Consider the following 206,745-nt stretch of genomic DNA (forward strand, 5'->3'; position numbering starts at 1 on the left):
TTTGTAATCAGACTCCATAAAAAAGGCTGCCATGTGGCAGCCTTCGTGTTTCAAGTATGTACCTTAGAAACGATTAATAAACTCCGTGCTGCGGATAAGTTCTACCGCATACGCTGCCACTGCGTCATTGTACGCTTCGCCACTGAGTCCGGAAACACGCGTTTCGAAATCGTTCACAGCTACTGTATTCGCTTTGTTTCGCAACAGTGCTAGGTGCAATACAGAAAGCGTGTCACTGTTTAAGTGGGTGTCAACACTCGCCGGCGACTCACTTAAGTTAAATGCATAGTTAGCACGAGGGAGCCCATTATCCAGTAACCCAACCCAGTACGCTTTACTATTCTCTGAGATTGTTCCACCAAAGATATTGCTGTAGATAGTCTCTACAAACTCAGAGTTACTCAAATTCGCCCCAAAGCGATTACTAAAGGCTGGGCTCGCTATTAAGCGTGCTGCCACTTGCGGCTCTCTTAAGTCACCCTCAAGTAGTTTCCCTAAATAGACTTGAAAAGCACTACTATGCATGTCACTGCCTAAGACCGCTTTGAATAAGCGCACCAATGATTTACGTTGCGCAAAGCCTTCCGTCTCTAACAGAGAAATCACGTGGTCTTTTAACGTACCGTCAGTGCCATCCTCGTCAATTTGTGTAGCAAGAGTATTTGTGTCGTGGATAGACCATAACTCATCGTTCAGCTCCCGTGAAACTTGGCGTACCAGCTCAGCAGTACTCGTGTTTACAGGGCTATCCATAGTGGTTATATCAAATCCATCTGTGAACTCTACACGCAACGGCAAACTATCTGCGTCTGCATCCAGCAGTGCACTACTTGTTTGTGGAGACATCGCTTTGAAGAAGTTAAAAGCCATTAAGTTATCACGCATTACGCTCTCAACTGGGTAGCTATCATCCCCAAATATGACGTCTTGACGCGCAAGTCTTGTTGAATCAATGACATCATTGGTCATGACGAGATACAAGTTCTTTAACGTCTGCAATGTAGACTGCTTAGTCATGTACTCAGGACTATTGATAAACGTTAACATCAAGTGCGCCCGTGTATAGCCAGGTTTGGCCAGGTTGTTTGTCCACACCTCAAGCCCATTTTCCGTAGGTGGACGCCCAAATACATTCATGTAAGACTGCTCTACAAACTCACTGTCAGTTAATTCACCATACTTATTGACGAACTCTGATGAAGCAACGAAGCGTGATACAACCTGAAGCTCTGTAAAACCTGCATTCATGTTTGAACGCCACGCAACAAGGCCTTTATACGTCGCGGCACGGTCAAAGGCTGCTTTATAAGCACGGCCGATGAAACTCAAGTTTAATAGATCGCCCGGTGACGCTACTTTGGCATATATGTCATACGCTGGAGTTGCTGATGTAATACCCAAGTCACTTTGTAAACTTGCCAATGCACTGTCACTTATTTGCAGTGTTCCACGCACATGAGCCAGTGCCATACGAGTTAGCATATCTGTATAGGTTTGATCACCTAAGTATAAATAAGCCTCGTTGTCCTTCTGGTTTTCATTCGTCTGCAGGACTTTTTCGATTGCTAATGGCAAACCGTCACCGTCTGCATCTGCCCATAATTGGTGCACTGTTAGCCCCTCGACACCCAGATAGATTTCGTAATCGTCTGGAAGGGCGTCTCGGTCTTTGTCTACATTACTATTGGGGTTGGTTCCAATGCCATACATACCCGCTTCGTCAACATCTGATACACCGTCACCATCTGTATCTCCGGTGTTAACAACTAAAGGATCAAAACCAAAGTTAACCTCAACTCCATCGGCGATTCCATCGCTATCAGTATCTTGGTTAAGAGGGTTTGAGCCATAAATATTGATTTCAGCGACATCTAGTAGACCGTCACTATCGCTATCGACACCGATATTACTCTCTGTTGGGTTCAGGCCATAATCAATCTCAACATTATCATTTAGGCCATCTCCATCTGTATCTTTTTCGAGAGGGTTTGTGTTGAAAACGTTTACCTCATCGAAATCACTTATACCATCGCCATCAGTGTCGCCGTTGTTTGCAACAAGGGGGTTAAGCCCTGCATCTAACTCAGCCTTATCACTGATTCCATCGCCGTCAGTGTCTGAATTAGTAGGATCTGTTCCATGGATTAACAATTCATTGCTATCACTAATACCATCACTATCAGAGTCGCTAGAGTTCGGATTAGTGCCCAGCGCATATTCTTGCTGATTAGTCAGGCCATCACTGTCTGGGTCACCATCAAAGTTGTTGCTACCACTGATGATTGAACGGTATGAAAATGGAATTCCGTCTTTGTCTCTCACCATAGGAATCGTAATTGAGTCGATGAACACCTTATTGCCACATGAAGAGGAACAATTTGGGCTCTTTAACAACCAAGTAAGTTGATAGTAGTTATTTATATTGCTCTGAACAGTCGTCCTTACCCAACCATCGGTTGCTGCATCAGTTGACCATAGAGGCAGGGTTGGCAAACCACTACCCTCGTATGGAATCGCAATTAGCTCCAAGCTGTCTACACCATCTTCAAAGGCAGAACTTGTTTTATATGCAAACGTGATATTTCCAGGTGTTAACTTACGAACATAAGAACCCCAGTCATCACCAAACATGCGATTCAGCGTAATGGCAAACCGACTGTCACCAAGCCCAGCTGAGGCGCTGCCATCATATGATTCGGCCTCCGATGCGACGCTCTCATAGCCCACAGTTCCTGCCTTTATGCCTGTTAAAACATGGTTATTAATATCATCTGCTAATTCATTCAAGTTCGCTGTATCTAGTTGTAGCCAGTTAGGCAAAGCAGCAACATTGAATGGGCTGTTTTCGAAAGACACAAAAAATTTATTCAATGCAGTAGCATCAAAATATGTACTCACGTCAGGCAATATAAGTTTACTTGAGTCGCTAGGGTCAACGACCGGAGCGTAGCCTTTATAAATTACGTTATTGGCATATAGTGCATGATGAGCTTCTGGTGTCGACAAACCGATATCACATAATGCATCGTGACCAAACTCACAGGTGCCGTTAGCGTATTCTGTTTTCGCATCAATACCGTCTTGATCTAAATCTACTTCCGAATCGTTGGGGTTATTTGGATCGAGCCCTAGCCTTTCCTCAACGTCGTCATCGAGGCCATCGTTATCGTTATCTGTGTCGATTTCATCTGGAACGCCATCACCATCATAATCGCCAGTATAGCGGCCATCTTGGGGGTAAGGATCTAAGTAATCTGGAGTGCCATCTCCATCGTAGTCATACGTTTTGATAGCAGTTGGCGCTGTTTCATACATTGCATAGCTGGGTGTTTCTACACCTAGTTGGCCAGATGCATTGCTGCCCCATGTGAAAATTTGACCAAACTGGGTAATCGCTACTACATGGTTATTACCCGCTGAGACTTGTCTCCAGTGTTGGTCACTGTTAACAATTTCGGGCATGGTCTTATAGTATGACAGTGAGCCAATGCCTAACTCACCATAGTCACCACTACCCCAACCCCATAACTGGTCTTGAGAATCTATGGCAAAAGACGCAAAAGCACCTGACTCAACATTGCTGAAAGGCGCAGCTGCATTAATATCTTCAACACCTTGTACTACAGGGAACTTCACTGGGGAGCTGGCATCAGTGATAGTGTAGGAGTCCTCAGCTGCATTGTAATTCGTTGCAGCCTCTAAGCCCCAAACGTACAAGTCAGAACTAGTTAAACCGATTGTCTTTTTAGTGTTGCTGCTAACAACCTTGGTCCAAGGGTTATTGGAGCTCACAAGAGTCGGTACAGTAACTCGGGTATCCGTGCTAACACCATTTCCTAACGCACCTGAAGATTCATTACCCCACGCATAGCGATCCCCGTTAGATTTAACTGCAGTTGAATGTGTTAATCCTGCTTCTACTGATTCCCAGTCTGTATCCGTGCTAATTTGCACCGGGTACAGATAAGCTTGGTTATCGCCAGTTCCCAGCTTAAAGTGCGCACCGTTACCCCATGCCCACAACGTGCCGTCTTCTGCGATTGCTAAACTGTGATTAGCATTGGTTGATACCGAACGCCACTTTGTTTGCGCGCCTGATTCATCGGTAATTTTTGTAAAGGTTGAGCGTGAGTTTGTATCACCCGTACCTAACTGACCGCTGGCGTTATCGCCCCACGCATACAGGTCTCCGCTAATATCAATAGCAAAGCTGTGATTATAGTTTGACTCAACGCTCACCCAGTCACTTTTAATGGAGCGGTCGCTAGCGTTCAAAAGTGGAGACAGTTTATCAATGTATGGTGTGTCTTGATCTGGATCGGCTATAACTGCTGTTAGTTGCTGTTTGGTATTGTTACCTGCCCCCCAAAGCTGACCGAAATAAATTGGTTTAGCTAAGTTTTCAGGGCACAACTCATTGTTACTTAGCCCATGAAAATTCGCTAAATCTGCGGCCGGATAACATGTTTCCAATGCTCGGAGAGCTAACGTATGTTGGCTACCAGTCGCTACGTCTACCCAATGAAACCCATTTATTGGATTCGTCACTGTTGAATTATTAGTAAGAAATGATGTATCTGTGCCAAGTTGGCCATAGCGGTTATAACCATGGGTTTTCGTATTACCAAGACTATCAGTAATAACTAAATAACCATCGCCTAATTCGAGACGAGTCGCTATAAGGGCAGTGCCATCGGCACTCTCAACTCTGGTGGGTTCCTTAATTGTCAGGTCGTTGGAATCTGCGACAAAGTCATTATTGTTCTCACCCCAGATATACACATGGCCATCGCTATTGATAACACCTGAATTTGACTCAGAGGTTGCCAAACGAGATTTAATCTGGTCATAATCGCCTGATACATCGATGATTATGTCTGAACCATCTGTGTAAGTCACTTTGTTCGGCGTAATAAATTTATTGGTATAGAGTAAGTTACCCCATCCCCACAATACACCGTTTTCATCAACTGCTAACACACCATATTCGGTCGCCGAGATCGCCTTCCAAAGCAAGCCATCAGGGTGCGGCACGACTTCTGGATCGTAATATCGTTGTTCATAGTTGGGCAGTCCTAGAACAAAGTCCTTATTCTCACCCCAAGTGTATATTTTACCACTAGTTGTTAATGCTATTGCCGTTTGTTGTGAAGCCTGAGCATCTAACCAAGTCTCTCCTGTCACATCATCAAACAGAAAAGGGGAATCGTAATAAGTTATAGGGTTCTCACCCTCATGCTTATTAATAATCTGCTTTATGTTATTGCCAAAGCCATACAATTCACCATTGCTGGTAATAGCAAATGTTGCATAGTAGTTCGATGAGACACGTTGCCATTGTAAGTCTATGTTTTGATCATTACCGTCTTTAGCTTGAATTTTTTCTATTTCTTCTGGGTTATCAAGCTCGCGCACAACTCGGAACAATTCGCCAGAGTCATTGATCATCAAGGTTTCCTGACGCCCTGCTTCCACTAATCGCCAGTTTCCTGCATCGCTGAGTAACCATGGTGTATCTACCTTATCAGACAAGGCTTTACTCAGTGATTTGTAAGTATTATCGCCCCACACATACAGATTACCTTGTGGATCAATCGCCGCCACATGGCGACGCCCAGCGTCAACATCTCCCCACTTATGCACTTGGCCAGCATAGGCAAGACTTGAAATGGTGAGTGTTGAGAAAATGGAATAGGAAAGAAACCGCGCCTTCATAAATTACCTCTGGCATAACTACTACTGTGAGCAAAATTCGCCCAACGTCAGCTTACATGATTCAAAAATAAATTGATAGCCTTACCCACTTTTGGATCTGAGGCAGTATTGAATAAAAAGTTAGCAAATACAACCTGAATGTGAAATTAAGAAATTAAGAAATTAAGAAATTAAGAAATTAAGAAATTAAGAAATTAAGAAATTAAGAAATTAAGAAAAAATAATAAGCAAAAAAAAAGGCACCTTGAAGGTGCCTTTTTTAACTATTTCAACGAACGATTACTGCCACTGACGGCCATCGTTGTCGTTGTTAGTTTTGTATAGTACTGGGCTGTCAGCACGGCCGTCTGGGCTTGTGTTCTGAGCAGCTGCGTGTACGTAGTTCTGTGGAGCATTCACTAGGAATGTCGCTTCGATGTGCCAGTTAGCTGACTCATCGAGTGAACCTGGGTACTTAGCGTTGATCGCTTTGATTAGGTCCATACCAGAGAACGTGTACTGACCTTCGCCTGGAATCATCTCAGGAAGATCAACACCGATGAACGTGTTACCAGCGTCTGTCTTAGCGCCTAGGCCGATTGGAGCAACAATGATGTCTGCTTCAATACCAGCTGGAGTTACGAACTCATTAGTTACTTTGATAGTTGAAGACCAACCTGCAGCACCTGGGATTGAGTATACGTATGGTACTTTGAATTGTGCACCATCGATATCCCAAACGTGAGTTACACCGTCTACAGCTACAGATTCAGCATCATCACGGTTAACTAGTGTACCGTTGATAGTAGTCTGAGTCTCACCGTATACTACTGGAACGTTTACAGAACCAGTTAGTGTACCACCACTGATCTCTACGCTTGAAAGAACCCAGTCAGCTGCGTCTTGTGCGTTAGGGAATAGTGGGTCGATACCGTTAACTTCGATGTCAAGGTTAGCTTCACGACGAACGTTAGTTGCGTCTAGAAGACCAGTACCAAGAAGTGTACCTGTACCAACGTATTGGTTAGCTGCGTTCTTAGTAGCAGTTACTGTACCGAATGATACTGTGTCAACACCTGACACTGACTCACCGTCTTGACGCTCAAGAACGTAAGAAACTGTGTTCGCACCGTTGATATCAAGACCAACATCTGAAGTGCTTGCGAACATTAGTTTCGCGCGAGAAACAACGCCGCTGCCAGTAGTACCACATGTGTAGTCCGCTGAAGCGTTAGTTTCTAGAACTTCGTCCCACGTTTCACAATCAGCGAAAGTAGTACGGTCAGTTTCAACTTCGATAGTTGAAGTAGCTTGGTCAACAACCTGAAGCTCGAAACCATCTGAGATAGTTACAAGAGTAGTGTTACCAGTAGCTAGCTGAGTAAGCTGTAGACCAGCAGTGTTTGTTACAGTTGGGAAAGAAAGGTTGATCATGTCACCTTTAGTCGCAACTGAAGTAAGTTCTACACTTACTGGGTTGTATACGCCTGCAGCGTCACGAGTAGCTAGGAAAAGCTGTGCGTTTGCTTCGATAGCGTCACCTTGAACCTGAGGAGCAAGACCTGAACCATCTACAGAGCTAACGTATACGTCACCATCAACATCAGCGATGTTAGTGTCGATCTGGATTAGCGCGCGAACGATTACACCGTTAACGATAGTTACGTCGATTGCACCACCAACTTCTTGGAAGATGTCTGAACCAGACTCTTGAGCAACTAGTACTAAGTCACCAGCTAGAGAGGCAGCTAGACCACCAGGGTTGTTTGCAGCAAAAGCAGTAGCATCAAAACCAGCACCTACACCGTAGTTGTTGATTACTAGTTCAAACGTTGCTTCGTTCGGGATAGTTACGTTAGTTGTGTAACCTACTGATACGTCAGTACGGTTAGAACCAATGAAAGGACCATTTGTAGCAGGAGTACCGTCTGCATCTAGATCGATTACTTGACCAGCAAGGATTTGATCGATTGTTAGATCGTCAGCTACAACCGGGTTAATACCGTTCATGTAGAAGTTCATTTGACCTGCAACACCAGCCTGAGGACCCATTTGGCTTGTGTTTACGTTTGAAGGTGTAGTGTCTTGACCACCGAATGCACGGATATCGCCGGCATTAGCGAATGGAGTAGCTAAAGCACCTGTGATTGCTAGCGCTACTAGACCTTTTTTATAGTTCATTAAGTTTCTCCTTTAGAACTTATTTCTATTGGTATACCAAATAAAGGTTGTATTAAAGCACAGGCGATTAAGATGTCAATGTATAAAATTGCCAACTACTACCTGTTTTTAGTTATCGCGATTTGCTAACACAACAATCGGCCTCTAATTTATAAGGTGCCCTGACTGCGATGTCAATCAAATCCTGATCCAATTAGAGCAAAATACCCACGTGTGTGCAACGCTTGATCGCTTTGTTTTAACAATAATTTAATTTATTTATTGCAAAATTACAGGCTCATTGCTTCACTTTGGTACTGTGCGCCTTTAAAACTGCAACGTGAGGTTTTCATACTCTTTCGAAAACGCCCCTATTGCTTCATTTATATCCTGTTCGCTGGTTATAATTCTCGGCGTGATCATGACCACTAGCTCTACACGTCGTTCTTCTTCCGATTTACTACCAAAGAACAAATTACCAATCACCGGAAGCTTGGATAAGCCGGGCACTGCAGTGTCAGCCTTACTGTTATTTTGGCTTATCAAACCACCTAAAATCACTGTTTTTCCATCTAAAGCAAGTAGTTCAGTGTTAAATGAACGATTCAAAATCGGGGGAGATGTAATCCCCTCTATTTTGTCGCTTCCTACTTCCGACACTGTTTGCGACAGTGTCATAGATACTACGCCACGGGCATTAATCGTGGGAGTCACATTCAATGTTACACCCGTTGAGCGATACTGCACGGTTTGTAAAACTTGGTCTGTGTTATCTAAATCGTTCACCGCTTGGGTGATTACAGGAACCTCTGTACCCACATTCATAGTAGCTGTGCGCCCGTCTCTAACCAACATACGCGGGCGAGACACTATCTTTATGTCACTGTTAGATTCAAGAAAGCTGATCGATGCATTAAAATCGACACCTTGAATTGCATATGATAGTCCCTCACCGATACTGAACGTTGATTGCTTATTCTGTGCTTCAAACCCATTGGTGCTCGACCAGTTAATACCGCGACTAAAGGCGTTATCTAAGGTTACTTCAACCACGGCGGCTTCAATGAGTACTTGCCCTGGCATAACGTCTAAACGCTCAATCAAATCCAATGTTTCATGATACTTTGACGGCGTAGCATAGAAAATCAAGGCATTCTGGATATCGTCCACAGTCATCGCCAAATCAACAGTATTCGTTGTACCTGCGCCACCACCAACCTTATCTTCAGCTGAGGGATCATTCGACACCCTTGATTGCGACTTACCTGTCAGGCTGAAGAGCTTGCTTAGGCTTTTACCCATATCAACTGCACTAACATTTTTGGGAAAGTAAGTGTAATACTTACGTCCATCGGATGAGCTAGGTACATCGAATCGCTCTGCCCAGTATAACACTCTCTCAAACACATTCTCAGATGCGGAATGAATTAATGCTGAACGCATTCTGCGCATTGGTGTTACTGAAACCACCCCCTCTTGAGAGCCATCGGTAAGCTTTACACCCTCGATCGAAAGGACCTCTTCTAACTGTTCTCTGAATTCTTCAGGACTTATGTATACAAGTTCAACTATACCTATATGGCGCCCTTTGGCTGATGGACGATCAAATGCATTAATGATCTTTAATACTTGTGCAATTTCCTGCCTGACACCGGTTATAAGAATTGCATTACGCTCGGGTAAATAACTCAGCTGAGCATTGGTCAAAGAGGTCGCTATACGATTCATCGATCGCCAATCTGCGTAGTAAAGTGGGGTTACATGCAAAATTTGGCCTGTAACTTCTGGGATATCAGAGATATTACGACCAACCCCCAAATTAAAGCCTGATTTTGTATTGGAATTTACCTGAGCGAAGAAATAAACACCGTTCTTCTGCTCATAAGAAACACTGTTATTCGCAAGCACATCTCTTGCCATTAAAAACAACTGCTGCTTGGAAATGGGCTTTTGGATGCTTAAAGTCGCCTTTGATTGACTAGTTCTTACTGCATTACCCAACGCATAATCCAATCCTAATTGCTCGCTATATACAAGCTGAATAAAGTCAGCTAGGCGAAGATTGTTTGCACTTAATGTGACTTTTTTGTTATCAAATTTTGGCAATGCCTCTGCTTGCGAATTTGGAGGTGTAACACCCACACCATCGATTGAACTCAACGGCGTCATTGTCAACTCACCAATTTCCTCGTCCGTTAACTTACTTCTATCGGGTGTGCCCTCTTGCGAATTAGTTTTCTGCAGCACTGAAGGAGTAACAACATGTGGAGAAGTTGTTTGACACCCTGCAGTAAATACAGACACTGCAATTACTGCACTTAAAAAACGTAGCTTCATTAAGACTGACCTTTAAACATTTTAATGCGTGTGGTGCTTCCATTTACTTCAAATACGACTTCTTCTTTCTCGATAGACGTTAATTTGAAGCCGTTCACTTCATCACCCACTTTCATTCTCTTTGCTTGCGTATCTTTGCTGTTAACAAAGCTTATATATGCAAAGGGTGTGGGGGTTGTGTATATGGCTAAAACGGTTGCCTGGATTGGTTTTTGTTTTGGTTTGGGCTTGTCCTTAGATTGCTCATTGACTTTAGCAACATTCGTCAACTGCCCAAACAGCTCTGGGTTAAACTCAGGTTTATCTGGCGCATTAAGTACTACTGCGCTGACACTCTGAGACTGAGCATCTATGCTTTTTGCGTCATGACTTGAGACGCTGACTCGATTAAAGAAATCCATCAAGCAAACGGCGATGAAACACAAAAATATAGCTTTTTTAATCATGGAGCAAGCTCCACTAGTTGGTGAATTCTCAGAACTAAATCTGCATTCGGTGTGCGTGCTATAGAGTTGAAGCGTACAGTCCTAACGAGCAACTTAGGCTCTTGTGTTTCAATCCAATACAAAAATTCTTGCAATGGTTCGGATGTACCACGTAACGAGATATTATACTCGAAAGTGGTGATGTCATCGACTGTTTGTAGTTGACGACTATTTCGGCTGGATACCCTTAACCCTAACTCGTTAGCTTTCGCTGATATAGCTTCGTTCAAATGTATTTGAACGCTAGTTTTATCCCCTTCAAAATAAAGCTTACTGAACTTCTTCATCTCGCTTTGAGCAACTGCTCTGCGCTGAACCAACTCTTCAGTTGCTAGGGCGATACTCTCTTTATCACGGAGTTGTAGTTGATAAAACTCGATCTCTTCGAGCAGCTCATTTTGCCACTCAACAACAGGTAAAAGCACAAACTTAGCACACAGCAAAACGATACAAAGCAATAGTAGCTTCATTTGCTTAGGTGGCACACCCGCTTTGCCACCGAGGTCGAAAACCGATGTATCTAAATTCATATACTTTCCATTTTAAAGCCAATACTGAAAGAGTCGCGCTTACCCGCTTTGCGAACAGGCATAATATATCTTAAATCCTTAACCTGCTCACTTTGTGATAGCGTTTTAAATACTGCATCAGCATCATCTGAGATTCCTGATACTTGCACTTCACCATCAACGACTGCTAACCCTTGAACCTCGTAATATGTGTCGATACTTTTAAGTACCGCAAACAATGGATAAATGTATTCATGCTCTTCAAACGGTTGATTTTTCGCAACCAGCATTGCTTCCATGTCTTCAACATCACGTTGATTACTTTTTAGTTCTTGTAGCAAGCCTTTGTTGCTCTCATAGCTTGCTATAGTGCTATGATGTTGCCAGTATACGAACGCAGAGCTGAATGCAAAATAACCAAAGACTAATGCTGTTGCGAGCAATACCTGCTTAACAGTGAGCTTTCGATTATTTTCTGCGCCCCAATGCCAATGGCTTAACCAAGGCATAAACTTTTTGACAGACAGCGAATCAAGTAACTGTTGTTGATGAGACGTTTGCGAGATGCCATCATCTTCCATGCGCCAAAACTCTGCTAGAGTACCTGTTCGCGAAAACGTACTAACGTAATTGCTATCGGGAATATAATTACCGACTTGCTCAATACTCACCCTTTCACTACCGCGCAGGGCTCGATACATAATAGTTTCAGGGATAATAACCCCGCCCTGAGGCTGAGCCTGTTGCGCCATGTGGTATAGTTCAAGATCAACATAAGCGATATTGACGAAATATCCTTTGTCAGCTTTTGTCGCATCGAACCAGAATTTGAACTGTTTGAACGGAGTGTTTTGCGCAGCGAATAATGTCACTGCCTTTTCCAATTCACGCTTTTTGGTAATAGAAAAAAATCGACGCTGCTCTAATACAGATTTAGGGTCTAGAACAATAATATAAGGATAGTGTTCTCTTTTGTTCTTTAATTGAGAATCAGACTCAAAGAAGGCGACGCTTTCCTTAAGCTTGTTCTTTATCCACAAGTTAATACTTCCCATACTGAACACTACTTCTCTGACCAATGCCAAAACTGTACCAAAGGTCTCGGGTTATACCGCATACTATGGCTAAATACAACCTCTCTGCGGGCTTGGGCCCGCCCTACATTGACTTCTAGTTTTAGTAAAAGGTTATTGCTTAATTGCAAACTAATGGGATTGGTCACTGAGGTCGATGATCCTACTAATTGATTAAGTTTGTCCTGCTGCCCCGCTCTAGCCAAATGATACAAAGACTCCTTTCTATCTTTTGGTAAATCACTCACAGAGATAAGTTCTCGCGATGCTAATGCAGGATTAAATGAGCCACGATGATAAAGCACCACATTATTCAAAAGCTTATCAATACTTGCTTGATCCTGAGGGAAGCCGCACATAAGTTCAAACTCAGCATAGGACTGCATGGGCGCGTTGCGAGGCTCGGGTAAGCCTTGCTCTAAGTACCAGAGGCTCTCACCACCATTCAGGCGCTTTAGATCATCTTGGTCTTGCCAATCGTCATAGCAATCAATAAATCGGCTCAGATTTGAAGGAGAACTTCTATCTACAACAGCAAGCTTACTTGCCAGAGCTGTGTTTAGATTCATGATAGCCAACCTTCCGGAGGTATCACTTAGTTCAAACCACTTCGGTTGTTGCTTTGAGGATGAGACATCAACGCGTTTACCGTAGTAATTGCCGCCCTCTTTATTGAGAATTTTACTTGCATAATGCCAATACATCACCTCTTCTATCATAGAGTCAGCTTCTATTTCGGCCAAGATTCTATCGCGTTCATACTCGACCAAATCCAAATTATTGCGACCTTGGGCAATAAAGTATGAGATCACCCATGCGAGGATAGATATCACTATCAAAACAGTGATTAGAGCAACACCAGCTTGTTTTTGACTAGGCACTAATATGTCCCCCATCATTCTGATAAAACTTCCTGATATTCTCTACCCTGCTGAAGAAAGTCCAAATATGTTCTTTGCCTTCCTTTACAAAGCGCACTTGAATTTCTTCAGGTAGCAAGTGTGCTGTAAGCTGCTTTTCTAATTCAAAGCCAGGAATATTGAACTGTGGGGTTGAGCTTTTACCTGCCGGCTCAACAGTGAAGAATTCTATTTGCCCATCGAATGCTACGAAAGAAACTGTTCTACATGCTTGGTGACGCGCTAAAGGTTGCTCAGGCTGTGTATAAAACAGCACACTCTTTAAAGGACACTCTGTTACCTCTAAACCTAATTGCTCATCAATGGTTTTTATCTGTAATGAGGCTAAGACTTCTTGGCTTTGCTTAAAAACCATAGGAGAGCTGGAGACGTACTGAATGGTTTGATTATCTGCATAAAAAAAGGGTCTATTGAGCCCCGCTTGGTTACGTACATAATAATCCAACATCCCTGCGATGGAAGAACGAAGCATCAACCGAGTGTAAACCTCATTTTGAGTTCTGCTCAACTCGCTTTTCGAATTGCTAGCCGCGTTTAAGAACACAGATAACGACTGAAAGCTAAGTACTAGCACCAACGACAGAATTGTTAGCGTTATGAGCACTTCGACGAGCGTAAATCCGTTTCTCTTCATCATTACCCTATAATCTGCTGTTGCGCGCCCGTATCAACATCGAGGACTTTGAAAGACAATTTCGGTAATAACTTTTTACCATTCTCACAACTTAGCTCAACAGTACTTAAGATAAATGAGGCGCCACTTTGAGTAATCGCACCAGTATTAAAGTCAAATGCGGCTTGTTTAGAGCTCTCTTCATTAATCACCGACCAATTACAATTGGTATTGTTAATGGTTACAGAGCCCTCTTGTTGACCTGTGCGCTTCAGTTCTTTGCGAACTCTGTCCGTTGCTTCGAGAAGGTCAGAGTAAGCATCAGCTGTTTGCGCAAAACGTATGTCATTGCGCACATAGTTCGAATAAACCAAGTTCACGATGGCAATGGTCGATGTGATCAAAGTAATGGCCACTAACAATTCAATCAGTGTGAAGCCTAGTTGCTTTCGCGCGGACATAAGTCAGTTTTCAACTCTAGTGATTGTTTTTGCTCAAGTTCCAATGAACAGGTTGGCAAATACCCTGATGAAGAGATAGCTAACTTGCTTTGCTTGAATTGGAGATGCTCAAAGCTCTTACTCATGTAGGGTTTATTTCCTTGCAACACTCGCATCGAACCTTTATTTAGGGTTAATTCAAAACCTTGATTTGCCCACTGCGCTTTGCGCTGCAGTGAGGCTATGAGCGAATTGACTTCTTGCTGCTCAAGGTTTCTCTTTCTTTTGTCCATCATGGAAACAGTAACTGGCGATACTAAAGCGACCGCCATACCTATGATTGCCATCACGACTAAAAGTTCGGTCAGTGACATACCTTGTTGTTTAAAAACCAACATCTTGAGCGCTCATTATGCTCAGCATCATAATAATGACGACAGCTCCAACAATCACCCCCATAAGCAGAATCAACAGCGGTTCTAGCATTTTTAGCGTGCTTGCTAAACGAGTATCAAATTCCTGGCCTTTGCGCTCCTGCATTTCAGAGAATGCTTTGGTTAAATCGCCAGTTTCCTCACCCACCTCGATAAAGCCTAATTCCATAGTGCTGAATAGCCCAGTTTCATCGAGCGCTTCAGTAAGAGATGTACCACTTTGAATTTTTTGCTTCACATCTGTGAATTTAATGCGAGCATCTTCATTGGTAAGTGTGTTTGCGGATAGGCCTAAGGCATCGGTTATCGATAGTCCTGAGTTCAATGTGGTTCTCATTGCAGCTGAAAATCGCAATTGCTGAGATAACTCAACCATAGAACTGATCAAAGGCAGCTTTTGACAGCCTTGCCAAATTTTTGCCCTAGCACCTCTCATTTGTGCGCTATTGGAAAATACTAGTAGGCCAATGCCTGAGGCAATAGCGACCAAGGTGACGATACCCGCGCTGCTACGCACAAAGTCAGATGCCGACATCAATGCTACCGTGTAACCAGGTAACTCTTTGACCTGCTCCAACATGCCTGATAACTGCGGGACGACACTATAGAGGATGAATAAAACCGACAGAATACAAACAAATACGATAATTAACGGGTATATACCCGCTTGTTTGACTTGTTTGTTTACGTGCTCTTGAAATTTTAGTTGTAAGCTTAAATCAGTGAGAACCTGTGCCAACAAGCCAGTACTTTCACCAATTCTGACTAGGTTGATCACTAACGCATCAAAATGTTCGCTGTTTTCTTCCATAGCACTGGCAAAAGACTGACCACCTCGTACTCTATTTTGAAGATCTTCAACAAGCTCTCGCTGCGCTTCGTTTTCTGCGGATTTCGCTACCAGAGTCAAAGCCCTGTCCAAGGTGATACCGCTATTGAGTAGACTCGCCAAGTTGGTAATGATTAACTCTACCATCTGTGACGTTACTTTTGTCCCAAATAAGCTTTCGGCTAACCCTTGCTCGACGGGTTTAACTTCAATGGCGGTGGCATTGATATCATTTAACTCAGAATACAGCGCAGGCTCATTTTCTACAGAAAACACCTTGCGGCTTTTAATACCGTTGCCATCAACAAACGTTACTCTGAATTTCTTCATTAGCCAGCTACCCTTACAACCTCGTCAATGGTTGTTTCTCCTTTGAGCACCTTGACCACGCCGTCTTGATAGAGAGTGCGCATGCCTTGAGTGCGCATGTACTCACTTGCTTTTAAGGTAAATGCAGAATCTTTATCCAATGCCTTAATATCGTTGTTGTTTGGCAAGTATTCAATTAATGCAAGACGCCCCTTATAACCACTCATGCCACAAGCAGAGCAACCTACCGCTTTTCTTACATTCGCAGAGGCGACTAGTTGAGGGTCTAAAATCTGCTCTTCTTTAAGCAACTTATCTATTATTAGCTGCCCTTGTTCGTCTGGTTCAGAACAATGACTACATAGTTTACGTGCTAAACGTTGGGCGATAATGGAAATAACAGAAGCATTAAGTAAAAACTCATCGACACCTAAATCGATCATTCGCACGTAAGCGCTCGGCGCATCGTTGGTATGCACTGTACTAAATACAAGGTGACCAGTCAGAGAGGACTGCATCGCAATACGTGCAGTTTCTGCATCACGGATTTCCCCCACCATGATTACATCCGGATCCTGACGGACGATACTGCGCAAACCTGCAGCAAAATCAAAACCAATATCACTATTAACTTGAATCTGATTTACGCCTTCAAGTTCATATTCCACAGGATCTTCCAGTGTAATGATTTTCTCATGACTGGAGTTGAGCTGCTGTAGGAATGAGTACAAAGTGGTCGTCTTACCGGAGCCAGTTGGGCCGGTCATCAGAATCACACCCGCCGTTTTGGTCAAGTCTTTATTGAGCTTTTCAATGGTATCAGGCTCAAAGCCGAGGTCGGTCATATCTAAGCGCAGCGAGCCCTTTTCAAGGAAACGCATCACCACACTCTCACCATTGTTCAAAGGCAGAATAGAGGTACGAATATCAATATTTCGACCAGACAGCGCTATCTTACCATCTTGGGGTCTACGCTTTTCGGCAATATCTAGGCTCGCTAATATTTTGATACGTGACACCACAGGCATTACAAGGTTCTGCGGAATATCATCGAGCTGCTGCAATACACCATCCACACGGATTCTTACTCGCCCACCACGCTCCACGGGCTCGATATGCATATCTGACGCTTTTGCATCAAGGGCACGATTTATCAGTGAATTCACCAAATTAATAATAGGCGCTTCAGATGCCATAGCACGCAAGCGCTCTACTTCAACAATCGCAGACGTTTGCGTTTGCTTTGTCTGCTCAAAGACGGTTGCTACTTTTTGCACAAGAGACTCTGATGTGAGCACCAAATCAAAGTTGATGCCATTAAAGTCTAGAAAGTTTGCAGCCTCCACACACAACGGACGATTAGTGATGATAGTCACTTTTTCATCGTTCACCTTTAGAGGGTACCACGCATACTTTTCGAGCCAATGCCAATCAATTTGCTGTTCATAGGCTGAGCGAATTTCATCATCGTTGATGTAGTCTTTAACATTTTCAAATGTTACCAATGGTAGGCTGAACTTATTGCTGAATAGCTCGAGAAAATCCTCCTCTGATGCACCAGACAAAGAAATGATTGTGCGCTCATAGTTAGAATTATGGCCTTTTTGATACGCCTCAAACTCTTCAATGTCTATCGGTTTATCAGCGCGTAGCTCGTTAATTAAGTTCAGCAACATATTCATTGGTAAGTAATATCCGCATCGAGTTCTTCACCACCTTGCTTACCGTCACGACCTAAGCTCTGTAACGTGTAACTAGAACCATTGCGCTCATAAAAATACGGGTTATCCCAAGGGTCATTTGGAATTGCCTTTGGTAAATATGGGCCATCCCAATGACGACCTGTACTGTTAAGCAAATCATCTAACTTAGTAGGGAAGTCGCCCACATCAAGGCGATATGTATCAATCGCTGTTCCAAGTAACTGCATTTGTGCCTCAGCGGTTTTGACTTTTGAAGAGTCAACTTTACCAAACATCGCTGGACCAACTAGCGAAGCAATAAGGCCGATTATGACCATTACAATCAAGAGCTCAACTAAAGAGAAACCTTTGGATGAAGCGCGGGTGGTATGTGTTATAGATTTCATATTTACACCATTACAAATTTTATTTTGCCAGTTTAAAGGTATGGCCATGCAGCTTGATAAACGGTTGATAGTCACCAAAACTCACAGCTCTAATTCTCTTCTCAACTTCTTGTTGAGTCATATCAGAAGTAATTTCAAACAGCGCGTTAAACTCTTCACGAGTGTATGGTTTGCGAGACCATACTCGATCACTCACAGGAAACTCTCCCTGCTGTACAAAAGTGTTAATCACTTCACTAAATAGCGAACGTTGAGCATCATATGTCCTACGCAACGTAGATTCAACATTATCAGATGGAGAGAGCGGGAACTCACTCACGGCAATGATGGCCCCAGTATCGACTGTTGCTTCCATATGGTGGCAGGTTACACCATAGCTTGATTCACCATTATACAAAGCAAAGTTATTACACCCAATTCCAGGATACTCAGGAGGAGCGGGGTGAAAATTAATTGCGGCGACTTGTGCTTGGTCCAAGAGATACTGTGGTACTACCCAACGACTCAAATAGGAAATAATAATATCTCCAGTCCATTGCTTGGCGGCTTCAGGGAGCGGCTCCCCCCACTGACCATAATAATCAGCCACGTCAAACCCTTGCTCTCTGAGTTCAGAGGCTGCAGACAAAGACGCTTCATCGCCTTTTTTGGCTAGGAATAGAATTTTCATATTATTTGGTTCACACTTGGAAGGTTGTATTAACTCTTGGCGGAAATGGCAACATGGTGTTGAACACAAACGGCTCATCTAACGCAGGAGATTGCTGTTGTTTCAACTCAAGCCATTGCTGAGACCAAACTTGAAGGTGAAGGTTCAATTCAATCGCAACATCCTGTTCTATACCCTGCAGTAAGTGCCCATATTCCAAAATTAGGTGGCTAAGCTCCACATTAACTGCGTACAAAGCGTTCGCATAAACAAACTTTTTCTCATTGCTTAGATACGTCTGATATGTCTGATTTGCGCTTCTGAGTAAGTATTGAATGCGCTTCCTTAACTCAACATTATTCACTCATCATTTCCTTTAAAAAAGCGGGTTGTTGCTTGCCCATCCGCTGTTATCCCCTCTTTCTTGAGGACTTTAGCAAATGTTTTGAATAAGATTTTGATATCTAGCCAAAAGCTTTGATTCTCAACATACCACACATCACATTCAAACTTTTGTTGCCAACTCATGTTGTTACGACCATTAATTTGCGCCCATCCAGTTAAACCTGGTCTGACATTATGACGCTTCTTCTGCCTATCGTTATATAGCGGTAGATACTCCATGAGCAGAGGACGAGGACCAACAAAACTCATATCCCCTTTGATAATATTGATTAGCTCTGGCAATTCATCCAAAGAGCTAGAGCGCAGCTTTTTGCCAAAACCCGTTAAACGCAACTCATCACTCAACAAACTCCCATCAGCGGCTTTTGCATCCGTCATAGAACGGAATTTGTACATATAAAAAGGTTGACCGTTTAACCCAGGGCGCTGTTGCTTAAACAAAATGGGTGACCCCAATTTGAACGCTACCAGTACGGAAAGTATTAAGAAAATGGGCCAGAAAACTAGTATCAGCAAAGAAGCCAGCACTATATCAAATAGTCGTTTCATAAAATCAAAGGAGCCTAATTGATTGGTTTCACACAGGCGAGGGAATATAGCACAAACGCAGCTGTACCTATATTCCCTTAGGTTACTAAATTTGTGCGTCGCGGATAACGCTTTCAAGCACAGCGCAGGTTTTCGAGATCTCTGCTGGAGTTAACGTCGGGTGAACCAAAAGCATCAGACTAATCTCGCCCAGTTTCTTCGCAACCGGCAATCGAGGTTGTGTGAATCCTGCATTGGTAAATGCCTTTTCAAGATAGATCTCACTGCAAGAGCCTTGATAGCAAGGAACACCTTGCGACACAACCGCCTCTACGATGCGATCCCTTGACCACCCATCTTTAAGTCGACTTTCATCCACATAAAAATAAAGCTTGTAGTAAGCATGTGACGACTCTTCTGCCGGTGTATAATCCTTCAGTAATTCACAATTACTAACAACAGCTCTAATTTGCTCTGCATTTTCCCTGCGGGCTTCACTCCACTGAGGCATGCGAGTAAGTTGGATTCTACCAATTGCAGCTTGCATTTCAGTCATTCGATAATTGGTACCAAAGGAATCGTGTAACCACCTAAAGCCGGGAGGATGCGATTTGTTGTACACCGAATCATAACTTTTGCCATGGTCTTTATAAGCCCACATCTTTTGCCATAACGCTTTCTCGTTGGTAGTAACCATGCCACCTTCGCCGCCAGTGGTCATAATTTTATCTTGGCAAAAAGACCAACAGCCAATATCACCAATACTACCAACAGATTTACCTTTATAAGTTGCCCCATGTGCTTGCGCGCAATCTTCAATAACATATAAATCATGCTTCTTTGCTAGGGCCATTATTTTATCCATATCACATGGCCACCCCGCTAAATGTACACAGATGATTGCTTTAGTTTTGTCTGTGATAGCGGCCTCGATAGAGGCAGGATCAATATTGCCGCTTTCTAACTCGACATCGGCAAACACTGGTGTGCCACCTTGAGTGACCACAGCACTAGCAGTAGCTAAAAACGTTCTGGGTGGAACTATCACCTCATCTTCGTGACCTACACCTATCGCGTTAAGCGCCAACTCTAGGGCTGTCGTACCATTACTAACAGCGATGGCAAATGCACTGTGAGCGAACTGAGCAAATTCTTGTTCAAACTTTCGACACTCTTCACCTGTCCAATAATTAACTTTATTACTAAGAAGTACACGCTTTGCAGCTTCAGCTTCTTCTTCTGTATATGACGGCCAAGGTGAAAACTCAGTATTTAACATTTACTCTCCAATAAATATTTATTTTGCGGCCAACTCAATCCAAGTCGGGGATATTTACAGCAATTAAACAATTTAATTCAGCAAACCCTGAGGTGTAAAACTCTGGCATGCTCACAAGCGGATGTGCAGCTCTTGCTGGTCCGAGTCCTTGGTAGAGGTTAATAAGGGGTTCTTCAAAAGGAAAGTTACCACACTGCCTACGATACTGCTCCTTCAAATAACTATTTTCCATAAGCGGATAGAAGCCAGTATAAAGGGTGCCTGAAAGATTAAAGGGCTCATAACCAAGTTTAATCGCTGTTGTCGATGTTTCATGATAACGGTATCTATAGATGCCGTTATTTCCATCAAAAAAATTAGTCATACGCATTCCAGAAAATTCTGAATCAGGCGCCACGTACACTACATTAATAAATTGATTGGCAAATTGAGTTCTTAAATAACGGTAATAAACCGCTTCATCTGAGGAGTCATTATATGCATTCTCTAATGAACGCAACCACACGGGAAAGCGGTGTGCGTGGGAACTGTCAAGTGCTATTCCAGGTACAGGATATGGGTCTAAATCATCACTTAACTCGGTGTGGCCCGCAAAAAGATAATCTTCGTTGTCCCACCATTGCCCCGGCTGATACAGCCAGCCATCAGCAGTAAATTCAACCTCTGCTTTAAAGACTGAAAGAGCTGTCGTAAGAATATCTTCTAAAGCAGCCATACCTTCGGAATTTGAGGAGCGACCTATACGTACAAAATCTGCAGCGATCGCAAATGAGAAAAACTCTTCATCAAACGTAGCTCTTTTGTACATAGGTTCATAATCTGGATTTTCTAATTTCCAAACAACACGCTCTTTCAAACCGACTGTATGAATTCCGTATACATGAACAGGCCGGTCAAACCAAAGTTCTCTTAAATATTCGGTAACATAATCAAGTAGAAACTGCTTATTTTCATCCCAATTCCCTTGCTTATCGCTGTAAACCAGATACTGCGACATAAGATACCAAAACTGTAATTGTCTCAGCCTATTGGTATCGATGTTGTCATCAATTGCAGCTATATAATCAATATAAAAGCGATCAAAGTCTGCCATCTTCTCTTTATCACCTGTTGAAAAAGCGTAGTGAAGAGATGGCATCAAAATTTGTCCGGAATCATAATTGAAGTCGGACTGCCACAGTGGAGACTTTAAATATTCAACGACAGTCTCTGACCACAGTACATCTATCCTTTGCGGTTCCACTTTACTTTCGTTATCACTTTTTATATCACAGCCACCTAAACATAAGACCGTAGTCGCTGCTATAAGGAAGTTTACAATTTTCATTTTACAAATCTCTAATACCGATTGCATCTTCATACGCTTTACGCATGCGTTCGTAAAATCTATTTTTACCAAACTTAGTCACTATAATTTCTTTGATTAGCCTGCTATCTTTAGGGTTTTCGATCAAATCGATTATTGCTCCTGCTACTTCTCCCTCGTCTGCTTGACACAAATACCCCAACTGCTCAGAGCTCACAATATCTGAAGTTCCCCCCACATTAGTCGTAACAACGGGAGTTCCTACCGACAAAGATTCTACCAATACTACACCAAATGTCTCATAATCACTTGTTAACACTGTCGCTAAAGCGTCTTTCATTCGAGCTTTAATAAATTCTTTATTACATTCACCATGAAAAATTATATTGTCTGCGATATCCAATTTTGAGGCCAAAGTTTGTAGCTTTGATAGCTCAGGCCCAGCGCCAATAATTTCCAGCTTTAACTCAGGCTTTTCGCTATGCGCTAATTTAAAGGACCTTAGTAATAATTCATGGTTCTTTATTGGAACTAGCCTTGCGACATTGAGTATGAAGAATTCCTTGGGAGGAGTCTCTGCAACTTTTTCATTCTCAAAGTTCGGATCGATTAAATTGCCAATGACTTCAAAAGGTTCTTGAAAAGAGTTCTCAAGGGATAATTTAAATGGTGAACTTACTGCAATTCTTTTACTTGCCTGCTGATAGACCTTCTTTGCCAACTTTAATCGCCAAGCTTCTGAATTACTTTGATAAAAATGCGAATAGTGCTCAGTGATAACATAGGGTATACCGAGTTTTTTTTTAGCCCAAATAGCCACTTCACCAGCCATGTAAGCATGTACGTGAATTACTTCAGGCTTACCGAAACATTTTATATATCTTTTAATTAGATACTTCGATATTTGGAATCTCACCCAACTTGTTAAAGCTGATAACTTTGGAATAGCAGGGAAAAGCAGCTGAATGTGTTGTGGTTGCTTCACTAGTCCAGCCCTTAGCCAGTTCTTGAACTGTAAAGGTACAATAGAGAGTACACCTACGTCGTGCCCTCTTTGTAATAGCAAGTCCACTTGATCCCTGAAAAAAGGCGCTGCATTTGGTTGGGCGGCATTTGGGTAATTAGAGGGTACAACTAAGATGTGCATATCCGCAGCTAACGTTCTTTAAACAGTAGTGCATAATACCAAGTTAACTGAGCACCGACAATAAATGCACCCGTTATGGAAAAAGCCAATAAAGCTCTTTCAGGCAAGGCATTAGTTGCAGCATAGACAACGAGGACAAGCATACTTAAGCAACCATATACGATTTCGAACAAAAACGCTGTCCCCTGTCTTTGCTTCAAAATACTCGCAAATGCAAAGACGCCAGCTACTGTTCTGAATGCAATCCAAGGCATCAATACTAAAACATATATGTAAACTTCACTCCATTGACTCCCCAAAACAACCTCGACTATGGTTTCACCAAACAACCAAAACAACAGGGAGAAAAGTAGATATATTACGGCAAAAGCGAGAGAGACTATTACAAAAAATATTTTCTTTTTATTGTCAGACTGCTCTTTTGAAAATTCATTAAAACTTATTTTATTCAAAGCACCTGTGAGCACGGACATCGGTATAGAAACGAGCCGATTTGCCATATTGAACAGCCCAACAGTAGAGGCAGTATAAAACGCAGTCAATATATATGTCGGCGCATGCAGAATCAACGCTCCGTAGAAAGAATGCGGGGTATAAAACAAAACATTTTTCTTCTCTTTGAATAGCGCCCTTTTGAGTCTAGGAAAAGAGGATGCTTTGGTACCAAAAATTGCCTTGCGGAAAAACACCAAATCACACACCACATAGGACATTAGAAACGCGTAAACCATACCCTCTTTAGTCATTGAAGATAAAATTACTGACAAAGCTGTAAACAAAGTAACTCTGCTGACCAGTGCATATTTTAGTTTGCTAACTTCTCCATTGCGTATAAAAAGGTTTTGGCCTACATTAAATGCTGCAATAACAACAGAAGTAGTTGACGACATAAAGACCACATAGAAATAATCACTAAAAGCAAGCAAGGCTACCGTAGAAACACCTACTAGAAAAACGGCTGAAATGAGAATTAATGACTTTATCACTCCTACCAACTGATAGGCCTGATAGCTAGTTTTTGCTTTAAGCAGTAACACTTCAAACCTAAGTGTTAGAAAAATACTTAATAGAGTAGAGGTCGCTGCGACTAAAGCATATATAGCAAAATCACCTGGTTTATAAAGCCTAGATAGCAAAGGAAGAGATAATATCGCTATTAGCTGCGCTAAAATTGTTCCGCTAATTAGATGTGATGCGTTAGTTAGGGTTTTTTTGAACATAGTAACGTTGGTGATAAAAAGCTAAAAACAAAGGAACCCATAAAGCAGGCATCTTAATTATTGAGGAGGGTATATTTGACAATATAATGAAAAATACAATAAGAATTACAGGGTATGAATTTGGCACCGCCATACTATAATAAGTAAAAAATGCCATCAGAAGACACAGTAGCAACAACCCCGCATAACCAAAAGAAAGCGTTGACTCAATAAAAAATGAATGAGGGTTGTAGCGAATTAAATTCTTATCAAAGTCAGCTCGATTGTAAAAGCTCTCATAATTATCAGTCCCTCTTGGCTCAGCAAATTCATCAATATTTTCAAAAAAATACCTGTATGAATTCACCCTTATACCACTACTATCATTACTCTTACTACTAAGCATTCTGTCAATTGACGCTATACGATTGAGATTTCTCTGAACCAGCCCGCTGTCATCACCTTTCACTTTGAATGAACTTGCAAATGTTATTAGTATAGCTAATGAAGCTATCGCAAATAAGGTTAATGCTAGTAACTTTAAGTATTGCTTTTTGTACAATGATAGTAAGATAAAATAGACAGCAAACAGCACAATAGACGCACGAGATAGGGTTACCAAAATCACAAACGCTGTGCATGCTATCAGAAACAACTTTAAAGGGAATCTGTTTAGTTTGTCAGCCAACCAATACACATAACAAAATAACATCAGCTCTACTACAGCTAAATCATTTGGGTTTGCAAACGGACCAGTGACAAGCTTGTCAAAGCCTTCAGGACGCCCCTCAGGGGCCCAAATTAAAGGAATAATTCCCAAAATACCAAGTATTTGTAGCGCTGCAGATAACGCAAGTAATGCGACGATAGCGCTAAAAAAATACAATAAAAAGCGTTCAGAGAATAACTTCCATTTAATAATAAAGTAGACAGCGTTGAAGGCTAAAAATAAGTGAACAAGATAGAATAGATCTTCAACCTGAGAGGACTCACCATAAAAAAGCGTAGTTACTAAAGCTAACAGTAAAAACATGAGAAACACAGATGCTGGATATATGTAATCCTTTCGGTGCTCAAACTTGAAAGCGATAATGATGAATACAAAAAAAGCTGCAGGCATTAAGATATTCATTGCTGAAAATGAGCTAGTAACTACATGCAATCTACTCGCAAAGAAGAGCGCCCCTATATAAGCAATACAGAGTACAGCTAGTAACTTAAACAGCCTCGCACTAAAAATCATTTCATTTTTCTAAATGACGCAATAATTGCACCGATAACGAAGCCCATAATGGCAAACGCAATGCAAATTAGAGCTCTTTTCGGGCTATTTTTAAACTGTGGAAGTGTTGCTGGGTCAAGAGTTTTAAAGGCAAAGCTATCTCCAAGTTGGTAAAGCAATTTACTCTTGTATTCTTCTGTTAATAGCTCATAGAAAACAGCATTAAGCTCAGCAATATTGTTGAGCTTGATTTGACCTTTAAGATGTTCGATTCGCCTGTTTGTTTCCGCATCGACTCTTTGACCTACCCAAACATTTAACTCTTTAACTAAGTTCTGCAAGTACTCTTGCGCAAGGATAGGTGAATAATAACTAAAGCCGACACTAACAAACCCAGTTTCTTCATCTTGATACACTGACATTCGTTCACGAAAAACCTCATATAATTCCGCTTCTGATGGCTCGATGGTATATGGGTAACTGACGTCACGTATCCACTTCTTACTTTCGGGGTTATAGATCTCAGTATCGTAAATCAGCTTATTTTCTTTACTGTCCCACTTTTCAACTCCCATTAAAGGAACAGCTAGTTCATACTTGTCAATGAAGTATGCAATGAAGGCACGGGATTCCAATGTTTTCAGGGCGATAGTAGTAGTATTTGACTCTTGAGACCCCAAACTAATGCCAGCTAAACTGGCTACACCACCAAACTTCGAAGCCAAAGAAGAAAGACTCCCACCGCTATCAGATTCAGTAGGAACTAAAACTATGTCCGAGCGATACTCGTTTGGAATTGACAAAGAATAGATAACTCCGATAACTGAAAATATAATGACAGGCAGTAGTATAAGTATCTTATTCTGATACAAATGGATTAAATACCTACCCAATGTAATTTCATCAAGAGATGCAGTTGGTTGAAGTTTTGATTTTACCATTACTTTACGTACCTATTATTAGTTCTTAGAGCTATGCCGAATACGTTATTTGTACGGCTTATCGAACCGGAATCCATTTCGCCAAGTTTCAAGTTAGCATTCCTTTTGAACTCAATTTGCTATCTTGGTAAGGCCTCATGAAGTAAGCACAAGTAACTAGATGTCTGTGCCACCTGAAATTCAAAAAACTTAAATTTGCCCTTTTAAATACTTATTTTAAGAGCTCTCAGCTAAAAGACATTTTAGGAGTTAGGGGAGTATCAATTTTTGACGTTCCCCTACCGAGCCCACTGACTTTTTCTAGTCAAATCTATACATCAGCTTACAGTGAACCAACCGCAGCCACAGCTACACCCAGCTGATAAATAATTTGTGTAACTTGAGTCCACAGAGTCAGGTTGTCTTTGTATGTACTATCGAGCGGTACAACGATGGTATCACCCGGCTCAATATTCGACCGCTGAGTGTTAACAGCAAACCATGATGAGCTTGCCTCGGGCACAATGACCTTACCATTAGCTTTGATAACATAGACCTTCTCCATCGCAGCTTTGTCTTTGTAGCCACCGCTAAGATTTATATAATCACTAATATCTAGGTCATTCTTGAACAAGTGAGAGGTTGCAACATAGACTTCACCTATCACGTTAACCGACTGCCTTTGTGTGGGTATATACAGCTTATCCTTGTTTTCGAGCACTAAGTTTGAACTACCTGCAATCACTTCATCCAGATCGATGATCAAACGGCCCACAGCTTCTGTTTCGGAGAGTTGGTCAATTAACTCGCCAATTCCATCCGCACCATTAGAAAGAATGCTATCACTGGAATTTAGATTGTTTGTTAAAATTTCCTGTTTCAATGACTCTGAGAGATCTTTGAGATACTTCTCTTCTTGCTCCTTAAGTGACTCTCTCGTAAACACCGCAGCAGAAGGGTCAGCTTGTTCTGTAAAGCCACCAGCACGCTCAATCACACTTTTAAGTGTTTCGCCTCGCTTGATTGTGTAGCGGCCAGGCAGTAATACTTCACCAATTAGCTCCACAACCTGATTTTCTTTCCAGTTGGGGGATTTAAACACGTTAATGTAATCACGCCCCCTGAGATTTATATTATCCTCTTTTGTGCCCTGCAACGCCCCGGCCAAAGAAAAGCTGATATTCTCAACATCCACACCTTGCGCCTCAACTAAACGCGTCACTTCGGCATGTGTCATATAGGTTCCTTCAAGAATCCCACCCGCAGCGTAGATTATGTCTTTCACCTGTGTATCTGCAGAAATAGGGTATAGTCCCGGGTATTTGACATTCCCCGACACTTCAACAATCTGCGCTACATTACCAAAGTGGTGTTGCTTGGCTAGTAGCTTAAGAATTGGAGATAACATCCTGCTTCTACTAAAAGTAGAAACATTTTTATTTATTTTAGCTTCCACTTCTTCTTTAGAAAGCTCTTCAGTTTCTGCAACTAAACTTGTTAGGTATATTGGAAATTCATTTGACACGCTAAACTGAAATGATTCTTTTGCACGTTTCTTTGCTTGCTGCGCTTTAGCCAAGTCATCTTCAAATGTTCCTTCATCAGCTATGTACTGTTCGAACCGTTTTTGCTGAAAACTTGCCCAGTCTAATCTATTTATCTCTTCAATAAGCTCTTGCTCGGTATAAGCATAACGGCGTAGCTGCTCTTGTTCCTGACTTCTGAGTTCATAACGACTGAAGAAGACAACTTGATCCCCTTTTGCAAGCTCTACATCTTTGTTGTAAATCTCTGTAGGTATAAACTGCTTTACAGTTATTTGTGCTTTGTCGTTCTCTGAAATGATAAGTGCATAGCTCAAATCAGTTATCGGCAACAAATCGATATCTAAATTAGCCACCACCTCAGAGAGCTTGAGCCCCTTATACCATTGATATTCGCCAGGGCGATTCACTGCACCAAGGAGGTAAACAGTGTCTTTCGCTTCAGAGGGCTTTTTAGGTATAAAAACCTTATCGCCATCACTAAGTGAAATGGCTTGTTTATCTTTTAGATTAATCCCCAATACTTGCTTCGACTGCGAAGCAGAAAATGTTTCTAGGGATACTCGTTCAACATACGCCTCAGTGTTTACTCCGCCAGCCAGCTTCACTAAATGAGTCAATGTTTCGTTTGGAGCAAGTTCATAAATTCCAGGACGTCTTACAGCACCGTCTATTGAGACTACTTTGTTAGCGGTAGGGACGAGCACTACATCCCCTGTTTTTAGAGTGGCATCACCAACGCTTGAGCCTTCAACCAGTAAATCATACAAATCAAACGTTGCTATAGCGTTACCGCTTCGTTTTACTTGGATATTACGGTAACCACCTACCTCACTGATACCACCAGCAAAACTGATTGCTGTCGTGGCAGTAGAAAGTGGAGGTAAAACATACGGGCCAGGCTTAATAACTTCCCCAGTAACAAAGACCTTAATTGGCTGCAAGTTAGATATGGAAACCAAAGCGTTTTGACCAATAACTTCTTTACCAACCACGTCAGAAACAAGTTGCTTTACTTCCTGTAGGGATAAGCCAACTACACTTAGCGGAGACAACCCTGGGACAATGATAAGACCGTCAGAGTTTACAGTTACTTCAAACTGCTCCGTTTCATTCCCATACAAAGTTACTTGTAAAGTATCACCTACACTTACTACATAGTCCAAAGGAGCAGATTGAGCGGACGGGTTAGCATAATTGAAGCTGTCCGTTTCAAAAAAGTTCTCACCGAAACGTGCTAATTGATTGTCTTCTGGCTGGAAGAATTCATCTTCAGGAAAAGGGGAAACCGTTTCTTCTTCTTCAAGTTGGTATGGTTGATATTCATTTGTTGTTGATTGGCTAGCATTATCCGCTTGCTGATTGTTTAGCATATTTAAATCAATGCCATACCTTTTGGCCAATGCTTCTTGTTGGGCTTTAGGGAGCTTTTTAAACATTTCTAACTGCGAAGGTGAAATATTAGGCGCAGCTTCCACATTCATTGCTGTTAAGCTAAAAATAAAAGTTATTAATATTAAAATGTTCCGAAGCAAAACTATCTCCTTTGATGCCCATAAAGACGACGGTCGATTGTATCGGATGTTGATACTATAGTGAAACAATTTGTGGTTAGCTTTGCACCTCACTTGGGCTACTCGTATAATGCGGTTGCTAAAAAAAATGGAAATATGCATGCATCTGATATACCTACATCAATACTTCGCAACCCCCAAATGTAATGGTGGTACACGCTCTTATGAAATGGCCAAAAGGCTTGTTGCAAAGGGGCACCGGGTGACACTGATCACTTCATCTGCATTTCTCGAACAATTTGATACTTTCGAAGCGGGTTGGAACGAACGCGAAATAGATGGCATCGAACTTCACATTTATCACCTTCCTTACTCAAATAACGATAGCTTTGCGAAACGAATTCAAAAATTCCTCAGTTTTTCGTGGGCTTCTACTCGTAAGGCAATGAAAATAGGGGCAGATCTCGTATTTGCAACAAGCACTCCTTTAACTATCGCTATCCCAGCTCTCATTTACAAAAAGTTTAAAAAAGTGCCGTTTGTGTTCGAAGTGAGGGACTTATGGCCAGAAGTACCCATCGCCATGGGTGTTATCAAAAATAAACTCCTGATTAAAGCGTTAAATACATTTGAAAAATGGACCTATAAGAACGCTTCACAGGTGATTGCTTTGTCGGATGATATGGGCAAAGGCGTCGCGAAATACGGATATGATACAACCAAAATCCATGTCATCCCCAACTCCTGCGATACCGAGTTGTTCTCAAATGTTCCTGCAGCTGATACAGACAGTGATGCTATGCTTAGCTTTCTCAATGACAGAAAGCTCATCCTTTACGCTGGCACGTTTGGCCTTGTAAACCGAGTTGACTACTTTGCTCATTTAGCACATGCAGCCAAAAATTATCCAGAGCTCTGTTTTGTGGCAATAGGCTCCGGAATGTGTAAGCCAGACGTCATAAAGTTAGCGAAAGAGCTCGACGTTTATAAGAAAAACTTCTTCATTCTCGACCCCGTATCTAAAGACAAAGTTGTGCACTTATATCAGCGCGCAGATCTATGTTTTAGTTTAGTTGGAGGGATACAAGAAACTTGGAAAAATTCGGCGAATAAACTGTTCGATGCTATGGCAGCCGGTAAGCCAATAGCTGTAAATCACGGTGGTTGGCAAGCTGAACTCATTAACCAAGAGCAATGTGGGGTGGTAACAAGTGACAATTACCAAGAGTCAGCGAAGGTAATATTTGAGTTTTTACATAATGCGGAGACTGTTCGTAAGGCTAAGCAAAGCTCTTCTGACTTAGCTCACAAGCGCTATTCACGCGACCTGTTATTTGCAAAATTTGAAAAAGCCTTATTGCTTGCCGAAAAAGATAAAAGCCTCTAAAAGAGGCTTTTTAAAATCGTTTGGTTAGAAGTTATAAACCAAGGTCAGCGCAGTCTCTGTATCGGTGTTGTCTTTGTCATCAGCAACGTCAGAGTTGTGCGTAACATTGAAACCTACCTTCATCTGCAAAGAGCCGTTGATTTTGGTTAGCAATGCAGTTTCTGAGCGCGTTTTAGTGTTAGTATCGCCGTATTCAACCGCTAGCAGTTGAGTAAACTTGGCACCTTCTGAAATTTGCCAAGTATAATCTGCTTTAGCGAGTGCAATAACTTCACCTTCCCACTCACCAGCGAGTGACTCTCCATCCTCACCCATCTCAGTGCTATCGTTTGGATACTTGAAGTACTTGTAACCAGGACCGATTTCCGCATTTAGCACCATAGTTTCGGTATCGATAAAGCGTAGACCGTAACCAGCAGAAGCAACTGCTTCGTCTCGGTATGCGCCAAAGTAGTCACTCAGGTATGAGCCATACACGAATAGGTGAGCATTTTTCTCGTTAAGCTTGTAGTTCCCTTGAGCAGAACCGAAGTACCTTTCGTTGGTGCGTTCAGTGGTTTTTACACCATTATCCTGCTCAACTTCGTCTTCTTTGTACAGGCCACTTAGCTTGTACTCGTTATTCCACTTTTCAAGGTTGTGCTTCACAGTAACAGCCCCTTTGAAGGTGGTTGTTTCTGTATTACCACTGGTAATAATGGCACCTAGCTCCGCATTCGCTTCCCAGGTCTTTTTCTCTTCTGCTACCACATTAGTTGCAGCAAGTGCTGCAACTAACATAGCCAAGGACTTCAATTTCATATTAACGATTAACCCCTGATTATTCGTCTGCTTTGTGCAAATGCACGTCCATTTGAGGATAAGGAATGCCCACATCGTTTTCGTCTAGAGCGATCTTAATGTTTTCCATTAGATCGAAATACGTAGGCCAGTAGTCCTCAGTCTTAACCCATGGGCGCACCACAAAGTTAACACTTGAGTCAGCTAGCTCACTTACAGCTACTGTATATGCAGGATCCTTTAAAAGACGACTTTCAGCGTCTAGTACAGACTTAAGCACGCGTTTAGCCTTCTTCAAATCTGCGTCATAGCTTACACCAATTACCAGATCGATTCGACGGGTCTTTTCGCGTGAATAATTAACAATAGCGCCAGACATAATAGCCGAGTTTGGCATAACGATGATTTTGTTATCCGGCGTGTTCATTTCCGTTGAGAAGATCTCAATTTTACGCACAGAGCCTGCTTTGCCACCTGCTTCTATGTAGTCGCCTGATTTGAATGGACGAAGAATGATTATTAGTACACCAGAAGCAAAGTTTGATAATGAGCCCTGAAGTGCTAAGCCTACGGCTAAACCAGCCGCACCTAAAATTGCAATAAATGAGGTGGTTTCAACGCCGACTTGCGACAGCGCCATCAATAACGTGCCAATGAAAACCAAGGCATAAATGATGTTACCGCAAAACGAACCAACCGCTTTATCGACTTTGCGTTTAGCAAATGCTTTTTCAGTTAAGTTGCTACACCACTTTGCGATGCGCAAGCCCACAAAAAAGACGACTATCGCTAGCACGACTTGCACAGCATAATGAGTTAATAGCTCAGAATTATCCGAGATCCAGTTTGTTATTGTTTCCATTAGCACTCCTACGATTTGCTATATAATGTGGCAACTAATGCAATCATTCCCATGCATTGCTGTACCCAATATAATATTCTCTCAGTTTTTTGATAAATCGCAACTGAATAAGCTGACTAAGTTCCAGCACTGACCTTATTCAGCTAGTAAAGTTAGCAGAATCTAGAGATGGTTTGCACAAAGTCAGCACAAAAAGGCCTAATTTAGAGCAATTGCAAAAAAACTATGTAATTTTCTCTTCACAACGCAAATGAAACTATGTATTATGCGCGCCACACATTAAGCGATGTGCACTTCTTTATGGCGGCTGTAGCTCAGTTGGTAGAGCCCTGGATTGTGATTCCGGTTGTCGCGAGTTCAAGTCTCGTCAGTCGCCCCATTTTTTATTCCGCTACTCTTTCAAAACCTCATCTTAAATTGAATAAGCTGCTAAATAATGGTTATTCAGCTCTTATTCTATACGTACTCCCAATACACAGTTGCGACTCAACCGAATTTAAGCTATCAAAATTTCCCTTACCTAACTGATGTACGCTCCTTACTTTCTATTCTTAGAATCATCTAGTGCATTTAGCAGTGAGTCTGTTATCTTTGTGCTCTATACCAATCAGCAATAATACTTAGTCAATTTAAGGGATAAACATAACGAAAGTTTTGTTAAAAGATTCTTATTTAGAGCAAATAAGTAACGATATTTTCCATTGCTATCGATAAGGTTTTCTTGCCTCAAAATAAATCAACTAATCAAGCTAATTGGTATTAATCAGTTGCCAAAACCCAATTATCTGTCGGATAAATAGCTGTACCTAGCTCTTTTCATCATATGTTTGGTAGCTGATTAAGCACTATTTTTATCAACACTTATCAGGAATAAACAAGTGAAAATCGTCGTCATTGGAAACTGCCAAGCCATGCTCCTTGCTGATGTATTGTCATTGAAGTTAAAGGAAGGCACTGTAACAAAACTACATGTTCAAGAATTGAAGGATCAACAATTACGTGCGAACCACTTAAAACTAATAGATGAATCAAACCACACATTTTCTATGCCTCTGGAAGATTCTGTCTATGGTGAATTGGGTCGCACACAGTTATCAAAAAAATGCAATGTGACATTATTCCCTAGTATCAACTTCACAGGCTATCATCCTGATTGCATATATTTAGATAAAGGAAAGATTAAATCTCCTATCGGCGACTACCACTCTGCAATAATTGCATTAGCATTTAAACTCTCTTTTACGGTAGAAGACACTTGTAAGTTATTTACCAAAGCTGTATTCAGTGGCTTAGGGTATTTCGATTTCTTTTACAGGGAGCTTAATAACTTAGAAAAAAGCTAAATGACTTTGGCGTCACAATGAATGGTTCACTAGAAAGTGTATTTTCTAAAAGTAAGATGATGCATACTATAAACCACCCTGACATTGAGCTTATCGATAGTATCGCTGAAAAACTGCTTCATGATACTAGCCTTGAATATAATACTTTTTCTGCTTCTGACTACATGCTTGACCCATTTAAAGACAGCGCAATATTTCCTGTCTACCCTGCAATAGCGGAACAATTAAGTCAATCCGGTAGTTATATATTCAAAGCAAACAAGGCACTAGCTGCAAAAACGGGAGAGCTAATGTTTGACCTGCAGAGTTTCGTGGAAGCCTCATTCAAACTCTACGAACAAATAGGTCCGGAAAGACTAACTGGCCCCAGATTTACCGAAAGCTATGTAAAAAACACCTATGAACTATTTAACTCTCATTTAGCAAATGCAAATAAACATTCAGAGCATCCATACAAGGCGAAAGAGGCATATAGTTTTTGGAAAAGGTCAATTCCAAACATTCCAATAGAAAATATTGATCCTGTAGTCAAGGCTCCAGTCACTTTACAGGCAAGTGATAAAATCGCTACTGCCGGAAGTTGTTTTGCACAACATATTGCAAAACGCCTCGCCAATAGCGGGTTTAACTACTTCGTGACAGAGACTCCCCCAAAGGAAATGTCAGAACTTGATATTAAAAACGAAAACTATGGGGTCTTTTCTGCTCGCTACGGCAACATATATACAACTAAACAGCTACTGCAACTATTCGATAGAGCGTTTGGATATTTTAAACCGACCTTAAAGGCATGGCTTAGAAGTGATGGTCAGTATGTAGACCCATTTAGACCACAAATTAGCTTCGATGCTTATACAGACATAGAAACACTTCTCATTGATCAGCGTCACCATTTAGATGCTGTGAGAACTATGTTCGAAAACACTGATGTATTCATTTTTACTCTTGGCCTCACAGAGGCTTGGGAACATATTGAAGATGGTGCTGTGATACCTCTCGCTCCAGGTGTGGTTGCCGGGGACTTTGATAAATCGCAATATCGCTTTGTCAACTATACATCAACACAAGTAAGCAGTGCCTTAAAGGATTTTGTCGCTAAATTAAAGCGTGTTAACCCCACAGCAAGGGTATTGTTAACAGTCTCACCGGTTCCTCTAATGGCAACTTATGAGGATCGGCATGTCTTGGTCTCGAATACCTACAGTAAATCAGTGCTTAGAGCTTCGGCGGAAGAAGTTTGTAGAGAGCTTGATGATGTTAGCTACTTTCCATCATATGAAATCATTACCGGAAGCTTCAATAAGGGTGCTTACTTTAAAGAGGATTTACGTGAGGTAACACCTGAGGGGGTCGACCATGTAATGAAGTTATTCTTAAAGCATTGCACTGATACAACCGTTGACGATAACGCTGAATCGAAATAGCTAGATGAAATAATTTGTGATGAAGAGGCGCTTGACGCATAGCGTCAAGCGGTGTTCGACAATCACCCAAAAAAAAGCAGTAGCAAATAACTAAATGTGAGATTAAGGTGAGCAAGTAAAGTTTAACCGCACAACCTCCCTCATATTTATTTACATTGCAGGGGAGCGAATTACATATATGGATGCATCGGTAAACTAAAGACAGTCTTCGCAAGTTTTTCTGCAACAGGAAAGTCACCTTCTTTGTAGCCTAGGTAACTAAACGCGGTTTGTTGGTGCATACATGTACCATAGTAAATCATTGTTGGAACACCCTGACTCTTATACTCAGCCATCACTTCATCACGATTTTCAGATCGCAGCGTGTATTGCGCCCAAGAGCTCAAGTAACCTTCAGGTACTCTTGGAGTTATAAACCTATCCGCTAGCTCAGTTTCATATTGGTCTGCTATCTTATTACGTTTTTGTAACTCAGAAGGAAACTCAGCGAGCTTTTCAAGCAATATGGCTGCTTGTATTGTATCTAAGCGGCTATTCATACCGATACGGACATTGTCGTATTTATCGACCCCTTTACCATGAACTCGATATGATCTAAGTAATTCAGCATATTCATCATTATCGGTAAAGATTGCCCCGCCATCGCCATAGCACCCCAGCGGTTTCGCTGGGAAAAAGCTTGTAGTTGCCAAGTCCCCAAAACTGCCTGCTCGTTGACTTTCTATCTCACCGCCAAACCCTTGTGCAGCATCTTCTATTAATTTCAGGTCATATTTTTTAGCAATTTTTTGGAGCTCAGGGTAATTAGCTGGTAACCCGAACAAATCAACTGAGATGATGGCTTTTGGAGTTAACCTACCTTCCTCTCTAACTTTTTGTATCTGTTTCTCTAAATCTAGCGGGCAAATATTAAATGTGCTTTCATTAGACTCTACGAAGACAGGGGTTGCTCCCGCGAATGCAATGACTTCGGCAGTTGCAAAGAATGTAAATGTCGGGCAGAAAACCGCATCACCTTCTTGAACATCAAGAACCATTAAAGCTAGAGTTAGAGCATCTGTGCCATTTGCACATGTTACCGCATGTTTTACACCAACATAAGCAGCTAATTCCCGTTCAAGTTCAGCTACTTCGGGACCCATAATGTATTGACCGTGTTCCAACACATCTGAAATTCGTTTGTCTATCTTACTCTTTAGGTGTTGATACTGTGCTTGTAAATCAATGAACTGCATATGTTTATTCTTCAATTAAAACTAATTGGGAAGCGGATAACTGATATAGGTCGCCCGTATGAGGGCATCGCACTTCGGCGTTTCCTTCTATTGGTAAATCTAGTTGTTCACCGTATTTACTAATCCAACCGATTTGCTTAGCAGGTACCCCAACCATTAGAGCAAAAGCTTTGACATCTCGATTAATAACTGCACCTGCACCAACAAGCGCAAATTCACCAATAGTTACCCCACACACTATCGTGCAGTTTGCTCCTAGCGTTGCCCCCCTCTTTACGATGGTATCTCGGTACTCAGTTTTTCTTTCAATAAATGAGCGAGGGTTATATACATTAGTGAAGACTGCACTGGGTCCGCAAAAAACATCGTCTTCTAGATGGACATTATCATAGACCGACACATTATTTTGGACCTTTACATTGTTGCCTATAGTGACTTTATTCCCCACAAAGACATTTTGTCCCAAGGAACAACCTGAGCCAATTCTGGCTCCGCCACATATATGGACAAAATGCCAAACGCGGGTACCGGAACCAATTTGCGCTCCGTCATCTACGATCGCGCTTTCATGAACCTGATAATCTGCAGCCATTTTATAGTACCTTATGCAGCAACCGGTGTGCTTTATTACCCGCTTCAGAAATTGGCATTACACGAATTTTTTCAACGGTATCTATAGCAACACGATTCTCGTCAATACCAAAGCCATTGCCGGCAAGAATGTGCTGGTAACTTTGCGTATGTAAATCGGTAAAGCCCCCTGAAAACTCAAGCTCTTCATCACCAATCGTGATACTACGGTAAGTCAGTTTTTCACCTTGAACGGCATTTTCTGGCAAATTATTAGCATCTATCGACAGGAACCAGCTTACACGCGCACGCTTATATTGAAGATAACCACTAGCGGTTTTTTCATCACGATAATGCACTTCATTATGTTGAAGTTCACCGAATACAAAGTGCAGCATATCGTAAAAATGCACACCTATGTTGGTAGCCACACCACCTGATTTATGGTCAAAGCCCTTCCAAGACTTCATATACCACTTACCACGAGAAGTCATATAGGTGAGTTCAACATCAAAAATATGATCTGCCGGCGCTGACTCAACCTTCTCTTTTAGCGCGATTATGGAAGGATGGAGACGTAGCTGCAAAATTGAATTTACTTTTGCACCGTACTTTTCTTCATATCCTTTTAAAACATCCATATCACTTGATTCAAGCACTAGCGGCTTTTCGCAGATAACATTAATGCCATTTTTTAGAGCATATTTCATGTGTGGCGTATGGAGGTAATTTGGGCTGCATATTGCGATATAATCAAGCTTATTGCCTTGCATTTCTTGGTCTTCAACAAATGCAGTGAAGTCTTCAAACTCCGTGAAAAATTCAGCATCGGGAAAATGACTATCCATGATCCCGACAGAGTCATTAATATCCATCGCTACTACAAGGTCATTGTTAGTATCTTTAATAGCTCGTAAGTGACGAGGAGCTATATAGCCCGCCGCCCCTATCAGTGCAAACTTTTTCAAATTAACCTCTTATGCCTTGATAACTTTGTCGTTAACTGCACGATATTTTCCGCGGGTGTCAACAATTAAGGCAGCGTTTTCTAAGATCAATTGATAGTCAAACTTATCGTGATCAGTAGTGAGTACTACTGCGTCGAAATCTTTCAAAGATTCAGCACTAAGCTCAACTGAATCCAACTCAAATTGGTGCTCTCTCATTTTTGGGAAAGTCGGTACGTGAGGATCGCTGTATGAAACAATAGCGCCTTTAGACTCCAACATTTCCATGATCTCAACAGATGGTGACTCCCGCATATCATCAACGTTTTTCTTATACGCAATACCTAAAACGAGCACTCGACTATTTTTCAAAGCCTTGCCTTGATCGTTCAGAGCATCCATGAGCTTTCCTAACACATATTCAGGCATTGCTTGATTCACCTCACCAGATAATTCGATGAAGCGAGTATGGAGGCCATACTCTCGCGCTTTCCAAGTAAGATAAAATGGGTCTATTGGAATACAATGGCCACCGAGGCCAGGGCCAGGATAATACGGCGTAAAACCAAAAGGTTTGGTAGCAGCTGCATCAACTACTTCAAAAATGTCGATATCCATTCGATCGGCAACTATTTTCATTTCATTTACTAGGCCGATGTTCACAGCTCGATGAATATTCTCCAAGAGTTTAGTCATTTCTGCAGCGCGCGTTGAACTAACAGCCACAACCTTGTCTATAGCCTGAGAATATAGTGCGACACCGACTTCAGTACAGGCTGAGGTATATCCACCACACACTTTAGGAATTGTTCGAGTCTCAAAGTTAGGGTTACCTGGATCTTCCCTTTCTGGCGAGTAAATTAAAAAGAAGTTAGTACCAACTTCAAATCCTCTTTGTTGAACACGAGGTAATAATTCCTCTTCAGTGGTTCCTGGGTAGGTTGTACTCTCTAGTGATAAAACTTGTCCTTCTCTGAAGTAGGGTTGTAAAGCTTCAGTTGTGTTAATAACATAACTAAGATCTGGTTCTCTATATTTGTTCAGAGGTGTTGGCACACAAAGTATAAGTGCATCACATTCACTAGCTTTTGAGAAGTCTGTAGTTGCAATACAACCTTTAGCTACGGCCTTTTCGATTGCGTTAGAAGGAATATGCTCAATATAACTTTGCCCATTATTGAGCTTATCGACCTTTCCTTGGTCTACATCAATACCGATTAACTTAAAACCGATGTCTGAGTAACGAAGCAGCAGAGGTAACCCAACGTAACCTAACCCAACAATTCCTATTGTTACCTCTTTGTTCTTAATATCATTAAGCAACTTGTTTAAAGTTGTCATTCTTTATTCCCTAGCTCAATATCTTTAAAAATCGATTTATAAAACATTATAAGTTTTTTAGCTTCACCATCCCAGCTAAAATATTTTGCTACATTAACTGGGCCAGACTTTTGCATACTTCGTAGCGCACCCGAATCATTTGCTAAATCATCAATCGCTCTCGCTATCTCTAGTGGATTTTGAGGGTTTACACACACTCCCCCTTTAGCCTTGTCGACCAACTCCTCCCATAATGGGAACTTAGACGCAATAACCGCATTTCCACTTGCGAGGTATTCAAATAATTTTACCGGATAGGCTTTTTCGTAGTCGCCCGTTGGTTGCAATACTACCAACCCGATATCCGTAGTTGACAGAAGCTCACTGATTTCTTCCCGCCCCTGCCAGCCATAGAATTTCACGGCCTTCCAATTGGGATGGCTCTTAGCTGATAACTCAAGGTCTTTACTTATAAATGGGCCTACCAAGTGGAATTCAAAATCACTTTCTATATGAGACAACGCGTCAAGCATCTCAATGATTCCTCGCTCTTTTGAGATCGCACCAACGTATACTATTTTGATTGGTGACCCTGGCAGCTTGTCTTTGCGGTTTGCAGTTGAAAACTCCTCTAACTTTGGGAAATTACAAATCTCAACGACATTACGTTTGGAAAAACGCGCTACTAATGTTGGAGTCACAGTCACAACACCATCAAAAAACTTAGTTGCAAATCTTTCGACACATGAGAAAACAAAAGATAGTGGGTATGCGACTACCTTGGGAATCCAATATTTTCTAAGAATTTGTTGAGGGACATCCTCATGCACATCATAAATAACTATGTGCCCCTTTAACTTAAGTAGAAGCCCTACCCATATTAATTCTGGGTCATGAAAATGATATATATCAGCGTTCATTTCTACCGCTTTTTTATATACGCGGAATGCGCTCAATGACGCCCTTTTCAATCTGCTGCTGTCTTTACATACATCCTTTATAACAACACCATTTCGCACATCGTCGCCTTTTCCGTCAGCTAAAATCAGAGTTACGCTATTACCAGAGTCAAATAACGTTGAACACTCTTTTACAAAAATGCGAGTGTCATATCTGGGATGAACTGTTGATAGATGCACGATCTCCATGAAATACCCTTACTGTATAAGTAACTTACTGCTAATCTCTCTAAGCCAACTAAGTTCTATAATTTGGTTTAACTAAAATTCAGGCCCATTTTACGGTGTTTTGGACACAAAGAATAAGCCTACAAGTGAAAATTTGTAATCGTCATTACTCACTGAGTAGTTTATGTGTGGAGCCTATTGATAAGTTCACTTGTACTTCAAAAGCAATATCAGATTGCAGTAAATTACAAAAACTATCTAGCCCATTTAAATATAAGTTTTTACAACACACATGTTTACGCTCTTTCCACATCAAAACTCAGCACTTCTTTAATGTGTGACTTCTCGCAGGCTAACATCACCAAGCGGTCAATACCCAGCGCTACCCCTGCGCAATCAGGTAAACCCGCATCGAGTGCGGCCAGGAAGTGTTCATCTAACTCTACAGGGGCTACCCCCTTAAGCGCACGCTTTTCGTTATCAGCTTCAAATCGCGCCCGTTGTTCCTTAGCATCAGTCAACTCGTTAAAGCCGTTCGCAAGTTCTTTGCCTTTGAAGTACAACTCGAAACGCCCAGCAACACGTGAGTCCTCTTGATTTAATTTAGCGAGTGCAGCCTGTGATGCAGGAAAGTTATAAACGAAACAAGGGACTGTTTGGCCTATTTTTGGCTCTATGACCATGCAGAACAACAATTGCAGTAATACATCTCGATCTGTTTCAGACTGCGCTATATCCGCAAAACCTTCAGCGCTAGCGAGCTCTTTAAGCTCCTCCAGCGTTACCTGCAACGGGTCAATATTAAGATGTTGGATAAACGCTTGCTGATACGTCAAACGCTCTGCGGGTTCTGTCCCCAAAACAAGTTGAATCAGTTCATCCATTTCATCCATTAAGTCATGCTCATTAAAGCCGACTCGGTACCACTCCAACATAGTAAATTCGGGGTTATGGTGGCGACCATTTTCTTCGTTACGAAATGCTCGGCCAATTTGATAAATACAACCACTTCCTGCGGCTAAAAGGCGCTTCATGGCATATTCTGGCGACGTTTGCAGATAAAGCGGCAAACCTTGGGCATACCCTTGCCCTACAAACTGAGTAGAAAAGCAATGTAGGTGCTCATCAGTCACACTCGCTTGTGATAGACACGGAGTTTCTACCTCCATCACCGAGCGTGCGAAGAAGAACTCACGAATAGTACGTATGATTGCAGAGCGCTGTTTAAGCGTTTCAATGCTTGCACTGGGCTGCCATAACACGTCTGAATGATTCATTATTCTTTCCTTTCACAGGGTCGCCAAATAAAAAATCCCAGCGCGTAACCCGAGCTGGGATCATTACAAAGTAATTGTATCGCTTTGAGCGATTATTTTACACGGCTAACGTAGTCGCCAGATCGTGTATCAACTTTGATTACTTCACCGATTTGGATGAACAATGGCACACGAACAACGGCACCTGTGCTCAAAGTAGCAGGCTTACCGCCTGTACCCGCAGTGTCACCTTTTAGGCCAGGATCTGTTTCAGTCACTTCTAGCTCAACAAAGTTAGGTGGAGTAACTGCAATAGGGTTACCGTTCCACAATGTGATTGTGCACGAGTCGTTCTCTACCAACCACTTAACGTTGTCGCCCACTGCTTTTTCGTCAGCTGCGATTTGCTCAAACGTTTCATTGTTCATGAAATGCCAGAACTCACCGTCTGTATAAAGGTAAGCTAAATCTGTGTCCATTACGTCAGCGCCTTCAACAGTGTCGCCTGACTTGAACGTCTTTTCTAATACCTTACCTGAGATCAGCTTACGTACTTTAACGCGGTTAAACGCTTGACCTTTACCAGGCTTAACAACCTCATTTTCAAGGATGCTACAAGGCTCGCCGTCCATCATAAATTTAAGGCCACCCTTAAACTCGTTGGTGCTATAATTCGCCATCTTGTCCTCTAATCAACAATTTCGAGTAATTAACCTGTCAATGATACAAAGAATCGAAGTAAATTTGCATAAAAACTGGCAAAAAGAATTAGCAAATGTTGTCACTCGTCCAGAAGAGTTACTTACTTTACTCGAGTTGCCAGTGCAAGAATTCATTCCCGACAGCGAAGCTCGAACCCTTTTTAACCTGCGAGTGCCCCGCCCTTTCATTGCCAAGATGGAGAAAGGAAACGCACGTGACCCTTTGTTATTGCAGGTTTTACCTAGAAGACACGAGTTTGAAAAAGCCATAGGTTTTAGTGAAGATCCTTTGCTAGAACAAGATAACGAGCAGCCTGGGTTACTACATAAATACCGCTCTCGCGTGCTCTTAGTTTTTAAATCTGCGTGCGCCATAAATTGCCGTTACTGCTTTAGACGACACTTCCCCTACGGCGATAACCAGTTAAATAAAAAGGCACTGGCAGACAAACTCGCCTACATCGCATCGAAGCCAGAAGTAAACGAAGTCATTTTAAGTGGTGGCGACCCGCTGATGGCCAATGACGATCACATCGCATGGTTTGTTGAGCAGTTAGAAGCACTACCTAATATCAAGCGCTTGCGCATTCACACGCGTCTACCGGTTACGATTCCAGCGCGCATTACCCCTCAACTGTGCACAATATTAAATAATACACGCCTGCAAGTAGTTGTTGTGCATCACATTAACCATGGCAATGAGATTGATGAGGCATTCGCTAAGGCAACTGCGATGCTTAAAAGTGCAGATGTCACTCAATTAAATCAAGCGGTATTACTTCGCGATGTGAATGACGGCGCAGAGGCGCAGATCACGCTCAATGAAAAGCTTTTCGAAGTTGGTATTTTACCTTACTACTTACATCTGTTAGACAAAGTACAAGGTGCGGCTCATTTCGAAGTAAATGAAGACGAAGCTAAAGATATCATGGCGCAAATCATAAAAGCACTTCCCGGCTTTTTAGTACCAAAACTCGTGCGTGAAATTGGTGGCGAGCACAGCAAAACGCCGATTGATTTACACCTAGCCCCATAAGCAAAAAAAGCCCGCAACGAGTGCGGACTTTTATTGGTTCATTACGGCGTAACTGCTACTAAACGTGGATATTAATGTTGTTACCCAACGTTGATGTAACACCTGCGCTTGGACTTTGCGCCGCGCGGGTTACGTTTGCAGCAGATTCAATCAGCGCAATAGCGGCCTGTCCATCAGCTTGCTGACGTTTCTTGGCGAGCGCTGCGCTATAGATTTCTGCGCCTTGACCACTGCCACTCATGGCAGGGAGAGTGCCTCCAGATATATTCATAACGCTTACCTGACTTTTTAAATGAATCCACGTACCATATCGGCCAACTTCTCAAAAGCTTTAGAAGAAAATGAACTCAATTATCGAAAAACTTAACGACAATTTAAAACTGGCTTATCGACAAGCGCTTGATGCGGACCAAAAGTTAGATCAATTGCAAAAAGATGGTCATGGTAAATTTCAGGCTCTTTTCAATGAAGATGCGGGATTTAGTTTTGAAGCCAAGCGTTTCAAACCTTACGTATTAGATGTAGCCGCTGATGTTGATACCTTGAGTCAAAATGATGAACTTGACCCTGAATTACTGAAAACGACTGTTCTCAAACTTCAGAACTTACTGGCTTTATTAGCAACGTTTAAAACCAATTAGTGCGCGCTTAAACGTCGGCTGCGCAGCACACTGAATACCACCAAAATGGTAAGCCCTAATAATAGGGCTTTCATTTGCACTGCAAAATCAATAAGTAACAAGGTAGAGAGTACTTCCACCATAATTAATAGATAAATAAAACGTAGTACAACCCGTTCATGTACTTTACCTAATGCATAGGCTCCTAATGGCGCACCAATAGCCACAATAGGGGCTGCAAAAAACCATGCGTCGAATATAGGATTAGAAACAGAAAAGCGCCCAAGCAAAGTGAGGCTTACAATCCCGGCTATTGATACCAATGCCATCAAACATACTGTTGTGGGAATGAGCGCCTTTGCACTTACGCGCTGCCTGAGAACTAAATAGAAGAACAGTAAGGTGTCAGCACCGGCCCCAACAAAAGCACTCAATACACCACCGAGCAACGCCACCATAAAGAGTCCGGCGCCGGAGCGCCAAAGTCCATCTTGCTCGTTAATACTTTTAACAAGCAAGTAGCCACAGCCTAACAGCAAAAAAGTGTACAACACTTTGAGATGCGTATTGGCCACATTGAAATGCAAGCCAATTGCCAATCCTAACAATGCCAACGGCAGCACACTAACAAGCAGCGACCAATAAATTTTAACCTTTCGAGATACAAAAAAGAGAGTAGCAAAGCTCATTCCAACCGCTTGAATAGCCAGAGCAAAGGTTTTAGCATCAACCGCAGAGTAATCTAGGAGCTTTGTAAAAACGGGAAAAGCAACAGCACCACCACCTAAAGGTGTAGAGCCGGCAACAAATGAACCAAAAGCCATCGTCACTGAAGAACGCCAATTCGCAACCAAATCAGCGAAACTGAAGTAATTAAAAAAAACAATGCACCATAGGCTAAACAGCACGATAAGCATTACAGGGTAAAGGTGGGCTCTGGCCATCAAACTTAAAGCAATAAACTAGGCAAAATTCAGAGAAACAGATTACCACTTGTTAATCGTGAACGCAGCCGCCAATAACTAAAATGGCGCCTCAGTGGCGCCATGTAAACTTAGAATTTATCGGTATGTTTTAGTTGGTTCAATGCCCAACTCTGGATACAAGGTGTCTTGGAACCAAGAGCTGATCAAGCGAAAGTCATAGTAAAACTCTTTATCCGCATGGATTGAGCGCATGCGATCCATGAAGCCCATATCTTTGATTTTCACATCACCTTCGCTCAACACTTTCCCATCTTTGTCAGTCAATTGGTAACTAAACTCAATGCGCGGGATATACAAAGACTCAATAACACGAAATTCATTCATGCCGTAGCGAACGTCACCGGCTAAATCCAAATCTTTGATCTCAGCGCTAAACACATACCCCTCGGGAAGATTATTTTGCGCTTCAAAGTTAAAGTGCTTATCAAAGCGTTTAACTAGACGCTCTTGGAACCCCTTTCTTGTTTCATTTGCAGGACGAGCATCGGTGTAATCCTTTAAATCGCCCCATTTGATCTTTGCTTCGCCTGCATAAGAGCTCACAGACGTAACAAGTGCGGCTGCGGTAAGTAATAATGTGGCTGCTTTCATAACATTCTCCAAATGTAGTCTGCTTTAATATAGACCCTTCTGTTACCGTTTAGATTACAAAATGCCCAATAAATTCGTTAATAAGTGTAATCTATTATGCTTATTTGTACCGAGCGCAATCACTTGAGTCAAATATGAAAAACCCAGCCGAAGCTGGGTTTTTTGGAAGCTAAATAGCTAGGGGATGATTACATCATGCCGCCCATGCCACCCATGCCGCCCATGCCGCCCATATCTGGAGCAGCTTCTTCTTTAGGAATTTCAGCAACCATTGCTTCTGTGGTGATCATAAGACCAGCAACTGATGCAGCGAACTGAAGAGCAGAACGCGTTACTTTAGTTGGATCTAGGATACCCATTTCGATCATGTCGTTGTATTCGCCGTTTGCAGCGTTGTAACCATAGTTACCGTCGCCCGCTTTAACTGCGTTAACAACAACAGATGCTTCATCACCTGCATTAGAAACGATTTGACGAAGAGGCGCTTCCATCGCACGTAGTGCAACGGTAATACCGTGGTTCTGGTCTTCGTTGTCAGCAGTTAGTGATGCAATCTTAGAAGCAACACGTACTAGCGCAACACCACCGCCAGGTACTACACCTTCTTCAACCGCAGCACGAGTTGCATGTAGTGCATCTTCTACGCGGTCTTTCTTCTCTTTCATTTCAACTTCAGTAGCTGCGCCAACTTTGATTACTGCAACACCGCCAGCTAGTTTAGCCATACGCTCTTGTAGTTTCTCTTTGTCGTAGTCTGAAGTTGCTTCTTCGATTTGTGCTTTGATTTGTGAAACACGGCCGTCGATTGCAGCTTGGTCACCCGCACCACCGATGATTGTTGTGTCGTCTTTCGTGATCACTACACGTTTAGCAGTACCTAGGTCTTCAACAGAAGCTTTCTCAAGCTCTAGACCGATTTCTTCTGAAATCACAGTACCGCCTGATAGGATTGCGATGTCTTGTAGCATTGCTTTACGACGGTCACCGAAACCAGGCGCTTTTACAGCTGCTACTTTCACGATACCGCGCATGTTGTTTACTACCAACGTTGCAAGAGCCTCACCTTCTAGGTCTTCAGCGATGATTAGTAGCGGCTTGCTTGTTTTTGCAACACTTTCAAGCGTAGGTAGTAGCTCACGAATGTTTGAGATTTTCTTATCAACAAGAAGAATGTGTGGGTTATCTAGCTCAACCGCACCTTTTTCTGGGTTGTTGATGAAGTAAGGAGATAGGTAACCACGGTCAAACTGCATACCTTCAACAACGTCTAGTTCGTTTTGAAGTGATTGACCTTCTTCAACAGTGATAACACCTGATTCACGGCCTACTTTCTCCATTGCTTCTGCAATGATGTCACCGATTTCTGAGTCAGAGTTTGCTGAGATAGTACCAACCTGAGCGATTGCTTTAGTGTCTGAACATGGTACAGAAAGTGCTTTTAGCTCTTCAACAGCAGCGATCACTGCTTTGTCGATACCGCGCTTAAGATCCATTGGGTTCATGCCCGCAGCTACTGCTTTTAGGCCTTCGTTTACGATAGCTTGAGCTAGCACTGTTGCAGTAGTCGTACCGTCACCGGCTGCGTCGTTGGCTTTAGAAGCAACTTCCTTGACCATCTGCGCGCCCATGTTTTCAAACTTGTCTTCAAGCTCGATTTCTTTCGCTACAGAAACACCATCTTTAGTGATTGTAGGTGCGCCGAAAGATTTGTCTAAAACAACGTTACGGCCTTTAGGACCTAAAGTCACTTTTACTGCATCAGCTAATACATTCACGCCTTTAAGCATTTTAGCGCGAGCATCATTTGCAAAACGAACTTCTTTTGCTGCCATTATTCTTTCCTCTAAATTCTGTTTAATTCGGGTCTTGAGTCAACATCAGGGAGGCGTATTAGCCTACGATACCTAGGATGTTGTCTTCACGCATGATTAAGTATTCTTGACCTTCGATCTTTTCAGTCTTCTCAACGTAAGAACCGAAAAGTACGGTGTCACCTGCTTTAACTTCTAACGCGCGTACTTCGCCGTTATCCAATACACGGCCATTGCCCACTGCAACTACTTCACCACGCGAAGATTTCTCTGCGGCAGAACCGGTAAGCACGATGCCGCCAGCAGACTTGGTTTCTTCTTCTAGACGCTTAACGATCACGCGATCATGTAAAGGACGAATGTTCATTTGTTTAGTTCTCCTAACAGTTTCTGAACAACTACAGAAAAGTCTTTAAATTTGGTTGTCTTCTCTTATGGGGGTGAGCGATTTAAAACCCAAGAGTAAAGAGTAAAAATTTTTTACTCTTTACGCTCAAACTCCCCTTCAATTGTGGTGTTTGATTTGCTGTGCTCGGTGTGCACAGAATGCTGCTGTGCACTGTGTTGATGCGTATGTGAACTGTGATAATGGGCACTGAAACCACCGCTTTGAGTCATATGTACCTGAGCTTGTGAAGCAAAAGCCGAGGACATACGCTTACGCACCGCTGGTGTTAACAATAAAAAGCCGAACACGTCAGTTACAATTCCGGGTGTGAGTAATAAAACACCCGCGATAATGACACAAATTCCGGTAAACATTTGCTCAGCAGGCATTTGCCCTTGCGCCATTTGCAATTGCGCATCGCGCATCGCGCTTACACCTTGTTGCTTAACTAACTTAGCGCCGATAATCGCTGTAATGATGATAAGTGCAATCGTCGCAAAGCCGCCAATAACTTCACTGACTTGAATTAGTAATGCGATTTCAATGATTGGAACGATGATAAAAAGTAGAAATAATGCTCTAAACATAGGGGCTCTCGTTTAAGTCGATGAAATAAATGTGCGGCTGACAAGGTCACTTTTCAAGTCTTCTGTCGACACTCTATAGGTTTTAACTTTGCTATCCGCTAGTATGGGGGTTAGAAAAAGGACACATTAAAAGGTTCATTATGACAACTCACTATCGATTGATATTCACGACATGCGGTAATAAAGAAGAAGCTAGAACAATGGCAGAACAGCTGGTGCAGCTGAAACTGGCTGCGTGCGTGAACATCCTTCCAGAAGTAGAGTCTATCTACGTATGGCAAGGTGAAGTAACCAACGCAACAGAAACCAAGTTGCTGATTAAAACTAAATCCGAAAAAATGAACCAAGTGATCCAAACAATCAAGAAACTTCATAGTTATGAAGTTCCAGAGATTCAGGTGATTGACGTTACAACTGGAAACTTGGCTTACTTTAATTGGATGGACGAGGTATTAAATTAATGCGATTACTAATGCGCGTGCAGCTATTATTGCTCGCTTTGGTATTCAGCTCTGTGAGCTTTGCCAACAACTCAGTATTGAATAGTTTACTAGAGCCTACTCAACAGACATTTTTACCTGTAGAAGAGGCATTTAAGCTGGACTTCGATCAACAAAACAGCACCCTGTTTGTAGGCTGGGATATTGCCCCTGGTTATTATCTTTACAAACATAAACTTGAGTTTATCGCCAAAGGCGCGCAGATAGAGCCGCCAAAAGACATGCCCAAAGGCGAGATGATTGAAGATGAGTTTTTTGGCCGCACCGAAGTTTATTTTGAGTCCTTAAGCACGGTTTCTAAGTTATCTAACATCACTGAAGGCGCAGTGGTAAAAATTCGCTATCAAGGCTGCGCAGAAGCAGGACTTTGTTACCCGCCTGAGGTTGTAGAAATTCCTCTGACGGTACTTGCTGATACTTCAGAGACTAACCAAGCAACAGTTGCGGATACATCTAACAATACACGCCAAGATGATGAAGACTTATCTCTAACAGATAAGTTGGCAAGTCAAAGCTTGGTTACAAACCTCGCGTTCTTCTTCATTGTCGGTATCGGTTTAGCATTCACGCCATGCGTGTTTCCCATGTTCCCTATTTTATCGAGCCTTATTGCCGGTCAAAAGAATTTATCAACCAGCAAAGCATTTAGCCTATCGTTTGTGTATGTTCAAGGCATGGCCATTACTTACGCTATTTTAGGCTTAGTTGTCGCATATTTTGGTGGCCATATTCAGGGCTACTTACAACATCCTTATGTGCTCATCAGCTTTAGCTTACTGTTTGTGTTGCTCGCATTATCTATGTTCGGCTTTTATGAAATCCGCCTGCCCGCTGGCATGATGGAAAAACTAACGAACGTCAGTAATAAACAAAAAGGCGGCAATTACGCAGGCGTGTTCTTTATGGGTGTACTTTCTGGCCTTATAGCCTCACCTTGTACTACGGCTCCTTTGTCTGCGGCCCTTCTTTATGTAGCGCAGAGCGGCGACTTTGTAGTCGGCGGTTTAACACTATACGCCTTGAGTTTAGGTATGGGCCTGCCGCTACTATTGCTTGGTACATCTGGCGGCAAACTGCTACCAAAAGCAGGTGGTTGGATGGAGCAAGTCAAAACCCTATTTGGCTTCTTGATGTTGTTCGTACCACTGATCCTGCTAGAACGCATTTTAGCGTTTGAAGTTATTATGCTTATGGCTGGCCTACTCGCTATTGCGACAGCAACCTACCTGCATTATTGGCAAAGCGGCCAATCACAGGGGGCGGGTAAAACAACCTTATGGAGCATGGCGATGGTGTTGTTTGTAGGAGGCTTGTTGCTAGTACAGAATTACCTGTGGCCTAAGCCTTCTTTAGAGCAAGCCAACAGTGCTGCCCAAGAGATTGCCACAAAAGTATCGCAGTCCACTGCCAACAAGCTCATTAAAGACAATCTCAACTCGCTAAATCTAGACGTTGACTCAGCCGCTGTTAGCAACATAGACGAAACAAGCTCGCAATTCATTCGTGTCGCTGATTTAAATGAACTAAATGCACTTCTAGCGACAACTGACGGTCTTGTAATGGTCGACTTATATGCTGACTGGTGCGTTGCATGTAAAGAGTTTGAACACTACACCTTCCCCAAAGAACAAGTTCAAGAGCAGTTTAAACACTTCACGCTAGTACAGATTGATTTAACCAAAACCAACGACACGACTATTGAACTAATGGAAGAGTTTACCGTTTTTGGCTTACCAAGTATTTTGTTCTTCAATAGTGAAGACCAAGAACTGTCATCGCTACGAGTAACTGGCTTCCTCGGCGCTGATGAATTCGCGGCTCACTTACAAAAAGTACGAGATAAAAGCGAATAAACAGCGTAAATAATAAGAAAAGCGCCTACTTGGGCGCTTTTTTTTTATTTCATGTTGTCCAAACCTTTACCAACTCTTGAAATGACAAAAATGCTCTGAATATCTGGCAAATCGCGCTTTTTTTAAACTTTTAATCCTTGTTCATGTCTACTGAAAAGGCGTTTTTAAGCCTTTTGTCGTTCTTTTGGGCGACACCCCAAATTATAAGGTCGAGGTGATTAGACCAGTATTTTGCTGCTATTTACCGCGAACTCACTATAATAGTTCGCTAAAGTGAGAAAAGTTTGCTATTCGCAGCTTTTGCCCTTAAGTTTATAACAGATATTCGTACGAATACTTATAACTCACAAGATAAAGGATTTTAGTCGCATTATGACTGCAAAGTTTAAGATTTTAGTCATCAATGGCCCCAACTTGAATATGTTGGGCCGTCGAGAGCCAGATAAATATGGCTCGAAGACACTAATACAAATTACCGATGAACTAAATGATGCAGCTGCGGCGCTCAATGTTGAACTTGAGCATTTTCAAAGTAACAGCGAAGCCGCACTGATTGAGCGTATTCACGATGCTTGGCAGCAAGTTGATAGCATTATTATCAACCCTGCCGCATTCACGCACACCAGTGTTGCATTACGTGACGCCCTATTGAGCGTTGCCATTCCATTCTTTGAAGTGCATCTGAGCAACATTCATCAACGGGAGGCCTTCCGTCACCACTCTTATTTTTCAGATGTGGCGCAAGGTGTTATCTGTGGTTTTGGTGCAATGGGCTATCAATTCGCGCTACAAGCAGCGGTGAGCCGGTTGCAAGATTCGAATTAAAAACTAACTAACAGGCGGGTTTTTCATGGACATTCGCAAAATTAAAAAATTAATCGAACTTGTTGAAGAAACAGGTATTGCTGAACTAGAAATCACTGAAGGTGAAGAGTCGGTACGTATCAATCGTCATAGCCCTGCTCCGGTAGCTATGCCACAACAGTATTCTGTGCCTGCACCAGTTGCTGCACCAGCTCCTGCAGCAGCACCCGCTGCTGAAGCACCAGCTGCGGCACCTGCACAACCTACTGGTCACCAAGTTAAATCTCCAATGGTAGGTACTTTCTACACTGCATCTTCTCCGGAAGCTCCTGCATACGTAGAAGTGGGTTCAAAAGTAAATGTTGGCGACACGCTTTGTATCGTTGAAGCGATGAAAATGATGAACCAAATTGAAGCTGATAAAGCAGGTACTGTTAAAGCTATCTTGGTTGAAAATGGCGAGCCAGTTGAGTTCGATCAACCACTTTTCATCATCGAATAATCGCGCAACCCAAACAAGGCATCAACTATGTTAGATAAAGTTGTAATCGCAAACCGAGGTGAAATTGCACTTCGCGTGCTGCGCGCCTGTAAAGAGCTCGGTATTAAAACGGTTGCGGTACACTCTACCGCCGACCGTGATTTAAAACACGTGCTTCTTGCAGATGAGACTATTTGTATTGGTAAACCAGCAGCTTCTGAAAGCTACCTCGATATTCCTCGTATTATCGCAGCAGCTGAAGTAACTGACGCAGTCGCTATCCACCCTGGCTATGGTTTCCTTTCAGAAAACGCTGACTTTGCCGACCAAGTTGAGCAAAGTGGCTTTATCTTTATCGGCCCTAAAGGCGACACGATTCGTGTGATGGGCGATAAAGTAATGGCTATCGAAGCGATGCGTAAAGCTGGCGTACCTTGTGTACCTGGTTCTGATGGTCCGCTTACTGAAGACAACGAGCGCAACATGCAAATCGCTAAGCGCATCGGTTATCCAGTAATCATCAAGGCTGCTGGCGGCGGCGGTGGTCGTGGTATGCGTGTTGTTCGCAGCGAAAAGGAACTTGTAAACTCGATTGCTCTTACACAACAAGAAGCAAAGCAGTTCTTCGGTAATGGCATGGTTTACATGGAAAAATTCCTAGAAAACCCTCGTCACATCGAAGTTCAAGTACTTGCTGATGGTCAAGGCAATGCAATCCACCTAGGTGAGCGTGACTGTTCAATGCAGCGTCGTCACCAGAAGGTTGTAGAAGAAGCGCCAGCACCAGGTATTACAGCAGAAATGCGTAAGTACATTGGTGAGCGTTGTACGCGAGCATGTCTCGAAATCGGTTATCGCGGTGCGGGTACGTTCGAATTCCTATATGAGAATGGCGAATTCTACTTCATCGAAATGAATACACGTATTCAGGTAGAGCACCCAGTAACTGAAATGGTTACCGGTATCGACCTTATCAAAGAGCAGCTGAAAATTGCTGCGGGTCAACCTCTATCAATCACTCAGAACGATGTTGTGATCCGTGGTCACGCGATTGAGTGTCGTATCAATGCGGAAGATCCTAAAACGTTTATCCCTTCACCGGGTAAAATTACTCGCTTCCACCCTGCAGGTGGTTTGGGAATTCGTTGGGATAGCCACATCTATGCAGACTACACTGTTCCGCCACACTACGACTCAATGATCGGTAAGCTGATCTGTTACGGTGAAAACCGTGACGTAGCGATCGCTCGTTCACGCAACGCATTGAACGAACTTGTGATCGACGGTATTAAAACCAATACTGAGTTACACAAAATTATTTTGTCGGACGAGAACTTCCAAAATGGTGGCACAAACATACACTATCTTGAGAAGAAACTTGGCCTATAAATAAAATGTTAAGCAAAGCCAAAAGCCGACGTTAGTCGGCTTTTTTTATTTTTAGGTGTAAATTTTCCAGTTTTGAGTAGATCGGCTAATAAGTAAGCGATTGATTTCTACAAACATAAATAATCGCCAGCTAGCTAGTGACAAGGCCTAGAAAACTTTTTATACTGCTCGGCGCTTACTTGAGGATATCTCCTATCCTTAAAAATCACAGTGAGCATCAAAGATACAAAATGGCCCTATAGCTCAGTTGGTTAGAGCGCACGACTCATAATCGTTAGGTCCCTGGTTCGAGTCCAGGTGGGGCCACCATTTACTAAATCCTCATGTACCTCAGAATTCATTCGCGCCTATATACCTAACGTTGTTAATACCCTTCCAACAAATTTAGCGCACCTTACTTTCAATAAATTCCTCGACTTGCGAGTCCAGTTTCGTTTTCCACTGTGTAGGTAGTTCACGTTCAACTTCAGCTAAAAACTGTGTTGCTTGTGCTGTTGGGTTTACATGATGCGCAGCTTTTGCCCATAGGTAGCTTTTTGCCAACAGGGCTGAGCCATCAGTGGCGCTAGATTGCAGCTTTTTCCAATACATCTTCGCTGTTGGTTCATAGGCTTTTTCCATAAAACGAGATGAAGCTAATTCCATCAAGAAAAGCGCTCTATTGGCTGTGTCTTCCCCTCCTTGCTGCTGGCCAATAAGCCGCAGATAGATCTTTGCGAGCTTATATGCGGCTTCTCCTGAGTCATTATTTATTGCTTGGGTATACCAAAACTCTGCCTGCTCTATATTGAATACTTCGCTGTAGTTTGCGTATATGTCGCCCAATGTCACTTGCGCTTTAAGTGCACTTCGTTGCGCCGCTTGTTTGCACCAATTTATGGCTAATGGTAGATTTCGCTGTTGCCACTGAGTACCTAAGTATAAACGGCCTATGTCACAAGCAGCTTCGTATACGCCATCGTTATACGCTTTTTTAAACCATTCTTGAGGCTTGTCACTGATATCAACACCATGGTTATGCACAATACAATAACCATATTCCTGTTGTGCAACTGGGATGCCATTTTTTGCGGCATACGAAAATAACTCACACGCTCTTTTCGGGTTTGACTCTACTTGCCCCCAACCGTTCTTATAAAATAGAGCTAATGAAAAATGAGCTTCTGTGGAGCCTTGATTTACTAGCGCTGAAAAGATTTCAAAAGACTGTTCATAGTTTTCTGCAGCAAGCGCCTCATACCCACTTGCAAGAGAGCCATTTGAACTCTCAGCATAACTTGAAGATAGGGGCATTAAGCTAGAAATGAGCAATAAGCACGCTAAATGACCCCTTGTTGATTGCCACAGCATCGAGTTAGTTTCTCGAAGGGTAAATGCCTTGAATTGCAATAGCCCAAGTTACCGCAACATATGGCATCCGATTCTCATGAGATAACCCACCTCCCGTATCAGCGACAGCCGTCAAGGCCGTAAGGTTATTCTGTGCAACCAAACTAAATGAAATTGAGTCGGTATTCATCATGACATCCGGAGCATCGGACGCGTATCTCAACCCTCCCAGAGAGTTGCCCGCGGGACTTTTCGAATCTGCTTTACCGCTGAAGGCATATAGATCAACAACACCATCTATGTCTATATCACCTGAGATATCAGTTAGTGCGATATGAGAGTGCGCCGGCATCTGCGCTGGTGACAGGGTAACTTGCTCTACCCCACCTCTAGCACCGAGTTGATAATTATTTAAACCCGGGCCATTTCCCCAACCAATTAGAGCGCGACCACGGGTGTCTGGTAAAGCGAAAGTTGTACGTCCATCACCACCATATGTGGTGCCTACAATAGAAAACAAAGCTGTATTCTGAGCAATAGATAATATCTGGCCATGAGCCAAGGCATATCCTCGTGGTGCGAAGTTTCCGGCAAATGCACACATACTTCCGAGGAGCTGTGTACCGTCTCCAGCGCAGGCAAACGCGTTAGTACCAAACATGATTGTAGGTATCATGCTCGCTGTCACTAGCAATTTTTTAGTGAATTTTTTCATATTCTAACTCCTTTACTAGATAAGTTAAGGAAGCAAAATTGTTGGCTTTACCGCTAGTGCCATGAATAACTTAGAGTTAGTCTTCAACAATGCATTTGTTAATTAATAATTAACTTTGAGAGTATAGGTTAGTTTTGAGAAGGTAAGTCGCAGTGTTTAACAACGATTAATTTGATCAAGATGTGCCGCAGGGTTCACCATGCTAAAAGTGACACGTCGTGAGGGTATTATTAGTCTATGATTCAGCCCTAACGCTTTATGCGATGTCCAGCACAAACGCTAGACATCGAAATACATTTAAAATGCAATTAATCAAACCGAGATAACGCACTTGCAAGTGTACCTTCTGGCTTTTCAATAACACGAGCGACCTCTTTGTCGCCGTCTAAAACGATGAAAGTGGGTGTGTACTTAAGGCCGAATTTCTTGGCTATGCCGTTATCATCCTCTTTTGCGTAATCCACTGCGACGAGTTTCAATTCGGCAAGCTCAACATCGGCCTGAGCAAGTAACTTTAACAGGCGTGGAACCTCTCGATGACTGTCATGACACCATGTGCCAAACAGGACCACGATAGATTTACCTTGCAGTTTCTGCATTAGGACAAGGTCTTCATCAGTGGTTTCAAATTTTTCATATTCTTTTGAAAAATCGTCATATTTTTCAAGTAACGTATGTGAATCAAGCTGACCAACAAATGGCTCTGAGGCCCAAGACGGAACAGCCAATGTTAGTGAAAAAATCACCATAAGAGTTTGAATAAGTGTGTGCATAGCAGAATTAGCTTTGGTATGTTGAGGAACTTATTTTAGACGGTACCGCTGTTCGGGGCGTCTGTCTAATTAAAAACTACTTAATAGTTTTCATGAGTTTACTGATGCGCGTTTACATTATTAGGCTAAACTTAGCTTACTAACTCGGGGGAGACATGCAACGCATTGATGAACAGCTGCTTTCACAGCTAGAGGCGGGGTTTAAGCTACCGGTAAAACCAACCGCATTACATCTGTTACAAGAAGAATTGAACCGCCCTGAGCCTTGCCTTGATACGGTGAGCGAGTTGGTTGCGGCAGATGTTGCTATGTCCGCAGCAATACTGCGCGTTGTGAACTCTCCTGGTTTCGGTCAAAACCAAGAAATCGCTGATATTAAGTACGCGGTTATCTTGCTTGGTTTAAACACTATTAGCCATATTGCATCACGCTATTTAATCAAGCAGGTGTTTCGTCAAGAAGCATGCTGTATTTCACTCGCACGTTTTTGGGACACGGCTACGGAAATATCTCGCCTGTGTTCATACCTCGGCCAAGGCGTTCGCAATAAAAACATTCAGGTCGACAATTTACAAACACTAGGTCTGTTCCACGATATCGGCATTCCAATGATGGCGATGAACTTTCCAGATTATGTTCACGTGCTGAATGAAGCGAACGACAACATCAATGTGTCGCTCACAGAAATTGAAGACAAACGCTACCCTTGCAACCACGCCATTTTAGGCTTTTATATGGCGCATTCGTGGCATTTACCCAATATTCTTTGCAATACCGTACTCAGACACCATGACACTGAATTCCTTGACGAACAGCGTACTGAAGAAGAGCGGATTTACTACAGTGTGTTAAAGGTCGCTGAAAACATCGCTCACTACCACAAACGCTTTCGCAACATAAACTACTGGAGCAGCCTGCAACCTAAAGTGCTAGAAACACTGGGCTGGGAAGAAAACCAATATCAAAATTATCTTGAAGCGGGCGAATCCTTACTTATTTATGGCTCCAGCTAAGTGGCGGTTAAATTCACATCACACCACTAAAATCTGTAATGAGACATGGTACACTGCTTCGCATTATTGAATGTCGATAAGTGATAGTCAGCAGCATGCAAAATAAGCGAATAACCCTTGTTGTTGGGTCTAAAAACCCCGTTAAAGTTAACGCCGCAAAAACTACCTTAGCCACCTACTTTCCTGAATGTGAAATTGACTGCAGAGGCGTTGATGCCCCATCAGGCGTTGCCGATCAGCCTTTAGGTGAGAATGACACCCTGATTGGTGCACAAAATCGCGTGAGTCATTGTCAGGCTCATTATGACGCTGATTTTTATATGGCGATGGAAGGGGGAGCGGCAAGTTTTGAATACGGCGCTGCCACTTTTGCCTATGTGGTGATTAGCCACAAGGGCAGCCAAAGTGTGGGCCGCAGCTGCAATTTACCACTGCCACAATCACTTTATGCCAAACTAGAGCAAGGCGAAGAACTCGGTGATGTCATGGATGCCGCATTCAATACCACAAATATTAAACAACAAGGGGGTGCCATCGGCCTGCTCACACAGGGTCATGCCACACGACAAAGTACCTATCAGCAAGCGCTGACGCTGGCGATGGCTCCTTTCATTCACCCTGATTTATTTAAGAGCTAACAATGCGTTATCCATGGATTTTATTCGACGCTGACGAAACGCTGTTCCACTTTGATGCGTTTGCAGGGCTACAGCTACTTTTTTCTAAGCTCAATATCGAATTCACAAAAGAAGATTACCAGGAGTTTGACCGGGTAAATAAACCACTGTGGGTGCAGTATCAGAACAATGAAATCACGGCAAAGCAGCTGCAAGAAAGGCGCTTTTCTAGCTGGGCTGAGCGCGTCGATATTGCACCAAGCCAACTCAATTTATTGTTTATGGAAGCCATGGCCAGCATCTGCGAGCCTTTACCTGGGGCGATAGAGTTACTGAATGCCCTCAGGGGCAAAGCCCGATTGGGCATTATTACCAATGGCTTCACTGAGCTGCAAAGTGCACGACTTGAGAAAACAGGCCTACGAGGCACGTTTGACTGGTTAGTGATCTCTGAGCAAGTAGGCTATGCCAAGCCACATATGGCGGTGTTCGAGCACGCCTTTGAATTAATGGGTAACCCACCAAAACATGAAATTCTCATGGTCGGTGACACGTTAGAGTCTGACATCCAAGGTGGCATCAATGCAGGAATCGACACCTGTTGGTTAAATCGACTAGAGAAAACCGCACCGGAACACCTACGCCCTACGATTGAAGTGAAGTCTCTTTGTCAGTTACGTTCATTGTTGATGGAATGATAGACATAAAAATGCCAGCAGATGCTGGCATTTACACGGGATGATTTCGAAAAATCTAGAAATAAGTTCGTTTTGGAATTACTTCCAAGAGGTCATTTTATGACCTTTCAAAGCATAGAAGAGGATGAACAGATAACAAGGCAACATCACAAGATAAGCACCTTGTTGACCTTGCGCAGTGCCTTCTGAACCACTCGCTAAGCCCCAGAATACTGGACCAAACGCACCACCAGCGATACCCATAATTAATAAGCCTGAACCTACACTCGTTAACTTGCCTAAACCAGATAAAGCCAGTGGCCAAACAGCTGGCCAAACAATGGCGTTGGCAAAACCAAGTACGGCAATCAGTACCAGTGGATCAGGCAGAGCGACACCACCGAATGGCACTAAGATAGCATTTGCAATCAGGGTTGATTGCGCATCGCCAGAGACGATTGCTAGGGTAAGTAAACAACCCAAAACCGCGGAAACAGTCAGTGCCGTTTGTTGTGAGATAACGCGTGGAATAAGCACAATGCCTAGCGCATAACCGATCACCATACACACCATAGTGTAGGAGGTCATCACACTGTATTTTTCAACACCTAACGCCAGTGCAAATGTACCAATGGTATCACCAGCGATAACTTCTACCGCTACATACACAAACAAAGCGACAACACCTAACGCAAGGCTTGGACGCGCCAGCGCAGCTTTAACTTGGCCTTGCTCTTGGCTTTGCTCTTCATCATCAACCAACTCAGGTAATGGCGAGAATTTCACTGCCAATGCAAGAATACCGATGAACAACGCCATACCGATGTAAGGCATGATCAAGCTATTGGCCATGTCATTGATCTCGGATTGCGACAGTTCTTTGCCCACAGAACCGGTGAAGTTACTTAAAATAAGCGCTGTAAATACCATAGGTGCCAATACACCTGCACCTTTATTAAGAATGCCCATTACACTCACGCGTGCTGCTGCTGACTCTTCAGGCCCTATGCGAACAACATACGGGTTTACCGCTGTTTGCAGTAACGTTTGGCCAATACCCATGACTAGCTGAGCGAAAAGAAACATTGCGAATACTTGTGTTTTAGCTGCTGGCACATACAAGAAACCAGCTAGCATCATCACCGCCATACCCAGCGCCATACCATTTTTATAGCCAATTTTGCGGATAATCATCGCAGAAGGGACTGCGGTGAAGGTCACGGCGATGTAGAAAGAGAACAAAATTAATGACGCTTGAAAAGGCGTCAAATCGAGAATTTGCTTGAGGTATGGCATCAATGAGCCGTTTAACCACGTCGCAAAACCGAGGATAAAAAACAGGGTGGCAACAATGGCCATTGGCACAAAGTTGCTTTGTTTGTTAGTAGTAGACACTGTTGCTTCCATAAAATCTTCTCGTTGTCGATTTATATACCATCAAAACGGCGGTATTCATAATCATGAACGCCTCGCTTTGATGAGCACGGCTGAGTTGAGTTGCTGTGCACCAGACGCTCGCTGGTTAGCTATTATTGTTGTAGTCGCACCACATTCACCCTCTGTTAGATTAAAACCAACAGATGATTTACAAAAATGACAGCGCTGCCATAAACTTTACGTCAAAAGCGATTACTTTACCAGCAGGAATTCAGCGACTGAATTAAAAGTATAATAAACAGATAGTTAGCTTACTTTAAATGCTTTAAAACGCGAGGTTTATAAGGCTGTGAGCCAACTTAATGATGATCACAGCCCAATTTGATTACTCGGCAACTACACTAGTTGTGCGACTTACTTGGCTATTCACGCGAGTTCGCAACATGATTTTCGCCACGTTATTAACCGCCCTTGGGGATGAATATGCCTGCCATGATTGGCCGCCATCAGTACTGAACTCTATTGGTAATCCAGCAAACGCACTGTTGGCATACAGCTTACCATCTTGAATTTTGGCTCCTGGTACAGGTAAGTGGAGGTCAATGCCATCACGGTCTAACTTCTGCAATTCTTTGTAAGCTAAGGCAGCAGCAAACCCCTGCCAATCCAGTGCTTTTTGCTTCTCATTGACCGTATCACCTTCCCATGGCGCTTTATTCCAAGCCCGCTCAGCAACGGCGAGAATACGTGGAAACACCATTTCTAGCATTTGCTCTTCAGTACGAATTGTTTCTGACCACACCTGCCCTTGCATCCCGAGGATATTTTCTGGCTTTTCCAATTTAGGCATAGGTCGACCAACTAACGCCTCTAAGTTGTCGATTTTTTCGCGTGTACGTGTGTAATCAGCGTTGGCATACACATTATCTGGCATGTATCCAAATACCTTTTGGGTATCGGTATAACGTGTCGCCCAGTAGTAACCACGCTCAGCAGGATGCGCCTCATATGGGTGGTCAAAGTATAAGTGCGTGCCGTGCGAAAGCACCACTTGGTAACCATCATTGGCTAAACGATATGCCCTGTCTGCGACACCCCACTCCCAGATATTATCCCAAGCATTAGTGAAGAAAGTTTTGTTGGCATATTCATTACGATTAAAAGAGTTCACCTTATCGTACATGATGCCATCTTCCCAGATACCCGGCGCAATACCACGTTTGTGCAGAAGGTCAGCCACGCGCTTGGTGAAATACGGTTTTAAGTCAGCGACACCTGCTACACCATTGTTCGGCTCAGCAAATAGCGCCTGACAAGCTGGCGAGCCCACCCAAGAGCCCGCACCCACCTCATCACCGCCAATGTGTAAATAATCCAGTTTAGTGCCCGCTTCACGGTACATCTGCTGTAACTCATAGGTGACTTTGTCGATGAAGGCATACGTTGAGTCCATACACACATTCATGGAGTTATCGGTGTAGTTCTGTACGGTGATATAACTCGAGGTGTCTTTTGGATCAGTGAGTAAGTACTGAGTCGCTTTAGATAAATCCGCTGTGGTTACCTCCTGCGAACCCAACTGCTGATTAGTAAGCGAGTTACGCGCCATACTTTCAGCATCAGCCTTAAGCTTACGGTAACGCGCTTCCATTGCTTTAATAGAAGCCCGGGCGTGTCCCGGACCCTCAATTTCTGGGATAATCTGCACATGGCGCTCAGTGGCAAATTTTAATAATTCAATAAAATCAGCACGGCTCATATAGCCATTGCCCGACCCTGATTTAAATGGGCCTGTGCCAAGCTGAGTCAACAAACACTCATTTTCTTCTAAATCAAAACAGCGATAGGCCCCCACTTCGGTGAGTTCAGGTAACCCGGGTATTTCAAGGCGCCAGCCTTCATCTTCAGAAAAGTGCCAGTGTAAACGGTTCATCTTGTAGCGCGCCATTTGCTCTACTAGCTTGAACATCGCCTCTTTACCGTGGAAATTACGACCACTGTCATAATGCATACCGCGCCATGGATAACGAGGTGCATCTTTGATCTCTAAATTTGCGAGCGTTGGGCTGCCGCTAGCCGGCAATAGCGCCAGCAGACTCTGCATACCGTAAAACGCACCGGCGTTGTCCGCACCGATGATACGAATGTGCTCACCGTCAATCTCTAACTGGTACCCTTCGGCTTGGTTTATACCAGTGTCGACTGAGACCTTGATGACCTTGGTTTTAGGCGCGTTGATATGATTTGGCTGGGCATCGAGCTTAAGTTGATACTTGTTCTGAAGGCTCTGTTGGAACAACGTCACTTCTGACTTGAGTTGGCCAGCGAAGCGGATCTGCCAGGTATTATCTAACGTCGTGGTCCCTCGGCTGAAGTCCACACTTTGTGGCTTGGGAATAATACGTTTGAGTGCTTCATCTTCATTGACTGCTGCATTGGTTTGATTGCGTTCAAAGCGCACATTAGCATCAATCAATACCGTCTTATCGAGCGGCTGATTGTAACGGCGTAACTGCTGCTCAGTGGTAAAAGGCACAACAAAGTCACTAAAATCCTCCGAGTCCGTATTGGCAAAAATCGCCGGCTTGGTGTCATTTGCCACCACGAAAGCACGTGGCATGAAATCGCTGTAAGCGACAATCCACACGGCAGCTTCAAACCCAATAGTTAACTGCTCTCCGCTTGCTAACCCCGGGAAATCGGCTGTTGGCGTTAAACGGTGTAGGTCACCATTGACGTGTTCAATACGTAGCCCTTGGCTGACACCTTCTGTCATTTTACGCACATTGTGCAAATAGATTTGCCAGTCTTGCTTGCCCGCTGGTAAATCAACATCGGAACGATTGGTCAGAGTAATCTCACCCAAGAAGCTTTTATCTTGGTTATGGAAGTTACTTTTCACTGAATACATCAGCTCAGTATTGGCAGCAAATGCATCCACTTGCTGTTGTGTTAACTGCGCATTTGCAGCCAATGGCATCATCAAGGCCGCAATTAAACTGGGTTTAAACATATTCACTCCTACCCTCGGACAATCGTTATAATTTTGGTGCGATTGTTTACATCATATAAAATAAAAAATGACAGCGCTATCATTTGCGCTAAATTATGAACAATTGTCGACCTAAGTCCTATAAATAAGGCGGCTAAAAGCCGCCTTATTTATAAACTTATATGCGTTAATAACCCGCAGCTTGTCCATCTTTACGTGACTCTGATGCGCCGTAATAGACTCCATTTTGAGGATCTTTTAAGATAGCTTGATAACCACCGTAAGGTCCTACTGCTTCTTGCAGTGTATGGCCTTTCTTCATCAGTTCACGTCGCGTTTCCATACTAAAACCACTCTCTAGAGACACGTAACCGCCATCGGTCATGATCTCATCCGTTGGCTGAGTTGAACCTGTGTGCAGGATACGCGGCGCATCGCCGGCTTCTTGTAGGTTCATGCCAAAATCAATCATGTTAATGAGTATTTGTGCATGCATTTGCGGCTGTGTCGCTCCACCCATCACACCGTAGCTCATGTACGGCTTGTTATCTTTAGTCACAAACGCAGGAATGATAGTGTGGAATGGACGCTTACCCGGCTCATACTGATTGAAATGACCTTCAGTTAACGAGAAAAGCTCACCACGGTTTTGCAATACAAACCCTAATTTTTCAGGAGTCATGCCCGAGCCCATACCACGGTAGTTACTTTGGATTAACGAAACCATATTACCGTGCTTATCAGCAGTTGTGAGGTAAATAGTGTCACCTTCAATCGGTCCTGCATGGTCGCGTTTCGCCGCTTTATTCGGGTCAATTAGCTTGCGACGCTCATTCGCGTAGTCTTTGGAAATCAAACGCTCGACGGGGATATCGTTGAAAGCAGGGTCGGCGTAATATTTTGCGCGATCAGCAAAAGCGAGTTTTTTCGCTTCAACAAAGGTGTGAATATATTCTGGGCTATCAAATCCCATCCCCGCAATATCATACTCTTCAAGAATATTGAGAATTTGCTGTGCGGCGATGCCTTGGCCATTTGGTGGCAATTCCCATAGCGTGTAGCCACGATACGTAGTTGCCACTGGCTCCACCCACTCACCGGTATGGTTAGCTAAATCTTCATAAGTGATATAGCCGCCATTTTCTTTCATGTAGCGGTCAATTTCTTCGGCAATTTTGCCTTTGTAAAAGGCATCACGGCCACCCATAGCGAGCTGCTTGTAGGTATTTGCCAGCGCTGGGTTTTTGAAAATTTCGCCTTTTTTAGGCATTTCGCCATCTGGCATAAACACTTCTTGAAAACCGGGATACTGACCACGCGCTGAGACACTGCGCTGCATGTAGTAAGCTATCAGCTCACTCACGGGAAAGCCCTTCTCTGCGTATTCAATACTTGGCTTTAAGATCTGCGCCATGGGCATGGAGCCGAACTTTTTATGTAACTCAAACCAACCATCTACGGCACCAGGAACCGACACGGGGAGTGGACCATAACTGGGGATCTTACCTTCTTCTTTGGTGATTTTTTTTAGTTCATTAAAACTTAAACCTTGAGGTGAACGGCCAGAGGCGTTTAAGCCATGGAGTTTGCCGTCTTCAGCAGAGTAAACAATCGCAAAGAGGTCTCCACCAATACCACAACCAGTAGGCTCAACAAGACCCAACATAGCATTCGCTGCAATGGCTGCATCAATGGCATTACCACCTTGGCGCAGAATATTCAGTGCTACTTGAGTGGCTAACGGTTGAGAAGTTGCCGCCATGGCTTCAGTGGCAATCACTTCTGAGCGAGTGGCGAACTCTTTGCCAGTGATACGGTCTTGTGCAAACGTCATTCCTGACGACAATAAGCTCAGCGAAATCCCTGCTAGGCATAATCCTTGTTTAAGTCGCTTCATTATTATTCTCTACCTAGGGTAAACAGTTACGTTAAACATCTAACTTAGTAGATAAATAGGCTTGGACGCAATGGGGTTGCGTTAATAAGAGCGGGGAATGAGACAAAATTGTTATAAAACAAAGGCGCGGGCCTTTAGTTAGGGTACACACCCGAGACTAAAAACCACGCGCCTTTACATCGTTAGATGTAATCAATTACCAGATTTTTACACGTGCTTCTGGCTTGATGTACATCTCATCGCCTTCTTTCACATCAAATGCTTGATAGAATTCTGGCATATTTGGCAGTACGCCGATTACACGGTAGTGACTAGGCGAGTGTGAATCAGTCATGAGACGGTTACGAAGCTCTTCATCACGATACTTACGACGCCAAATTTGCGCCCAACCCATGAAGAAACGTTGATCACCCGTGTAACCATCGATCACTGGTGCATCTGTGTCGCCAAGTGACAACTGATACGCTTTATAAGCAACAGTCAGACCACCAAGGTCACCGATGTTTTCACCTAGGGTCAGCTGACCATTTACGTTTGCATCTTCAAACGGAGCGTACTCATTGTATTGAGACACTAACTTCTGTCCACGCTCTTGGAACTGCGCTAAGTCTTGCTCGCTCCACCAGTTACGTAGGTTTCCGTCGCCATCGTACTTCGCACCTTGGTCATCAAAGCCATGACCTAATTCGTGTCCGATAACCGCACCAATCGCACCATAGTTTACTGCATCATCCGCTTCCAGATTGAAAAACGGCGGCTGAAGAATCGCAGCTGGGAATACGATTTCATTGTTTACTGGGTTGTAGTATGCATTCACAGTTTGCGGTGTCATGAACCACTCGCTGCGATCAACAGGCTTACCAAGTTTGTTACGCATTTCATCGTAAGACCACTCGCTGTGGCGAATAAAGTTGCCTGCTAAGTCATCTGCTTTGATTTCAAGCGCAGAGTAATCTTTCCACTTATCTGGGTAGCCGATTTTCGGTGTGAACTTATTAAGCTTTTCCTTCGCAGCCACTTTGGTTTCAGCACTCATCCACTCTAGGCCATCGATAGCTTGGTCGAAACCTTTGATAAGGTTGGCAACCAACTCTTCCATACGTGCTTTGGCTTCAGGTGGGAAGTTATCTTTCACGTATACCTTACCTAGTAGCTCACCTAGTACAGCATTTGCTGAATCTACCGCTTTTTTCCAACGTGGTTGCTGCTCTTCAACGCCACGTAATGTAGTGCTGTAAAAAGCGAATTTACGGTCAACAAACTCTTTGCTGAGTTCATCTGCATAGTTACTAACAAAGTGGAAAGTTAGGTAATTCTTCCACGTTTCCATGTCTGTTTTCGCGTAGATTTCACCTAGCTTTTCAAAGTATGAAGGTTGGCGAACAACCAGTTCTTCAGCATTCACTTTTGATTGTTTTAGGTATTGAGCGAAATCGAATTCACCCATTAATTCATTAATTTGTGCAACCGTCATCTTGTTGTATGCTTTAGTTGCATCACGACTTTCAACACGGCTCCACTGTGCTGTTGCTAGCTCAGTTTCAAGCGCTAAGATGCTAGCTGCAACTTTATCTGCATTCTCAACACCCGCTTTCGTTAAGATGTCGGTGATATACGTCACATACTCTGCGCGAATTTTCGTAAATTTCTCATCGTCTTTTAGGTAGTAATCACGATCTGGAAGACCTAGACCTGACTGCGACACATACAAAGCATACTGGCTCGAGTTTTTCGCATCGTTGTTCACCCACCATGAAAATGGCGTTGTACCACCTTGGATACGAATGCCAGCCATCAAGTTAACTAACGCACCTTTGTCAGCAACATTAGCGATGCTTTCAAGGTAAGGTTTTAACGGTGAAATACCTTTCTCTTCTAGCGCTTCAAGATCCATAAAGCTGGTGTAGAAAGCACCTAGCTTTTGCTCATCGCTACCCGCAGGCGCTGCAGTGTTTTTAGCTGCCGCTTCGATTACTTCTTTCAGCGCAGCTTGTGACTGGTCATAAAGCGCGGTGAATGAACCATAGTTTGATTTATCACCCGGAATTTCAGTACGCTCTAACCATTTACCATTAATGTGATAGTAGAAATCATCTTGCGCGCGTACCGAGTTATCGATATTCGCTAGCTCAATACCTGAACTCAGTTGTTGCACTGTTTTTGTTTCTTTTTCTGCAACTGTTTGTGCTGGTTCAGCTTGTGTATTCGCGCTTTGCGGTTGATCATTACAACCAGCAAGGCCCAAGGCAATGGCTGTTGCAGCCGCTGCTAATGTTACTTTATACATTTTATTATCCCGATTTTGTTTATGAAGGTGTGTTTCCTAGCATCCCCATATTAAACCCAAGGTGAAGATGCGAGAAACGCAGTTTGTAACAAATTATGAACATAATTTTTCTAGGATAGCCTTGTTCGCTTCTGGAAAAGCATACTGCGTAAGTTCAGTAAGCGCGACCCATTGTCCTTGCTGGCCTTCTGCTCCTTTTGGCTCCCCAGTGAAGTCACTGACTTTGTGGATATCCAAACACACTTTTTTATCGCCGTAATCGTGTTCAATCAGCATAAATGGCTCACTACTGTGCACATCTATCGCAATTTCTTCGGACAGCTCGCGCGCCAGTGCTTGAGTGGTAGTTTCGCCAGATTCAATTTTGCCACCAGGAAACTCCCATAAACCACCTTGGTGTTTGTCGTCAGGACGCTTACAAATAAAGCTCTGCTGACCACGCAGAATAATCCCCACCGCAACATTGACTACTTTTTGACTCATTTTTAACTCCATAAAAAAAGCGGCCACAGCCGCTTTTTATATCACTCGAATGTTATTAGCTTAACTTGCCACAACATTGCTTATACTTTTGACCAGAACCACATGGACACGGAGAGTTACGACCCACTTTAGGTTCAGCGCGCGCTGACACTGGAGCAGGTGCGTCACCGCCAACATGCTCAGCTTCGGCATGCTGATATTGGCGAGGAGCCTCTTCCGACTTACGATGTTGCTCTTCAACTTTCTCAACGTCTTCTTCAGCGCGTACTTGTACTTTGCTAAGAATATTTACCACGTCGATTTTTAGGTTCTCAAGCATGGCAGAGAATAGCTCGAATGACTCGCGCTTGTACTCTTGCTTTGGATTCTTCTGTGCGTAACCACGTAAATGAATACCTTGGCGCAGGTGATCCATTGCCGCAAGGTGATCTTTCCAATGCTGATCCAAGCTCTGTAGCATAACCGCTTTCTCGAATTGGCGAAGAACCTGAGGCCCCACCATTTCTTCTTTCGCTTTGTATGCATTCATTGCTTCTTCTACGATACGGTCACGCAGCTTTTCTTCAAACAGTTTATTGTCGTCTGCTAACCATTGCTGGATTGGTAGCTCAAGCAAGTAATCGGCTTTCAAACGATCTTCAAGTGCCGGCACATCCCACATTTCTGCCAAAGATTGTGGCGGAATATACTGGTCGATAACACCATTGATAACATCGCTGCGAATTGCATCGATAGTTTCTGAGATATCGCCTTCTTCAAGCAACTCGTTACGCTGTGCGTACACAACGCGACGCTGGTCGTTTGCTACGTCATCATACTCAAGCAGCTGCTTACGAATATCAAAGTTACGCGCTTCCACTTTACGCTGCGCGTTTTCAATTGCTCGGTTAACCCAAGGGTGCTCGATTGCTTCACCACGTTGCATACCCAGTTTACGCATCATGTTGGTCATACGCTCACCAGCGAAGATACGCATGAGCGCGTCTTCCATCGATAGATAGAAGCGGCTTGAACCAGCATCACCCTGACGACCTGAACGACCACGTAGCTGATTATCGATACGACGTGATTCATGACGCTCAGTACCAATGATGTGAAGGCCGCCAGCAGCGATTACATCATCATGGCGCTTCTGCCATTGCTCTTTAATTTTGGCAATTTGCTCGTCGGTTGGGTTTTCTAGCTTTTCAACTTCGCTTTGCCAGTTACCACCTAGCATGATATCGGTACCACGACCGGCCATGTTAGTTGCAATGGTTACTTTGCCTGGAAGACCAGCATCAGCAACGATGTCAGCTTCTTGGGCATGGAACTTAGCGTTTAGTACGTTGTGCTGAATCTTTTCTTTACGTAAGAACTGAGAAAGATACTCAGAACTTTCAATTGAAATTGTACCCACAAGCACAGGTTGACCACGTTCTTGGCAATCTTTGATGTCTGCCAAAATCGCTTCGTATTTTTCTTCTTGAGTCAGGTATACCAAATCCGCACGATCGTCACGGATCATTGGCTTATTGGTAGGAATAACAACAGTGTCTAGACCATAAATTGATTGGAACTCGAACGCTTCAGTATCCGCAGTACCAGTCATACCCGCCAGTTTGTCGTAAATACGGAAGTAGTTCTGGAAAGTGATTGAAGCCAGTGTTTGGTTCTCATTTTGAATGCGTACACCTTCTTTCGCTTCAACCGCTTGGTGTAGGCCTTCAGACCAACGACGACCTTCCATCGTACGACCTGTGTGCTCATCAACGATGATAATTTCGTTGTCTTTAACAACGTAATCTACGTCTTTTTGATATAGCTTGTGCGCACGAAGTGCCGCATATACATGGCTTAGTAATGTAATGTTACCCGCTGAATATAAAGAGTCACCCTCTTCTATCAAACCACGAGCGGTGAGGAGTTCTTCAACTTTAACTTGGCCACGTTCTGTTAGGTGAACCTGCTTACCTTTTTCGTCGATAGTGAAATCACCATCACCTTCAACACCTTCTTCGTCTTCTTTTTCCTGCAACTCTAGTTCAGGAACTATGGTGTTGATTTGTGCATATAATTGTGATGAATCTTCAGCAGGACCCGAGATAATAAGTGGCGTACGTGCTTCATCGATAAGGATTGAGTCAACCTCATCCACGACTGCGAAGTTGAGTGGACGCTGAACACGCTCATCAACACTAAAGGCCATGTTGTCACGCAGGTAGTCGAAACCAAATTCATTGTTAGTACCGTAGGTAATATCCGCTGCGTATGCGTCTTTCTTCTGCATAGGCATCATACCAGGCACGTTACAGCCGACGGTTAAACCAAGGAATTCAAATAGTGGACGGTTTGTTTCAGCATCACGCTTAGCCAGGTAGTCGTTCACTGTGATTACGTGAACACCTTTTCCTGAAATACCATTTAGGTATGCTGGCAATGTAGCTGTTAGCGTTTTACCTTCACCGGTACGCATCTCTGCGATACGACCTTGGTGCAACACCATACCACCGATCAGCTGTACGTCGAAGTGACGCATGCCGTATACACGTTTTGATGCTTCACGCACCACGGCGAATGCTTCAGGTAAAAGGTCATCTAAGCTTGTGCCGTTGTTATAACGCTCACGAAACTCAGCTGTTTTTGCTTTTAGTTCTTCGTCGCTGAGAGACTCTAGCTGACCTTCCAATGCATTTATTAATGCGACCGTTTTGCGTAAATTTTTAATTGTGCGGTCGTTGCGACTACCAAATAATTTGGTAAATATTTTCGTGATCATGATTTAACCGTTACATTCTCATCTGCGTTAAGCGCTCTGGGTTCTTCACTAGAAGCCCCTGACTCACTTGCGAACTATCTAATCCATTTTTACCGCGCTCAAATGACATAAGGGCGTTGGCTGTGGACAAATTGAGTGTGACTGCTTGAGCGGTGTACTTTTGAGCGACATCATAACAAACTCAATGAATTGCAGCACCTAATAATACCAATTACATTAGCCTTATCGGCTACCCCATTGGTAACCTGCGTTTACAGTGTCTACCCGACAAAAACTAATGGCATTGGTATTATCGCTGGCCTATCATAACGTTCAGAGAAATCTTTGCAAACTTCGAAATGGTAAGCGGATACAAAGTACGCGTATTTGGCTCAAGCATTGCAAATAGAAGTGGTGACGATTTGGACAAATTCAAGAGGTAAATGCTGTTTATGGCAAAAGATCGTTATGCGCCAAAACAAATAAACGAGGTCTTAGGTAAACTAAACCCCAAGATTGGCTCTCGCATAGCAGGCTACAGCGCTAAATCTGAATCATTAGCAGCTCAACAAACAATCCTACATAACGCTGTTGGTGAAAACCTTGCCAAAAAATGTAACGTTGCCAATATCCGCGAGGGCACGCTCATTATTGAAGCCGCGACTGCCACCGTGGCACTCAAACTCAACTACATCAAAATGGATATACTTTCTGCGTTTAGGCAAAGCGGCATGGTCGATTTGTGCCAAGTGAAAATCAATACCTCACCAAATGCTGCGCAGCGTATGCCTAAGGCCCCTGACCTTCGCGTTCAAGAACCGAATCAAACGAGTAAACGAGCTATGAGTGAGCAAACGGCCGAGTATTTAGAACACATTGCAGAATCTGCACCACCGTCGTTACAAGAAAAGTTAAAACGATTAGCACAACACGGTAGGCAAAAAAAATGACGCTCTGAGGCGTCATTTTTCATCTAATTTGTGTCGCATTAAGCTGTGTGTAGCTCAAGTGCTGGAGCAGGCATAGACACAGTGTCTTCAAATGTAGCCCATTCCCACGCCGATTCAGTTGCCATAATCTTACGAAGCAACTTATTGTTCAGATCGTGACCTGACTTGTAAGCAGTTAACTTACCAAGGATGTTGTGACCAGTCATAAACATGTCACCAACACAGTCTAGGATTTTGTGCTTTACGAACTCATCCGCGTAACGAAGACCATTAGGGTTCAATACTTTGAACTCGTCCAGTACAACCGCGTTGTCCATGCTGCCACCTAGTGCAAGGTTATTCGCATGCATGTATTCGATGTCCTTCATGAAGCCAAACGTACGCGCACGGCTGATCTCTTCAATGAAGTTTTGCGGAGTAATATCCAAACCAATACGTTGGCGGCTTTCGTTAATTGCCGGGTGATTAAACGCAATTTCAAAGTCAATGTGGAAACCATCGTAAGGCTCGATTTCAGCCCACTTATCGCCTTCTTCAACACGTACTTTTTCTTTTATGCGAATAAAACGCTTAGCAACGTTTTGCTCTTCAATACCGCCTTTTTGAAGTAGATAAATGAATGGTAGCGCACTACCATCCATAATCGGAACTTCACCGCTATCAAGCTCAACAATTAGGTTATCAATACCTAACGCAGCAACTGCAGCAATCAAGTGCTCAGTTGTTGATAGGCGAACGCCGTCTTTATTAGTTAAACAGGTACACAATTGCGTATCGCCCACCGCTTCCGGGGTCGTTTCGAAATCCACAACCGGATCAAGGTCCACGCGACGAAATACTATCCCAGTATTCGCGCTCGCTGGTCGGAGAGTTAAGGAAACCTTCTCACCCTTGTGGAGACCAACACCCGTGGCTTTGACTACTTCTGCAATCGTACGCTGTTTGATCATAGGCTTTCGCTCACTTAATAACTAAAAAATAGACGGCGGATATTATCACACATCGCACCAGTTAACAAATTAGTTTGTTTTTTGCACTAATCTGCTTGCTTTCTCAGAAATGCTGGGATGTCGAAATAGTCACCACCATCATCCTGTTTCTTGCTGCTTGGAGCCGGCTTGCTCTCTTTGCTTGCCGCATGGCTCGATGTCGTTGTCGCAGTTTGCGCTACAGAACCTGAAGCTGAGCTTACTGACTCTTGTGCAGGCTTGGACTCTTCAAAACTTGAAGAAGTTCCTTGCGTTGCAAAACTTGGCACGAACATAGACGTATTGTGCGAACTTTGTGTGCTCTGCGTGCTTTGTGCGTTTACATCAGAACCTGCTGCGCGTTTGAAGCCGTTATCAACAACACCAAACTGAGGACGACGATCGCCACCTAGACCTGTAGCAACAACGGTTACACGAAGCTCATCACTCATTTCCATATCGATAGCAGTACCAACAACAACCGTTGCGTTTTCTGACGCAAGTGCTTTAACGTGGTTACCAACAATTTCGAATTCTTCGATTGATAAGTCCATACCCGCAGTAATATTTACAAGGATACCTTTTGCACCAGTTAGATCGACATCTTCAAGCAGTGGGCTTGAAATTGCAGCTTCTGCTGCTTCTTGAGCACGATCAGGACCTGACGCTGCTGCTGAGCCCATCATCGCCGTACCCATCGCTGACATAACTGTACGTACGTCGGCGAAGTCCACGTTGATCAAACCTGCGCGCGTAATTAGCTCTGCAATACCTTGCACCGCACCGTAAAGTACGTCGTTCGCTTTCGCAAACGCATCTAGAAGTGTTGTGCCTTTACCCAATACTTTTAATAACTTGTTATTTGGGATAGTGATCAGTGAGTCAACTATTTCAGCTAATTCACTGATACCCTGATCTGCCGCCGCTGCACGCTTTTTACCTTCGAAGTCAAAAGGACGCGTTACGACTGCAACCGTCAAGATACCCATTTCTTTCGCGATACGTGCAACAACAGGTGCTGCACCTGTGCCAGTACCGCCGCCCATACCCGCTGCAATAAAGACCATATCTGCGCCTTCAAGTGCGCTCTTAATGGTTTCTGCATCTTCCTCGGCACTCTTTTTACCGATTTCTGGGTTGGCGCCCGCACCTAAACCAGATGTGATTTGGGTACCAAGCTGCACTGTCACATCAGCAGATGATTTACGCAGTGCCTGCGCATCGGTATTAGCAGTGATAAATTTCACGCCTTCGATGTGCTGTTGCACCATGTGTTCAACGGCGTTACCGCCACCACCACCTACACCTATTACTTTGATAACAGCTTCTTCGCTGTGTTCTTCCATCATATCAAACATTTTTTACTCTCCGACTTGAGTACTAAAATTCGCCTTGGAACCATTTAGTAATGCGGTTCCACCAGTTACCCTCGTCCGCTTTTGATTTTGTTGCGTTGATCGACTGCATGGTCCGACCATATTGTAACAAACCTACAGCGGTTGCAAACGAAGGATCGCTAACATAATCAGTTAATCCTGTTATCCCTAACGGACTACCGATTCGTACCGGCATTTGGAAAATGTCTTCAGCCACTTCCAAAGCACCAGTCATTTTTGAACTACCGCCAGTTACAACTAAACCAGCAGCAATTTGATCTTCAAAACCAGAACGGCGTATTTCCTCTAACGCCAATTCAAATAATTCTCTAAAACGAGGCTCTACAACCTCTGACAGGGTGTGACGAGACATAATGCGCGAAGGACGTCCGCCTACACTTGGCACTTCAATTTGGTCTTCGTTACTCGCCATTTGGCTACTTGCACACGCATGCTGGACTTTAATTGCTTCAGCGTGCGAAATAGGTGTGCGGAAAATTTTGGCGATATCACCCGTTACTTGGTTACCGGCAACAGGAATAACCGCAGAGTGGCGCAACGCACCATTGATATAGATTGTGATATCCATGGTGCCACCACCGATATCAAGCACTGCCACGCCCAACTCTTTTTCGTCTTCGGTTAACACGGAGTAACACGATGCAAGAGCGTTAAAGATAAGCTGATCGACTTGCAAACCACAGCGCTCTACACATTTTTCGATGTTTTTCGCCATGTCGTTAGAGCAGGTAATAATATGGGCCTTTGCTTCCATACGCACACCACTCATACCTAGAGGGTTCTTAATGCCCTCTTGCATATCGATGCTGTATTCTTGAGGCAGTGCGTGTAGCATTTTACGTTCTGCAGAAATAGGCACGGAGCGCGCAATGTGAATAACATTGTCGATGTCTTCGTCGGTGACTTCGGTATTATTAATAGCCACAACGCCCGTTTCATTTTGGCATTGGATGTGTTTGCCCGAAATGCCCAGATACACTGAACTAATACGGCAATCAGCCATCAATTCCGCTTCATCAATTGCCCGACGAATAGACTCTGAGACCAAGTTCAGATCATTGACACCGCCTTTATCCATACCATGGGATACTTGGCGGCCAACACCAACGATGCTGAGCTTATTGTCATCGGTGATCTCACCTACTGTCGCCACTACTTTAGAAGTGCCGACATCTAAGCCGATAACAAGATTACGTTCTACTGACTTGGTCATACCTTACTCTTTTGTTCTTCTTCCGTTACTTCTAGCGGCTTAAACTGTACCGCTAGCCCGGTATCATATCGCAAATCAACAACATCTACCTGCACATCTTGACGTTTTTTCAAGTGCGGATAGACATCAATAAATCTCTGCACACGCTGTGCTTTATCATCACGCCCTAAATTCAAGCGGATGCCATTGTCTAACCAAAGCTGCCAAGCAAATCGCTCGGACAGTGCCAGGCTTTTAAGCTGTAAGCCATTGACTGCAAACAACTCATGGAAGCGTGAAAATGTTTGCCACGCTTCGATTTCACTGCCTTCAGGACCAAATAGTGCAGGTAATTCTGCACCTAGTTGATCTTGCGGTGCGGAAAATACCTCACCTTTGCGGTTAAGCAACTGATCATCATTCCAAAATGCCACCGCTTCGTGCTCGACCACGTACACTTGCAAGGTATCTGGCCACTGCTTGCGCACAGACGCACTTGCTACCCAAGGTAAGTCCGTCACTAGCTTTTGCACTTGCTTCACATCGAGGTCAAAAAAGCTGTCTAAATCCGCTTGTTTAATCGCGCCGATGATAGCTTGCTCTTGGGTGTATTTAGGCTCGCCCAATACTTGCAATTGTCTGAGCTGAGCGTCCTTATCTCGTACCAACCAATCTGAAAAATTCAGAGTGAGTTTGACTACAAAGAACAATACAACGAGAAAAAAACTTACGCCGAACAGCAAAGACCAATTGGTTTGCTCTTTCATACCACTAAGTTTTTCCCTTATATCAGCCATTTACAGAGTTTGCTCCAAAATTCTGACCACTAGCTGTGCAAAGCTAACACCCGTTGCTTTTGCTGCCATTGGCACCAACGATTTTTCCGTCATCCCAGGAACTGTGTTTACTTCAAGTAGATAGAATTCACCATCCGCGCCTTGCATTGCATCAACACGTCCCCAACCTTGGGCACCCACTAAGTTGAATGCTTTTTCCGCCATGTCTTGCAGTTGGCTCGTTTGCTCAGCGGTTAAATCAGCGGGGCAGTAATATTCAGTAGTACTTGACTGATATTTAGCTTGGTAATCGTAAAAACCCGTTGGCGTGCGCATTTCAATAACAGGCAATGCCTTGTCTGCCAGAATCGAGACGGTAAATTCACGCCCACTTATCCACTGCTCAACCAGCACTTGATCATCAAATTTGAAAGCAGCTTGCAACGCGGCTTCAAGCTCTTGAGCATTGTTTGCCTCGGCCATACCAATGCTTGAACCCTCATGAGATGGCTTGACCATTACGTGACCCAGTTCCGCCATAATCGCTTCACAGTCATAGCCTGCGTTCTTATCGACCACCGCATAAGGAGCTGTTCGTAACCCCGCTACTTGGAAAAGGTGCTTACAGCGAATTTTATCCATCGCTAATGCCGAGCCCAGTACGCTTGAGCCTGTATAAGGCAAGCCCATAAACTCGAGTGCGCCTTGCAGCGTGCCATCCTCACCACCACGACCATGCAGTGCGATAAATACGCGGTCGAAGTTACCTTGCAGTAACTCATGCAATGGTCGACTTGCAGGATCAAACAGATGCGCATCAATGCCAGATTCAACAAGTGCATTGTGCACAGCTGTGCCTGATTTAAGTGACACTTCACGTTCTGCTGACGAGCCACCCAATAAAACTGCTACTTTGCCAAACTGCTGACTCATGATGACACCTGCTCTAATTTTTCTATTTGTAGTTCTGTTGCTGCCAGCTTTTTAACTAACTGACCGATGTTACCGGCCCCTTGGGTGATGACCAGATCATCGGTGCCTAATGTTGTTGCCAACACACTTGCTAACTCATCATGATCAGCGACATGAATCGGCTCGACGCCTCTTTGGCGCAAGCTTCGACACAAGCTCTTAGAGTCTGCACCGACAATAGGTTCCTCACCTGCGGCATAGACATCCAATAAAATTAACTGGTCAACTTCCGCTAATACTTTGACGAAATCTTCGTAAAGGTCGCGAGTACGGCTGTAACGGTGCGGTTGATAAATCATGATCAAACGCTTTTGTGGCCAACCATCGCGAGCCGCTTTAATAGTGACAGCGACTTCACTTGGGTGGTGACCATAATCATCCACTAGCATGGCTTTGCCGCGTTCATTGGTGAACTCACCGTAATGCTGGAAGCGACGGCCAATGCCTTCAAATTTGAGTAGCGCACTTAAAATAGCGCTATCGCTAATGCCTTCATCTTTCGCAACAGCAACCGCTGCAGTTGCGTTGAGCGCGTTATGCTTACCTGGCATGTTGAGCTTCACATCCAAGCGCTCACCTTGTTTTGAGATCACGCTGAACGTACAGGTACTTGCATCTTGGCTGAAGTTTTCAAGGCGATAATCAGCATCGGCGCTTTCTCCATAGGTTGTCACCTGACGAGAAAAACGCGGCACCAACTCTCGCGCCACAGGCGAGTCAATGCACACCACCGCAAGACCATAGAAAGGCAAGTTGTGGATAAACTCCACGTAAGTGTCTTTCATTTTTTCTAGGCTACCTTCGTAGGTATCCATATGATCTTCTTCGACATTGGTGATCACTGAAACCATCGGCTGAAGGTGCAAAAACGATGCATCGCTCTCATCCGCTTCAGCAATCAAGAATCGACTCGAGCCTACACGGGCATTACTACCTGCACTGTTAAGCAAACCACCGATGATAAAAGTCGGATCTAAGTTCGCCTCAGCAAAAATACTGGCAACTAAACTTGTAGTGGTTGTTTTGCCATGGGTGCCGGCAATCGCAATTCCGTGGCGAAAACGCATAAGCTCGGCCAACATTTCAGCCCGACGCACAATTGGTATGCGCGCTTGACGTGCTGCAATGATCTCTGGATTTTGCTCATTAATTGCCGTTGATACCACCACAACCGATGCGTCTTTCACGTTGTTTTGGTCATGGCCAATAAACACTTCAGCACCCGCTTTAATGAGGCGCTCTGTCATCGCACTTTGAGCAATGTCTGAGCCTGTGATGCGATAACCTTCATAGGCCAATACCTCAGCGATACCGCCCATTCCCGCACCACCGATACCGATGAAGTGAATTGTTTCAACGCGGCGCATCGCTGGGCGTTGATTGTCATCTCGTTGTTTGCCCTGATTTGGGGCTGTATTTGTTGTTAAAGTCATTAACTGTACTGCTCACATTCTTTTGCAACTTGCTCTGTTGCATCGAGCTTGGCCAGCGCTTTCGCACGCTTGCCCATCTCGCTCATTAATTCTGTTTGTTGAAAATACGGCGCCAACAATTCGGTTACAGACACGACATTAAAATCACTTTGCTGCATGCATAAAGCAGCATCGTTGTCTGTTAAATAGCGCGCATTCGCTGTTTGGTGATCGTCAACCGCATGCGGGAAAGGCACAAACAATGCCATTCTTCCTGCAGCCGCAATTTCACTCACTGTTAGTGCACCTGCACGGCAGATAACAAGGTCTGCCCAGCGATACGCAGCGTCCATATCATCAATAAATTCAGTCACTTTAGCTTCTAGCGCTAAGGCCTGATACTGTTCGCTCACAACATTTGAGCGACCTTTACCCGTTTGATGCCATACAGATAACGGATATTGTTTTCCTAATTCTGCAAAGGTCTCGGGCAGCGTGTCATTGAGCACCTGAGCCCCCAGCGAACCGCCGACCACCAGGATATTGATTGGAGAACTAACCTGTGCAGGCTCGATATCCATCAGCGATTTCCGTACTGGATTACCCACCACGGAGAAATCTTTTTGCGGTAACGCTCCTGGGAAGGCGCCTAAACAACTGCTAGCAATTTTGGCTAGTAGCTTGTTGCTCATGCCTGCAACTGCATTCTGTTCATGGATCACCAGAGGGATCCCTAAGCTTTTAGCCGCTAAACCAACCGGCCCAGTGACATACCCCCCCATTGCTAACACAGCACTTGGACGGCGTTGTTTCAAAATACGACGCGCTTCTATAAAGGCCTTGCTGACCATAAAAGGCGCTTTAATTAGGCGTTTTACGCCATTACCACGGACACCTTGAGCGCGAATAAAATCAATTTCGATGCCATGCTTTGGCACAACATCGGCTTCCATACGGTCATCGGTCCCCACCCATGACACCTGCCAATCTTTGGCTTGTAAATATTGAGCCACAGCGATGCCTGGGAAAATATGTCCACCAGTGCCACCTGCTACCACGACTAAACGTTTACTCATGCAGCCTCCTGAACTACTGCTGCAGAATTATGTGTGCTGCGACGCGATGAACGCGCATGACCACGCGAAGTTGCCTGTTTCGTTGCCATTTTGGTTTCAAAATCAATGCGCAGTAATACGCCAGCAGCGATTGCCATCACCAATAAGCTCGAGCCACCATAAGAGATAAATGGCAACGTCAGACCTTTGGTTGGCAAAATGCCGGCACTCGCCCCCACATTTACCATGCTCTGAAACGCAAACCAGATACCAATACCCAGTGCTAAATAGCCCTCGTATTCTTTGTTGGCTTTCAACGCGCGTTGCCCGATTAACAGTGCTCTAAAGACCAAGGTTCCCAGTAAAACCAGAACAGTAAATACACCGACAAAACCGAGCTCTTCTGCAACTACAGCGAAAATGAAGTCGTTGTGCGCGTGCGGCATGTATTGCAGTTTCTGGACACTATTGCCTAAACCTTGCCCAAACCAACCACCCTGGCCGTAAGCCATCAGTGACTGCACTAATTGATAACCTTTACCGAATGGATCATCCCAAGGCTCTAAAAAGCCCACTACACGAGCCCAGCGGTAAGGCTCAAATACAATCAGCGCAACAACAAGACCGATGCCCGAAAGCATCAAGGCAAAGAACTGCCACAATTTTGCGCCTGCTAAGAACAGTAAACCAACTGTGGTCACAAACATCACTACCACAGTGCCTAAGTCAGGCTGTAGGAGGATCAGACCCGCATACACAACAAAAACACTAATCGGTTTCACGAAGCCCTTGAAGTTCTCTTGCACTTCATCACGCTTACGCACCAAGTAACCCGCTAAGTAACTGAAAAAGAATAACTTAGCGACTTCCGACGCTTGAATATTAATAGGACCAAGTGGGATCCAACGCTTTGAACCATTGATTTCACTACCGACCACAAGCACAGCGACGAGTAAACCAAACCCCATAAACAACAAATATGGATTGGCCACCTTCCACCACTGCATTTTCACGCTAATGGCAATGGTGAAGAGGATAGCTCCTAAAACAATAAAGGCCGCTTGGCGAAACATGATGTGGTAAGGGTTATCGAATAAACGCTCCCCTTCAGGCATAGAAGCGCTTGTCACCATGACAAAGCCCACACCAATCAAGCAAATTAAGCTGTAAAGCAACGGTACATCGTACAATTGGCCAGATGGCTTTAATTGGAAAAGATCTTTTATTCTATCCCATGTCATAGCTCACCCTCCTGTACATTGTGTGCAAAGTCGTTACCGCGCACCATGTAGTTGGCATACATATCTAGGCTTGCGCACGCGGGTGCCAGCAACACGATATCTTGTGGCTGGGCTAAAGATTTAGCTAAACGTACGGCTTGCGCCATATCAGCAACTGTGTGGCTGCCCGCTTTAAGTGCGGCAATAGCACCACCATCTTTGCCTAGGCAAATTAACTCATCAACATATTGCGCAAGTGGTTCACGCAGAGGTGACAAATCGGCACCTTTGGCATCGCCGCCTGCAATCAATAATAAACGCCCAGGCTCATCGGCAAGGCCATTGATAGCGGCTATTGTCGCGCCCACATTCGTAGCTTTGGAGTCATTGAAATAACGCACACCTTTGATGGTATCAACGTACTGACAACGATGGTCTAAGCCTTTAAATTCCGACAGTGCACGTTCAAATACACCCGCATCAAATTCACAACTGTGACACATGGCCATCACAGCAAGCACGTTCAAGCGGTTATGACTGCCGGGTAATACGGTTTTGCTACACGGCAAAATCGGCTTACCTTGGAACGCAAAATAGGCTTCACCATCGTGCTGCGTAATGTGATAGTCAGCATTGTCTAATGCAAAACTCAGTGCTTCAGCGCCATTTGCTGGCACAGTATCTTTGTCGCTGGCGTTAAAAATTGCTAACTCGCAGCCTTGGTAGATACGTTGTTTGGCGTCAATATAACCCGCCATATCGTCGTATCTGTCCATGTGGTCTTCACACAGATTTAAAATACAGGCCGCTTTAGCCTTGAGGCTGCTGGTTGTTTCCAATTGAAAACTTGAAAGCTCTAAAACGTAGGCATCCGCATCTTGGGCAAGCAAATCAAGTACCGCAGTACCAATATTGCCGCCTAGCCCGACATGCAGACCGCCGCATTCAAGCACATTAGCAAGCAAGGAGACGACCGTGGATTTACCATTGGAACCAGTCACCGCTAACACGGGCTTGGTATTGATGCGGGCAAATAACTCTACGTCACCAATGACCTCCACCCCTGCTGACATCGCTTGCTGTACTTCAGGTGTGGCCAGCGCGAGACCGGGACCAATTAAAATGACATCAAACGACGGCAAATCAGCGTTCGCCAGAGGACCAAAACGCTGTTCAAGGTGCGGAACATGTGAGTCTAACCATATCTGGGTAGGCACTTGCTCACGGGAATCGACCAACACAGGTTGTAAATTATGGGCATGCAAAAAGCGTACAGTGCCCAGACCGGAAATACCCAGCCCAAGCACAGCAATACGTTTGTCTTTTAGCGTGTCTAAATAGCCCATTTATCTAATCTTCAACGTTGCTAATCCAGCAAGAACCAAAACAATTGAGATGATCCAAAAACGCACGATTACGCGAGGCTCTGGCCATCCTTTTAATTCATAGTGGTGGTGAATAGGCGCCATTCTAAAAATGCGTTCGCCACGCAATTTATAGGACCCGACCTGTAAAATCACTGACAGTGCCTCCATGACGAACACACCGCCCATGATCACTAGTACCAATTCTTGACGCACCAATACCGCGATAATGCCCAGCGCACCGCCCAATGCTAGTGAACCTACATCGCCCATAAATACTTGCGCCGGATACGTGTTAAACCACAAGAAACCAAGACCCGCACCAACAATGGCCGTACATACAACCACCAGTTCACTGGTCAGTGGCAAGTGGGGTAGGTGTAAATAGCTTGAGAAATTAGCGTGGCCCGTTACATAGGCCATGATTGCCAGAGCCGACGCGACCAAGATGGTCGGTACAATCGCCAAACCATCGAGACCATCAGTCAGGTTTACGGCATTTGACGTACCCACGATAACGAAATACGTCATCACGATGTAGAACAAACCAAGTTGTGGCATCACATCTTTGAAAAACGGCACAATTAACGCTGTTTCTGACGCCTGCTGTGAGCTTGCGTACAGAGCAAAAGCCACCACCAACGCAATGACTGACTGCCAAAAGTATTTCCACTTAGCAATCAAACCCTTAGGATCTTTACGGATCACTTTGCGGTAGTCATCAATGAAACCCACGATGCCCAATGAGCCGATTACGAACAGGGTTGCCCACACGTATTTGTTGCTCAAGTCTGCCCACAACAAGGTGCTGGTAAAAATTGAGCCCAAGATCAGTAAGCCACCCATAGTAGGTGTACCCGATTTACTTAGATGCGACTGTGGACCATCATCTCGAACAGTTTGACCAATCTGCATGCGTTGCAGTGCCGCAATCAGTTTTGGACCAAAATATAAAGACAACATCAACGCCGTCAGAATGCCTAAAATAGCCCTGAGCGTTAAATATGAAAAAACATGAAACCCACTGTAAAACTGGGTCAGGTATTCAGCTAGCCAAACTAACATTACTTCTCTCCCTCGCTGGCTAACTTTTTGCCATGCACAACTAAATCTTCTACTAAGAGCTCCATGCGAGAACTGCGCGATCCCTTCACGACTACCGTAATTTTTTGTTGTGTCTGACCAAAGTCCTCTAGCATCTGCTCAAGGAGTTGTTCACGCCCCGAAAAGTGGCGTTCGGCTTGTTCGTAGACATCACTGGCGTAACGGCTCAATACGCCCAGAGAATAAACGGCTTCAATGCCACGCTGTTTGGCATACTCACCGACTTGCTGATGATACTCACGCGCACCTTCACCAAGCTCGTTCATATCACCCAATGCCAACACCCGATATCCAGGTACTTTGGCGAGTAAATCAATCGCGGCTTGTACCGATCTCACGTTGGCATTGTAAGTGTCATCAATGACTGTAAGCTGACTTGAAACCTCGATAAGGTTTACGCGCCCTTTGGCTTGCACCATGTTAGCAAGTCCCTTAGCTACATCTTCTAATGAGCAACCAAGACTGCTGGTTAAGGCAGCGGCAATCATCACATTCGTGACATTATGCTCACCCGGCATAGGTAAGCGCACCTGCACTCGCTCGTTTGCAGTACACAAGGTAAAAGTGGGTCTTGCAAACGCGTCAAGTGTCACGTCTTCAGCCCAGACGTCAAGGTGGGCCTTGTTAGAAAACTGTTTAACTGTTCGCGTTCCTAGGCTATCCAACCATTGCTGCTTAAATTCACTGTCGGCATTGATCACCGCCACACCATCATCAGGCAGGCCCTGGAAAATTTCGCCCTTGGCAGTAGCAACACCTTGCAGCGAGCCAAAGCCCTCTAGATGGGCCTCAGCTACATTACAGACCACTGCCACATCTGGCTTAGCCAACGAAGTGGTATAGGCAATTTCGCCTATGTGATTAGCACCAAGCTCAATCACCGCGTATTCATGCTGCTCTTCTAAACGCAACAAGGTAAGCGGCACGCCGATGTCATTATTAAAGTTACCTTTTGTTGCAAGCACTGAGCCCTTGGTCGCCAAAATAGCAGCGCACATCTCTTTAACAGTGGTTTTGCCTACACTACCGGTAATAGCAATGGTTTTTGGCGCAACGTGTTGCTTCACCGCGGCGCCAATCTGACCCAGCGCGAGACGGGTATCTGGAACGATAAATTGCGGTAATTGAGTCTCTACTTTATGGTCAACAATCACGGCGACAGCACCTTGGCGCTGTGCCACCTCAATAAACTTATGTCCATCAAAGTTAGGACCTTTAAGCGCTAAGAACACTTCACCGCTACACAAGGTACGGGTATCCGTATTAATATTGCTGACGCTTACGTTTTCGCCCTCAAAACTAACGTTCAGCGCGCTTGCTAGCCAGTTTAAATCCATCTTAATCATGCGTTTTCTCCTTGCGCTAGTACCTGTTGCACAAGGGTGCGGTCGCAAAATGCGATGGTTTCACTACCAATAATTTGGTAATCCTCGTGGCCTTTGCCTGCAATCAAGACAATGTCGCCGTGTTGTGCTTCATTAATCGCGACGGTAATAGCTTTCGCTCTGTCCACTTCGTAGTGCACATCTACGTTGGCACTAAAGCCCGCTTTGATGTCGTCTAGAATGGCTTGAGGGTCTTCGCTACGAGGGTTGTCACTAGTGACGACAATACGGCTGGCATATTTCTGTGCTGCTTTGGCCATCATCGGGCGCTTACCTTTATCTCGGTCACCACCACAGCCAAACACGCAGGTTACTTTACCCTTAGCGTGCTTATGTAATGCATCCAATGCCAGCTCAAGTGCATCCGGCGTGTGCGCGTAATCGACCACACAGGTTGGTTTTCCTTCTGCGCTGTACGCTTGCATACGCCCCGCAATCGGCTGTAAGTTTTTTGCACCTTCAAGCAGTGGTGCCAATGGGTAGCCCAAACCAAGCAAGGTTGCTATTGCACCGCAAGCATTGTAAAGGTTGAACTCACCGAACAAGGGTAACTCTATGTCCCCTTCGCCCCAGCTACTAGTGATATGCGCTTTTAAGCCATGAGGTAGGTATTCAACTTCCCCGAAATAGACGTATTTACCGTACTGAGGAGGCAGGGTTTCGCGGCCATAGCAAATTAGGTTTTCGAAGGCATAGCGGTCAATCCAGCCTTGTGCGACGCTGTCATCTTGGTTTAGCACCACCATCTGCGCGTCACAATCGCGCATCAAAATCAGCTTGGCATCAGCATAGCTTTGCATATCACCATGATAATCAAGGTGGTCGCGCGACAAATTGGTAAACACAGCCGCTTTGAATTGACTGTTAGACACTCGACCTTGAATCAGCCCGTGTGATGACACTTCCATCGCCACTAAATCTTTTTGTTGTTGTTTTAATTGGGCGAAGATTTGCTGTAGTTCAACACTTGAAGGCGTTGTGTTGGCTAATTCGTTTAGGTTATCTGGTTCACCCCAGCCCAGAGTGCCAATTATTGCGCTGCTTTTGTGGCAGTGCTTGGCCAAATTGGCAATCATCGCTGTAGTTGATGACTTACCGTTGGTGCCAGTAACACCCACTAAATCAAAGCTATGGCTAGGCTGACCGTAAAACTGTGCAGCGAGTTCGCTTAAACGTAAACTCAAACGTTCTACAACGATCACCCGATCGTCTTGATAATTAAGCTCGCAACGACTGTCCGCGATAACCGCACTGGCCCCGCTTTCTATCGCTTGCTGAACAAATTGGCCACCATCGAGTTGATGACCTTTAATTGCCACAAATACGTCGCCGCTTTGTACGCGACGACTATCTAGTTGTAACTCATTAACCAAGCCTATCTCGGTATCAATTCCCCAAGGGGCGAGTACTTCGCGAAGATTACGCATCTCCACCTCCTTTCTTTGCTAGGTTGGCAACGGGTTCTAAATCAGGCGCTACGTTGAGAATGCGCAGCGCATTAGACATAATTTCGGCAAATACAGGTCCTGCAGTGGCACCGCCGTAGTAAACGTCACCACCGGGTTCATTGACCATCACGACAACCGCTAAGCGAGGGTCTGATACTGGGCCAACACCTGCAAAATAACCGACGTATTCATCACCGTAGCCACCCGCTACGGCTTTCTTAGATGTTCCTGTTTTACCTGCAACACGGTAACCATCGACTTTCACTTTTGATGCCGTACCGCCTTTTTCAAAGACACTTTCCATCATCTCAACAACCGATTTAACGTGCTGCTCTTGAAACACACGCTCACCTTGCATCGGTTGTTCTTGTTTGAGGATGGTTAACGGCCGCGAAATACCGCCTGAGCCCAACGTTGCGTAGAAACGCGCTAGTTGCGCAGTGCTTACAGAAATAGCGTAACCAAATGATAGTGTTGCGATTTCAAAATCGTACCAACGTCTATCCGGAGAAAATAGGCCACTGCTTTCACCGACCATGCCAGTGCCTGTGTCACTACCAAAGCCAACGCGCTCGAACAGGCCAACAAAGTAATCTTTCGGTAAGTCTTGGGTTATTTTCGCCACACCCATGTTGCTCGAAACTTTTAAAATCTCACGTAGCGTCATTTCCCCATGGTTACGCGGATCCTGAACCAAACTGCCACCTACACGCATCCATCCAGGATAAGTATCTATGGTGTCTGAAGCTTTAATATTGCCATAATCAAGACCTGCTAAAACCGATAGCGGTTTAATCGTTGAGCCTGGCTCAAATAAATCCGTGATAGCACGGTTACGGCGCTTATAAGGAGCCGCATTTTCTAGGTTATTGGGGTTGAACGACGGACTGTTCACCATCGCTAAAATCTCACCTGTTTTAACGTCCACTACCATGGCCGAACCCGATGTGGCTTTATAGGTTAAAACCGCTGATTTAAGCGCTTTATAAGCGATAACTTGAATACGCTGGTCAATAGATAATTGAATGTCTTCTGGTTCAACCCGCTGGCGCTCATCAAGCACAGCCACTTCACGACCACGCGCATCTTTGCGAATTGTACGGCGACCTTCGGTGCCTGTTAGCGCCTCATCATAGAGTTTTTCAATGCCTTCGATGCCATGGCCATCGATATTCGTAAAGCCCAACACGTGCGCCGTCACTTCACCGGCAGGGTAGTAACGTTTAGATTCATCAAGCAAGTGCACACCAGGCAGATTCAGTTCGTCGATATAGTTAGCCACCGCTGGGGTAACTTGTCGCTTCAAGTAAACAAAGCGACGGTCTTTGTCGCCCACTAAGCGAGTATCAACATTACTGCGCTCTAAACGCAATACGTCGGCCAGTTCACGCCAACGCATATCTTGTTTGTAGAAGGCTTCTTTAAGCTCGGCGAGTTGTTCGGGCCTGTCTAATATATCTTGGGGGTCTTGGCCTTGTTTCTTGGCTCGGGCCGTGACTTTCTTTTGCAGATATTTATCGATAGCTTTAGGGTCTGCATATACGCTCACTACGGGCACACTGACCGCTAATTCTTTGCCTTGACGGTCAAAGATCATTCCGCGCTGTACGTGAAGTTTCTCAACACGCACAGTACGCTTGGCGTTTTCACTGCGCGCTTTATCCGGTTCGATCACCTGCAAATACGCAGCACGCGCCACCAAGGTTACAAACACCATAAGCACAGCACTGCACACAAGTACAAAGCGCCATGTAATTAAGTTGTTTGATGCCTTTTTGCGTTTAGCTGCATTCATTGCACTATCACCACTTCTTCGTCTTCACTCGTAGGGCGTTTCATTTTTAATTGCTCGGTTGCAATTTCTTCGATACGCGCATGCTGCGAGTAAAATTCCTCTTCTACTAATAGGTAACGCCAGTTCAAATCGAGCTCATCACGCTCTTGCAGTAACTTGTCCTGCGCGATTAACTCAGCACGCGATAAATGCGTTACTTGCACTATGGCTAACGCAGTTATCAAGATAGAAAAAAGCAGCCCCAACGTGATTTTATTGTCAAACAATCCCCGTATAATCTCGACGAAGAGATTTGGATGGCGTCTTGCTTGTTGTTGGCTCATCCCAATCTCTCGGCTACACGAAGGACGGAGCTGCGCGCACGGCTATTGCGAGCGATTTCTTCATCGCTCGGCTTAATGGCTTTGCCTACTGCCTTTAGCGTCAACTGTTGTTTTAGTTGTGCATCGGTTAACGGCAGACCTCTAGGCACAGCCTCTCCCTTGCTCTGCTTCTTAATAAACTGTTTTACGATTCTGTCTTCCAATGAATGGAAGGAAATAACCACTAGTCGACCACCGGGTTTAAGCACTTCTAGCGATGCTTGCAAAGCAGTCTGAATTTCTTCTAATTCACTATTGATATAAATACGGATCGCTTGGAATGTGCGCGTTGCCGGATGCTTATGTTTGTCTTTCACCGGTACGGCTTCATCAATCAATTGCGCCAATTGCGCCGTTGATGTAATAGCCGTGTGCTCACGTGTTTCAATAATTTTGGTGGCTATACGACGGGCAAACTTCTCCTCGCCATACTTTTTGAACACAAACACCATGTCTTCCAATTCAGCTTCTTCAAGCCATTGCGCGGCGCTGCGCCCTTGCTCTGGATTCATACGCATATCCAGCGGGCCATCTTTCATAAAACTAAAACCGCGCCCAGCGTCATCCAATTGTGGTGACGAAACACCGATATCAAGCAAAATACCGTCAACTTTGCCTGTTAAACCTTGTTCACGTGCGACTTCATCAAGTAGTGAAAAGCGACTATGAGCAATACTGAAACGCGCATCACCTGCGAAGCGTTCAGCCGCTTTAATCGCTGTTGGATCTTGGTCAATCGCCTGTAAGCGGCCGTTGTCGCCAAGACGTGCGAGAATCTCTGCTGAGTGGCCACCACGGCCAAAAGTACCATCGATGTATATGCCGTCTGGCTTAATCGCTAGTGCATCGATAGTTTCCGTCATCAGTACGGAGATATGTTGAAATTCTTCGCTCATGCGTACCCTTTAGGTATACCTATGGTTTGACCAATCGGTTTAGAATGAAAAATCGAGTAGATCATCATCCTGTTCAAATTCTTGTCCTAATTCGAGCGCGATGTCGTCCTGCATTTGTTTTTGCCACAGCGCTTCATCCCAAATTTCAAACTTGTTTAACTGACCCACCAGCACAACCTTCTTACCCAATTGGGCATAATCGCGAAGATTCGGTGCTAACAGCACGCGACCGTTTTTGTCTAGTTGGTAGTCCATAGCGTTACCAAGAACAAGACGTTGCATACGCTTTGCTCTGGGTTTCATATTGGGTAGAGACGCGAGGCGTTGTTCAACAATCTGCCATTCGCTCAAGGGGTACAGCAATAAACACGGATCGCTGATATTGATTGTGCATATAATTTCGCCGCCATTGTCCGCAAGCAGCTGATTACGATACTTGGTTGGTATCGCAAACCTGCCCTTGTCATCAAGGCTAAGTGTGCTCGTGCCGCGAAACATGCGTTAGTTGCCATCCGTTTTGTTGCTGTTATTTTTTGTGAGAAGTAGATCCACAATGATCCACTTATACCCACAATTTCCCACTGAACTACAGTCTAGGGCTTGACAAGGCTTTTTGTCAAGCAATGAAAATATCTAAAACAGTGTGAAACCCCAGATATAATGCGGCCTTAAAGGAAGTTGCTGAATTAGGTGGGAAAAAGTGGATCAGATTCTTACTGAGTGTGCAAATGTTCACTTTTTATTCAGATGATGAATGAATTCAACTATTTTCTTGTAAAACAATAAGGAACAAACTCCATTATTTTGTACTAGGCTTTAATGAGGAGAATTATCAATTTGTAACTTACTGTTTTTAAGGAAGTTGCATTATTATGAGAAATGTTGAGTTTGAATACAGATGATTAAAAGGAAAAAGTCGTGAGTACAAAACAAAGCACCACTAAAGATACTGAGTCCCATGCTCCCACCACCGAACAGGCCGCAAAAGTGGCACACGAAACCATTGATAAAGTGGCGCACAAGGCTGCCGATGCGGAACAATACGTCAGAACCCATGCGCAGCAGTCCAAAGAGTCGATAAGTCAACAAAAAGAGCAACTTGAACAAAGTTTGCAAGACTCCATCGACCGCACCAAAGCTTTCGCCAAAGAAAATCCGCTGCTATGCGCAGGATTAGCCTTTGTGGCAGGAATGATTTTCACCGCATTAATGAGACGCCGATAATGAGTGCTGAACAAGCCACCAGTGAACAGCATGCAACTCACAGCGATGCATCGCTAACTGGCGCGGCTGCAATTTTTCAACGCTTGTTCTGTGATTACTTGTCACAAGCGAGCTGTGTGGGTGAATTGGCCAAAACAGAAGCGCAACTCAGTGCCAAAGCACTGTTGCTTACCGTTGGGCTGATTGTCGCTATCGCCATGAGTGCCATTGTTGTTTGGCTGAGCTTATTAGGAGCAAGTGCTTACTTACTCTATCTGATATGGGACTCGGTGCTTGTTAGTGCAGCTGTCATTATCATTCTACAAGGCCTACTCATTCGCTGGTTATTAGGGCAACTTGGTCAAGCAATCGAGCGCATCGGCTTTTCCCGCACGCTCAATGTTATTTCTTCAGCCAAAGAGCAGGAGCAAAACGATGCTAGCCAAGCGACTTCTTAACTCACAAGAGCGCTATGCGCAGCTACTTGAAGAACAAGCACTGATACGTAAGCAACTGATTGCTATTCAAAAGCAAGAATTGCATGAACAAGGTGGAGAGTTGATGACACAACCTAAGGGAGTGCTCACAGCCTTTTGCGCTGGTGCACTGACCGGGTGGCTAAAAGGCACAATGTCATTTGATATTATCCGTATCGCACGGCTGTTCTTATAATACCTCAAGCGCCAACAAACTTTGCTGGCGCTCGGTGATTACATTATTTCATAAACACTCGATTATGCGGCCGAGTGAAGTCGAGTTTAGGCCCCGCTGGTACAACTTGAGTGGGGTTTATCATCGTATGGCTAAAGTAATAATGACGCTTAATGTGCTCAAAATTGACTGTTTGCGCAACACCTGGAACTTGATATAAATCGCGTACGTACTGCGAAATATTTTCATAACTTTCCAACATACGCTGGTTACACTTAAAGTGCCCAAAATACACAGCATCAAAGCGGATCAAAGTAGTGAACAAACGCCAATCGGCTTCGGTGAGCTGCTCGCCGACGAGGTAACGCTGTTTGCTCAATCGCACTTCCAATTCATCCAATGCCGCAAATAAGCTGTGATATGCCTGTTCGTATGCTTTCTGCGTAGTGGCAAAGCCCGCTTTGTACACGCCATTATTGATTTTGTCGTACACAAACTCGTTAACGTCATCAATTTGGGAGCGTAAAGCTTGAGGGTAAAAGTTAAGCTGATTGTCCGTTAGGTGATTAAACGCGTCGTTAAACATGCGGATAATTTCCGCTGATTCGTTACTAACTATTCGTTGCTGCTGCTTGTCCCACAGCACTGGAACCGTCACGCGTCCGCTATATTGAGGATTGTTACGGGTATAAATTTGGTGCATAAACTCACTGTGATACAAATCATCACCCGAACTCCCAGAAGCTTTATCGAAAGTCCAACCTTGCTCCAACATATCCGGGCTGACCACAGAAACGCTGATGTAATCCTGCAGACCTTTTAACGCACGAAAAATCAACGTACGGTGTGCCCATGGGCACGCCAACGAAACATATAAATGATAGCGATCTTTCTCTGCAGCAAAGCCGCCCTCTCCACTTGGGCCTGGGCGACCATCGCTGGTCACCCAATTGCGCAACTGCGCGCCTTCTCGCTTAAACTGACCATTGCTGCTTTCGGTGTCATACCATTTGTCGTGCCATTTACCTTCAATGAGTAATCCCATAGTGTGTGCTCCTTATGCTATCGTGCCAAAGCGGCCTTGGCGATAATCTTCAACGGCTTGATGAAGCTGCTCTTGAGTGTTCATTACAAAAGGACCCCAATGGGCAATGGGCTGTCGTAACGGCTGTCCTTTTAACATCAAAAATCCTGCTTGTTCATCGGCCTGAGCTTTAATCGGCTCTCGCGGGTCAACAATAAGTAAGGTGCCGCTGGTGTACTCCTTACCTTGCACAATTAGAGAACCTGAGTGTATGTATAATAGTGCGGTCTCACTTTGCATTGCTGGTAAATCTACCTGTGAGCCTGAATCAACAGACACATCGGCTATCGCCGCGCTTGCTGAAAGTCGCGTTAATGGCGATGCCACTGTTTTATCGCCTATCTGCCAGCTTCCCGCTAAGGCTTTGAGTGCAAGACCGTGACCGTTATCCTCAACTGGCAATCCTGACTCACTCGAATCTTGGTAAAGCGGTGGATTCATTTTGTCGGCGCTGTCCATGTTGATCCAAATTTGGAAGCCATGGAGCCCTTCGCTATCAGCCAACGGCATTTCACTGTGTATAACACCTCGGCCAGTACTCATCCATTGCACATCACCACTGCGCACTGCCTTTTTGTTACCCATATGGTCGCGGTGCTCAAAGCCACCTTTAATAATATAGGTAAACGTTTCTATACCGCGGTGAGGGTGAGCAGGAAAACCACCGATAAAATCTTGGCGATCGTCTGACTTTAATTCATCTATCATCAAAAACGGATCGAGAAAGCGACCATCGAAGCCAGGAATACGCTGAATATTCACGCCATCCCCATCTTGGGTTGGTTGCGCTTTAAATACATGTAGGATGTTCATACACACCTCCAAATAGTTGATGACTCAGTGTAGTGTGCATTTTTGTGTAAAGTAATGGCAGGATTTAGCATTGTGGATGCTAAAAATTAGCATCCACTGTAAATAGCTACCTTGTTACTCACTATTTTGGCCAAGCAATAGATTGCTATCGAAGGCATTAAAACGAAATTGTTTCCCCTAAAATGGGAATATGGGCATTTATGTTGTGTTCCACTGCTAGCTTGTTTGCCAGCGCGTCTAAAGCATCTAATTCACCGTGAACTAATACAACCTGAGGAGCCGTTTTAAAGTGAGTGATCCATTCAATGAGTGCTGCTTGAGCAGCATGCGCAGAGAAGCCCCCAAGAGTTTCAATATCTGCTTTTACGATAATATCATCGCCGAAAAGTTTAACGTGTTGAGCACCATCGACTAAAGTTCGACCTAATGTGCCATTAGCCTGATATCCAACGAAAATTAACGTATTACGACTGTCCCATATACGGTGTTTAAAATGATGTGTTATTCGTCCTCCTGTACACATGCCGCTGCCCGCAATAATGAGCGCTCCTTTACTTATTTTATTTATCGCCATGGAGTCTTCCGCTGCAACCATCAAATGCAGGGTCGATAAAAAGTCTTTTAACAGTGATTGTTCCCCTGTGCACAGTGTTTTCACACCTTCACAATCTAACGTTGGCAACCACTGGTCATACACACTGGTCACTTCAATGGCCATCGGACTATCCAAGAATACTTGCCAATTATCCAATTCACCCGCTAGCTGTAATTTGCCTAGATAAAGCAGCAACTCTTGTGTGCGCCCAACTGCAAATGCAGGAATCATCACATTTCCGCCCTTTTCAAAAGCAGTATGTAAGATATCTCTAAATTGAGTTTGCGTATCTCCTAGTGATTTATGCTCACGATCACCGTAGGTACCTTCCATAAGCACAATGTCGGCCTCTTCGAGCATCGTAGGGTCATTCATCAATAAGGTGTCTTTGTTGCCGAGATCGCCGGAGAAAACGAGTGTTTTTGATGTGCCATTGTCTTCAAATGTTAGCTCCACAATAGCAGAGCCGAGAATATGCCCAGCGTCAAAAAAGGTGAGCGTTGCCCCCATGGGCAACTGTATTTTTTCCTTGTAGGCAAATGGCTTGACGCTCTCCAACACATTTAAAACATCGTCTTTGCAATACTGTGCTGTGAGTTCGGACTTACCTTTTCTTGCCCGCTTACGATTTTCTCTACGCAAATCACTTTCATACAAGCTAAGCGCATCAAACAACATGATAGGCAGTAGCTGCGCCGTTGCCTGAGTACAATATATTGGCCCTGCAAAACCATCATGGACCAGCGAAGGAAGTCGGCCCGAGTGGTCTAAATGGGCATGAGAAAGAATCACAGCGTCAATCGCTGTTGGGTTGAAAGCGAATTGCTCTCTGGAGACTAAATTTTTAGCTCGAGTACCTTGATGCATTCCACAATCAAGTAGCACATCGCCAAGCGATGGTGCATTAACGAGGTGGCAAGACCCTGTAACTTCTTGAGCTGCACCAAAAAATGTAATTGTTGCCATAATGGTCAACCAACAATATTAAGTGGAAGAGACTGTTTTATAAGTCTAGTGGCTATAGGACGTAAGGTAAGTAGTCGCGCCTAAATATTTCGTTGAGTTCGATATCGCTAGTGATACGCCATACCAATGAAGTGCGTGATGGTCGTCTTTGAGGGTTTCCAAAACCGCCTGAGATTCAGGCGGCCAAGGAAATATGTGAGTCAGCCTGTAAGTTAACTGAATCGCCCAATCACAATCTGGAATGACTGCAACTCATATGGTTTCAAGTGGTTGGGAATTTTAGTGGTGTGTACCAAACCATGTACCACTGATACACGGATTTCAATGAAGATGTATGAAATTTTAGAAAACTGTTTGAAAGATCAATCGGTTAATAAAATTTTTGAGACAGCTTATATGATTAATAGATATCCAACTTAACGGTTAAATAAACTTATAGCACTGCAACTTCAAATTTGATCTGCGCTAAGTAACTCACCTAGTTTCAATCTATCGGCGCAATCCTTTACAATAGCAACTACGTCTAACATAATACTGTATATAAAAACAGTTTAGAGAAGAAGAATGGCTACTGGGATTAATAAAAATGAGCAGCACAGCGAAGATGCTTTACTCGCAGGTTCGGTTAAAACGGAGCCCTTCCCATTGCCAAGTTGCAACGATCAAATTGTACTAAGTTACCCTAACAAAGTATCTGAAGCAGAAGTATTGCAGTGTGTTGAGCATGATTACGTTCAGCTCACCCAAGATGGTAATGCTGAAGGCATTGAAGCGGTTCCTCTCAACTCTCTTGTATTAGCTGACAATTTTTTTGGCTTAAAGAGGTTGCTTGAAGACTACAAAGGTAAGGTGAGGCTAATATACCTCGATCCTCCCTATGGAACCGGAATGGAGTTCCATTCAAGGAAGCTAGAACATGCATATCAAGATATTTTAGGAACCGCTTCATGGGTAGAAATGATGCGCAGAAGACTAATCTTAATGAGGGAGTTACTTGCGGAAGACGGGACCATTTATGTTCATATTGGACATCAAATGTTGTTTCATCTTAAGGTCATCATGGATGAAGTATTTGGTATTGAGAACTTTAGAAACGTAATCAGCCGCAGAAAGTGTAGTTCCAAAAACTCAACCAAAAAGCAATACCCTAACCTGCATGATTATGTTTTGTTCTATAGCAAATCAAAAAAGTGGATTTTCAACCAACCTGGAGTTCCAGCTCCTAAAGACTGGATTGAAAAGGAATATAATAAAGTCGATTCAAAAGGTCGATACAAATTAGTGCCTATTCATGCACCTGGAACGAGGAATGGTGAGACGGGTAAGGAATGGAAAGGCATGATGCCCCCTCCAGGTAAACATTGGCAGTATAAACCCTCTAAATTAGATGAACTTGATGCCAATGGAGAGATACACTGGTCGAAGACTGGGAATCCAAGACGTAAGGTCTATTTACCTAAAGACAAACAAGTACCTATCACCGACTTATGGGATTTGTACCGGGATGCACATCATCAAAGTAAAATGATAACTGGTTATCCGACAGAAAAAAATTTGGATATGTTAAAGATGATTGTTGAGGCTTCTTCAAATCCGAATGATATAGTTTTGGACCCCTTCTGTGGTTCAGGAACAACGCTTCAAGCCGCTGAAGAGCTAGGTAGGAAGTGGATAGGCATTGATCAATCTTTCACTGCAATTAAAGCCACTCTAACCAGAATGAGACACGGCCTGCAAAAGATGGGGGACTATGTGAACACTGAGAAAGCTACACACCCAAAACCATCAGAAGCACCACATATCTACACAAGTAACTTCATTGTTGACCGAGATGTATTGAGGGCTCATCAAGAGGAAATTGAAGAACTCAATTCGATATAACAAAGTGTACAGACGAGAGTGCTCTCTCGTCTTTATTTAACTGGCTAACCTCAGCTGTACAACCAATCTAAAGTTAATCGATGTGGGGCTGTTAATAAAGTAGTCACGCGAACTTGATCACCCCACTGCCCATCAAGATAACAGGCTTCTTGCCATGTATCATTGTGCGTCAGACCTGGACCATCCGACAAGAATATTAGTTTAAATGCTTCACCTGACTGCTCACAGAATGCAACGGCTTTAGCTACTTTATCACTATTACCACCCGTACGATCATCTGACTGGGAGCCACCTCTCGTACTGTCATACCTTGCAAATCCAACAGCTAAGACCCTTCCAGACTCACTACATCGCAAGACAAAATCACAAGGGTAATCCCCAACAAACTGAGGAAATACACTTGATAGTTGTATATCTTTTCCTGCACCTCTCGGGCCTTCTATTGCAATTGCACCACCAAAGTTCGTCTCTACCCAGTCAAAAAAATTATCGGTAAGTATATAACCTTGCTCACCTCGACTATCGTATTCACCCAGCAGAGCAGCTAGAGAAAGTGCATGCTCATAAGAAAGATTAGCGAACTGACTCTGTAGAAGACCAATATCCTTGAATGTTGATCCGTAATTATCAACAAAAACCTGTGTAGGTATCTTCATAATTTTTTTTGTAGCTTCGGTATCACACACAGTACTTACACAGCGCCTAAACAATTTTAAAAGTGACATTCTGACATCGGCATTAAATGCTCTAGGAGTTCGGATTCGGTCAAGCAATTGAGCACTAGAGTGACTAGCTAGAACTAGCTCCCTGAATAATCCAATTTCATTCTCATAGTTTTGCATTCTGGGTCCCAAAAACTCAGGAAAGGTAACACCAGATTCAATAGCTGTAATAATAGAGTGAGGATTTGATATAGTTGAAAAGTAAGACTGATTTCCGTTCACGTGAGGCTTCCTGTAAATGACTGAACACATTAAAAGGTATATTCAAAAGCAATACCCTAACCTCATAGAGCTTACCGAAGAATGTTCGTCAGTGGAAGCTATCATACCAAGTGAATTCAATACGATAACAGCAGTTACAAAGATTATTGTTGGGCAGATGCTCTCTAGGAAGGCGGCCGAAACAATTTACTCAAGGGTACAAAGTGGGCTTGATAAATCTAAAAAGGATTTACATGAAATCACCATTTCTGAGCTTAGGGAGGCTGGTGTGTCACAAAGGAAAGCTCAGGCTATTACTAATTTCTTCAAACTATACAAAACCGACCCTGCAAAGTTTAATAACTGGCAACACCTAGACTATCAAGAGCTATATGAGCAAGTGTCAACCATATGGGGGATCTCATCCTGGACCGCTTCGATGTTAGCCATATTTCACTACGCGAATGAAGACGTTTTTCCGTATTCAGATGGAACTATCAAGAGAGCCCTTGAGCGTTTGCAGCACAGGGGAATCAACATTGATCCCTCTCTTGCAAAACCATACAGGTCATATCTTGCACTTTACTTATGGAAATTTATAGATGAGCAAATTATTTAACTTAATCATTGATACAAAGTCTAAACCGCATAGTTTAAGTACACTCGAAAATTACGGCTTTGTTTAACTTCAGCTAAGCCGTAAGCAACAAGTACAAAATCATAATCAGTCGTCAAAAATGGATAGAGAAATTTTACTGGTTAGATCATCAGTGTTCATTTTAAGTGTACTCAAAATAGCCGTTCAGTTTCTTGCCTAAGACTGTCTGTTTTAAGCCCTGTTGGATTTTATAGTAGCCAGATATCATCAACGTCATAGACTTAAAACAGGCACTTCTACTATGACTAAACAAATCGGATACATTCGTGTTAGCTCAGTTGATCAAAACACAACTCGCCAATTAATCGACGTTAAGCTTGATAGGACCTTCATTGACAAGTGCAGCGGCAAAGATACTAACAGGCCAGCTCTCAAGCAGTTAATTGAATATGCTCGTGAGGGTGATGTGGTTCATTGCCATGACATAAGCCGCATGGCACGTAACACCGAAGATCTTCTGCGGTTGGTTCGTCTATTTACCGAGCAAGGTATTAGTTTGAAGTTCTATAAGGAACACCTTGATTTTGCAGGCACCAATAACCCAGCTCAAGACTTGATGCTGACGCTATTAGGCGCAATCTACCAATTCGAGCGTTCAATGATACTTGAGCGCCAGCATGAAGGCATAGCCATTGCTAAAGCTAATGGTAAGTACAAAGGCAAAGGAATTAACAAGGAACTGCACGAGCGCATAAGGCAGATGTACTCTGAAGGCATGAATAAAATGCAGATAGCAAAAGCTCTAGGCTGTGCTAGGGCTACGGTGTATAAAGCCATTAAGTAATGATCAAACACAAAGTTAAGATGCAGTTATTGTTAATTTCTCATGTATATGATTATCATAAAGAAGAGTCCACACATTAAGAGCCGCCTCTATGAACTCACAAAGTGAACCTGAATTATATAGAAATTACTGGGCTACATACTTTCCTGATTATGCCGACAACAAAAGGTTCCAAGAAATATATATTCGTTACGCGTTAATCGGCCGAGTTTGGCTCGCTGACGGTTTCGTATCGTCGGAAGAGCTAGACTGGTTCGATGATCTATTTTACGCAACATACCACACTGAAGAAGGCTCTATCGCTTTTGATGCAGGTCTCTCAGCAGGATCAAGTCCAGCCAGGGAATTATCGGATGAAACACTTTTGGCTTTATGCTCCCAATTAACTGATAGAAAGCGGAATGAAGTAACATTAAAAGCACTATTTAAAGCCGCATTTCTCGATAAACATCTTGATAAATCTGAGTATGATTTTATCCAAAAAGTTGCTACAGCATTCAAATTCCGAATCCCTTCTTTTGAAGTCATGGAGCAGAAGCTTAATAAAGATATCACCAGAGCGAAGGGGGCGAAGGTTCAAAAGGTCACTGATGTCATTAACGTGACTTCGAAGTCCTTGGCAACCTTTGGGAGTGCCTTGGTATATTTATTAGACACTATCGTAGGGAGCAGCGAAAGCTCTAGTGATTCAAATCCTAGAATGCGGACTCAGCGGTCATCCACCAAAAACAGAAAAGGCGCCTCGATTACAGGAACCAACACAAAATCTAGCAAACGGCCTAAACGTCCTTCCACCAAAAAACTTGAAGCTAATTCCATTATTGGGCGTAGCCGGAAAGTTTGCTGCACATGTGAATATTGGACAGGGGATAGAGAAGTTTCAAACCCTAATGGCACGCGAGGCGTGGCACTGAAGGGTGGTGGGAAAGTAAGAGGCGGTTGCTTAAATAAAGAAAGTGATTACAGAAATTCTAAAAACCGACTGGCTACTGTCACATGCTCTAAGTGGACTTTGTGGGAGGTCATAGGCTAGTGAATTATCATCGCCTTATTTCACCAATACAGACAGAGCATTAAAAACTCGGCTAGGTCTCATCATTGTTATATTAAGTGCCGATGAAACTGAGCTTTTAGCAAAAAACAACTGTTACCAATCAAACTCTATTTATGTGAGTAATCAAAAACATGAATTTATCTGGGTCACTTTTTAGTGCGCCCCTATAATAATCACCGCTCATGAGGAAACTGGAAGGTATAAAATGCAAGAAAACTCTTCAGAAAAAGCCAGTCTATGGTTTAAAGAAAATCCAAAGCACATAGCTCCATCACAAAAAGTTTTACACCACCTTTTAAAGTTTTATTTGGGACAACATGTAAGTTGGAGAAAGGATTCACCCGTTAAGGCGGTTTTAGGTGGAAATGGATCTAGCGGAAGAATTTCAATTACCCCCCAGAAAACTGAGAACATAAGACTCAGGTTTGTCCCGCTTGACCCCATCGAACATGTTACTAGTTTTGCAAAAGAGTTAGAGAGTGAACATAAAACTTACCTAAATTTCAATCTAGAGGACGAAGGTATAAACATCACCAGCAATTTTAATGATGAAGCTATCATTCGGTTACTGTTAGTTACAGATATTATTTTAAACAAGTTTGAGTTTACTGACTTTGTAAAACCAACCAGTATAAAGACTTCAATAGATGATGGTGAGCAAGCACAAATCATTCAGCGCAAAGTTGATACTTTCCAAAACATTTTGTTAAACGAAGCAGCCATGGAAAGAAGGTTTATTAACTGGCTAAAAACCGAGCACAATATTGATGCTACTAGTCAGGATAGTGATGGCCCATTTCGTAGAGATGTGGCATACAGACTTGATGGTTACAACACAATTGCAGAATTAAAATATACAAATTCTGTGAGAGAAAATATTGAGCAAGCTCTCGGTCAGCTTCTTCGCTATCAATTACACCCCGCGGCTAATAAACATGCTGATAGGTTATTAATTGTCTCTGGTGGAAAAGCACCTAATGAAGATGATATCGAGTGGTTTAAAAGGTTGAAGAAAGTTTTAAACTTGAATATAGGGATGCTATACGAAGACCCTACAACTAATGGTAAGTTTGAGGATATAGAGAAGTAAAGTCAATTTAGCATTAGTCGTGATTAATAGCCAAGAGCTACTGACAGCTCACCAAATAACTTTGACATCACCAACACAACTTATGTGATTCACCACCACCGAGAGATTGAAGCGCTGCTCAGTGAATCACATAACTAAGTGGTTATCCTAAAAAAGCTAAAAATTGGCCGATGAAGAGTCCCTGATTGTCCAATACAATTTATCAATCACTTAAAGCTCTGAGCAACTTTTAAAACTACCAACAGGAAATACTAAAAAGTCTCGAATCGAGACATTCTAGATACCCTATGTTTTAAAAGGCTTCGTCTTCCAATATTGGCTGATATCCACCTCATCCATTTTGGGATACATTTGAATAACTAAACCATATTTTTCAGCGTTTTTTTGACTCACTTCGACACTTCTCGCACCTCTGACTTGAGCGTTAGCCCAACATACTTCAGTTACAGTGATATAGGAAAAGTTATGTAGGCAAATAAGGGCATTACGAATTTCATCTGCACGGTATTCTATATTCAACTCTTCGGCAACAGATTGAAGTTCAACAGCAAAGTGCAGGTCATAAAACGGCTGACTATCATTTGGAGTACCATAGTAGAAGAGGTTATCCTGACCAACATATGAACCTATGTTTTCAGTGGTGTATTTGGTTTCGAGGATAAAAAAGCCACCTTCGGGGTTTTCTAGGAAAAAATCGTTTAGATATAGTGCAAGCTTAGTCTCTAATGCTGTTAGGTACGGGTTGGATATGACATTCTTGGTAAACGCGTAAGGCAACAGGTGGTTTACCTTATAGAAGTTTAAAAGTCTTCCTTTTTCATGTGGCAAGTCTACAAATTGCTCATCCAAGTTTTTTCTTTGCGTCGAGAAATCTCCAGCTGTCCTTAATAACTTTCCAGAGCTACTCGATCCTCCATGAGGCGTTAACCTTAAAGGATATTGCTCGGAACCTAAAAAAGTTTGCTCATTCATGGATTTTTGTTCCTTCTAAGAAGCGCTCCCTCTAACGCTCAAAGCCCTTATACACAAAGGCTCTAGCCAAGCTAACCTAATTTATTTTGCTAACCAGAATAACAAATCTAACTACCCAAATACCAAAAACCCTTTAATAACAATGGGTATAGCTACTATTGATCACTACAAAAAAAGTCAAAATAGAGGAGATGGTTCTCCAAAAGCCTTTAGCAATAATGGTTACTCCAAATCACTTGGTTAAACAAAATATCGGAGTAAACCTATGCCAAAGTATCCAAAATCAACTGTTCAAGTCAACGCTCAACAAGCTAAATTAACCGTGAAGCAACTTCGTTCTTCCGTGCTTAAAAAGATAAGTGATCGTAGGCCATTTACCAAGCAAGACCTAAAGTGTATCAAGGAGCTTATTGAGGAAAGTGAAAACTTCAAATTGAAGGTGATATACCAAATTAAAAAGAATAAGGTCTACAAGCAACATGGCCTTAACTTCTGCGAATTCTGCAAGGAAATGTTCAATATCTCTAGGTCTGAATCCTACAAGTATGTAAACCGAGCAATAACTGAAGCATGTTTATTCCGGTCTGACGAATTAATAGGTCAGATCAAAAACAACGACTTTTTAGATCACTGTCACGCAATAAGAGTGACTTTTGGAGAAGATAACTTAAGGAAAGTCTTTCTCGACTACAGATCCAAAAATTCAGGGTTTCATGTAGACCTACTAGCCTCTTATTTAGAAAGTAATCATCCTAATACCTTTAACTTCCTGTGCTCTAAGTCAAAAAAGCTTGCAGCTTTCAGCAAAGCCACAGACGTTTTAACTGAGCAACATAAGCAAAAGTTATCTCGACAAGCCGCAAGAAGCCAGAAATGTCAGGAAGAGCTTAGTCGACTCGATTTAATTCGTCAGCCAGATCGCCCAGAAGAAGGCCCCATAGAATTTGAAACGTTTGATTCTGATAGCTTTCCTGATGCTCCCTCTGTGGATGAGTTAAAAAAACAAGTGAAACCTAAATCCCTTTGGTTGAATCACTTAATCGAACAGCGTTCCAGAAATGCATCTGGTACCAAGGAAGCACTTGATTACCTTCTAAAGGAATACGACTACAGTCTCCTAGAAAACACCCTTCAATACCTTGATGAAGTTCGCGAGAGTATCAATGAAAGGCTACTAGCATATAATAAACGGGCCTAATCTTAGTGTTTCAGGTGCTTTTACTACCCAGTAAAAGCGCCCTCACCTTTCTCAATTCACGGTATTGCATCAACCACAGCTCCTCATGCTCTACATTTATTAGTGACTTTGCTAGATGACGCTTGAGTTGATTAACACCCGCTCGGCTTAAACGTTTCATCAGGGAGTTTAATCCATAGCTTTTTGCTGCCTTTACTATCTTTGATGTTTTCGGATCATTACGCAGCTTTTCCTCATCATAGATTTCTATATCCTCAAAAGGCCCCTGCAATTTATGAATGCTATTGATTTTTAGGCCCTTTAATCTTTTACTCCTATGCGGCCTAACCGTAACTTCCACCCTTGTAATATTTGGCTTTGACCTTAGTTTCTTTGCTTTTTTGAGATCTCCTTTCTTTTCAGCTAACTTAGCTAATTGCTCACTCTTATCGTATATACTGAGCCGATTACACCCACCCGCACCCTCACTAATTGTTAATACTTGACCATCCTCAGCACAATACCTTGCCGAAATGCTGCAACCTTTTTTGCGGGAGATAAAGTCGATTGGTTGAATTCCTTTAATGTCTACCGTGACATCTAGCCTTGTAATAGCCGCTTCCAGAATGAGAGATTTAAATTGCCGACGACAGGCTTGCTTAAACAAGGATATAGCACTTTGAAGTTGATATACATTCACCTTACTAGGATTAAAAGCAAGTTTAATCAACCTAGTGTAATTACCACTTTTTCGCTTGGTCGCATTTCTTTCTCCCGGACGATAAGGCTTGTAAAATATAGTGATACAACTTCCTTGGGAGTCCTTAATAATAAACTTTTTGCGATAGCCTACCCCCTTTGGATTCTTGATCTTACGCGACTTTACGCTAGTAGAACTACCACTCCACTCTCCGAATAACTGGATAAGCCTATCTGACTGTTTAGTGTTAAGGTCAATTGTAATCTCTAGGAAGTCGATGAATAGCTTGCAATGATGCTTAGGATCACTAAACACTCGTTCAATCACAGACCAAATTTTACGTCTACCGAACCGTTTTACAGGCTGGTTTCCTGCATCCTTGGTCACTATAAACAGGTCCTTAGGCAGGCGTTTTTTTGCTTCAATACTAAGACTATCAAATACCTCTTTTGATAGATAACCAGCTATTTCATCCCGACAGTCTACTTCTCCGGTATTAAACTGCTCCCTGCTGTATAGCGTGTACTCCGGAGTAGGACTCTTAGTATGGGTAGGCTTATATACTGGGGTATGACTATAAGAGTATAGGCTGTATAGGCTGGATAGGGAGTGATCATGTACTGTAGTGTTACCAACCACTATATCTGACTGTCCTGTTATCAATTTCTGGATTGCTGTTTTCAAAATGGTGCCCTCTGATAGAAGATTTATGGGCTTTACAGTTTTGAAATTACAAGGTTCTGATAATCATCTTTAGCGGGGCATCTCGCCTACCTGCGGCCAAGGTATACCCTACAGGCCAAAGCACAATCCTCATAAGATCTATGCAAATGCTTCAATGCACTGATTTATGGGGACTTCATGACAAGAACGTACAACAAACTACTGCCCTCAAATATGTATCAGTCGTACGCCACAGGCTATACATATCGGGCGATGACCTCAGGTTTTATCGATTCCACTGACTTAATGGCGGTCAAAGGTGCCACCATTAAAAGTATCTGTGGCACCTCCTTTAAGTTCACGGGACAAACGGAGGATTTCGACCACCTCACCCTTCACCTACAGCAGCGGCTAACTGTCACTAAGGGTTGCGTTCTAGGCCACAACTGCCGCGTCTTTGAGCACGGATTACAACTACCAGACAATAGCTGGAAAGTGATTAAGCTCATGGCGGTGTTAAAGGTAAACGGCGGCCTCTATGAATGGATACACTGCTGCCTGCCTTCGGACATTCATATCAATTCGATGTTTTCTCATATGGTTGGGATCACTGAAGAGGCACTGATTAACATCAACCTAGCCTTGGTGGAGACAGGTCTTGTCCGAGGTTCACAGTACCTTCAACTAGACCGATCGGGTATCCCTCATGCCTTGGTGGAAAAGTTAGTGGGTGAAAAGGTGGCAAGCTACACCGAGTTAATTGAGCCATTGGTACAGATGCAACCACCATCAACCTTAGGCTTAAGTGACTTTGAACACCTTGAATTGGAGGACTTAATCGCCTTCCTTGATGTGGCATTAAATCACTCGACCCAATCAGTAAATGTATTGCTTTTTGGAGCACCAGGCACAGGAAAAACTCAGCTAAGTCGCTTGTTGGCTGATACCTTAGGCGCTTCGCTTATAGCCATTAAAGCCTTTGGATCTGATGTCCACCAGCGGGAGGTGGATTATGACCAAGAGAGATTAAGCTCAAACCTAAGGCTTCAGCATCACCATTTGGTACAACGAATAGTGAGCCATGACGAAAAGTCTTTGCTTATGTTGGACGAGGCCGAGGATATACTAGTCCAGCAGGTCTTCAACCACCGAGCATCCGGCGGCAAAGATAACCTACATGCCATGCTCGAAGCCAACACGGTGCCGTGCATTTGGGTGGTTAATTCGGTAGAAGACATCCCTGCCAGTGTGCTTAGGCGGTTTAACTTTGTAAAACACGTTTTCGTGCCTGACAACCGCGTGATGGAAGGCATTATTGCCAAAACCACCAAAGGCCTGAGGCTCAGTAAGCCATTTAAAGCACAGCTTGCGACCAAGGACAATGTCACCCCTGCCAATATCGCCAATGCAGCCTTTGTATGCCAAACCATAGGCCGCCAAGGTAAACAGGCTGAGGCGTTGGTGGATAGCCTTATTACCGAAGTGCACCAAGCCTGTGGCTTTAAAACGAATGCCGCCACCTACAAACCACAAATGACGTTTTCACTTGAGAACCTAAATATCAAAGGTGGCAACAAGGCCTTGGCTGATATTGAACTTGCCATAAAGCAGCATGGCGGCGTAAGGGTTTTGCTCTCAGGAGTCAGCGGGGGAGGCAAAAGCGCATTGGCCCACCACCTTGCTAACGTCACGAACCAAGAGCTAATCACCGTCCGGTGTAGTGATGTTCTCGATAAATTCGTGGGAGGCTCAGAGCAGAACATCGCGAAGATTTTTAAACAGGCAACCGAGCAACAAGCGATCATCTTCATCGACGAGGTGGATAGCCTGTTGGCAGATAGGACCGGAGCCGCCCAGAATTTTGAAATTCAACAAGTCAACGAACTACTTACACAGATCGATTGTTTCGAATATCCACTGTTCTTTGCAACAAACTTCGAGAAGCACTTAGATTCAGCTCTAATGAGACGTACAGACTTCAAACTAGTGTTTGACTATCTGACATCACAGCAGCTCATACGGCTCTTCAGAGAAGCGTGTGGACGCTCTCAGATTACAAATTATCAGCTACAGCAGCTAGCAAATCTTAAAAACATCGCTGTCGGCGATTTTGCGATCATCAAACGCAGACAGAAGTTTTCGACAACTAAGCTATCCACCCAAGACTGCTTAGACATTCTCATTACTGAATCCAATCACAAGCAAACCACAAGGCCTATCGGCTTTGTAAAGTAATCACTAACCAAAAGGTAAATAACATGACTAAATCAATATTGAGTACGCTCAAGGCCGTTTCACGCCCAGAGAAAAGCATCACACCAGAGGCCAAACGCCGTGACAAGTTAATCAGCCGCCTCCAAGTTCAACGAGAAATGGCTACGGCACTAGTTAACGGTGAATCCTACACCTGTTACAAAGAAAAGTGGCAGAAGAACGAGGAAACAGGCCAACAGGAGAAAGTCAAAGTCGCCAAGAAGGTCAGCCCTTGGTTTTACAGCCGTAACGGCCAATATTATCTGGAAGTGAGATTCGCCAACAAACCATTGGAACTGTCCAAAGGCAACCACGCCATTGAGGTCGGTGATAAGGAAAACCTGCCAACGGTAATCCAAACCGTGATCGATGCCACCGCCAACGGTGAACTGGATAAGGCATTGGAGGCACAATCAAGGAATCTAAGTATTGTAAAATCCCGAAGCTAATCAGTAAGAAATAGGGTTAAGTGAAACCCTTAACCCTTCTAATATCCAAAATTTATTATGAGGATTTCGGATAATTTATGTTTTGTTGGTTATTCTATGCCAAATATACGCAGGCCTTTTCTTGAGTCGCTCCCGTTGTGAAACAACTGGATATGCTTCAGATAGACCAGCCGATGCAGAGGTCATTACCCCCAAAAAGAATGGCATGGAGTTCCCCATAGCTATGGCTGCGGCAATCCCACTTAAATTGATACATACCCCCTTCACTGCTGCCGAACTTATAGCGTGAGCACTGTCTCTGATTTCATCTAACTGGGGCATAATTTCTTTTTGAAATAACCGCTCAGCCTTGCTATCGAATATTTCGGGGTCAAGTCCCGTTAACTCATCGGTTAGAGACAAAAGAGACTGATTAAAACGGTCAAAAGCCAAGGAGTGCTTTTCTCTCAATTCCAGAATGGTACGGGGTGAATCTATGGCAATAAAGCTATTATTAGCCTTTAGAAATCTGGCCGGTAAAGAGCCGTGACTGCAATTGTTCTCACCTGCCATAGCCATGAATTGAGCTTCGAACTTAGATTCTGTTATGTATGTATGCCCGATCCGTTCAGCTAAACATATCTCATTGTATATATTTTTTAGCCTGCACCTCATGGCTTGATTGACTGACTGGTATGCCCATATGTCAAATTGCTGTTTTTCTAACTGACCTTTGGGATCCCAAACTTTTTGACATACATAATTACCCTCTTCATTTTTATGGCAATTCTGTAACGTTTCAAAAAGGTAAAGGTTCACTCCAGAGTGCCAAACATCATTAGCAAACTGGACTTGTAGCGCAGTTCTTCTATTTGTGTAAGCATCTTCAGATAGAATTAAAAAACTACCTTCCTCTACCCTAACTGACTTTAACGTTGCATTGTCATGAATAAAATTATGTATCTCTTTGGGTATTGATGACCTAAACGCGTCGTCCGAGATAAGAAAAGGTACATTGTTGGTTGGTCTGTTAAAAAATGAGATAGGTAAAATCTGGAGTATACCTGCTCGAACCAAATCGAAAGCCCATTCAAATAATTTAAGCCCCGAAGAGGCTCTTTCAAAGCTAATTTGCTCTGAAGAGGTCACAAGAGGATCATCTATTATAATTGAGTCATAAACCAGAGATGAAGACAAAATACTATCGTAGCTTTGGGATGTTGAACCTGAGCTAAATAAAGCGTTTAACTTGTCGCTCATGTTGATAGCTTGTAGCTCCTGATCCGTACTCTGAATTCTGGCATTGTTATAATAACTAAGTCTTTTTGACACCTCATTTTTTGGAAGGTCATCCAAGCCTATCGCCTTACCAGAGCTTGTCATAAGTCCCGATTCAATTAGCAAATCTAAGCAAAGGTTACTCATTGTCGCCCCACATACTTTTAAATTACTAGTATTGCCCAGACAGCCACAGCCCCGTGCGTCAATACAATAAAACAGGTGGTTGTAAATCTCCGCACATTAAATTTTGTCCGTAGCAAGCTCAGTCCAAACAACAGTTCCTCAAGCCACTTCAAACGCATCCACCACCTCGACCAGACTCTTAATACTGGTTGCCTTATGCGTGTAGTTGCTGGTGATACCAAAAGAACTGATTTCATGGCCCACCACCTGTTGAAGGTTGTTAACTGGCACACCGTCATTCATCAGCTTGGTAATAAAGGTGTGGCGGAAACTGTGGAATGATCGCTTATGGCCTAATTCATTGAAAGTTGGCACACCGATGGATTCCATTAGCCTAGGCATCCAACCCGTTACCCTTACCGACTTATCCAACTCATCAAATACCTCCTGCTCACATGTCGCTACGTAATCAAGAAAGCCACTAGTAATCAATTCATTATGCATCGGGATCTTACGCTTGGCATTCTCCGTCTTTAATTTCTGGTCTTTATGTTCATCGGTGATCAGTATGTAATGGCGCTGGGTTTCCTCATCATACCGAATATCCGACTTCCTTAACTGAACCAGCTCACCGAGGCGTGCCCCAGTGTATATGCCAAGCTGAATAATCCACTTCTTCCATGTTTTGCGTTCTTCCTTAGCGGCATTTAAAAACTGCTTTAGCTCTGTATCAGAGAAGGCACCTCGGATATTGGTGGTAAAGTCTCGCTTGATGGAACAAGGTGATACACTAATAAGATCCACCGTGTCTTTCTTGGCATATGCAAACACCGACTGCGTCCATTTGTAATAGCCTTGGACGGACTTAGGTGAAATCAAATCATCCTCGGGCACTTCACACTCCACCCGTTCTTGCCAGCTCATTTTATTATATGGCGCGATATTCATACGGGGTAGTTCAAAGCATTTGTCGATAAATCGCCCTATATCCTTAGGCTTATACTGCTCGATTGGCCGATCCTCCATTACAAGCCGCCATACCGTATAGACCCTTTCATAATCCTTCTGTATTTTCTCGGTCAGCTTTTCCTTCTTGATCTTAAATTCGAGGAATTCGGCATACACTTCAGAAAAAAGTGGGCCTGTAGGCTCATCATCCACCTCAACCATAGGCGCAACCACCATAGGTTCTGGGGCTTTGGTTAATAAGCCTTGGACTTCTCGCTCTCCTAGGAAGTCTTCATTGAAAATGGATGCCAATAACTCATCCCGTACGGCATTACTGGCCTTAAGCTTACTCAACAGGACTCGGTAAGGCAGGCTATTAGACTCAATAGCAAAGCCATGTTCGGCCAACAGTTCATTTGCCTGCTGTGGTATCCCCTCGCCTTCGGACGGTTCGTCCTTCATCCCAGAGAACACCTTCATAACCGAGGACATGGACTCTAGGAAGGACCACCTTTCATAATCCGACAGGCCTTTTAGCACTTCAGCGAAGCGATTAACCCGCTCTTCATTGGAGTCGCTATCCGCCATGTGGACGAACAACTCCTTGAATCGGTCATCCAGTTCCAGTATCGATTTATCGCCTAAGGCATTAATGGCATGACCACCATCACTGAAACCTTGTTCCATTTTGGCTATCATCGGGTCTATATCGGCTATGGTTAACTGCTTTTGCATGGCGGTTTTCATTTGGTCGAGCTGCTGGCTTATGGAGCTAGTGTCTAACGCCATAGACCGAATGACAAGCCCCTTTAACTTTGAAATTAATGGCTTAAGGCGCTGCATCAAAACCAAGGCCACCTCAAGTTTGTGCGTCCTAAGGCACAGCCTTATTTCCCTTACGCCAAGGCGTTTAGGTATTTTAACCCTAAGGTAGTAGGTAGCCTTACGGCGATACAAATATTGGCACCCAGCTACAGCTCGCATATACACCTCACTAACCAATGCCGATTTCAAGCACCGTGTACCAAACCATGTACCGTTGAAATCGAGCGTTAAGCTTGAAAAATCAAACTGTTAGTGAGAATACTATCAGGCAAGTAAAACTACCTAAATCAATACCTTAGGATATTTTTGAGATGCAGATGTTTCGCTGTGACTAGCGTTGTGAAGTTGAAAACCGTGTATCACTCGGTACATGGATTTGCGATGTGATGAAGAAGGATTTTAGCAAACCGCTTGATCTACATATGCAAATCAAGCGGTTACTAAAATTTTTGAGTCTGCCTGTAAGCCGGGTTCTGTCGTGGATAATCATTCGTCTAGACCTTGGATCGCTCCAAGGTTCAAGCAACCTACCCGGTTCCGATGTGGGCCACACCATAAGGAACCCTATTTGGTCTTGCTCCGGGTGGAGTTTACCTTGCAACCAACTGTTACCAGTGGCCCGGTGCGCTCTTACCGCACCCTTTCACCCTTACCAACCGAAGTTGGCGGTCTCCTCTCTGCTGCACTTGTCGTAGGCTTGCGCCCCCCAGCCGTTAGCTGGCACCCTGCCCTATGGAGCCCGGACTTTCCTCCCCCTGATCATTTTCGTCACAGGCAGCGATTATCTAGCCGACTCAGCGCGGTATTATACTTATTTAGCCGAAACTAGCTAGACGAAGTTGAACCTTGCCATGAGATAGTTTGACTTACAGCAGCTATTCTTGTTCTAACATACTCTTATAGAGCGCATTTTTCTTTAGGCCAAAATATTCAGCTGCCACACCACAGGCTTTTTTGAGTGGCATATCAGCCTTCAACAACTCAATTAGTCGCAGTGCTTCTGGGTTTATTTCACTGCTTTGATCAGGCTTGCCAGGCAACATCAAGACAATCTCACCTTTTTGACGTGCAGTGTCTTGCTCTAAAAATGCAATGAGCTCTGTCACAGTGCCATTAAAAAAGGTTTCAAAGCTCTTGGTGAGTTCTTTGGCTAGCACCACTTGCTGCTCTGCGCCAAGCGCCTCTTTTAAATCATTGAGACTCGCCATGATACGGTGAGTACTTTCGTACATGATGCTTGTCATGCCAGTCTCGTATGCTGACAGGTAGAAGTCCTGCCGCGCTTTACTTTTTGCCGGTAAAAAGCCCACAAATTGAAACTTGTCTGTTGGTAAGCCTGAGCAGCTCACCGCAGCAATAGCGGCACAAGCACCTGGGATTGGCGTTACACTAGCGCCTGTGGCGCGACATAAATTCACCAATGCGTACCCTGGGTCGCTGATAAGCGGTGTTCCAGCATCACTGACTAACGCGACATTCAGCCCTTCATTGAGCCAATCTACAACCTGTTGCGCTTTTTGCTTTTCATTGTGATCATGAAGTGCAAATGTACGCTTGCTGATCCCCAAGTGAGACAAGAGCTTGGCGGTATGGCGCGTGTCTTCAGCAGCGATTAAGTCGACCTCAGATAGGGTCTTGATTGCACGCTGGCTAATGTCGTCTAAGTTACCTATAGGCGTAGCAACGACAAACAAAGTCCCAGGGCTTGATTGTTGATGTTCGGTTGAAATATCCGCATTGGACATTGAGCTCTCCTGCATCAGTCAGTAAGATAAGCGAATCACACCATGGCCATATGGAAATTTAAGACTGTGCGACTCAAAACTATTGCTTTTATGATGTTATTGTCAGGCTTATCAGCTTGCAGCACAACACAAAAGCCTCAAGAAAATGAAATTAGCCCGATTAGCCTCAATGAACCACAAGAGGCTGAGTCATTTTCTGCACAACAAATTTACGCTCAGGCCATTGAACTAAGCGCTCAAGCTCGTGTTGATAAGCTTATCGAAGCGCAGACAGCCGCCATCGATGAGCAAGACTGGCAAACACTCGAATTGGCAAGTTCTGGTTTAATGCGAGTCGATCCCCAACGCACTACTCAGTCGCAGCTCATCATTGCCTACAGTCAGGTCCAAAGAGGGCAGTTGCAAATTGCCCTGAGTCAAGCGGCTAAATTGCAATCGCAGTTAAGTACTGCTGAAGAATTCTATTGGCACCAATTGGTTCAAGGTGCCGCTTACGCCAAAATGGGCTTATACACTCAAGCCGTACCTTTTCTGTTTCGTGCCTCGGATGCGTCAGCGGAAGTTACTTTAGGCAACCAAGAAGTGAATCCAACGTTGTGGCAAAGTCTGCAATCTTTGAGTTTGTCTCAACTAAGAGCATTGGACCAAGGTTCAGAGTTGCAAAGAGGTTGGTCACAACTGGCGCAAATCAAACAATTGTATTTAGGCTCACCTATCGAGCTACATAGCGCGACAAATAACTGGCAAAAGCAATACCCATCACATCCTGCTAACTTTGCTTTAGATGAAAAAGTTGCGCAGCTGATGCAAGTAGAGCCTTTTAGTGTCAGTAATTTAGGCGTGTTTCTTCCTCTGAGCGGAGCAAACAAGGCACTTGGAGAAGCTGTAAAAAATGGTGTATTAGCCGCGCTGGACAACCACCAATTTGAAAATGTCTATTTTATTGATGCCAATAAAACAGATGATGAACTTCGTGAACTCATATCATCTGCGAGTATCGATTTTGCCGTTGGCCCGTTACTGAAATCCAATATTAATCGCTTTGAAGAGCAAAATTTACTCGAGGGTGTGGCTGCGGTTTATTTAAATAGAAGCGATATTCCACGAACATCGACAGAGCATTTCTTTTTTGCTTTAGCACCTGAGCACGAACTCGACCAAGCACTTCAGCACTTTATGGCGCAAGGTTTTAAAAAGCCTTTGTTGCTTGCAGCCGGCGATCGTTCTGGCTCACGCTTAACACAACACTTCTCGCAGCAGTGGCTTGAATATAATGAGCAGGCTCCGCTAGTTGGCTTGTTTGCCGATAATAAAGAGATGGAAACTGCAATTACTGAACTACTGGAAGTTGGTAACAGCGCAGCGCGCATCGAAGTGATTGAATCCCTTTTTAAACAAAAAGTTGAAAGTGAAACACGCTCGCGACGCGACATCGACGTCATATACTTGTTGGCGGATGCAACGCAGACTCGCCTCTTAAAGCCTTATTTAGATGTAAATATCAGTACTTTTGTGGATCGTATTCCACTTTACGCAAGCTCGAAAAGTCATAGCTCTCAAATAGACACGTCGGATAAACGTGATCTAAATGGTCTCTACTTCACCGAATTGCCTTGGATGCTTCCACCAACAGGCATGACCAACTTAAGCAGCCGCCAGCTTAAGGAAACGGTTAAAAGCTTGTGGCCAAATAACGCCGATATTGAAATGCGACTTTTTGCCATGGGCTTTGATGCTATCTCTGTGATTCCAGAGCTTCGCCAACTGAGTATGTTACCGGGTAAAGGTATGCCAGGCTTAACAGGTACTCTCAGCGTTAACAGCGACGGTGAATTAGTAAGACAACTGGCGTGGGCTAGGTATGAATCAAGACAGATTACTCCTGTAAAATTAAATCATATAAAGCCAACCCCATTGCAGCGTGAGCAAGAGACTCAGGAGGAGTTATCAGATGTTTTGGCAACCGAAGACATGGCTCAACAGCAGGCAGAAGGGACAGCACTATGAGCAACTCGCGCAAGAGTATTTAGTTAGCCAAGGTTTAACACCGATTGGTAGCAACTATTTTTGTCGCTATGGTGAAATAGATCTCATCATGAAAGAAGGTTCAACAATCGTATTTGTTGAGGTTAAATTTCGTGAAACCGGTAAATTTGGCGGCGCAATTAATGCGCTTACATACAAAAAGCAGCAGCGTTTACAAAAAACGGTCGCTCATTATGTTCAAAAACATGACTTGTCTCACTGCATATTGCGAGTCGATTTCATCGCGATAGAAGGTAGTCAGGCGAAAAGTTTTCACTGGATTAAAAACGTACTTTAAATGCAAGAACAAATAAAAGCGCTTTTTACAGAAAGCATTCAAGCCCAAATCGCCGCAGGGGAAGTACTTCCCGCTGCGCTGGAATCAGCAGCTCTTAGAATTGCTCAAGCTCTCATCAACGGCAACAAATTGTTGTGCTGTGGCGCATCGAGTTGCCATATGCTCAGTGAGCACTTTGCAGGGCTACTCATTAATCACTATGAAACTGAGCGCCCATGTTTGCCAGCCATAGCCTTATCAGCACAAGCAATGAACCTCAGTGCACACAGTACGAGCATTAAAATTCGAGATATCTATGCTCGCCAAATCAGAGCATTAGGTGAGCAAGGAGATTTACTACTCGTGCTAGCCATTGATGGCAATGAAAAGTCTGTTATTAGTGCAGTAGAGGCTGCATTGACCAAAGACATGACCGTCATTGCGCTCGTTGGCGATGATGGCGGAGAGCTCGCAGGGCTACTCAATACCAACGACGTTGAAGTACGAATTCCAGCTAAGCGCCCAAGCCGAATTTTAGAATCTCATCTTATCAATTTACATTGTCTCAGCGAGTTAATCGATATGACGCTGTTTCCGCAGGGAGAAGACTAAATGAACAATAAACACCTAATTGGAGTCGTTGTAGCCAGCTTACTACTGCAAGGCTGCGCTGCAGCGGTAGTAGCAGGAACAGCGGGCGCCGTTACGGCCGCCAATGATAGACGCACAATTGGTAGCCAGATAGACGATAACAATATTGAAATTAAAACCACGTTGGCTATCAAAGATGCTCTTGGTGAGCGCAAAGATGCTAATGTCACGGTAGTGAGCTACAACGGCATCGTATTACTTTTGGGCCAAGTCCCCAGTGACCAACTTAAAACGCAATCTCAAAACGCTGCTGAAGGCGTAGACGGGCTTCGTCGACTCCACAACCAGCTTCGTATTGGCTCACCGACGAGTATCACAACGCAAAGCCATGACACTTGGCTGACTTCTAAAGTTAAGACTCAATTGCTTGCAGCTGAAAATGTCAGCGGTAACAACATCAAGGTCGTCACTGAAAACGGTGAAGTGTTCTTGATGGGCTTGGTAAGTAAAACAGAAGCAAATGAAGCGGTACAAATTGCCCGTAATATTTCTGGTGTTGAGCGTGTAATCAAGGTATTTGAATACTTCTAAATACGTTTGATTATCCTCCCCCCCTCCAATACTTCTGCGAAATTAGACAACAAAAAAGCCACTAAACAGTGGCTTTTTTAGTTTGTAGTTCTGTAGCTATGACTACAGTGAACTATCTACCATAATTTTAGGTGTTACGAAGATTAGCAACTCTTTCTTCTCATTACGTTCACTTGTTGAGCGGAATAATGCGCCCATGTAAGGGATATCACCTAATAATGGCACCTTACTCGCTGAGTTAATGATCTGCTGTTGATAAATACCGCCCAGTACAACCGTTTGGCCGTTTTCTACCAGCACTTGTGTTTCAATACGCTGAGTATCAATCGCTACAGCAGGACCAGTCGGAGTGTCAACTGTATCACCGCGCGTGTCTTGGGTAATTGCTAAGTCTAGAATTACCTTGTTATCTGGTGTGATATGCGGAGTTACTTCTAAGCTCAAAACAGCTTTTTTGAAAGTAACTGTAGTTGCACCACTCGAAGCTGCTTGCACATATGGAATTTCAGTACCCTGCTCTATACGTGCTTTTTTCTGATTAGCAGTAGTTATACGAGGGCTGGCAATTATCTCACCTTTATTTTCCTGTTCTAGAGCTGATAATTCTAGATCAATTAACGTACCGTCTGCTAATTTGGCCACATGCATACCAATACTTCCGGCTGGATTAGCCACCGGTAAATTTACATTTAGTCGATCTCCAATACTTGGGATGATACCATTCGCAATGTCGTTCGCTCCGGTCAAATTACCCGAAAATCCATCGTTACCCTGCTGGTCACTGAACCCCCAACGAATACCTAAATCTTCCTGGACATTATCTCTCACTGTTACCATTCGTGATTCAATAACGACTTGCTTCACCGCTACATCAAGGTTTTCGATCATACGGCGCACGTTTTCAATACTCTTAGCCGTGTCCTTTATAAGCAAGGTGTTTGTACGCGTATCTACCGAAACGCTTCCGCGCGAAGAAAGTATGCTATTAACATCTGTTTGGAGCAAATCAGCAAACTCCTGCGCCTTAGCGTAGTTTAGCTGGATGTACTCACTATACAGAGGCTCTAGATCTTCCACCTGCTGCTTAGCTTTCAGCTCTTTCGCTTCTCGTGCAGCAAGCTCTTCGGTCGGCGCAACCATTAAGATTGAACCTTCCATACGCTTATCTAAGCCTTTAACACGAAGTACGATATCCAATGCCTGGTCCCAAGGTACACCGTCCAAGCGAAGAGTGATGCTACCTGATACCGAGTCACTTACCACCAAGTTGAAGCCGTTATAGTCAGCGATAATCTGCAATACAGCCCGAATCGAAATATCTTGGAAGTTCAAAGACATTGGACGACCTTGATATTCCTTACCGTTACCAAGGAAACTTCGCTTGGATTCATCTTTCTCAAAGGTCAGGGTAAAGATGTTGTCTAATTGTTGGTAATTGTAATCAAAAGCGTCAGTTGTTTGGATTTCAATACGACTATTTGAACCCTCTTTAAAGGTTTCTACCATACTAACAACTGTTCCGAAGTCCATCACATCTAATTGATATAACAAGTCATCGATAATGTCCGTGTTGTGAAACTCAACCACAACCTTTCCGGCTTGTTCCTGAACATCAATTGCCGCCATATTTTCCTGAAGGAATACTAGCACTCGGGCCTCTCCCTTCTCGCCACGACGAAAGTCTAATGCTTGGATACGGTTGATGTAGTTTGCCCCCTCACTTTCAGCTGCAATTGTTTGCGTGGCATCCTGAGTCGGATTATCTGATACATGCAGATAGAACAAGTTTTTATCAACACGGGTCTGATAGATTTTCAGGTGGTCAAGGTAAACTGTAACTTTAAATCCGTCATTTACGAATTCACTGGTAACTTTTTCAACACCCGCCTTGTTAATGAGTACTTCTTCAAGATTCTGCTCAAAGTCAGCTTCATCGAAGAACAGCTCGATACGTGCAGGTTCACTGAATACTTGAATTTGTGGCTCGACATAGATTTCCTCGTCAAAAACAAACTCAACTTCCGTTTCACCTTCCAGGAGAGGGTTATAGCGTACGTCGTACAGCAATGGTACCGCTGTCGCAAAACTCGACATAAACAGCGTAGCTATTGCTAGTACTAAAGAATAGATACGATTCATTTTGAATGCGTTAGTTTGCATTGTACTTTTACCTTGATTTTTATGAACTGGAATCATCACCTGCCTCCAACATTTCTAGCTTGGTCAGGCGTTCTTTCCAACATCCTGCTCCATCAGGGATTAACTCTAATAATTCTATGTAGTTACTGCGTACTTGAGTTACTTTTCCGTGATACAAGCCAACATAGTTGCCCTGCGAGATTCGGTGTAACGTTTCATCCGACGCCTTCACCAGTGCCCAAGTTTGTGCACCGGAACCCAATGTACCTTTCATTGATAGGTTATCTAGTGGATAACGTTCCAAAGGCTCTTTTTTACGCTGCGGGTCCGGGTGTAGACAGTTTTGAACCTGAATCAGTTTATCCTGAATCACCTCAGGTCTTGGTGCTACAAACGGACTACGTAAATCTGATGCACTGTATGCAAAATGCTCAAACTGCGCGATTTCCGGGATCGGCTCTACTTTAGGTTGAGTACTTGCTTTAACTTGATTGATAAACTCTTTCTGCTCTGTGGTGTCATCAAAACAACCAGTCACAAGCAAAGACAAAGAAGCTACCACGAGGAGTTTTTTCATTATTCATCCCCCTCATAACGATAGGTCTTTGCGACAACACTAAACATTAGTTGGTCATCACCGGTGGCCTGAATTTCAAAATCATGAAGACTGATAATACGAGGTAATTGAGCGACCTTACCTACAAATTCACCGAATTCATGATAGCTCCCCTCAACCTCAATTTTTATCGGAAGTTCTGTATAAAACTCCTTTTTGATTTCAGGTAGCCATCCAATCTTGATAAACGTTAAACCGCTGGTTGTGCCAACGTAGGAGAGATCGTCAAGTAAGCCTGGCGTTTCATTCGAGGTGGGAAGCTTTTTCAGCAGCTGGGAGAACTTATCTTCCATCTCTGCCATCTGCTGCTTATATATTTCCAATCGACTTGCTTTGGAATATTTAACTCTATAACTGTCGCGAAGTTCTGTTTCCTTACTCAACGCAGTTTCATAACCTGTGACTTTGCCTTCCACTAAAAACTTGTAACCGAAAAACAAAACCAGAGAGGCAACAATAACGCATGCCATCCCCTTTACCAACGCAGGCCATTCACCAACATTCTCTAAAGTTAGATCATTCCAATCGACGTCAGTTAACGATTTAAAATCTAAACTCATTTTTTCACCTCGCCGATTTCGTCAAAAGGTTTAACACTAAATTGCATGTTAAAATCACTAAGTAACCTAGCGTTATCTTCACCCGCAACGATCCCCTGGAGAGAAGCTCGCTCCAAGAGGTATGACCCTTCTACTTGACGGATCATTGTCGACAATCGATTGTTTGACTCACTCTTACCGGTAATCTGGATAGCGTTGCCTCTGCGCTCCAAAGTAGTGAAATATACTCCGGAAGGAACAATCTTTGCCACTTCATCCATGATGCGCGTACCCAAATTTCGGTTACTCTGTAACTCTTCAATTAGCCTCATACGCTGCTGCAAACTGGCTTTTTTCTTGTCAAGCTCTCTAATTTCCGCTATCCGTCTGTCTAACACCTGAATTTCGCGGGCTAAAAAGTTGTTACGCACGTTTTGACCATCTATCATCGCACTGTAGAACCAGCTCAAAGCAAACATTGATCCAAACGCGAGAACTATCACCACAACTAAAATTGTGGCAAAATTTTGCTGTGCCTCCTTGCGCGCGGCTTCACGCCAAGGCAGTAGATTTATATGTGGCATTCTGAGAAGCTCCTCAATGCTAGACCCGTCGCTACTGCAAATTGAGCTTTATGCTTTTGCAGTAATTCTTGGTCAACGCGTGGACCAATATCCATACTCGCAAATGGGTCAACAACTACAGTGTGAATACCGAGTTCATCGATGAGCAAGCGATCTAGCCCTTCGATCATGGTCGTACCACCAGAAAGAACAATGTAATCAACTTGATCTTTACCACTGGTTGTTAGGAACATTTGGATTGCTCTTCGTACCTGCTGCAGTAGCGAGGTCTGAAATGGCGCTAAAACCTCGAATGTATAGTTAGGCGGCAGATCACCTGTACATTTGGCACGCTCAGCGTCATCAAAGTTCTTGTTGTAATAGGAAACAATGGTATTGGTGTATTGTTCACCACCAAATACTTGGTCCCTTGTGTAAATAGTCTCGCCCTTTTGTACGACACTAACCAAAGTCATCACTGCACCGATATCAACGAGCGCTACAACTTTGTTTTTCGCATCGTCAGGCAAAGTAGCATAAGCAACATCCAAACTACGGCTGAGCGCGTATGTTTCAACATCAACGACTTTGGTACTAAAGCCGCCAGCCTCTACAGCGCCAGAGCGAGCTTCAACACTCTCCGTTCGCGCCGCAGAAAGCAATACATTCACTTTTGATGGATCTGCCTCGTTAATATCCAGTTTCTCGAAATCGATACTAACTTCATCCAAAGGGTATGGGATGAGGCTGTCAGCTTCTATTTCGATCTGTGATTCCAATTCAGCGTCACTTAACGACACATCCATGAAAATCATCTTAGTGATAACTGTTTGTCCCGAAACGGCAACAACAGCGTGACTAATAGACTTTGGAATGCGTCGTCTAAGTTTTGCGATTACGCGGCCAATCGCTTCGATGTCTTGAATATTACGCTCGGCCATTGCCCCTTTGGGCATTGGTTCGATTGCAACCGCATCAAGGCGATATCCCTGCTCATGCTGTGTTAACAACACTGCTTTAACAGAGTGCGAGCCGATGTCTATGCCTACCATGGCAGGCAATGACTTTTTGAGAAGTCGATTTAACATAAGAGCAACGTGAAACCTTTTTTTATAATTATAATAGACTTATAAATTATTGATGAAAAAATTTTATTCACTTTCTAATCAAGATATACTAGCAACGTCTGCGCTCAATTGGGAGTCCAATTAAGGAAATATCCGTGAAAATATTCAAAAAATTTTTACAAATCCTTTGCATATGTGTCCTCCTAGGCTGTATCACCCTAGTTGCATTATACCTTTACGTGAAGCCTGACATCCCCAGCGTAGCGGTATTAAAAGATGTAAAGTTACAAACGCCAATGCAAGTGTTCACAAGGGACGGAGCACTGATCAACCAGTTTGGTGAAAAGCGAAGAATCCCTGTAAAAATCAACGATGTTCCTGAGCAAATGCGCTACGCATTTTTGGCAACCGAGGATAATCGCTTCTATGAACACTATGGTATTGACCCTATTGGTATCGTACGTAGTGCTTTAGTATTGATTTCCACTGGTGAAAAACGCCAAGGTGCCAGTACCATCACCATGCAGCTCGCAAGAAACTTTTTTTTAACACGCGAAAAAGCGTACATTCGCAAAGTTAAAGAAATATTTATCGCGTTGCACATTGAGCAATTATTAACCAAAGACGAAATTTTTGAGCTTTATCTCAATAAAATTGAGCTAGGCAACCGCGCCTTTGGTATTGGAGCTGCTGCACAGGTTTACTACGGCAAAGCTCTCAATGAATTAACTCTAGCACAAATGGCAATGATTGCAGGTTTGCCTAAAGCGCCTTCGGCGTTGAACCCAATACGCAACCCAGAACGAGCTAGAGCACGTCGAAATGTTGTGCTTGGACGCATGCTAGAAGAAGGCTACATAACGCCGGCAGAATATAGCGAAGCAACTTCAGCACCGATAACAGCCAAATTTCACGGAGCAGAAATTGATCTGTATGCACCTTATATCTCAGAAATGGTGCGCGCGGAATTGGTTGCTATGTATGGTGAAGACCAAGCATATAATTCCGGCATTAAAGTCTACACATCTGTCGAGTCCACTGTGCAAGCAGCGGCGCAACAAGCCCTACGCAAAAACTTATACGCTTATGACATGCGCCATGGCTATCGAGGTCCTGAAGCATATTTATGGCAACATGACAGTGAACCCGTTCCTGATAACGACACCATTCTCACTAAATTGAAAGCGGTCAATGAATTAGCGGACCTACACGCAGCTGTGGTAGTTGAAGTTCAAGAACAAGCAATGACCGTTGTAAATAAAGAAGGTGAACAACTTTCAATTGATTGGGAAGGCTTAAAATGGGCTCGCAGCTATATCACCTCATCGAGACAAAGTTTCGCGCCAAAAACAGCAGCTGATATCTTGTCTCCGGGAGCGCAAATTTGGTACCGCTATGATGATCAAGGCCAAATTATGTTGGCACAGATACCCGAAGCTTCAAGTGCGCTGGTTTCATTGGACCCTAAAGATGGTCGTATCAAGGCCGTCGTTGGCGGTTACAGCTTTGAACAAAGCCAATACAACAGAGCGGTTCAAGCAAAGCGTCAAGTGGGTTCAAACATCAAGCCGTTTATCTATTCCGCAGCGTTAGAACATGGTTACTCATTGGCAAGCATCATTAATGACGCGCCGATAAACCACTGGGATAAAAGCCAAGGTGTGGCTTGGCGCCCTAAAAACAGCCCTGATAAATACGTCGGTCCAATTCGCGTTAGGCGCGCTCTGGCGCAATCGAAGAATGTTGTGTCGGTGCGATTACTGCGTGGTGTGGGTGTTGAGGCGACAGCAGAGCACTTACTGAAGTTTGGCTTTACCCCTCAAGATATCCCAAAAAATGAGACGCTTGCCTTAGGTAGTGCCTCGCTAACCCCACTTGAGTTAGCAAGAGGGATGAGTACCTTTGCCAATGGCGGCAACTTGATCGAACCTTACTTCATCACCGAAATTCGCAGCAATGAAGGTGAAGTGCTATTCAAAGCTCAACCTGTTGTCGCGTGCAGCGATGAAGTGCGCAGAAAGAATGAGGTGCTCGCAGAATTTGCAGAATTCGCCAGAACAGATCAATCAATTAGCGATGATTTCGAAAAGCAAAGTGAAATTGATGAGAGCCTCTCAGAGCAGCCACCCAAATGTGCCCCTCGTGTCATTTCAGAACAAAACGCTTTCCTTATTGCTGATGCCATGACTAGCGCAATCTGGGGGGGCGGTAACTGGCAACACGGCAACGGTTGGAACGGTACAGGGTGGCGAGCAACTAAGTTAAAGCGCCGTGACTTGTCGGGTAAAACAGGGACCACCAACAGCTCTGTGGATACTTGGTTCAGTGGCTTCAACAAGAATGTGATGGCGACAGTATGGGTTGGCTTCGATAACCCGGGTAACGCACTTGGTCGTACTAGTTATAACAACAACTTGGATAAATCGCAGATCTTTGGCGCAGAATCCGGCGCGAAAACGGCTCAACCAGCTTGGATAGACTATATGGAAGTGGCGCTAGCAGATGAACCATACGCCCCCATTGAACCGCCTGAGGGGTTAGAATCGGTGCGTATCGACTTACAGACGGGGTTGCTGAGTCATAACAACGACTTCAGCAGTCGCTTTGAATACTTTATGAAAGGCACCGCTCCGACTCGTTATGCAGAGAAAAAACGAGCAACTATTTTCGAGGCGCAACCTCAAGATGATAAAAAGCAAGAAACGGATGAGTTATTTGAGAGCGAGCTTTTCTAAGTCCTCCCTCTTGTAGCAACAAAAAAAGCCAGCAATCGCTGGCTTTTTTTAATTAAGTTTGGTGATTAGCCAGTATAGATCGGAGTGTACACCAGCAGCTGTCACTTCTTTGCCCGCACCAGGGCCTTGAATAACCAAGCTATTATCTTGGTACCATTGACTATTTACTACAAAGATATTGTCACCAGGGTTTAGCCCCGCCATAGGATTATCGTTGGCTACAGCCACTAAACCAACCTGCGCTTTAATACCTGTTTCAGTAATATGTAAATCAGCGTTGTAACGTAACACTTTGTTTTGCTTCGCTGCTTCCTCAGCATGTGTAGCAACAAAATCATCTAGCGCACCTAGAAATTGTTGGCATTGCTGCCATGAACCTTCCGCCAATTGCGCTGGCATAAGCGGCTCTAGCTCGATGTCAGCTAAATCAAGAGATAAGCCCAATTCGCGCGCTAGAATTAACAACTTACGCTGCACATCCCTACCCGACAAGTCTTCGCGCGGATCAGGCTCGGTGAAACCAAGTGATTGCGCTTCTAGAAGCAACTGAGAAAACGGCACTGTGCCATCATATTTGCTGCACAGCCAAGATAAGGTACCTGAAAATACGCCTTGAACACGCGTAATAACATCGCCACTTTGCTGTAAATCAGCTAACGCAAAATTGATTGGTAAGCCAGCGCCAACACTGGTGTTATAACGCCATTGTAAATTACGCTGGGCCAGATCCTCTTTAAGGTTCTGGTACCACTTTTTCGGTGCCGTACCCGCATATTTATTGGCACTGATCAAGTGACACCCCGCTTTAACAAATCGTGGGTATAGTGCACTGAATGACTCACTCGCGGTGATATCAATCACAACTTTATGCTCGTAATCAAGCTGCTGTAGCCTATCTAGAAGCTGAGCGTCATTGTACGCTACCGCTTCAGATGACCATCTTTTATGCCAATTAGCTGGATCAACCCCACACGGATCAAAAAGCAAAGTTTCGCTGCGTAACAAGGCCACTAATTTGACGTCTATGTGTTGACCTAGCCTCTGTAACTGTTGGTTGAATTGAGATAGGAATACTTCCCCAACATTGCCTAAACCAGCTACCACAACTGCCAGTTGGCGTTTCACACCAATTAGCGCTTGGTGCAACACGGTTAAACTATCTGCATCAACTTCTTGGTCGGTAAGCTGCAATATGTAGCCTTTGTCGCGATGTTGAAATCGGCTGTTGAAGTTTAACTGAGCCAACGTATCATTAATTTGCCCCTGCGCGACGCCGAGTTCTTCCGACGGAGCGACCACCGCAAAACCAAACACATTCGATTCAATCAATTGAGCGCGTTGCGCAAAATATCCGGAAATAGAAGATGAAACTTCCTGAGGCACGACTAAATATGTTGCGCCTTGCTCAATAAACTCGATGATGTTGACCTGAAACTGCTGCTTTAAACGTGCTGTTTCGCCCGCTTCTAACTGCGCCAGTTTATACACATCATGTTGTCCCAGTGTGGTAATAAAATGCTTGTGTTTGCAGCACCCTTCTCGCACTACCTCAGTGGCACTGGCATCACTGTCATAAGAACTGCGAACAGAAAGTTTGATATCGGTGCCATGTAATGGAGAAAGTGTTTTGGCATGTAACACTGGGTTACCGAGGCAAGCTAAAAGCTGAGCTTGTGAGCGGCAAATTTTGTGATACTTCACGGCTTCAGGAACTTTACGCGGGTCAGTACTGAAAACCCCTTGCGTATCCGTCCAAATGCACACTTCTTCCGCATTAAGGTAACGTGCAAACAAGGTGGCACTGTAATCACTGCCGTTTCGTCCTAGAGTCACTGTTTTACCTTGATGATCTGAGGCAATAAAGCCAGTAATGACATTGATATGAACCTTGCTCGCCTTAGATACACAAGTCTGTTCGTTCACTTTATGTAACAACTGCCCGTGTTGAGCTACGAGCAAATCTCGGGCATCTAAACTTTGTGCGTTCGCACCAATCTGCGTTAAATAAGCAGCCAATAAGCGTGCTGACCATAGTTCACCATGCGCCAGTAAAAATGCCTCTTCAAGTTGCTTGGTTTCTAGCTGATTGCAAATATTCGCCAATTCTTGTGCCAACGTATCAGTCGCAGTGTGTGCCTGTGTGCTATCGAGCAGTTCATTTATGAGCTCTAGCTGATGTGCTTTTACAACACTCAATACGTCCGCACAGGCATGCGTATCGCCTTGTTGATATGCTTGCCAAAGCTTTACTAAGGTATCTGTTGTCTTTCCCGCGGCTGATACAACAACCACATCACCCACCTGAGCGTGCGCCAATACTATGTTTGCAACTGCATGATAACGCGCGGCACTGCTAAGGCTAGAGCCACCAAATTTATGTACTACTTGCGTCATTTCAACTCTCCAACTGCGCAAACGCGTGTTCTAGATCGGCAATTAGGTCATCTTTATCTTCAATACCTACAGAAATGCGGATCATTGTGTCTCCCACACCAGCTTCTAAACGAGCCTGCTCATCCATACCTGCATGCGTCATGGTCGCGGGGTGACAAATGAGGCTTTCGACTCCACCGAGTGATTGAGCCAAAGTAAATTGATTCACTGAGGTTAAGAATTTTGCGCTGTCTTTGAGCCCACCTTTAATATCAAAGCTCACCATACCGCCGAACCCTGCCTGTTGCTGCTTTGCAAGTTCATGCTGGGGATGCGACTCCAGACCCGGATAGTAAACGTGCTCAACACTTGGGTGCCGTGCTAAAAATTCCGCAATGGCCATCGCATTTTCCTCGTGCTGACGCAGACGCAGCTTTAACGTGCGAATGCCGCGAAGAGTTAAGAAACTATCAAACGGCGCGCCGGTAATACCAATATTATTCGCCCACCACGCGAGTTCCTCACCTAGCTCAGCAGACTTAGTGATTAAGGCGCCACCAACCACATCGGAATGGCCATTAATATATTTCGTTGTCGAATGCACAACGATGTCACATCCAAGCGCCAGCGGGTTTTGCAGTGCCGGTGATAAAAAGGTGTTATCCGCAGCAACTAATGCACCGACCTGCTTCGCGGCATCACAGACCTGACGAATATCGGTTAAGCGTAGAATAGGGTTACTCGGCGTCTCAATCCAAACGATTTTAGGCTTACTCTCTTTAATACCTTCAGAGCACTCTGGACGCGTCAAATCCAAAACGACTAATTTAAACAGTCCACGTTTTGCCAAAGACGTAAACAGGCGATAACTACCACCATAACAATCATGAGGGATTACTATTGTGTCTTGCGGGGTAAGCAGTTGCGTCACCAAATGCACTGCGGCCATGCCAGTCGCAGTGATTATTCCGCGCTCGCCACCTTCTAGCTGTGCTAATAATTGCGCCAGTGTATCCCTGTTCGGATTACCACTGCGGCCATAATCAAATTGGCGCTTAGTAGCAAAGTCAGCTAAAGAATAGGTAGTTGATAAATGAAGCGGAGGTACCACTGCACCATGATGTTGGTCAACTTCGATTCCGTGACGAACAGCAAGGGTCTCATTTTTTAATTTGGTCATAGCGCCTCCAAACTGGCGTGGATGTTTAGACGTCTAAAAGGTTAAAATAACAAACCGTGGAAGTCAAAACATTTATACGTCTAAATAGCTAAATGAGGAATATTTGACTATCCTTTCCAACACGATAAAATTTCGCCCTTATTGATGCCTAAGTGACCAAAAAATAAGACTCTAATTATGGCCAAGTGGAACGGTGAGTATATTCACCCTTATGCGGAACACGGTAAGAAAGCCCAACAGGTAAAAAAGATTACCGTTTCGATCCCGCTCAATGTTTTAAAAGTATTAACTGATGAAAGGACGCGCCGTCAGGTAAACAACCTTCGTCACGCAACAAATAGTGAGTTGTTATGTGAGGCATTTTTACATGCATTCACAGGACAACCTTTACCCGATGATGAAGATCTTCGTAAAGACAACCCGGAAAAGGTGCCGCAAGAAGTTCGCAAGATCATGGAAGAAATGGGGTTAGAAGTTCCTATCATCGGCGAGGACTAAGAACTTTTTAACACCCAAGTCATTGCAACTGGGTATCCAAATAAAAAAGCCCCAACTCATGTTGGGGCTTTTTACTGTAATAGTTTCACTGCATTGAATGCAGAACACACTCTGTGATTACTTATCGTTCATGTAATCGGGTGCTAATTCCACTTGCGCAACACCAGATGCCACCGCTGCCTGTGCTACCGCCCTCGCCACACGCGGCAATAAACGTGGATCCATTGGCTTTGGAATAATGTATTGTGGGCCAAACTCCAACTCAGTCACACCTGATGCTTTTAGCACTTCAGCTGGAACCGGCTCTTTTGCGATGCTACGAATCGCTTCCACAGCCGCAATCTTCATCTCGTCATTAATTGCTGTTGCACGTACATCTAACGCACCACGGAAAATGAATGGGAAACAAAGCACATTGTTTACTTGGTTTGGATAATCAGAACGACCTGTTGCCATGATCAAATCTTTACGAGCACTGTGCGCTAGCTCAGGCTTGATTTCAGGATCTGGGTTTGAACAAGCAAATACAACTGGCTTGTCTGCCATCAATTTTAGATCTTCAGCTGACAACAAATCTGGGCCAGATACACCCACAAATACGTCTGCATCGGCAATTACGTCTTGCAAAGTACGCTTGTCAGTGTTGTTCGCAAACAGCTGTTTATACTCATTCAAATCGTCGCGACGTGTATGAATAACGCCTTTGCGGTCCAGCATGTAAATGTGCTCACGCTGTGCACCACACTTAATTAGTAGCTCCATACATGCAACAGCCGCCGCACCAGCACCTAAACATACAATGAGTGCATCACGAATGTCTTTACCTTGAATCTCAAGTGCGTTCAACATGCCCGCAGCAGTTACAATCGCAGTACCGTGTTGGTCATCATGGAATACAGGCACGTTACAACGTTCGATCAACGCTTTTTCAATTTCAAAGCACTCAGGTGCTTTGATGTCTTCTAGATTGATACCACCAAACGTGTCAGCAATATTCTCTACAGTATTGATGAAATCTTCGGTTGTACGGTGTTTTACTTCGATGTCGATTGAGTCAAGGCCAGCAAAGCGTTTGAATAACAGCGCCTTACCTTCCATAACAGGCTTAGAAGCTAGTGGACCTAAGTTTCCCAGCCCTAAAATCGCGGTACCATTGGAAATAACCGCAACCATATTGCCTTTGGCTGTGTACTTATAAGCGTTATTTGGATCTGCCGCGATTTCGCGCACAGGCTCAGCAACACCAGGGCTGTACGCTAAGGCGAGATCGTTAACTGTTTCTGCACTTTTAGTCAGCTCAATACTGATTTTACCGGGAACGGGATTGGCGTGATAATCGAGCGCTTTTTGACGAAAGTCTGACATGAATTAAATATCCTGCTAGAAATGTTTGTGAGAGTTCAGGTATACCGCAAACCATACTGCTTTTAGTCTCATATTCCAAGCAATATCAGGTCTATCCTGTTGCGCGAATTTAAACGTAGTTAGCACCAAGTTCACGGTTAATTATTTTAATTTCCCATAACGTAGTCGATAATTTTATCTACATCACGAGGCAAGATTGATTGTAAAAGCTACATAAATGATACATAACGATATATAAAATTCAATTTATATAACCTGCAAGAATATCAATTAGACAGAAAAATTATTCCCCACACACTTCTGCAATATTGCTGCATTTAGAAGCTTTTAACTGCACAATACTCAATTACAGTGTGACTTTATGGGAGTTTAAAAGGAAGTTGGCGTGATAAATAACGAACATGGATGAAACTGATAGGCACAAAAAAAGCACCCGAAGGTGCTTTTTTCTAATAAGCAGTGAATTACTTCTTGCTGCTAAGCGCACCGAAGCGCTTGTTGAAGCGGTCAACACGACCACCTGTGTCAAGAATCTTCTGCTTACCAGTGTAGAAAGGGTGACACTCTGAACATACGTCAAGGTGAATGTCTTTACACAAAGTAGAACGAGTTTCAAACTTGTTACCACAAGAGCACGTTGCTGTGATTGCTTCGTACTTAGGGTGGATACCTTCTTTCATGGGGATAACCTCTAAATAGGCCGTATCGCTCTCCAAACCCGGAGTTTGGCACCATACGCGTTAGTTTCAATGTGCTAAGACGAGTTAAATTATGCTCAGCACCCTTAAGGCCGCGTATTTTATTTAACTAGCGGTTAATGTTCAAGCATTAATTGCTGCTATTAACTAGGCGATGAATTTAGTACATTAGAGGCACGTTATTCAATGTGAGTCGACCTTTGTCATCCCAACCTAGCACTCAGTCAGATTTAGCTTTTTTATCAAGCACCTGCACCTACGTGGAGGTGGCAATAAAAGTACCTCTTCACCGCAGTTTTGACTATTGTTTACCTGCATCTGTAAACGCAGAGGATATCGCGGTGGGTATGCGGGTTCGCGTTCCGTTTGGCAACCGCCAGCTTAGTGCACTGGTTGTAAAAATTAAAAACCAAAGTGAATTCGCCAGCAACAAAATAAAACCGATTATAGAGGTGATCGACCGCGCACCTATTTTGGATGCATCGCACATTGAATTACTCAAATTTACCGCACGTTATTACCACTATCCATTAGGTGAGACAATTTTCACCGCCTTACCCAAAGCGCTGCGGGTGGGTGAAGACATAGATAAAACCAGCATCAATTACCTGCAGTTGACTGAAAAAGGTAAAAAACTGCCCACATTACGTGCTAAGAAACAACAATCACTGCTGTCTCAGTTGGCTAAATCGGGCAAATCGCCGGTTACTGAAGTAAAAGCACTCGGGTTTACCAAGGCCACTATTGACGCCATTATCGACAAGGAGTTGGCAGAGATCACCATTGAGTTTTCGAGCCAATGGCGCAACGCTCCACTGACGGTTTCAAGCAAACCCAAGCTCAATAGCGAACAAGCTATCGCTTGCAGCAGCATCAATCAAAGTAACGGTTATGCTAGTTTCTTATTGGAAGGAGTTACTGGCAGTGGCAAAACTGAAGTCTATTTGCAGTGCCTTGAAGAAGTGATTCGAAAAGGCCAGCAGGCATTGGTATTAGTGCCAGAAATAGGCCTAACCCCGCAAACTGTTAACCGTTTTCGTCGCCGCTTTCCAGATACACCAATTATGCTTTGGCATTCGGCATTGACCGACAATGAACGTTTGCAGACTTGGCGCTTTTGCCAAAAAGGCAGTTGTGCCATCGTCATCGGTACGCGCTCAGCTATCTTTATGCCGTTTTTGAAATTAGGCATGATCATTGTTGATGAAGAACATGATAGCTCGTTCAAACAACAGGATAGCTTGCGTTATCACGCCCGCGATCTGGGCGCCTATCGCGCACAACAGCACTCAATCCCACTCGTTATGGGCACGGCCACACCCGCTTTAGAAACACTGCACCGTGCACTTGAGGGAAGATATCACTTGCTGTCGTTGACGCAACGGGCACAAACTTCCACCGACAATCACTATCAGCTGATTGATATCAAGGGCCAACACCTTGAATCAGGACTCAGTCACGCCAGCCTTGCTTACATAAAACGTGAGTTAGGCAGACAAAAGCAGGTCATGGTATTTCTCAATCGTCGCGGCTTTTCGCCGTCGCTGATTTGCCATGAGTGTGGCTGGTTAAGCAACTGCCCTCGTTGCAGCACCAGCGCCACTTATCACAAATCAATGCGCCGCTTAGTGTGCCACCACTGTGGCGAGCAGAGCGCGCCGCCAATGCAGTGCCCTGATTGTGGCAGCACGCAAATAAACCCTGTGGGTTGCGGTACAGAGCAGCTAGAAGAAGCCTTGAGTGAACAATTCCCAGAAGTTGCTATCAGCCGCATAGATCGTGATTCCACACGAAAAAAAGGCAGTTTAGAGGAAGAGCTTGAACGCATAAACCAAGGCGGGGCACGCATACTCATCGGCACACAAATGCTCGCCAAAGGCCATCACTTTGCCGATGTTAGCTTAGTGATCATTTTGGATGTAGACGCCGGTCTGCACTCGTGTGATTTTCGCGCCACCGAGCATTTGGCGCAATTGATCACTCAAGTTGCTGGTCGCGCTGGACGAAGCGGTGAGCCTGGCACGGTGTTATTACAAACGCACTTCCCTGAGCACCCTTTACTGCAAGATTTAGTGAACAACGGCTATCAACACTTTGCCCGATATGCCCTGAGTGAACGCCAAGATACAGACTTACCACCGTATACACATCTTGCCCTGTTACGTGCAGAAGCCCATGATTTATCGCTAGTTTTACGTTTTTTATCGGATTTAGTTCCCGCAACGCCCGTGCCTAAGATACAATTACTCGGGCCTATACCTGCTCCTATGGAGCGTGTGGCTGGCAAGTTTAGATATCAATTGCATATTCAGGGTGAAGACAGAGGCGCGCTACACGCATATATTGGCCAGATGGTAACTTATCTGAGTAATAATAAGTTAGCGCAAAAAGTACGCTGGAACCTGGACGTAGATCCAATCGACATGATGTAGAGAGATAACACACTCGTATGGCGCAACACGACTACATAAATCGTAAAAGACCCCAACGCGGCACAAAGAAAAAAGCGCCGCCGAAAAAGCCCTTTCCAGTTTTTTTGGTCAGTGCAGCAGTGATTTTGTGTGCTGGATTTGGCTATGGTCTGTGGTACATAAAGAATAACGCAGACCCCGAAGTCGTTGAGCAGGTCAAAAAGCAGCCTGAGCAACAAAAGACGGTGATTCAAAAACCAACTACGCCTGAGTTCATCAACGAAATCAAAGAAGCCGAGATTGAAGTTGAAGTGAAAGAAATTGAGCAGCAAGGTCCGTGGGTTATGCAGTGTGGTTCTTTTAGAACATACGGACAAGCCGAAACACTCAAAGCTAAAATTGCATTCGCGGGGCTTGTTTCTGAAATTCGTCGCACCGAAGGTAGTAATGGTGTGTGGTACAAAGTGCGCCTTGGCCCCTACCCGACAAAACGCGGCGCAGAGAGTGATAAAAACAAACTAAAACGCCAAGCCAAAATCATGGGTTGTGGCATCTGGCTATGGACTTAAGCACTTCTCTTTAAAACCCAAGTATAAAACACGGGGATTTCACTTTTCACCTTGAAATCCCCTTATCTCGCCCATATTACCCCGCTATCAGACTTAGAAAACGCCACCCATCGGGTGCAAAGGATTCTCATGACTACGATAGTTTCAGTTCGCCGTGAAGGTAAAGTCGTTATCGGCGGTGACGGCCAAGTATCGCTTGGTAACACGGTAATGAAGGGTAACGCCCGCAAAGTACGCCGTCTTTATAATGGCAAGGTGATAGCTGGGTTTGCAGGCGGTACGGCGGACGCATTCACGCTGTTTGAGCGCTTTGAAAGCAAGCTGGAAATGCACCAAGGCAATCTTACCAAAGCAGCTGTAGAAATGGCTAAAGACTGGCGCAGTGATAGAGCACTGCGACGATTAGAGGCACTCTTAGCCGTAGCAGATGAAACCGCCTCATTGATCATCACGGGCAACGGTGACGTAGTACAACCAGAGCACGACCTTATCGCAATCGGTAGCGGCGGCAATTTTGCCCAATCAGCAGCCATTGCTCTGTTAGAGAATACCGAGCTATCAGCACGAGAAATCGTTGAAAAGAGCCTTAAGATAGCGGGTGATATTTGCGTATTCACTAACAATTTCCAAACCATCGAAGAATTGTAATTAAGGAGCCACCATGTCAGCAATGACTCCTAGAGAAATCGTCCACGAGCTTGACCAACACATTATTGGGCAAGGCAAGGCTAAAAAAGCGGTGGCAATTGCCCTTAGAAACCGCTGGCGCCGAATGCAGCTTGATGAAAGCTTGCGCCAAGAAGTAACACCGAAAAATATTTTAATGATCGGCCCAACCGGTGTAGGTAAAACAGAAATCGCTCGTCGTCTTGCTAAACTAGCGAACGCGCCCTTCCTGAAGGTTGAAGCGACCAAGTTCACCGAGGTTGGTTATGTTGGTAAAGAAGTCGAAACCATCATTCGCGATTTAGTCGAAATAGCATTCAAAATGGTGCGTGAGCAACAGGCTAAAAAATACCATTTCCGCGCTGAAGAAGCTGCAGAAGAGCGCATTCTCGATGCGTTACTACCACCTGCGAAAGACGCTTGGGGCGAAGCTCAACCAAGTGAGAATTCCTCTACACGCCAAACTTTCCGTAAAAAATTACGCGAAGGTCAACTGGACGATAAAGAGATCGAGATCGACATTGCCGAGCAAGGTCCAAATGTTGAGATCATGTCTCCGCCAGGCATGGAAGAAATGACCAGCCAACTTCAGAGCATGTTCCAGAATATGTCTGGTGGCAAAACTAAAAAGCGTAAGCTGAAAATCAAAGAAGCATTCAAGCTGTTAGTTGAAGAAGAAGCGGCCAAACTGGTGAATCCAGAAGACGTAAAAGAACTCGCAATTGAAGCGGTTGAGCAAAACGGTATCGTGTTCTTAGACGAAATAGACAAGATATGTAAGCGCGGTGAAAGCAGCGGCCCAGATGTTAGCCGTGAGGGCGTACAACGCGATTTATTACCCCTTATTGAAGGCTCAACGGTCAGTACCAAACACGGTATGGTAAAAACAGATCACATTCTGTTCATTGCCTCAGGTGCATTCCAAATGGCAAAACCATCGGACCTGATTCCTGAGTTGCAAGGCCGTTTACCAATTCGCGTTGAATTAGATGCTCTTAGCGCTGACGACTTTAAGCGCATTTTAACTGAGCCTCATGCTTCATTGACGGAACAGCAAATTGCGTTACTGAAAACCGAGGAAGTAAATGTAGAATTTACTGACGATGCGATTGAGCAACTTGCACAAGCCGCGTGGCAGGTTAACGAAAAAACCGAGAACATCGGTGCTCGTCGCCTTCACACAGTCATGGAGCGTTTGATGGAAGAGATTTCGTTCGACGCCAGCGACAAAGCAGGTACACGCCTAGTCGTAGATGGAGAATATGTGAATAAACACCTTGGCATGCTTGTCCAAGATGAAGACTTAAGTCGCTTTATTCTTTAATCTCAGGGCCTTCGGGCCCTTTTTTGACTTTCGGAAGACGCATGCTAGTTAGTACCTTACACTATCATCGCCAATCAAAGCTGTTAGACATCCATTTTGACTCTGGCAGCATATCTACGCTCAGCGCCGAGTTTTTGCGTGTGCACTCGCCGTCTGCAGAAGTACAAGGGCACCATACGGGTCAACCAACCTTAGTAACCAATAAAAGGGATGTGGCTATTAGCCAAATTGAAGCTGTGGGACACTATGCGGTGCGCATATTATTCGATGATGGCCATCAAAGCGGATTGTACAGTTTTCGTTATCTTGCGCATTTGTGTCATGATGAGCAAAGTTTGTGGCAGACCTATTTAGAGCGCCTAGAACAAGCCAATGCACGGCGTGAATCGGGGATTGCTATTCGCGTCACCCCTTAACAAAAAAACGCCACAAAGGGCGTTTTTTCATGTAGGACTCGAGTGACTAAGTCTTATCTTGGTTAAACTGGGGTTTACACGCGATACTTTGCTACTGCCTCACGCAATACGCGGGCTTGCTCTGCCACTTCTTCACTGGTGTGTGCATTACTGCTTGCGTGTTGACTTGCTTGCTCGGCTATATCACGAATACGCACCACATTTTGGTTAACTTCAGAGGCCACTTGAGACTGCTGCTCAATCGCCACCGCAATTTGCGTGCTCATTTCCATAATAGTTTCAATTTCCTGCGTAATTGAGCTCAATAAATCACCAGCACGCGATGCTTGGTCAGCACTTTCACCACCTTGCTCACGACAGCGCTGCATAATGGTTACGACTTCTTGGGTACGTTGTTGTAAAGCAGAAATGATGTTTTCAATTTCTTGCGTAGAATCTTGGGTTCGTTGTGCCAATGAGCGCACTTCATCAGCGACTACCGCAAATCCGCGACCTTGTTCACCTGCGCGGGCTGCTTCAATAGCGGCATTCAGTGCCAACAGATTCGTTTGTTCAGCAATACCACGAATTACATCGAGGACCGAACCTATCGTGTCCGCATCCTTCTCCAACTGGCCAACGACGTCAGAAGCACCACCCAACGAATCTGACAACTGCGCAATACGCAGCACAGTAGAATCCACTTCCTGTCGTCCTTGCGCGGCGTTTTCATTCGTTGCTTGTGCCCGACTCGCAGCTTGCTCGGTATTACCTGAAATATCATGAATCGTTGCCTGCATTTCAGTAGCTGCTGTGGCAACCATATCCGCTTCTTGTAACTGTTCTTGCACACCAGCACTTGTCGCGGCGGTTGTCTGTGCTAGCTCTTCAGTAGCGCTATTCAGTGTTTCCAACGCATTGTTTACGTTATAGATAAGTGCTCTGAAGTCCGATGTAAGAGAGTTAATATCGTTGGTTAACTGCGCAATTTCATCCTTACCATGTGTTTCAATTTGCACACTTAAATCATTATTTTCACGAATGCGAGCAATTGCTGATACTGCACGGTCAATAGGCTGAATAATTGCGCGGCTCGTCATTATTAATAATGCCGTTACTAATACAGCAGCAGCGATCAGGATAACCATAGCAACAAGCTTAGTGGTTTCCATCTGCTGTTCGATTTTAGCTTTAGAAGTCGTTAAAACCTGTTGCGCAAACATATCACTCGTTTCAACTGACTGCACAAGCTCTCCCAAAGCTCCTGAGCTTAAATTTACTCCTAATTTTTGCTGCGCTCTCACTAATGCAGTAAATTTTTCACGGTATTGGCTTAACAAGTTCAGCAGTTGTGTTCGGTAGCCGTTATCGAATCCAGACTGTTGGATTTTGGTGGATAAACTCGTGTAGTACTCCTCAAATTTATCCAAATACTTCACATCCAGTCTGAGCATAAAATCTTTCTCAGCTCGACGCAGTTGCAGCATCTCCGACAATAACTCGAAGTTTTGCTGTTCTTTAAGCAAGGTTTCCACCTCATGGACTGCTGTTCTTAACTCACCATACAGCGCATCTTTAGGGTGTAGACCAATCACACGCTGCAACTGAACAACCTTTTCGAAGTCAGCGTTATATGCTCTAGCATGTTTTAAAAAGTCATCAATAAGCTGGATATCAGCACCTAGCTGTATAAACTGGGCTCGTAAATCCCCTACGCGCGACTCCAGTTCTTTGAACTCTTGGTCAAATTTGACTAGATCTTCTTCACTTTTGTAAAACAGGAAGTTCTTTTCGTATTTGCGCAATGAGAGCTCATGGACATTTAGCTCTTCTGCATTTTCGAGGGTGGAATTGAGGAGAGTCATCACTCGCGCTTCGTAAATTACGACAGCAAAAAGTACAAGCAACGCCAAAGCGACTACAGCACCATTTACCGCCAGCCTACGTTTAATCGTGAGCTTCTTCATAAAATTCATGGCGTTTTACCTTATTACAGCGGCGGTTGCGTTCCTAAAATTTTAGCTATCAACATCGACTCCTGGCAATAAATATTGTCGATAACTGTTTAATTTAAGTCAAAAACCGCACTAAATAATTAGCTTTTTTAATGTTAAAGCACTCCTTGCCACAGTTGTTTATTGAGACTCTGCCTTTCTTGCCACTGCCCTGCGAGCAGCCATGAAATTAACACAGTTGGATCATGAGGATAGTTAATCCGTTCCTTTTTTTCCATATTTAACCAATCATCTAATGCACCTTGATCCAAATAATGCATCACCTGTGCGCGCTGCATCTTTTGCAAAGTCAAAGCATTGGAGTGTTGCTCAAATTGGCCATTCAAAGGTTTGAGGAGTAACTTTTTTCCTAGAGTTAATGCTTCACTCGAAAGCTCGAATCCCGCATTCGCTACAACCCCACTGGCACTCGCTAAATCTTTGAGGAAGCCAACACGCGAAGGCTTTCTCAGATGAATATGTGCCATGGATTTATCCTGCGCGTGCGGGTGATAACAGTAAAACTCTTTCGCAGGGAAGTCCTTTAAATAATCAATAACTTCGCCCAAGTCTTCAAACGGCAAATACACCAGTATTTTGTTATCGACATACTCACTATCAACTGGACTACTATGTTCAATGAAAGGCGGAATAATTGATTCATCAAAGGGCTGCCAATGCACACCGAGGTAAACGTCGGCAGGTGCAAAGTAACGAATCATGGTTTTGGTAAGCATATTATCGCCGGTGACAGGCACATTATCTGACAAAAAAGCGGCTTGGTGGCTCATGCCCACAACCGGCACTTTTTGCCTTTTTGCGGCCCAGGCACTGATGGGTTCAAAATCATTAAAGACGAAATCATAGGAGCGTAAATCGAGTTCACGAATATCTTTGATAAGCTCACACACTCCGGCATTTTTGAGCGTTTTGAAGCCCTGCACTCGCCCCTTTTCAGTGACAAATGTCAACCCTTGCCGAGTTTGGTATTGCCCAAAATCCTGCATATCAAAATAGTGTTTAGGATCCCTACCTGAGAAAAAATAATCGACTTCGACGCCAGCTTGCCTAAAAGCTTTGGCCATAACACGCGCACGCGTTGTATGGCCATTTCCTGTACCTTGTACACCGTATAAAATCTTCATAAAGTACCAGTAATGAGTAATGCAAAAAGGGCGCAGCTGTATCCGAGTATCGAACCAAGCAGCACATCCAGTGGGTAATGCACCCCAAGAAAAACACGAGAGCATGCAACTAACGAAGCCCAAAAATATAAATAAGGCACCGCACTTGGGTAGAAATGGCCGACCACCACAGCGAACACCCAAGCGCCGGCGCTGTGGCCTGAAGGAAGGCTAAATTTGTCGCTGGGTTTGATATGGGCGTCAGGGGTGAGGACATCACAAGGGCGCAAGCGCTGAAATAAATTCTTGGTGCAATAGTAGATAGGCCGCTCGACCACATAAGCGACAACAAGTACCATCAGCAGTCGCAGCTGCTCAGGTGTGCTGTATAAGAGTAAATACAGGGCAAATAGCGCGTACAATATGCCGTCACCGGTGCGTGACATCATCCTAATGGTGTGATGCTGCCAACGCTTATATCGCGCTCTGAAAAGAACCTTAAACAACACCCTGTCAAATCGGTCCAGATGAGCAAGTATCATGCCCTTTCACCTGTAGTGTGCATATTAATTTGACTATAGTCAGGGAAAATAACAGTTCCATGACGTTTTTTAGACAAATATATTTCCGCACACTGCCAGCCATTATTATTTGTTTCTAAAGCCCTTTATCTGCGTTTACCTTGCTTGCTAAGCCCCATAACCTAGGTATACTGGTTACAACAAAGTCCCTAGGAGAGTCCGATGGAATATAGTACCTCTGAACTGTGTGATCATTTTGCTGATGTTGTTGATGTGCTCGAACCAATGTTTATTAATTTTGGCGGGCGCAGCGGTTTTTGTGGTCGAATTAGAACCATTAAGTGTTTCGAAAGTAGCCAGTTAATCCGCGAAGTACTGCAACAAGATGGCACCAACTCGGTTCTTTTAGTGGACGGTGGCGGCTCAACCCGACGCGCCCTTATCGATATTGAACTGGCTGAACTTGCTGTTGAGAATAACTGGGAAGGCATCGTCGTGTATGGTGCAGTTCGCCATGTGGACGAGCTCGAAGAGCTTGAGCTCGGTATTCAAGCAATTGCTTCTATCCCTGTTGCCGCTGATGATATGGCACCTGGTGAAGAGGGCACGCCTGTTAATTTCGCAGGGGTGTCATTTTATGAAGATGATTACCTCTATGCCGATAGCACTGGGATCATTATTTCTGCAGAAGAGCTTGAGCTCGAATACGTAGAAGATGAAGAGATCGAGATTTTGGAAGATTAAGTTTTTGTCATGAACTACGCAGTAACTATTTATGATGAAAGCCACCTTGCAAATCTTGTTGCCGTGCGCGACGCGGAGCAACGTGTATTTCAGTCACTTGCTCTGCTTGATACTCAAGTGGAATTCACACAAGCTTTGAAAGATGCTCGAGATTTCGGCATCCGCTATGTTATTTTCGGCATCCCCGAAGACATTGGCCCTCGCGCCAACTTAGGCAAAGGTGGAGCTGATGAGGGCTTCAGAGCATTCCTTTCAAAGTTTTTGAACTACCCAGTAAACGACTTTACGCCTGTTCACAACGTACTTCTACTAGGCGAAGTAGATTGCTCCGATTTGCAGGCCCAAAGCTGCGATTTGGATAATAGCAATCCCGCAGATCTCGAACAGTTACGTAGATTATGCGCGCAAGTTGATGCACGTGTTGAGCCTGTCATGGCAGCGGTGCTAGCAGCTGGTTTAGTGCCAATCGTGATAGGTGGCGGGCACAATAACTGCTATCCACTACTCAAAGCGAGTGCTACGCATTACGGTAGCGCTATCAATGCAATTAACCTCGATCCCCATGGTGACTTTAGAGCACTTGAGGGACGCCACAGCGGCAATGGATTCCATTACGCGGCGAGCGAAGGTTATTTAAAAAATTACCATGTCATTGGCCTTGATCAGCAAAAGAATAACAGCACCATACTTGCGACCATGGCTCATTACGGCAATAGCTATACCAGCTATCATGACCTTAAAGTTATCGCTCGAGACAACATAGCTCAGAGCGTAAATAATGCAAAGAGCGCCTTTACCCACAAAGCGCCGCTGGCTGTCGAGTTGGATATTGATGCCATCACTTTGGCACCAGCTAGTGCCTTTAATTACCGAGGATTTGCGCTTTGCGAAGCCGAGCAATACGTCTACAACGCAAGTAAAGACTCAGATGTGGCCTATTTGCACCTTTGCGAAGCCGCACCAAGCCAAGATCCCAACGGTTTCAGCGCCGGCGCAAACGCAGCGGGACAGCTACTCAGTGCCCTCGTTATTGCCTTCTTACGGGCAAAAAACTAACCTTGGTGGCACACATTAAAAAAGGGCTTTGATAAGCCCTTTTTTAATGTTTAATCGCTGTGAAGTTAGTAGGGAGTTTCTTGGTTCTTCAACTTATGATGCCACTGTCGCGTCCATCCTAAGAGCCCATCCGAGCGCAATGGGTGCGTAAAGATATAACCTTGTGCACCATGAATACTGAACTCCTTGATATAACTCAATTGCGCAGGGCTTTCGATACCTTGGCAAATCACCTTGGCTTTGAGATGGCGATGCATATCAATGAGACCGTTTAACAACGACTTATTACCGCTGGTGTAATCCACTTCCGCCGTAAGTGAAGGGTCAACTTTGACGTAGTCCAGGGTGATCTTCGGTAATTTCGCAAGGAACAATGGAGTTTCCCCCAAACCATCCAAGCACAAGTGAACACCGACTTGGTGCAGACGGCGTAACAGTGCTAAAGAGTCATCATCCAGTGACATCAATACAGGCAACGGACACTCAATGATCAAATCACCAGGCAGTAACCTGTGCTCAATCAACATGCGCTGGGCAAAATCAACAAATTCATCATGAATGATTTCTTCGCCAAACAAATTGACACTTACCGGCATGGCCAAACCATCCATTTTTAATGCCATGGCCATTTCTGCAGCCCGTTCGAGCACATAAAATGCGAGTTTGTATCCACGTCCTACTTCACGGAGGTCATCTATAAATTCGCGAGCATCTAAAATACCACGCTCAGGGTGATGCCAACGCAATAGCAGCTCAACATAGAGCAATTTATTTTCGGGCAAGCCAACAACAGGTTGGAAGTACAACTCGAAATCTTGCTCAAAATCAACAGTAGTCAATTCTTTGAGCTGTGCTCTATGCGCTATGGCCTTTTGTTCAAGGCTAACGTCATATGAACTGATGCGTTGCTCAGGATTAAACTCCAGCGTTTTGAAGGTTTGCCCGACAAGCTCATCCAACGGTTGCTCTGAAGCCCGTCCGCTAGTTAATGCGATGCGTGGTGTTAGCTCTACCACCCCTTGGCGAGAATTAAATGGTTTTTGAATAGCGTCGGCAATCTGCTGTGCAAGTTGCTCATGGCCATGCACTTCTTCGTCCAAATCAACGAGTAGGCCATAACAAAGAGGTGCCACTTGAAAAACCTGTGGCTGTAATTTGCTGTTACGTTGCAAATTAATAACGTGTGATTGTGACTGTTCGCCTAATTGATTAATTCGCGCCAAGCTTTGCGTGAGAATAAGTTCAGCAAATTCTTGCCCTAGCAACCGGTTTAACTGTTCATAGCCCTCAATTTGCACCAACAACATAGCCACATCAGTGCTGCGTTCAGCGCGCCACATATTGTACTGACTCACAGCATGAGACCAAGGGATCACCGGAAAGCTATGTTCTTGAAACTCATTACGCGTTTGCGAGCTACCCTGAATTTCTTCGTCTAGCTCACTGTCTAAATCCATAAACGCCATGAGTTGTAACACTAGAGGGATAAGAGTGAGCCAGGCCGATTGCAGCGACAAACCATAAGCGAGGGCCACAAAGGCTAGCTGCGCAGCAACAAGCCCTGCTCTGACGTAGAAGGTCTTGTGAGCCTTGAAACGGTAAACCAACCACCAACGGGCGGCAAAAGTAGCAATAAGCAGCGCACTGGCAACAAGCCAATTGCCACTCATAAACGCCAAGCCTGACACAGAATAAAACATCGCACTGATGCCGTCTTTGCGTTCGCTGATCAGGACAACGCTGATGACAAGTGCCATCATGAATAAACCGCAAATAAATGCACCAAGCTGAAGACTGGTTATCATAGTTATTATCGTAGTTAAATTGTGCCTGTGGCCATTAGTATAGCCACAAATATTACAGCCACATTGTTGTTAGCCGACCATCATCAGAAAGCCTTACTTAATACTCCCTGAATCCAAAGTTTTTTCAATGGCCCCGTACCGAATTCATAACTAAGCTGAGAAGGATGCTCAATGTCCCACAGCGCTATATCAGCTCTCATTCCTTGAGCCAATTGGCCTCTATCTTCAAGCCCCAAAGCCGTTGCCGCATGACGTGTCACAGCAAGTAAACTTTGCCCTGGAGTCAGTTTGAATAATGTACACGCCATATTCATCATTAACAAGAGCGAACACAGCGGTGAAGTACCTGGATTAAAGTCAGTTGCAATAGCGATAGGCACCTGATATTGATGCAATAATTCTATTGGTGGGTACTTAGTTTCGCGCAAATAGTAGAATGCGCCTGGCAGCAATACCGCCACCATTCCCGCGTCCTTCATCGCCTTCACACCGGCTTCATCTAGGTATTCAAGATGGTCAGCCGACAACGCTTGGTAGCGCGCTGCCAGTTCAGTACCGTGCATATTAGACAGTTGCTCAGCATGCAACTTCACGTTAAAACCCAGTTCTTTAGCTCGTTTAAAAACGCGCTCTGTTTGTGCTTGGTTAAAGCCAACATTTTCGCAGAAAACATCTACGGCGTTAGCAAGTTTACGAGCAGCAACTTCAGGCAGCATCTGCTCGCACACTAAATCGATGTAACCATCCGCATCATCTTTATATTCAGGTGGTAAAGCATGCGCGCCTAAAAACGTACTTTGGATACTGATCGGGTGATGTTCGTCTAAAATAGCCGCCACTTCCAAGAGTTTTAACTCACTTTCAAGGTCTAAGCCGTACCCCGATTTAGTTTCAACTGTGGTCACCCCTTCGCGCAACAACGCATCAAGTCTTTGCTTTGCTTTACTAAATAAAGTCTCTCTATCCGCTGCACGAGTCGCCCTTACCGTAGTGGCTATACCGCCGCCTGACTGAGCAATACTTTGATAACTTTCCCCTTGTAATCGACGTTCAAACTCTTGCGAACGATTACCGCCAAATACGATATGGGTGTGGCAATCAATCAGGCCAGGGGTTAGCCACGCACCTTGCGCTGAATAAACAGGAATAGACAGCAAATCCAATTCTGGCATCTGCGCCATGGGACCAATCCACGCAATTTTGTCACCACTGAGTAGGACAGCACCTTGCTCAATAATCCCATACTCATCATTTGGCCCAGTTGGTACCATAGTCGCGATATTCGCATCGATTATAACTTGGTCGATGTCCATGATTGTATCCATGAAAACTCCTAAACTTACCCAGCTTGTATATACAAGAATAATGTGCCAATGTTTACACAAACCGCACAGCAGTGCAAAGAATAAGTATAGAGTCGGGAGTGAGTGTGGGCACAGCAAAATACAGTGAAATAAAAACACATATTTTGACGCAAATACGCAGTGGGCAATGGCCAGAAAACCACCGTGTACCTTCTGAAAATCAATTAGCGCAAGAGTTTGCTGTTAGCAGAATGACTGCACGCAGAGCACTGAGTGAACTCACTGATGCGGGAATACTTACACGTACTCAAGGCTTAGGAAGTTTTGTCGCCAGCTTTAAGTCGCAATCTTCACTGTTGGAAATCCGCAATATTGCCGATGAGGTAAAGGAGCGAAAGAGTAATTACAGCTGCGCAGCGGTGGTATTAGAGTCAATCGAAGCGCTTGCGCCTATTGCCATTGCATTGGGCGTGGAACCCGGTACTCAGGTTTACCACACCGTGCTGGTGCATTTTGAAAATGATGCACCACTTCAGGTTGAAGAGCGCTTTGTAAACCCAAAGCTAGTGCCTGAATACTTACAGCAAGACTTCACAGAGATTACTCCCCATGAGTACCTAACCCAAGTCGCTCCGCTTACCGAAGCACGCCATACTGTGGAAGCAATCACACCGAACGCGCAAATGTGTGCATGGCTCAATCTCTACAACGAAGAGCCATGCTTACAGGTTATTCGCAGAACCTGGTCTGAGCGCGGCATTGTCAGTTTTGCGCGCCTAGTGTCACCGGGCAGCAAGTATCGCCTAGGTGGCCATTTAACCTTCGGAAAACGCGGTTAACATCAAGATGCAATGGACCAACTAAGATCTGGTTTAAATATCGTGTTTATAGGTAAAACCAAGTTTTTCAATGGCGGTGCCATCAATGTAACGCCTGGTTGCCTCAACGGCACTGAATGAAGGCTCAGTGGTGCCCAACTTTTGGCAATGCGCACGATAATAAGCACCCTTGTTGGGGTGAGATGGGTGCACTAGGTTATAAATGTTATCGCTGTTACCGAAGCGTTCGAAAATAACTAACAGCGCGTTGATCACGTCCCCACGATGAACCATGTTGACGGTATCTTCAGCATGCGAAGATAACTCTTTGCCACTAACAAAGCGTCCTGGCTCTCTATCGGGCCCTACTAGGCCACCTAAACGCACTACCTTTGCACCCGCCTCCAGTGCCAGTTGTTCCGCTTTGTGAAGGCGCTGCTGGCGCTCACTGCTCAGACTTAACTCACTTGTTTCATCAAAATGACCGCTTTCATTATCATACACTCCGGTGCTAGAGCATAAAACAGATCCTTGCGCATCCAAGTGCTTTGCCAGTATTAGTGCCTGTTCAAGCGTTTGCAAATAGTTACTAGGGCCTCGACGCTCACCGGGGCTCATTGCACAGACCCAATATGCGCCAGTGAGCGACACGGTATGTGTTAACTCACCGACTTCATTAAGATTAAAAATGCGGTCGTAGTCTTGCTGGCTATGATGTCTATGAGTCGCTTGAACCTCCCAGCCCTCTTGAATTGCTTGTTGAGCTAACGCATCACCTAACCATCCTGCACCAATAATCACCATTTTTTTATTCATTATTTAACCCTAAAAACTGACATTCGAACTACACTTTCTAGCATATGCTTGAGATAGGAACCTATTGTATGTATCTGATTCGCTTAATTTATGCATCTCGCGTCCATGAGTCTCTCAATACTGAAGACGTCGCTCAGATATTAGATAGCTCACGAGCCAATAATAGCAGAAGTCATATTACTGGTTTGCTGTGCTTTAATCACAAATATTTCTTACAGTGCTTAGAAGGCTCTCGCGCTAAGGTCAATGAGCTCTATCAACGAATTCTCCACGATGAGCGCCATGGGGATGTATTACTGTTGAGTTACGACGAGGTGGCACAACGCCACTTTAGTAAATGGAGTATGGGCTATGTGCCAGCGACCAAAATCACCGAAGAGATAACACTGAAGTTTACTGGCAATGGCAAATTCAATCCTTACGAAATGTCTGGTTCCAGCGCCGAGGCGCTTCTGGTTGAGCTCGCCAGTCGAACCCCTACATTAGAATAAACTCAACTACATTTTGCTTTAGATCAACTCAAAGAAAGGTCATTTTTTCTAAACTAGCGCGCATACCGAATAAAGTGAGTATGCGTCGTGATCAATCAAGTACAATGGCAAAGTGAGCTAATCAACAAATACAATGTGTCTGGTCCCAGATACACCTCTTACCCTACCGCGTTACAATTAGAGTCAGGCGCAAACACACAAACTCTCGTCGAGGCTTTAAAGCATTGCGACACTAGCGCTCTATCCTTGTATATCCATATCCCGTTTTGCCATCAGCTATGCTATTACTGCGGCTGCAACAAGGTGGTGACTCGTCATCAGCACAAAGCCGATCTTTATCTCGATTACTTAGAAAAAGAAATGGCGATACTAAGCGCCTATTGCCAGTCGTTTGACGTGCAACAACTGCACCTAGGCGGTGGCACACCTACGTTCCTTAACACTGAACAAATGTCGCGATTGATGGCGCTGCTTGAACAACACTTTACGCTCAATAACGATGCTGAACGAAGTATCGAAGTGGATCCTCGCGACCTTGCACTTGAGCGCATCGATGAGCTCTACACCTTAGGTTTCAACCGCATCTCATTCGGCGTACAAGACTTTAATGACGATGTGCAAAATGCGGTCAATCGCCCACAATGTGCAGATGAAGTCGAAGCACTGGTGCGTCGCGCCAAAGAGGTAGGGTTTAAGTCGGTCAATGTGGATATGATCTACGGTTTGCCACTGCAAACGCCAGAATCCTTTGCGCTGTCTATTGAGCGCCTTATTGATATAGGCCCAGATCGCGTGTCGGTATTCAACTACGCACATCTACCCAGCCGTTTTGCTGCACAGCGTAAAATTAAAGATGCGGACTTACCCAGTGCTGATGCCAAGCTCACAATGTTTAAACAAACCCTAGAGCGCATGATTAAAGCAGACTATCAATTCATTGGCATGGATCACTTCGCAAAAAAGGATGATGAATTGGCTATTGCCCAACGTGAAGGACACCTGCACCGTAACTTCCAAGGCTACACCTTAGGTGGCGACCTACCACTATTGGGACTCGGAGTGTCGGCTATTTCGCAAATTAATCGTCACATTATCCAAAATGAAAAAGAGCTCAAACATTACTACCAAGCACTGGAGCACAATCAGCTAAGCGCTTGCAAAGAAATCACGCTTAGTGAAGAGGATGAACTTCGAGCAGCGGTGATCAAACAACTCATTTGCCACTTTGAGCTCGACATGAATGCGTTTTCCGCTCGCTATGATTTTGACTTTAAGCAACACTTTGCTGGGGAGTTAAAGCAACTTCAAGGTTTCGTAGACGATGGGATGCTAGAAGTGAGTGATAACCATATTCGAGTGACATCAAAGGGTGTGCTCTTCATACGCATTATCTGCATGTGTTTTGACGAATACATGCAAAGCCAGATTAACCAGCAACGTTTTTCGCGAGTGATATAAACACCAATGATGTAACACAAAAAAGCCACCGAGAAGGTGGCTTTCTATTTTGCATTAATTACATAAACACGTGTTTGGTACTGGGATCAGCAGCAAATTCTTGTACCAGCTTGGCGCTATCTTTAAGAATTTGCTCCTCGAGCTCCTGCTCTTTACGCCAGCGAGCACTGTCTTGTTTAAAAATCTCTTTTTTCGAGTATTTCTTGCGCGCTTCATGAGTCGGTAAATCTTTGACCGCTTCATACATAGCGAAGACGCCCGGATATTCTGACTCTAACGTCACTTCTTGCTCGAACTGATACTGACTCATAAGTACCCACACGCGCAAACACCCTTCAGAGTATTCGCACTGACCTTCTTTCATCGCTTTGGCTATCAGGTTAATGCTGTCACTTAGTTTGGCATTACGTGCAGCGCGCTTTTGCGCATATTGCTCACGCTTTTTTTCCACTAAGCGGTTTTGCTCACGAACTTGCCACAACAAACGACCCGCGTAAAATGCTAAACCAGCAATTATTAACGTCCCGATAATTATCGCGATGAGCCAAACTGCACTCATTTTTCGTCCTCGTCATCCAGCCACTCGTCAGCCAACGAGTCATTCATAAACGTATCTAACATGTCTTCATCGTCTTCGAAGTCGTCATCATCCAAACCTAAAATTTCACACAGCTGCTGGTGACGATCAACTTTAGCGTTGAAGTATTTCGCATCTTTACCTTGCAGAATTTCGCCATTGTCATGGCGCTCAATCAAAGCAAGGAAGCGCTCATCTGACTCTAACTGCTCAAGCTCTTGCTCAGGCGTAAGTTCCGGCTCTTTATACGTAGATAGCACAGCCTGAGGTTTCAGGTCTTTACGCACCGTTGGCTTATTGACCGGCTTGGCCACTGCAGGCGTCAAATCGATCGGCTTTTTACTACCAGTACGCTTATCTGCATTACCGCGAGAGGCGTTTTCGGTTGTCTCAACTTTTAAAAGCTGAGAATTACGGTTGCCCGCTTGAGCACCCTTTTTCTTTTTCTTCGTGCGCTGTTCTTTGATAGCACGAAGTTCTCTCAATTTATCTTTGCTTAAGCGCGCCGTGCCATTATTAATGACTTTGCGTGACTTTCTCTTTCTGGTCATGTTGTATCTCTACTGTGCGGGCTTTGTTAAAAAGATGACATCAGCCGCAATAAATTCAAGGTCTAACCCAAAACGCTCAGCAATATAGGCAAAGGTTTCTTTGCTGTAAAAAGCAATATGAGTTGGGTCATTTTTGTAGTGCCAAGTGGCGAAGCGTTGTACATCGATCACCATTTTAGTCATTAACGCTAACGTTCCACCTGGGCGCAATAAATCCAGCCACAATCGCAATACTGTTTGCGGTTGCGCTAAGTGCTCTATGACTTCGGTACTACATACAAAGTCATAGTCATGTTTTAGTACCTGCTCATCAGGATAATAGTACAAGTCGTACAGAGCCACATCATGGCCAAACTCGCGCAACATAGTTGCGAGCATAGGCGCGGGCCCACAGCCAAAGTCCAATCCGAGACTCTGTGCTGACAAACGAGCATTCAGGGGTTCACATACCCTGGAAAGAAAACGGCGATAGCCTTGATCAGCTAGATCATTCTCATGCTGGTCATAAATCGCTTTTTCCTCATCCCTATTCAAGTGTTGCTCTGCGGCAACAAAGACCAAGGCACATGAACTACATTGCCAATAATCTCGATTTTTGTCTTGATGATAATGACTGATTTTTGTGCAGTCGCACAAAGGGCAGGATTTTTCTTTCATGGCGCGCATTGTAACAGGACAAATAAAAAGGCGGTAGAGTAAACTCTACCGCCTGGTAACTCGAGCGCCAATTGATTGGACACTTCTCCCTTCGACTTTTTAAGTCTGTATTTATTATTTTTATTGTCACTTTCCGTATTGTTTTTATTATCTTCCGTGCGGTGTTTTATTTTTATCGGTCTTCCTAACTCTTTGTTCTTCTTCCTTGGCTTGCATCACTTGATGCTCCCCTAGCGCACAAAGCCGCCGCTATTCCTTTGTATCAATCCCTGTTGTTCTTGTTTTTCGCGACAGCATTAATTTACTCACTCACAATTTAGTTACAACTGATTTATAACTTTTTTATTACTCTTTTCAAATTGAACTTAAAGAAAAGCAATTAGATTCATTAAGTTAGCATTAATATGAATGAAATTTTGAATAATAACTCACACCTATATATGGTCAATGTCTCACAAAGAGATAGGGAGATTGCCCTATCTGATTTTTAGGCATAAAAAAAGCAGCTAATGCTGCTTTCTTAGATATTTTTTTAAAACTAATCCATTTTCATGGTTTAGATTAGTGAAGACCGCCTAGGTACTTTGACAATACTTCGATGTCTTTGTCTGTCAGTTTCTTCGCGATGTCACGCATCATGCCGTTGTGGTCATTTGCACGTGTACCGTCGCGGAATTTTTCAAGCTGACTTTTAACATATTCTGGGTGTTGGAAAGACACTTTAGGGAAACCCGCAAGTGACGTACCGTTACCACGAGGACCGTGACACGCTGCACAAGCTGGAATACCGCGCTCAGCATCACCTGCTTTGTAAAGCATTTGACCAACTTCAACCACTTCTTCAGGTGTAGAACCTTCAGACATGTTCAGTGATGAGAAATAAGCAGCCAAGTCTTTCATGTCTTGGTCGCTTAATGGCATAGCCATACCGCTCATTACTGGATCCATACGACCTTCTTTGCCGCCAGACGTCATGCCAAGTTTGAATTCTTTCAATTGCTTGTAAATGTACTCAGCATGCTGACCCGCAATTTTAGGGTACATATTAACTGGGGCGTTACCATCTGCGCCGTGACAAGCAGCACATGTAGCCGATTTGTCTTTACCAGCGTTAATGTCGCCATCGAATGCTGCTGCGTTGTTTGCACTCAACACACCAACTAGCAAAGTTAAAGATAGTGCTAATTTCTTCATGGTAAATTCTCTGTTCCAGACCCTGTATTTCAATACAATCGTTTCGATGCAATGCCACTATTCTACACGATAAAAATTTCTCTGGCACGTTTTCTACCCACATTAAACTTATAAAAAGCGGGGTTTTATATAAAAAAAGTAACGCGAAACAGATTTAAATCAATTTATTGTTGGATTGTAGAACCTTTAGGTTCAACCAATTCTGATATAAAATGGCCAATAGATAAGTTAAGAGCCCCTCACTCAGGAGTCAATGTGGCCAAATCACGTGTCAACTACACAAAAGCGGAATTCATTACCAGCGCACCGGATATAACTAAACTTCCGGAAGACACTGGGATTGAAATCGCATTCGCTGGGCGCTCTAACGCCGGAAAATCAAGCTCGTTAAATACCTTAACGGAGCAAAAGCTAGCGCGTACCAGTAAAACTCCAGGTCGTACGCAGCTAATCAATGCTTTTGCGCTGGACGAAGGACAACGCCTAATTGACTTACCGGGTTATGGTTTTGCCAAAGTTCCTATCGAAATGAAAAAGAAATGGCAGAAATCTTTAGGTGAATATTTGCAAAAACGCCAAAGCTTAAAAGGCTTGGTGGTGTTGATGGACATTCGCCATCCGTTGAAAGACCTCGACCGCCAATTAATCGAGTGGGCAACAGGCAGTGAAATTCCTGTCTTGGCGCTGTTAACAAAGGCCGACAAATACAAACAGGGCAAACGTAAATCGGAAGTACTGCGTATTCGCCGTGAGCTTGCTGAAATTTCTGAAGAAATTAAAGTGCACGCGTTTTCATCGCTCAAAGGCACAGGTTTGAACGAACTACAGAAACAGCTTGATGAATGGTTCTTAGGCCCGCATCAAGCTCCGGAGCCGAGCGAAAAAGAAGTCGCACCGGAATAAATTACAAACCCTTCGTGCGTGGTCTCGATAAGTTCTTGGGCCCACGCATAAAAGACAGCTCTGGCTATCTTCGCCTCTACCCCATGGGGCAACAGTAAATAAGGCAACTGCTGCGCATTGACGTCTTCGCGCACGATAAGCGGATGCGCTTCCCCAACAATAAACTCCCTACCGACATTATCTTTACACACAAGCACATCGTGGGCAGCGTGATGTGACTCACTTTGTAAGCGCCAATCCACGATCAGTAATGGCGCATCCTCGACCTCGATAGCCATCTTTTCCACTGGAGTCTTCAAGTAATATTGGCCGTCTTCTTGGCACAACACCTTGGCGAACAACTTCACTAACTTGTCGCGCTTTATTGGGCTACCAGCATGGTGCCACACACCATCGCTGGTAATGCGAATATCGATGGCGCCACAATGCTGTGGCGCCCACGTATCTAAAGGCGCACTAGGCTCTTCAATTTGTTTGATAAGCGCGCCTAACAGATCTTTGCTTTTATTTGTCATTGAGTGTCAGAACAAAAGACACAGGCACAGCACGGGTGATTGACTGCAAACCTGCAATTTTTTGCAGCTCGTCAATACCTGCCATCAGTGCAAAATCACTTGGATTCACCAATACCGGCGACAGCGAGCTCACTACAATTTTATTCTTTTTATCTAAGGTCGCGATCAAATTAATGTTTTGCGTCTTTTTCTGACCATGCAAAGCAAGTTGCGCAGGAACCTCAGCTTGCGCCCAACCTTTAGCCTTCACTTCATCTAATAGTGCCTTTACATCAGCAGTGACTGACATAGTTGGGAACTCAACGGTGTTGAATAAGAACTTCTGCATACGCTCGTTGCGAATAGGAATTTGCGTTTCTACACTGGCCAAATCGATTTCCAATGAAAATTGGCCATCATCACTGAGCTCTCCCGCGATGTTTTTAAAGTGGTGATTCTCAGCTACCGAATTGTTTTTTACCGACACGAAGTTCACTCGGCTATGGTCATTTTCTACCTGCCAAGCTGCAAGCACGTGAGTCGAAGACAGCAGCACTGCGGGTACGAGTAAAGATTTAAGAGAAAGATGAAACATGACGCATTCCTTATGATTTGTATGATTACTGCGAAGCATGATAACAAGCATATCGCTGTTTTTTCACTCTTGCCGACTTAAATTTCGTTAATTTTTTTAATTCTGTCGTGCCAAACGCTAAGCCGCAACCCTTGTTCATTGGGTGTATGAGGGCGATGGATGCACAAAGAGAAGAGTCAGTGCCTTAAAGACATTGCAGAAATTTACGTGTGCTCGAAGCAGAGAAAAGAAAAAGCCGGCTTGCGAAAACACAAGCCGGTTATAGCAATCTGGGGAGAAGCTATCAATACGCTGTACCATCGCAAAGCGAGTGGCACATCATCAACAGGATGTCCTACAGGATGAGGACGCGCGGACTGTAGCAAATCACCATAGAGAAATAAACGCTCAATCCAGCTTTGCGCTCAGAATTAATTCTATATAAACCAAAAAGAACTAATTATTATACAAATTAACACTGCATTAACCGCTGACTTCTTAGCCAGCGGTGACGTGCTCTTGTCTTTGTCTAAGTGTTTTGTCTTTTGGCTTCGCTAAAATTAATGCGCTTGTTGCCAATTGTCGCCGCTGTCAGCTTCAGCAATAAGCGGCACGTCTAAGGTCGCTGCATTGGCCATTAGCTCACAAATTTTGGCCGTGTACTGTTCAACAAATTGCTCTTGGATTTCGAACACCAATTCATCGTGCACCTGCATCAAGATCTTAACGCTGTCTTGCGGCTGTTGCTTCACCCATTGATGTACAGTAATCATCGCTTTTTTGATAATGTCTGCGGCTGTTCCCTGCATTGGGGCGTTGATTGCAGCACGCTCCGCAGCTTTGCGACGCGCACCATTACGAGCATTGATCTCTGGCAGCTGTAGACGACGGCCAAACAGTGTCTCGACATAACCTTTCTCAGCCGCTGTTTCACGGGTACGCTCCATATATTCCAGTACGCCTGGGAAGCGTTCGAAATATTTATCCATGTAGTGCTGAGCTTCATGACGAGGAATATCGAGCTGACGAGACAAACCAAAGGCAGACATTCCATAAATCAAACCGAAGTTAACAGCTTTTGCCTTACGGCGCATATCACTAGTTACTTCCTCAAGCGGCACAGAGAATACTTCGCTTGCAGTAGCGCTGTGAACATCAAGGTCGTTCGCAAACGCATTGAGTAAGCCCTTGTCTTGCGACAAGTGCGCCATAATACGTAATTCGATTTGCGAATAGTCGGCAGCAACGATCTTACAACCAGGGCTGGCAATAAAGGCTTCGCGAATACGACGGCCTTCTTCAGAGCGTATCGGAATGTTCTGCAAGTTAGGATCGGTGGAGCTTAAACGACCCGTCGCGGTCACCGCTTGATGATAAGAAGTATGCACACGCTTGGTCTTGTCATTGACCATTAAAGGTAATTTATCTGTATAGGTTGATTTCAACTTAGACAGACCGCGATGTTCAATGATCACTTTGGGCAATGGATAGTCATGTGCAAGCTCTTGCAATACTTCTTCCGCGGTTGATGGCGCACCTTTAGGTGTTTTCTTAATGACGGGAAGTTCGAGCTTTTCAAACAAGATTGCTTGTAACTGCTTCGGAGAGCCTAAATTGAACTCTTCACCAGCCATGTCGTACGCTTCTTTTTCAAGCTCTTGTAGACGCTCACCTAGACGTTGTGAGTGCTGATTAAGCATTTGTGAGTCAATGACCACGCCTGTACGTTCAATATACGACAACACTTCAACCAGCGGTAATTCAATGTCTTCAAATACCGACTTCAATTGCGTATCTGCTTCCACCTTAGGCCAAAGATGCTGATGCAAACGCAGGGTGATATCAGCGTCTTCCGCTGCATAAGGGGCCGCTTGCTCCAGTTCAATTTGATTGAAAGTCAGCTGCTTCTTACCTTTGCCTGCAATATCTTCAAAGCTGATGTTCTTATGCCCTAGATATTTCAGCGCTAGCGAGTCCATGTCATGGCGTGTGCCGACACTGTTGAATACGTAAGACTCAAGCATGGTATCAAAGGCGATGCCATTAAATTCGATACCTGCATTAGCTAACACACTCTTGTCGTACTTCAGGTTTTGGCCCACTTTAGCCTTGTTTGGATCACGAAGAATGGGGCCGAGTTTCTCGAGGATCAGCTCCAAAGGCAATTGCTCCGGCGCTCCCGGATAATCATGACTAATAGGTAAATAAGCAGCCTCGCCAACTTCTACCGCAAAGCTCATGCCCACTAGCTGCGCCTGCATGTAATCAACGCTCGTTGTTTCCGTGTCGAATGCGATTAATTCAGCGGCATTGAGCTTTTCAACCCATGCATCTAATTGTGCTTCTGTCAGAATTGTCTCGTAGTGCGCGTCAACTTTCGGAACTTCTTGCGCGTCAGTTGGAACATCTAGATGCGTTTGCGTATCACTGCCTTTGTCTAACAGCTCAGCCAGCCAGCGGCGGAATTCACATTCACCGTATAGTTTAATAAGTTCGTCTGTATCGGGTTCGAGTAACTTAAGTTTGTCGAGATCTTCTTCTACTTCAACATCAAGTTTGATCGTTGCCAATTCATAACTTAACGGTAAGTGTGACAAAGCATTACGTAGCTTTTCACCAATTTTTCCCGTTACTTCATCAGCATGATCGATCACGCCTTGCAACGACTCATACTTGTCGAGCCACTTCACTGCGGTTTTTGGACCACAGCCCTCAACACCCGGGATGTTATCGACCTTATCCCCCATCAACGCGAGGTAATCAATGATGCGTTCTGGACCAACTCCAAACTTCTCTTTGACTGTTTCAGGATCAGAAATACTGTCAGTCATGGTGTTGATCAACGTCACGTGCTCATTAACAAGCTGCGCCATGTCTTTATCACCAGTTGAAATAAGAACGTGTCGCTTTTGTTCACTTGCAATACGTGCATAAGTGCCAATAACGTCATCGGCTTCAACGCCCTCGATGCTGATCAGCGGGAAGCCCATAGCACGAATAATATTGTGAAGTGGCTCGATTTGCGTGCGCAAATCGTCAGGCATAGGTGGTCGATTTGCCTTGTACTCACTGTACATATCATTACGGAAGGTTTTCCCTTTGGCGTCGAAAATCACAACCATGTGTGAAGGGTCGTATTGCTTTACCAAACTTTTCAGCATGTTAACCACACCGTAAATAGCTCCCGTCGCGTCGCCTTTTGAATTGGTGAGGTGCGGTGGCGCATGATACGCACGAAATAGATATGAAGAACCATCAACTAGGACAAGCGGATTTTCTGGGATTTGCGCCATTTTTCAGCACTCAAAGTCTAATTATTTTTGATAGACAAAGGATGCCATAAGGCGCTTAAGAAAACGAGCGGGATTTCAAAATCGTCTGTCTGCAACAGCACGCAAATACAATTTAAAAATTTGCGTCTAACATAGGATCATCATGAATTAACAAAGGCGATTTTTCGTACTGAAAAAACAACAACAAGCTGTGGATAACTTTGTAGATAAAAAACACGAGAAAACCTCCAAACACTTCAAAAAGCATTTAGAGTTTACTTAAGTCTGTGTTTTTGTTAGAAAAAAAGAAGAAACTCCGTATCTTATTTTCTTATTATTTTAATAATCCATTGTGGAAAGTGGTTACTAGTACGAAGCAATTAGAGCTTCCTATCTAATTAACCAGCTAAGCATTCTAGCACAATGGATCAAAGATCATAGCGATCCTTTATAACTTTTTTCTCATCATGAAATAGTATGAAGTTATATAACAGGATTGACGGGAGCTGTCCGAGATCTGTACCTTAGCATTTTAGTTTTTCTCTAAGGAAATAAGGGTATGACCAAGGTAGCAATTATTCTCAGCGGCTGTGGTGTTTTTGATGGTGCGGAAATTCACGAATCAGTGCTTACTCTGCTTTTTCTTGAGCAAGCTGGCGCGCAGTATCAGTGCTTTGCTCCGAACATAGATCAACTTCATGTAATCAACCACCTTACAGGTGAAGAGCAAGCGCAAACCCGAAATGTGCTCGTGGAAGCTGCCCGCATTGCCCGAGGAGAGATCCTCGATCTCAAAGAGTTGCGCGTAGATGAATACGATGCACTAGTATTACCCGGTGGTTTCGGCGCGGCAAAGAACCTATGTGATTTTGCACTTAAGGGTGAAAACAGCGTATTGAACGCCGATGTTGAGCGAGTCTGCCAAGAGTTTGCACAGCAGCAAAAGCCTGCGGCTTATCTATGTATCGCTCCAGCGATCATCGCTCATATCTATCCACAAGGCACCAAAGCAACAATAGGTAATGATGCAGATACAGCTGCGGCAATGGAAAAACTTGGTGCTCAACACGTTGACTGCCGCGTTGATGACATTGTTGTTGATGAACAAGCTAAAGTCATTTCAACGCCGGCTTATATGTTGGCGGGATCCGTGAAAGAAGCGGCAAGCGGCATCGAAAAAGCCATAAACAAGCTGATTAGCCTCGTTTAGACTTACAGCAGCAGAGACTGGCGCAACCAAAAAGTTGCGCTAAAACATAAAATGTCTACTTTTTAACACATTAATATTGGCTAGGCATTTTATAAATTGTTCTGCGAGGTTATAATTTGCCGATATTTCGTCACCAGGTCATTTTGACCATTAGCATCCGAATGAGCAAAGAAACATGAAGAAACTATCTGCCGTATTGTTATTGTTATCAACCGCTGTAAGCGCAGCGCCTTTTGACGGCGCGATGACTGATGAAGCGATCAAAGCACGTCTTCAACCAATTGGTGAAGTTTACCTAGCTGGTCAAACTGCAGCAGCAGATGCTGCACCTGCAGGTCCTCGTAGCGGCGAGCAAGTGTACCAAGCTTCTTGTTTTGCTTGTCACGGTTCAGGCGCTTTGGGCGCTCCTAAAACTGCTGCTGACTGGGAACCTCGCCTAGCAAAAGGTTTTGATACACTTTTAGATCATGCAATTAACGGCTTTAATGCAATGCCTCCACGTGGTACGTGTATGGATTGTTCTGATGATGAAATCAAAGCAGCTATTGAGTTCATGACTAAGTAAGTAGCAACTTACCTACAAAATACATATAAAAAGGAGGCTTTGCCTCCTTTTTTCGTTCCCAGATTAGCGCTCGATAGTGCTTGACCAAAAATGAAAAAAATGGAATATTTGGCGGTCAATAATTAAACAAAAATAAGAAATGGCACGTTCAGTGGATGAGTGTTCGGAAATAAAATTGCGCAAGCGAAATAAACGCTTAAAGCAGTTGCTGCTCAAGTACAAGCAGCAACACCATTTCCAGCACGCGCTAATTAGACTGTCGGAACAAGCCAGTACCCACCCAGATTTAAATTCGTTTTATCCCGCTATACGCCAGTTACTCGCGGATTACGTACCAAGTCAAAACTTCTATGTGGTTCTGCAAAACTCAGAAAGCGGGTTGTTAGAGTTATCCTATTTCGTCGACCAAAAGGATTCTTCTAGCCATCCTCAATTAGCAGATCAACATTTTGAACAAAGTGTCACCGGCTATGTTTTTCGCTCAAAAGCTACGGCGTACTTTAACAGCGAAACCATGGCTCAAGGTGCTGCACAGGGTAAATTTAAGCTACTTGGTACCCCTTCTGAACATTGGCTTGGTGTACCCATCTACCAAGATACAGATGTTATCGGGGTGATGGTGTCGCAAAGCTACGAGCAAAATGAAGGCTACAGCCAAGAGCAAATCGAGCTGTTTGAAGTCATCGCCTTGTACCTTGCTACTGCAATTGAGCGAGTTAAAAAGCGCGAACTATTAGAAAGCCAAGTAAAACAGCGCACACTCGCACTAACGCAAAGCAACAAAGCGCTCAATGAAGAAATCGCGCAGCGCAAAAAGGCCTTAGAACGCCAACAAACGTTATTTCAAATTGCCGAGCTTGCGAGTCAATCAATCAATATTGATGATGTGTATTTTCATGTTCATCAAATCATGAAGTCCATCACCTACGCTGAGAACCTCTACATCGCCTTATACGATAAAGAGAATAATTGGCTCACGTTCCCCTACTCCGTCGATGAATGCGGCGGTGATTTCGGCCCTCGCCCATTTGCTAAGGGCTACAGCGAATATGTGCTCACGACTAAACAGTGTCAGTTGATTAATCGAGAGCGTGGGGAGGAACTTATCGCTCAGGGCGTGGTTGAGCGTCGCGGTGACATCGACGATTCTTGCCGCTGCAGCAGTTGGCTCGGCGCTCCGCTGAAAACTGCGCAAGGCGTTATTGGGCTAATCGTATGTCAGGCATATGGCAACAAATACGAGTTTGTAAAAGAAGATGTCGAGCTCATCGGCTATGTGTCCAATCAAATCGCCAACGTATTGCAAAATCACCTGTCGCAACAGGCATTGCGTCACAGTCACCAAGAGTTGGAATTACGTGTCGCCGAGAAAACCCGAGAATTACGCCAAGCTAACTTACATTTGCAGCTGCAAATTGATGAGCGCAGAAAGATAGAGCAACAGTTGTACCATGATGCCCATCACGACTCTCTAACTGGATTACCGAATAGAAGTTTGTTTATCTCCCAACTTGAGCGAACCATGCAGCATTATCAACGCTTTCCTGAGCAAGATTTTGCGGTATTGTTTATTGATTTAGACAAATTCAAAGACATTAACGACAAGCTTGGACATCAGTTTGGTGATCAGTTCCTTATTCAAGTGGCAAGTAAGCTCAAGCAGTGTATTCGCGAACACGACCTCATTGCTCGTCTCGGTGGTGATGAATTTGTTGTGTTGCTATCTCAACTCACCGAGCAGCAACAAGCACAAGACGTGGCCGAGCGAATTATTGCGGTCATGCAGCAACCTTTTTGCCACCAAGGCACCTGTATCCAAAGTGGTGCAAGCATAGGGATTACCTACAGTCATAAGGGCTATAGCCACACCGATGAAGTCATTCGTGATGCCGATGCCGCCATGTATTACGCCAAACAAACAGGCAAGGGACGCTATGAATTTTATCACCCATTGCTTAGCTATGGCGGTGAAGAGTCTGTTGAGGAGATCAAACATCACCTCATGGACCTGCATACCCATTTCCGCGTTAGCGAGATTGTCCATTTTGGCGAACAACAACCACTGCAATTACTCGACGCCTTTGGCGAGCATCCGGTGCTAGGCAGTACCAGTTTTGAACAATTAAAGCGCTTCGCAAATGATAATTACGAGTTAGCCGAAGTGGAATTGAAGTTATTGAAGTATGGATTTGAGCAACACAATAATGACACCTTATCATTACTAAACTGCTCAACTTTATTACTGGATGAACAACACTTCCCTGAGCTATCCAGTTGGGCTAGCAGCCTTACAAATAAAGAAAACCTCTGTTTACTATTTGATGAATCAGATCTTAGATATTGCAGCGTTCAACAATTGCAAAACCTTGAAACTCTGTTTGATAAAGGGCTCAATATTGGCTTAAACGATTTAGCCAAAGATAAATGCGACCTCGGCACGCTCACACAACTACCGTATTTTTGTGTACTGCTAAGCGCTACCTTTAGCCGCAGAGTTCTGCAAGATCCCCGTTACGACCAAATGCTCCAAGGTGTATTGGCTATCACCAAGCTAAATAATTGCAAAGTGATTGCCAAAGGTCCATGCATTTTAAACTTCCGCTCCTTGCTCGAGGAGCACGGCATAGTCCATTTTATTGGCCAACAGTCAGTGTTGGATGAACAAATGCCCCTGAGCAAGCTTAGTTTGGGCTAACGCCACTATTTCTTGAGCATCGCTCGTAAGTTAGCCACACGCGCTTGCCCTTGCTGCATGCGTTGCTCTTGGTTTTGCGGTGGCTTTCTGGCTTCAAATGCTAGGTCTTGTTGTGGTAACTCTTCCACAAAGCGGCTGATCTCTGGAGTGATCATCTCACCGAATTGACGTCGATTTTTTGCATAGGTCATTACCAACTCTTGTTGTGCCCGCGTAATACCAACGTAGGCAAGACGACGCTCTTCATCAACATTGTCTTCATCAATACTGCTTTGGTGCGGCAACAAGCCTTCTTCCATGCCCACCATAAATACATAGGGATATTCCAAACCTTTGGAGGCATGCAGCGTTAACAGCTGGACTGCATCACTTTCATCCTCATCTTCATTGCGCTCCATCATATCGCGCAGCGTCAGCTTCATGACGACTTCAGGCAATGTCAGGGCAGGATTATCGGCATCCCCTGTAAGCATATCAGTGATCCAGCGATACAACTCAGACACGTTTTTCATACGCATCTCTGCTGCTTTGGCACTGGTTGATGTCTCATACAAATAGGCTTCGTAGTTAATTTGGCGCACCAAATCTTTGACCGCTTCGAGCGTGTCACTGCGCTGGGCATTGTCGGCTAGTTCCACAACCCAACGGGCAAAGCCCATAAGCGCATTATAGCCTCGACCTTGTAGTCGCCCTGCTAACTCAGATTCAAAACACGCAGCGAATAAGCTGATGTGTTTCTCATTCGCCAACGAACCTAACTTTTCCAGTGTAACCGGTCCAATTTCGCGTCGTGGTGTGTTCACGATACGCAAAAATGCGTTGTCATCGTCTTGGTTAACAAGTAAGCGCAGGTAGGCCATCATGTCTTTGATTTCTGCACGAGAGAAAAACGACATACCACCACTAATTTTGTAAGGGATACGGTTGCTCATTAGCGCTTTTTCAAACACTCGTGCTTGGTGGTTACCGCGATACAAGATGGCGTAATCTTTAAAATTAGTCCGTTTGGTAAACTTGTGAGAGATGATTTCAGCAACAACGCGCTCTGCTTCGTGCTCTTCGTCGCGTGTAGCGATGACTTTAATCGGCTCGCCATAGCCGAGCTCACTGAATAGCTTTTTATCGAATACGTGGGGGTTATTGGCAATAAGAATATTGGCCGCTTTCAAAATACGCCCAGCACTGCGATAGTTTTGCTCAAGTTTGATCAATCGTAATCCGGGAAAGTCTTTACTTAGCAGTACTAGGTTTTGTGGCTTCGCACCACGCCATGAGTAGATTGACTGGTCATCATCACCCACAACGGTAAAGCGTGCACGCTGACCAACCAGCAATTTCACCAACTGGTATTGGCTGGTATTGGTGTCTTGATATTCGTCCACCAGCAAGTAGCGGAATCGGTCTTGCCAACGCTCCCGCACATCTACATTAGCCCCCAACAACAACGTTGGGATCATAATCAGATCATCAAAATCGAGGGCATTGTAAGCACGCAATTGTGTTTGATAACGCGCATAAAGCTGAGCAAACAAGGCTTTTTGTGGCTCTCGAGCCGCAGCAACAGCATGTTGCGGTAAGATCAACTCATTCTTCCAATCACTGATTTGTGTTTTTAGAGCGTTAAGTAAATCCTTATCGCCTTTGAGCTCATCATCGGTCAGTTCGTTAAGAAGTTGATTGGTGTCTTGATCATCAAAGAGCGAGAAACCCGCCTTGAAGCCCAGTGTCTTCAGCTCTTTTTTGATAATTTCCAGGCCTAAGGTGTGAAACGTTGACACCCATAGCCCTTTCGCCTCATGCTTACCCAGTGTTTGCGCGACACGCTCACGCATCTCGCGCGCCGCTTTATTAGTAAAGGTTACCGCAGCAATATTACGCGCTTGATACTGACAATTTTGCACTAAGTGAGCGATTTTATTGGTAATTACACGCGTCTTACCAGAACCAGCACCTGCCAACACAAGGCACGGCCCGCTGATGTATTTTACCGCTTCATTTTGCTGAGGGTTGAGCTTCATAAACACTAATCTAAAACACTTGGAACTGCGTAGTTTAACTTATCTGGTGTTATGTTACAGCCGCAGACTCCAAACAAATTAATACGCACTTTGCATTGGCCAGCAGCAAGAGATTCTGAGCCGAGAAATATAAAAACTTATCAAGCATGATGAATTTCTTATCCCGAGTCGGCCGTAAATTAGTTACACTTAGGACATACAAAGATAGGAGCCAATGATGATTAACCCTAGCAAGATTGAAGAAATCGCCCGCCAAATTGGCAATAACATGCCAAAAGGCATGCGTGACATCGCTGAAAACTTTGAATCGAAAACAAAGCAAGTGTTACAAAACAAGCTATCGGAAATGGACTTTGTAAGTCGTGAAGAGTTTGATATTCAAAGCCAAGTATTGGTTAGAACACGTGAAAAACTAACCGCTCTTGAGCAAAAAGTGGCGGCGCTAGAGGCATTGCTCGCTCAGCAAGAGCAAAATACGGACTCTTAATAATCACGGTGCTTACTCACCAAGCGCTGTTTTATACGAACAGCCCTTGGTGCTCTACACACTACTATTGTTTTACAGAGAATTAATCAATACCAGCATGCTGCTGCACGAGCTTCGCCACTGTTTGCGCACCATCCTCAGACAGCTCACTTAGCCCAGTCACGACCCCTTGCTGATTAACCTCTGGTTGATTTTGACTGAGCTTCCACTGCCCTTCCAACTGTGACACTTCAATGTTGATGCCTACCAAGGCCGGCAGCATTCTATCAATGTAGTCACGGGGCGCATCAGTAATAGACCACGGCTTTGGCTGATTTCTTTCTTGTTCGTTCGTGAGTGAATCAATGGCATTGAAAATCCACGCCGCATCATGCACAAAGCGCATCGCGCCTTTGGCATGCACTGCAACGTAATTCCAAGTGGGAACAGCTTTACCATTTTCAGCCTTGGTCGGGTAGTAATTAGGAGAGATATAACTGTGGGGACCGTTAAACACGACTAAGCAATTATCGCCGTCAACCATGTTCTTCCATAGAGGATTGGCTTTTGCTATGTGACCTTGCAAATAGAAGCGGCCATCCTTTTCATTTAGTAGCAAAGGCAGATGGTGAGCTTCTAAACCTGCGCTCCCATGTACAATCACATTCGCAAATGGGTGCTGGCGTATCAAAGCTATTAACTCTTCGATGTTCTGTTGCTTAAACTTCCTTGGTATATGCACGTTTCTTCCTCATCGAAAACCATTTAACTGGTTGGATAATTTATAAAAAAAGGGACACACACAGGCATCCCCTTTTAGTCGCAAAAGCGATAGTAAATCAATTATTCCACATGTTCACCGCGAACACGTCTAGCAACATTTTCAAGTGCTTCTTTGTAGCTATCGCCCAACTCTTGCTGGCAACGAACTACCGCATCCATATCGTGAATATGACCATTTTCAAGACTATAAACCCAGCCATGAACTGTTAAGTCTTGGCCTCGTGCCCATGCATCTTGCACTATGTTAGTACGACATACGTTGCGCACTTGCTCGATAACATTAAGCTCAATTAAACGCGCTAAACGATCTTGCTCTGGTGCCGTTTCCAATAGCTCTAAGTGGCGCTCTTTAATGTCACCAACGTGGCGCAGCCAGTTATCAATAAGACCGAACTTCGCTTCTTCTAATACCGCCTTGATACCACCACAACCATAGTGACCCACCACCATGATGTGCTTCACTTTCAATACTTCAACAGCGTATTGCATTACCGACAAACAGTTATGGTCAGTGTGCACAACGACGTTTGCAACGTTACGGTGAACAAACAATTCGCCTGGCATTAAATCAACGATTTGGTTTGCTGGCACGCGCGAGTCAGAACAGCCGATCCATAGATATTCAGGGCTTTGTTGCTCAGAGAGTTTTTTAAAAAATTCAGGATCTTGTTCTGTGGTGCGTTTTGCCCACTGCTTGTTGTTTTCAAAAAGATGGCGTAAGTTTTTCACTGCAACTCTCTATTTAATTTTGCGTCAATTAAGATATTTCGCGGTGTGAGGCTCGGCTCACAGAATTCAAAAATATCCACCTGATAATTTGCTTGCTGCAAATATAAAGCACGATCAAGCACGAGCCAAACTTCTATGGCCCTTCTGAACACATGTCTTACCAGTTCGATACGGTCAGTCATGTGTTTCCTTTGTATTCCACGTGTTAAATAATCTTCATAATCAATATGTTCTGGTAATACCAAGCCTTTTTTCCTAGCCGCCCATTGGCAAAACTCTGAAAACTCACCACCGAATACCAACTTCCCTACAGAGGGGACAGGGGTGTAGTAATCTCGGGAAAAAGCATCCCTAACTAATTGATCAAAGCCCAGACGCCATTGCACTTCCGTTTGCCTTAGCCTTTGTACGCGCTGACCCGCTGTCACTGTTTGTTGTAATGCCAATTTTAGGTCACTGCTTTGCATACGTAATGCGCTTTGCTGAGCAGCGTCACTCATCGGCTGATAATGCTCATGCTCTAAAAACAAATGATAACAACACGGCGAAATGGAGAGTCTTTGCGTGCCTATAGCGCTGGCTTGGCGCATTAACGACTGATGCAAACCACCACAAGCATGCAAGGCAACGGCATGGTCGCATTTGGCTATCCAAGGAACGCAATCGTCTTGCAGTACATTGGCTTCATTAAAAGTAATGGGCAAAGAAAATTGTTGCGCGAGATGCTCTCCCTGCGCACATAAATGTGGCTGAATCTCTACACTGTGAACAGTCACACCGTATTGATGCGCTAATAGCCGTCCTAAGTGCCCCTTGCCTGCACACCACTCTAGAACATTTTCATTCTCTTGTTGCGGAGTCAAATGCTCGACAAATGCCTGCAACTGCGTCAATTTTCGCCCTTTTATGCCGTTGGTCAGCCAAAATGGTAGTTCATGATTGCTACTTACAAACGCTTTAGGTAATTGACTTAACTCCTCAAGGCGCTGTAAATCTGGAATATAGGTTTTGAAAAAACCGACAAGTTTATCGGGATTTTCATCCAGTGCAGCCACTTGCTCATCATCAAGCTGCTCAAGCACAGGGGCCAGATGCGGCCATGGATATTGCTCACAGGAAAAAGCGACACATTGCCAATATTGGCGGGTGTGATACAAAAGTTGATCAAGCGCTTGAAAATGCGCGAGCAAAGCGGACATAAACTTAAGACATTGGAGCTAGTTGCCTCAAATTATATCAGACTTAGGTGCTCGAAGCGTTATCAATCCGCCTGCTAAGGCTTTTCGCTACCAGAATAGAACAAACGCAAATAGGCTGGTATTGCAACTACCAAAATAGCGATTGCCAAAATGACCATCCAAGATATTCGTCGCTCTGTCGTGGTCGGTGCTGGACGGTAAATAAAACCGTCAAAATGCGCCGATAGACTATCAGGGCTGAGTTTGTACAGCTCGGTGATCACACGCCATCTCGCATCCGACATTGCACCGATAGAGTTGCCTGATTGCATCATCAGAGGCTTTAATTGATCGGCTTCGAAGGCAAGCTGCTCAAGATTTTTATGCGGTGCATAGCGCTCATGCGTCAGCGCAATTGCTTCGTCTAAATGCAATAATGCATAGCGCCATCCACGCAAACTCGCTTGATGGAATCGGGCAACGACATCAGGAGAGGCTTTTAAAAACTGCTCAGAAGTAAATAACACATCACCGTACACATTTAGGCCGTAACGCTTTGGACACACCATACGGAAATCGATACCGCGCTGATTCAAAATATAGGGCTCGTTGGTGATATAGACCTGCATGGCATCGATTTCATTGTCTAACCATGCTTGTAAATTGGATTTATTAGCGTGTGAAATGACTTCAACTTCAACGTTTCGATGGTCGAGCAGATTCATCAGTTCGGCATTTTCATCCTTGCTCAAGATGCTAATTCGCTGACCATTAAAGTGTTCAGGGATGTAAATGTGCGAGTCTTTGCGTACTAACCAGCAATAGGGGGATGATTGCAGCAAAGCAGCCAGCGCAACCAATGGCTGACCTTGAAGCCGTTGTTTAATAATGCCTGAGTGAGTGATACCAAAGTCGGCTTTGCCACTGAGCACCTTGGACATGGTGTCGGTGTCGCTCGGGGTTGCGGGAATGATATTTACCGCCAGACCCACATCTTGGTAATAGCCAAGTTCTTTGGCCACGTAGTAACCCGCGAATTGGAATTGGTGTTGCCACTTGAGCTGCAAGGTTACCGCAGTCGACTCATTAGCATAACTCGCCTGCGATACCCAAAACAAAAGGATGGCCACACATGTTGGTAGAGCTGCCCGCCTGCTCACATGTCGTCCTTGAATGAAATAACTACTCCACTATATGCAAGCTTCTTTCATTTTGCCAGTTTCTAGCTTTGCGCTACCAGCTTGACCATGCGCCAAAAATTGCTGGTAACACGGGTTGGCTGTTTCATCAATGTATTGATAGCCAAGACGCTCTAGATGCTGACTAAATGCAGGTTCATCCGAAGCAGATACTTCAAACGCAGCAAGGACATTGCCGGTCGCCGCACCGTGGTTGCGATAGTGGAATAAGCTGATGTTCCATTTACTCCCTAAGGTATCCAAAAAACGCGCCAGAGCGCCTGGATATTCAGGAAATTCGAAACGCAATAAACGCTCTTCAAGCTGCTCACTTGGTTTACCACCGACCATGTAACGGACATGCAATTTAGCCAGTTCGTTGTCCGACATATCGACGTAGTCATAACCTTGTTGATCCAGCTCCGCGAGTAGCTCTGTCAATTCACTCGCGCCTTGGCGCAGACCAATACCGACAAATATTTGCGCTTCACCGGGGCCTGCATAACGGTAGTTAAACTCAGTTATAGCGCGACCACCCAAAGACTGACAAAAGCGCTTAAAGCTACCTTTTTCTTCTTTAATAGTCACCGCCAGCAAAGCTTCATTCTTTTCACCGAGTGCCGTGCGTTCAGCTACATGACGCAAACGATCAAAATTGAGGTTAGCGCCCGACAGCACAGCAGCCAGATTCAGGCCTTTTTCACCGGTCTGTTGCACCCACTTTTTCAAACCAGCCAACGACAAAGCACCTGAAGGCTCAGCAACAGCGCGGGTGCTGACGAATATATCCTGCACCGCAGCACATATTTCATCACCGCTTACAGTAATCACGTCGTCACAAAACTGCTGTGCCAAGCGAAATGTTTCTGTTCCAATGATTTTAACCGCAACGCCATCGGCGAAACTCCCGACTCGCTCAAGTTCTATAGGCTTACCTGCTGCCATCGCCGCCTGCAAACACGCACTTTCTTCGGCTTCGACACCAATCACCCTAATATCTGGGCGCAATGACTTGATGTACACCGCCATACCCGCAAGTAAACCACCGCCACCCACAGGTATAAAAACGACGTCCAGCTCAGGCAACTGCTGCATCAACTCTCGGGCTATCGTGCCTTGGCCAACAATCACATCGGGATCATCAAAAGGCGGCACAAATACAGCATTTTGCTGTTCTGCCAATATCAATGCATGTTCTTTAGCCGCATCAAAATGATGGCCATGCAGAACAACTTCACCACCAAAATTACGCACCGCGTCGACCTTAATCTGTGGCGTTGTCAAAGGCATAACAATGGTTGCTTGATGGCCTAGCTCAGTAGCACTCAAGGCCACGCCTTGGGCATGATTTCCTGCTGATGCGGTGATCACTTTAGAGCCTGTTGGTAACTTGCTCAGCTTGTTATAGGCACCACGTAATTTAAATGAATAGACGGGTTGTTGGTCTTCGCGTTTGAGCCAGATCTTTGAACCAAGTTTAGCCTCCAGTGAGGTAAGTTCACTGACTTCAGTGACTTTAACCAAAGGCTCCATATTGGCTTGAATGATGGCCCGAAAATAATCGAGTTCGCTCGCTGCCATCAGCTCAAATCCTCTAGTTTTTGCAAATCACGTACCGCACCTTTATCAGCACTGGTTGCAAGCAGCGCATACGCTTTTAGTGCAGGCGTAACAACGCGTTCGCGATTAAGTGGTTTATAAGCTAATTTGCCGCGCGCTTGTTGTAACTCTTCACGCAGCGCAAGTTGCTCAGCACTAAGCGATAAATTGATGCCACGGTTAGGGATATCAATGATGATTTCATCGCCGTCTTCCACCAATGCGATAGCACCACCACTTGCAGCCTCCGGCGAAACGTGACCGATTGATAAGCCCGATGTACCACCAGAGAAGCGGCCGTCTGTGATCAAAGCGCATTCTTTATCTAACGCCATCGATTTTAAATAACTCGTTGGATACAGCATCTCCTGCATACCTGGACCCCCTTTAGGCCCTTCGTAGCGGATGATCACAACATCACCTTTTTGTACTTTGCCTTCCAAGATGCCATCCACCGCATCGTCTTGCGATTCATACACGCGAGCTGTGCCTTTGAATACCAGCATCTCTTCAGCTACACCGGCACTTTTTACAATACAGCCATTAGGCGCGAGGTTACCGTAAAGTACAGCCAGTCCACCATCTTGGCTGAATGCATGTTCAACGCTACGAATGCAGCCTTGTTCACGATCTAAATCTAGTTCTGGCCAACGATACTCTTGGCTCATTGCTTTAGTTGTGCGAATACCCGCAGGTCCGGCGCGATAAAACTTCTGCGCGTCAGTATTTTCTGGGTCCGTCGCATCATAACGAGCGATAACCTCACCGAGATTCGCGCCAGCCACGTGACCCACAGACAAATCGAGTTTATCGGCTTTTGCTAACTCATTCAGAATCGCCATGATACCGCCAGCGCGGTGCACATCTTCGATATGATATTGCTGCGTAGCAGGCGCTACTTTACATAGGAACGGCGTGCTGCGAGAAAGCCGATCGATGTCTTCCATATCGAAGTCAACGCCCGCCTCTTGGGCTGCTGCAAGTAAATGCAACACCGTATTAGACGAGCCACCCATGGCGATATCTAAAGTCATCGAGTTCATAAACGCAGCTTGGTTAGCGATATTGCGTGGCAACACTGACTCATCGTCTTCACCATAAAAACGGTTACACAAATCGACAATGCGCTGACCCGCCTCCACATAAAGTTGCATACGATCTTTGTGAGTCGCAAGCGTAGTACCGTTACCCGGCAACGCCAGGCCTAAGGCTTCTAATAAGCAGTTCATTGAATTAGCAGTAAACATGCCTGAACATGAACCACAGGTAGGGCACGCTGAGCGTTCAACCTGCTCCGAGTCTTCATCACTGACCGTTGGGTCTGCACCTTTGACCATAGCGTCAACTAAATCGAGTTTGATGTCGATTTCAGCCAAGCGCGTTTTACCGGCCTCCATCGGGCCACCCGAGACAAAGATTACGGGAATATTTAAGCGCAGCGCTGCCAACATCATTCCTGGAGTGATCTTATCGCAGTTGGAGATACATACCATGGCATCAGCACAGTGTGCATTGACCATGTATTCAACAGAATCGGCAATCAAATCACGCGACGGTAATGAGTAAAGCATACCGCCATGACCCATGGCGATACCATCATCGATAGCAATGGTATTGAATTCTCGTGGCACACCACCCGCATCGCGTATGGTTTGTGCCATTAAGTCGCTCAATTGGTTGAGGTGCACATGCCCCGGAACGAATTGGGTATATGAATTGACCACAGCGATGATGGGTTTCTTAAAATCGCTGTCGGTCATGCCCGTTGCTCGCCATAGCGCTCTCGCGCCCGCTCGTTTACGTCCTTCAGTTGTTGTTGCACTGCGTAGTTTAGCCATGTTTACCTCGATAATTTTGCGAACACCAATGTGTGTCGACTTTCCTCATTCCCAAAAAATATGGCAGCGTCATTGCGCTGCCCTCAGTATTAGTCGTTTACGTACTCTAACCAGCCACGAGTATCTTCACTTTGGCCTTTAACTAAGTCGAAATACGCTTTTTGTAACTCTTGCGTGATTGGTCCTCTTTCACCTTTGCCGACTTTGATTTGGTCGACGCTGCGAACAGGAACTACCTCAGCAGCGGTGCCTGTCATAAAAAACTCATCTGCAAGATAAAGTGCTTCGCGTGCAATCGCCTCTTCGCGCACTTCATAGCCACGCTCTTTTGCCAACGTCATGATCGTGTCACGAGTTAAACCCGGTAAGATACACGCTGTTGTCGGAGGGGTGTAAAGCACACCATTTTTGATAACAAAAAGGTTTTCACCCGCACCTTCGCTCAAATAGCCATTAGTGTCTAAAGCAATACCTTCGACATAACCATTACGTTTAGCTTCACCAGAGATTAACTGTGAAGACAAGTAGTTACCGCCCGCTTTAGCAGCTGTTGGCATTGTATTTGGCGCTAAACGATTCCAAGACGAAATACATACATCTACACCTTGCGCAAGACTGTCATCACCAAGATATGCTCCCCACTCCATTGCCGCCACTGTAACATCAGCAAGGTGTGACTTCGGGTTCAACCCCAAACCGACATGACCTAAAAATGCAAAAGGACGAAGATAGGCATTAGTAAAACCGTTTTGCTTTACTGCCTCTTTACACGCTTGGTTCAACTCTTCTAATGTGTAAGGTATTTCCATACGGTAGATTTTTGCTGAATCGAATAAACGCTTCATGTGATCGGTAAGACGGAAAATAGCCGGACCGTTTGGCGTATCGTATGCGCGAATTCCTTCAAAGACCGAGCTGCCATAATGCAATGCATGGCTTAAAACGTGAGTCGTGGCCTGCTGATAAGGGATCATCTCGCCATTGTGCCAAATCAGTTCAGATGTTTGTGTCATGTTGTTATTACCTTCTTTAAATCCGTGTTGCTGCGTAAGTTATATGGGCCAGAAACTGCCAATATTAGCTCGCTTGTTGTTGTAGTTGTTGCATAGTGACACTGTGCACATCTACCAGCTTATTAAGTTGTTGAGTTAAAAGATAGATAGGCTTGTCACTATCTACCGTAATGTTGACTGCAAATTGGTCATTATCACTGGCCAATTCGAGCGCTGTTAATTTGAATCCGCGGTGACGCGCCACACGCAAAAAGCGCTCTACAGCAACGGTTTGATTCGCTAAATTTAGGGTTAGACGGTGTTTCATAGTTGCTCCTAAGGCTGTTTTTGCGCAGTTACTTGCGTCAACATTTGGTCATTCGCGGCACCGGGTGGAACTAGTGGCCATACGTTGTCTTTGTCATCTATACACACATGTAAAAGGTACGGTCCTTTGCTATTGAGCATCGTCTCTAAGGCATCATCCACTTGGGCATGATGCGTAATGCACTGGCCGTCAATACCAAATACTTTAGCTAGAGCGACAAAGTCTGGGTTATCCGACAAATTAGTTTCACTGTAACGCTCTTCAAAGAAGAGCTGTTGCCATTGACGCACCATGCCTAAACGTTGGTTGTCGATAACAACAATTTTCACATCAAGATTGTTACGGCGGATGGTGGCAAGCTCTTGGATATTCATCATGATTGAGCCGTCACCGGAAACGGTTAGTACCATGTCATCTGGTCGCGCAATTTTGGCACCTATCGCTGCCGGCAAACCAAAACCCATAGTGCCCGCGCCACCACTGCTTAAATGATTGCTAGGGTGAGAAAACTGCATGTGCTGCGCCACCCACATTTGGTGCTGGCCCACGTCACAACATACAACCGCATTATCATCTAAACGCTGCGACAGCTTATTTAATAACGCTGGCGCATAAACTGTGTCACCCGGATAGTCGTATCTCCAAGCATGTGTTTGCTTGAGCGCGCTAATGTGATCTGTCCACTGCGGTTCACTCACAAAACAGTGCAATTGCGGTAAAGACACTTTTAAATCTGATACGAGCGACGCAGCAGCGGGTTTGCGTTTGCCCACTTCTGCTGGGTCGATATCCAAATGCACAACCTTAGCTTTTGGCGCGAACTTGGTTAAATGTCCTGTTACACGGTCGTCGAATCTCGCGCCGATACACAATAATAAGTCGCACTCTTGCACCGCTAAGTTCGCCGCTTCCCCACCGTGCATGCCGAGCATGCCCAAATTTAACTCGTAGTCAGGCGTTACACTGCCCAAAGCCTTCAAAGTTTGTACCGCTGGCATATTGGTTTTATAAAGGAATTGCATCAGCTGCGACTGTGCGTCCGCCGATTGCACCCCTCCGCCTATGTAAGCGATAGGCCGCTGGCATTCACTCAACAATTGGTTGGCGATGTTTACTTGTTCTGGACATGGCTGCGAATAGTCATCGTTTTGGGCTAACCAAGGGTGATAAGTGGCTGGAGCCATTTGAATATCTTTTGGAATATCAACGAGCACCGGACCGGGACGACCACTTTGCGCTAAGTGGATTGCTTGTTGTAAAACCGGAGCGAGATCTTCACTACGCTCAACCATAAAGCTATGTTTGGTGCAGGACAAAGACATACCGAGTATGTCGATTTCTTGAAACGCATCGGAGCCAATCGCCGCAGTCGGTACTTGTCCGGTGATAGCCAATAGCGGCACAGAGTCCATCATGGCATCCGCAAGAGCAGTGATTAAGTTTGTCGCACCGGGACCACTGGTTGCGAAACACACTCCAAGTTTGGCGCTACTGCGTGCATAGCCGACGGCTGCGAAACCTGCTCCTTGCTCGTGTCGAGTGAGATAGTGTGTTAACTCCGAGTCGTACAGAGCATCGTAAATTGGCATTATGGCCCCGCCTGGGTAACCAAATACCTCCTTTACGCCTTCTCTGGCGAGTATCTCAACTACTAATTCTGCGCCGGTCATTGTTCCTCATTCCTCAATGTGTTGGCCCTTAAACGAAAAAACCCCCCGAACTTTTCAGTGCGGGGGGCTTAATACGTGTTAACTTTCTTAACGCACTACGAAGCCCCCGCGGTAATAATAATCACCACGACGTTAATAATTAGGACTAGGCTTAGTAGGTTGTTTAACATGAATTTTTTCGTTTTAAGTTAATCTAAAAATCTTTCCAGACGGCTATACCGTCGCTCTTTTTCTATTAGTACCCCGCCAGCGCACTTAAGTCAACTACAAAAACAATGCAAAATTCCGTTGAATTCAGTCACAGAAAGAATAAAAAAACCCAATAATAATGAGTTTTGAAGATTTGTTGTCAGATACTGACTTTGTGCAAATAACTTAGTCCCTGTGTGAGAGGACCCTAGCTGATTAATTTTTAGCAATTAATTTGCTTCTAATAGGCAAGGTTAAGGTTCTTCGTTACACTCAAGAAAATTTGTATCAGGATGACACGATGAAAAAAGTTATTTCCCTATGGCTGTGGTGCATCATTGCACTGGTCACTTTCCCATCTTTAGCACAAATCTCTCCGGCACTTTGGCAGGTCGAAAAACAAGGTGTAACTTCGTACCTGCTGGGCACCATGCACGTAGGTGATGAAAGCATGGCAACACTCCCGCAAAGCATACACAAAGCAATCGAGAGCAGTGACGCAATTGTTGTTGAAGTAAACTTAGAGGCCATTCCTGCACTGCAAATGCAGCAACGCTCTTTGCCGTTTTTGCGTTTAGAAAATGGCCGCTCATTAAATACAGAACTGAGCGACAAAAGCTACAAGTTACTTGGTACTTACTTCGCGGAAAAAGGCATCAATATCGAGTTGTTTTCCGCCTTAAAACCTTGGGCTGTGCTTATGACGGTAATGCAAATAGAAATGCAAAATGCCGGATTCATAGAACAAAATGGTATCGACAAGCAAGTGATTCAAAGCGCCACGCGCCTCAATAAGCCAATCATCGAATTGGAATCGTTGGAGCAGCAATTAGAGATGTTCAGTGCCTTCGAAGAATACTCCGACCTTATGGTGGCTGATACGTTCAGGCAGCTTGAAGACTTTGACCGCTACTTTTTAGGGATAGCAAACTCGTGGAAAGCTGGTGACATGGAAGCATTCACCGAAATCTATCAAGACACCTTTGATGATTCAGAATTTGGCCAACTGAACGAGCATGTGTTGCTTATTGAACGTAACCAAAATTGGGTCAAAAAACTAACCACGCCCCTGACAGAACAATCTCTCTTTATCGCTGTGGGTGCGCTGCATTTACCAGAACAAAATGGGTTGATCGCCCTGTTGAAAAAACAAGGATTTAAAGTAACTCGACTTTAAGGAAATTCACCTAAAAGCTGCACTTGCTCAAGTGCAGCTTTGACATGATCAATCTCAATAGGCTTGTGAATAACAGCATTCGCTCCAGCACGCACCCCTTGTTTAATACGGAATTCATCTTGGCTCGCCGTCACCAATAGAATCGGTGTGTCGCACTTTAGTTCAGTGCGGATACGCTTAGTCGCCTCAATGCCATCCATATTCGGCATGTTAATATCCATGAAGATGCAGTCATAGTGGTTACGCTTTACCTGGCTCAGCGCCTCCACCCCATCGCAGGCACTATCCACTTCAAAATCAAACATTTCTATAATATTGCGCAGCACCATTTGATTGATGTCATTGTCCTCAACAATCAACGCTTTTAGCTCACGACTTCGCCCAGGGTGCAAAACCTTATTTTCTGAATTGGCATTAACTGCCGGCCATACCAACTGTGCCAACGTACCGTTTTTTAAATGCTCAAAATGTAATTGTCCCTGAGCTAAGCGCGTAATGGCAAAGGCCAAAGACAAACCCAACTTAACACCTTTAAAATCATGTACTTTATGATTATCGTAATGCAGTGAATTACGGCGAGCCGCCTCAAGGTCGCGCACATCAATACCGTCACCAAAATCCCTAATATCGACACAAATACATTCATCGAGTGGATGATAATGTGCTTCGATAATGACCTCGCCTTGCGTGTGTATCAGTGCATTAGTAAGCACCTGATTTAACACCTGAATTAAACGCACATGGTCTGTAGTGATGCGGACACGATCAATCTCATCACAGTGTAATTTTATACGGTGCGCGAAGTAGGTATTTAACCTGTGCGGCGCCAAGGTTGACTTGATGGTAGTACTCAGTGGCTGTGTTGATTTACTTAATAGAAAACGCCCCGACTTAAGCTGTTGTATGTCGAGCATTTGTTGCACTGTAGAACGCAGATTCTGAGTGCAATTAATGACAACTTCGACGTCTTTCTGTGAGACTTTTGCTGGCTCCTTCAAAAGGCCTAATATGCCATTAATCGGAGTAAATAACTCATGACTTACATTTGCAAGAAAATCATCTTTAACACGGCTAGCATGCGTCGCAACACGCTTTTGCTCACGCAGTTTTGAAAGCATATCTGAAACCCGCTTAGACAACGGCTTAAAAATCAAAAACCACTCACACCAAATGGTCAAAATTGCGATTAAAATCAATAACGGCAAGACTCGTTGAAGATACTCCACCTTCTCGGCTGAACGTCGCTCTAGAGCACTTACTACTAGGTTTAACTCTTGTAACAAGGAAGCAAGGGGACGCCCTGAAAAACGCGACATATCTTCACCTGATACAGCGTTTTTAGCATAGGCCCGAATGCGCTTATCCAATGAACTATTGTGAGCGAGTAAACTACTTACCTCTGGGTGCTGAAACATGTCGCTGGCAAGCAAAAAATCATGATTGGCTATAAGCCTGTCTACAGCAACTCTAAGCTGCACTTCTTCAAAAGGCGCAGGATCGTAGTTTAGAAGTTGTCGATGCAGGGCTATCTTCTGCGATAACATTCTCTGCATCCCTGCAATATTAATGATTTTGGCATCATTTTCTTGCATGTTAGAGACGTAAATCACATATCCGACAGATAACGAAATCGTGAACAGCAACACAGACGCAGCCCACAAATAGCGCTTTCTTAGATGGTTTGTCAGATCGTACATTCCCTATTCCATACACTTAGCTATCTACTAAGCGTTACACAAAAAACCAGATTGTAAAATTTGTCCTTGAGTTATCGTTGACAGCGAGGGGGCTAAAGTGTTTGAATAAAAAAGCACCCTATTCAGTCAGCCATCCAGATGGCTGCAAGGGCTAGAAGAGGTGCGTCATTCAGGTAGTTATGATGAGGAGAGCAAGCTCCGAAGACTCATAATGAGGGGAATGTACGCCGAGAGGTGGGGTAATTTGCTTAATACCCCCTCGGGCGCTAGGGTTGAATCCCAGCGACTGTCACCAATAGCAGGTAACACTGCTATGAATTTGGTGGAGAGCTTCTGGTCTTAGAGTAACAGGCCATTAGGCCTCGTTATTTATAAGCCCATTCGCTCTTCGAATTTAACCTGTTCGAAATGGCGAATGCGGGATCACTTCTCCCCATACTCCATGTCGAACTCGCACTAAGTTCGGATGAGATGACAACTACTCACTCGTTAACAGACACAGTTTTGTGGACTGCGCTGATCACGCCTATGCATGGTGATGGCAGCATCGACTTTGACAGCCTAACTCGACTTGCTCAAGAACAAGCTGCAGCTGGTAATGGCCTTTTGATCTTAGGTTCAACCGGTGAGGCATTGGCATTGGACCTTGAAGACCAGCAGGCCATTGTCTCGCATATCTGTTCGTTGGCACTGAATACTCCCATCATGGTGGGTGTTGGTGGCTTTAATCTTGAAGCGCAATGCCAATGGATAGAATTCTGTAATACCCAAGCCATCGATGCCTATTTGCTAGGCGCGCCGCTTTATGCAAAGCCAGGTCCCAAAGGGCAACAGCAATGGTTTCAAGCACTTCTTGATGCTAGCCGTGTGCCTTGCATGCTTTACAATGTTCCTGGTCGCGCTGGCGTTAGCCTGTCGGCTCAGGCTTTAGCTCAGCTGCAATCACACCCAAATTGTTGGGCACTCAAAGAAGCCAGTGGCGACATCAATTGCTTTGAACAATACCGTTTGGCCGCACCTGAGCTGGCTATTTACAGCGGTGACGACGCGCTTATTCCCTACTATGCGCAAGCAGGCGCAGCGGGCCTAGTATCTGTTGCGGCCAATGTGTGGCCCGAGGCAACACAGCAATTCGTGCGTTTGAGTCTTCAAGGCCAAAGCCACAACGCCTTTATCCATTGGCGAGGCGCTGTTGCAGCCCTGTTTCATGTGAGCAATCCAATTCCAAGCAAGTGCTTGCTGCACGCCCTTGGGCGAATCTCATCGCCAATTTTACGCGCTCCGCTTACACATACGGAAGTAGATGATCTACAACCACTTTTAAGCGCACACGACACAATTATTTCTTGGCATTCAACACAGGTTTAAAAATTTCCCATGAGCTGGTTAGAACTACTTAATAACTTAGAAACAGGCGCTGTTCGTGCAGCATCACAAGACGAAAATGGTCAATGGCATGCAAACGTTGAAATAAAACAAGGCATTCTTGAAGCATTCAAAAATGGCACCAACACAGAATTTCCCGGCGGTTTTGTTGATAAAGACAATCTTGCTCCACGCGGTTTTAGTGCGCTAGATAACGTACGCATGGTACCAGGCGGCACGTCTGTGCGTCGTGGTGCACATGTAGCAGCAGGGACAATTATCATGCCACCAGCATATGTAAATATTGGTGCTTTCGTTGATACGGGCACAATGGTTGATAGCCACGTATTGGTAGGCTCCTGTGCACAAGTAGGTAAAAATGTTCACCTCAGTGCAGCGGTTCAACTCGGCGGTGTGCTCGAGCCAATCGGTGCCAACCCCGTGGTAATTGAAGACGATGCTTTCATCGGCGCAGGTTGTATCATCGTTGAAGGTGTTGTTGTTAAAAAAGGCGCTGTACTTGCGCCAGGCGTGCGCTTGAGTGCAACGATTCCGGTGTATGACTGTGTGAATGAACGCCAGCTAGAAAAGGGCGAGGCTATTCCCGAGTACGCGATAGTGATCCCTGGTTCTCGCCCAAGCTCAAGTGCATGGGGTCGTGAGCAAGGACTTTCGATGAGCTGTGCGCTAATCGTGAAGTACCGCGACGAGCAAAGTGACGCATCTTTGGAACTCGAAGAGGTATTACGCTAATGCCCATTGCGAGTACAACGCTGCAACACCTTAACACGGTTGCTCAAGAGCAATTTGAACCTTGCTTTGTCTATGACTTGGACTTCTTACGCGATCACCTCAGTACCTTAATGGACCAAGATGTCGTTAAGTTATGGTATGCGGTTAAAGCAAACCCATTGTCAGCTATCGTTCGTACACTCGCCGAGACTGGTTTTCGTTTTGACGTCGCCAGTGAAGGTGAGTTACAGCAAGTACTCGCACAAGAAGTTCCTGCATCACAGGTTCTTAACACTGGTCCGGCGAAATCTCGCCGTCAGATCGACAAATTCATCGCTTTGGGCGTGCGCACTTTCGTCGCTGAAAGCTTGAACCAAGTACGTTGGCTAAATGAAGCCGCTCTTGCTCACGATGTGCAACTTCAGCTGTTGCTGCGCGTGCAATTACGCTGGCCTAAAGGTGAGAAAAATCCACTTGGCGGCGACTCCCTGACGCCATTTGGTCTGGACCCACAGCAATGGCGTGGGCTTTATTTAGCTGACTACCCTGCACTGCAATGCATTGGTGTACATATCTTCCAATGGGGCAACATGCTCAGCGCCGACAAACTGCTCTCGCTTTGGCAACAAATGCTACCTCCACTTAAAGCACTCAGTGAACAGCTTGGTTTTGCGCTGCAGGTGCTCGACTTAGGTGGTGGTCTCGGCATCCCTTATGATGACAATAGTGCATCGCTGCAATGGCACGACGTGCTGCGTGCTCTTGCGCAAATAAAACGCGAAAGCGGTGTGCGAGAATTGTGGATGGAGCTAGGTCGCTATGCCGTGGCTGAATGCGGTTACTACCTCAATCCAGTTGTAGAGCAAAAAGAAAATTATGGCGAGCATCAGTTAATCGTCAGCGGCGGCATCAATCATATTTTACGCCCTGCGGTTGCGGGCCAAGCATTTCCTTGCACCTTGTTGAGAGAAAGCCAAGCGCAACCTCGCCAGTTCAATATCCATGGTCCTTTGTGTACTGCACTAGATAGCTTAGGCACGCACACATTAGCGCAGGATGTTAATGAAAACGATTGGCTGGTGTTCTCGCAAACAGGTGCCTATGGCTTCACGGAAAGTATGCCGTTTTTCCTGTGCCACCCAATGGCGGCGGAGTACATCATAGATAACAACGTGTTGCACTTGCTGCGTGAAAGCGCGTCAGCAAATAGCTATTTGAGATAGGCAAAATGAACAAAATTGAGCAGCAAAACATTCAGGTTGGCGAAATTGCCAATGGCTTGCCTCTAACCATTCCCGTATATCGCCTAAAGGGCGATGGCAGCGGTAAAAACGTGTACATTCAAGCCAATATGCATGGCGCTGAAGTGCAAGGCAACGCAGTTATTTACCAATTATTGGAGCAGTTAAAAGGCCTTGGACTGCGCGGTGACATCACCTTGGTCCCATACGCTAACCCAATTGGCTGTAACCAAAAGTCTGGTGAATTCACGCTTGGACGTTTTGACCCCATTACTGGTGTCAATTGGAACCGCATGTATCACTACAATGCCGAGTTGGTAAATCGTTTCGCAGAGCGCAGCCATACATTGTCAGATGAGCAACTGACGACTGAGTTCAAAGCCGCGCTGATAGACGATATTGAGCAAAAGCTCACAGGGCCTCAACACAGCCTATCTACAGGTAAACGTATCGCCCTAAATCTGCAGCGCTTGGCGCATGAAGCCGATATCGTTTTGGATTTACACACGGGGCCTATCTCTGCCAAACATTTGTATTGTGCAGAATATGCCCGAGAAAGTGCAAAACATTTCAATATTGAGCACGTGTTGTTAATTCCAAACGAGTTTGATGGCGCTATGGATGAAGCCTCTTTTTGCCCTTGGTGGCAACTGCACACTCAATTGCAACAGCAAGGGCGTGCATACGACATTCCTGTTGAGGCTTACACGGTTGAATTAGGTTCACAAGAACGCATCAACCTAACCGATGCATTAGACGACGCCCAAAGTATTCTGAGCTATTTAAATTACCAAGGCGTGTTTATCGACGCACCTTACTTTGCGAAAACAATGCAGCGTCACGCTTGTATGCTCAAGGACTACGTCACTTACTATGCACCAATGGGCGGTATGATTGAATACACGGCAAGCTTAGGCGAACACATAAAGGCGGGGGATGCCATTGCTAAAGTACTGCGAATGGAGCGCTACCTCAGTGAGGAGCCACTGCATACACTGCACTTTGAGCAAGACGCCATCGCCATTTTGCACTTTGCATCAGCGAGTGTGAATCAAGGTACTGAGCTATACAAGTTCTTTACCAACACCTTCGATTTATAAACGATTGCGTGAGAGTCAGTGAGTCTAACTCACTGCGCATGGGCGGCCTAGCCGCCCATTTTTTCAGGCTAAATTCACCTAATTGCTGCTAAAAAGCGCCTTCATACGTATAATTCCCTGTACCTTAATTGATTAAACGAGTGGAAAGTAATGGATTGGCGATTTCTTACCTTTGGATTGGTAGCTAGCTCTCAAGCTTGGGCTGCAGAGCCACAAACACCCGAAACTAATGAGCAAAGCGATACAATTAGCATCGTAAAGCAATGTATTTTAAATGAAGCCATAGCGGGTGATGGCAATCAAACACTCGCAGAGCTACGTAAAAAATGCTCTGATCTTGAAGAAAGTAAAAAGCTCACCGCGATAGATAAGCGCATTGCCCGGGAAAAAGTAACGGAGAAAAACCGTAACGTTATTACCCCGCACAATCGTAACTATATTCTGCCTGTCACCTATATGAAGCATCCAAACCAGGATCCTTTTGGCAGCTTAGATAAAATTTCTGAAGAAACCGATGGTGAAAACCTCGATAACGTCGAAATTAAATATCAACTGTCGCTTAAAGTACCTGTTTTTGATGATTTTAGCGACCCAGACCAAGCCATTTATTTCGCCGTAACATTGCAGTCTTACTGGCAGTTTTACAACGATGATATTTCATCGCCGTTTCGTGAAACCAACTACGAGCCAGAAGTTTTCTGGATTAATTATTTAGACGAAGAAAATGTCTGGTGGGGCGATGAGCTAGCGGTAGCATTAGGTATTTCGCATCAATCAAATGGCCGCAGTCAGCCTTATTCGCGTTCATGGAATCGCATTTACGCGAACTTCATTTGGGAGCAAAACGGTTACGTGTTTAGTTTTAAACCTTGGTACCGTATCCCAGAAGACGAAAAAGAAGATGAACTGCAAGCTAAAGGGGACGATAATCCTGATATTTACAAATACATGGGTTACTTCGAGTTCAGTGGCGTACGTCGCTTTGACGAACATGAAGTCAGCTTTATGTTTCGCAACAATCTCAACTCAGACAACCGTGGCGCAATTCAGCTAGATTGGTCGTTCCCTCTTTGGGGTAGGTTGCGTGGTTATGCGCAGTATTTCAATGGCTATGGTGAAAGTATGATTGACTACAATGCCGATATTGAACGCTTTGGCGTCGGCATTCTATTGACTGATTTACTGTAAGCAACGCATCCTAATCAACAACAAAAAGCCAGCATCATGCTGGCTTTTGTACTAATTGAGTGCGATTTTATTCGAACTTAGTTGGCAACGACGACAAATCGCCCTTCGAATTCACCGACCAAGGTATCACCGTCATATATTTGCACAGGCACCTTGTAACTCGCTTTGCCGTCTTCTTCTAGTTTATCAAAACCACCTTCACACACTGTTTGGTTCACATGTGCGCGAGGCTCTGATTTGATTGGCTTCGTATACTTGATGGTCGCATCAGCGAGGACAATATCACCTTCTTTACCAGCTTCGCGAAGAGCCAAATAAGTTGCCCCCCAACCTGCCAATGTCGCCATTGAATACACCGAGCCGGCAAACATGGTGTTGTGAACATTGATATTCGCTTCTAAATCAGCAACAACGCTGAACTCCCAATCCGTGTATGACTCAACCTTAATCCCCATTTTGTCACTGATGGGAATAGACTCTCGCCACGTATTTTGCAGTACTTCAGTCCATGCAGGGTGGCGGAACCAACCAGGCTCACTAGGACGTTGCTTCACCATACGCCAATGCTGAACGTCACCAAAAGCAAGGTGAGCTTTTTCCTTTAATTCGTAGCCATGACGTTTGTAAAAATCCAGTGCGCGTTCACGAGCAAATAACACCAGCTCATCGGCATTTTGATTCCACGCAATTTTTTCTAATTCATGTAGCAATCGGCTACCAAGATGCTGACCTCGGTGGGCTTCACCCACAGCCATATACCTCACTTGCGCCTGTTGCGAGTTATTAAAATGCAACCGTGCCACAGCAAGTACTTCGCCATCTTTATTCTTGATAAAGCGATGTTCCGACTCTTGTTCTAAATCATCTTGCTCGCTGCCGCGAGGTTGATCCCAAGGTGCGCGCAAAACCTGCCAGCGCAACGCGTAATAATCCTGCCAATCGTCACTACTTTGTGGGGTGGTAACTTGGAACATAGGTACTCCAATTATTTTTTTCTTCACCTTACAAGATTTAACGATTTGCGCAAATAACACCAAAGAACAATAGGCATTTTTTCGTAAAAATATTTGCACAACTAGGAAAATCGTAAACCCGTGTCTATGCTGTTGATATGGAAACAGTCATTGAGCACAGTGGCGCAGTATCCGAGCACTTCGTTGCTGATTGCACGAAAATCGGACATCTTCTATATTGGCACCGCTTTGGTGGTAACAGTATTCAAGTCCGCCAACATAAACAGTTTCGCTGGTTGCTGATAAATCAGACCCTTCAGTCTATTATCGAGCGCAGCCGGCCTAATCACCTATTGTTTCCACACTTACAGATATTTGCTCAATATTGGCAGACACTTACGCCGCCCAAGCGAGTTTTAGAGCTAGGTTTAGGGGGCGGTGCTATTCGCAACTATTTGCATCATACCTACCCCGATACGGAGCTTATCTCCGTCGAACGCAACGCGGATATCATCCATTGCTACAAACGCTATTTTGGCGGTGCTCACGACACGACACTACGCTGCGCCGACGCTGAGCAAGTGCTTTGTGAGAATGAAAAGTATGATTGGATCATTATCGATTTATTTAGTGAGCTCGATGCGCCACTATTTCTGTACAAGCATCGCTTTTATGACAAAGTGCGCAATGTACTCAACAAAGATGGGCATGTGTTCATTAACTTCTTAGCGCATCATGATTCACAGTTGCAGCAACTCACACACTTACTGATCACCTGCTTTGGTCGAACGCCTAACATTGTCGATGTCAAAGGTTACGCCAACCGTTTAGTGTTTCTATCACCTTAAACAGTCAGGTTGAAGGTCACCGGACCATCATTCACTAGGCTCACTTGCATATCAGCTGCAAATTGCCCAGTGGCAACGGTTAAACCAGATGCCCGAGCTTTCTCTACAAAAGACTGGTACAAGTCATTAGCCTGCTGAGGCGTGGCAGCACTTGAGAAACTAGGTCGCATGCCTTTTTTGGTGTCAGCAGCTAACGTAAATTGCGATACCACTAAAAGCTCTCCACCAATATCTCGTAAACTTTGGTTCATTTTTCCCTGTTCGTCGGTGAAAATGCGGTAATTACTCACTTTGTGCAAAAGCTTGTCAACGTGTTCTTCTGTGTCCGCTTTTTCAACACCCAGCAACAACAAAATGCCTTGTTTAATTTCGCCTACCACTTTGTTTTCAACTTCAACTTTCGCTTCACTAACACGTTGAATTAACCCTTGCACTGCAACCTCTTTAATTTCAAATACATGTGGTCGGTGGCCCGACATTGAGCTTGGCAATATACCTCATTTGCTAAAGAGTGACCAAGCCCTGGTACGATATCGAGATGCGCATTCAAAGTGGTGGCTAGGCGTTGTGCGCGGGCAAACACGCTCACCAGATCATGACGGCCATGCACCATCCAAATTGGTAAGTGCGCAAGTTGTCGCGCGCTATCGAGCAAGTAATTGTCAGGCAAAAAGAACTGATTATATAGATAGTGAAGTTGCAATTGGGCGCTGTTGATAAGCGCCTCTGGAGTATGTAAACGTGGGTTATCACCACCGCCATCACACAAAATTTCTTCCCACTGGCACCAAGCCTTGGCGGCTTCTAAACGTGCTAATTCATTGTGGGCAAATACGCGCGAATGATATGACGCAATCAGTTCTTCGGTATCACTGCCAGTTGGATTAAATAGCGCGTATTGTTCGGGGTAAAACTGGGCACCAGCTCCACTTTTCCCTAAATACCAATGGTAGTCTTCAGAGCTTGCCAAAAATGTCGCCCACAACATCAGCGCAGCAACTTTTTCTGGGTGTGCCAAGGCATAGCAAAGTACAAGTGATGCACCAAATGACTCGCCACACAGTACCCAACGGGTAATACCCAAATGTTCACGTATGGCTTCTAGATCGCTTATTAACAGCTCTAGAGTATTATTTTCACAACTGTGTGGAGTTGAATTCCCACAGCCTCGTTGGCTATACAACAAGATACGGTAATTCTTTGGATTGAAGTGAGCACACTCAAAACGACTCAAACCAGCACCCGGACCACCGTGGCAAATAATGACTGGCAGTCCTTCAGGGGTTCCATGTTCTTCAAGCTCCAACTGATGCCCTTGGCCCACAGCAACGTGATGCACACTATTTGGTTCAGTAATAGGGTAGCTTAGAGACATAGTTACTCCTTATCGGCTAATTCCTCTTTAACGATGTCGTCAATCGGCGGCCTGCTAACGCTGATACACACCGTAAATTCCGCGCCAAGCAAAACCACTATCCATGAAAGGTACACCCACATAAACAAGATAGGAATGGTGGCCAATGCGCCGTAAATCACTTCGTATGACGGGAAATGACTGATATACAGTGCAAAACCCTTCTTGGTTAATTCGAACAGTAAAGCCGCGAAAATCGCCCCTGGCAAAGCTGCTCTTAGTGGCACTCTCGTGTTTGGCACTAAAGTATAGAGCATCCAAAAGCCGGCTGTGGAAATTACATAAGGTAAGGATTTGAGAATAAAACCACTGAACCCAGGAATTCCCTCGTCGGCGAAAGACACAAGGGAGACGATGTATGAAGTCACACCGATACTCAAACCAAGTAACACAGGGCCAAGACTCAAAACCATCCAGTAAATGGCGAACGAGATAATCCCTGGGCGCTTTTTTTTAATGCGCCAAATTCGGTTCAAAGTGGCATCAATATTACGAATAAGAAACAGCGCAACAACCGCGAGAAAGCTGACCCCCACCGCGGTCATCTTGTTGGCATTACCAGTAAACGCACCTATGTGTTCTTCAAGCACCACGGAGGTGGTTGGCAATAAATTGGTAAATAGAAAGGTCTCAATCTCTTGGCGCGTGTCCGCAAATCCCGGAAAAGCAGAGAAAATAGCGACACCCACGGCAATTAATGGGATTAATGATAACAAGGTAACATAAGCGAGATAGCCCGCATTCACGGTAATTTGATCTTCCATACAGCGGGTAAAGAAGTATCGCCACCAGCGTGGTTGTGCTTTAGCCCAAATAGTCAGCGTTGTTTTTATTTTCTCGCTATCCCAGTCCATCTTCTACTCAGAAATAAAAATCTTTTGCTTATCATAGCAATCAGCCACATAATTTACAGTATCAACTTTCGAGACAGGACATCATGATGATGAAAAAACTCGCCCTTGTGGCTGCCTTTGCGTCGCTTACGGCTTGCCAATCAGCTTATTACTCGGCAATGGAATCTGTGGGTGTGCACAAGCGCGATATTTTGGTCGACCGAGTTGAAGAGACCAAAGAATCGCAAGAAGAGTCACAAGAAGAATTTCAATCAGCATTGGAACGCTTAAGCACGCTCATCAATTTTGATGGTGGTGATCTCCAAGATGCCTACGAGCAACTCAACGACGATTACGAATCCAGCCTAGCGGCTGCGCAAGACGTGTCATCCAATATCGATAAAGTGGAAGACGTTGCTGAGGCGCTCTTCGAGGAATGGGCGGATGAGCTAGAGGAATATTCGAGCGCATCACTCAAACGCGAAAGCAGTAATAAGCTGCGTGCCACCCAACGCCAGTTTGACCAGTTGCTGCGTTCAATGCGTGCCAGTGAAGCAAAAATGCAACCCGTGTTAGACTCCCTTCAAGACAATGTTTTGTATTTAAAACATAACCTTAATGCGCAAGCCATTGCAGCAATTAAGGGAGAATTTACCAACCTGCAACGAGATATTAAGGTATTAATCGACGACATGAATAAGTCGATTGCTGATTCAAACCGATTTATTGAGCAAATGAATCAGGGGTAACATTCATCCCCAATAGAGTTGTCAAAAGGAGCTAATAGCTCCTTTTTCTTTTCATGCACTTCAATAACTTAATTGCTAGCGTGCGTTTTTATGCGCTAGGTCAATTTACTCGACCCACTTAAAGATGTATTTTATATACATCTTTAAGTGGCGCCGTTATGCTATGAATATCACCCGTTTTACAGACTACTCATTACGCGTACTCATTTTTGCTGCATTGCATCACGACAAACTAGTGACTATTGGGCAAATCGCTGACCAGTACGGAATATCTAAAAATCACCTCATGAAAGTTGTGCATACACTTAGTGCTCAAGGTTACTTAGCATCCTCGCGCGGCAAAAATGGCGGTATTCGCCTGCAACGCACAGCTGAGCAAATTAACTTGGGAAAAGTCGTACGCCTAAACGAGCAAAACTCGGTGTTGGTCGAGTGCTTTGGTGACAATAATCAATGTGTGATAACGCCCTCTTGCCAACTTAAGAAAACATTGGCTGATGCCATGGAGTGCTTTTTTATCCACCTAGATCAATTCACCTTGGCCGATCTCATTGGCAACTCACAAGGCAACGAATTGAAGCAGCTGTTAAACATAGAAAGCTCAGACGCTTAATCCCAAATAAGAGAATCGAGGTTGTTATGGCGGTATTACTTCCCAGTGGGCAAATTGCCGAACCCAGTGAGCAAGCACGTGGTTGGCCTTTTATGCGTTTGGCTTTTCGACCATTATTTTGGTTGGGTGCTCTGTTTGCTATGCTGAGCATTCCTCTTTGGGCACTGACCTACACAGGAAATCTCACTTTCACCCCATTTGGTAGCAGCCATTTCTGGCACATTCATGAAATGCTCTTTGGTTTTGCTGTCGCAATCATTACGGGCTTTTTACTCACTGCTGTACAAAATTGGTCGGGTGTACCCAGTGTTAAAGGGAAGCCTCTTTTTGCTTTAGTCTTGATATGGCTCAGCGCTCGCTTACTCATGGCATTTCCGCATCTAGCGCCCAATTGGGTAATCATGACGCTCGATCTTGCCTATTTACCCCTCGCCGCTTTTTTCCTAGCGATACCCATTATCAAAGCAGCACTTTGGCGCAACCTGTTTTTTATCCCTATTTTACTGGCTATGTCAGGCCTCAACGCCCTGATGTACACAGCACTCTATGGTCATCTAGCTATCAATTTTTTAGATATTAGCCATGTCATGGTAATGATGATCACATTAGTGATGGTCATAATGGGCGGGCGAGTGTTTCCTATGTTTACAGCCAACGGAACTCACACCCAACGCATTGCGAATATTCCATGGCTGGACAAAGCCTCCATCATCAGCGTGCTTCTGTGTGTAGCTTTAACCCTGATTGGCGATCGCGTAGCACAGCAGTTTACAGGCTCACTCTTTTTAATCGCTGGCGTACTCAACTTTATTCGCGCTTTGCGATGGCGGATTTGGGTAACCTTTGGCACTGCACTGGTGTGGCCATTACACGCCAGTTACTGGGCGCTCTGCTGCGGCCTGGTGTTGATGGGAGCATATCATTTTGGTTGGCTTACCAGCATTTCAACACCCATCCATGCTATTACGGTCGGAGGCATGGGACTGATGATATTAGCAATGATTTCGCGCGTATCACTTGGCCATACTGGACGCATGATCAAAGCCAGTAAACCAATGAGCTTTGCGTTCTTGCTCATGGTCGTGACACTTTTAGTTCGCTTGTTAGCCTCACTCACCGGCACGCACTATTCGTCATTAATCCTGCTCTCAGCTGCTCTTTGGGCTATTTCATACGCCTTGTTTGTCATAGGCTATGGCAAAATAGTCTTTAGCGCCCGAATTGATGGACGCGATGGCTGATTGTGTAAACAAAGATTTAGCATGTGATATTCACATGCTAACGACCGATGTTAGTTAATAAGCTTATTTCTAGAACGCAGCCAAGGAAAATTTCTCACAAGCAACAAACTGCCTATGACAAGTGTGAATATTGCGACAAAAGTAAGCACGCCATTGATCACCCTAGGGTGTTCGATATTTGTGTTGTATACATATATCCGTCGCCCGCCTTCCTCATGTTGCGTGAACTGTACACCCAACATTTCATAGCTGTAGATATACTCTTTTTTTGTGCGCTGATGGATTGTGGCGACCAGATCGTCAAACTTTTCAGCATTACTTGCATTTGTGATCATTTGCCGCCAATTTGAAAAGAAAGTGTCTGGCTCTGAGTCTTTGATTACACCTTCTGATTCATAAACATATTGCCGCTCAGGAAATAACAAGGTCTTGTGAGCACAGTAAAAAAGCGCACACCCAAATGCAATAAGCACAATAGCGAATATCTGCATGCGATTTTGACGTTGTTGCACCAAACGATGTTGCTGCCCTACATACCTTTTCGTTTGAGTAATTTGTAACAGCTGTGATGAATCAATGTGATGGCCAACAGACTCCATAAACTGCTCAACAGTTAAATCTAACGCGCTCAGTAAGCGCTCAAAGATATCTTCCGAGGGCATCGATTTATCATTCTCAATTTTGGATAAATAACTTTGCTCAATACCTGCTCTTACTGCTAATTCAGGCTGACTTAACTGATACTTCTGACGCAAATTTTTAATAGCATTACCTAAACTCATTGTGACACTCCATGTTTATAGTCAGCTCAAGTCTTAAGAATTTCTTGAAGAATATAAACATGAATAGCAGAGAATAATTAGGAATATCAATGGGTAGCTGAAATTTTCTTGTATAGTTTTTCTCACACCAACTTTAAAACTGTGCTCTAAACTCACTGGGCGACACTCCCATATGTGATTTAAATCGACGGCTAAACACTTCATGGCTCGCATAACCACATTGCTGAGCAACTAACGAGATAGCAAAGTCTGTGCTGGTTAACAATGCCTTCGCTTTGTTGATTCTAAGTTGCTCCACATACACCATGGGCGCGACTGCAAACTGTTGTTTGAATAAGCGGCGAAAATGACGAGGACTAACGTTGATACTCGATGCCATGGTATCAATGTTGATGGGTTTATGTAGATTGTTAAGTAGAAAGTCACTTAACTTCAAGAAGCGTTCACTGCCTTTTTGCAAGGCAGTTGTGCTGCTTCCCATGACCTTCATGTCATTTAGACACGTGTTAAAAATGAGTGCTTGTTGCGCCACACTGTGTGCAAAATCCCCACCTAGATCTTGCTCAAGTAAAGTCAGCGCGAGGTCAACGCTCGCGGTCATGCCTGCAGCTGAATACACATTGCCATCTTGGATAAGGTTGCGAGAGGTATCAATATTCACCTGCGTATTCACTTTTTGCAGATATTGAGCTGTTTGCCAGTGCGTGGTGACCGTTTTGCCATTTAACACACCCGATGCTGACAATATTAGACACCCAGCCCCTATCGAGACGAGACGACGCAACTTTGGCTGCACCTGTGCTAACCAGTGATTCACATTACTTAATTCACTCACTCGTTGCGCCCCCGAACCACCTACCACAATCAGCGTATCCAGTTCAGGTGGCTGCGATAAATCATTTCTGACTTGCACAATCAAGCCATTGGTCGCAGCAATAGCAGCTTGTTCTGGAGCAAATAAATGCAGTTCGTAAGGAAGCGGGAGCCCTCGCTTTTTGGCTTGCACATTCGCTTCAGCAAAACTATCCATAGGCGCAGAGAGATCCGTGGCTTTGAAACCTTCATATATAAAAAAGCCAATACGCAACATAAGCACCTCCTTTGCATACCCATTTAGGGTACGCCACTACTCCTTTTGCGGAAAGGTCTTGTGCTTGATTAATTCGGACATTCTTTGTTCTGAAACAAAAAAGCCCGCAACAATGTGCGGGCTTTTCATCATGAGCTGTAATTAGCTTTTTTTGCTTTCGCGTGAAGCACGCTTACGTTCGTTTTCCGTTAGGAAACGCTTACGAATACGAATGCTTTCAGGCGTTACTTCTACTAATTCGTCATCATCGATGAACTCAAGCGCTTGCTCTAGCGTCATCTTGATAGGTGGCACAAGTGTTTGTGCTTCATCAGTACCTGATGCACGAACGTTCGTTAACTGCTTACCTTTTAGGGCGTTTACAGTTAGGTCATTGTCACGGCTGTGAATACCGATAACCATACCTTCATACACTTCAACACCATGACCGATAAATAGTTTACCGCGCTCTTGTAGGTTGAATAGTGCGTTAGTTAACGCTTTACCTTGCGCGTTAGCAATCAACACACCGTTTTTACGTTGACCAATTTTACCGCCTTTGTGAGGGCCGTAGTGATCGAATGTGTGATACATCAGACCTGAACCAGACGTCAACGTCATGAAGTCAGTTTGGAAACCGATTAGACCACGGCTAGGAACCATGAAGTCCATACGGATACGGCCTTTGCCATCTGGAGACATATCGGTCATTTCCGCTTTGCGCAGACCAAGTTGTTCCATGATTGAGCCTTGGTGCTCTTCTTCACAGTCGATTGTTACTGTTTCATACGGTTCTTCAAGAACACCATCCACTTCACGAAGGATTACTTCAGGACGTGAAACTGCAAGCTCATAACCTTCACGACGCATATTTTCGATCAATACGCCTAAGTGAAGTTCACCACGACCTGATACACGGAAGCTATCTGGGTTGTCTGTGTCTTCTACACGTAGTGCTACGTTGTGAACAAGTTCAGCATCAAGACGCTCGCGGATATTACGTGAAGTCACGTATTTACCTTCTTGTCCAGCAAACGGTGATGTATTTACTGAGAACGTCATGGTTACTGTTGGCTCGTCAACGCTTAACGCCGGAAGCGCTTCAACATTGTTTACGTCACAGATAGTGTCAGAGATTTTCAGCTCACCAAGACCTGTGATTGCGATGATATCGCCCGCAGTTGCTTCTTGTGCTTCGTGACGGTCTAGGCCTAGGTAAGTAAGTACTTGGCCAACTTTACCGTTACGCTTAGTGCCATCAGCACTAATCACTGTAACTTGTTGGTTTACTTTAACCGTACCGCGCTTAATACGACCAACACCGATTACACCTACGTATGAGTTGTAATCAAGCTGAGAGATCTGCATCTGCAATGCACCTTCAGGATCAGCATCTGGCGCTTCAACTTCGTTAACGATCGCTTGGAACATAGGTTCCATGTTGTCTGAAGGCTCATCTAAATCTAGTGTTGCCCAACCGTTGATAGCTGACGCATAGATTACTTTAAAGTCTAACTGTTCGTCAGTTGCACCTAAGTTATCGAATAGGTCGAATACTTGGTCCATAACCCAATCAGGACGAGCACCAGGCTTGTCGATTTTGTTAATAACAACGATTGGTTTCAAACCCTGTGCGAATGCCTTTTGCGTAACGAAACGCGTTTGTGGCATTGGACCTTCTTGAGCATCTACAAGAAGAAGCACTGAATCAGCCATCGAAAGAACACGTTCCACTTCACCACCGAAGTCAGCGTGTCCTGGAGTATCTACGATGTTGATGTGGTAATCGTTCCAGTTGATTGCCGTATTTTTAGCTAAGATGGTAATTCCACGCTCTTTTTCAATGTCGTTGGAATCCATCACTCGCTCTTCGTTACCACCGCGAGTTTGCAGTGTGCCCGATTGCTCAAGCAATTTATCAACCAGAGTCGTTTTACCATGGTCAACGTGCGCGATGATCGCGATATTTCTTAACTTTTCGATGCTCATATATCTACTTAAGAGGCAAGCCTCATTGTTCCTAGAGGATCCACGCCCGGCAAACAACTACCTGCGTTGGGTTTAAAAGGGCGCGTATTATCCCTTATAAAGTCACTAGATGAAAGTTTATCCAACATTATTTTTCTGTGACTGTGATGTGATAATGGCGCAAATCGCATTAAACGATTAAAAAACAACCAATAATCATTGTGTATATTTTTTATAAAAAGGCAAAATCTGATCACAACTCGCCTTAATAGCAATTTCACACGGATGCACTAGAATGTAGCATGTGCGCACCAATTAGGTGCAAAACGCATATTTCATGAAATTCGTTTTTTAAAAAAACCTTTATAAATAGCGCGTTACAAAACTGGCACGATTTAAGCTTACCAGTGCACAATTGCAGTAACATGCAGCACACATAAAAATTCCACATTCGGAGGACACATGTCACAATCGGTTTTAGATTTCATTAAAGAACATGACGTTAAATTCGTAGATTTACGCTTTACTGACACAAAAGGTAAAGAGCAGCACGTTTCTATCCCTCATCATCAAGCTGATGAAGACTTCTTCGAAGACGGCAAAATGTTCGATGGTTCTTCTATTGCAGGTTGGAAAGGCATTAACGAATCAGACATGGTGCTAATGCCAGATGCTGAAAGCGCTAAACTTGACCCATTCGCAGAAGAAACAACACTTATCGTTCGTTGTGACGTAGTTGAGCCTTCAACTTTACAAGGTTACGAGCGTGACCCACGTTCTGTAGCTAAACGCGCTGAAGAGTACATGCGCTCTACTGGCATCGCTGACACCGTATTATTCGGTCCAGAACCAGAATTCTTCCTATTCGACGACGTGAAGTACAAATCAGACATGTCTGGTTCAATGTACAAAATTGATGCTGAAGAAGCATGTTGGAACTCTGACAAAGATTACGAAGGTGGTAACACAGGTCACCGCCCAGGCGTTAAAGGCGGTTACTTCCCAGTAGCTCCAGTTGATTCATCACAAGATTGGCGTAGCGCGACTTGCCTAGTTCTAGAAGAAATGGGTCAAGTTGTTGAAGCTCACCACCACGAAGTAGCAACTGCTGGTCAGAACGAAATCGCGACTCGCTTCAACACTATGGTATTGAAAGCAGACGAAATTCAAGAAATGAAGTACGTTATCCACAACATGGCGCACGCATACGGCAAAACAGCTACGTTCATGCCTAAGCCTATCGTTGGTGATAACGGTTCTGGTATGCACTGTCACCAGTCTCTAGCGAAAGACGGTAAAAACCTTTTCGCAGGTGACAAGTACGGCGGCCTTTCTGAAGAAGCGCTTTACTACATCGGTGGTATCATCAAGCACGCTAAAGCAATCAACGCATTCGCGAACGCGTCTACTAACTCTTATAAGCGTCTAGTACCTGGCTTCGAAGCTCCGGTAATGCTTGCTTACTCAGCACGTAACCGTTCAGCATCTATCCGTATTCCAGTTGTTCCTTCAGAGAAAGCACGTCGTATCGAAGTGCGCTTCCCTGACCCAACAGCTAACCCATACCTAGCATTCTCTGCAATGCTTATGGCTGGTCTTGACGGTATCAAGAACAAGATCCACCCTGGCGATGCAATGGACAAAGACCTATACGACCTACCTGCAGAAGAAGCGGCTGAAATCCCAACAGTTGCATCTTCACTAGATGAAGCACTTGCATCACTAGACGCAGACCGTGAGTTCCTAATCCAAGGCGGCGTATTCACAAACGACCTAATCGACGCTTATATCGCGCTGAAGTCTAAAGAAGTTGAAAAACTTAACATGACAACTCACCCAGTTGAGTTCGAAATGTACTACAGCGTATAACCTGATAACTAATTTTTAGTTATATCATGTGTGTTCTCAAAGCCTGCTCTGCAGGCTTTTTTTATGGTAAAAAAGTTGTAAATGAACTACAGTTACTAATGGGTGCTCAAGCACTTCAATTACGGCTAACTATAAGAATAACAAACTAAATTAGGAATGCATGTGAACGTAAAGGTGATGATTTTAAGCGTGTTATTGGCGTTGATTATGACAACACCCGTATCCGCAGAGCCCAATAAAAACATCTATGTCTACAAGGATGAGAACGGCAATTTGGTGTTTTCCGATACGCCTCGCAAAGGCGCGGAAAAGGTTACGCTGAACAAACCTGTGATGAACATGCCTTCCACTGACACCAGCATCTTCAACGAACCAACCAATGATTTAGAGAAGGTTAAATTTTCTATCTCAATCAGTTCTCCTGCGCAAGAAGAAACCATCCGCGATAATACCGGCTCAGTGCATGTGTCCGGCATGATCAAACCGCGTTTTTTGCAAGGCCATCAAGTGCAACTGTTTCTTGATGGTAAGGCCTATGAGAAACCACAAAAGTCACTGTTATTTGTGATGCGTGACGTTGATCGAGGGGAACACAACATTGTGTTAAAACTGCTCGACTCTGAAGGCAAGGTATTGGCAAGCTCTGATCCCGTGGTCTTTTTCTTACACCGTCGCACCATGATTACTGGACCCTAAACGCTAACAAATAAATATCTCAGCAGTATCGTGATAACCTGATAACATATACGCACCAACATGGTGCAATTGATGACTTAAAATGAAACTCCACTTCGATTTCCATCAACAGATGTGGGAAAACCTGCATACTGCTATCCTAATTTTGGACAAAGATTTTAATCTGGTTTATGCCAATACCAGCTGCACCGAACTACTTGGCCAAGGCTTAAAACGCATTATTGGCCAACCGTTTGAATCCCTGTTTAATTATCACTCGATTGAGCTGGAACGCATTGCCAATTACACTCTCAAGCAAGGTGTAGATTGCCACCAGCATAGGGCTGACGTGGTTTTCGTGGATACTCGCCATGCTAACCTAGCGCTCAATAGCCGCAGAATTAATTATCAGAACGACGCATATTTGTTGTTTGAAATTCGCCAAACCGACGAAGAGATTCGACTCGATCAGGCCTCAAACCAAATGCACCAGCATCAAGCAGCTCGTACCCTTATTCGCAACTTGGCTCATGAAATCAAAAACCCATTGGGCGGAATTCGCGGAGCGGCGCAATTATTGCAGTATGAAGTTGATCAGCAGGAGCGCGATGAGTGTGCACAGCTAATCATTCATGAAGCAGACCGATTGAGGCAGCTTGTAGACAGGCTACTGGGGCCAAACCAACGCCTACATAAACAAGCGACCAATATTCATCAAACGCTAGAGAATGTACTGAAGCTTTGCGTGCTGGATAACAACAAAGAAATTACGCTTATCAAAGATTACGATCCCAGTATTCCGGATGTCGTGGTTGATGGCGATAAAATTCAGCAAGTCCTCCTCAATATTGTGCGCAATGCCATGCAAGCGCTCAGTGAGGGGGGGGAAATTAAAGTGACGACGCGCGTGCGGTATCACGTGCGTCGCTATGACACCACGCTTAAAAAAGCCCTGCAGATTAAAATTTGTGATAATGGTCCGGGTATCGCTCCCGAAGTAAGAGAAACGCTGTTTTATCCTATGGTCACTAATAAAGAAGGTGGCAGTGGTTTGGGGTTGTCGATCGCACAAACCCTGATAGATCAGCATCAAGGCTTTATCGAATGCGATAGCTGGCCGGGCCATACTGAGTTTACATTATACTTGCCTTTGTAAGAGGCTAAGAGGTATACGATGAAATCTGTTTGGTTGGTAGACGATGATGCATCCATTCGTTTTGTACTGCAAAAGGCACTGACGCGCGGTGGCTATCACGTTGAGAGTTTTGATAATGCTCAGGACGTACTCAGCGCACTCACCTACTCTCAGCCGGCGGTATTGCTATCTGATGTGCGTATGCCGGGTATGGATGGTATGGCGCTACTGGAGCAAATCAGCGAAGAAAATCCGAGCTTGCCCGTCATCATCATGACTGCACACTCAGATCTGGACTCGGCCGTTCAAGCTTTCCAAAAAGGCGCGTTCGAGTACCTCGCCAAACCATTTGATTTGGAAGAGGCCGTTGGCGTTGTTGACCGAGCTGTAAGAGCGCACTCACAAAAGAAAACGAAGAAAACAGCAAGCGAACAGAAACGTTCAGTGATCATCGGTGAAGCACCAGCAATGCAAGAAGTGTTTCGTGCCATTGGTAAGCTGAGCGCTTCGAGTATGAGTGTTTTGATAAATGGTGAGTCGGGCACGGGTAAAGAGCTTGTTGCCAGCGCACTGCACCAACACAGCCCACGCAAAGACAATCCTTTTATCGCCCTCAATATGGCCGCTATTCCAAAAGATTTAGTCGAGTCTGAGCTTTTTGGCCACGAAAAAGGCGCATTTACAGGTGCAGACAGCGTACGCAAAGGTCGCTTCGAGCAAGCCAATGGCGGTACTCTATTTCTTGATGAAATTGGTGATATGCCTTTAGATGTGCAAACTCGTCTATTGCGTGTTTTAGCGGATGGTGAGTTTTATCGTGTAGGTGGTCATCAAAGCATTAAGGTAGATGTGCGTATTATTGCGGCAACACACCAAGATTTGGAGCTCCTAGCGCAGCAAGGAAAATTCCGCGAAGATTTATTCCACCGTCTAAATGTGGTCAGACTTAAGCTACCACCACTTCGTGAGCGCCCAGAAGATATTGAGCAACTTGCCGAATACTTCTTAAATAAAAGTGCTCAGGAACTGAAGATAGACACCAAGATCCTCAGCCCGCAAGCATGCGATCAAATGAAGTTATTCAATTGGCCCGGCAACGTTCGTCAATTAGAAAACACTTGCCGCTGGCTTACCGTAATGGCTCCTGGTGAATATATTGCCGCAGAAGACCTGCCACCAGAGATCATTGCCGCACATCCGCAAGATGTCGATGCTGATTGGCTGGATTTATTTCAACAGTGGCTGAACAATGAATTTAAACAGGGCAAAGACAACGTGTGGCCTGATATTCAAGCGCAGTTGGAAACGCGTTTGATTAAATCGGCTTTAGCGAGTTGCGGGGGCCACAAGCAAGAAGCGGCTCTGCGTATCGGTTGGGGTCGAAACACACTCACTCGTAAGCTCAAAGAGCGCAATATCACGACATCATAAAGCGCATACTTAATAGCCCCTGTTTAGGGGCTTTATTTTGAAATTCAATCAATTACTTTTGGTTATGTAGTCATAGCCGCTCGCTGCTGTCATCTTCGAGCAGTAGTAATTTTTCCCCTGCTCTATTACCATCCGGTATAACCTAACGGTTCAACTGTTCAAAATATCATTGCGAGTGTACTGACCTTGATGAGATTACTGGAAAACATCGCCCTGTTTAAACGCATGGAAATTCTCAATCGCGTGCCCTTTTTTCAGCATTTTGAACTTGCAGAAAGACAGATGCTGCTCGAATCCTTTTCATCTTTATATGCGATTAAGCAAGGCCACTACGTCTTTAAACAGTTTGAACAAAGTCATCACTTGTACATTATTTTAAGTGGTGAACTCACGGTATTCAGACAACATGATAAAAAGCATTTAGGACATATCTACCCGGGGGAGTTTGTTGGTGAAGGTGCGTTTATTAGCCATCGAGAACGCAGCATTAACGCCAGAGCCGCGACCGACTCTATCTTGCTGGCTATAGAGCCCAGTGCGCTGTTAAAGTTACCCGTGGTAGTAAGAGAAAAAATTAAAGATCAGTTAATTATCGGCATGAGCGAACGCATTGCCAAACTTAGTTCAGCGACAGAGATGGCTTAACGAAAGGCCATCCAAGACTCAAGTAAGGCTTTTAAGTCTTCGACCCCACAGGCTGCAGCTAATTCGGATTCATCCAGAGACAAGTCATCTTCAGCATAATCGCCAAGGTCGTCACTGTCATGGTACAAACCATGGCTTTCAAATATCGCTTCGCCGTGGGTGAGTAAAATCCGCATCTCTTTACCTTGAAGCACTTGCTCAACGTCCTCATCAAGGGCATGCACAAAGCGCTTCATGAGATCATCATTCTCATACAGTTCGTCATTAAACCAGCGCGCAATCAACTTGTGCTCGTCAGTAAGTTTAATACGCTTGCCCCACATTGGGTCCGAATAAATTTGATATTCCATCGTGCCTACACCTGTAATTCTGGCCGCGCATCATACCAGTATATGCCTAACGTTGAAATCTCACTATAAGGCTTACCATCGACCTAGTGGGCAATGTTAGAATACGGGTAATTACTCTTTCGCACATAAGTTATGTTAGGCACACTCACGCTCATCTTTCCTCTAATCTTCATTGTCTTGATTGGCTTTGGCTGCGCACGCTTAAAATTTCTGAATCAAGATAATTTGGCTGGGGTGAGTCGATTCATTTTTTATGTGTGCATTCCCGCCTTTTTATTCCTCAATATGCAAGGCGCTGAACTAACAGAAGTGGTGAGTCTGGGGTTGCTTGCGAGCTTTTATCTGCCCGTTCTTAGTGTTTATCTAAGTGTGTTATTGGTGTTTAGACTAATAAATAAGCAATGGGCAAAAAGCGCCGTGCTTGCTTTGGGTGCGAGCTATTCAAATACTGTGCTCATCGGCCTGCCTATCGCAATTCAGGCGCTTGGTAAGGAAGTTGCCGCAACCGTATTTGTCATCATTACCTTTCACAGTGCCCTGCTATTTTTGCTGACTTATGCATTTTGTGGCAAATCACAGAACTTAAATTGGCGTACAACCGCGCGCCAGTTAATCATCAATCCGGTTATATTGCCTATCAGCCTCGGCGTATTAGCAAATGTGGCGGGACTCAAATTATTTGCACCTATTGAGCAAGGTCTATCACTGCTTGGAGATCCAGCCATAGCCGGCGCACTGTTTGTGCTCGGGGCGAATTTACATCACTACCGTATTAAATCGGGTTTAAAGCTTGCGCTGATTCTCAGCCTAGTAAAAATCTTGCTGCTCCCAGCCGCTGTTTGGCTCTGTGCCACCTATCTATTTATTTTACCAACAGAGCAAACTTTACTGCTTGTGCTGATAAGCTCTGCGCCGCTAGGAGTAAACGCTTATTTGGTGGCAAAAGAATTGAATACCCATAACGATATTCTCGCCAGCAGTGTGGTGCTCAGTACAGTGCTCAGTGCATTTAGCTACGTTTTATGGCTGAATTGGGTATAAAAAAAGCGTGCTTAATAGCACGCTTTTTCATTATTCGAATCAATCGTAGGAACGATATTTGGCGGCATCGATAATTGCCCAAACATAAGTGATAGCTGCAATAATCCCCGGTACGACTAACCACCAAAGTGCAGCGCCGCCGAAGAAGAAAATAGCAAATAGTAAGGCTGCAAGAATACGCCCTTGTACTAATTGCCCCAGTCCTGGGAAAAATACATTACATAATGCGGCGATAACATTACCGCCAGAGCCTTGTCCTGACATATAACCCTCGTTAGTCATTTATTTTTGTATCTTAATTCAATATCTACAATAACTAGGCCAACTTTTTATCATTAATTTTCAACAAGTTAAGTTTTAACCTATTTTGTAATTCCGTTAACTTTAGCCTATCATGCTAAAGATTGGTGTTTTTAACCTTACCTTATCTGTGTTAAGAAAATAATAGTTAATAATAAATAGTTACTCTATATGCTCGCAAAAATCTCTAAACCCATCGCTCAACTGACTGATAGATACCTGCCGGATCCGTTGGTCATCGTATTTATACTTACATTGTTGAGTTTTATTCTTGCGGGCATCAGCACCGAACATTCACCCATTGCACTGATCGCTATGTGGGGAGGCGGCCTAAGTAATTTATTCACCTTTGCGATGCAAATGTTGCTAGTTTTGGTGTGCGGCTATTTATTGGCAACGACGCCTCTAGTATCACGCATGCTCAATATTCTAGCTCAGCGATTAAATACCCCAGGTAAAGCAATTATTGTCACCACGCTCGTTGCATTATTATCTAGTTGGATAAATTGGGGGTTTGGTCTAGTAGTTGGCGCCCTATTTGCTAAAGCGGTTGCCCGTCATTGTCGGGTAGACTATCGGGTGCTGGTAGCCAGTGCCTATTCTGGCTTTATTATCTGGCATGGGGGCTTATCTGGTTCAATTCCACTGACTATTGCCACAGAAGGTCACTTTGCCGAAGATCAAATAGGTATTATCGATACCTCCATGACGCTTTTCTCTGCCATGAATTTAACGCTGGTCGTTGGCCTTGCGGTTTTACTCCCTATCGTTAACTACTGGCTCCTGCCAAAACAAAATGATGCCGTGTATATTGACCCTGATGCGTTAACAGAATCACAAACAACTCAATCAGATACCAGTTGTAACCACCTTGAACAAGCGCGATGGCCAACTCTTATCATCGGCATTCTCGGATTAACTTATCTGGGTTTCTCATTCTACATGGGCAAACAAGGACTCAATCTCAACTCAATAATCGCTCTATTTTTATTCTTCGCTCTCCTATTACAACCCAATGCTGCAACCTTTATTGCACAGCTCACCCGTGCCGTGAGCAATGGTAGCGGTATTGTCATTCAATTTCCCTTTTACGCGGGTTTAATGGCGTTAATGAGTCAAAGTGGTCTAGCTCAAAGTATTTCAGGGCTATTTATTGATATATCCAATTCCCAAACTTTACCTATATGGAGCTTTCTCAGCGCTGGACTCGTGAACATCTTCGTCCCTTCAGGAGGTGGTCAATGGGCAGTACAAGCCCCGCTATTATTGCCCGCAGCGAGTGCACTGAGCGTACCTACTGAGGTTGTTGCTATGGCGGTCGCGTGGGGAGATGCATGGACTAACTTAATACAACCTTTCTGGGCTATACCTGTGCTCGCCATTGCTGGGCTCAAAGCCAAAGACATCATGGGCTTTTGCTTACTACAATTGCTCATTAGCGGGCTCTATATCATCGTAGTCTTAGCCGCATTCAGTTATTGATACAACCAAAAACCAATAATAAAGTATTAATAAACCCAAGAATTACTAGCTATTTACAGGTACAAGTTTGCATACTTCTCGCTGCCAATCTAGATTTTAGGTAGTAACAAGGGAGGGAAGAATGAGTAACCAAAGGCATGGCAAAGTAACGGCAAAATATAGGGTAGTCACTGTTGATGACTCGCCAGCGGTTTCTATTGTCTTACAGGCAATGTTTAACCAGCTAGGTATTAAAGATGTGTCTAGTTACGATGATGCTCTAAAAGCATTTCAAGATATTGAGAAATCGCCTTGCCTGTATGACCTCATTCTCACAGATTTGAGCATGCCAGGTATGGATGGCATGGAGTTCATCCGCCGGTTAGGTAGAATTAAATATCCCGGCGTTGTCGTTATTGTTTCCGAAATGCAGCCTGAGGTCATTAACCTCGCCAGCCAACTTGCCCGACAACACAACGTGCATCTACTCGGTAATATAGCTAAGCCAGTGCACATGGAAGATGTGCAGCATTTACTGCACAAATTGGACTGCTTGCGCTCTTTCGGTGATGATCCACTTGCTAATGTGTCGGAACTCTCTTTACTAGATGCCATCAGTCATAATCGAGTGACCCCGCTTTACCAACCTAAAATTACAATAGCATCCGGTAAGGTTAATAGCCTAGAAGTGATGTCATACATTATGCCTCGAACGAGCATGACGCAAAATGATGACGGCTATTTTGTCGGCGTAGCGCGCTCTAATGAGTTACTCAACCTTCTTACATTTCAATTAATCGAAAAGTCGTCAAAAGACTTAATATATTTTAGAAAAGCATATTCCAAGAATTTAAAGCTCGCTATCAATCTGCACCCGACTCAACTGGCAGATCTTAACTGCCCGGACAAATTTTCTTTGATCCTGTCGTTGAATAATTTAACTCCCAGTGATGTGCTAATAGAAATTAGCGAACACCAACCTTTGAACGACAAACACGTGCTTGAGACAATCAATCGCTTGAAAATGAGAGGATTCGAGTTATCACTCGATGACTACGGCAGCGGTTTTACCGAGGGACAACAGCTCTACAGCCTGCCCGTTGATGAAATTAAAGTGTGTGAACCTTTAATAACCGAAATAGAACAGGACTACTTTTCACAATCTGTTTTACATTCACTTGACGATATTGCCAACGACCGTAACCTCAAGCTTGTCGCCGTTGGCGTTAGCCGAGATGAGGAACTAGAGTATCTACAATCACGGTTTCCCGCTATCCAAGCCCAGGGCTCATTAATCTGCCCTGCCTTAAAACGCGACGATATGATTCTTTGGTTAGAACAAAAACACAAAGAAACACTTCTTAGCTAGATTATTAGCAATGACAAAATATAATTTGAATATGAAAGCATTTCTTTCTCGGTCAACTTGAACAGGAATAAAAGAATTGCAGATATTTTGTACCCAATAATGAAATATCTAACTCTTTGTCGTAAAATGCACACTTTAACGCAATGCAAAGGTTTGCATTGCATGGAATTGAGTAAAATCTAATAGTTTATTAGATAGTATTTCTCTAGGTAAATCTTGCATGCCGATTAACGTGTTACTTGTTGAAGATGACGATTTACTCGTCAAACGTATTAAAAACCACTTTGCTGATACTGAATTTAGCTTCTGCGTTGATAGTACCGGGGCTGATGCCTTAGCTATGGTTCAAGCCTCTCAAGCAACACCCGATGGCAATATTGAGCTGGCCGTTGTTGATATCGTCTTACCGCAAAAAGACGGGCTCATGCTTGCGAAAGAACTGACAACGCTTACAGAGATCGGCGTGATCATGCTATCAAGCCGTGATTCTCAGTCCGATAGGATTGCTGGTCTCGCACAGGGTGCTGACGACTATATTTGCAAACCCGTAGACCTACTCGAGTTAGAACTTAGAATGCGCGCAGTTTATAAGCGTATTCACAGTGCCAGTGCCCAAAGTGACGACTCGACTGAGTACATCGAATATGCAGATTTCAAGCTCCATCCAGATAACCGTACATTAATAACCCCTGCCCAAGAAGAAATCCGCCTTACCGAAGCAGAACATAAAGTACTTATTTGTTTAATTGCGAACGCAGGGAAGGCAACCTCACGAGAAAAGGTCTCTGAAGAAATCGGCCAACCCGATTGGAGTCCAACTGACCGGACAGTCGATGTACTCATTGGCCGATTACGTAAAAAACTAGGCGACGAAAAAGAGCAAAAGCGTATTGTTACCGTTCGCGGTAAAGGCTATATGCTCTCACTCGGTTAAAACACTAAACGACCATCTTTGTATGCGGCCAGTGTTTGTTGTAGGGGTTGTTGATCAAATGCTTGGTCGTCTGCCTCTTCAACTGCTTGCTGCTGATAACTTATTGCCTCTTCAAAATTGCCCAGCTTAGCATGGGCTGCGGCTAAGTATGCGTAAGCCATTGGGTGATCATTAGCATCCACGACTTGCTCAGCAAGTTCAATTGCATAATTGAGATCGGCGCCATTGTCAGAATAGCGTACGTACCACCCAGCCAACTTTCTCATCGCAATTAAATTGCCCGCATCGGCAGCTTTTTGAAGCCAGAATTTAGCTTGCTCTGTGAAGGTTTCAGACTCATTAGCTCTATCAAGTAAACATTTACCAAGCTGTAATTGCGATCGTGTGTGCGCCTGATTAGCGGCAATGCTGAGCAAACGGACATTACAATTAACTCCTAATTGGAACAAGGTATCACTGTGGCCACCTACAGCAGCTTTATGCTGCCAGTAACGCCATTGCAGCTCAGGCTCTTTTGTCACTACTGGCTGTAAATCCACGTAGGCGGACACATTATGATTCAGGTACTGTGGCTCCTGCGCCTTGTTGTTATAAAAGAAATGGGCGTAATACCAATTATCTTCTTTCAACTTGGCACCTTTTGCGCTGAGCTGCCAGCTACTCATCACCCCCTGAGCATGTTTGGTCAATTCCTCTGGAATATCTACATGTTCGAAAGCTTGCCATTGTTCGACTTTACCCTCATCGGTAACGTTCACTAGGTAACCAAAGTTAAAGAAGTTGCTCTCCAACGTTTCCTGTTTACTAAATTGGGGCTGTGTGATGCTTTGAAAGTTGATTTCCGGTGCGACGCTGACGATATTCATCATATCGGGACTCACGGTAAAGTGCTGTGGCGCATCATCGAGCAACTGTAATACTGTTGCCAGTTCAGCTTGAGCGGCAACATCATCACGCTTAGCTAACTTGAGTAGTTGCTGAGCATGAGTATGTAAACGCTGGGTAACTTCACTGTCTTCTAGGCCAGCAAACACACCTCTAATGATGCCATTCTTGAACGGCTTTTCGGCTCTTACAAATCGCGTTTGTTGTAACTTCTCTAACATACTTTCGGCAAATTCAGGGGCTGGGTAAGAGTTCAACAACATGTAATCGCGGGGAATGCCATTTTTATCGATGTCGAACACTAAGCTTGCCATACCTGGCGCACCTTCACTTTGTAAAGCGCTGGGGTATTCCGTAGGAGGATTAACTGTTTTTTCTCGAGTCGGGTTGTAGCTCAGCGTTCGGCTTAGCTCATACTCGATACTCTGTGAACCACTTGGTCCATAACGCGCGATAAGCTGTTCGGCAAGCTCTTTGGCTTGGGTGAGTTGTGAGCCCTTAAGGCGACGCTCCGCTGACTTTCGCGCCTGCTCAGCCATCTTAAATTCATTGGCAATAGCAACGCTAAAGTACGCATACGCTTTTACAGGATCGGCAGGTACTCCTTGCCCACGTAAGTATTGAACAGCAAGATTAAATTGGCTGCGGCCATCACCTAGCTCAGCAGTCTGTTCGAAAAGCGAAAAGGCTTCTTCATACTGTTGATCAAGATAAAGACTCATTGCATCGCTGGCGTTCGCCAAACACAATTGTGGTATAAGTGATGCGGCCAAAATCCACTTTTTCATTGAATACTCCCATAAAGCTTATCCAACAATGTTAACAGCTGGTAAATAAGCGTGCAATGGCTAATGCCCGAGAGTAGCAACCATGCGCTCAAAGGCACGATAACTCAGCGCTTCTTGAATACATTCGCGTGTAATATTAGGTAACTGGGATAAATCAGCGATCGTACGCGCTACCTTGATCACCCGCTGATGAGAGCGGGGCGAGAGACACAACTTCTCGCTCGCTGCGCAAAGATAGTGTTTGCTGTTGTCGTCCAGTACACAATAGATATCAACTTCACTGGGTAATAATTGCGCATTTACTTTACCTTGACGCTGAATTTGGACTTGGTAAGCCTGTTGCACTCGAAACCTAATATCCGTACTCGATTCAGCTTTGTGTGAACTCATCAGTTGCTCGCTCGACAATCGAGGAAGCTCTATCTGCAGATCGATACGGTCAATAAATGGACCAGAAATCCGCGCTAAATACCTAAGCACTTGCTCAGGTGTAGCGCGCTTATCGGTATGATGACCTGTTGGGCTAGGGTTTAATGCGGCTATCAATTGAAAACGAGCGGGAAAGTCGACTTGCTGTGCAGCTCTTGAAATAGTGACTCGTCCTGTTTCCATAGGTTCGCGCAAACTATCGATGACCTTTCGTTCGAATTCGGGGAGCTCATCAAGAAATAACACGCCGTTGTGTGCCAATGATATTTCACCCGGTTTTGGCTTAGAAGAACCGCCAACAAGAGCCACAGCCGAACAAGTATGATGTGGACTGCGAAAGGGACGAGTACGCCAATGAGTGCCGTCAATTGGCTTGCCGCAAACTGAGTAAACAGCCGCGGTCTCCAGCGCCTGTTCCGTAGTTAACGGTGGCAATATGGTCGAAAATCGCTGCGCTAACATCGACTTCCCCGTTCCAGGAGGACCACTGAAAAGGACATTATGTCCACCCGCTGCTGCAATTTCTAACACCCGTTTCGCAAGGTGTTGCCCTTTCACATCGGAAAAGTCGAGTAAGCTCGAATGCGAGTGCTCATAGTGGTGCTCATCAACCGTCACCAAATCCAAACTCTGTTGCCCTGAGAGGTCATGCCATATCTGTACTAAAGAATGCGCGCATTTTACTTGAGCCCCTTCTACAAGTTGCGCTTCTCGTTTATTGAGCTCACTGAGATAAACCAGTCGCCGTTCATTTTTGGCTGCAAGCACACTGGGAATGACTCCCTTTATCGGACGTAAACGCCCATCAAGCCCTAACTCAGCTAGTAACTCAATGGCGTGAAGATCGGGAAACTTCAGCTGCTCTGAAGCGATAAGAATGCCAACTGCAATAGCCAAGTCATAACGGCCACCCTCTTTAGGGAAATCCGCGGGAGCAAGATTAACGACAATTCGTTGGTTTGGAAAAATGAAGTGGCTGTTCTCTATAGCACTGCGCACTCGGTCTTTGGCTTCTTTGACCGATGTCTCAGGCAAACCGACAATATTAAAGCTGGGCAACCCAGCTCCTAAATACACTTCGACGCTAACTGAAACAGCCTCAATGCCTATCTGCTCTCGGGTGAATACTGTGGCTAAAGACATATCCTTGTCTCTTTGTTCCTATTACCATACATCTATTCTAGCTGGGATAACGAAAAACGTATAAGCTCACGTTCCATTTAATGGCGATTAATCTCACGATAAGGATCACTCCCCCACCTAGCCACATCGCAACACCTGAAGACACATTCATACTTATAAGCAGTACATACAGCCCTGCCCCTAATAAACAAGCCACCGCATACAAAGGCCCTTTCAGTAGCATAGGCACTTCCCTTGCCAATACATCACGTATGACCCCACCAAAACAACCTGTAAGTACGCCCATAATGACTGCGGTCATAGCTGGAACATCAATGTTTAGTGCCTTTTGAGCCCCCATAATTGCGAAGAAGGCGATACCGAGTGCATCGGCTAACTGTAATAGGTAATGCGGAAACCTTTGCGTGTAATTTAGCCAAATGATAGTGATCAATACGGTGATAAGGATTGTGATGAAATAACTAGTGTCGTGAACCCAGAAGACAGGCACATCTAAGATCATATCTCTGAGTGTACCGCCACCAATTGCTGTCACTGCAGCTAAGACGATTACACCGAATCCATCCATCTTTTTCTCATGGGCTAACAACGTGCCTGAAATTGCGAATACAGCTACGCCTAAAAGATCAAATAAATGATAGAGTTCAAACATATACACAGCCCAATAATCAAAGTTTCCAGTTATCCGTTAACTTGATAGTACACGTAACAAGCGCGAACAAACTAGCAATGTGTTCATTTTGGCGAAAATCAGATTTGGCAATAATATTGATGTGGCTTGGCATGCAGTCATGTCGGCTTTATCGGCAATATACTCCTGCATTGCTCTACACCGTCATCCATGGCGGCAAAGACCGACCTACACATGCGGTAAGCTCACTCTTGTAATAATCAATAATGGCATGCGCTAAACGCTAGAAAGCAAAAAACCCGCTGCATCGCTGCAACGGGTTTCTTTAATTCGGAGTCGGGGGCGCCTAGTCGGGGGCGCCTAGCCTGGTGATGGCCCGGCTTACGGCCTGAGGCCGCCAGCGTTCAAGCGGATGAAGTAAAACTCTTTACTTCATTATTTCCGCTTTCTCCCTACTTTCTCGTAGGTCATCAAAAACCTTAAACGAAAAAACCCAGCAATAAGCTGGGTTCTTCGTATAATTAGGAGCCTGGTGATGACCTACTTTCACATGGCAAATGCCACACTATCATCGGCGCAGTTCCGTTTCACTTCTGAGTTCGGCATGGGGTCAGGTGGGTCCAGAACGCTATTATCACCAAGCAAAGTTGGTTACTAATCGCT

At 44.4% G+C, this 206,745-nt stretch carries 182 protein-coding genes, 2 tRNA genes, 1 rRNA gene, 1 other RNA gene and 1 riboswitch; of the genes, 67 read left to right on the forward strand and 119 right to left on the reverse strand.

The window, feature by feature from the left end; genetic code table 11:
* Positions 1 to 63: 63 nt before the first annotated feature.
* From V1358_RS15085 to V1358_RS15195, 23 genes are all read right to left on the reverse strand, one after another.
* Positions 64 to 5,715 carry a DUF4214 domain-containing protein gene (locus tag V1358_RS15085; protein ID WP_347394070.1) on the reverse strand — a complete coding sequence of 1,884 codons (5,652 nt, stop codon included), beginning with the start codon at positions 5,713 to 5,715 and terminating at the stop codon, positions 64 to 66.
* A 279-nt stretch (positions 5,716 to 5,994) separates the two neighbouring features.
* Positions 5,995 to 7,875 carry a hypothetical protein gene (locus V1358_RS15090; RefSeq protein ID WP_347394071.1) on the reverse strand — a complete coding sequence of 627 codons (1,881 nt, stop codon included), beginning with the start codon at positions 7,873 to 7,875 and terminating at the stop codon, positions 5,995 to 5,997.
* A 306-nt stretch (positions 7,876 to 8,181) separates the two neighbouring features.
* Positions 8,182 to 10,191 (reverse strand): secretin GspD/PilQ domain-containing protein, encoded by a 2,010-nt coding sequence (locus V1358_RS15095; protein WP_347394072.1) that lies wholly within the window; start codon positions 10,189 to 10,191, stop codon positions 8,182 to 8,184.
* Entirely contained in the window at positions 10,191 to 10,637 is a 447-nt protein-coding gene (locus V1358_RS15100) for a hypothetical protein (RefSeq protein ID WP_347394073.1), read from the reverse strand. Before V1358_RS15100 ends, V1358_RS15095 begins: the two co-directional genes overlap by 1 nt.
* The gene (locus tag V1358_RS15105; protein ID WP_347394074.1) at positions 10,634 to 11,206 is read right to left on the reverse strand and encodes a GspMb/PilO family protein; all 573 of its coding nucleotides are present in this window, start codon (positions 11,204 to 11,206) and stop codon (positions 10,634 to 10,636) included. Before V1358_RS15105 ends, V1358_RS15100 begins: the two co-directional genes overlap by 4 nt.
* On the reverse strand, positions 11,203 to 12,240 hold the full coding sequence (locus tag V1358_RS15110) for a hypothetical protein (RefSeq protein WP_347394075.1): 1,038 nt from the start codon (positions 12,238 to 12,240) through the stop codon (positions 11,203 to 11,205). The genes V1358_RS15105 and V1358_RS15110 overlap by 4 nt, the downstream gene beginning before the upstream one ends.
* A gap of 8 nt (positions 12,241 to 12,248) precedes the next feature.
* Entirely contained in the window at positions 12,249 to 13,139 is an 891-nt protein-coding gene (locus tag V1358_RS15115; RefSeq protein WP_347394076.1) for a hypothetical protein, read from the reverse strand.
* On the reverse strand, positions 13,132 to 13,815 hold the full coding sequence (locus V1358_RS15120) for a PulJ/GspJ family protein (protein ID WP_347394077.1): 684 nt from the start codon (positions 13,813 to 13,815) through the stop codon (positions 13,132 to 13,134). Before V1358_RS15120 ends, V1358_RS15115 begins: the two co-directional genes overlap by 8 nt.
* Positions 13,815 to 14,252 carry a PilW family protein gene (locus V1358_RS15125; RefSeq protein ID WP_347394078.1) on the reverse strand — a complete coding sequence of 146 codons (438 nt, stop codon included), beginning with the start codon at positions 14,250 to 14,252 and terminating at the stop codon, positions 13,815 to 13,817. Before V1358_RS15125 ends, V1358_RS15120 begins: the two co-directional genes overlap by 1 nt.
* A complete protein-coding gene (locus tag V1358_RS15130) occupies positions 14,231 to 14,629 on the reverse strand; it encodes a type II secretion system protein (RefSeq protein ID WP_347394079.1) in 399 nt (132 codons plus the stop codon). Before V1358_RS15130 ends, V1358_RS15125 begins: the two co-directional genes overlap by 22 nt.
* Positions 14,616 to 15,824, reverse strand: a complete 1,209-nt coding sequence (locus V1358_RS15135; RefSeq protein ID WP_347394080.1) for a type II secretion system F family protein — start codon at positions 15,822 to 15,824, stop codon at positions 14,616 to 14,618. Before V1358_RS15135 ends, V1358_RS15130 begins: the two co-directional genes overlap by 14 nt.
* The gene (locus tag V1358_RS15140) at positions 15,824 to 17,485 is read right to left on the reverse strand and encodes a GspE/PulE family protein (protein WP_347394081.1); all 1,662 of its coding nucleotides are present in this window, start codon (positions 17,483 to 17,485) and stop codon (positions 15,824 to 15,826) included. Before V1358_RS15140 ends, V1358_RS15135 begins: the two co-directional genes overlap by 1 nt.
* On the reverse strand, positions 17,482 to 17,892 hold the full coding sequence (gene gspG / locus V1358_RS15145; protein WP_347394082.1) for a type II secretion system major pseudopilin GspG: 411 nt from the start codon (positions 17,890 to 17,892) through the stop codon (positions 17,482 to 17,484). The genes V1358_RS15140 and gspG overlap by 4 nt, the downstream gene beginning before the upstream one ends.
* 19 nt (positions 17,893 to 17,911) lie before the next feature.
* Complete coding sequence (locus tag V1358_RS15150; RefSeq protein ID WP_347394083.1) at positions 17,912 to 18,562, reverse strand: formyltransferase family protein; 651 nt, start codon at positions 18,560 to 18,562, stop codon at positions 17,912 to 17,914.
* Between the two features lie 10 nt (positions 18,563 to 18,572).
* Positions 18,573 to 18,905 (reverse strand): hypothetical protein, encoded by a 333-nt coding sequence (locus V1358_RS15155; RefSeq protein WP_347394084.1) that lies wholly within the window; start codon positions 18,903 to 18,905, stop codon positions 18,573 to 18,575.
* A complete protein-coding gene (locus V1358_RS15160) occupies positions 18,902 to 19,495 on the reverse strand; it encodes a sugar transferase (RefSeq protein WP_347394085.1) in 594 nt (197 codons plus the stop codon). The genes V1358_RS15155 and V1358_RS15160 overlap by 4 nt, the downstream gene beginning before the upstream one ends.
* 85 nt (positions 19,496 to 19,580) lie before the next feature.
* Entirely contained in the window at positions 19,581 to 20,753 is a 1,173-nt protein-coding gene (locus tag V1358_RS15165) for a DegT/DnrJ/EryC1/StrS family aminotransferase (RefSeq protein WP_347394086.1), read from the reverse strand.
* A 34-nt stretch (positions 20,754 to 20,787) separates the two neighbouring features.
* On the reverse strand, positions 20,788 to 22,107 hold the full coding sequence (locus V1358_RS15170; RefSeq protein WP_347394087.1) for a hypothetical protein: 1,320 nt from the start codon (positions 22,105 to 22,107) through the stop codon (positions 20,788 to 20,790).
* The gene (locus V1358_RS15175; RefSeq protein ID WP_347394088.1) at positions 22,082 to 23,206 is read right to left on the reverse strand and encodes a glycosyltransferase; all 1,125 of its coding nucleotides are present in this window, start codon (positions 23,204 to 23,206) and stop codon (positions 22,082 to 22,084) included. The genes V1358_RS15170 and V1358_RS15175 overlap by 26 nt, the downstream gene beginning before the upstream one ends.
* Positions 23,207 to 23,214: 8 nt before the next feature.
* On the reverse strand, positions 23,215 to 24,426 hold the full coding sequence (locus tag V1358_RS15180; RefSeq protein WP_347394089.1) for a lipopolysaccharide biosynthesis protein: 1,212 nt from the start codon (positions 24,424 to 24,426) through the stop codon (positions 23,215 to 23,217).
* Entirely contained in the window at positions 24,404 to 25,525 is a 1,122-nt protein-coding gene (locus tag V1358_RS15185) for an oligosaccharide repeat unit polymerase (protein ID WP_347394090.1), read from the reverse strand. Before V1358_RS15185 ends, V1358_RS15180 begins: the two co-directional genes overlap by 23 nt.
* Positions 25,526 to 25,644: 119 nt before the next feature.
* Complete coding sequence (locus tag V1358_RS15190) at positions 25,645 to 26,568, reverse strand: Wzz/FepE/Etk N-terminal domain-containing protein (RefSeq protein ID WP_347394091.1); 924 nt, start codon at positions 26,566 to 26,568, stop codon at positions 25,645 to 25,647.
* A gap of 322 nt (positions 26,569 to 26,890) precedes the next feature.
* Positions 26,891 to 29,767 (reverse strand): SLBB domain-containing protein, encoded by a 2,877-nt coding sequence (locus V1358_RS15195; protein ID WP_347394092.1) that lies wholly within the window; start codon positions 29,765 to 29,767, stop codon positions 26,891 to 26,893.
* Between V1358_RS15195 and V1358_RS15200 the strand changes: the two genes are divergently transcribed.
* The gene (locus V1358_RS15200; protein ID WP_347394093.1) at positions 29,766 to 30,992 is read left to right on the forward strand and encodes a glycosyltransferase family 4 protein; all 1,227 of its coding nucleotides are present in this window, start codon (positions 29,766 to 29,768) and stop codon (positions 30,990 to 30,992) included. The genes V1358_RS15195 and V1358_RS15200 overlap by 2 nt on opposite strands.
* 24 nt (positions 30,993 to 31,016) lie before the next feature.
* Here V1358_RS15200 and V1358_RS15205 read toward each other — a convergent pair whose 3' ends face one another.
* Both V1358_RS15205 and V1358_RS15210 read right to left on the reverse strand, forming a co-directional pair.
* On the reverse strand, positions 31,017 to 31,793 hold the full coding sequence (locus V1358_RS15205) for a DUF481 domain-containing protein (protein ID WP_347394094.1): 777 nt from the start codon (positions 31,791 to 31,793) through the stop codon (positions 31,017 to 31,019).
* Between the two features lie 19 nt (positions 31,794 to 31,812).
* The gene (locus tag V1358_RS15210; protein ID WP_347394095.1) at positions 31,813 to 32,634 is read right to left on the reverse strand and encodes a mechanosensitive ion channel domain-containing protein; all 822 of its coding nucleotides are present in this window, start codon (positions 32,632 to 32,634) and stop codon (positions 31,813 to 31,815) included.
* A 303-nt stretch (positions 32,635 to 32,937) separates the two neighbouring features.
* Between V1358_RS15210 and V1358_RS15215 the strand changes: the two genes are divergently transcribed.
* The 3 genes from V1358_RS15215 to V1358_RS15225 all read left to right on the forward strand — a co-directional run bounded on the left by V1358_RS15215 (position 32,938) and on the right by V1358_RS15225 (position 35,401).
* A tRNA-His gene (locus V1358_RS15215) sits at positions 32,938 to 33,013 on the forward strand.
* A 499-nt stretch (positions 33,014 to 33,512) separates the two neighbouring features.
* Positions 33,513 to 33,977, forward strand: a complete 465-nt coding sequence (locus tag V1358_RS15220) for a WcbI family polysaccharide biosynthesis putative acetyltransferase (RefSeq protein WP_347394096.1) — start codon at positions 33,513 to 33,515, stop codon at positions 33,975 to 33,977.
* Positions 33,978 to 33,994: 17 nt separating this feature from the next.
* A complete protein-coding gene (locus V1358_RS15225; protein WP_347394097.1) occupies positions 33,995 to 35,401 on the forward strand; it encodes a GSCFA domain-containing protein in 1,407 nt (468 codons plus the stop codon).
* A gap of 170 nt (positions 35,402 to 35,571) precedes the next feature.
* Here V1358_RS15225 and V1358_RS15230 read toward each other — a convergent pair whose 3' ends face one another.
* The 7 genes from V1358_RS15230 to efp form a co-directional block, all read right to left on the reverse strand.
* Complete coding sequence (locus tag V1358_RS15230) at positions 35,572 to 36,636, reverse strand: DegT/DnrJ/EryC1/StrS family aminotransferase (protein WP_347394098.1); 1,065 nt, start codon at positions 36,634 to 36,636, stop codon at positions 35,572 to 35,574.
* A gap of 4 nt (positions 36,637 to 36,640) precedes the next feature.
* Positions 36,641 to 37,228 carry an N-acetyltransferase gene (locus V1358_RS15235; RefSeq protein ID WP_347394099.1) on the reverse strand — a complete coding sequence of 196 codons (588 nt, stop codon included), beginning with the start codon at positions 37,226 to 37,228 and terminating at the stop codon, positions 36,641 to 36,643.
* A 1-nt stretch (position 37,229) separates the two neighbouring features.
* Positions 37,230 to 38,174 carry a Gfo/Idh/MocA family oxidoreductase gene (locus V1358_RS15240; protein ID WP_347394100.1) on the reverse strand — a complete coding sequence of 315 codons (945 nt, stop codon included), beginning with the start codon at positions 38,172 to 38,174 and terminating at the stop codon, positions 37,230 to 37,232.
* 9 nt (positions 38,175 to 38,183) lie between these two features.
* Positions 38,184 to 39,494 (reverse strand): nucleotide sugar dehydrogenase, encoded by a 1,311-nt coding sequence (locus V1358_RS15245; protein WP_347394101.1) that lies wholly within the window; start codon positions 39,492 to 39,494, stop codon positions 38,184 to 38,186.
* A complete protein-coding gene (locus V1358_RS15250; RefSeq protein WP_347394102.1) occupies positions 39,491 to 40,621 on the reverse strand; it encodes a glycosyltransferase family 4 protein in 1,131 nt (376 codons plus the stop codon). Before V1358_RS15250 ends, V1358_RS15245 begins: the two co-directional genes overlap by 4 nt.
* Before the next feature lie 275 nt (positions 40,622 to 40,896).
* Entirely contained in the window at positions 40,897 to 41,877 is a 981-nt protein-coding gene (gene epmA / locus V1358_RS15255) for an elongation factor P--(R)-beta-lysine ligase (RefSeq protein WP_347394103.1), read from the reverse strand.
* A 92-nt stretch (positions 41,878 to 41,969) separates the two neighbouring features.
* A complete protein-coding gene (gene efp, locus V1358_RS15260; protein ID WP_347390253.1) occupies positions 41,970 to 42,536 on the reverse strand; it encodes an elongation factor P in 567 nt (188 codons plus the stop codon).
* A gap of 40 nt (positions 42,537 to 42,576) precedes the next feature.
* On the opposite strand from efp, the gene epmB reads away from it, so the two are divergent.
* A complete protein-coding gene (gene epmB / locus V1358_RS15265) occupies positions 42,577 to 43,593 on the forward strand; it encodes an EF-P beta-lysylation protein EpmB (RefSeq protein WP_347394104.1) in 1,017 nt (338 codons plus the stop codon).
* Positions 43,594 to 43,651: 58 nt separating this feature from the next.
* Here epmB and V1358_RS15270 read toward each other — a convergent pair whose 3' ends face one another.
* On the reverse strand, positions 43,652 to 43,864 hold the full coding sequence (locus tag V1358_RS15270; protein WP_347390251.1) for a hypothetical protein: 213 nt from the start codon (positions 43,862 to 43,864) through the stop codon (positions 43,652 to 43,654).
* Positions 43,865 to 43,934: 70 nt separating this feature from the next.
* Here V1358_RS15270 and V1358_RS15275 point away from each other — a divergent pair, with 70 nt between their 5' ends.
* Entirely contained in the window at positions 43,935 to 44,234 is a 300-nt protein-coding gene (locus tag V1358_RS15275; RefSeq protein ID WP_347394105.1) for a prephenate dehydrogenase, read from the forward strand.
* Here V1358_RS15275 and V1358_RS15280 read toward each other — a convergent pair.
* From V1358_RS15280 to V1358_RS15300, 5 genes are all read right to left on the reverse strand, one after another.
* Entirely contained in the window at positions 44,231 to 45,037 is an 807-nt protein-coding gene (locus V1358_RS15280; RefSeq protein WP_347394189.1) for a TSUP family transporter, read from the reverse strand. The two genes, V1358_RS15275 and V1358_RS15280, sit on opposite strands and share 4 nt — an antisense overlap.
* A 237-nt stretch (positions 45,038 to 45,274) precedes the next feature.
* Positions 45,275 to 45,790, reverse strand: coding sequence for a DUF3016 domain-containing protein (locus tag V1358_RS15285; RefSeq protein WP_347390248.1), 516 nt, complete (start codon positions 45,788 to 45,790; stop codon positions 45,275 to 45,277).
* Positions 45,791 to 45,978: 188 nt separating this feature from the next.
* A complete protein-coding gene (gene groL, locus V1358_RS15290) occupies positions 45,979 to 47,622 on the reverse strand; it encodes a chaperonin GroEL (protein ID WP_347390247.1) in 1,644 nt (547 codons plus the stop codon).
* Between the two features lie 58 nt (positions 47,623 to 47,680).
* Positions 47,681 to 47,968 carry a co-chaperone GroES gene (locus V1358_RS15295; RefSeq protein WP_105188484.1) on the reverse strand — a complete coding sequence of 96 codons (288 nt, stop codon included), beginning with the start codon at positions 47,966 to 47,968 and terminating at the stop codon, positions 47,681 to 47,683.
* A gap of 113 nt (positions 47,969 to 48,081) precedes the next feature.
* Positions 48,082 to 48,576, reverse strand: coding sequence for an FxsA family protein (locus tag V1358_RS15300; RefSeq protein ID WP_347390246.1), 495 nt, complete (start codon positions 48,574 to 48,576; stop codon positions 48,082 to 48,084).
* Between the two features lie 140 nt (positions 48,577 to 48,716).
* Between V1358_RS15300 and cutA the strand changes: the two genes are divergently transcribed.
* From cutA to V1358_RS15330, 6 genes are all read left to right on the forward strand, one after another.
* Positions 48,717 to 49,037: a divalent-cation tolerance protein CutA gene (cutA, locus tag V1358_RS15305; protein WP_347390245.1), complete on the forward strand. Its 321-nt coding sequence runs from the start codon at positions 48,717 to 48,719 to the stop codon at positions 49,035 to 49,037.
* A gap of 11 nt (positions 49,038 to 49,048) precedes the next feature.
* Entirely contained in the window at positions 49,049 to 50,929 is a 1,881-nt protein-coding gene (locus V1358_RS15310) for a protein-disulfide reductase DsbD (RefSeq protein WP_440589906.1), read from the forward strand.
* A 372-nt stretch (positions 50,930 to 51,301) separates the two neighbouring features.
* Positions 51,302 to 51,754 (forward strand): type II 3-dehydroquinate dehydratase, encoded by a 453-nt coding sequence (gene aroQ / locus V1358_RS15315; RefSeq protein WP_347390243.1) that lies wholly within the window; start codon positions 51,302 to 51,304, stop codon positions 51,752 to 51,754.
* 25 nt (positions 51,755 to 51,779) lie between these two features.
* A complete protein-coding gene (gene accB, locus V1358_RS15320; RefSeq protein WP_347390242.1) occupies positions 51,780 to 52,235 on the forward strand; it encodes an acetyl-CoA carboxylase biotin carboxyl carrier protein in 456 nt (151 codons plus the stop codon).
* A 27-nt stretch (positions 52,236 to 52,262) separates the two neighbouring features.
* Positions 52,263 to 53,603: an acetyl-CoA carboxylase biotin carboxylase subunit gene (gene accC / locus V1358_RS15325; protein WP_347390241.1), complete on the forward strand. Its 1,341-nt coding sequence runs from the start codon at positions 52,263 to 52,265 to the stop codon at positions 53,601 to 53,603.
* A 232-nt stretch (positions 53,604 to 53,835) separates the two neighbouring features.
* Positions 53,836 to 53,912 (forward strand) — tRNA-Ile (locus tag V1358_RS15330).
* 75 nt (positions 53,913 to 53,987) lie between these two features.
* Here the strand turns inward: V1358_RS15330 and V1358_RS15335 are convergent.
* The 3 genes from V1358_RS15335 to V1358_RS15345 form a co-directional block, all read right to left on the reverse strand.
* On the reverse strand, positions 53,988 to 54,896 hold the full coding sequence (locus V1358_RS15335; RefSeq protein WP_347394107.1) for a tetratricopeptide repeat protein: 909 nt from the start codon (positions 54,894 to 54,896) through the stop codon (positions 53,988 to 53,990).
* A 61-nt stretch (positions 54,897 to 54,957) separates the two neighbouring features.
* Positions 54,958 to 55,647, reverse strand: coding sequence for a phage tail protein (locus V1358_RS15340; protein WP_347394108.1), 690 nt, complete (start codon positions 55,645 to 55,647; stop codon positions 54,958 to 54,960).
* Between the two features lie 308 nt (positions 55,648 to 55,955).
* Positions 55,956 to 56,420, reverse strand: coding sequence for a TlpA family protein disulfide reductase (locus V1358_RS15345; RefSeq protein ID WP_347394109.1), 465 nt, complete (start codon positions 56,418 to 56,420; stop codon positions 55,956 to 55,958).
* 155 nt (positions 56,421 to 56,575) lie between these two features.
* On the opposite strand from V1358_RS15345, the gene V1358_RS15350 reads away from it, so the two are divergent.
* The 3 genes from V1358_RS15350 to yjjG all read left to right on the forward strand — a co-directional run bounded on the left by V1358_RS15350 (position 56,576) and on the right by yjjG (position 58,748).
* Positions 56,576 to 57,433, forward strand: a complete 858-nt coding sequence (locus V1358_RS15350) for an HDOD domain-containing protein (RefSeq protein WP_347390219.1) — start codon at positions 56,576 to 56,578, stop codon at positions 57,431 to 57,433.
* A 95-nt stretch (positions 57,434 to 57,528) separates the two neighbouring features.
* Positions 57,529 to 58,071 carry an inosine/xanthosine triphosphatase gene (yjjX, locus tag V1358_RS15355; RefSeq protein WP_347394110.1) on the forward strand — a complete coding sequence of 181 codons (543 nt, stop codon included), beginning with the start codon at positions 57,529 to 57,531 and terminating at the stop codon, positions 58,069 to 58,071.
* A 2-nt stretch (positions 58,072 to 58,073) separates the two neighbouring features.
* The gene (gene yjjG / locus V1358_RS15360; protein WP_347394111.1) at positions 58,074 to 58,748 is read left to right on the forward strand and encodes a pyrimidine 5'-nucleotidase; all 675 of its coding nucleotides are present in this window, start codon (positions 58,074 to 58,076) and stop codon (positions 58,746 to 58,748) included.
* Between the two features lie 78 nt (positions 58,749 to 58,826).
* Here the strand turns inward: yjjG and nagP are convergent, their stop codons facing one another.
* The 6 genes from nagP to secA all read right to left on the reverse strand — a co-directional run bounded on the left by nagP (position 58,827) and on the right by secA (position 70,521).
* On the reverse strand, positions 58,827 to 60,134 hold the full coding sequence (gene nagP, locus V1358_RS15365) for an N-acetylglucosamine MFS transporter NagP (RefSeq protein WP_347394112.1): 1,308 nt from the start codon (positions 60,132 to 60,134) through the stop codon (positions 58,827 to 58,829).
* A gap of 355 nt (positions 60,135 to 60,489) precedes the next feature.
* A complete protein-coding gene (locus V1358_RS15370; RefSeq protein ID WP_347394113.1) occupies positions 60,490 to 63,117 on the reverse strand; it encodes a beta-N-acetylhexosaminidase in 2,628 nt (875 codons plus the stop codon).
* A 166-nt stretch (positions 63,118 to 63,283) separates the two neighbouring features.
* A complete protein-coding gene (gene ggt / locus V1358_RS15375; protein ID WP_440589907.1) occupies positions 63,284 to 64,996 on the reverse strand; it encodes a gamma-glutamyltransferase in 1,713 nt (570 codons plus the stop codon).
* 193 nt (positions 64,997 to 65,189) lie between these two features.
* Positions 65,190 to 67,280, reverse strand: coding sequence for a M13 family metallopeptidase (locus V1358_RS15380; protein ID WP_347394115.1), 2,091 nt, complete (start codon positions 67,278 to 67,280; stop codon positions 65,190 to 65,192).
* Between the two features lie 93 nt (positions 67,281 to 67,373).
* On the reverse strand, positions 67,374 to 67,763 hold the full coding sequence (gene mutT, locus V1358_RS15385) for an 8-oxo-dGTP diphosphatase MutT (protein WP_347390212.1): 390 nt from the start codon (positions 67,761 to 67,763) through the stop codon (positions 67,374 to 67,376).
* A 55-nt stretch (positions 67,764 to 67,818) separates the two neighbouring features.
* On the reverse strand, positions 67,819 to 70,521 hold the full coding sequence (secA, locus tag V1358_RS15390; protein WP_347390211.1) for a preprotein translocase subunit SecA: 2,703 nt from the start codon (positions 70,519 to 70,521) through the stop codon (positions 67,819 to 67,821).
* Positions 70,522 to 70,952: 431 nt separating this feature from the next.
* Between secA and V1358_RS15395 the strand changes: the two genes are divergently transcribed.
* Positions 70,953 to 71,450 carry a DUF721 domain-containing protein gene (locus V1358_RS15395; protein WP_347390210.1) on the forward strand — a complete coding sequence of 166 codons (498 nt, stop codon included), beginning with the start codon at positions 70,953 to 70,955 and terminating at the stop codon, positions 71,448 to 71,450.
* A 38-nt stretch (positions 71,451 to 71,488) separates the two neighbouring features.
* Here V1358_RS15395 and lpxC read toward each other — a convergent pair whose 3' ends face one another.
* The 16 genes from lpxC to mraZ form a co-directional block, all read right to left on the reverse strand.
* Positions 71,489 to 72,400 (reverse strand): UDP-3-O-acyl-N-acetylglucosamine deacetylase, encoded by a 912-nt coding sequence (gene lpxC, locus V1358_RS15400; RefSeq protein ID WP_347390209.1) that lies wholly within the window; start codon positions 72,398 to 72,400, stop codon positions 71,489 to 71,491.
* An 86-nt stretch (positions 72,401 to 72,486) separates the two neighbouring features.
* Positions 72,487 to 73,776: a cell division protein FtsZ gene (gene ftsZ / locus V1358_RS15405; protein ID WP_347394116.1), complete on the reverse strand. Its 1,290-nt coding sequence runs from the start codon at positions 73,774 to 73,776 to the stop codon at positions 72,487 to 72,489.
* 22 nt (positions 73,777 to 73,798) lie between these two features.
* The gene (gene ftsA / locus V1358_RS15410; protein WP_347390207.1) at positions 73,799 to 75,028 is read right to left on the reverse strand and encodes a cell division protein FtsA; all 1,230 of its coding nucleotides are present in this window, start codon (positions 75,026 to 75,028) and stop codon (positions 73,799 to 73,801) included.
* Complete coding sequence (locus tag V1358_RS15415; protein ID WP_347394117.1) at positions 75,025 to 75,804, reverse strand: cell division protein FtsQ/DivIB; 780 nt, start codon at positions 75,802 to 75,804, stop codon at positions 75,025 to 75,027. The genes ftsA and V1358_RS15415 overlap by 4 nt, the downstream gene beginning before the upstream one ends.
* Positions 75,805 to 76,716, reverse strand: coding sequence for a D-alanine--D-alanine ligase (locus V1358_RS15420; protein WP_347390205.1), 912 nt, complete (start codon positions 76,714 to 76,716; stop codon positions 75,805 to 75,807).
* The gene (gene murC / locus V1358_RS15425; protein WP_440589905.1) at positions 76,713 to 78,188 is read right to left on the reverse strand and encodes a UDP-N-acetylmuramate--L-alanine ligase; all 1,476 of its coding nucleotides are present in this window, start codon (positions 78,186 to 78,188) and stop codon (positions 76,713 to 76,715) included. Before murC ends, V1358_RS15420 begins: the two co-directional genes overlap by 4 nt.
* Entirely contained in the window at positions 78,188 to 79,243 is a 1,056-nt protein-coding gene (gene murG, locus V1358_RS15430) for an undecaprenyldiphospho-muramoylpentapeptide beta-N-acetylglucosaminyltransferase (protein ID WP_347390204.1), read from the reverse strand. Before murG ends, murC begins: the two co-directional genes overlap by 1 nt.
* A complete protein-coding gene (ftsW, locus tag V1358_RS15435) occupies positions 79,240 to 80,463 on the reverse strand; it encodes a cell division protein FtsW (protein ID WP_347390203.1) in 1,224 nt (407 codons plus the stop codon). The genes murG and ftsW overlap by 4 nt, the downstream gene beginning before the upstream one ends.
* A complete protein-coding gene (gene murD / locus V1358_RS15440) occupies positions 80,460 to 81,788 on the reverse strand; it encodes a UDP-N-acetylmuramoyl-L-alanine--D-glutamate ligase (protein ID WP_347390202.1) in 1,329 nt (442 codons plus the stop codon). The genes ftsW and murD overlap by 4 nt, the downstream gene beginning before the upstream one ends.
* Positions 81,789 to 82,871: a phospho-N-acetylmuramoyl-pentapeptide-transferase gene (mraY, locus tag V1358_RS15445; protein ID WP_347390201.1), complete on the reverse strand. Its 1,083-nt coding sequence runs from the start codon at positions 82,869 to 82,871 to the stop codon at positions 81,789 to 81,791. It lies immediately after the preceding gene.
* Positions 82,871 to 84,256 (reverse strand): UDP-N-acetylmuramoyl-tripeptide--D-alanyl-D-alanine ligase, encoded by a 1,386-nt coding sequence (locus V1358_RS15450; RefSeq protein WP_347394118.1) that lies wholly within the window; start codon positions 84,254 to 84,256, stop codon positions 82,871 to 82,873. The genes mraY and V1358_RS15450 overlap by 1 nt, the downstream gene beginning before the upstream one ends.
* Positions 84,253 to 85,722, reverse strand: a complete 1,470-nt coding sequence (gene murE / locus V1358_RS15455; protein WP_347394119.1) for a UDP-N-acetylmuramoyl-L-alanyl-D-glutamate--2,6-diaminopimelate ligase — start codon at positions 85,720 to 85,722, stop codon at positions 84,253 to 84,255. The genes V1358_RS15450 and murE overlap by 4 nt, the downstream gene beginning before the upstream one ends.
* On the reverse strand, positions 85,715 to 87,538 hold the full coding sequence (locus V1358_RS15460; protein WP_347390198.1) for a peptidoglycan D,D-transpeptidase FtsI family protein: 1,824 nt from the start codon (positions 87,536 to 87,538) through the stop codon (positions 85,715 to 85,717). Before V1358_RS15460 ends, murE begins: the two co-directional genes overlap by 8 nt.
* Complete coding sequence (gene ftsL / locus V1358_RS15465; RefSeq protein WP_347390197.1) at positions 87,535 to 87,861, reverse strand: cell division protein FtsL; 327 nt, start codon at positions 87,859 to 87,861, stop codon at positions 87,535 to 87,537. The genes V1358_RS15460 and ftsL overlap by 4 nt, the downstream gene beginning before the upstream one ends.
* Complete coding sequence (rsmH, locus tag V1358_RS15470) at positions 87,858 to 88,796, reverse strand: 16S rRNA (cytosine(1402)-N(4))-methyltransferase RsmH (RefSeq protein WP_347394120.1); 939 nt, start codon at positions 88,794 to 88,796, stop codon at positions 87,858 to 87,860. Before rsmH ends, ftsL begins: the two co-directional genes overlap by 4 nt.
* 39 nt (positions 88,797 to 88,835) lie before the next feature.
* Complete coding sequence (gene mraZ, locus V1358_RS15475) at positions 88,836 to 89,294, reverse strand: division/cell wall cluster transcriptional repressor MraZ (protein ID WP_347390195.1); 459 nt, start codon at positions 89,292 to 89,294, stop codon at positions 88,836 to 88,838.
* Between the two features lie 420 nt (positions 89,295 to 89,714).
* Here mraZ and V1358_RS15480 point away from each other — a divergent pair, with 420 nt between their 5' ends.
* Genes V1358_RS15480 through V1358_RS15490 form a run of 3 tightly spaced genes read left to right on the forward strand, consistent with a single transcriptional unit; the run spans position 89,715 to position 90,671 of the window.
* Positions 89,715 to 90,020, forward strand: coding sequence for a DUF883 domain-containing protein (locus tag V1358_RS15480; RefSeq protein ID WP_347394121.1), 306 nt, complete (start codon positions 89,715 to 89,717; stop codon positions 90,018 to 90,020).
* Entirely contained in the window at positions 90,020 to 90,457 is a 438-nt protein-coding gene (locus tag V1358_RS15485) for a hypothetical protein (protein WP_347394122.1), read from the forward strand. The genes V1358_RS15480 and V1358_RS15485 overlap by 1 nt, the downstream gene beginning before the upstream one ends.
* Positions 90,435 to 90,671: a hypothetical protein gene (locus V1358_RS15490; RefSeq protein WP_347390192.1), complete on the forward strand. Its 237-nt coding sequence runs from the start codon at positions 90,435 to 90,437 to the stop codon at positions 90,669 to 90,671. The genes V1358_RS15485 and V1358_RS15490 overlap by 23 nt, the downstream gene beginning before the upstream one ends.
* A gap of 43 nt (positions 90,672 to 90,714) precedes the next feature.
* On the opposite strand, the gene V1358_RS15495 is transcribed toward V1358_RS15490, so the two are convergent.
* The 3 genes from V1358_RS15495 to V1358_RS15505 form a co-directional block, all read right to left on the reverse strand.
* Positions 90,715 to 91,695: a glutathione S-transferase family protein gene (locus V1358_RS15495; RefSeq protein ID WP_347394123.1), complete on the reverse strand. Its 981-nt coding sequence runs from the start codon at positions 91,693 to 91,695 to the stop codon at positions 90,715 to 90,717.
* A gap of 12 nt (positions 91,696 to 91,707) precedes the next feature.
* Entirely contained in the window at positions 91,708 to 92,547 is an 840-nt protein-coding gene (locus tag V1358_RS15500; protein ID WP_347394124.1) for a pirin family protein, read from the reverse strand.
* A 157-nt stretch (positions 92,548 to 92,704) separates the two neighbouring features.
* Entirely contained in the window at positions 92,705 to 94,108 is a 1,404-nt protein-coding gene (locus V1358_RS15505; protein WP_347394125.1) for an MBL fold metallo-hydrolase RNA specificity domain-containing protein, read from the reverse strand.
* 564 nt (positions 94,109 to 94,672) lie between these two features.
* Here V1358_RS15505 and V1358_RS15510 point away from each other — a divergent pair.
* Positions 94,673 to 95,989: a site-specific DNA-methyltransferase gene (locus V1358_RS15510; RefSeq protein ID WP_347394126.1), complete on the forward strand. Its 1,317-nt coding sequence runs from the start codon at positions 94,673 to 94,675 to the stop codon at positions 95,987 to 95,989.
* A 50-nt stretch (positions 95,990 to 96,039) separates the two neighbouring features.
* Here the strand turns inward: V1358_RS15510 and V1358_RS15515 are convergent, their stop codons facing one another.
* Positions 96,040 to 96,933 (reverse strand): hypothetical protein, encoded by an 894-nt coding sequence (locus tag V1358_RS15515; protein WP_347394127.1) that lies wholly within the window; start codon positions 96,931 to 96,933, stop codon positions 96,040 to 96,042.
* 16 nt (positions 96,934 to 96,949) lie between these two features.
* Here V1358_RS15515 and V1358_RS15520 point away from each other — a divergent pair, with 16 nt between their 5' ends.
* The 4 genes from V1358_RS15520 to V1358_RS15535 all read left to right on the forward strand — a co-directional run bounded on the left by V1358_RS15520 (position 96,950) and on the right by V1358_RS15535 (position 100,498).
* The gene (locus V1358_RS15520) at positions 96,950 to 97,531 is read left to right on the forward strand and encodes a DNA-3-methyladenine glycosylase family protein (RefSeq protein ID WP_347394128.1); all 582 of its coding nucleotides are present in this window, start codon (positions 96,950 to 96,952) and stop codon (positions 97,529 to 97,531) included.
* A gap of 280 nt (positions 97,532 to 97,811) precedes the next feature.
* Positions 97,812 to 98,354: a recombinase family protein gene (locus V1358_RS15525; RefSeq protein ID WP_347394129.1), complete on the forward strand. Its 543-nt coding sequence runs from the start codon at positions 97,812 to 97,814 to the stop codon at positions 98,352 to 98,354.
* Positions 98,355 to 98,445: 91 nt separating this feature from the next.
* The gene (locus V1358_RS15530; RefSeq protein ID WP_347394130.1) at positions 98,446 to 99,387 is read left to right on the forward strand and encodes a tellurite resistance TerB family protein; all 942 of its coding nucleotides are present in this window, start codon (positions 98,446 to 98,448) and stop codon (positions 99,385 to 99,387) included.
* Between the two features lie 226 nt (positions 99,388 to 99,613).
* Complete coding sequence (locus tag V1358_RS15535; protein ID WP_347394131.1) at positions 99,614 to 100,498, forward strand: hypothetical protein; 885 nt, start codon at positions 99,614 to 99,616, stop codon at positions 100,496 to 100,498.
* Positions 100,499 to 100,783: 285 nt separating this feature from the next.
* Here the strand turns inward: V1358_RS15535 and V1358_RS15540 are convergent, their stop codons facing one another.
* Complete coding sequence (locus tag V1358_RS15540) at positions 100,784 to 101,470, reverse strand: hypothetical protein (protein ID WP_347394132.1); 687 nt, start codon at positions 101,468 to 101,470, stop codon at positions 100,784 to 100,786.
* A gap of 265 nt (positions 101,471 to 101,735) precedes the next feature.
* Here V1358_RS15540 and V1358_RS15545 point away from each other — a divergent pair, with 265 nt between their 5' ends.
* Positions 101,736 to 102,668: a hypothetical protein gene (locus V1358_RS15545; RefSeq protein WP_347394133.1), complete on the forward strand. Its 933-nt coding sequence runs from the start codon at positions 101,736 to 101,738 to the stop codon at positions 102,666 to 102,668.
* A 10-nt stretch (positions 102,669 to 102,678) separates the two neighbouring features.
* Here V1358_RS15545 and V1358_RS15550 read toward each other — a convergent pair whose 3' ends face one another.
* Entirely contained in the window at positions 102,679 to 104,031 is a 1,353-nt protein-coding gene (locus V1358_RS15550) for a hypothetical protein (protein ID WP_347394134.1), read from the reverse strand.
* Between the two features lie 177 nt (positions 104,032 to 104,208).
* Here V1358_RS15550 and V1358_RS15555 point away from each other — a divergent pair, with 177 nt between their 5' ends.
* Together V1358_RS15555 and V1358_RS15560 are read left to right on the forward strand one after the other, a co-directional pair.
* Positions 104,209 to 106,245, forward strand: coding sequence for an AAA family ATPase (locus tag V1358_RS15555; RefSeq protein WP_347394135.1), 2,037 nt, complete (start codon positions 104,209 to 104,211; stop codon positions 106,243 to 106,245).
* Positions 106,246 to 106,268: 23 nt separating this feature from the next.
* Positions 106,269 to 106,712 carry a DUF6641 family protein gene (locus V1358_RS15560; RefSeq protein WP_347394136.1) on the forward strand — a complete coding sequence of 148 codons (444 nt, stop codon included), beginning with the start codon at positions 106,269 to 106,271 and terminating at the stop codon, positions 106,710 to 106,712.
* Between the two features lie 75 nt (positions 106,713 to 106,787).
* Here the strand turns inward: V1358_RS15560 and V1358_RS15565 are convergent, their stop codons facing one another.
* From V1358_RS15565 to rsmI, 4 genes are all read right to left on the reverse strand, one after another.
* Positions 106,788 to 108,116: a hypothetical protein gene (locus V1358_RS15565; protein ID WP_347394137.1), complete on the reverse strand. Its 1,329-nt coding sequence runs from the start codon at positions 108,114 to 108,116 to the stop codon at positions 106,788 to 106,790.
* 138 nt (positions 108,117 to 108,254) lie between these two features.
* A complete protein-coding gene (locus V1358_RS15570; protein ID WP_347394138.1) occupies positions 108,255 to 110,027 on the reverse strand; it encodes a DUF3258 domain-containing protein in 1,773 nt (590 codons plus the stop codon).
* Between the two features lie 287 nt (positions 110,028 to 110,314).
* Positions 110,315 to 110,665: RNase P RNA component class A (gene rnpB, locus V1358_RS15575), an RNA gene on the reverse strand.
* Between the two features lie 78 nt (positions 110,666 to 110,743).
* Positions 110,744 to 111,598, reverse strand: coding sequence for a 16S rRNA (cytidine(1402)-2'-O)-methyltransferase (rsmI, locus tag V1358_RS15580; RefSeq protein WP_440589908.1), 855 nt, complete (start codon positions 111,596 to 111,598; stop codon positions 110,744 to 110,746).
* 81 nt (positions 111,599 to 111,679) lie between these two features.
* On the opposite strand from rsmI, the gene V1358_RS15585 reads away from it, so the two are divergent.
* Genes V1358_RS15585 through dolP form a run of 4 tightly spaced genes read left to right on the forward strand, consistent with a single transcriptional unit; the run spans position 111,680 to position 115,097 of the window.
* On the forward strand, positions 111,680 to 113,620 hold the full coding sequence (locus V1358_RS15585) for a penicillin-binding protein activator (protein WP_347394140.1): 1,941 nt from the start codon (positions 111,680 to 111,682) through the stop codon (positions 113,618 to 113,620).
* The gene (locus V1358_RS15590) at positions 113,565 to 113,936 is read left to right on the forward strand and encodes a YraN family protein (protein ID WP_347390186.1); all 372 of its coding nucleotides are present in this window, start codon (positions 113,565 to 113,567) and stop codon (positions 113,934 to 113,936) included. The genes V1358_RS15585 and V1358_RS15590 overlap by 56 nt, the downstream gene beginning before the upstream one ends.
* The gene (locus tag V1358_RS15595; RefSeq protein WP_347390185.1) at positions 113,937 to 114,527 is read left to right on the forward strand and encodes an SIS domain-containing protein; all 591 of its coding nucleotides are present in this window, start codon (positions 113,937 to 113,939) and stop codon (positions 114,525 to 114,527) included.
* The gene (dolP, locus tag V1358_RS15600) at positions 114,528 to 115,097 is read left to right on the forward strand and encodes a division/outer membrane stress-associated lipid-binding lipoprotein (protein WP_347390184.1); all 570 of its coding nucleotides are present in this window, start codon (positions 114,528 to 114,530) and stop codon (positions 115,095 to 115,097) included.
* A 102-nt stretch (positions 115,098 to 115,199) separates the two neighbouring features.
* Here the strand turns inward: dolP and V1358_RS15605 are convergent, their stop codons facing one another.
* Genes V1358_RS15605 through V1358_RS15625 form a run of 5 tightly spaced genes read right to left on the reverse strand, consistent with a single transcriptional unit; the run spans position 115,200 to position 120,042 of the window.
* Positions 115,200 to 117,293, reverse strand: coding sequence for a type IV pilus secretin PilQ (locus V1358_RS15605; protein WP_347394191.1), 2,094 nt, complete (start codon positions 117,291 to 117,293; stop codon positions 115,200 to 115,202).
* Positions 117,277 to 117,813: a pilus assembly protein PilP gene (locus tag V1358_RS15610; RefSeq protein WP_347394141.1), complete on the reverse strand. Its 537-nt coding sequence runs from the start codon at positions 117,811 to 117,813 to the stop codon at positions 117,277 to 117,279. Before V1358_RS15610 ends, V1358_RS15605 begins: the two co-directional genes overlap by 17 nt.
* Complete coding sequence (locus V1358_RS15615) at positions 117,813 to 118,412, reverse strand: type IV pilus inner membrane component PilO (RefSeq protein WP_347394142.1); 600 nt, start codon at positions 118,410 to 118,412, stop codon at positions 117,813 to 117,815. The genes V1358_RS15610 and V1358_RS15615 overlap by 1 nt, the downstream gene beginning before the upstream one ends.
* A complete protein-coding gene (locus V1358_RS15620) occupies positions 118,409 to 118,975 on the reverse strand; it encodes a PilN domain-containing protein (RefSeq protein WP_347394143.1) in 567 nt (188 codons plus the stop codon). Before V1358_RS15620 ends, V1358_RS15615 begins: the two co-directional genes overlap by 4 nt.
* The gene (locus V1358_RS15625) at positions 118,963 to 120,042 is read right to left on the reverse strand and encodes a pilus assembly protein PilM (protein ID WP_347390180.1); all 1,080 of its coding nucleotides are present in this window, start codon (positions 120,040 to 120,042) and stop codon (positions 118,963 to 118,965) included. The genes V1358_RS15620 and V1358_RS15625 overlap by 13 nt, the downstream gene beginning before the upstream one ends.
* A 134-nt stretch (positions 120,043 to 120,176) precedes the next feature.
* Here V1358_RS15625 and V1358_RS15630 point away from each other — a divergent pair, with 134 nt between their 5' ends.
* On the forward strand, positions 120,177 to 122,756 hold the full coding sequence (locus V1358_RS15630) for a penicillin-binding protein 1A (RefSeq protein WP_347394144.1): 2,580 nt from the start codon (positions 120,177 to 120,179) through the stop codon (positions 122,754 to 122,756).
* Positions 122,757 to 122,804: 48 nt separating this feature from the next.
* On the opposite strand, the gene metL is transcribed toward V1358_RS15630, so the two are convergent.
* Together metL and metB are read right to left on the reverse strand one after the other, a co-directional pair.
* On the reverse strand, positions 122,805 to 125,150 hold the full coding sequence (gene metL, locus V1358_RS15635; protein ID WP_347394145.1) for a bifunctional aspartate kinase/homoserine dehydrogenase II: 2,346 nt from the start codon (positions 125,148 to 125,150) through the stop codon (positions 122,805 to 122,807).
* 1 nt (position 125,151) lies between these two features.
* On the reverse strand, positions 125,152 to 126,309 hold the full coding sequence (gene metB / locus V1358_RS15640) for a cystathionine gamma-synthase (RefSeq protein ID WP_347394146.1): 1,158 nt from the start codon (positions 126,307 to 126,309) through the stop codon (positions 125,152 to 125,154).
* Positions 126,310 to 126,486: 177 nt separating this feature from the next.
* Here metB and metJ point away from each other — a divergent pair, with 177 nt between their 5' ends.
* The gene (metJ, locus tag V1358_RS15645) at positions 126,487 to 126,807 is read left to right on the forward strand and encodes a met regulon transcriptional regulator MetJ (protein ID WP_347390176.1); all 321 of its coding nucleotides are present in this window, start codon (positions 126,487 to 126,489) and stop codon (positions 126,805 to 126,807) included.
* Positions 126,808 to 126,924: 117 nt separating this feature from the next.
* Here the strand turns inward: metJ and V1358_RS15650 are convergent, their stop codons facing one another.
* Together V1358_RS15650 and rpmE are read right to left on the reverse strand one after the other, a co-directional pair.
* A complete protein-coding gene (locus V1358_RS15650) occupies positions 126,925 to 128,172 on the reverse strand; it encodes a malic enzyme-like NAD(P)-binding protein (RefSeq protein ID WP_347390175.1) in 1,248 nt (415 codons plus the stop codon).
* Between the two features lie 464 nt (positions 128,173 to 128,636).
* On the reverse strand, positions 128,637 to 128,852 hold the full coding sequence (rpmE, locus tag V1358_RS15655; RefSeq protein WP_105253238.1) for a 50S ribosomal protein L31: 216 nt from the start codon (positions 128,850 to 128,852) through the stop codon (positions 128,637 to 128,639).
* Between the two features lie 278 nt (positions 128,853 to 129,130).
* On the opposite strand from rpmE, the gene priA reads away from it, so the two are divergent.
* From priA to V1358_RS15680, 5 genes are all read left to right on the forward strand, one after another.
* The gene (gene priA, locus V1358_RS15660; RefSeq protein ID WP_347394192.1) at positions 129,131 to 131,302 is read left to right on the forward strand and encodes a primosomal protein N'; all 2,172 of its coding nucleotides are present in this window, start codon (positions 129,131 to 129,133) and stop codon (positions 131,300 to 131,302) included.
* A gap of 17 nt (positions 131,303 to 131,319) precedes the next feature.
* The gene (locus tag V1358_RS15665; protein ID WP_347390174.1) at positions 131,320 to 131,850 is read left to right on the forward strand and encodes an SPOR domain-containing protein; all 531 of its coding nucleotides are present in this window, start codon (positions 131,320 to 131,322) and stop codon (positions 131,848 to 131,850) included.
* A 129-nt stretch (positions 131,851 to 131,979) separates the two neighbouring features.
* Positions 131,980 to 132,498: an ATP-dependent protease subunit HslV gene (gene hslV / locus V1358_RS15670; protein ID WP_347390173.1), complete on the forward strand. Its 519-nt coding sequence runs from the start codon at positions 131,980 to 131,982 to the stop codon at positions 132,496 to 132,498.
* A gap of 13 nt (positions 132,499 to 132,511) precedes the next feature.
* Positions 132,512 to 133,840 carry an ATP-dependent protease ATPase subunit HslU gene (hslU, locus tag V1358_RS15675; protein ID WP_347394147.1) on the forward strand — a complete coding sequence of 443 codons (1,329 nt, stop codon included), beginning with the start codon at positions 132,512 to 132,514 and terminating at the stop codon, positions 133,838 to 133,840.
* Positions 133,841 to 133,881: 41 nt separating this feature from the next.
* Positions 133,882 to 134,256, forward strand: coding sequence for a gamma-butyrobetaine hydroxylase family protein (locus V1358_RS15680; RefSeq protein ID WP_347394148.1), 375 nt, complete (start codon positions 133,882 to 133,884; stop codon positions 134,254 to 134,256).
* A 74-nt stretch (positions 134,257 to 134,330) separates the two neighbouring features.
* On the opposite strand, the gene V1358_RS15685 is transcribed toward V1358_RS15680, so the two are convergent.
* The 3 genes from V1358_RS15685 to V1358_RS15695 form a co-directional block, all read right to left on the reverse strand.
* Positions 134,331 to 136,211: a methyl-accepting chemotaxis protein gene (locus V1358_RS15685; RefSeq protein ID WP_347394149.1), complete on the reverse strand. Its 1,881-nt coding sequence runs from the start codon at positions 136,209 to 136,211 to the stop codon at positions 134,331 to 134,333.
* Between the two features lie 134 nt (positions 136,212 to 136,345).
* Positions 136,346 to 137,374 carry an MJ1255/VC2487 family glycosyltransferase gene (locus tag V1358_RS15690; RefSeq protein WP_347390169.1) on the reverse strand — a complete coding sequence of 343 codons (1,029 nt, stop codon included), beginning with the start codon at positions 137,372 to 137,374 and terminating at the stop codon, positions 136,346 to 136,348.
* Positions 137,371 to 137,895, reverse strand: a complete 525-nt coding sequence (locus V1358_RS15695) for a phosphatase PAP2 family protein (RefSeq protein ID WP_347394150.1) — start codon at positions 137,893 to 137,895, stop codon at positions 137,371 to 137,373. The genes V1358_RS15690 and V1358_RS15695 overlap by 4 nt, the downstream gene beginning before the upstream one ends.
* A 201-nt stretch (positions 137,896 to 138,096) precedes the next feature.
* On the opposite strand from V1358_RS15695, the gene rraA reads away from it, so the two are divergent.
* On the forward strand, positions 138,097 to 138,618 hold the full coding sequence (rraA, locus tag V1358_RS15700; protein WP_347390167.1) for a ribonuclease E activity regulator RraA: 522 nt from the start codon (positions 138,097 to 138,099) through the stop codon (positions 138,616 to 138,618).
* Between the two features lie 9 nt (positions 138,619 to 138,627).
* Positions 138,628 to 139,674 (forward strand): formimidoylglutamase, encoded by a 1,047-nt coding sequence (locus V1358_RS15705; protein ID WP_347394151.1) that lies wholly within the window; start codon positions 138,628 to 138,630, stop codon positions 139,672 to 139,674.
* A gap of 65 nt (positions 139,675 to 139,739) precedes the next feature.
* Here the strand turns inward: V1358_RS15705 and V1358_RS15710 are convergent, their stop codons facing one another.
* Together V1358_RS15710 and hutI are read right to left on the reverse strand one after the other, a co-directional pair.
* Entirely contained in the window at positions 139,740 to 141,479 is a 1,740-nt protein-coding gene (locus tag V1358_RS15710) for an EAL domain-containing protein (protein WP_347390165.1), read from the reverse strand.
* 83 nt (positions 141,480 to 141,562) lie between these two features.
* A complete protein-coding gene (hutI, locus tag V1358_RS15715) occupies positions 141,563 to 142,804 on the reverse strand; it encodes an imidazolonepropionase (protein ID WP_347394152.1) in 1,242 nt (413 codons plus the stop codon).
* A gap of 104 nt (positions 142,805 to 142,908) precedes the next feature.
* Here hutI and hutC point away from each other — a divergent pair, with 104 nt between their 5' ends.
* The gene (hutC, locus tag V1358_RS15720; protein WP_347390163.1) at positions 142,909 to 143,622 is read left to right on the forward strand and encodes a histidine utilization transcriptional repressor HutC; all 714 of its coding nucleotides are present in this window, start codon (positions 142,909 to 142,911) and stop codon (positions 143,620 to 143,622) included.
* Positions 143,623 to 143,655: 33 nt separating this feature from the next.
* On the opposite strand, the gene V1358_RS15725 is transcribed toward hutC, so the two are convergent.
* A complete protein-coding gene (locus V1358_RS15725; protein ID WP_347394153.1) occupies positions 143,656 to 144,417 on the reverse strand; it encodes a Rossmann-fold NAD(P)-binding domain-containing protein in 762 nt (253 codons plus the stop codon).
* A gap of 68 nt (positions 144,418 to 144,485) precedes the next feature.
* On the opposite strand from V1358_RS15725, the gene V1358_RS15730 reads away from it, so the two are divergent.
* On the forward strand, positions 144,486 to 144,908 hold the full coding sequence (locus tag V1358_RS15730) for a BLUF domain-containing protein (protein ID WP_347390161.1): 423 nt from the start codon (positions 144,486 to 144,488) through the stop codon (positions 144,906 to 144,908).
* Between the two features lie 87 nt (positions 144,909 to 144,995).
* Positions 144,996 to 146,366: an oxygen-independent coproporphyrinogen III oxidase gene (gene hemN, locus V1358_RS15735; protein ID WP_347394154.1), complete on the forward strand. Its 1,371-nt coding sequence runs from the start codon at positions 144,996 to 144,998 to the stop codon at positions 146,364 to 146,366.
* A gap of 58 nt (positions 146,367 to 146,424) precedes the next feature.
* On the opposite strand, the gene V1358_RS15740 is transcribed toward hemN, so the two are convergent.
* From V1358_RS15740 to V1358_RS15755, 4 genes are all read right to left on the reverse strand, one after another.
* The gene (locus tag V1358_RS15740) at positions 146,425 to 146,925 is read right to left on the reverse strand and encodes a DUF2489 domain-containing protein (RefSeq protein WP_347390159.1); all 501 of its coding nucleotides are present in this window, start codon (positions 146,923 to 146,925) and stop codon (positions 146,425 to 146,427) included.
* A complete protein-coding gene (gene yihI, locus V1358_RS15745; protein ID WP_347390158.1) occupies positions 146,922 to 147,494 on the reverse strand; it encodes a Der GTPase-activating protein YihI in 573 nt (190 codons plus the stop codon). The genes V1358_RS15740 and yihI overlap by 4 nt, the downstream gene beginning before the upstream one ends.
* 9 nt (positions 147,495 to 147,503) lie before the next feature.
* Positions 147,504 to 148,151, reverse strand: a complete 648-nt coding sequence (locus tag V1358_RS15750) for a class I SAM-dependent methyltransferase (protein WP_347394155.1) — start codon at positions 148,149 to 148,151, stop codon at positions 147,504 to 147,506.
* Positions 148,152 to 148,712: 561 nt separating this feature from the next.
* Complete coding sequence (locus V1358_RS15755) at positions 148,713 to 149,345, reverse strand: c-type cytochrome (protein ID WP_347390156.1); 633 nt, start codon at positions 149,343 to 149,345, stop codon at positions 148,713 to 148,715.
* A 255-nt stretch (positions 149,346 to 149,600) separates the two neighbouring features.
* On the opposite strand from V1358_RS15755, the gene yihA reads away from it, so the two are divergent.
* Positions 149,601 to 150,248, forward strand: coding sequence for a ribosome biogenesis GTP-binding protein YihA/YsxC (gene yihA / locus V1358_RS15760; RefSeq protein WP_347390155.1), 648 nt, complete (start codon positions 149,601 to 149,603; stop codon positions 150,246 to 150,248).
* Here the strand turns inward: yihA and V1358_RS15765 are convergent.
* The 3 genes from V1358_RS15765 to polA all read right to left on the reverse strand — a co-directional run bounded on the left by V1358_RS15765 (position 150,206) and on the right by polA (position 154,609).
* Positions 150,206 to 150,763 (reverse strand): DUF1285 domain-containing protein, encoded by a 558-nt coding sequence (locus V1358_RS15765; protein WP_347394156.1) that lies wholly within the window; start codon positions 150,761 to 150,763, stop codon positions 150,206 to 150,208. The two genes, yihA and V1358_RS15765, sit on opposite strands and share 43 nt — an antisense overlap.
* The gene (locus tag V1358_RS15770; RefSeq protein WP_347394157.1) at positions 150,753 to 151,337 is read right to left on the reverse strand and encodes a YceI family protein; all 585 of its coding nucleotides are present in this window, start codon (positions 151,335 to 151,337) and stop codon (positions 150,753 to 150,755) included. Before V1358_RS15770 ends, V1358_RS15765 begins: the two co-directional genes overlap by 11 nt.
* 539 nt (positions 151,338 to 151,876) lie before the next feature.
* Positions 151,877 to 154,609: a DNA polymerase I gene (gene polA / locus V1358_RS15775; protein WP_347394158.1), complete on the reverse strand. Its 2,733-nt coding sequence runs from the start codon at positions 154,607 to 154,609 to the stop codon at positions 151,877 to 151,879.
* A 538-nt stretch (positions 154,610 to 155,147) separates the two neighbouring features.
* On the opposite strand from polA, the gene elbB reads away from it, so the two are divergent.
* The 3 genes from elbB to V1358_RS15790 all read left to right on the forward strand — a co-directional run bounded on the left by elbB (position 155,148) and on the right by V1358_RS15790 (position 159,058).
* Complete coding sequence (gene elbB / locus V1358_RS15780; RefSeq protein ID WP_347394159.1) at positions 155,148 to 155,798, forward strand: isoprenoid biosynthesis glyoxalase ElbB; 651 nt, start codon at positions 155,148 to 155,150, stop codon at positions 155,796 to 155,798.
* 175 nt (positions 155,799 to 155,973) lie between these two features.
* Positions 155,974 to 156,363: a c-type cytochrome gene (locus V1358_RS15785; RefSeq protein WP_347390150.1), complete on the forward strand. Its 390-nt coding sequence runs from the start codon at positions 155,974 to 155,976 to the stop codon at positions 156,361 to 156,363.
* Between the two features lie 139 nt (positions 156,364 to 156,502).
* Positions 156,503 to 159,058, forward strand: coding sequence for a diguanylate cyclase domain-containing protein (locus V1358_RS15790; protein ID WP_347394160.1), 2,556 nt, complete (start codon positions 156,503 to 156,505; stop codon positions 159,056 to 159,058).
* Between the two features lie 5 nt (positions 159,059 to 159,063).
* On the opposite strand, the gene rep is transcribed toward V1358_RS15790, so the two are convergent.
* The gene (rep, locus tag V1358_RS15795) at positions 159,064 to 161,076 is read right to left on the reverse strand and encodes a DNA helicase Rep (RefSeq protein ID WP_347394161.1); all 2,013 of its coding nucleotides are present in this window, start codon (positions 161,074 to 161,076) and stop codon (positions 159,064 to 159,066) included.
* 217 nt (positions 161,077 to 161,293) lie between these two features.
* Here rep and ubiK point away from each other — a divergent pair, with 217 nt between their 5' ends.
* Positions 161,294 to 161,563: a ubiquinone biosynthesis accessory factor UbiK gene (gene ubiK, locus V1358_RS15800; protein WP_347390695.1), complete on the forward strand. Its 270-nt coding sequence runs from the start codon at positions 161,294 to 161,296 to the stop codon at positions 161,561 to 161,563.
* 82 nt (positions 161,564 to 161,645) lie between these two features.
* Here the strand turns inward: ubiK and V1358_RS15805 are convergent, their stop codons facing one another.
* The 9 genes from V1358_RS15805 to ilvG all read right to left on the reverse strand — a co-directional run bounded on the left by V1358_RS15805 (position 161,646) and on the right by ilvG (position 171,837).
* The gene (locus V1358_RS15805; protein ID WP_347394162.1) at positions 161,646 to 162,284 is read right to left on the reverse strand and encodes an FMN-binding negative transcriptional regulator; all 639 of its coding nucleotides are present in this window, start codon (positions 162,282 to 162,284) and stop codon (positions 161,646 to 161,648) included.
* Between the two features lie 101 nt (positions 162,285 to 162,385).
* Positions 162,386 to 163,054: a carbonate dehydratase gene (gene can, locus V1358_RS15810; protein ID WP_347394163.1), complete on the reverse strand. Its 669-nt coding sequence runs from the start codon at positions 163,052 to 163,054 to the stop codon at positions 162,386 to 162,388.
* Positions 163,051 to 164,253 (reverse strand): methyltransferase, encoded by a 1,203-nt coding sequence (locus tag V1358_RS15815; RefSeq protein ID WP_347394164.1) that lies wholly within the window; start codon positions 164,251 to 164,253, stop codon positions 163,051 to 163,053. The genes can and V1358_RS15815 overlap by 4 nt, the downstream gene beginning before the upstream one ends.
* A gap of 74 nt (positions 164,254 to 164,327) precedes the next feature.
* Positions 164,328 to 165,392 carry an ABC transporter substrate-binding protein gene (locus V1358_RS15820; RefSeq protein ID WP_347394165.1) on the reverse strand — a complete coding sequence of 355 codons (1,065 nt, stop codon included), beginning with the start codon at positions 165,390 to 165,392 and terminating at the stop codon, positions 164,328 to 164,330.
* Positions 165,393 to 165,422: 30 nt separating this feature from the next.
* A complete protein-coding gene (gene ilvA, locus V1358_RS15825) occupies positions 165,423 to 166,991 on the reverse strand; it encodes a threonine ammonia-lyase, biosynthetic (RefSeq protein WP_347394166.1) in 1,569 nt (522 codons plus the stop codon).
* Complete coding sequence (gene ilvD, locus V1358_RS15830; RefSeq protein WP_347394167.1) at positions 166,991 to 168,847, reverse strand: dihydroxy-acid dehydratase; 1,857 nt, start codon at positions 168,845 to 168,847, stop codon at positions 166,991 to 166,993. Before ilvD ends, ilvA begins: the two co-directional genes overlap by 1 nt.
* Positions 168,848 to 168,936: 89 nt before the next feature.
* The gene (locus V1358_RS15835) at positions 168,937 to 169,860 is read right to left on the reverse strand and encodes a branched-chain amino acid transaminase (RefSeq protein WP_347390141.1); all 924 of its coding nucleotides are present in this window, start codon (positions 169,858 to 169,860) and stop codon (positions 168,937 to 168,939) included.
* Positions 169,861 to 169,924: 64 nt separating this feature from the next.
* The gene (gene ilvM, locus V1358_RS15840; protein WP_347390140.1) at positions 169,925 to 170,167 is read right to left on the reverse strand and encodes an acetolactate synthase 2 small subunit; all 243 of its coding nucleotides are present in this window, start codon (positions 170,165 to 170,167) and stop codon (positions 169,925 to 169,927) included.
* 8 nt (positions 170,168 to 170,175) lie between these two features.
* Positions 170,176 to 171,837: an acetolactate synthase 2 catalytic subunit gene (gene ilvG / locus V1358_RS15845; protein WP_347394168.1), complete on the reverse strand. Its 1,662-nt coding sequence runs from the start codon at positions 171,835 to 171,837 to the stop codon at positions 170,176 to 170,178.
* Between the two features lie 490 nt (positions 171,838 to 172,327).
* Between ilvG and V1358_RS15850 the strand changes: the two genes are divergently transcribed.
* Positions 172,328 to 173,203: a TraB/GumN family protein gene (locus tag V1358_RS15850; protein WP_347394169.1), complete on the forward strand. Its 876-nt coding sequence runs from the start codon at positions 172,328 to 172,330 to the stop codon at positions 173,201 to 173,203.
* On the opposite strand, the gene V1358_RS15855 is transcribed toward V1358_RS15850, so the two are convergent.
* Complete coding sequence (locus V1358_RS15855; protein ID WP_347394170.1) at positions 173,200 to 174,900, reverse strand: response regulator; 1,701 nt, start codon at positions 174,898 to 174,900, stop codon at positions 173,200 to 173,202. The genes V1358_RS15850 and V1358_RS15855 overlap by 4 nt on opposite strands.
* A gap of 147 nt (positions 174,901 to 175,047) precedes the next feature.
* Positions 175,048 to 175,241: riboswitch (Lysine riboswitch) on the forward strand.
* 130 nt (positions 175,242 to 175,371) lie between these two features.
* Here V1358_RS15855 and dapA point away from each other — a divergent pair.
* From dapA to V1358_RS15880, 5 genes are all read left to right on the forward strand, one after another.
* Positions 175,372 to 176,268 carry a 4-hydroxy-tetrahydrodipicolinate synthase gene (gene dapA / locus V1358_RS15860; RefSeq protein ID WP_347394171.1) on the forward strand — a complete coding sequence of 299 codons (897 nt, stop codon included), beginning with the start codon at positions 175,372 to 175,374 and terminating at the stop codon, positions 176,266 to 176,268.
* Positions 176,269 to 176,277: 9 nt separating this feature from the next.
* Complete coding sequence (locus V1358_RS15865) at positions 176,278 to 177,018, forward strand: 2,3,4,5-tetrahydropyridine-2,6-dicarboxylate N-succinyltransferase (RefSeq protein ID WP_347394172.1); 741 nt, start codon at positions 176,278 to 176,280, stop codon at positions 177,016 to 177,018.
* Positions 177,018 to 178,220 (forward strand): PLP-dependent decarboxylase, encoded by a 1,203-nt coding sequence (locus V1358_RS15870; RefSeq protein ID WP_347394173.1) that lies wholly within the window; start codon positions 177,018 to 177,020, stop codon positions 178,218 to 178,220. Before V1358_RS15865 ends, V1358_RS15870 begins: the two co-directional genes overlap by 1 nt.
* Before the next feature lie 5 nt (positions 178,221 to 178,225).
* Positions 178,226 to 179,338 carry a succinylglutamate desuccinylase/aspartoacylase family protein gene (locus V1358_RS15875; RefSeq protein ID WP_347394174.1) on the forward strand — a complete coding sequence of 371 codons (1,113 nt, stop codon included), beginning with the start codon at positions 178,226 to 178,228 and terminating at the stop codon, positions 179,336 to 179,338.
* Positions 179,339 to 179,488: 150 nt separating this feature from the next.
* A complete protein-coding gene (locus tag V1358_RS15880; protein WP_347390132.1) occupies positions 179,489 to 180,526 on the forward strand; it encodes a phospholipase A in 1,038 nt (345 codons plus the stop codon).
* A 77-nt stretch (positions 180,527 to 180,603) separates the two neighbouring features.
* Here V1358_RS15880 and V1358_RS15885 read toward each other — a convergent pair whose 3' ends face one another.
* Positions 180,604 to 181,500: a bifunctional GNAT family N-acetyltransferase/hotdog fold thioesterase gene (locus tag V1358_RS15885; RefSeq protein ID WP_347390131.1), complete on the reverse strand. Its 897-nt coding sequence runs from the start codon at positions 181,498 to 181,500 to the stop codon at positions 180,604 to 180,606.
* Between the two features lie 137 nt (positions 181,501 to 181,637).
* On the opposite strand from V1358_RS15885, the gene V1358_RS15890 reads away from it, so the two are divergent.
* Positions 181,638 to 182,327 carry a spermidine synthase gene (locus V1358_RS15890; RefSeq protein WP_347390130.1) on the forward strand — a complete coding sequence of 230 codons (690 nt, stop codon included), beginning with the start codon at positions 181,638 to 181,640 and terminating at the stop codon, positions 182,325 to 182,327.
* Here V1358_RS15890 and dtd read toward each other — a convergent pair.
* Genes dtd through V1358_RS15905 form a run of 3 tightly spaced genes read right to left on the reverse strand, consistent with a single transcriptional unit; the run spans position 182,324 to position 184,595 of the window.
* Positions 182,324 to 182,761: a D-aminoacyl-tRNA deacylase gene (dtd, locus tag V1358_RS15895; protein ID WP_347390129.1), complete on the reverse strand. Its 438-nt coding sequence runs from the start codon at positions 182,759 to 182,761 to the stop codon at positions 182,324 to 182,326. The genes V1358_RS15890 and dtd overlap by 4 nt on opposite strands.
* Positions 182,749 to 183,702 (reverse strand): alpha/beta fold hydrolase, encoded by a 954-nt coding sequence (locus V1358_RS15900; protein ID WP_347394175.1) that lies wholly within the window; start codon positions 183,700 to 183,702, stop codon positions 182,749 to 182,751. The genes dtd and V1358_RS15900 overlap by 13 nt, the downstream gene beginning before the upstream one ends.
* 2 nt (positions 183,703 to 183,704) lie before the next feature.
* The gene (locus V1358_RS15905) at positions 183,705 to 184,595 is read right to left on the reverse strand and encodes a virulence factor BrkB family protein (protein WP_347390127.1); all 891 of its coding nucleotides are present in this window, start codon (positions 184,593 to 184,595) and stop codon (positions 183,705 to 183,707) included.
* A gap of 89 nt (positions 184,596 to 184,684) precedes the next feature.
* On the opposite strand from V1358_RS15905, the gene V1358_RS15910 reads away from it, so the two are divergent.
* The 3 genes from V1358_RS15910 (at position 184,685) to V1358_RS15920 (ending at position 187,177) form a co-directional block, all read left to right on the forward strand.
* Positions 184,685 to 185,323 carry a DUF2959 domain-containing protein gene (locus V1358_RS15910; protein WP_347390694.1) on the forward strand — a complete coding sequence of 213 codons (639 nt, stop codon included), beginning with the start codon at positions 184,685 to 184,687 and terminating at the stop codon, positions 185,321 to 185,323.
* A 163-nt stretch (positions 185,324 to 185,486) separates the two neighbouring features.
* Positions 185,487 to 185,936, forward strand: coding sequence for an Rrf2 family transcriptional regulator (locus V1358_RS15915; protein WP_347394176.1), 450 nt, complete (start codon positions 185,487 to 185,489; stop codon positions 185,934 to 185,936).
* Between the two features lie 26 nt (positions 185,937 to 185,962).
* Complete coding sequence (locus tag V1358_RS15920; RefSeq protein ID WP_347394177.1) at positions 185,963 to 187,177, forward strand: NnrS family protein; 1,215 nt, start codon at positions 185,963 to 185,965, stop codon at positions 187,175 to 187,177.
* Between the two features lie 50 nt (positions 187,178 to 187,227).
* Here the strand turns inward: V1358_RS15920 and V1358_RS15925 are convergent, their stop codons facing one another.
* From V1358_RS15925 to typA, 3 genes are all read right to left on the reverse strand, one after another.
* Positions 187,228 to 187,959, reverse strand: coding sequence for a helix-turn-helix domain-containing protein (locus tag V1358_RS15925; protein ID WP_347394178.1), 732 nt, complete (start codon positions 187,957 to 187,959; stop codon positions 187,228 to 187,230).
* A gap of 133 nt (positions 187,960 to 188,092) precedes the next feature.
* A complete protein-coding gene (locus V1358_RS15930) occupies positions 188,093 to 189,049 on the reverse strand; it encodes a GlxA family transcriptional regulator (protein WP_347394179.1) in 957 nt (318 codons plus the stop codon).
* 141 nt (positions 189,050 to 189,190) lie between these two features.
* Positions 189,191 to 191,017: a translational GTPase TypA gene (typA, locus tag V1358_RS15935; RefSeq protein WP_347390123.1), complete on the reverse strand. Its 1,827-nt coding sequence runs from the start codon at positions 191,015 to 191,017 to the stop codon at positions 189,191 to 189,193.
* A 441-nt stretch (positions 191,018 to 191,458) separates the two neighbouring features.
* On the opposite strand from typA, the gene glnA reads away from it, so the two are divergent.
* From glnA to V1358_RS15960, 5 genes are all read left to right on the forward strand, one after another.
* Complete coding sequence (gene glnA / locus V1358_RS15940; protein ID WP_347390122.1) at positions 191,459 to 192,865, forward strand: glutamate--ammonia ligase; 1,407 nt, start codon at positions 191,459 to 191,461, stop codon at positions 192,863 to 192,865.
* A 162-nt stretch (positions 192,866 to 193,027) separates the two neighbouring features.
* The gene (locus V1358_RS15945) at positions 193,028 to 193,561 is read left to right on the forward strand and encodes a DUF4124 domain-containing protein (protein ID WP_347394180.1); all 534 of its coding nucleotides are present in this window, start codon (positions 193,028 to 193,030) and stop codon (positions 193,559 to 193,561) included.
* Positions 193,562 to 193,643: 82 nt separating this feature from the next.
* Positions 193,644 to 194,696, forward strand: coding sequence for a nitrogen regulation protein NR(II) (gene glnL / locus V1358_RS15950; RefSeq protein ID WP_347390120.1), 1,053 nt, complete (start codon positions 193,644 to 193,646; stop codon positions 194,694 to 194,696).
* Positions 194,697 to 194,714: 18 nt separating this feature from the next.
* Positions 194,715 to 196,106, forward strand: coding sequence for a nitrogen regulation protein NR(I) (gene ntrC, locus V1358_RS15955; RefSeq protein WP_347394181.1), 1,392 nt, complete (start codon positions 194,715 to 194,717; stop codon positions 196,104 to 196,106).
* 189 nt (positions 196,107 to 196,295) lie between these two features.
* Entirely contained in the window at positions 196,296 to 196,751 is a 456-nt protein-coding gene (locus tag V1358_RS15960; RefSeq protein ID WP_347394182.1) for a cyclic nucleotide-binding domain-containing protein, read from the forward strand.
* On the opposite strand, the gene V1358_RS15965 is transcribed toward V1358_RS15960, so the two are convergent.
* Positions 196,748 to 197,101, reverse strand: coding sequence for a YacL family protein (locus V1358_RS15965; RefSeq protein WP_347394183.1), 354 nt, complete (start codon positions 197,099 to 197,101; stop codon positions 196,748 to 196,750). The genes V1358_RS15960 and V1358_RS15965 overlap by 4 nt on opposite strands.
* A gap of 132 nt (positions 197,102 to 197,233) precedes the next feature.
* Between V1358_RS15965 and V1358_RS15970 the strand changes: the two genes are divergently transcribed.
* On the forward strand, positions 197,234 to 198,142 hold the full coding sequence (locus V1358_RS15970; protein WP_347394184.1) for an AEC family transporter: 909 nt from the start codon (positions 197,234 to 197,236) through the stop codon (positions 198,140 to 198,142).
* Positions 198,143 to 198,181: 39 nt separating this feature from the next.
* Here V1358_RS15970 and V1358_RS15975 read toward each other — a convergent pair whose 3' ends face one another.
* Entirely contained in the window at positions 198,182 to 198,406 is a 225-nt protein-coding gene (locus tag V1358_RS15975; RefSeq protein ID WP_347390115.1) for a hypothetical protein, read from the reverse strand.
* A gap of 207 nt (positions 198,407 to 198,613) precedes the next feature.
* On the opposite strand from V1358_RS15975, the gene V1358_RS15980 reads away from it, so the two are divergent.
* The 3 genes from V1358_RS15980 (at position 198,614) to V1358_RS15990 (ending at position 202,206) form a co-directional block, all read left to right on the forward strand.
* A complete protein-coding gene (locus tag V1358_RS15980; RefSeq protein ID WP_347394185.1) occupies positions 198,614 to 199,924 on the forward strand; it encodes a short-chain fatty acid transporter in 1,311 nt (436 codons plus the stop codon).
* A 121-nt stretch (positions 199,925 to 200,045) separates the two neighbouring features.
* Complete coding sequence (locus tag V1358_RS15985) at positions 200,046 to 201,272, forward strand: EAL domain-containing response regulator (RefSeq protein ID WP_347394186.1); 1,227 nt, start codon at positions 200,046 to 200,048, stop codon at positions 201,270 to 201,272.
* 220 nt (positions 201,273 to 201,492) lie between these two features.
* Positions 201,493 to 202,206, forward strand: coding sequence for a response regulator transcription factor (locus V1358_RS15990; protein WP_347394187.1), 714 nt, complete (start codon positions 201,493 to 201,495; stop codon positions 202,204 to 202,206).
* On the opposite strand, the gene V1358_RS15995 is transcribed toward V1358_RS15990, so the two are convergent.
* The 4 genes from V1358_RS15995 to rrf form a co-directional block, all read right to left on the reverse strand.
* Positions 202,203 to 203,879, reverse strand: a complete 1,677-nt coding sequence (locus V1358_RS15995; protein ID WP_347394188.1) for a hypothetical protein — start codon at positions 203,877 to 203,879, stop codon at positions 202,203 to 202,205. The two genes, V1358_RS15990 and V1358_RS15995, sit on opposite strands and share 4 nt — an antisense overlap.
* Positions 203,880 to 203,939: 60 nt before the next feature.
* The gene (locus V1358_RS16000; protein ID WP_347390110.1) at positions 203,940 to 205,451 is read right to left on the reverse strand and encodes a YifB family Mg chelatase-like AAA ATPase; all 1,512 of its coding nucleotides are present in this window, start codon (positions 205,449 to 205,451) and stop codon (positions 203,940 to 203,942) included.
* A 37-nt stretch (positions 205,452 to 205,488) separates the two neighbouring features.
* The gene (locus V1358_RS16005; protein ID WP_347390109.1) at positions 205,489 to 206,103 is read right to left on the reverse strand and encodes a trimeric intracellular cation channel family protein; all 615 of its coding nucleotides are present in this window, start codon (positions 206,101 to 206,103) and stop codon (positions 205,489 to 205,491) included.
* Positions 206,104 to 206,609: 506 nt separating this feature from the next.
* Positions 206,610 to 206,724 (reverse strand): 5S ribosomal RNA (gene rrf, locus V1358_RS16010).
* Positions 206,725 to 206,745 lie beyond the last annotated feature (21 nt).

It is taken from the genome of Pseudoalteromonas pernae (assembly GCF_039831865.1).
Classification (GTDB): Bacteria; Pseudomonadota; Gammaproteobacteria; order Enterobacterales; family Alteromonadaceae; genus Pseudoalteromonas; species Pseudoalteromonas pernae.

What these genes read in the sequence shown, in the direction of transcription:
- V1358_RS15905 (WP_347390127.1), bottom strand. Translation starts at nt 184,595, where the DNA reads ATGGACTGGGATAGCGAGAAAATAAAAACAACGCTGACTATTTGGGCT.
- V1358_RS15125 (WP_347394078.1), bottom strand. Translation starts at nt 14,252, where the DNA reads ATGTCCGCGCGAAAGCAACTAGGCTTCACACTGATTGAATTGTTAGTG.
- V1358_RS15490 (WP_347390192.1), top strand. Translation starts at nt 90,435, where the DNA reads ATGCTAGCCAAGCGACTTCTTAACTCACAAGAGCGCTATGCGCAGCTA.
- V1358_RS15710 (WP_347390165.1), bottom strand. Translation starts at nt 141,479, where the DNA reads ATGATAACCAGTCTTCAGCTTGGTGCATTTATTTGCGGTTTATTCATG.
- accB (WP_347390242.1), top strand. Translation starts at nt 51,780, where the DNA reads ATGGACATTCGCAAAATTAAAAAATTAATCGAACTTGTTGAAGAAACA.
- V1358_RS15195 (WP_347394092.1), bottom strand. Translation starts at nt 29,767, where the DNA reads ATGCATATTTCCATTTTTTTTAGCAACCGCATTATACGAGTAGCCCAA.
- rsmH (WP_347394120.1), bottom strand. Translation starts at nt 88,796, where the DNA reads ATGAGCGAAGAATTTCAACATATCTCCGTACTGATGACGGAAACTATC.
- V1358_RS15520 (WP_347394128.1), top strand. Translation starts at nt 96,950, where the DNA reads ATGACTGAACACATTAAAAGGTATATTCAAAAGCAATACCCTAACCTC.
- yihI (WP_347390158.1), bottom strand. Translation starts at nt 147,494, where the DNA reads ATGACCAGAAAGAGAAAGTCACGCAAAGTCATTAATAATGGCACGGCG.
- V1358_RS15210 (WP_347394095.1), bottom strand. Translation starts at nt 32,634, where the DNA reads ATGGAAACAATAACAAACTGGATCTCGGATAATTCTGAGCTATTAACT.
- V1358_RS15545 (WP_347394133.1), top strand. Translation starts at nt 101,736, where the DNA reads ATGCCAAAGTATCCAAAATCAACTGTTCAAGTCAACGCTCAACAAGCT.
- V1358_RS15120 (WP_347394077.1), bottom strand. Translation starts at nt 13,815, where the DNA reads ATGATGAAGAGAAACGGATTTACGCTCGTCGAAGTGCTCATAACGCTA.
- V1358_RS15740 (WP_347390159.1), bottom strand. Translation starts at nt 146,925, where the DNA reads ATGAGTGCAGTTTGGCTCATCGCGATAATTATCGGGACGTTAATAATT.
- V1358_RS15165 (WP_347394086.1), bottom strand. Translation starts at nt 20,753, where the DNA reads ATGTTAAATACTGAGTTTTCACCTTGGCCGTCATATACAGAAGAAGAA.
- V1358_RS15930 (WP_347394179.1), bottom strand. Translation starts at nt 189,049, where the DNA reads ATGTTGCGTATTGGCTTTTTTATATATGAAGGTTTCAAAGCCACGGAT.
- V1358_RS15300 (WP_347390246.1), bottom strand. Translation starts at nt 48,576, where the DNA reads ATGTTTAGAGCATTATTTCTACTTTTTATCATCGTTCCAATCATTGAA.
- V1358_RS15245 (WP_347394101.1), bottom strand. Translation starts at nt 39,494, where the DNA reads ATGACAACTTTAAACAAGTTGCTTAATGATATTAAGAACAAAGAGGTA.
- lpxC (WP_347390209.1), bottom strand. Translation starts at nt 72,400, where the DNA reads ATGATCAAACAGCGTACGATTGCAGAAGTAGTCAAAGCCACGGGTGTT.
- hslV (WP_347390173.1), top strand. Translation starts at nt 131,980, where the DNA reads ATGACTACGATAGTTTCAGTTCGCCGTGAAGGTAAAGTCGTTATCGGC.
- V1358_RS15725 (WP_347394153.1), bottom strand. Translation starts at nt 144,417, where the DNA reads ATGAATAAAAAAATGGTGATTATTGGTGCAGGATGGTTAGGTGATGCG.
- V1358_RS15555 (WP_347394135.1), top strand. Translation starts at nt 104,209, where the DNA reads ATGACAAGAACGTACAACAAACTACTGCCCTCAAATATGTATCAGTCG.
- V1358_RS15090 (WP_347394071.1), bottom strand. Translation starts at nt 7,875, where the DNA reads ATGAACTATAAAAAAGGTCTAGTAGCGCTAGCAATCACAGGTGCTTTA.
- V1358_RS15170 (WP_347394087.1), bottom strand. Translation starts at nt 22,107, where the DNA reads ATGCAATCGGTATTAGAGATTTGTAAAATGAAAATTGTAAACTTCCTT.
- V1358_RS15535 (WP_347394131.1), top strand. Translation starts at nt 99,614, where the DNA reads ATGCAAGAAAACTCTTCAGAAAAAGCCAGTCTATGGTTTAAAGAAAAT.
- metL (WP_347394145.1), bottom strand. Translation starts at nt 125,150, where the DNA reads ATGACGCAAGTAGTACATAAATTTGGTGGCTCTAGCCTTAGCAGTGCC.
- V1358_RS15335 (WP_347394107.1), bottom strand. Translation starts at nt 54,896, where the DNA reads ATGCCCCTATCTTCAAGTTATGCTGAGAGTTCAAATGGCTCTCTTGCA.
- V1358_RS15345 (WP_347394109.1), bottom strand. Translation starts at nt 56,420, where the DNA reads ATGCACACACTTATTCAAACTCTTATGGTGATTTTTTCACTAACATTG.
- V1358_RS15850 (WP_347394169.1), top strand. Translation starts at nt 172,328, where the DNA reads ATGAAAAAAGTTATTTCCCTATGGCTGTGGTGCATCATTGCACTGGTC.
- V1358_RS15130 (WP_347394079.1), bottom strand. Translation starts at nt 14,629, where the DNA reads ATGTTGGTTTTTAAACAACAAGGTATGTCACTGACCGAACTTTTAGTC.
- V1358_RS15880 (WP_347390132.1), top strand. Translation starts at nt 179,489, where the DNA reads ATGGATTGGCGATTTCTTACCTTTGGATTGGTAGCTAGCTCTCAAGCT.
- V1358_RS15185 (WP_347394090.1), bottom strand. Translation starts at nt 25,525, where the DNA reads ATGCCTGCAGCTTTTTTTGTATTCATCATTATCGCTTTCAAGTTTGAG.
- V1358_RS15250 (WP_347394102.1), bottom strand. Translation starts at nt 40,621, where the DNA reads ATGGAGATCGTGCATCTATCAACAGTTCATCCCAGATATGACACTCGC.
- V1358_RS15105 (WP_347394074.1), bottom strand. Translation starts at nt 11,206, where the DNA reads ATGAATTTAGATACATCGGTTTTCGACCTCGGTGGCAAAGCGGGTGTG.
- V1358_RS15875 (WP_347394174.1), top strand. Translation starts at nt 178,226, where the DNA reads ATGAACAAAATTGAGCAGCAAAACATTCAGGTTGGCGAAATTGCCAAT.
- V1358_RS15180 (WP_347394089.1), bottom strand. Translation starts at nt 24,426, where the DNA reads ATGTTCAAAAAAACCCTAACTAACGCATCACATCTAATTAGCGGAACA.
- V1358_RS15605 (WP_347394191.1), bottom strand. Translation starts at nt 117,293, where the DNA reads ATGATTCCAGTTCATAAAAATCAAGGTAAAAGTACAATGCAAACTAAC.
- glnA (WP_347390122.1), top strand. Translation starts at nt 191,459, where the DNA reads ATGTCACAATCGGTTTTAGATTTCATTAAAGAACATGACGTTAAATTC.
- efp (WP_347390253.1), bottom strand. Translation starts at nt 42,536, where the DNA reads ATGGCGAATTATAGCACCAACGAGTTTAAGGGTGGCCTTAAATTTATG.
- glnL (WP_347390120.1), top strand. Translation starts at nt 193,644, where the DNA reads ATGAAACTCCACTTCGATTTCCATCAACAGATGTGGGAAAACCTGCAT.
- V1358_RS15565 (WP_347394137.1), bottom strand. Translation starts at nt 108,116, where the DNA reads ATGAGTAACCTTTGCTTAGATTTGCTAATTGAATCGGGACTTATGACA.
- V1358_RS15730 (WP_347390161.1), top strand. Translation starts at nt 144,486, where the DNA reads ATGTATCTGATTCGCTTAATTTATGCATCTCGCGTCCATGAGTCTCTC.
- ilvA (WP_347394166.1), bottom strand. Translation starts at nt 166,991, where the DNA reads ATGGCAGCGAGCGAACTCGATTATTTTCGGGCCATCATTCAAGCCAAT.
- V1358_RS15815 (WP_347394164.1), bottom strand. Translation starts at nt 164,253, where the DNA reads ATGTCCGCTTTGCTCGCGCATTTTCAAGCGCTTGATCAACTTTTGTAT.
- V1358_RS15280 (WP_347394189.1), bottom strand. Translation starts at nt 45,037, where the DNA reads ATGGCTTTTGGTTCATTTGTTGCCGGCTCTACACCTTTAGGTGGTGGT.
- V1358_RS15980 (WP_347394185.1), top strand. Translation starts at nt 198,614, where the DNA reads ATGCTCGCAAAAATCTCTAAACCCATCGCTCAACTGACTGATAGATAC.
- V1358_RS15970 (WP_347394184.1), top strand. Translation starts at nt 197,234, where the DNA reads ATGTTAGGCACACTCACGCTCATCTTTCCTCTAATCTTCATTGTCTTG.
- V1358_RS15540 (WP_347394132.1), bottom strand. Translation starts at nt 101,470, where the DNA reads ATGAATGAGCAAACTTTTTTAGGTTCCGAGCAATATCCTTTAAGGTTA.
- V1358_RS15140 (WP_347394081.1), bottom strand. Translation starts at nt 17,485, where the DNA reads ATGAATATGTTGCTGAACTTAATTAACGAGCTACGCGCTGATAAACCG.
- V1358_RS15150 (WP_347394083.1), bottom strand. Translation starts at nt 18,562, where the DNA reads ATGAAAATTCTATTCCTAGCCAAAAAAGGCGATGAAGCGTCTTTGTCT.
- V1358_RS15620 (WP_347394143.1), bottom strand. Translation starts at nt 118,975, where the DNA reads ATGCCACATATAAATCTACTGCCTTGGCGTGAAGCCGCGCGCAAGGAG.
- typA (WP_347390123.1), bottom strand. Translation starts at nt 191,017, where the DNA reads ATGAGCATCGAAAAGTTAAGAAATATCGCGATCATCGCGCACGTTGAC.
- V1358_RS15275 (WP_347394105.1), top strand. Translation starts at nt 43,935, where the DNA reads ATGAACTCAATTATCGAAAAACTTAACGACAATTTAAAACTGGCTTAT.
- aroQ (WP_347390243.1), top strand. Translation starts at nt 51,302, where the DNA reads ATGACTGCAAAGTTTAAGATTTTAGTCATCAATGGCCCCAACTTGAAT.
- V1358_RS15505 (WP_347394125.1), bottom strand. Translation starts at nt 94,108, where the DNA reads ATGGCAACAATTACATTTTTTGGTGCAGCTCAAGAAGTTACAGGGTCT.
- V1358_RS15975 (WP_347390115.1), bottom strand. Translation starts at nt 198,406, where the DNA reads ATGTCAGGACAAGGCTCTGGCGGTAATGTTATCGCCGCATTATGTAAT.
- V1358_RS15885 (WP_347390131.1), bottom strand. Translation starts at nt 181,500, where the DNA reads ATGTTCCAAGTTACCACCCCACAAAGTAGTGACGATTGGCAGGATTAT.
- V1358_RS15920 (WP_347394177.1), top strand. Translation starts at nt 185,963, where the DNA reads ATGGCGGTATTACTTCCCAGTGGGCAAATTGCCGAACCCAGTGAGCAA.
- nagP (WP_347394112.1), bottom strand. Translation starts at nt 60,134, where the DNA reads ATGGAAGCAACAGTGTCTACTACTAACAAACAAAGCAACTTTGTGCCA.
- mraZ (WP_347390195.1), bottom strand. Translation starts at nt 89,294, where the DNA reads ATGTTTCGCGGCACGAGCACACTTAGCCTTGATGACAAGGGCAGGTTT.
- V1358_RS15990 (WP_347394187.1), top strand. Translation starts at nt 201,493, where the DNA reads ATGCCGATTAACGTGTTACTTGTTGAAGATGACGATTTACTCGTCAAA.
- murC (WP_440589905.1), bottom strand. Translation starts at nt 78,188, where the DNA reads ATGACTTTAACAACAAATACAGCCCCAAATCAGGGCAAACAACGAGAT.
- V1358_RS15965 (WP_347394183.1), bottom strand. Translation starts at nt 197,101, where the DNA reads ATGGAATATCAAATTTATTCGGACCCAATGTGGGGCAAGCGTATTAAA.
- V1358_RS15310 (WP_440589906.1), top strand. Translation starts at nt 49,049, where the DNA reads ATGCGCGTGCAGCTATTATTGCTCGCTTTGGTATTCAGCTCTGTGAGC.
- V1358_RS15095 (WP_347394072.1), bottom strand. Translation starts at nt 10,191, where the DNA reads ATGAAGCTACGTTTTTTAAGTGCAGTAATTGCAGTGTCTGTATTTACT.
- V1358_RS15190 (WP_347394091.1), bottom strand. Translation starts at nt 26,568, where the DNA reads ATGGTAAAATCAAAACTTCAACCAACTGCATCTCTTGATGAAATTACA.
- V1358_RS15770 (WP_347394157.1), bottom strand. Translation starts at nt 151,337, where the DNA reads ATGTTTCATCTTTCTCTTAAATCTTTACTCGTACCCGCAGTGCTGCTG.
- V1358_RS15495 (WP_347394123.1), bottom strand. Translation starts at nt 91,695, where the DNA reads ATGGGATTACTCATTGAAGGTAAATGGCACGACAAATGGTATGACACC.
- yjjX (WP_347394110.1), top strand. Translation starts at nt 57,529, where the DNA reads ATGCAAAATAAGCGAATAACCCTTGTTGTTGGGTCTAAAAACCCCGTT.
- elbB (WP_347394159.1), top strand. Translation starts at nt 155,148, where the DNA reads ATGACCAAGGTAGCAATTATTCTCAGCGGCTGTGGTGTTTTTGATGGT.
- rraA (WP_347390167.1), top strand. Translation starts at nt 138,097, where the DNA reads ATGGAATATAGTACCTCTGAACTGTGTGATCATTTTGCTGATGTTGTT.
- V1358_RS15705 (WP_347394151.1), top strand. Translation starts at nt 138,628, where the DNA reads ATGAACTACGCAGTAACTATTTATGATGAAAGCCACCTTGCAAATCTT.
- V1358_RS15755 (WP_347390156.1), bottom strand. Translation starts at nt 149,345, where the DNA reads ATGAAGAAATTAGCACTATCTTTAACTTTGCTAGTTGGTGTGTTGAGT.
- metB (WP_347394146.1), bottom strand. Translation starts at nt 126,309, where the DNA reads ATGACCAAATTAAAAAATGAGACCCTTGCTGTTCGTCACGGAATCGAA.
- V1358_RS15615 (WP_347394142.1), bottom strand. Translation starts at nt 118,412, where the DNA reads ATGAGTTTAGATTTTAAATCGTTAACTGACGTCGATTGGAATGATCTA.
- V1358_RS15460 (WP_347390198.1), bottom strand. Translation starts at nt 87,538, where the DNA reads ATGAATGCAGCTAAACGCAAAAAGGCATCAAACAACTTAATTACATGG.
- V1358_RS15270 (WP_347390251.1), bottom strand. Translation starts at nt 43,864, where the DNA reads ATGAATATATCTGGAGGCACTCTCCCTGCCATGAGTGGCAGTGGTCAA.
- mraY (WP_347390201.1), bottom strand. Translation starts at nt 82,871, where the DNA reads ATGTTAGTTTGGCTAGCTGAATACCTGACCCAGTTTTACAGTGGGTTT.
- ilvD (WP_347394167.1), bottom strand. Translation starts at nt 168,847, where the DNA reads ATGGCTAAACTACGCAGTGCAACAACAACTGAAGGACGTAAACGAGCG.
- V1358_RS15690 (WP_347390169.1), bottom strand. Translation starts at nt 137,374, where the DNA reads ATGAAGATTTTATACGGTGTACAAGGTACAGGAAATGGCCATACAACG.
- gspG (WP_347394082.1), bottom strand. Translation starts at nt 17,892, where the DNA reads ATGAAATCTATAACACATACCACCCGCGCTTCATCCAAAGGTTTCTCT.
- V1358_RS15350 (WP_347390219.1), top strand. Translation starts at nt 56,576, where the DNA reads ATGCAACGCATTGATGAACAGCTGCTTTCACAGCTAGAGGCGGGGTTT.
- V1358_RS15570 (WP_347394138.1), bottom strand. Translation starts at nt 110,027, where the DNA reads ATGCGAGCTGTAGCTGGGTGCCAATATTTGTATCGCCGTAAGGCTACC.
- V1358_RS15415 (WP_347394117.1), bottom strand. Translation starts at nt 75,804, where the DNA reads ATGGCTGATATAAGGGAAAAACTTAGTGGTATGAAAGAGCAAACCAAT.
- V1358_RS15890 (WP_347390130.1), top strand. Translation starts at nt 181,638, where the DNA reads ATGGAAACAGTCATTGAGCACAGTGGCGCAGTATCCGAGCACTTCGTT.
- accC (WP_347390241.1), top strand. Translation starts at nt 52,263, where the DNA reads ATGTTAGATAAAGTTGTAATCGCAAACCGAGGTGAAATTGCACTTCGC.
- V1358_RS15295 (WP_105188484.1), bottom strand. Translation starts at nt 47,968, where the DNA reads ATGAACATTCGTCCTTTACATGATCGCGTGATCGTTAAGCGTCTAGAA.
- V1358_RS15380 (WP_347394115.1), bottom strand. Translation starts at nt 67,280, where the DNA reads ATGTATAAAGTAACATTAGCAGCGGCTGCAACAGCCATTGCCTTGGGC.
- V1358_RS15340 (WP_347394108.1), bottom strand. Translation starts at nt 55,647, where the DNA reads ATGAAAAAATTCACTAAAAAATTGCTAGTGACAGCGAGCATGATACCT.
- groL (WP_347390247.1), bottom strand. Translation starts at nt 47,622, where the DNA reads ATGGCAGCAAAAGAAGTTCGTTTTGCAAATGATGCTCGCGCTAAAATG.
- V1358_RS15625 (WP_347390180.1), bottom strand. Translation starts at nt 120,042, where the DNA reads ATGTTAAATCGACTTCTCAAAAAGTCATTGCCTGCCATGGTAGGCATA.
- ilvM (WP_347390140.1), bottom strand. Translation starts at nt 170,167, where the DNA reads ATGAAACACCGTCTAACCCTAAATTTAGCGAATCAAACCGTTGCTGTA.
- dolP (WP_347390184.1), top strand. Translation starts at nt 114,528, where the DNA reads ATGAACAATAAACACCTAATTGGAGTCGTTGTAGCCAGCTTACTACTG.
- V1358_RS15370 (WP_347394113.1), bottom strand. Translation starts at nt 63,117, where the DNA reads ATGTTTAAACCCAGTTTAATTGCGGCCTTGATGATGCCATTGGCTGCA.
- V1358_RS15450 (WP_347394118.1), bottom strand. Translation starts at nt 84,256, where the DNA reads ATGATTAAGATGGATTTAAACTGGCTAGCAAGCGCGCTGAACGTTAGT.
- ntrC (WP_347394181.1), top strand. Translation starts at nt 194,715, where the DNA reads ATGAAATCTGTTTGGTTGGTAGACGATGATGCATCCATTCGTTTTGTA.
- V1358_RS15200 (WP_347394093.1), top strand. Translation starts at nt 29,766, where the DNA reads ATGCATCTGATATACCTACATCAATACTTCGCAACCCCCAAATGTAAT.
- V1358_RS15525 (WP_347394129.1), top strand. Translation starts at nt 97,812, where the DNA reads ATGACTAAACAAATCGGATACATTCGTGTTAGCTCAGTTGATCAAAAC.
- V1358_RS15610 (WP_347394141.1), bottom strand. Translation starts at nt 117,813, where the DNA reads ATGAAAAAACTCCTCGTGGTAGCTTCTTTGTCTTTGCTTGTGACTGGT.
- hutI (WP_347394152.1), bottom strand. Translation starts at nt 142,804, where the DNA reads ATGGATACAATCATGGACATCGACCAAGTTATAATCGATGCGAATATC.
- ftsZ (WP_347394116.1), bottom strand. Translation starts at nt 73,776, where the DNA reads ATGTTTGATATGATGGAAGAACACAGCGAAGAAGCTGTTATCAAAGTA.
- ftsW (WP_347390203.1), bottom strand. Translation starts at nt 80,463, where the DNA reads ATGACATGGGATAGAATAAAAGATCTTTTCCAATTAAAGCCATCTGGC.
- V1358_RS15420 (WP_347390205.1), bottom strand. Translation starts at nt 76,716, where the DNA reads ATGAGTCAGCAGTTTGGCAAAGTAGCAGTTTTATTGGGTGGCTCGTCA.
- V1358_RS15915 (WP_347394176.1), top strand. Translation starts at nt 185,487, where the DNA reads ATGAATATCACCCGTTTTACAGACTACTCATTACGCGTACTCATTTTT.
- V1358_RS15665 (WP_347390174.1), top strand. Translation starts at nt 131,320, where the DNA reads ATGGCGCAACACGACTACATAAATCGTAAAAGACCCCAACGCGGCACA.
- V1358_RS15110 (WP_347394075.1), bottom strand. Translation starts at nt 12,240, where the DNA reads ATGGGAAGTATTAACTTGTGGATAAAGAACAAGCTTAAGGAAAGCGTC.
- V1358_RS15685 (WP_347394149.1), bottom strand. Translation starts at nt 136,211, where the DNA reads ATGAATTTTATGAAGAAGCTCACGATTAAACGTAGGCTGGCGGTAAAT.
- V1358_RS15100 (WP_347394073.1), bottom strand. Translation starts at nt 10,637, where the DNA reads ATGATTAAAAAAGCTATATTTTTGTGTTTCATCGCCGTTTGCTTGATG.
- V1358_RS15765 (WP_347394156.1), bottom strand. Translation starts at nt 150,763, where the DNA reads ATGACAAATAAAAGCAAAGATCTGTTAGGCGCGCTTATCAAACAAATT.
- V1358_RS15855 (WP_347394170.1), bottom strand. Translation starts at nt 174,900, where the DNA reads ATGTACGATCTGACAAACCATCTAAGAAAGCGCTATTTGTGGGCTGCG.
- V1358_RS15175 (WP_347394088.1), bottom strand. Translation starts at nt 23,206, where the DNA reads ATGCACATCTTAGTTGTACCCTCTAATTACCCAAATGCCGCCCAACCA.
- V1358_RS15595 (WP_347390185.1), top strand. Translation starts at nt 113,937, where the DNA reads ATGCAAGAACAAATAAAAGCGCTTTTTACAGAAAGCATTCAAGCCCAA.
- V1358_RS15995 (WP_347394188.1), bottom strand. Translation starts at nt 203,879, where the DNA reads ATGAAAAAGTGGATTTTGGCCGCATCACTTATACCACAATTGTGTTTG.
- V1358_RS15530 (WP_347394130.1), top strand. Translation starts at nt 98,446, where the DNA reads ATGAACTCACAAAGTGAACCTGAATTATATAGAAATTACTGGGCTACA.
- V1358_RS15925 (WP_347394178.1), bottom strand. Translation starts at nt 187,959, where the DNA reads ATGAGTTTAGGTAATGCTATTAAAAATTTGCGTCAGAAGTATCAGTTA.
- V1358_RS15230 (WP_347394098.1), bottom strand. Translation starts at nt 36,636, where the DNA reads ATGCAGTTCATTGATTTACAAGCACAGTATCAACACCTAAAGAGTAAG.
- epmB (WP_347394104.1), top strand. Translation starts at nt 42,577, where the DNA reads ATGATACAAAGAATCGAAGTAAATTTGCATAAAAACTGGCAAAAAGAA.
- V1358_RS15985 (WP_347394186.1), top strand. Translation starts at nt 200,046, where the DNA reads ATGAGTAACCAAAGGCATGGCAAAGTAACGGCAAAATATAGGGTAGTC.
- rpmE (WP_105253238.1), bottom strand. Translation starts at nt 128,852, where the DNA reads ATGAAAGAAGGTATCCACCCTAAGTACGAAGCAATCACAGCAACGTGC.
- V1358_RS15135 (WP_347394080.1), bottom strand. Translation starts at nt 15,824, where the DNA reads ATGAAGAAATTCAGAGTAACGTTTGTTGATGGCAACGGTATTAAAAGC.
- ftsL (WP_347390197.1), bottom strand. Translation starts at nt 87,861, where the DNA reads ATGAGCCAACAACAAGCAAGACGCCATCCAAATCTCTTCGTCGAGATT.
- murD (WP_347390202.1), bottom strand. Translation starts at nt 81,788, where the DNA reads ATGGGCTATTTAGACACGCTAAAAGACAAACGTATTGCTGTGCTTGGG.
- secA (WP_347390211.1), bottom strand. Translation starts at nt 70,521, where the DNA reads ATGATCACGAAAATATTTACCAAATTATTTGGTAGTCGCAACGACCGC.
- V1358_RS15680 (WP_347394148.1), top strand. Translation starts at nt 133,882, where the DNA reads ATGCTAGTTAGTACCTTACACTATCATCGCCAATCAAAGCTGTTAGAC.
- V1358_RS15910 (WP_347390694.1), top strand. Translation starts at nt 184,685, where the DNA reads ATGAAAAAACTCGCCCTTGTGGCTGCCTTTGCGTCGCTTACGGCTTGC.
- V1358_RS15085 (WP_347394070.1), bottom strand. Translation starts at nt 5,715, where the DNA reads ATGAAGGCGCGGTTTCTTTCCTATTCCATTTTCTCAACACTCACCATT.
- V1358_RS15750 (WP_347394155.1), bottom strand. Translation starts at nt 148,151, where the DNA reads ATGAAAGAAAAATCCTGCCCTTTGTGCGACTGCACAAAAATCAGTCAT.
- metJ (WP_347390176.1), top strand. Translation starts at nt 126,487, where the DNA reads ATGGCCAAGTGGAACGGTGAGTATATTCACCCTTATGCGGAACACGGT.
- V1358_RS15900 (WP_347394175.1), bottom strand. Translation starts at nt 183,702, where the DNA reads ATGTCTCTAAGCTACCCTATTACTGAACCAAATAGTGTGCATCACGTT.
- V1358_RS15225 (WP_347394097.1), top strand. Translation starts at nt 33,995, where the DNA reads ATGAATGGTTCACTAGAAAGTGTATTTTCTAAAAGTAAGATGATGCAT.
- V1358_RS15395 (WP_347390210.1), top strand. Translation starts at nt 70,953, where the DNA reads ATGGCAAAAGATCGTTATGCGCCAAAACAAATAAACGAGGTCTTAGGT.
- V1358_RS15865 (WP_347394172.1), top strand. Translation starts at nt 176,278, where the DNA reads ATGAGCTGGTTAGAACTACTTAATAACTTAGAAACAGGCGCTGTTCGT.
- ilvG (WP_347394168.1), bottom strand. Translation starts at nt 171,837, where the DNA reads ATGACCGGCGCAGAATTAGTAGTTGAGATACTCGCCAGAGAAGGCGTA.
- murE (WP_347394119.1), bottom strand. Translation starts at nt 85,722, where the DNA reads ATGCGTAATCTTCGCGAAGTACTCGCCCCTTGGGGAATTGATACCGAG.
- V1358_RS15235 (WP_347394099.1), bottom strand. Translation starts at nt 37,228, where the DNA reads ATGGCTGCAGATTATCAGGTTCATGAAAGCGCGATCGTAGATGACGGA.
- V1358_RS15785 (WP_347390150.1), top strand. Translation starts at nt 155,974, where the DNA reads ATGAAGAAACTATCTGCCGTATTGTTATTGTTATCAACCGCTGTAAGC.
- cutA (WP_347390245.1), top strand. Translation starts at nt 48,717, where the DNA reads ATGACAACTCACTATCGATTGATATTCACGACATGCGGTAATAAAGAA.
- V1358_RS15485 (WP_347394122.1), top strand. Translation starts at nt 90,020, where the DNA reads ATGAGTGCTGAACAAGCCACCAGTGAACAGCATGCAACTCACAGCGAT.
- V1358_RS15510 (WP_347394126.1), top strand. Translation starts at nt 94,673, where the DNA reads ATGGCTACTGGGATTAATAAAAATGAGCAGCACAGCGAAGATGCTTTA.
- V1358_RS15790 (WP_347394160.1), top strand. Translation starts at nt 156,503, where the DNA reads ATGGCACGTTCAGTGGATGAGTGTTCGGAAATAAAATTGCGCAAGCGA.
- ubiK (WP_347390695.1), top strand. Translation starts at nt 161,294, where the DNA reads ATGATTAACCCTAGCAAGATTGAAGAAATCGCCCGCCAAATTGGCAAT.
- V1358_RS15960 (WP_347394182.1), top strand. Translation starts at nt 196,296, where the DNA reads ATGAGATTACTGGAAAACATCGCCCTGTTTAAACGCATGGAAATTCTC.
- V1358_RS16000 (WP_347390110.1), bottom strand. Translation starts at nt 205,451, where the DNA reads ATGTCTTTAGCCACAGTATTCACCCGAGAGCAGATAGGCATTGAGGCT.
- hslU (WP_347394147.1), top strand. Translation starts at nt 132,512, where the DNA reads ATGTCAGCAATGACTCCTAGAGAAATCGTCCACGAGCTTGACCAACAC.
- mutT (WP_347390212.1), bottom strand. Translation starts at nt 67,763, where the DNA reads ATGAGTCAAAAAGTAGTCAATGTTGCGGTGGGGATTATTCTGCGTGGT.
- V1358_RS15205 (WP_347394094.1), bottom strand. Translation starts at nt 31,793, where the DNA reads ATGAAATTGAAGTCCTTGGCTATGTTAGTTGCAGCACTTGCTGCAACT.
- V1358_RS15285 (WP_347390248.1), bottom strand. Translation starts at nt 45,790, where the DNA reads ATGAAAGCAGCCACATTATTACTTACCGCAGCCGCACTTGTTACGTCT.
- V1358_RS15695 (WP_347394150.1), bottom strand. Translation starts at nt 137,895, where the DNA reads ATGATACTTGCTCATCTGGACCGATTTGACAGGGTGTTGTTTAAGGTT.
- murG (WP_347390204.1), bottom strand. Translation starts at nt 79,243, where the DNA reads ATGAGTAAACGTTTAGTCGTGGTAGCAGGTGGCACTGGTGGACATATT.
- dapA (WP_347394171.1), top strand. Translation starts at nt 175,372, where the DNA reads ATGACAACTACTCACTCGTTAACAGACACAGTTTTGTGGACTGCGCTG.
- V1358_RS15560 (WP_347394136.1), top strand. Translation starts at nt 106,269, where the DNA reads ATGACTAAATCAATATTGAGTACGCTCAAGGCCGTTTCACGCCCAGAG.
- V1358_RS15500 (WP_347394124.1), bottom strand. Translation starts at nt 92,547, where the DNA reads ATGAACATCCTACATGTATTTAAAGCGCAACCAACCCAAGATGGGGAT.
- V1358_RS15650 (WP_347390175.1), bottom strand. Translation starts at nt 128,172, where the DNA reads ATGTCAGACTTTCGTCAAAAAGCGCTCGATTATCACGCCAATCCCGTT.
- V1358_RS16005 (WP_347390109.1), bottom strand. Translation starts at nt 206,103, where the DNA reads ATGTTTGAACTCTATCATTTATTTGATCTTTTAGGCGTAGCTGTATTC.
- epmA (WP_347394103.1), bottom strand. Translation starts at nt 41,877, where the DNA reads ATGAATCATTCAGACGTGTTATGGCAGCCCAGTGCAAGCATTGAAACG.
- yjjG (WP_347394111.1), top strand. Translation starts at nt 58,074, where the DNA reads ATGCGTTATCCATGGATTTTATTCGACGCTGACGAAACGCTGTTCCAC.
- V1358_RS15870 (WP_347394173.1), top strand. Translation starts at nt 177,018, where the DNA reads ATGCCCATTGCGAGTACAACGCTGCAACACCTTAACACGGTTGCTCAA.
- V1358_RS15835 (WP_347390141.1), bottom strand. Translation starts at nt 169,860, where the DNA reads ATGACACAAACATCTGAACTGATTTGGCACAATGGCGAGATGATCCCT.
- V1358_RS15590 (WP_347390186.1), top strand. Translation starts at nt 113,565, where the DNA reads ATGTTTTGGCAACCGAAGACATGGCTCAACAGCAGGCAGAAGGGACAG.
- V1358_RS15160 (WP_347394085.1), bottom strand. Translation starts at nt 19,495, where the DNA reads ATGAAACGACTATTTGATATAGTGCTGGCTTCTTTGCTGATACTAGTT.
- ftsA (WP_347390207.1), bottom strand. Translation starts at nt 75,028, where the DNA reads ATGACCAAGTCAGTAGAACGTAATCTTGTTATCGGCTTAGATGTCGGC.
- polA (WP_347394158.1), bottom strand. Translation starts at nt 154,609, where the DNA reads ATGGCGCAAATCCCAGAAAATCCGCTTGTCCTAGTTGATGGTTCTTCA.
- rep (WP_347394161.1), bottom strand. Translation starts at nt 161,076, where the DNA reads ATGAAGCTCAACCCTCAGCAAAATGAAGCGGTAAAATACATCAGCGGG.